This window comes from Rheinheimera pleomorphica (genome assembly GCF_011634895.1).
Classification (GTDB): domain Bacteria; phylum Pseudomonadota; class Gammaproteobacteria; order Enterobacterales; family Alteromonadaceae; genus Alishewanella; species Alishewanella pleomorphica.
In genome coordinates this window covers 115,344-346,029 of sequence record NZ_SIRR01000003.1, presented here as the reverse complement: position 1 = coordinate 346,029, position 230,686 = coordinate 115,344, and the positions used below count along the sequence as shown (strand labels likewise).

Genomic DNA, 230,686 nt, shown 5'->3' with positions numbered 1-230,686 from the left:
GGTAACACCGGTTGGCATATCTACGCCTTCTAACCGGGCTTCTTCCAGCACTTTTTCCAGCAGGAACTGCGCCCGCTCTACCCCTTCAGTGCGTACTACCGATTCCAGCGCTTCAAGCCACTCTTTGGTTTCCAGAGCGTCGATGTCAACTTTACTGACTTCAGACATATCGAGGTTTCCTTTGGTTATGCACGCCTGCGCTATGGTTGCGCAGCTGCGTTAGTAAAATAGTTAGCCCTGCTGGGTGCGGCGTAATGAACGTTCGATACGCGAACGCTCTTTGCCCACTTCCAACATGGCTTCTTCGATAAAAGCCAGGTGATCATTACTGGCCTGGCGCGCTTTTTCCGGCTCGCCATTGATCACCGCCTGCATCAGCCGTTGCCGGTGCGAATTTAACTGGCCTACTATGCCGTCCTTTTGCTGCAGGGTTTCCAGGTTTACCCGGATATTCTGCTCCACCAATGGCGTTAAGCCGCGCACTAAATGCAGTAACACCACATTGTGCGACGCCTCAGCCACTGCTAAATAAAAACTGCCGACGGCTTTGGCCTCGGCGTCTAAATCGGTCAACTGCTGTGCATCACAGATAGCGTCATAATGCTTTTTAATCTGAGCAAAATCGGCCGCCGTACCACGCAGTGCCGCGTAATAGGCGCAAATGCCTTCCAACGCGTGGCGAAATTCCAGCAAGTCAAACTGCGACTCGGGGTGGCGGGCAATCAGCTCAAATAGCGGATCAGTTAAACCCACCGCCAAATTATCGCAGACGTAGGTGCCACCGCCCTGGCGCCGGCTAACCAGGCCTTTGGCTTCCAGCTTTTGAATTGCCTCGCGCAGCGACGGCCGCGATACCGCAAACATTTCGGCCAAATCGCGTTCGGGTGGCAGCTTCTGCCCCGGCGCAAAACTGCCCTCCAGCAACATGTTTTCCAGTTGCTCAACAATGCGGTCTGAAAGTTTTGCCGGTTTAATGGTGAAATCTGCCATGCAGTATTGTTTTTCCTCTTGGCACGCGCTGTTTTGTTACGCTTTCAAGCTGCGTGTAAATTGGTATTACCAATTTATTTTTAGTGGCGTTAAGGTAGCAGTTTCTGCATAACAAGTAAATAAAGCAGAGAATCTATGCAAAGGCAAAAGCGGAAAATAGTTAGAGTAATAGCTCAATTGCTTAGGGTTGACACCTTAGCCGAAAGAATTGGTCTGACCAGGCTGATTTGACGGAAATTTTAAGCTGATACAGGTGCCGGACGCATCGCTGTGCAGCTGATAGGCAATTTGCCATTTATCACATAAACGCTTTACCAACGACAAACCAAGTCCCATGCCAGTGCTGTTGCTACCTTTAATACCGCAATCAAATATCTGTGGCTGTAACTGCGTATCTATACCCGAGCCGCTATCCTGCACCGTTAACACCTGCCCGCTAAACGCAATGCGAATAACACCGGCAGCTGTATAGTCAAAGGCATTGCCTATCAGGTTATTCAGCAGCATTAGCAGCGACATCGGATCTATTGTCAGCTGTGCTGAGGAAGCAATATCCAGCTCTAAGCTAATAGCTTTACCGGCTAATTTTGCCTGCTGCTGTAATACACTTTGTTCTATCACAGGTAACAGTGTTACCTGCTCTGCCGGTGGTAAGTGTTCGCGCGCCAATAGCATCAGAGTGTCAATGGTCTGGTGTATTTGCCGCTGCGCCTGTTGCAGGCGCTGCACATATTGCAGCTGTTGGGCGGTTAATGGGCTATGCCGCAGTAATGTCAGGGCACCTTGCATTACAGTAAGCGGTGTACGCAGTTCGTGTGATACATCCTGAGTAAATTGCTGTTCGCGACCAATAAACTCAGCCACCCGCTGCCAGGCCGTTTGCAATGCCCGCGCTAAGCGACCAATTTCATCAGCAGCAAAATCGTCGGCAAACCGGGTACTCATTGGCTGGTTTGGTTGCCAAGCCGTGCTGTCTACCTGCTGCGTCAGTTTGTGTAAGGGTTTCAGCACACGCTTGGCCAACACATAGGCAAAACCGGCAGAACACAGCAGCACAACGGCCAGCAGCAACAATAAAAACTCTGCCAGCTGTGGCCGTATTGCTCTGACGATCAGCTGCTCTGTTACATCTGCCAGTAAAAAACCTTGTGACAAAGGTAACAGGTGATAATGCTGGCCATTATCCAGCGCGAATTCACGCCGCTCAGGGGCCTGCTGCAACTTGGTCTGAATAGGCTCAGGCAACGCGGTAATATCGCCAACATAACGCACAAACGGCAGACGCGGCTGTATGTCACGACCCGCAGCTAATTGTTGTTCTGCCTCAGCAGCTTCGGCTTGCAGCAAGCTGGCAAACAGCTGATCTTCGGTATGGTAAGCAAAAATAATAGCGAATAGGCCAAACAGCACACCAACCAGCGTTGAGCTGGCAATAAAGGTAAGCAGAATACGGCGCTGCAGTGGCAATACAATCATGTTGCTGCAACCGTTTTTAGCGCAAAGCCAACGCCGAGCTGGGTTTCTATGCTAACGGAAGCGCCATGCTGCTGCAGAGTTTTACGCAGCTGGTACAAATGCGAGCGTAGCGCATCGGATTCTGTTGGCTCATCACCCCAAATCTTGCTGCACAGTTCCGATCGGCTTACCGGCCGCGGGTGCGTTTCCAGCAATATACTCAACAAGTTAAAGCCGATAGGTTTAAGCTCCATTAGTTTACTATCGCAATGCGCCTGATGCAGATGACGGTTTAGCCGGATATTGCCCAGCGTAAGCACATGGTGTTGCTGCAGGTAGCGCCTGGCCAGCACCTGCACCCGAGCCCATAACTCGGCTAAATCAAACGGCTTTACCAGATAGTCATCGGCCCCAGCGGCAAAACCGTCCAGCTTATGCTGCAGGCTATCGCGTGCCGTAAGCATTAACACAGGGATATGCCGGTTGGCCTGTTGCCGCAGCAAACTGCAGACATCCAGGCCATCTAGCTGTGGCAGGGTTAAATCCAGCACGATGACATCGTAATAGTGTGCCAGTGCCAGCTCTGCCCCCTGGCGGCCGTTAAGCGCAAAGTCCACCACAGCCCCCTGCAGAGCAAAATAATCGGCGATATTCGCCTGTATCGCGCGATTATCCTCCACCACCAATACGCTTAAGCTATTAGCTGTCATTACAGCCATGGCTCAAAGTGTTGCACATAATCGGCGGGCAATAAGTGGCCGCCGGCAAACTTGTGGTGCTGCTTATCGCTATGGGGTAAGGCATTAAACAACTGCATATTTTCCTTCTCGCTGGCGTACTCATCATCATTGGCAGTTAACAGCAACACAGGGTTATCTGTAAGGCCCTGCAGCAGGCTCAACGGCGCGACTATGGCAGTGCGGTTGCTCATATGTGGCGGCACCACGGCAGCAACCCGATTAACTCTATCGTCGACTGCGGCAAGCAATAAGCTGACCTGCGCGCCCATACTGTATCCTGCAATATCAATCCGTGTCGCATCAAACTGCGGCTGACGGCTAAGCCAGTCCAGTAACACCCGGTGATCGCGCACCGTGTCTATCAGCATCTGTTCATAAGGCTCACGTTCTCCCCACCAATGCAGGTTGTTAATAATATCAACGATACTGTGCTGTGGGTCTTTGCGCTCACCGTGGTTACGGGCATCTATAGTGATCACAGCATAGCCTTTTGCCAATGCCATTTTAGTGATTTTGTCGGTGCTCTCCCGGGTAGGCCGATCTTTAAAGCTGTCTTGCCACCATCGCACATGTGCTCGTCCCATCGCATGGGCGCCAATCAACACAGGCACCGGCTCAGTACCTGAAATACTCGCTTCAGGTAAGCGCATATAACCATTTACGATAGCACCATCAAAACTTGTGTAAGTAAAATGGTAACCGTGACTCTCATCCTGCTTTAGTTCAAAGTTTAACGCAGCAGGCTGCACATAGGCATAACGTTCCGTAACATCCGCCATGGTTAGGGTATAAGGTTTTAAACCAAATACCGCATACCAACCTGCTGCCAGTGCGCCAATTACGGCTCCTATAGTTAATAGCATTTTTATCACTCCTGACTTGTTCAATTTCATACGCTGGTTACGTGTGTTGATTAACGTAAGAACAAGCTTGCCAGCATGGCTGTGAATTCAGCGTGAAGTGAAATACTGGCAATAAAAAAGGCGCCCAAGCGGCGCCCTATCAGTGGATTTATACTTTACCCTAACCAGCCGGTCAGGGTTAAAATAGCGGCAAAGGCTAAGAAAAACAGCATATTACGCTTAGCCAGCTGTACCATATAGCTGGTGTCGTCCAACGTATTTAAGCTCTCGGCCGGCAGAGTTTCAGCGGCTGTAGCCACCTCTATGACAACCTGCTCGTTGCTGGCAGTAAAATCCAGAAAATAGCTCAGTAAAGCATTAGAGGCACGGGAGAAATGCCCCACCAGGGCAAAACCTAAGCCAAATAACCGCGCCGGAAACCACAGCGCCCAATGCGCCACACAATCAACCTTGCTGTCGCTGCCGAGCACAGCAGCGTAGTCGGCAGCATCTTGCTCGTCTACCGCTTCCTGTAAATGCCGCACCAGCACATAGCTAATTACACCAAAAGCCCCCAGCAGTAAAAACCAGAACACCACCGCCGCGTAGTAGCGAAAGTTTAGCCACAGCAGTATCTGGCCATAGCTGTATTGTTCACTGGCACTGCCCATTTGGCTGCGAATTTGCTGCATGCTAATAAAGGCCGCTTCTTCGTCGCCGCGCTCCATTGCATTTAAATACTGCTTATACAGCTGACGATAATGCCAGCAGCCAACCGCCACCAGCAGCACCAGGGTGTTGATGAGCATACTCAGTAAATGGCTGTCCAGCAGATGCAGCACCAACGCCACCACTATGCCAGGCAGGGCCAGCCACAGGTATTGCCCCAGACTGTGCGCCGACAGCAGGCTAAGTTTGGAACGGGCGCTAAAGCGCACATAAGCCCGGCAATAGCCTGCAGCCTGCCAGGTGTCGCTGCGCACGGCCAGGCGCTCAATAATTAATGCCAGCAACATACTGATTAATGTCATCTAGAAAACTCCTTTATCGCGCTTGTTATCGCGCTGCGGTAACGCATCCAGTCAAACGCGTGGCCCGGGTCGGTTTTGCGCCCTGGTGCAATATCACTGTGCCCGGTTATACGCTCCGGCGTGATAGCCGGATACTGCTGACACAAAAAAAATGTCAGCTGAATAAGGCTTTGATATTGCTGCTCAGTATACGGTATATCGTCCGTGCCTTCTAATTCAATACCAATAGAAAAATCATTGCAGCGCTCACGGCCGGCAAACTGGCTGACACCGGCGTGCCAGGCCCGTTTAGCAAAAGGCACATACTGAAACACCGAGCCATCGCGCCAGATAACACAATGTGCTGACACCCTTACCCCCTGCAAACCGGCGAGACCGGGGTGTGCAGTGCAGTCCAGCACACCGCGAAACAGCGCGTCAACAAAACTATGCTCAGGCGCAGCGGCAAATTCACCGGCCGGCAGGCTAATATTGTGGATCACCAGCAAGCTGATGCATTCACCAGCAGGGCGCTCATCACAATGCGGGCTGTTACGCTGTGTTATTACCGGAAGGGTGGCCGTCATCAGAAGTTTTGCCTTTGCCGGGCTTGATCAGTAAGCTATGGCAATATTGTCACTGCCGCAGAGCTGTAATGCAAGCACCCGAGCCGACAAACCACTATGGTAAGACCTTCGCCATCATCGCCTGGTTAATTGTCATGGTACTGCTGTATTTGTTTTTTCAGGACACCATCGACAAACAGCTAAACCCCAATTCGCAACTTAACAGCGTGCAGGGCAGCCGCGGCGAAACCCGCACAGTGCTAATTCGCAATAAAAGCGGCCACTATGTTGGCACCGCCCTGCTAAATAACCAACCGGTCGATTTTATGCTGGATACCGGCGCTACTACGGTGGCAATTGCAGCGTCAACGGCTGAAAAGCTCGGCCTGCCAGTTGGCCGCGCCATGCAAGTTAGCACCGCCAACGGCATCACCACCGCTTACAGCAGCCGCATCGACAGGCTGCAACTGGGCGATATAGTGCTAAGTAATATTCCGGCCAGCATAGTGCCCGGCTTAAACAATAGCGGTAGCGGCACCGAGATATTACTGGGCATGAGCGCCCTGAAACAGTTAGAATTTCACCAACAAGGTAATCAGCTAACCCTGATCCAACATTAAAACAGCGACCGAACCCACTTATGACCACTAGCCACAACACCCTACAGCAACAAGAATTAGAGCGCGCCGTCGCGGCTGCACTGGCCGAGGATCTCGGCTTTTTACCACTGGCACAGGGCGATATTACTGCCTCGCTTATTCCGCCACAGCAACAGGCCAGCGCCACTATTATTACCCGTGAGGACTGTGTTGTTTGCGGTACCGCCTTCGCCGATGAGGTATTTCGCCAATTGGGCGGCGAAGTGCAGCTTAACTGGCAGGTAAAAGACGGTGATAAGGTTAGCGCCAACTCCGTGCTGTGCACGCTGAGCGGCCCGGCGCGTATTTTGCTCACCGGCGAGCGCACCGCGCTGAACTTTTTACAGCTGTTAAGCGCCACCGCCAGCGTTACCGCCCACTATGTACAGTTTTTAGCCGGCAGTAAAACCCGCTTGCTCGACACCCGTAAAACCCTGCCGGGCCTGCGCTTTGCACAAAAATACGCCGTTACTGTCGGTGGCGGTAAAAACCACCGTATTGGCCTGTATGATGCGTTTCTGATTAAAGAAAACCATATTGCTGCCGCCGGCTCTATTGCCAATGCCGTGGCCAGCGCAAGGCAAAACTTCCCCGGCAAGCCGGTAGAGGTTGAAACTGAAAACCTGCAGGAGCTACAACAAGCGCTGACTGCCGGTGCCGACATTATTATGCTGGATAATTTTTCACTCGCCGATATTAACCAGGCTGTGGCACTGAATAATGGCCAGGCCAAACTGGAAGTGTCAGGCAATATAACCAGCGAACGCTTAACCGAGCTGGCCGCCACCGGCGTCGATTATATCTCCAGCGGCGCCCTGACCAAGCATGTGCAGGCGATAGATTTATCGATGCGGCTAAGCATCTTGGCGTAAGTTCTGAGGCAGATAAATTGCCATAGACAGGCTATACTGCATAAAAATTGTCGTTAGCGGAGAATGTTATGCGTCCATCTGAAGCGCTATTACATAACAGGGCACTGATACACAGTTTGGTTAGCCGCTACAATGCAACCAATCCACGCATTTTTGGCTCTGTCGCTAATGCAAAGGACAACGAAACCAGTGATCTTGATTTATTAGTAGACGCCTTGCCCAGCACCACCTTGTTTGATCTGGGTGAATTACAATTAAGTCTGGAAGAAGCGCTCGGCGTGCCGGTAGATTTACTCACGCCAGGTGATCTACCGGAAAAAATACGTATCCAGGTGCTGAAACAAGCCATTCCCGTATGACCGAAAGCAGAATTGTCACTTACATCGGGCAAATGCAAGAATCCGTTTTTCTGGCATGCTCCTATATAGATGGCATGGCAAAGGCAGATTTCTTAACAGATAAGAAAACGCAGCAAGCTGTAGTGTTAAATTTATTGGTCTTAGGTGAAACGGCAACCAAAATCATGCAAGTTGAACCCGATTTTGCCGCCTTACACCCCGAAATTCCATGGCGCAGCATGAAAGGCATGCGAAATCGCATAGCGCACGGTTATTTTGATATCAACCTGGATGTTGTGTGGGAAACAACTAACACAGCCCTGCCCGAACTGGCCACGCAACTGACAAAACTCGCAAATAACATTAAGTAACAAAGTTAGCGGCTGATTCGACCACGGCCGATTAAACTTCTGCTACAGTAGGCGGGTCTCACGGAGCGAGGCAAGCCAGCAGGATAACCCGATGCAATTAACCGGTACCGTAGTGTTCTGGCGTGACGATAAAGGCTTTGGCTTTGTATTGTGTCAGCAGAACGCGCAAAAACTGTTTTTCCATATCCGCGACTTTGCCGGCACTGAAGGCCGGCCACAGCAAGGCGACCAGCTGCAATTTAGCTTAAGCACCGATAAACGCGGCCGCGCTATCGCCGCCCCCTGGCGTTTTAGCGCTGAAGGCAAAAAAACACCCGCCCCTGCGCCACAATCAGCACTCAGCAGCGTTACGGATATTAATCAGGCCAGCCAGTTTGCGTTGTTTTTTCGTCTTGCCTTTTTTTTGGCGGTTATCTTGGCGCTGCTGTTTGGCAAACTGCTTTACGTGCTGCCACTGCTGTATATCGAAGCCAGCCTGATGACTTACTGGCTATATAAAATAGACAAAGAGGCCGCCATCGCCCGCCATGGCAACCGCCTGGCAGAAGAAAGCCTGCAGCTGTTTGCCTTAATTGGCGGCTGGCCCGGAGCTTATCTTGCCCAACAACAGCTGGCGCATAAACGCAGCAAATTATCCTTCAGGCGTGAATTTGGCTTTGTTATCCTCGGCAACACCCTGCTGGTTACCTGGCTGCTATCGCCCTGGGGTCAGGCGTTTTTAGCCCGCATGGCGCTGTTGGCGGGTTAATCAGCTGCAAGGTTAGCTGCCTGTGTTTCGTCTGTGTTTATACCAGCTTATTTGCTACACTTTCATCAGTTTAGTCACCTTAAAAAGGTCAGCCCTTATATGCGCTTAAGCCAACAGCAGGCCAATATTATTAACACACTGGCAAAAGAGATATTCGGCCCGGATGCCAACGTTAAGCTGTTTGGTTCCAGAGCAGACGATACCAAGCAAGGCGGCGATATCGACTTATTTATTGAGCTACAACACCCTATTGAGCAGCCTGTAATGGCAAGTGCCCGCTTAGAAGCCAGGCTTATGCTGGCGCTGGGGCTACAAAAAATTGATGTGATTGTTAGCGCACCCAATATGGCAAAAACGCCGATCCACGACATTGCCGCCAAAGGTATCCTGTTATGACAAACGATGTAACATTAAGACTACAGTTTTTAGTTCGCGTTGTCGGCAAAGAGAGCCATTATCTGCTACAAACAAGCCATAGGTTATTCAGCCAACCCATTAATACGCAGTTTTTGGCCGATCTTGATAGCAATATTGCCTTATCAGAGCAATTGGATGCCTTTGCTAGCCGCTTTGGTCGCCTGCAAGACAACATTGGCGACAAATTATTACCTGCCGTGCTGACCGCGCTGGGTGAAAAAACCGGCCCGGTGTTGGACAACCTTAATAAAGCTGAAAAATATGGCTGGTTACAATCAGCAGAAAGCTGGCTGTTAGCCAGACAACTGCGCAATAAAATGGTACATGAATATATTGAAGACCCTGCCATATTGGCTGAAGCACTAAACAGCGCCCACGGTTTTATACCGCTACTAACACAATTTGCAGATCAGCTAACCAAAGCACTAAACGAACGGAAACTCATCTAAGTTACCAGCGCACTGTCGGCTTTTATCGCTGCGGATAAATAAGTCTACCAATGCGCTGTATATGATCATGTAATGCAGGGCTTTGAATGTCTTGCAGTCTTTTGCACATCTACTGCAATTCAGACAACATGGGTAAATACTCTTTGGCGATAGACTGCAAAACAGCTTCAAACTTGGTGCTATCATAGGTATGGCGCATCAGGTTTCTATCGCCAATCATCCGCAATGTATCGCTGCTACTTTTTTAATTTATCGTATGGCGCAGGCTCGGCCTCGGCCACTTTATCCATAGCCTGCAAAAATGCTTGCTCGTTGCCTTGTTGTTGCCTTGTTATTAAATACTCTTCAGTCAATAGTGCAGTCATTTTTTCAGCCACAGCAGATGACACAAACTGATTAATCGACACACCGTCTTTTTTCGCCAGCGCCTTCACTTGTTTATGCAAAGAATCGGGCAAGCGTAAACTTAAAGTACTCATTTTTCACTCCGGTTTAGTGCTAAAAACTGTTGCGGCGTTATTGCTGTAATACCAAACAACGCGCTTTTACTAAAATCACGCACGTTAAACGTAACAATAAATTGGCTTTGCGATTGCACAGCAAGTTCTAACACCATATCGTCCTGCGGATCTTTCAGGCATGGTCGCCATAAATAGTAAATCTGGCATAATGTCGCTTTGCTAAGCAAATAATTCAGAATGTTGTCAATATCTTCAGCCCCAAGGTTAGGGATCAATCCCGGACGTTTTAACACCGCTTCATACTCGAAAAACAACGGCACGGAAACCGCTGGCTTAAAGCAATTATTTGTAAGCTCTGATAAAAGCTTATACGAGGCTCCCTGCTTAGACCGCAGTCCTGCAACGAGAATATTGGTATCTAGTACAATTTTTTTCATTAAGCAGTATTATAGGTGATACCAATAAAACCGCAAATAGGCTAACGCCGCCATTCCCCTCCTTTAACAAGCCACTATACAAGTTGCCGCATTTCCCGCCTTAACGCTTAAAAAACCAGCATTAACATTTAGCGGCAGCGCGCGTTAAATTACCCATTTTCGGCGTTTAATAACCGCGGGTTGCAGTAGGCAGGAAAAATTAGAGTAATTTAACTAGTACTTTATTACTATATGCAACTGCATACAATTTCACCAACCAGATAAAAATAACCATTACAAACAAAGCGTTAAACAGAGCCAATAAATTTAGTTACATTTAGCTTGCGCACTTTGTAAAAATAGCCAAAATAACGGTTAGCCCCAGCGGCTATTAAAACATCAGGAGAAGTAACAAATGATTAATTTAAAACGTGCTAAACAACAAGGTTTTACCTTGATTGAATTAATGATCGTAGTAGCGATCATCGGTATTCTGGCAGCGGTAGCAATTCCGCAGTACCAAGTTTATACCATTCGTGCTGAATCAACTTCTAAAGCATCTAATGCAATCCGCTCACTGCAAATTGCAGTGTCTGAGCACAGCTCACGTTTTGCACAATTACCCACAGACTTCACCCAGCTATGTGCAAACGTTCAATTCTGTAATGAAGATGGTGATGCTCTTGTGGCAGCAGATTTAGCAACTACTGGTATAACGTCTGTAAATTGGGCTCGTACAGATGCAGACAATGGTACTATTACCGTGTTGTTTGGCGGCACAGGTAATGCGAAATTGGATACGTTTACTGTAGATATTGATGCAGAACGTAACCCTGTCGGCACTGTCACTTATACTGTTAACGACGAAACTTCTACAGTTGATCCTCAATATTTACCCCGTATCAAATAATTAGTATTGTTCATGGAAAAGCCAGCAGAAGCTGGCTTTTTATTTTGGAATTAGCCTTATAGCAACCTGTAACAAACTTGAATAACCTACATTAAGTGGCATAATCAGTTAACTTTATCTAAGTCTTATTAGCAAAATCAGGATGTTTTAGCTTAATGGCCGTAACCACTACCTCTACCTTATTTAAACGCCTGGTACAGCTGGGCATTATTAATGCCGACTTGGCGACCAAGGCGGTTACCGATAAAGGCGGCCAGTATAAAAACCTGCCTGAGCTATTGATAAACGAAAAGCTGATTAGCTCTGACAAGCTGGCACAGGCGGCTGCCGGTATTAGCCAGGCCATTAGTATGGACCTGGAACATTATCATCTGGACAGTGTGCCAGAGGATTTACGCAACGAAAAACTGATCCGCAAAAGCGATATGCTGCCGCTGGGTAAGCGCGGCCGCACCATGTTTTTAGCGGTGGTCGACCCGACCAATATTCAAACCATTGAAGACTTTGAGTTTAATACCGGCTTAAATGCCGAAGTGGTGGTGGTTGAATACGACAAACTGCACAAACTGATTGATAAGCTGTTTGACAGCAGCCTGGGCGGAGATTTCAGCGACAGCGACTGGGATCTCGGCTCTATGGGTATAGTGCAGGAAGAAGACGATGAAGGCGGCGGCGTACAGGTAGATAAAGAAGACCAGCCGATTATTGCCTTTATCAATAAAATGCTGCTGGATGCCATTCGCAAAGGCGCGTCTGACTTACACTTTGAGCCGTACGAAAAAACCTACCGCATCCGCTTTCGTATCGACGGCATTTTGCATGAAATGGCCAGCCCACCGGTAGCGCTGTCTACCCGCTTATCAGCACGGTTAAAGGTTATGTCGCGCCTCGACATTGCCGAAAAGCGCGTACCACAGGATGGCCGCATTAAATTAAAGTTATCGGCGAAAAAGTCTATTGATTTTCGTGTCAGTACCCTGCCCACGCTGTGGGGCGAGAAAATTGTAATGCGTATTCTCGACTCTGACAGCGCCATGCTGGGCATAGATGTATTAGGCTATGAAGAAAACCAAAAACAGCTGTACTTAGATGCGTTAGCCCAGCCGCAGGGCATGATTTTAGTAACCGGCCCTACCGGCTCGGGTAAAACGGTGTCGTTATATACCGGTTTGGCCATTTTGAATACCAGTGAGACCAATATTTCTACCGCTGAAGACCCGGTAGAAATTAACTTAGCCGGCATTAACCAGGTGCAGGTAAACCCGCGTGCCGGTTTAACCTTTGCCTCGGCATTAAAAGCCTTTTTACGCCAGGACCCGGATGTGGTGATGGTAGGTGAAATTCGTGATTTAGAGACCGCCGAAATTGCCATTAAAGCGGCGCAAACCGGCCACTTGGTGTTATCTACCCTACATACCAACTCGGCGCCAGAAACCCTAACCCGTTTACTGAATATGGGTGTACCCTCTTATAACGTGGCAAGCTCGGTATCGTTAATTATTGCCCAGCGCCTGGCACGGCGTTTATGCAGCCACTGCAAGCAGCCGGAAATACTGCCTGAGGCGGAGCTGTTAAAGCAAGGCTTTACCGCGCAGCAACTGCCGAACATTAAGATTTTTAAACCGGTCGGCTGCGAGCACTGCACCAACGGCTATAAAGGCCGGGTGGGTATTTATGAAGTAATGCCGGTAAGTGGCAAAATGGCCGATATCATTATGCAGGGCGGTAACTCGCTGGATATTGCTACCCAGGCACAAGCTGAGGGCGTAAATAATTTGCGCCAGTCGGGGCTGATTAAAGCGGCCGCCGGTTTAACCAGCCTGGCCGAGGTTAACCGGGTTACTAAGGGCTAAATAAGTGCTTAGTTTTAACTGCTTAGTGTTAAGTGGTAAGTTTTAGTGGTTAATACTGCATTTAAGTAATGGCGCACTAGCGCAGCAACAGGACAAGACAATATGGCTCAGGCACAACAATTTAAAATAAAAGAGCTGGAAACCTTTAACTATAAAGGCGTTAACCGTCGTGGTAAAAAAATTGACGGTGAAATTAAAGGCACCAGCATTGCTGAGGTAAAAGCCTTATTGCGCCAGCAGGGTATAACCCCGTCTGGCGTTAAGAAAAAGCCGAAACCGCTATTTGGCGATGGCAGCAAAATTACTGCGCTGGATATTGCTGTTGTGACCCGGCAAATTGCGACCATGCTCGGTGCCGGCGTACCGCTGGTGCAATCGATTGACCTCATTGCCAACGGTTCAGACAATAAAAGCCTGCGCACTTTAATGCAGAAAATATCGGTTAAGGTGCAGGCCGGTTTGCCGCTGTCGGAAACCCTGCGCGAACATCCTAAGTACTTTGATGAGCTATACTGCGACCTGGTAAAATCCGGTGAGGCGTCCGGCGCACTCGACTCTATCTTTGACCGGCTGGCAATTTATAAAGAAAAGGCTGAGGCGCTAAAATCCAAGATTAAAAAAGCCATGTTTTACCCGGTGGCGGTAATAATAGTAGCAAGCGTTGTAACATCTATTTTATTAATGTTTGTTGTGCCGCAGTTCGCCGAAATATTTAAAGGCTTTGGTGCAGAGCTTCCTGCCTTCACCCAGTTTGTGTTAGGTATTTCCGAAGCAATGCAAGCCTATTGGTGGATTATTCTCGGCGCTATTGTTGCTACTTTTTTTATCGTCAAAAAGACTTATGCCAGCAACCTTGCATTTCGTACCTGGGCCGATGGTTTAATTATCCGCCTGCCGGTTATTGGTAATATTTTAAATAAAGCCGCGGTAGCGCGTTATGCCCGTACCTTATCGACCACTTTCGCCGCCGGTGTACCGCTGATAGAAGCGCTGGAATCAGCCGCCGGCGCCTCGGGTAATGAAGTGTATAAAAACGCGATTTTATTTATCCGTGAGGAAGTATCGTCCGGTAATCAGATGCACCTGGCAATGAAGCAAACCGATCAGTTCCCGGAAATGGTGATTTCGATGGTGTCTATCGGCGAGGAAACCGGTGCGCTGGACAGTATGCTAAGTAAAGTCGCTAATATTTACGAGCAGGAAGTCGATGATGCGGTAGATGGTTTAACCGCCTTGCTGGAACCGATAATAATGGCGGTGCTGGGCGTTATAATCGGTGGCTTAATTATCGCCATGTATCTGCCAATCTTCGGTATGGGTGACCTGGTCTGATGCAAGCGTTGTTTGATGCCTTTAGCGCCTACCCGGCGCTGTTTATTGCCACTGTGGCGCTGCTTAGCCTGATAGTGGGCAGTTTTTTAAATGTGCTGATTTACCGCCTGCCCATTATGATGGAGCGTGAGTGGCAGCAGGAATATCAGGCGTATTTTGCAGCCGATAGCGCTACTGTAGCGCCAGCAGCGCCTTTTAACCTGGCGGTGCCACGCTCGCGCTGCCCGGCCTGCCAAACGCCGATACGGGCACGGGATAATATTCCGGTTCTTAGCTGGTTATTACTCGGCGGTAAATGCCGCCAGTGCCAAACGGCTATTAGCCCGCGTTATCCGGCGGTAGAGGCGTTAACGGCGCTGTTATCTGGCGTTGTCGCCTGGCAACTGGGTTTTGGTCTGCCAGCATTGCTGTTTATTTTTATCACCTGGCTGCTGATAGCATTAACCTTTATAGATATTGATAAAATGCTGCTGCCGGATCAGCTAACCCTGCCGCTGCTGTGGCTGGCGCTGCTGTTTAGCTTAACTGATTCAGCCTTGGTTAACCCGGCGCAGGCTATTGTCGGTGCCGCTTGCGGTTATTTAAGCCTGTGGAGCGTGTACTGGCTGTTTAAGCTGTTAACCGGCAAGGAAGGCATGGGCTATGGCGACTTTAAACTGCTGGCAGTATTTGGCGCCTTACTGGGCTGGCAACAGCTGCCGCTGATCATTTTATTGTCGTCTGTGGTAGGTGCAGTAATTGGCATTATACTGCTGAGTATTCAGGGTAAAGATAAAGCCACGCCTATTCCGTTTGGTCCCTACATTGCTGCTGCAGGCTGGATAGCCATGCTATGGGGCGAACAAATGACCAACGCCTATTTACGCTATTTGGGGCTATAACAGCTTGTCAGGCTACGTTGTGGGATTAACCGGCGGTATTGGCTGCGGTAAAAGCACGGTAACAGCCTTATTTGCTAAACTGGGTGTGCAGTATGTCGATGCCGATATCGTAGCCCGTGAGGTAGTGCAGCCGGGTACAACATGTTTAGCGGCGATATGCCAGCACTTTGGCAGCAACATACTAAACCAGGCTGGCGAGCTGGACCGCGCAGCCCTGCGCCAGCGTGTGTTTAGTAACGCCGCAGACAAAGCCTGGCTGGAACAACTGTTACACCCGGCCATCAGGCAACAATTGCTGACACAGTTGGCAGCGTTAACGTCGCCTTATGCGTTACTGGTAGCACCGCTGTTGCTGGAAAATAAACTGCAGCACCTGGTGCAACGCGTACTGGTGATAGATCTGGCGGAAGACCTGCAGCGACAACGTGCCATGGCACGCGACAACAGCAGTGAGCAACAAATTAATGCCATAATGGCGGCGCAAATTTCGCGCACCGGGCGGCTACAACTGGCCGACGATATTATTACCAATGACAGCAGTATTGCTGATTTAGCCCCTCAGGTTGCCAGGCTGCACCAACACTATTTGCAGCTGGCCGCACAGTCGTTATAGCAGAGGGTTCAGTATGCTGTCGTAACAGGCATAGCACAGCAAACGAATGACCGAACTTATCTACGAACATCCACTGAACGAAAAACTACGCACCTATTTGCGTTTAGAGCAGTTACTAAGCCAATTGCACAATCTTAAAGCGCTGGATAGCGAGTGGCAACAACAGGCCTTTTTCAGCACCTTATTTGCACTGATAGAGGTACTGGACCGTAATGACATTCGCCCTGATCTGATTAAAGATTGCGAGCGCTGTGAGACGGCATTAGTCGCCTGGGCCAATCACCCTTCGGTGTCGGATGACAAACTAAAGCCGGTATTACAACAAGCTGTCAGGTTGCAAAGCGAGCTGCTACGTAGTAGCAAGTTTGTTGGCAACTTAAAAGAAGACAAGTTTCTCTCGCCGCTACGCCAGCGTTTCGCCATACCCGGCGGCGCCTGCTACTTTGATCTGCCCCAGCTGCAATACTGGTTTAATCTGCCACAGGCCGAGCGCACCCTTATGGCCAATACCTGGTTTAACGAGTTTAATTTGCTGCAGCAGGCAGTAAGCTTTGTATTGGGGTTTTGCCGCGAAAAAGGCCAGTTTGCTACCGTCAACGCCCAAAACGGCTTTTATCAACATAATACCGAGCAACACGAACTGCTGCGTATTTGTTATCCGCTGGAAGCCGGCGTATACCCTACGGTAAGTGGTAATAAATACCGCTACGCCATCCGTTTTATGCAATTGTGTGATGAAAACGGTCGCAGCAGCAGCGAAAAAAATATCAGCTTCCGGCTTGCTTGCTGTTAAGATCATGGAAAATCTTAGTGGAACCAAGCAATGAAAGTAAAATGCCCTACCTGCGATAAAGATGTAGTTTGGTCTGCCGAATCACCTTTCCGGCCATTTTGCTCTGAGCGCTGTAAGTTGATTGACTTAGGCGACTGGGCAGCAGAAAACCACCGCATACCCGATAAAGCGCCTATCGACGCTGCGCTATCTGAAGAATACCTGGCCGAGCTGGAGCAGGAACTTATCACGCAAGATAACGATTTCTTTAAACACTGATTAATGCTTTAACGGCATTTATTAACAGCGTTCTTGTGTTGCAAAATGCTGCAGTAGCCGCTCAACAATCGGCTGGTTGGCGTCGGGAAAATCGATACTGCTAAGCTCATCTATCGCTACCCAGCGCAGGGGCTGGCCTTCACGGCCGTGTGGCTCGCCGTTAAATGCGCTGACCAGATAAATATCCAGCAGCACGGTTTTTTCCGGATAGGCATACTCCAGCTGCATAAAAGCACTGCTGTGCGTTACGTCAATCGCCACTTCCTCTAATAGCTCGCGAGCCAGTGCCTGCGGCACTGTTTCTCCGGGCTCTACCTTACCGCCGGGAAATTCCCATTTTCCGCCCTGATGCTGCTTGCTGCTACGTAGCGCCAGCAATATGTGCTGCTGACGCATAATCACACCTACGGCAACATGAATAACCTTATTCTGCATTTTACCTCCAGAAACAACAAAGCCAGCCTAAGCTGACTTTGTTCTAAAAAACCGGCTGCTATACCAGCTTACCGTGGCACTGCTTGTACTTTTTACCCGAGCCACACGGGCAAGGATCATTACGGCCTATTTTGTCATGCTCGCGAAACACCGGGCCGCTTGGCATACCGGCCGGTACCTCACCGCCAACCTGCTCAGCTTCAGCATGCTGATAATCGTGTGGCACTGCATCGGCTTTACGGCGCTGCTGCTCTACCGCTTCGACATCTTCGGCGGCACGTACCTGCACCCGGCTCAGTACACCTATCACATCAATTTTCAGGTTTTCCAGCATGGCAGAGAACAGCTCGAAGGCTTCACGCTTGTATTCCTGTTTCGGGTTTTTCTGCGCATAGCCACGCAGGTTAATGCCCTGACGCAGGTGGTCCATCGCCGCCAGATGTTCTTTCCAGTGAGTGTCCAGGCTTTGCAGCATAATGGCTTTTTCAAACTGACGCAGTACCTGCGGCCCTACCTGTTGCTCTTTGTGGCTATAAGCTTGCTCAACTTCCTGTTGAATACGTTCGCGCAGCTTTTCTTCAAACAGCTTTTTATCGTCCGCCAGCCACTGTGCTATTGGCAGCTCCAGCATATAGTCAGCTTTTAAACGTTGCTCCAGGCCCGGAATGTCCCACATTTCGTCCAGTGACTGCGGCGGAATATACTGGCTGATTAAACCATCAACCACATCGGCGCGGATAGCCTGGATGGTTTCACTGATATCGGTGGCATCCAGCAGCTCATTACGCTGCTCGTACACCACTTTACGCTGATCGTTGGCTACGTCGTCAAATTCAAGCAGTTGCTTACGAATGTCAAAGTTACGTGCTTCTACTTTGCGCTGGGCATTTTCAATAGCCCGGCTAACCCAAGGGTGCTCGATAGCTTCGCCTTTCTCCATACCCAGACGGCGCATCATGCCCGCCATCCGATCGGAGGCGAAGATACGCATTAAAGCGTCATCCAGCGACAAGTAAAAACGACTTGAACCCGGGTCGCCCTGACGGCCGGAGCGGCCACGTAACTGGTTGTCGATACGGCGCGATTCATGCCGCTCTGTACCAATAATATGTAAGCCACCGGCGGCGATTACCGCGTCATGCCGCTGCTGCCAGTCGGCTTTTACTTTGTCTTTTTGCGTGTCGCTAGCGTCAGTGCCCAAAGCCGCTAACTCGGCCTGTAAGCTGCCACCCAACACGATATCGGTACCGCGACCGGCCATATTGGTTGCAATAGTCACGGTACCAGGTTGGCCCGCCTGAGCAATAATCTGCGCTTCGTTGGCGTGAAATTTGGCGTTTAATACCTGGTGCTTAATTTTGGCTTTATTCAGTAAACTAGATAAGTACTCAGAGCTTTCAATTGACGCTGTACCCACCAGTACCGGCCGGCCGGCGTCGCGGGTAGCAGTAATGTCGGCAATAATCGCCTGGTATTTATCTTCGGCGTTTAAATACACCAGGTCAGCCATATCGTTACGCACCATAGGGCGGTTAGTTGGCACCACTATGGTTTCCAGGCCGTAAATTTGCTGGAACTCAAAAGCTTCGGTATCAGCAGTACCTGTCATACCAGACAGTTTTTCATACAAGCGGAAGTAGTTTTGAAAGGTAATAGAGGCTAAGGTTTGGTTTTCATTCTGAATTTTTACCCCTTCTTTGGCTTCTACCGCCTGGTGTAACCCTTCTGACCAGCGCCGGCCTTCCATGGTACGGCCGGTGTGCTCATCGACAATAACAATTTCGCCGTCTTTTACCACGTAATCGACATCGCGTTTAAACAGCTGATGGGCGCGCAGTGCGGCATACACATGGTGCAATAAGGTGATATTGGCCGCCGAGAACAGGGTGTCGTGCTCGCCAATCATGCCTTGTTCGCGCAGCATCTCTTCTACTTTAATCTGGCCCTGTTCGGTTAAATACACCTGACGGGCTTTTTCATCCACAGTAAAGTGGCCGTCGCCATGAGCGCCCTCTTCGTCTTCTTTATCCTGCTTTACCAGGTTAGGTACCAGTACGTTAATTTGCTTGTACAGCTCTGAGCTGTCCTCGGCCGGGCCGGAGATAATCAGTGGCGTACGGGCTTCATCAATTAGAATGGAGTCAACTTCGTCGATAATGGCAAAGGCCTGATCGCGCTGTACGCGGTCTTGCGGCGAAAATGCCATATTGTCGCGCAGATAATCAAAGCCGAACTCGTTGTTGGTGCCATAAGTAATATCAGCCTGATACGCCTGTTGTTTATCAGGGTGTGCCATTCCTGGCACGTTAACACCAACCGTTAACCCTAAAAAGGCAAATAACGGCGCATTGGTCTGGGCATCACGCCGTGCTAAGTAATCGTTTACCGTAATAACATGCACGCCTTTGCCACTTAACGCATTTAAGTAGGCCGGCAGGGTTGCGGTTAGGGTTTTACCTTCACCGGTACGCATTTCAGAAATTTTGCCCTGATGCAGCACCATACCGCCAATCAGCTGCACATCAAAGTGACGCATGCCGAATACCCTTTTGCTGGCTTCGCGCACTGTGGCAAAAGCTTGCGGTAAAATGTCGTCCAGTGTGCTGCCGTTGGCCAGTAACTGTTTAAATTCTGCCGTTTTTTGCTTCAGCTGGTCATCGGATAAGGCTTCAAACTCGGCCTCGAGTGCATTGATCTGCTGAACTTGTTTTTCTAATTTTTTTAAGAAGCGGTCGTTGCGGCTACCAAATAATTTGGCAAAAAGTTTTCCAAACATTATCCAAATACCATATTAAGTTAAAACTGCAGTGCAGCCCCGGCGGCCATTGGCCTTGCCAGTATAAAAGTGCTAGCGCTTAAGCATATTACGCCAGATATGGTGCCCTATGCTAACGCTTTCAAGGTATAACATTCTCTGCACTGGCAGAAGCTGCTACACTGTGCCGATGTATTCGCTGCTACAGGTGCTTACGCGATGGCCCGTTATACGCAAAAACCGCTCGATATCAGCAAGGTGTTATCACACAGCCCGCTGGCATCGCAGCAGCAACAGGTTAGCCTGGTGCAACAGCTAAACCGGGTACTGGCTGAAGTATTACAACTGGAGCAACTTAGTTTTTGTCAGGTTAGCTGTATTCGTGATGGCCGGGCTGTTATTTTATGTGCCTCGGCGCCCTGGCTAACCCGTTTAAAAATGCAGCGCGACGCCATTCTAGACAATTTTCGCCGAAAAATCTTGCCTGATTTAGCCGGAATTGAGATTGAAGCCTCGCCTAATGGCCAGATCCATAAACTCCAACTGGCGGTGCCACAAAAAAACAGCCACCAACTGTCTGACAATGCCGCGGCCGCCTTGCGTGCAGTGGCACAAAGCAGCGATGGAGCCTTAAAACAGGCGTTACTGAAACTGGCACAAAATGCCGCGGCGAAGATGGCAGATAGCTGAGTGTCAACTGCCGTTAATTTCAACAGCATTTACGTCAAGTGATCTGACCCCTTGAACGAAAAAACCCGGCATTTACCGGGTTTTTATCATGAGGGGCTGTTTAAGCCAGCTGCGGCGCCAGATAAGAAATCGGCATTTGCGCTTTATCTTCAAAGGTCACAAATTCCCAGTTTTCCTGATTAGCCAGTACCGCACAGAGTAACTGGTTATTCAGCGCATGGCCGGTTTTAAAGGCTTTAAACTCGCCCAAAATGCTGTAACCGGCCATATATAAGTCGCCGATAGCATCGAGAATTTTGTGTTTAATAAATTCATCTTCGTAGCGCAGGCCGTCCTGGTTTAATACCCGGTATTCGTCCAGCACAACAGCATTGTCAAAACTGCCGCCCAGCGCCAGGTTATTGGCACGCAGGTATTCTACTTCGTGTAAAAAGCCAAAGGTACGGGCGCGGCTGATATCTTTAATAAAACCCGCGGCGGAGAAGTCCATCAGCATATGCTGGGTGGTCTCTGCAATAACCGGGTGATTAAACTCAATGGCGAAGTCAATTTTAAAGCCATGATGCGGCTTAAATTCGGCCCATTTGTCACCATCTTCTACCCGCACGTGCTTTTTAATGCGGATAAATTTCTTCGCCTGGCGCTGCTCAGCCACACCGGCTTCCAGTAACAGGTAAACGAACGGGTTGGCACTGCCGTCCATAATAGGAATTTCTGCTGAGTCAACTTCAACCACCAGGTTGTCGATGCCCAGGCCGGCAATGGCCGCCATCAGGTGTTCAGTGGTGGATAACCGCACGCCATTGTCATTGATTAAACAGGTACACATCACGGTATCACCCACTAATTCGGGTGCTACTTTAAAGTCGACCACCGGATCAAGGTCTACACGACGGAACACGATACCCGTGTTGTCCGGCGCAGGTCGGAGAGTAAGCGTAACCTTTTCGCCTTTGTGCAATCCCACCCCAATGGAGCTGACTGTTTTGTCGATGGTACGTTGTTTAATCATAATTTATTCCTGCTCAAATAATAAGCAATCACAAAATGGCGGCGAAGCATAGCATAACGTGGCAATTATGCCAAATTTCACTGAACAGCAGCTTAATCCTGCTGTCGGCCCTGCCTGCGACTAAACCCAGGTTTAGTCGGCTTGTTTACGCAAAAACGCCGGTATATCAAAAATGTCGATATTGGTTTTGCTTTCCGGCTGCGCTTTGGTGCTGACAGCAGGCGCTTCGTCACGCACTGGCTGCTGGGCCGCTTTCTGCATGGTGTTACCTTGCTGCACATACACTGGCATTGGCTCTGGGCGGTTATTCGGCACCAGGCTAATATCCGGCCGGCGATCGGCGCCGATACCGGTCGCGACAACCGTCACGCGCAGCTCGTCCTGCATGTTCGGGTCGATTACCGCACCGACTACCACAGTGGCATTTTCTGACGCAAAAGCTTTAACCGCATTACCGACGGTTTCAAACTCTTCAATGCTGATATCCAGGCCGGCAGTAATGTTAACCAGAATACCCTTAGCGCCGGATAAGTCGATATCTTCCAGCAGCGGGCTGGAAATGGCTTGCTCAGCCGCTTCTTCAGCGCGGTCCGGGCCGGTGGCGCGGCCACTGCCCATCATGGCGGTGCCCATTTCTGACATCACGGTACGTACGTCGGCAAAGTCGACGTTAATTAAACCCGGCCGGGTGATCAGTTCGGCAATACCCTGCACTGCACCTAACAATACATTGTTGGCGGCTTTAAACGCATCCAGCAAGCTGGTGCCTTTACCCAGCACTTTTAACAGCTTGTCGTTCGGGATGGTGATCAGCGAGTCAACATGCTTGCTCAGCTCTAAAATACCCTCGTCGGCAAAGGCTGTACGCTTTTTACCTTCAAACGGGAACGGCTTGGTGACCACGGCCACGGTGAGAATACCCAGCTCACGCGCCACTTCGGCCACGATTGGCGCTGCGCCGGTACCTGTACCACCGCCCATGCCAGCAGCGATAAAAATCATATCGGCGCCCTGCAGAGTTTTCTTAATGGTTTCGCGGTCTTCTTCAGCAGAGCGGCGGCCAATTTCCGGGTTAGCACCGGCGCCTAAGCCTTTGGTCACATTAGAACCTAACTGCAGGGTAATGTTGGCTGACGAATTACGCAGTGCCTGGGCGTCGGTATTCGCCGCGACAAACTCTACACCTTCAATATTGCTGGCGACCATATACTCGACAGCATTACCGCCACCGCCGCCAACACCTATTACTTTAATGACAGCTTCTTCGCTGTGGTTTTCCATTAACTCAAACATAGCTCTCTCTCCGTTTCTACGCTTACTTAAAATTCGCCTTTGAACCAGCTGCTGATCCGTTTGACGAAGCCACTTACTGAATCACGCACATCAGCCGCTTTTTTCTGCTGGGTGCGGGCATCTTTACCGTACAGCAACAGCCCTACCACACTGGCATAGGCCGGGTCCTGTACGTATTCTTTTAAGCCGGAAACATGCATAGGCTGACCTACGCGCACCGGCATCTGAAAAATGTCTTCGGCAAATTCCACCGCCCCTTCCATTTTGGCGGTACCACCGGTCAGTACTACCCCGGCGGCAATTTGCTCCTCTAAGCCACTGCTTCTGATTTCTTCCAGCACCAGCTCAAATAATTCCTGATAACGAGGCTCTACCACCTCAGCCAACGTATGACGCGACATAGACCGTGCCGGCCGACCGCCTACGCTGGGTACTTCAATGCTTTCTTCTTTGCCAACCATGCTGCGCAGCGCGCAGGCATATTGCACTTTAATTTCTTCAGCATGGCTTATCGGTGTGCGGAAAATCTTAGCGATATCGCTGGTTACCTGGTTACCGGCCACCGGGATAACCGCGGTGTGTCTGAGGGCACCATTGGTATAAATAGAGATATCGATAGTACCGCCGCCCATATCCACTACACAGACACCCAGCTCTTTTTCGTCGTCTGTCAGCACGGCAAAGCTTGATGCCAGCGAGGTAAAAATAAGCTGATCGACCTGCAGACCACAGCGCTCAACGCACTTTTCAATATTTTTCGCCATATCGTTAGCGCAGGTAATAATGTGTGCCCGTGCTTCCATCCGCACACCAGACATACCTACGGGGCTCTTAATACCCTCTTGCATATCTACCGAAAATTCCTGCGGCAGCACATGCAACATACGCCGCTCGGCAGAAATAGGCACCGACTTGGCCGCGTGGATCACATTGGCGACATCTTCTGCAGTCACTTCAGTGTCATTAATCGGCACCATACCGCTTTCGTTCTGACAGCGGATATGCTTGCCGGTAATGCCCAAATACACCGACGATACCCGGCAATCGGCCATCAGCTCGGCTTCGTCAATAGCGCGCTGCACCGCTTGCACCACCAGGTTTAAGTCGTTAACGCCGCCTTTGTCCATGCCACGCGACACATGGGTACCCACGCCGACGATGCTTAAACGGTCGTCCGCGGTAATTTCGCCTACCACCGCTTTTATCTGCGCGGTGCCGATATCCAGGCCAACTATCAGATCTCTATCTAACGACTTTGTCATGCTTTTCTCTTTTGTTCTGCGCTATAGCGCACCGCCATGCCGGTGTCGTAGCGCAAATCGACTTCGCTTACTGCTTCGGCTTTGTGTTTAGTAATTACCGGGTACAGCTCGATAAAGCGCTGTAGCCGTTTTAACGTATCTTCACGCCCCAGTTTCAGCGCTATGCCATTACTCAGGCTTAGCTGCCAGGAAAAACGCTCGGTTACCACCAGCGCCACTGCATGAAATTTATGCAGGGCCAACAAGCCCTGCATATGGCGGAACATGGTCAGCGCGTCCTGCTGGCTGCCTTCGGGGCCGGTTAGCTTCGGCAGTTCCGTTTTCAGCTGCTGTAACGGGGCCTGAAACAACTCGCCCTGTGTATTTAATAATTGCTGCTGATTCCAGATAGCTACCGGCTGTTGTTCTGTTACAACCACAACCAGGGCGTCAGGCCATTGTTTGCGCACGGCCACCTGATACACCCAGGGTTGCGTTAACAGGAACTGCTGTACCTGATCCACGTTCACGCTAAAAAAGTTACCCACATACTGCTGCTGCAATGTACTGTGCAGTGCCTTGGCGTCAATATGCGTAAAGTCGCCATATAGCCGCACCTGACGCACCGGCGCACTTTGCTGGCTGTGCAGCCAGTGATTGACCTGCACCACTGCCCATGCCAACGCTGCCAGCGCCGCAACAAAAAACAGCACACCGGCATAAAACGCCGGCCGTTGTTTTAGTTGTGCTACGGGCGAGCGCCAGTTCATGCTTATGCTGCTCCCTGCGCTTGTGTCAGTATTGCCAGCACTAACTGCTGAAAACTGATGCCAGCTGCTTTTGCCGCCATAGGTACCAGCGATTTTTCCGTCATTCCCGGTACGGTGTTCACTTCCAGTAAAAAGTGCTGGCCGTTTTGGTCCAGCATAATATCTACCCGGCCCCAGCCAGAGGCGCCTACCGCATTAAAGGCTTTTAATGCCGTGTCCTGCATAGCAGCGGTTTGCTCAGGGCTTAGCGGCGCCGGACACAAATATTCAGTACTGTTGGCCTGATACTTGGCTTCGTAATCATAAAACGCCATTGGCGTGCGCATTTCCACTACCGGCAGCACCTGGCCGTTAAGTATTGCCACGGTAAATTCGCGGCCGTTAATCCAGCGCTCAACTAAAATTTCGCTATCGTATTTCAGCGCTGAGCTAATCGCCTGCTGCAGCTCTGCAGCAGTGCTGGCCGCACTCATGCCAATACTGGAACCTTCGTTGGCCGGTTTTACCATCACCTTGCCACCTAAGCTTGCCAACAAGCCGGCAAAGTCGGTGTCGTGGCTGTGTACCACGGCAAAAGGCGCCGTTGGCAACTGCTGCGCCTGAAACAGGTATTTGCAGCGAATTTTGTCCATTGCCAGCGCCGAGCCCAGCACACCGCTGCCGGTGTAGGGCAAGCCCAATTGTTGCAAGGCGCCTTGCATGCTGCCGTCTTCGCCACCGCGGCCGTGCAGCACAATAAACACCCGTTGGGCACCGCTGGCGGCTAAATCGGCCAGGGTCTGGCTTTGCGGGTCGAAAGCAAAAGCCTCTGCGCCGGCGTCCTGCAATGCTTTAAGCACTGCCGCGCCAGAGCGCAATGACACCTCACGCTCGGCAGATACCCCGCCAAACATCACAGCAATTTTGCCTGCAGCCTTTACATCAACACTCATGCGCTCTCTCCTGCACTGGCTTTTAAACGGGCAATATTCAGTTGCATTGCCGCCAGTTGTTTTACTAAGGCACCAATATTGCCAGCGCCCTGAGTTAATACCACGTCGCCATCTTGCAGCACGTCCGCCAGGCTGGAGGCTAGCTCGGCAGGCTGCGCCACGTATACCGGGTCCAGGCTGCCGCGGGCGCGGATTGAACGGCATAAACTACGACTGTCAGCACCGGCAATCGGCGCTTCACCGGCGCTGTACACTTCGAGCAGTAACAGCTTGTCTACTGCTGACAGCACCTTGGCAAAATCTTCGTACAGGTCGCGGGTGCGGGTAAAGCGGTGTGGCTGATACGCCATCACTAAACGCCGCTGTGGCCAGGCTGCGCGTACAGCAGCAATAGTGGCGGCCACTTCCGTTGGGTGGTGGCCATAATCGTCCAGCAGCAGCACCTTGCCATTGCCGGTATCAAATTCACCATACTGCTGAAACCGGCGGCCGATACCTTCAAACTTACTTAGCGCCGCCAGTATTGCCTGCTCGCTAATGCCCTCATCCTGGGCCAGTGCAAACGCCGCCGTAGCATTTAAGGCGTTATGTTTGCCCGGTAAATTCAGCACCACTTCGCGCTGATTACCGTTGGCGTCTGTGATGGTAAACTGGCTTTGGGTCCCGTTTTGGCTGAACTGGCTGATCACAAAATCAGCATCTTCGCTAAAGCCATAGGTCAGCACGGTGCGGCCAATTTGTGGGATCAGCGCGCGCAGTACCGGATCATCAATACATACCACCGCAACGCCGTAAAATGGCAGGTTGTGGCAAAATTCCAGATAAGTGGCTTTGAGCTTTTCAAAGTCACCCTGATAGGTGTCCATATGATCGGCTTCGATGTTAGTGATCACTGTTGCCAGCGGCTGCAGGTGTAAAAACGACGCATCACTTTCGTCCGCTTCGGCAATTAAATACCGGCCGGCACCCAGGCGGGCATTAGAGCCGGCAGAATTTAGCAAGCCGCCAATGACAAAAGTAGGATCGGTGCCGGCCTCAGCAAAGATAGAAGCCAGCAAACTGGTAGTGGTGGTTTTGCCATGGGTACCGGCTACAGCTATACCATGGCGAAACCGCATCAGCTCGCCGAGCATTTCAGCGCGGCGCACCACCGGGATGCGCAGTTCGCGCGCGGCGGCCACCTCAGCATTAGCGCTGTTAATGGCGCTGGACACCACCACAACACTGGCACCATCAACATTGCCGGCATCATGGCCAAAATACACCTTGGCGCCCAGCGTAATTAAACGCTCGGTGACGGCATTGGGCGCAAGATCAGAGCCCGACACATTGTAGCCTTCGTTCAGCAATACCTCGGCTATGCCGCCCATACCGGCACCACCGATGCCAACAAAGTGAATACGTTCTACCCGGCGCATGGCCAATTTTTTCTGTTGTGGTGTGCTAATCATACTGCTTGTCCTGTTAGCTGCTGGCCGGCTAGCTGCTGACACTGCGCTACTACCCGGGCGGTGGCATTGTCCAGCGCACAGGCACGCGCTTTGGCGGCCATTTGTTGTAACGGTGTTTTATCATTCAGCCACTGCTGCAGCAGCGGCAATAAGTGCTGTTCGGTTAAATCGTGCTGCGCCAGCATTAGCGCCGCACCTTGGCTAGTCAGCCAGCGCGCATTGGCGCTCTGGTGATCGTCAATAGCGCCCGGCAGCGGCACAAACAGCGCCGCGACACCGGCACAGGCCAGCTCGCTGACGGTAGAGGCGCCGGCGCGGCAAATGACCACATCGGCCCAGGCATAGGCCGCGGCCATATCGTCAATAAAAGCGCTGGCGCTGGCGGTCAAATTTGGCTGCTGTAACTGCCGGTATCTGTCGGCAGTGTGTTGCTGCATGACCTTACCGGTTTGATGTTGCACGGCCAGAGCACCATACTCGGCGGCCTTGGCAAAAATAGCCGGCAGGGCGTCATTCAGCGCCTTGGCGCCTAAACTACCGCCGATGACCAGCACTTTTAAGCTGCCAGTAAAATCGTGCGCCTTGCCCGCGTCAATCACGGCGGCGCGCACAGGGTTACCAACCAGCAATTGCTTGGCGTGGCCGGCAAAAGCCGCCGGAAAGGCAACCAACACCTTATGGGCAACCCGCGCCAGCAAGCGGTTAGTGCTGCCGGCCACCGCATTTTGTTCGTGTACCAGCAGAGGCACACCGGCCAACCAGGCGGCAACACCGCCCGGGCCACTGGCAAAACCGCCAAAGCCCAGCACCAAATCCGGTTGCACGGCTTGTACTACCCGCCGGGCTTGCCGGATTGACTTAAACAGCATCCACGGCGCTTTTAACAGCGATAACAGGCCTTTGCCACGTAAACCGGCAACATCCATGCTATGAAACGGCCAGCCAAACTGCGGCACCAGTTGTGCTTCCATTTTGCTGCTACTGCCCAGCCAGTGTATTTGCCAACCAGCCGTGTTAAGTGCTGTGGCCACTGCCTGTGCCGGGAAAATATGGCCGCCGGTGCCACCTGCCATGATCAGAATGCGCGGTTTAGTCATGCCGGCCTCCGCTAATGGCATGCTTACCTTTAAGCCGCACTTCAAAATCTATCCGCAGCAGCAGCGCCGCAGCAGCCAGCATAATGATCAAACTACTGCCGCCCGAGCTGACATACGGCAGGGTTAAGCCTTTAGTGGGTAAGGCACCGGTAGCAACACCAATATTGACCGCCGACTGAAAACCAATCCAGATCGCCAGCGCATAGGCCAGAAAGCCATGAAAACTGAGGTTTTTTGCCAGCGCGCGCTGGCCTATCCATAAGGCGCGGTATACCAGCGTAAACATCAGCAATACCAGCAGGCTGACGCCGACAAAGCCGGTTTCTTCGGCAATCACCGCCAGAATAAAATCGGTATGTGCCTCGGGCAGGTATTCCAGCTTTTGGATACTGTTCCCCAGCCCCTGACCAAACCAGCCGCCACGGCCAAACGCCATCAATGACTGAGTAAGCTGATAACCGCTGCCAAAAGGGTCGGCCCAGGGGTCTAAAAAGGCGGTAACCCGTTTCCAGCGGTACTCACTGTAGACAATCAGCACGCCAATGGCCGCCAGACCGGTAAAGATCAGACAAAAAAACTGCCACAGCTTAGCGCCGGCTAAAAACAGCAAGGCCACCGCCGTGGCAAACATCACTATTACGGTGCCTAAGTCGGGCTGCATCAGCAGTAACACAGCAAAAGCAAACAGCACCAGCAGCGGTTTTAAAAAGCCTTTTAAGTTTTCGCGCACTTCTTCATGCCGGCGCACCAGATAACTGGCCAGATAGACAAAAAAGAACAATTTAGCCGGTTCTGCCGCCTGCAGACCAATAAAGCCCAGCGACAACCAGCGCGTACTGCCGTTAACGTTGCGGCCAAATAACAGAACCGCCACCAATAATGCCAGCGCCGCAAACAGCAGCGCCATATTGCTGTTATGCCACCACTGCACCGGAATATTAATAACCACCAGCGCGACGGAAAAGCCCAGCGCCAGATACACCAGATGGCGGATGGTAAAATACAGCTCATTGCCATGTAACCGTTCGGCCACCGGTACTGAGGCACTGGTCACCATCACCACGCCAACGGCCAGAATTAACAGCAGCAAGGTTAAAAACAACTTGTCATAGGCCGCGCCGTCGTCGGCCTGCCACCAGTCAGACAACGCCTGCAGCGGGTTATGCCACGGCTGTTTTAACAGGTTCAGTGCCAGCTGCTTCATAGCACCTCCGCCTTAACTGCTGCGGCAAACTGCTCACCACGGTCGCCATAACTGTTGAACATATCCAGGCTGGCGCAAGCCGGTGACAGCAACACCATATCGCCGCTCGTGGCCAGTTTTGCCGCGACTTTAACCGCTTCTGCCAGGGTTTTAACCTGAATGCTGCCGGGTTTTAATGCGGCTATCGCCGCGCCGTCTTGTCCCAGCGTAATCAACTGCTGCACATCGTGCTGTAACACAGGCGCCAGTTCACGCACATCGGCACCTTTGGCATCGCCACCGGCGATCAAAATAAGTTTACCCTTAACACCTGGCCGCAAGCCGGCAATAGCGGCTTGCGTCGCACCAATATTGGTGGCTTTAGAATCGTTAATCCAGCGCACGCCGTGCTTTTGTGCCACCAAAATACAGCGATGCGGCAGCGAGACAAACTGGGTTAACGCCGTAATAAGGCCATCGCGGCTGGCACCGGCGGCCAGTGCCAGCGCACAGGCAACCAGCGCATTAAACTGATTATGCGCACCAAATAATGTCATCTGCGCAACCGGCAGTAACGGCTCGCCAGCCACCTGCAGCCAGGCTGTGTCGGCTAATTGCACTATGCCATAGGCTGAATCAGCCAGTGAAATGCCCAGCGTATGCACGGCCTGCTCTGGTGTGGTGGCGCTATCAGCTAAATTAAATACTGCCAGTTGCGTGTGCTGATACACCCGCTGCTTAGACGCGGCATAGGCGGTCAGATCGCGATAACGGTCCAGATGATCGGCACTGACATTTAAAATACAGCTGGCGATACTGTGCAGGCTGCGGGTGGTGTCCAGCTGGAAACTGGACAGCTCCAGCACAAAGACATCAACCCCGGGCCGGGCAATGGCGTCGAGCACCGGCAAGCCGATATTGCCCGCCGCCAGCGCGTTAATACCACTGGCGTTTAGCATCGCTTCAACCAGCTTGGTCACCGTAGACTTGCCGTTAGAGCCGGTAATGGCAATAACCGGTTTGTTATTGACGCGGGCAAACAGCTCAACATCACCAACTAATTCAACGCCCTGTGCCAGTGCAAAGCGAATAGCCGGATGCGTTGGCGACAGCCCCGGGCTCAGCACTATCATATCCATCTTGGCCAGCCGGTTGGCGTCAAGCTCGCCCAGATAAATGCCATCCACTTTTTCCGGCGCAATCTGCTCTATGCCGGCGGGTTTGCTGCGGCTATCCATCAACACCGGCCTGATACCTGCATTCAGCAGAAAACGCACTGTGGCCAGACCCGACAGGCCCAGCCCCACTACCGCTATGCGTTTTTTCGCTAAACTTTGCATCATTCCACTCTGTGTCATCGCTATCTCAGCTTCAGGGTGGCCAGGCCAACCAGTACGAACATGATGGATAAAATCCAGAACCGCACGATAACGCGCGGCTCCGGCCAGCCTTTTAATTCATAATGATGGTGTATCGGTGCCATGCGGAAAATACGCTGGCCACGCAGCTTGTAAGACCCTACCTGCAGGATCACCGACAGGGTTTCCATAACAAAGACGCCGCCCATAATAAACAGCACTATTTCCTGCCGCACCAAAATGGCTATGACGCCCAGCACGGCGCCCAGCGCCAGTGAGCCGACATCGCCCATAAACACCTGCGCCGGGTAAGTGTTAAACCACAAGAAGCCAAGGCCGGCACCAATCAGTGTCGCGCACACCACCACCAGCTCACTGGCATATGGCAGGTAAGGAATATTCAGGTAACCGGAAAAGTTCACGTTGCCGCTGGCATAGGCAATAATGGCAAAGGCGGCCGCCACCATAATGGTCGGCACTATCGCCAGCCCGTCCAGGCCGTCGGTCAGGTTAACCGCATTGCTGGTACCGACGATAACAAAGTAGCTCAGCGCTAAAAATAACAAGCCGAGCTGTGGCATCACATCTTTTAAAAAGGGTACCAGCAGCGCCGTTTCGGCCGGGCGTTCGGCAGTAAAATAGATAAAGGCCGCCGTTAAAATAGCAAACAACGACTGCCAGAAATACTTCCAGCGCGCGATAAGACCCTTAGGGTCTTTGCGGATCACTTTGCGGTAATCATCCACAAAACCTATCCAGCCAAAGCTGACCAATACAAACAGCACCACCCAGACATATTTGTTTTCCAGGTTGGCCCACAGCAGCGTGCTTAACAGCACGGCGCCTAAAATCAGTAAGCCGCCCATGGTGGGCGTGCCTTTTTTCGAGAAATGACTCTCCGGGCCATCACCGCGCACCACCTGACCAATCTGCATCTTTTGCAGACGGGCAATAAGCTTTGGCCCTAAATACAGGCTTAACAGCAACGACGTTAAAATACCTAAGATCGAGCGAAACGTCAGGTAACTGAATACATTAAAAAAGCTGAAGTATTGCGTTAAATACTCGGCTAACCAAACTAGCATGGGCTGCTCTCCTGCTGACATCTTTCTAGCAAGTCCTGCACGACTAATTCCATTTTCGCACTACGCGAGCCTTTCACTAGCAGGGTGACTGCCTGTTGTTCTGATACAATTGGCATCAAACGCTGTAACAGCGCCTGACGCGAGCTGAAATGCGCGCCTTGTCCGTTAAACAAGTCACTGGCGCTCTGTGATAACACGCCAAGGGTGAACAACAGATTAATCCCGGCTTTTTTTGCGTATAAACCTATTTCCTCGTGGTATAAACGGGCGTCGGCGCCCAGTTCGGCCATATCGCCAAGCACCATGACACGAAAACCGCTATAGGACGCTAACAGATCGATGGCAGCCTTTACCGACTCGACATTAGCATTATAGGTATCGTCAATCAGCCGCAGTTGCGGGCTAACCATATTAATATTGGTACGGCCTTTTACCGCCTGCATTTGCCCCAGCCCCTGAGCAACATCCGCTAAGCTGGCACCCACAGCAATACATGCCGCCGCTGCTGCCAGGGCATTGGCTACATTGTGCTTGCCCGGGATCGTCAGTTGTACAGCCTGGCGGCCGGCCGGGCAAACCAGCTCAAAACCGGCACAGCCCTGATGATCCAGTACAATGTTTTCAGCATAATAATCGGCCGGGTTAGCCGCTGAGAACTGCACTACCTGTTTGTTGTCGAGCCGGCGTAGCCAATAACCGCGGTATTCACTGTCAGCCGGTACTATGGCCACACCTTGCGCCGGTAAACCGTTAAAAATTTCGCCTTTGGCCCGGGCTACGCCGTATACATCACCAAAGCCTTCTAAATGTGACGGTGCCACATTGGTAATAATGGCGACATCGGGTTTAGCCAGTGAGGTGGTGTAGGCAATTTCGCCCTGATGATTAGCGCCCAGCTCCAACACCGCATATTGATGTTGTGCGGTTAAGCGCAGCATGGTCAGAGGTACGCCAATTTCATTGTTAAAATTGCCCTGCGTTGACAGCACGGCGCCAAGCCGGCCTAAAATGGCGGCCATCATTTCTTTTACTGTGGTTTTACCGGCGCTGCCGGTTACCGCTATGGTTTTTACTGCCAGCCGCGCTTTAACCGCCGCCGCCAGTTGCCCCAGCGCCAGCCGGGTATCCGGCACGATAAGCTGGGTGATATCTTCCGCTACCGGCTGCTCCAGTACCACGGCGACAGCGCCTTTCGCCTTAACGTCGCTGACAAAGGCCGCACCATCAAAATTTGGCCCCTTTAGCGCAATAAATAACTCACCTGCCGTGATACTGCGGCTGTCGGTACTGACTGACGTAATTTGCTGATCGGCACCGAGCAGCTTGGCACCGAGCATGCGGCTGATTTCAACACAGGATAAGGTGATCATGATGACATCTCCGTAACCAGTTGACGAAGATAAGCCCGCTCATCGTATTGCCGATGCTCTGAGCCGATTATTTGTACCGTTTCGTGGCCTTTACCCGCCACCAACACCATGTCGCCGGTCTGGGCACTGGCCAACGCCAGCTTAATGGCCGCCTGACGGTCGGGTTCAATCTGATAGCTGGCGTCCGGACTCATGCCGGCAGCAATTTGCTCACAAATAGCCAACGCATTTTCGGTGCGTGGATTATCGGAGGTAATAATAATGTGATCAGCAAACAACTCGGCCAGTTGCCCCATTAACGGCCGCTTGCCTCGGTCCCGGTCACCACCGCAACCAAACACACACCACAAGCGGCCACGGCAATGTAGCCGCAACGACTGCAGCGCCTGTTGCAGTGCATCCGGTGTGTGGGCATAGTCCACCACGGCGGTAAATTGACGGGCAAAGCTAAATTGCTCCATTCGCCCAGGCACCGCCTGCAGTGCTGCACAAGCCTGCACTAAGCTGTCCAGAGCATACCCCAGCGCCAGTAAACCGGTCAGTGCCGCCAGCACATTCTGAATATTAAACTCGCCAAGCAGTGGCAAATACAGGCTATGATTGCCCAGGTGACTGCTCAGCTGCAGCTGATAACCATCAGCGCCTGCCACGACAGCGGAATACGCCAGATAGCGGTTAAAGCCCTGACAATCCTCAGCCTTACCATAAGCCCATACCGGCAGTTGACACTGCGCCGCCAATTTACGGCCAAACTCATCCGATACATTAATAACGGCAGCGCGGCTAAGCTGCGGCGTAAACAACAAGGCTTTAGCAGCACCGTATTCCGCCATGGAGCCGTGATAATCGAGGTGATCGCGGGTCAGGTTGGTAAAAATAGCGACATCAAACAAGATACCTGCCACCCGCTGCTGCACTAAGGCATGCGACGACACTTCCATCGCCACCAACTGCGTTTGCTCTGCCACAGACTGCGCCAGAATGCGCTGAATATCGACATAATGCGGTGTCGTATTTGGCAAGGGGGTTAGCTGGCGGCACGGGCCATAACCCAAAGTGCCGATCACTGCCGCTTTTTGCTGCAACTGCTCAACCAGCTGATTAACAAAAAACGCCGTACTGGATTTACCATTAGTACCAGTAATACCAACCAGCTGCAGTTTACGCGCTGGCTGTTGGTAAAAGTTGGCCACCAGTGCAGGCAACAGCTGCATTAACTCTGGCAGCACCAGTACCCGCACATCGCTGTACTGTCCTTCATCCGTCAGCACCAAAGCCGCGCCCTGTGTCAGCGCTTGCTGGATAAACTGCTTACCATGTTGCTGCACACCGGGAATAGCTAAAAACACATCGCCCGGCGCGACTTTACGGCTATCCAGCTGCAATTGTTGCAACGGGCAATCCGGTAGATTGCTGGCATACAGCGATAACCAGTCTTTAGCGTTAACCAGCATTACGACCTCCTGCTACCGCGGACAGCATAGGCTGGCTTGACGCGTCTGGCGTCAGGTTTAGCAGCTGCATGGTTGCGCCCATGATATTGGCAAACACCGGGGCCGCGATTTCGCCGCCATGGTAAAAATCACCGGCCGGTTCGTTAATGACCACCACGCAGGCCAGACGCGGCTCAGACACCGGGCCGACGCCGGCAAAAGAGGCAACATAGTCTTCACCGTAGCCACCCGCTACCGCCTTACGCGCAGTACCGGTTTTACCCCCCACGCGATAGCCCTTCACCTGCGCCCGGGTTGCCGTGCCGCCGGGCATAATGTTCGCTTCCATCATTTCCAGCATCGCAGCGGCATGACGGCGGTCCAGCACTTGTTCACCAACCCCGGTTTCGCCATGCTTTAAAATGGTCAGCGGCCGGCTGATACCGCCATTGGCCATAGTGGCGTACACCCGCGCCAGTTGCGCTGCAGTCACCGACAGGCCATAACCAAAAGATAAGGTGGCACGTTCAAAGTCTGACCAGCGCCGGCGATGGCTTAACATGCCGCTACTTTCACCCTGCAGGCCAATACCGGTGTCGATACCCAGCCCCATATTGCCATACAGGCTAAGCACATGTTCGTGTGGCATCGATAACACCAGCTTACTGACACCTATGTTGCTCGATTTCTGAATAATGCCGGTCAGGCCAAGCTCTTTGTAGTTATTGGCATCACGTACCCAGCTGCCGCCGATACGCATATAGCCCGGCGCCGTATCGACCGTCGAATTTAACGATGCGGCACCAAATTCCAGCGCACTGAGTACCGCCAGCGGCTTCATGGTAGACCCCGGTTCAAAGGTGTCGGTGATGGCGCGGTTGCGAAACAAATAAGCCGGTGCATTACCCCGGTTATTCGGGTTAAACGATGGGCTGTTGACCATTGCCAGTACTTCGCCGCTATGCACATCCACCACGATGGCCGAACCGGAGGTGGCACCGTGCGACAATACGGCTTTTTTCAGCTCACGATAAGTAATAGACTGAATGCGCTGATCAATACTTAACTGCAAATTGTCCGGTGCCCGCGCCTGCGCCCGCTCCAGCACTTCAATTTCACGGCCCTTGGCATCTTTACGAAACACTTTACGCCCGGCGGTGCCGGTTAACAGCTCATCAAAACGTTTTTCAATGCCTTCAACGCCGACATCATCAACATTGGTAAAGCCCAGCAGCTGCGCGGTGACTTCACCGGCCGGATAATAGCGCCGCGATTCCTGCCGGAAGTAAATGCCGGGGATTTTCAGCTTTTTCACATAATCGACTACCGCCGGATTCACCTGGCGCTGCAAATAGACAAAACGCCGCTGTGGGTTAGTGCCAATACGGTTTTGCAGTTGTGCCGGTGTCAGGCGTAAGATCTCAGCTAGTGCATGCCAGCGGCGCTCGTCGGCAGCGGCATGACGCTCGATCACCACTTTAGGATCAGCCCAGATAGCTTCAACCGGCACGCTAACGGCCAGCTCCTCACCGTTGCGGTCCAGTATCATGCCGCGCAGCACAGTATCGGCCTCAACCCGCAGGCTACGCATATCGCCCTGACTTACCAGCATATCGGGCTCGACGACCTGCAACCAGGCAGCGCGTGCTACCAGGGCGCTAAATACTGCCGCCAGACTCAGCAGTACAAAAGCAAAACGCCAGCCCAGTACCGACGGAACCGTTCTGGCTTTAGCCTGGGGTGCTTTACGTTTACTGCTCATGGCACTGTCACCGCGATATCTTGTTCAGCCGCCGGGCGCACCATCTGCAATTTGTTGCGGGCGATCTCTTCTACCCGGCTGTGCTCTGCCAGGGCGCGTTGTTCTAAAATCAGGTTGCGCCACTCAATGTCCAGCTGATCACGCTGCTGATATAAGCCATCCTGGGCTATGGTCAGCTGCCGGTTTAAATGGGCAAAATGCACCACCACTAACGCCGAAATAATGCAGGCCAGCAACATCAGTCCCAGCCATATTTGCTCGCGCCAGTCGCGAAAAATTAACCGATGCAGGCTGATATTATTCATGGCGCTGCTTCTGTGCGATGCGCAGCACGGCACTGCGTGCGCGCGGGTTAGCGGCCAGCTCTTGCTCAGACGGCATTATGGCTTTGCCCACCAGTGTCAGTTCGGTACGTTGCTGCATTTGCGCTGCCGTCAGCGGTATGCCACGTGGCAGCGGTTCGCCTTTGGAGTAACGCCGCATAAACTGCTTTACCAGCCGGTCTTCCAGTGAATGAAAGCTGATCACCACCAAACGGCCACCGGGCTTTAATACCTGCATAGCCGCATGCAGCGCCTGGTTAACCTGCTCCAGCTCACTGTTGATATAAATGCGGATCGCCTGAAAACTGCGCGTCGCCGGATGTTTTTTCTCTTTCGTGCTTTTCGGCACACTGTCGCTTATCAGCTTAGCCAGCTGCGCTGTGCGGCTGAGCGGTTGCTCAGCGCGCGCAGCCACGATAGCCTGGGCAATACGCCAGGCAAATTTTTCCTCACCGTATTCGCGCAGCACAAAGCTGATATCCTCAACATCGGCACTGGCCAGCCAGTCGGCGGCGCTGATACCTGAGCTGGGATCCATCCGCATATCCAGCGGACCATCGCGCATAAAACTAAAGCCGCGGTCGGCATCGTCCAGTTGGGGCGAAGAAACGCCAAGATCAAGCAAAATGCCGTCCAGAGCGCCAACAATGTGCTGCTGTTCAGCGATAGATGCCAGGGCGGCAAAGGGGCTGTGAGTGATATGAAAACGCGGATCGCCAGCCAGTGGGGCGGCTGCGGCAATCGCGGCGGGGTCACGGTCTATAGCAAACAGGCGGCCATTAGGGCCCAGCTGCGCTAAAATTGCCCGGCTATGGCCACCACGGCCAAAGGTACCGTCAAGGTAACAGCCATCGGGTTTTAGTGCCAGGCCGTCCAGCGCTTCTTGCAGCAGGACAGAAATATGCGCCACAGTATTCATTTACAGTGCAAAGTCCTGTAATCGGTCTGATAATTCAACATCGCCGGCCTGAGCCTGTTCCAGCGCAATATCTGCAGCCAAACGCTCATGCCAGGCGGTTTCATCCCAGATCTCAAATTTATTTAACTGACCCACCAGCCGGATCCCTTTACTCAGGCCCGCATGCTGGCGCAGGGGTGCCGGCAGCAAAATGCGGCCGCTTTTGTCCATGTCACAGTCAGTGGCGTTACCCAACAGCACGCGCTGCAAGCGGCGCTCCTGCGGGTTTAAGCTGGATAAGCGCTTGAGTTTTTCTTCTATTTCTTCCCACTCAGCCAGCGGATACAACAATAAGCACGGATCGTGCAAATCAATGGTGCAGATCAAGTGGCCCTGACAATCAGACAGCAGAAATTCACGGTAGCGTGCAGGTAATGCTAACCGTCCTTTCTCGTCCAGTGTCAATGTAAATGAGCCACGAAACATAAGCTTCCTGCACAATTAATGTATTAGTTTTGGTTTGTGGTTAATCCAAAATAATCCACTTTTACCCACAAATCCCCACAACGATACAGTTTAGGGTGCAGGTTTGACCATTGTCAAGGTAAAAACAGAGTGATTGATCGATTGCGATCACAGTAAAAACAAGCGCTACAGCGAAGACAATGATTTTGGTGGGAAAAAGTGGTGGCAGATCAAAAACGAGATAAAATAGCCCTGTTTTTATGTACAGCATCCAACATTATGCTGCTTTTTTCTGCAGCAACTTGCCAAGCTGGAATAAATTATTCAATACTGAGCCATAATGCTAATAACAAATTCCCCAATAGGCGAGCGCAATAAAGGATGAAAGCCCTATGGTATGTTTACTAAAGATCCGCGGCATGCTGGAACACATGTCGGTGATCGAGCGCAAGCTGGCGGATTTTATCCTCGATAACGCGCATTTGCTACGGGATTATTCGTCACAGCAGCTGGCCGATGCCGTCGGTACCAGCCAGTCGAGCGTGGTAAAGTTTTGTCAGAAACTGGGTTACAAAGGCTATCCGGATCTGAAATTGGCCGTAAGTGAGGCGGTGATCACCGCCTCGACGCTGCAGCGAGATACGACAGAGCCAAGCCACAGCGCTAATAATCTGCACACCCTGGTTGAACAACTGCAGTTTAGCTTACACAGCCATTTACGCGGTATTATGGCGGTAAACGACGAACAAACCCTGCTGGATGCCGCCGACTGTCTGCAAGGCGCTGACCGGGTATTAATTGCCGGTTTTGGTAAATCCGCTATCGTAGCGCACGATATGCAGTTTAGGTTATTACAGCTGGGTAAGCTGGCGCTGTTGCACAGCGATCCGGCCATTACCTTACAGCTAGCCAGTACGCTGAGCCACGACAGTGTATTGTTACTGATTTCAGAATCGGGCCAGAATACCGACTTACTGAAACTGGCGCGCTTTGCCAAACAGCAACATATCCGCATTATCAGCCTGACCAGCTACAAAACGAATGCACTGAGCCTGGCTGCCGATCTGGCCTTGCTGGCCCTAAGCGGCGATGAAAATGTCAGGGTCAATCCGCTGCTGGTACAAATGGCGCAGCAACACCTGTGTCATATTCTGTATTTATTGTTATGCCAGCAGCAGAACAATGACCATCAATTGGAAGAAAACAGCAAGCTGTTACATGTGCTGGAGCAGCCCTGAGCCTGCCGGGCTCAGGCTAACATTTGCAAACCTTCGATGGCGCTAATGCCCAGGCCCGGCGCATCTTCAATGGTAATATCCGCATCATTAAACTTAACACTGCTTTTTACCGGGTCAAACAGGCACAGCGAAGGGCCGTCCAGGTCAATTTTGGTGATCACATCAGATTTTGCTACGGCCACATGCACCGCCGCCGCCACACTGACACTGCCCTCGAGCATACAGCCTATCATGCACTGCATGTCATAAAACGAGCAGATATCCGCTATTTTAATCGCGTTCGCAATGCCGCCGGTTTTCATCAGTTTAATATTAATAATATCGGCTGCCCGCATCTTGATAAGATCAATCACCTCGCGCGGGCCAAAGCTGCTTTCATCAGCCATCACCGGCGTATGTACACGCTCGGTAATATATTTCAGGCCTTCCAGATCATAGGCTTTTACCGGTTGTTCCACCAACTCCAGCCGCACCCCGGCATCTTCCAGCTTGCGCAGCGCATATACAGCTTCTTTTGCCGTCCAGCCCTGATTGGCATCCAGCCGGATCAGCGCCTTGCCCTCTACCGCAGCATAAATGGCTTTTACCCTCTCAATATCGACGCCGATATCTTTACCGACCTTAACTTTCAGTGTTTCAAAACCGCGTTCAACTGCACTTAACGAGTCGGCGACCATTTTATCGATATAGTCGACACTAATGGTGATATCAGTGGTTATTTTGGGCACGCCGCCGCCAAGGATTTTATACAGCGGTGCTTTATACAGCTGGGCAAATAAATCGTATACCGCCATTTCTACTGCGGCTTTGGCGCTGTAGTTCTTCATAATACAGCCCTGAATAAGGCGGATAATATGATTTAAATCGCTAATGTCCTGACCAATCAGCTTGGGTTTAATCACGGTACGGATAGCTTCGATAATAGAGCCGTGGATATCGCCGGTGATTACGGCTGTGGCCGGGGCCTCGCCGTACCCGGTATGGCCGCTGTCGGTTTGCACCATCACAATAATATCTTCAATATTATTTACCGTACGCAGCGCCGTTTTAAACGGGGTTTTCAGAGGCACCCGCAGCATACCCAGTCTGATATCAGTTATTTTCATAGTTGCCTCTGTTAACGCATTGATTTAATGGCATAAAGCGCATCAAGATAAGATTGTTCGGTGTTTGCCTGCAGCGGCATAAGCGGTGTAACCACGACGCCATTTAAGCGGCCCTGATACACACCATTGTCGGTGGGGTAAATCAGCGTATTTACGGAATGGATCATAAAGGGTTGCTGCTGCACCATACCAATAAACATGGACACATGGCCGGGGAAATACAATAAATCGCCCACTTTAGCCTGACGCACTGCCTCAAGTTTCTGCTGTTGGCTACTTTGTGCATTAAAGCGCTGATTATGGCCGTAACTGCCTTGCCCCTGCTGGCCGGAGTTACGTGGCATCAGCAAGCCAAAGCTGCGGAAAATTTCTGAGATAAAGCCGGTACAATCACGGCCGTTGTAATCATGGCCCCAGCCATAGCGTTCGCCTAAAAACTTAAAGGCCTGGCGCAGCAGATTATGCTCGGTAAACGGCAGATAGCCCTGGCTGACATCTGTGCTCAGCGGCAGCAGCGCAGGCATCAACTGCAAGCTGCCATCCGCCTGGCGAAACGGCAGCTGAACAATGTAACTGGCCGCCGGGTTCTGGCCATGCACATTAAAGCCAGTGTCGGCAGCACTGAGCAGCGGTAAGCGCACGCCCATATCCAGCTGTAGCTCCGACAATGCCGGCTGTTCGGGGGTAAAGGCCGTATGCGCTTTAGCCGCGGTTATCACGACAAAGGGCGCTTGTTCTGTGTAGCTGAGCACTTGCTGCCGACTGCCAATAGCCACATCTGCCGCCTGCACCCAACCGGTATAATTAAAACTTTGTACCAGCAGCCAGTTGTTATCACGGCTGCGATGCAGCACAGCCACCGGCTCGGCGACAAACAATGCCGTTTCGGCAAAGCGATCCAGATCGGCATTGCCTTGCTCATTTACCACCCTGTCTAAAGTCGGAAAGGCACGCAAGGCGGTGCGCTTTACCACCAAACCAAATTGCAGCGGGTTATCGGCTTTAATGGTATCCATTGCCAGCATGGCCTGATAAGCCTGCCATTGCGGCGCGGTTAACGCCGTACCATCGGTATAAAACCGTTTCGCTGTTGGGATCTGGCTTACCTGTTGCACTATTTGCTTTAACGCCGCTGCAGCGTATGACGCCGGCAGACGATTTAGCTGCTGCATCTCGGTCTGCTGGGCAAACGTCTGCTGATTACGCTCAGCTATCTGCGCCTGGCTCAGCAGCACGTTATCGCCCTGGCTGAGTTGCTGCTGCCAAAACTGAGGGTTCAGCTGTTGCGGCTGCAACAAGGGTACGTCTGTTTTAAACGGCGCCGCCACGGCGGTGGCCTGAACCAGCAGACCGCCGCATAGCAGCAGCCAACCAAGCTGCCCCTTGATGATTTCAACACAAGCCTTTAAATTTAAAGCTTTTTTCACTACCACCTTGGCTCTACCTCAGTGCTTAGGAATGAAATATTCCAATAATTTACAAAATTCAGCATAAATTATTTTCCAAAGGAAAGAAATATTGCTATGTTAATTTTGTGCAGAAAACAAACATTTTGCATCAGCAATAAACGGGCACTCAGACCCGGCTTACGGATAGCACTATAAAAACAGCATAACGCAACTCCAGGAGAGATAGTGATGAAGTTGAACAAGCTCATTCAGGCCCTTGCCCTCGCCGGCCTCAGTAGCCAGGCCTTAGCGCAGGACGTGCCCGCACAGAACGACAGCACCGACACTGATGCCAAAGTAGAGCGCATCCGCGTTACCGGCTCCAGCATTAAACGCACCGCCCTCGAAGGCGCCTTACCTATTACCGTATTTAGCCGTGCCGACATCGACGCTGCAGGTATCACTTCGGCCGAGCAACTGTTGCTGCAAATGAATATCGCCGGTAACTCGTCCGATAATCTGGCCAGTAATGGCGGTATTGTCTCTGAAGAGCAGCGTGGTAACAACGGCGTATCGGGCGCTAACCTGCGCGGACAGGGCGCAGATGCAACCTTAGTGCTACTTAATGGCCGCCGTGTGGCTACGCACGGCTTAAAAGGCCGCGCGGTCGACTTAAACTCTATCCCCTTTGCGGCGCTGGAACGCGTTGAAGTGCTGCGCGATGGCGCTTCCGCGGTATACGGTACCGATGCAATTGGCGGCGTAATCAACTTTATTACCAAGCGCGATTACACCGGGGCCGAAGCCTCGGCCTTTGTTGATCATACTGAAGCCGGTGGCGGCAATATTTACCGCACTAACCTGTTATTTGGTACCGGTGATATCAATAAAGATGGTTGGAACCTGTTTGGTACCCTGTCGTTTAAGAAAAATGAAGTGTTAAAAGGCTCAGACCGTGATTTCTCCAATACCTTTCAGCCCGAGCGTGGTTTATCGCCCGATACCCGCGGCACCCCGTTCGCGACGGTGTTTAACCGCAGTGCAGATGCAAACCTGATTGGCAGCGGCCTGGTTGACCCATTAGATGACCAGTCGGTAACCGCGATCAATATTCTCGACTTACCGGGCGCTGCGGGCTGTGAAAGCGGCGGCGAGATGATGGGGCCTTACGATCACCGGCTGTGGAGCTCAGAATCATCACGCTATGCCTGTGCCTGGGATTACCCTGCTGCGGCGCGTATTCAGCAGCCACAGGAAAGCATCGACTTTATTGGCCGCGCCAGCTTTAAACTGGCCGAAGAGCATATGGCGGCTATCGAGTTTGTTGCTTCAGAGGTTGATGTCAGTAAAGCGTTTGAACCTTACCAGATCTCTCCCGGTTCAACCTTTGGCCCTGACACCTGGTACCCCAGCACCGGCGCCTCTTATGATCTGGTGTACAACGCGCTGGCCGATTACTTCGGCGCCGATCAGCTCAATTACGGCGAACGTATTGCTTATCGCTGGCGCTGCATGGAATGTGGCGGCCGTGAAATAGACACCACTACTAAGGCCTACCGTTTGCTGGTGTCATTTGAAGGTGTCATTGCCAACTGGGATTACAACATCGGCCTTTCTCGTGCCTCCAGTGAATCCGATTCACAGCTGGGTAACGGCTACTACTATACCGATGCGTTACAGCAAGCATTAGGCAGCGGCGACCTTAACCCCTTCCTGCTGCCCGGCCAAAGTCAGTCCGCAGCCGGCGTTAACGCATTGCAAGCCGCATCTGCCCGGGGAGTCACCTTGTACGGTGGCGAGTCAATCATGACACAACTGGATGCCACGGTATCAGGCGAGCTGGGTTTTGAGCTGCCTGGCGGTGAAATCATGATGGCGCTGGGTACCGATTTGCGCCGCGAAGAGTTTAAGTTTAACGGCGATGAGCGCGCCGATATGCGGCCGGTATTTTTGGCGCCCTTTGATAATGCCAATGTGCTGGATAAAGTCAGCCGTGATATTAAGGCGGTGTTTGCTGAGTTCTATCTGCCGGTAACCGACCAGTTGGAGGTGACACTGGCCGGGCGTTACGACAAGTATGATGGTTTTGGCAGCAGCACCAACCCTAAAGTTTCATTCAGCTACAAGCCACTAGAGCAGTTACTGATCCGTGGTGCTTACAGTACCGGTTTTAAAGTGCCTTCCTTTAACCAGTTGTTTAATGGCATTACCGAATCACAATATACCGGCCTGGATTTAGCCGATCCGGCCAGTTGTCCGGGCGGTGTTGCCGATGAAACCGTGCCCGGCTGTGAGCGCATTCAGCCGGTTGAACTGTTCGGAGGCAAACCGGATCTGGACCCGGAAGAGTCAGAGCAGAAGAGCCTCGGCTTTGTTGTGGTGCCCTATGATAACTTTAATTTCAGCCTGGATTGGTGGGAAATTGAACGTACCGATACCATCCGCTCAGCACCACGCGATGTGCTGATCGAGAACTATGATTTATTTGCCGCCAACTGGCTGCGCAACGCTCAGGGCGAAGTGGTCGCCATTGACCGGCGCTATATCAACTCGGGCGGCACCTTAACTCAGGGCATAGAACTGGACATGAACCTGACCGGCGAACTAGCCGGAGGAGCATGGAAAGTTAACCTGAACGGCAGTTACATCGATACCTTTAAAACCAAGGGTATCGACAGCCTGCCCTACAGCGACAACCTGGTGGGCGAATATGTACGCTACTACAACTTGCCGATTAAGTGGAAGCATACGCTTAACTTTAGCTATGTGCATGGCGACTGGAGCCATAGCCTGACCCAGCTGTATCGTGATGGCTATAAAGACGAGCTGCCGGTCAGCGTGCGTAACGAAACCTATGTCCCCGCGCAGTGGGATCCGAACGTCGATGAGTATATTACCTATAACTACAGCGTGAGTTATGCAGGTATTGATAATATGAAACTGACTTTCGGCATTAAAAACCTGTTTGATGAAGACCCGCCGTTTACCGCGCACCAGAACGACTTTGCTGCCGGTGCGGCCTGGGAACCACGCATTGCCGACCCACGTGGCCGAGCTTACACCCTGTTACTGGAGTATAAGTTTATGTAGGTTCCAGCTATTGCTGAAAAGCCCGCTTAATGCGGGCTTTTCAGCTGCCGGCATTATGCCAATAAGTTATCGGTGCTTTTCCTGTCCGAATGTACTATCGTGAAACAACATTACGCAACCGTAAGTATGGTTATGCTGAACGCCTTTTTTTTTATATTGCTCGCCTTTGCCGTGCAGCCGTTGGCTGCTGAGTTAAGTATCAAAATCACCGATACTGAACAAAACCCCTTGCCTTACACCGTAATAGAACTGGTAAATAGTCAATACCCGGCCACGGCCGACGCTGAGTTAGCGCAGGTGGTTCAGCAAGGCCTTACATTTCAGCCTTTTGTCAGTGTAATAAGGCAGGGTACTGCGGTGGAGTTTCCTAATCTGGACAAAACCCGCCACCATGTTTATTCGTTTTCGAAGGCGAAAACCTTTGAATTGCATTTGTATGCCGGTAAACCAAAAGCGCCGGTGGTATTTGATCAGGCTGGCATAGTGACGCTGGGCTGCAATATACATGACACTATGCTGGCTTATCTTTATGTCAGTGCCAGTCGCTACAGTGCGGTAACCGATGCAAACGGCGAGGCAAAATTTACCGACTTGCCAGCGACAGATTTTCAGCTAAGCCTGTGGCACCCATGGCAGCAACAACCGGCGCCAACACAACAGCTTAAGCTAACTAACGACAGCATAAAAACCTTGGATATTAAGCTGGATATTAAGCAGCAGCCGCTGCCAAAGGCACCTAAAAGGGGCTTTGGCGACAATTAGCCGCCAGAGGGGAAAAAGGTGTGAGTCGGCCATTAAGCCGGGTTCTGTGCTCTGTTGCCAGAGTGACAATCATTCCTCTAGGGCTTAAGTCGCCTTAAGCCTCAAGCAATCTACCCGCCCCCAACGCGGGCCGCGCCAAAGGGGGCCTATTTGATCTTGCTCCGGGTGGAGTTTACCGTGCCACGAACTGTTACCAGCCGCGCGGTGCGCTCTTACCGCACCCTTTCACCCTTACCTGATCCCACTTACGCGGGCCATCGGCGGTTTGCTCTCTGTTGCACTGGTCGTAGGCTCACGCCCCCCAGGCGTTACCTGGCACCCTGCCCTGTGGAGCCCGGACTTTCCTCCCCCTGCTTGCGCAGGCAGCGATTGTCTTGGCCAACTCACGGCAGCAATTATACTGGTTTTATTCGGTTTCACCAGACAATTGCAATGCCACTTTATATAACGCGTTTTTCTTGCCACCGTGAATTTGTGCGGTGAATGCCGCCGCTTTCTTTAGCGGCAGCTCGGTTAGCAGCAGCTTTAACGTATTGATCTCAGCCTCGCTAACGTCAGTATCTGCCTTCGGTGTCGGCGCTATCATCAGCACCATTTCGCCCTGGCAGCGCTGTGGGTCGTCCTCAAGCCAGGCAGTGATCTGCGCGGCGGTGCCGTACTCCAGATGTTCAAAAGTTTTAGTCAGCTCTTTGGCCAGCACCAGCTCGCGATCGCGACCAAATACCTGCGCCACATCCTGCAAGCTGTCTTTAATCCGTCGGGCCGTGTCATAACAAATAATAGTACCGACACCGGCCGGTACCTCAGCCAGCTGGTTTTGCCGCTGCTGGCTTTTGGCCAATAAAAAGCCGATAAAGTGAAATTTGTCCGTTGGCAAACCAGCGGCGCACAAGGCGGTGATCAGCGCACAAGGGCCAGGAATGGGAATAACCCGCACCCCGGCGTCGCGGCACTGGCGCACTAAGCTGTAGCCCGGATCGCTGATCAGCGGCGTGCCGGCATCAGACACCAGCGCCACATTTTCGCCCGCCAAACACTTTTGAATAATGCTGGCCGCCCGCTGTTTTTCATTATGATCGTGCAACGCAATAGTTCTGGCACTGATGCCTAAATGCGACAGCAAGCGCCCGGTATGGCGGGTATCTTCGGCGGCTATCCAATCAACCTGTTGCAGGATAGCCGTTGCCCGCTGGCTGATATCGTCCAAATTGCCAATTGGCGTCGCCACTACATATAAAAAACCGTTATCTTTTGCCATTTGATGATTAATGTACGCTATTTAATTGAGCTTGACCGGCAGTCTCAGTAAGATAAGACCATGTTTCGCTATGGTACTGTGCATTGTGACTTCCAGCAAATTAAAGCCCGTGTTATTTCTCTGCCTCAGCACTGTTGTTGCCAGCTGTGCTCAGGGCCCGGTAAAACCGCCACTGACTCCGGCTGAAACCGCAGATGACAGCACAACGCAACCGCCAGCATTACAAAATGCACGGCAGCTTTATCAGCTGGCGGCGAACTATCAACAGGAAGCCCAGCACTATCATCTGCTAAAAGCGGCCAGACAAGCGTTGGACGAGCAGGATTACTTATTAGCGCTGGCGATTAGCGAAAATTTAAAACGCAGCCCCTACCCGATGATAGTGCGGCAAAACACCCTGGTATTGCTAAAAGCGTATTTAGCCACTGAGCAACACCAAAGCCTGAGCCTGTTGCTGGACAATACCGATGTCAGCACGCTGGATAATGCCGACCAGGCAGAATTTCTCTGGCTCAGTGCGCAATATCAGTTGGCGCAGCAACGCTTGCTGCCCGCCAGCCGCAGCCTGTTACAGCTTGAAGCGCAGCCCGACGTACTGCAACATTACCCGCAGTATGCTGAGCTGTTATGGCAAAGCCTGTCAGCCCTGAGCGACAGCCAGTTGGAAAGTCTGCGTACTGCCGCCAGCCAAAACACATTGGGCTGGCTTAACCTGGCAAAACTAAGCCGGCGTTTTATCGGCCAGCCCGAGGCGCTACAACAGGCGTTTGCCGATTGGCAACGCCGCTACCCGACATTACCGGCACAGCAACAACTGCCGGCCGCGGTACAGCAGCTACTGAGCCTGACGCCGTATCAGCCAAAACGTATTGCCGTGCTACTGCCGCTAAGTGGTCAATTTCGCCAGCATGCGCAGGCGATACAATACGGTATTCTAGCCGCGGCCAGCGCCGGGCAAACCGCACTGGTATTTATCGACAGCCAGCAGGACAATGCTGCCCTAAGCCAACAGGTGGCGCAGGCACAAGCCGATTTTGTTATAGGGCCTTTGTTAAAACAGCAGGTTGACCGTGTCAGCCAGCAGGCCGATTGGCAGTGGCCAACGTTATTTCTTAACAGCAAAGACAACCAGGCTGCAGCCAAAGCTGAACAATTTTATTTTGCCCTGAGTATGGAAGATGAAGCCGCGCAAATGGCGCAGCTGTTTGCGCAAAAAAACTATCAGCGGCCAGCCATTATCAGCGCCAGTAATAATATCAGCCTGCGGATGCAGCAGCGTTTTGCCGCCCACTGGCAACAGCTGGGCAATCCGCCCCCTGAGTTACATCAGTTTACTAGCAAAGCCGAGTTGGAGCAGTTGATCAGCACCCTGCTGGAAACCGATCACAGCCGTGAACGCGTCAAGCAAATTAATGCGTTAACGGCAGAAAAACTGGAAGCCGATCCCCATAGCCGGTTGGACATTGACGCCATTTATCTGCTGGCAGACCCGGTACAAACCCGGTTGTTTAAGCCGTTTATCGACGTGTCAATCAGCCAGACTGCACCGCGCCTGCCGCTGTATGCCAGCTCCCGCAGCCACAGTACCAGTTTAGATGTAACCGATTTACGGGATTTAAACGGCCTGACCTTTACCGAAATGCCGTGGATGCTGGGTGAACAAAACAGTGTTGAGCTGCGTCAGCAGTACAAGCAATTGTTCGCCGAGCAGGATGAAACCCTGCAGCGTTTATTTGCTATGGGCTTTGACGCCTACCAGCTGATCGGCAGCCTGCGCCAGCAACAACAACTGCCCTCGGCCATATTCGCCGGCCTGACCGGCCAGCTGCAGTTGCAACCAGATGGCAGCTTGTTGCGCCAGCTTAGCTGGGCCAGTTATCGCAATAATCGTTTGTTGCCGCTACAGGAGCCCTGAGCACGGATGAATAACCTTGGCCAGCAATATGAACAGCTCGGCGCCGACTATTTGCAGCGTCAGGGTTTGCAGCTGCTGCAATGCAATTATCAGTGTAAAGCCGGTGAAATAGATCTGATAATGCGTGACGGCAGCACCCTGGTATTTGTTGAAGTAAAATACCGCGCCAGCACGGCCTTTGGTGGTGCCGCTGCCGCAGTAACCTTTAGTAAGCAGCAAAAGCTGCTGCGTGCCAGCCGCTGGTATCTGCAACAGCAGCGCCAATCTGATCAGCCCTGCCGGCTGGATGTGCTGGCCATAGAGGGACAGCCGCCCTATCAGTTTCAGTGGATTAAAAATGCCATCACACAGTAACGCTGAAGACCTAACCAGACCATGCAGGACAGCCTGATGCAAGAACATATACGTCAGCTATTTAGTGAAAATATTCAAACCATGATTGCTGCCGGCGAAAGCCTGTCCGGCCCTCTGGAAAACGCCGCTTTTGTCATCGTCAACAACCTGGTCAGTGGCGGTAAAGTAATTTGTGTCGGCGAAGGTGCCACCAGTGCCCTGGCCAGTCATTTCAGCCAGCTGCTGCTGGACCAGTTTGAAACCGAACGCCCCTGTTTGCCTGCGCTGGCACTGCAGAATCACAACAACAGCCTGCAGCACAGTCATCAGCAAGATTATCTGGCCCGGCAAATAAAGGCTCTGGGCCAAAGCCAGGATGTTTTACTGGTGGTATCGAGCAGTGGCAATGAACCCAGCCTGATCAAAGCGGTCGAAGCAGCGTTAACCAATGATATGAAGATCATCGCCCTGACGGTAGATGGCAGCGGTGAGCTGTCCGGTTTGCTAAACCAGCAGGATGTTGAATTAAAAGTACCGGCCCACCGCCGGGCGCGGATCTTTGAATGTTACACCTTTTTACTGCACACCCTGTGCGAACTGATTGATATGACGTTGTTTCCACAACAAGGAGATTTATGAATACGCCAAAGCTGATCCTCACCTGCACGTTGCTGGCGCTGTTGCAAGGCTGTGCTGCAGCTGTGGTTGCCGGTGGCGCCACTGCTGTGACCTCGGCCAATGACCGCCGCACCCTCGGCGCCCAAATTGACGATAAAAATGCCGTGTTAAAAGCCCAGCGCGCCCTGGCAGATGATGCGTTAACGGCTGAAGGCAGCAATATCAACGTCACCAGTTATAACGGGGTGCTGCTGCTTACCGGACAAACCCGCAGCGAGCAAATCCGCCAGCAGGCACAGGCACTGGTCAGCAAAATTGACGGCGTGCGCGATGTACAAAACCAAATCCGGCTTGGCAACAACACCGCCATGACCACCCGCACCCGCGATGGCTGGATTTCTACCAAAGTAAAAACCCAGTTACTGGCCGACGAGCAGGTAAGCGGGTTAAATATTAAAGTGGTCACCGAAAACGCCGAGGTGTTTTTAATGGGTATCGTTAACGCGCAGGAAGCCGCCAAAGCGGTGGACATCGCCCGCCATGTCGATGGCGTCGCCCGCGTAGTGCAGGCGTTTGAACTGCGTCAAAACTAACCCCTGCGTTCCCTGATTTTCAAGGGGTCAGAACACTTGACATGTTCAGGCTTCGCCCTTGCAGGGTATTAGCACTCCTGCAGCGCTTTTAGCACCTTAGAGTGAAATTCGCGCTGCTTCATTACCAGCATAACGACCACCGCCGCCACCATAAATAATATCGGATCGATAAACCAGGCCAATGCCGACAGCGAAAAGTAAATCGAGCGCAGGCCGTAGTTAAACGAATGCCCGGCCTGATCAATCACCTTGGCCGCGCGGTTGGCGTACAACTGCTGCTCATCACTGCTCAAACCGCGGCCATCCGGTGCGGCGCCTATCAGCACGCCGCAAAAGCCGTACTGACGTAACGACCAGGTAAACTGAAAAAAAGCAAACACAAAGATAAAGGTGAGCAACAACAGTTTAAGCTGCACTGCGCCCTCGGTATAGCTGGCCCAGGGCACCAGGTTGGAGAGCATCAGGCTGAGTTTTTCTGCCGATGTCATGGCGGTCAGCAAGCCGGCCAAAATGAGCAAGGTACTGGAGGCAAAGAAGGTCACATTGCGCTCTAACGTGGAAATGAGCCCAACGTCGGCCATCTTGTTATCGCGCAGCAGCATTTTTTGCATCCAGTCATTGCGCTTGCGCCTGAGTTCATACGATAAGCAGCTGACCACTTTAGCCCGCCGCTTCGCGAATAAGGTATAACCAATCCACAGGCCGAAAAACCAAAGCACTGCAATCAGGTCAATACTGCTTGCCATTTTTACTCTCCTTTATGCTCTTCGGCTTGCGCTTAGCGGTCATTTTAGCCGCAGCGCCTGCCGGCGTTGCCGGTTGTGCCGCCAGGCGTCAAAACTGTACAGCAGCAACGCCAGCCAGATCAGGCCAAAAGTGACAAAACGTTCAGCGGCAAAAGGTTCATGATATAACCAGACGCCAAACACAAACATACAGCTGGGGCCGATATATTGAAAAAAGCCCATCGTCGACAGCTGCAACCGGCGCGCCCCGGCGATAAAACACAGCAAAGGTACCGTAGTCACCAGACCGGCAGCGATTAAATAGCTGTTTAACTGCCAGCTGTTGTGCCACAGGTTTACCGCACTGCTGTCGGCATAAAAGCCCCAGTACCACAGCGCCAAAGGCAACAACAGCAAGGACTCATAGAATAAGCCGCTGATGGCATCGACCGCCAGCTTCTTGCGCATTAAGCCATAAATGGCGAACGAGCCGGCCAGCGTTAGCGCTATCCAGGGCAAAGAGCCGAAGGTTATTAGCTGGATCAACACGCCACTGCTGGCCAGCGCCACCGCGCCCCATTGCAGCTTGCGCAGCCGCTCGCCCAAAAACAGCATCCCCAGCAGCACATTAAGCAGTGGGTTAATGTAGTAGCCTAAACTGGCATCGAGCATATGCTGGTTGTTGACCGCCCAGATAAACAAGCCCCAGTTACCGCCGAGCAATACAGCGGACAACAGCAACCAGCCCAGCATTTTCGGTTGACGCAGTATCGCCAACACTTTATTGCCTTGCTTTAACGCCAGCAAAACCAGCAAGAGCAACAAAAACGACCAGACAATGCGATGGATCAGAATTTCGCTGGCGGGAATAAAATCGATTTGTTTAAAGTACAGCGGGGCAAGGCCCCATAAACTATAGGCACTGGCGGCAAAAATACCGCCGAGTTTTTGTTCTCGGCTTAACGACATGACTGGCTCCGGCAACTGAGCGGGCATTATACGCCGCTTTGGCGCAGCGCGCATGACACTGAACGGTAAAAATCGGCCAACCGGCTGACAACTTTGGCGACAGCGTGAATTTAAGGTTTCTGAGCGCGCGCTTTCGCTTTAGAATGACCACTGTTTTTAGCTGACTAATGGTCATACGTGATACAAGATTTGCTCCCCCTGTTAAAACAAGCCTTTGGTTACAGTGAATTCCGCGATGGCCAACTGGCAGTAATTGACGCTGCCCTGCAAGGCCATGACAGCTTTGTGCTGATGCCAACCGGCGGCGGTAAATCTTTATGTTATCAATTGCCAGCGTTGTTGCTGCCGCAAGTCACCATTGTAGTATCGCCGTTGATGTCGCTGATGAAAGATCAGGTCGATGCGCTACAAGCCAATGGTATCGCTGCCGAATATGTCAACAGCAGTTTAAGCCGGGAACAGGTACTGCAGGTGTTTTCCCGCTTACGCCGCGGTGAACTCAAGCTACTGTATGTTGCCCCGGAGCGTTTGTTACAGCCGCAGTTTCTCGAACGGCTGCAAGAGGTTGGGGTTAGCCTGTTTGCTATCGACGAAGCCCATTGTATCTCGCAGTGGGGCCATGATTTTCGGCCAGACTATATGGCACTGGCATTATTAAAGCAGCGCTTTGCCAACGTGCCGGTGATGGCGCTGACCGCCACCGCCGACGGCGCCACCCGGCAGGATATCCTGCAACAGCTTAAGCTGCAGCAGCCGTATATCCATTTAGGCAGTTTCGACCGGCCTAATATCCGCTACACCGTGCAGGAAAAATTCCGCCCGCTAGAGCAGCTGATCAGCTATGTGCAGCAGCAGGACGGTGCCAGTGGCATAGTGTACTGCGGCTCCAGACGCAAAGTGGATGAACTGACCGAGCAGTTAAAACAACGCGGTTTTAACGCTGCCGCCTATCATGCCGGCCTTAGCAGTGATGAACGTAACCTGGTGCAGGACGCCTTTAAACGGGACGATTATCAGTTGATTGTTGCCACAGTGGCCTTTGGTATGGGGGTAAACAAATCGAATATCCGTTATGTGGTGCATTTTGAATTACCACGCACCATCGAAGCTTACTATCAGGAAACCGGCCGCGCCGGTCGCGATGGTGTTGCCGCCGAGGCCTTGCTGCTGTTTGACCCGGCCGACATAGGCCGGATGAAACGCTGGCTGGACGCCGAGGAAAACCAACAACGGGCCGAAGTCACCTGGCAACGTTTTCTGGCGATGGCCGCCTTTGCTGAAGCGCAAATTTGCCGCCGTCAGGTATTATTGAATTATTTTGGTGAGGCCCGGCAAACCCGCTGCGGCAACTGCGATATCTGCCTGCAGCCACCGCAACAATTCAACGCCACTGAGCTGGCACAAAAAGCCCTGTCTTGCGTGTACCGGGTAGGCCAGAGTTTTGGTATGCACCATGTGATTGATGTTTTGCGCGGTGGCCACAGCCAAAAAATCAGCGAACTTGGCCATGACAAGCTGTCCACCTGGGGCATAGGTAAAGAACTCAGCCATGATTACTGGCTCAGTATTTTGCGCCAGTTAATTCATTTTGGCATGCTACAACAAGACATTACCGCGCATTCCGTGCTGAAGCTGCAACCGGCAGCGCGCGCGGTACTGCGTGGCGAGACCGAGTTAACCCTGGCCGTACCGCGGCTGCAAAGCGTTAAACGCGAACCACAGCGGCTGGCAAAGCAGCAGTACGACCGGGCCTTGTTTGCCCGGCTGAAAACCCTGCGTAAAGCCATAGCCGAGCGTGACGATGTGCCGCCTTTTGTGGTATTTAGCGATGCCAGTTTAATTGAAATGTGCCAGCAGCTGCCTACAGACAACCGCAGTCTGTTAGCCATTTCCGGTGTTGGCCAAACCAAACTGGCCCGTTATGGCGCTGACTTTATTGACGAGATAAGCGATTACCTGGCAGAGGATAACCCGCCACCGCCCGGTAAGCTCGCGCTCTAGCCGCCGGCAGGTAAGCTGGCAAAATAGGCGGCAATATTCGCGACATCATCATCGCTTAGCCCGGCCGCCATCGGTGACATGATAGCGTTTTTACGCTCGCCATCACGGTAAGCCTTGATTGAGCTTTCCAGATATTTTACTTTCTGGCCCGCCAGATTAGGGTAATCCGGAATAATCGAGATACCATTAGCGCCATGGCACGCCGCACAAACGGCCGCTTTGGCCTTACCGGCACTAATATCGGCAGCTTGTGTCGCTGGCAGGACCAGCAGTAGCAGAACAGTGAACAGTTGTTTCATAATGGACTTACCCTGTTTTATTAATCATTTTTTGTCTACGTTACACTATGGCAGCGCCGGAAAAAAGACCTGGCACTAAGCTGGCACGGTGTTGTGCCCGATTGCGCTGAACGTTGCGCTGCAACAGGTTTTTCTGCTGACACCTTATCTTAGTCTATGTTACTGTTTAGCCATAAAATCATTAACATACTATCTGATTGCAAGGAGCACCGGCCGTGAAAGTTGCCGTTTATACAGGCCTGCTGCTGTTGTGGCTGTGCAGTACCAGCGCTGCGGCTTTTCACGCCCAGAGTAACCACCTTAATTTACAGACACCGCGCCAACAACTGCAACAACTGTACTATCTGGCGACGCCGGCCAGCATGACACTGGACGAACTGCTGTCTGATCCGGCCTATCACCACAGTTTCAGGTTGCTGACGCCCGAGCAACGGGTACTGTTTGCAGAGCACCAGGCCATCTGGTTATTTGCCCGTATCGCAAACGACAGCAACAAAGCTGCCCAGCCTGTACTGGAGTATGATTTCCCGCTGGCCGATAAAGTAGAAATTTATCAGGTAGACCGGCAAAGCCAGGATAGCCGCCTGCTCAACCGCTCTGGTAATGCGTACCCTTATAGCGAACGGGCGTTGCCATACCGCAGTTTTGCCGTAGCGCTGCCGTTGGCGGCCAATGCTGACAGCGATGTATTTATTAAAGTACAGGATGCCGCCATTATTCCCAGCGAAGTCTTGCTATGGCAACCGCTTGATTTTGCCGCAGCCAAGCAACGCCAGGCGCTGCTGGACGGTTTGCTGCAGGGCATTTTGCTATTGCTGATGCTGTACAACCTGCTGCTATTTGCCCGCCACCATAGCCGGCATTATCTGTACTACAGTGGCTTTTTTGCCAGTTTTGCCCTGGTGGTCGCGATTCTGAACGGTATGGCCTTCGCCCTGTTATGGCCGGACTACCCTGAAATTAATCAGTCCATTTTGTATATTGCCGTCGGGGCCAGCTTGTTGTGCCTAAACTTATTTATGCGCTTTGCGCTGCAAAACCTGTCCGGCAGATGGTGGTACTGGTGCAGCCAGATCAGCAGCGCTAGCGCCTTGCTGCTGCTGTTTAGCCCCTTGTACGCCAACGGCCCGCTCAGGCTGTTTTTGTTATTTTTGGCGCTTGGCTGGGTGCTGGGCAGTAACCTGCTGTTGGCGTTAAAACTCAGTTTGCAAGGCCAACGGCTGGCACGCAGCTTTATCTGGGCCTGTGTGTTTACGCTAATCGGCGCCTTGCTGCTCACGCTAAACCAAGCGGGGTATTTGCACGGCGATTTTAACTGGGCTTATCTGTTGTTTTCATTAATACTGCTAAGCCTGGCTCTGACCAGTTTTAATATACATAAATCGCAGTTGCCGCAAGAACAGCAGCCCCTGACGACAAAAGAGCAACAGCATTATCATGATATCTTTCATAATGCCGTAGAAGGCATGTTTACCACGACACTGGATGGCCGCTTGCAAAATGCCAACCAGGCGCTACTGAACATCTTAGGTTACACCACGCTGGACGAGCTAAAGCAGGCGATTGCCGGTACCGGCATGGCGCGTTTTTATGCTGATCCGGCCGAGCGGCAATATATGCTAAAACAGCTGGAGCAAGGCAGTAGCAAAAGCTTCGAGATCCGCGGCTTGCGTGGCGACAACAGCCCGTTCTGGGCCTTGATGTCAGTGCAGCTGGCACCATCAGATAGCAACCGCACCGCCTTTATTCATGGCTCAGTTATCGATATTACTGAGCAGAAACTGGCGCATGAACAACTGGCTTACCTGGCTAATCATGATGCGCTAACCGCACTGTACAACCGTTACTATTTTGACAAACAGCTACAGGCGTTATGCGAACAGACAGGCGCAGATAAAGGCTGTGTGCTTTACCTGGATATTGACCAGTTTAAGCTGATTAACAACAGTTGCAGCCACAGCGCTGGCGATGCGCTGCTAAAGCAGCTGGCAGAAGTGTTAAAACGCACCGCCCACCACAACGGCCCGCTCGCGCGGCTGGACAGCGATGAATTTGGTATTTTGCTGGCCGGCAAACATGCCAACGAAGCCTTCTCACTTGCCTACCGGCTGCTGGATGCCATTCGCGAATTCCGTTTTATCTGGCAAGACAGTATCCACAGTATCAGTATCAGCATTGGCATTGCCGAAATCACCCCGGATGACAACAGTGCCGACAGCGTGCTGAAAAAAGCCGATGCGGCTTGCAGTATTGCCAAAGAAAAAGGCCGTAACCGTATTCAGTTGTTTGATGTAAACGACCTGGACACGCAACGCCATCAGGCGGAAGTATCGTGGGTAACTCAGCTGCGTCAGGCGGTGCAGGAAGATAAGTTTGTGCTGTACCAGCAAACCATTAAACCGTTGCAGCGAACCGGCAACGGCCAGCAATATGAGCTGCTGCTGCGCCTACAGAGCGATGGTGACAACCTTATTACACCGGCCAGCTTTTTAAGCTCTGCTGAGCGGTATGGCCTGATGCCACAGATTGACCGCTGGGTGATCCGGCATTATTTTCGTTGGTTACAGCAGCATCCGCAGCACTTGCAGCAGTTATCGCTGTGCAGCATCAACCTGTCAGGCAGCTCGTTGCTGGATCCGGCCTTTAAAGATGATGTACAACAGTTATTTACAACCTATCAGGTGCCCTATGCCCGTATCTGTTTCGAAATAACCGAAAGCGTGGCCATTGTTAACCTACAAAATACCCTGGCGTTTATTCAGCATTTTCGTGATCAGGGCTGTAAAATTGCGTTGGATGATTTTGGCAGTGGCTTTTCCTCTTACAGCTATCTGAAACACTTCCCGGCCGATTTTGTCAAAATTGACGGCCATTTTGTGCGCGACTTACTCGATGACCCTTATGATAAAGCCATCGTCAAATCCATTCACGACGTTGCCAGAGCGATGAATATGCTAACGGTGGCCGAGTTTGCCGAGACCGATGCTATTTGTGCCGCCTTGCAACTTATGGGGATAGATTATGTACAAGGCTATGCCATAGCCCGGCCGCAACCACTGAATAATTTGCTGCTATAAAAATATATTTGCTGTGCCCTATTGCTGACAGATTAAGCAACTCAGTACAATGCCGGGGCGACATTTCGTCGCTCCTTAACAGGCAACCCTAACTATACAGTTATTTCGTTCGGAGTCTTTATGCAACGGCTGCGTGAATTATCGCGTCGTGTTGAGGCTGTGTATGGCGAAATGGCGGACACATTTTCAGCCTATCAACAACAGCGTGGTTTAACCTGCCGCAGCGGTTGTGGTGAGTGCTGTTTGCAGCCGACGATTGAAGCGACGGTGCTGGAAATGTTGCCGCTGGCGTTACACTTGTTCGATCAAGGTAAGGCAGAACAAACACTGACACAACTCGAAGAGTTAACAGAGCCTGCGGGCTGTTTTTTTTATCAAAAGCTGTCGTTTGACGGCAAACAGGGGCAATGCAGTGTGTATCAGCAGCGCCCGAGTATTTGCCGCGTGTTTGGCGCAGCCGGCTACCGCGACAAAACCGGTAGCACGGCATTGTCGGTATGCAAGGTGATTAAAAGTGATAAGGTTGTAGCCTATCAGGACACTCTTATTGCCATGCAGTCCGATCCTCCACCTTTGATGGTGATGGCCAAAGAGCAGGTGAATGAACTGGATTACGAACTGGGCAAAAAGCATTTACCGATTAATGACGCCTTACAGCAGGCATTAGAAAAAGTCCTGTTTAAAGCCTGGTACACTGGCTTTAACGATGACCAGCAGATTGCCTGATCAGCAAAAACAGAGGTAGCACAGCTGCCTCTGTCATTCACTACCCAAAAATATTCAGCCTAAGTTCATATTCAATAAAAATTAATTTTAATTATTTTAAATCAATTAGATAGCAAAAAATCATATCCTAACATCGCATAAAAACCCTTGATTTAGCGCAAAAACCTGCCGTCTTTACGTTTCCTATATCAGATAACTATGTTAATAATGTCGCCATCGTAAACATTCACATACGCAGGTAGTAAGGATTGAATGTGATTGGTATAAACGGAAACTCGTTTTTTAAAAAGTCCCAATCTGTGGTTTTTACCATAGCAGCCGTTATGATATCGCTCGGTCAATGGGCCGATACCAAAGATATTGTTACCAGTGCTTATGAAGGCTTTATCACCCATTTCACTGACGAAGTTGAGCTGGACAAGCTAAGCGAAGTCAGAGTAGGTGCTAATCTGACTTATCTGGAAACCGTATTTGGCGATGCCCGCTTAATCAAAGTCAAACAGCCAGAAACCGATTTACAGTATCGTTACTACCACGACGCCAAATTTTTGTTAGCGCTGGCGGTGCGGCAACAACGGGTAGTGGGTTATCTGGTTGTCAGCTTGCAGCCGGGCTTTATGCCGCCTGTTGCCTTTTCAGATACCACGCTTGGCCAGCAACCACTGGCAGCTTATCAGCCTTTTGCCGGCAGTTTCAGCACAGATACCACAAATTTACGCTATTATTTGGAACCACAAACCCTGGGCCGTGAAGGCTTGTTTTTTGAGCGCCAGCTTGGCTTTGTTGAGTACGGAGCAACCGCTGAGCAGGATAAAACCACGTTACAACAACTTAATGATTTGCTGCTACAAGACTATGACGATGACGCCTTGCTGCAGCTTAGCACGGCCCTGCGCGCGACCTTAATACCCAATGTTTACGCGCTGGGTGAAATAACGCTGGAACAGGCTGCAGATATGCTGTTAACGCGTTACGAATACAAAGCGTATTTTCAGCCAGGAGAATAGCCACTATGCATGCATTGAAACTGGGGCTGCTTGCGCCGTTGCTGCTACTGCAGATTGCCTGCGCCAATGCCACAGACTGGTGGCAAACACCCCCCGCCGATACTGACAGCGCTATTTATGGCCTGGGCGAAGGACAAACACTGGCCCTGGCGCAGCAACAAGCGCTGGCGGATATTTCCGGAAAACTCAGCACCCGGATATCGGCGTCGCTGCAAAGAATTACCCAGGACACCGGCGTTGCTTATGACGATACGGTTCGCCGCCAGATCAACAGCGCCAGCAATAACACTGAACTAAGCCATTTTCAGCTGCTAAAAAGCACACAGCAAGCTAACCGGGTGTTTGCTTTGGTTGAGCTTGACCGTAACAAGCTGTCTGATATGTGGCGTATGCAATTAAGCAGCCAGCGTAACAAACTGCAACCTTTGGTAGAGCGCAACAACATTGCCAATTTTAGCCAGTGGCTGGAAGTAAGCCGGGCGCTGAACGAAGCCGCCACCAGCCGTAACCTGAGCTTACAGCTGTATGCACTGGACGGTACCCCACCAGCCACCGATTTGCACCATCAGCTGATGCAGCTGCTGCAGACAAAACCGCTGACTATCGTGGTACAAGGCAGCCAGCCCAAGCTGACCCAAGCGCTGCAGCAACAGCTGAATTCGCCCGGCCTGACACTGTGCCGGGCTAATTGCCAGTTAACACTGCATTACGATTACCAGACAGAACACGACACTATGTTTGGCGAATTTGTCAGCGATACCACTGTGCTTATTAAGCTGGAGCAACACAATATGCTGCTGGCCAGCCAGGAGCTCAGCGCCCAGGTGACTTCTGTTGCCAGCTATAAATCTGCCGACGCCGGCAGCCTGAACAGTATTGTTAATCAGATTCAGCAAATGGGTTTATGGCAGCTATTACAACTGCCGCTATAAATTTTTACCGACAATAAGGACATCACTAATGACGATAAAACTAAAATTGGCTGTAACCACGCTTGCTTTGGCACTTCTTGCAGGCTGTAAAACGACACCAGATGTAGCCACATCCCAAGTGGTTAACATCCCAATGGCACCGATGGCCCCCACAGCAGAGGAATTAAAACAAGAACAAAAAGTAGTGCTGCTGCCATTTGAAATGAGCGAGCAGTTGCACGCTATTGTCGCCGGCAACGGTTATGCCAGCCTGGAGCAAGCCTTACTTAAAGCCGGTAATACCGTGATTGAGCGCGATATTGCCGCCAAGATGCGCAGTGAACTGCTGGTAGCAGAGAAAACCGGTAAATACCGTACTTCTGGCTTACAGGCGGCCGATATTGCCATTATGGTAAAAGTGGTTAGTGCTGATCTTGGCAGCTCATTTAGCGAGCGTGATTACTGGACCGACAAAAAAGGTAAAAGCCATACCACGCCGGCCAAATGCAGTTTCAGTGGCAAGACTAAAATGCACGTACGGGCATACCGCTTACCGGATATGATCCCCATTGGCACTTACGACTTTGAAGGCTCAGCCAGCAGCAGCACCGAAACCAGCAACAGCAAGTGCCCTATCTCAACGGCGAACGCTGAAGGCCTGATTGCCAGCGCAACCAATACCGCCATAGTGGAAAATCAATTTAAATTGTTAAACGAGTTGGTACCGCCTTACTACGTGATTGAACGTCGCCAGGTACCGGGTGAGCAGAACGAAGCCTTGTTCCGCACCACGCTAAGCAGCATTAAAGGCGCCAAAGAAGGCATGAAGGTCAATTTCTACCGTCGTGAAATGCGCACTAACCCACTGACCAACGAGCAATCGGTAGAAGAAGTACTGCTAACCAGCGGTGAAATCACCAACACCATTGATAGCAATGGCTCTTATGTTTTAGTCGAGAAAGCGGCAGAAATTAACAAACTGATGTTGGGCGATGTGGTAAAAGTTGAGCACGACCGCTGCCCTGAAGGTTATTACTCCCTGTTGGGCAGCTGTCATAAAAGCCTGAGCTTATTTTAAGGAGCCGCAGCATGAAAAACTATAGCGTACTAGTGTGCTCAGCGCTGTTACTGACAGCCTGTGCTTCCACCGACAAAAAACTCAGTTATGACAGCTGTACCTATCCGGATGCGCCGACGACAAATGCGCCGAGCTGGATCTGCGATCAGCCGGCAGAAGGCGTCTTTATGCAGGCGGTGGGCTATTCTGCCAAGCTGGCTTCTGGCCCGGGCATGATGAAAGATGTTGCCGAAGCCGAAGCCAAAAGTCGCCTGGCAGCTTCTTTTAGTACTGAAGTGGCCAGCCGTTTATCACGGCTAACCACAGAGCAGTTAAGCAATGAGCAGGCGCTGTCGAAAGATACCATACAGCGGATACAAAAAAACGTCACCGCGATGGAGCTGGTGTTTAGCCGTACCTACCGCACCCAGGTTAGCCCAAACGGCGGTTTATACGTGCTGGTCGGTATTAATGATGCGGCTTACCAAGAAAACATCGACAAGTTACTGGGCCAGACGGTGGATCAGGAAAACCCGGAGTTATACCGTAAATTCCTGCTGCAAGAGGCTGACGCAGCGCTGGACAAAACAGCGGAGAACCTACAGTGAAGCCCAGGCACTGGCCAATATGGTTGTTGCTGTTTGGCTGCAGCCTTCCCCACGCGCAACAAACAGACTACGAACAGTGGAAAGCGCAGCATCTGCAACGCTATGAGTCGTTCAGCGCTGCCTATTTGCAGCGTTATCAGGCCTTTAAGCAGCAGGTAGAGCAACAGTGGGGCAGCGGCAGCGAACTATCAGACCAGGACAGCTATGTGGCCTATTCTGCTGATTTGAGCCAAAAAACGGTGGTCGATTTTGCGCTGCAGGAAATCCGGGTCGAGGTGTTAGCTGACGAAAACAGCAGTAGCACCGAGCAGCTGCAGCAGCAAGCGCTGCAGCTGGTCAACCAGAGTATCAGCACTATTGCCGCTGCCGATCCCTTGCTACAGGATGTTAGCAACCAGGACGCCCGCACTCTGGCGCAAACCTTGGTACCAGAGCTCCAAGCTGGCCAGCCCCTGCCAGTGGCCGAAACCCGGGTAGAGGACGTCAGTGTTCAGCCTGCCACGGCGCAACACGCTAAACCGGCTAACGACAGCGTTGCCAGCAATGACGCCAGCAGTAAAAGGGTAAAGCGCGTGACTATTCGCCTGGATGGTAAAAATATCTACCAGCGCCGGGCGCAAGCGTATCGGCCAACGGTGCAGCAGCAAGCCAAACAGTATAATTTGGATAGCGCTTTATTGCTGGCCATTATGCAGGTCGAGTCCAGCTTTAACCCGTTGGCACAATCACCGGTACCAGCCTTTGGTTTAATGCAAATTGTGCCGGAAAGCGCCGGCAAAGACGTAAACACCCGGGTATTTAAACGCAAACAGCCGCCCAGTGCTGAGCAGCTGTTTAAACCCGATGACAACATCGTCTTTGGTAGCGCCTACATTAACCTGCTGCAGCAAAACTATCTGGCTGGCATTACCAATCCAACCAGCCGCTTGTATTGCGCTATTGCCGCTTACAATACTGGTGCCGGTAATGTCGCATCGGTGTTTCACCCGGAGCAAAAAAAGCGTATCGCCGCCGCCGTCGCCGTGATTAATACATTATCACCCGAAGAGGTATATCAGCGTCTGGTCGCCGGGCTGCCTTACGAGGAAACCCGGAAATATCTGCAAAAAGTTACTGCGGCTATCCCGCAATACCAACTCTAAAAATTGGCACCCAAAAAAATGGGGGCAGAGTTCTCTGCCCCCATTTTTTATTGCAACAGCTTACCAACCTGCCAGCACCACTTTACCTATAGCAGTACCACTTTCCAGCAACTGATGTGCCTGACGTAAATTAGCGGCGTTAATGCTGCCCAACGTTTGCTTTAAGGTGGTTTTCACCTGGCCTTGTTGAATTAAGCGGCTAAGGTCGGTTAACAGCTGATGCTGCGCGATCATATCCGGGGTGTCAAACATGGCACGGGTAAACATAAACTCCCAATGCAGCGAAATACTTTTTTGTTTCAACGGCATTATATCTAAACCGCCCGCCGGATCATCAATCAGCGCCAGTTTGCCCTGCGGTGCCAGTAACTGTACCAGCTCAGGATAATGCTGCTCGGTATGGGTTAAACTGGCAACATGGCTGACACAGCTTAAATCCAGCGCTTTAAGCTGTGGCAACAGCGGCTGGCTATGATCAAGCACATAGTGCGCGCCAAGCTCGGTAACCCATTGCTTGCTTTCTGGCCGTGAGGCGGTAGCGATAATAGTGGCGGTAGTAAGCTGACGCGCCAGCTGCACCAGTACTGAGCCAACACCACCTGCGGCGCCGGTAACCAGCAGCACCGGCCGCGGGTGTTTTAAACTGGCTTGCTGAATTTCCAGCCGGTCAAACAACAGCTCCCAGGCGGTAATAGCGGTAAGCGGCAAGGCTGCCGCCTCAGCATAGCTCAAATTATCCGGCATAATCGCCACCAGGCGCTCATCTACCAGCTGATACTCGCTGTTACTGCCACTGCGTGTCAGTGAGCCGGCGTAATACACTTTGTCGCCGGGTTTAAATAAGCTTACCTCAGCACCGACGTCAACCACCTCGCCGGCCGCATCCCAACCCAACACTTTATACTGCCCGGCTTCCGGCTCAGCGCGCCGGCGTACTTTAGTGTCGACCGGATTAACCGATACCGCCTCAACACGTACCAGTATGTCCCGGCCACTGGCAACGGGTTTTGGCAGGCTAATATCCTGCAGTGCCAAAGGATCGCTGGCCGCTAATGACTGTTGATAACCTACCGCTTTCATGTACTTCTCCCTATATTTGCCACTACCTTAGACGCTTAGCCGGTAGCGGTCAATTTTCTTTAGCAGGCCCTGGCGCGACAACCCCAGCAGCCGTGCGGCCTGGCTTTTATTGCCGTTGGCCTGCTGCATCGCCTGCTTAATCAGGCGGATTTCTAACTGTTGTACTGCTGGCTCAAGCTGCAGGTTATCCGCATGCAACAACGGTCCGCTATCGCCATTATTCACCGCCTCCGGGTGCAGCAGGCTGATATCCGCCATGCTAATCACCCCACCCTGCGCTACCGCAGCGACGCTTTCCAGCGTATTTTTCAGCTCACGGATATTTCCCGGCCAGTCACGCTGCAAAAACCAGCTTAGTGCTGTACTGTCCAGCCGTAGCCTGATGCCATGCTGGCTGATATGCTGCTCAAGAAAATGCTGCAATAATAATGGAATATCTTGTGGCCGCTCACTCAAGGCCGTCGTTTCCAGCGTAATACCTTTGATACGGTAGTATAAATCTTCGCGAAACGAGCCTTTTTTTACCAAATCAGGCAGATTGGCATTAGTCGCTGAAATCAGCCGTACATCAATTTTTTGCTGCTCGCGGCCGCCGACCGCAAAAAAGGTACCTTCCTGCAGCACCCGTAGCAGCTTAACCTGCATCGGCAGCGGCATTTCACCAATCTCGTCGAGAAACAAGGTGCCACCGTCTGCCAGCTTCAGCAGGCCTGGCCGGTCTTTATCGGCACCGGTAAAGGCACCTTTTACATAACCAAACAGTTCACTTTCCAGTAAATCTGCCGGAATAGCGCCACAGTGTACCGAAACAAATGGCTTAGCCGCACGCCGGCTTAGTTCATGTAACGCTTTGGAGACCACTTCTTTACCGGTACCGGACGGGCCTGTTACCAGTACCCGCACATCGGTCGGTGCTATGCGCTGAATCAGGGTACGCGTAGCTTCCATCGCCGCTGACACGCCAATTAACCGCGCCACCCCACTGCTGCTATGTTGCTTTAGCTGCTTTAATTCCGTATCCAGCTGATGTTTATTCAGCGCCCGGCGGATCACCACGGCTAATAAGTCCGGGTCGACCGGTTTGGCGATAAAATCCCAGGCGCCCAGCGCTATGGCATCCAGCGCCAGTTGCCGCTGGGCATGGCCGGTAAGAATGATCACCGGCCGGCTGTTAAACTCCGCCAGTGCCGTTAACGTATGCTGTGGGTCAAACTGCGGTGGCAGGGATAAATCCAGCAAAATTAGGTCAGCATTGAAGTTTGATAGCCGCTGGCGGGCACTGGCTAAATCAGCGGCGGTTTGTACCTGATAGCCACTTTGCTGCAACCAGCTTTGCGCCAGCTGACAAAATGCCGGTTCATCATCTACCAGTAAAATCCGGCCGTTATTCATTGTTTGCTGTCCTGTGGTTGGTTAAATTGCAGTTCAAAGCTTACCGGCCAGCCCAAATCGGTTCGGTGTCTGACCGCGCCACCATGGGCCTGCATAATACGCCGCACTATGGCCAGCCCCAGACCACTGCCACCGGCACGTTTGCTGACAAAAGGCTGAAATAAGGTCGCCTGATGCGCAGCCGGTATTGCCGGGCCATTATTGTGTATATACAGCAGCAAACCATTACCCTGTTGCTGACTGGCAATACAAATTTTCGCCCCCGCTTGATGGCGGCAAAACGCCAGCGCGTTATCCAACAGGTTAATCAACACCTGCTGCAACCGGTAACTGTCAGCGTGCAGCATCAGCTGCTCTGGTACTTGCAGCTGACACTGTACGCCCTGCCAGTCTTGCTGACTGATAATACTTTGCAGCAGCGGCTTTAGCGGCACCTGGCTGCACTGCAGTTGCAACTGGCCGGCATAACTGAGCAAATCGGCAATCAGCCGGTCTGCCCGCTTTAATTGCTGCTGGATATGCTGGCGCGTGGCACTGTCACTGCTGGCGGCCGCCATGGCAATAATATTTAACGGGTTACGCAACTCGTGCGCCATCGCCGCAGATAATGCCCCTAACTCGACCAGATGTTGCTGATCCAGTCGTTTGCGTTCAGCTTCTGCCAGCTTTAATGACTGCTCCAGGCTGGTGCAACTGCCAAGCAATAAGGCCGCAAAGACTTCACCCAGCAAGCGATAACCGGGCGTTACATCATCCCAGCCATGCAGCTGATAACGCCAGCCAGTTGCATCACGCAGACAGCGAATTTGCAGCGCGGCCTCTGGTGTCTGCGCCTGTGGTAACACTATGCTTACGCTCTGACGTAACTGTCCGCCAAGCAAACGGCTGGCCAGACTGGCCAACGCTTGCCAACTGCTACATTGTTGCAGTTGCGAACGCCAGTGTGCCAGCAACACGTCATTTAACTGTAAGCCCGGATAAATAAGGCGCTGCGCCAACGCTGCCAGTGGCCGGTAGCAAGCCGCTGACAGCAGCAGTAATAGCGCAGAATACAACCATAACTGGCTGGCCGGCACGGCTGACAGCGCCTGCATGCCCAACTGGCCCAGTAAGGCACTGACCAATGCCATCAGCGCCAGCACCAGCAATAACATCGCCAGCCACAACAGGGCTTTATTGGCAAAGGCATTGATCGCCAGTACCTGATAACGCACCACGCCATACACCAATAGCAACAGATAACTTGGCAGCAACAGCATCGGATACGGATACCAATCCAGCCCTAGCGACGGAAACACAAAGCTGGTTGCCAACAGCAAGCCCCAGCCGCCGGCTAAAAACATCGCCACTATTGAGCGGCGCTTATTGCCGCTATGCCGGCGCCAGCCCTGCCACAACACTGCATGCGCCGCTATACCTAATAGCACGGTGTATAGCAGGTTTAGCCAACCGATACCCGAGAACACAAAAAAAGCGTCAAAGCCGGCGGTTTGTTGCACCGCTCCGCCTTCGCCCAGCCAGCTTAGCCCAATTAACAGCAGCGTTAGGCTGTACAATAGCGGCAGCAGCCAACGCCGTGGCCTGGTTGCGGCAAACTGCAGAGAAAAGTGCAAAAAGAACATTGGCATCAGCGGGTTGGCTAAGACCAGCGCTATTCCCAGTGCCGGTTGTTGGTGCACTATGGCAATGTGACCACTGCACCACAGCGCCATCATGGCAGCAAAACCGGCTAGCGCTGGCATCGCTTGTTGCCGCTGGCCTTGCCACAGTAACCAACCCGCCAGTAACACCGCGCAGGCGCTGGTTAGCCACATGCTGATTTCAAACGCAAACGACACTGCCAATGTAAACCTCGTTTACAACTCTATGGACTCAGGATCGTAAACTCTGTTTACATTCGGCGCAAGTTAAAAAATAAAAAATGATATAAATCAATAAATAAAGCAAATACTCACAAAGTGGTAAACATCTTGCTTTACCACTATAGGTTAGGCAGTAACAGGCAAGAATATGAATACGAGTATTATAGTGGGTGAAATCCTGACATTAAGTCTGATAATAGCGGTTGCCCTGGCACCCGCCATCTGGCGTTACCTGCAACAGCGGCGGGGTTAATATGGAACTGGACGCTGCGCTGCTCTCACGCCTGCAGTTCGCCTTTACGGTGAGCTTTCATATTATTTTCCCGTCTATCACTATTGGCCTGGCAACGCTGATTGCGATCTGGGAAGGCCTGTGGTTAAAAACGCAAAACCCACTGTATCTGCAACTGGCGAAATTTTGGATCAAGCCCTTTGCTATTACATTTGGTATGGGGGTGGTATCCGGCATCGTATTGTCGTACGAGTTTGGCACTAACTTTTCCGAGTTCTCCCGCCTGACCGGCGCGGTGATCGGCCCGTTAATGGCGTACGAAGTATTGACAGCGTTTTTTCTCGAAGCCGGCTTTTTAGGCATTATGTTGTTCGGTTGGCAGCGTGTTGGGCCTAAGCTGCATTTTTTCGCCACTGTGGTGGTGGCCATTGGCACCTGGATCTCGGCATTTTGGATCATCGCGGCCAATTCCTGGATGCACACTCCGGCCGGCCATATTGTTGTTGATGGCGTGTTTCAGGTAGAAAGCTGGTGGCAGGTTATTTTTAACCCGTCAATGCCCTATCGGTTTAGCCATATGTTGCTGGCCGCCTTTATTACCGCCACCTTTGTGGTGCTGGCCACCAGTGCCTGGCAACTGCGTCACAGCGAGCACAAAGCCATGGCTCGCAAAGGGCTGTCGATGACGCTGTGGCTGGCGTTAGTGCTGACACCGCTGCAAGCCTTTGTCGGCGACTTGCATGGCCTGAATGTTAAACAACATCAGCCGGTAAAGCTGGCTGCAATGGAAGGGATCTGGCCCGAACGTGAAAGCGGCGCACCGCTGCTGCTGTTCGCCATTCCTGACCGACAGGCAGAAAAAAACCATTTTGAGATTGGTATTCCCAAGCTGGCCAGCCTGATCTTAACCCATGATGCCGACGGCGAGCTGATGGGGTTAAAAGCGGTACCAGCTGATGAACGGCCTAACGTTGCCGTGGTGTTTTTCTCGTTCCGGCTGATGGTTGGCATCGGCCTGCTGATGATCCTGGTTGCCGTTGCCGGGGCGTATCTGCGCTGGCGTGGCACTTTGTATCACAGCCGCGGTTTTTTAACACTGTGCAGCTATCTGGCGCCCAGCGGCATACTGGCTGTACTGGCCGGTTGGTATGTGGTTGAAGTGGGCCGGCAGCCTTGGCTGGTGCAAGGGCTGGTACGCACTATTGATGTGGTATCACCGCTGCCGCCGGAGCGGGTGCTGTTGTCGCTGACCTTATTTGTTATTACCTACAGCCTGCTGTTCGCTGTGTACCTGTACTTTATGCACAAGTTAATTAAAAAAGGGCCTCCGTCGCTTGAGCAACTGCAGCAACAGCGTATCGGTGTAAAAGCCGCAGGCTATGCGGTAGCGCTGGCAAAACAACTTAAACCGGCACAGGAGTAATATCATGGAACTGCAACTTGGCTTACCGTTGTTTTATTTTTTGCTGCTGGGCTTTGCTATTTTAATGTATGTGCTGCTGGATGGCTTTGACCTGGGGATTGGCATTTTATATCCCTGGTTTAACAGCGAGGCGGAACACGATCACTTAATGCGCTCGGTGTCACATGTCTGGGATGGCAATGAAACCTGGCTGGTTTTTGGCGGCGTAATTTTATTTGGCGCCTTCCCGGCCGCTTATGCCAGTATTGCCTCGTTACTGTACCTGCCAATAATGCTGATGCTAATTGGCCTGATCTTTCGCGGCGTTGCCTTTGAATACCGCTTTAAATCACAGCGCTCGAAAATCTGGTGGAACCGCGCTTTTGCTATAGGCTCCAGTAGCGCGGCATTTTGTCAGGGCCTGATGTTGGGGGTGCTGGTTCAGGGCGTTGACAGCAACAGCCTGCAAACATCAAGCCTGCAATGGCTGACCCCCTTTAGCCTGTTTACCGGTCTGGCGGTTATGGCGGGCTATGCGTTACTCGGCTGCACTTATCTGACAATGAAAAGCCGCGGTGCCCTGCAGCAAAAAGCGGCCCGCTATGGCCAGCGCTTACTGTTGTTTGTCATGCTGGCGATGTTGCTGGTCAGCTTGTGGACCCTGTACAGCCAGGCACCAATCCGCAGCCGCTGGTTTGGCGGTAGCTACAGTGTGTTACTAATGTTACTGCCTTTGACTGCTGTTATTGCCGCACGGCTGCTGTTTCGCGATTTAGGCCGGGTGCAACGCCAGTTTGCCGCTGCAACTGACATTAACAGCCGCCATGAAAGCCGGCCCTTCTGGCTGGCTGCCACACTATTCCTGCTGGCCTTTGCCGGCTTAGTCGTGGGCTTATATCCGTATTTATTACCGCGTCAGCTCAGCTTTTATGCTGCCGCCGCGCCAGACAGCAGCCTGGCATTTATGCTGCCGGGGATAGTGATTTTTCTGCCACTGATCCTGGCCTATACGCTGTGGGGCTATCATATCTTCCGCGGCAAAGTAGAAGATTACGAAGAGGGTTACTAATGACTAAAACCAGCACAACCGCCAACACCGGACTGCCAAAACCAGTCTGGTTTTTACTGCTGTATCTGGCCGGGCTGGCTGGCCTGAGCCTGCTGGCGCTGCTGCTAAAGGCCGCGCTGACACTGCTGTAAGCAAACGTATCGTAAAAAAGCAGCGTTTAATCGCAATTAATGCGGTTTTTTGTCACAGCAACTTGCAGATAACTTTGCCGACGCCCATTATCACTGCAGCGCTAACCTGGTTGGCGCTGTAGCAATAACCCCGAGGACGTATGCGCTGGCTAAGTAGTGTTGCCTTACTGCTGTTTTTGAACCTGTGGTGTACGCCGCAAGCGTTTGCCGTGCATGACAGCCGCTTATCGCCGCTGGCCGATACCCAGTTCTACGCCGTTGCAGCACAGCAATTTTGTGCTGAGCTGAACATGGCACCTGATAGCAGCGACGAACCTCAGCCCCCTGTTAGCGCCTGCCCCGCCATTATTTCGCATGCGTTAGCTGGCACAGCATTAAGTGCCAATATACCAAGGCCGCTAAAGGCCTTACCACGTTATAGCCAACCGCGGGCGCCGCCGGTAACACCTTAACCTGACAACTGTTTTGACAGCCTGGCTGTTGAGTTTAGTGATAATAAGCCGGTATGGCCTCTGCTTACCGGTGGTTAAGGATTTAATATGAAAACATTAGCATTATATAACGTTGAAGCCATTGATCATTTAGTACAACCTGCCGATTTTGACGGTACCCGTTTAACTTCCCCGGCGCTGCAGGTCGTAACAGACTTTAAGCACAGTGAACCTAATACCATCAGCGCTACGACCAAAGCCAGTGCCGCACTGGAGATGATGCAGCAAGAACACAGCCGGCTGAAACTGGTGGTAGATCAGCACGCTGAGCTGATAGGCATACTGCCGGTTGAGCAGTTATCCGAGCAGGCGTTAATGCGCCAGATTGCCTTTGGCAGCCGCCGCGATGAAATTCGCGTCGCCGACGTAATGCGTCCGCGCGAGCGTATTAAGGCGCTGGCCTACCAGCAGTTAAAACACTGCACCATTGCTGATGTCGTGAATACGCTGCAATCCAGTGGCGAGCAGCACTGTGTGGTGATTGACCGCGATAACCACCAGATCCGTGGCGTCATTAGCGCCACTGAGATTGCCCGGCGCTTAAAACTGCCGCTGACGATCAATCAGGCACCCACCTTTTTGCACATTTTCGACAGTATCAGCGCTTAACACCGTTAAGCGGTGGCATAACGCTCAGATCCGGCGCTTCGCCGCTGCCGGGTTTGAGCTTGTCCGCAGTTAGGGGTAGTTTAGTGCATATTGCCAACACTACCCTGAGGTTGATATGTGCTTGTTCCGCCACACTGCGCTCGCTGCAACTTTACTGCTGAGTTTCAGCAGCACTCCGCTCCTTGCTACAGATAAACCTGCCAGCAGCCGCTATTTTGAAGCCGAAGATATTTTTGCGCTGGAATATGCCAGTGAGGTGCAGATATCGCCCGATGGCAGCAAAATTGTTTATGTTCGTGCCAGCAATGACATTATGACTGACAGCACCCGCAGCAGTTTGTGGTTGCTGGATGTAAAAAGTGGCACCCAAACGGCCCTGTTTGCCGATCAATTTAACTACAGCTCACCGCGCTGGTCACCCGATGGCAACCAGTTGGCGTTTATTTCAGACAGCAGCGGCTCGCGGCAAATTCATCTGCACTGGTTAACAGCAAACCGCACTGCCAAATTATCCAACCTGCAGCAAAGCCCGGCTAATCTGGTCTGGTCACCCGATGGCAACCAGCTGGCTTTTACCATGAATATGCCCGCCGCCGCCGCCGAGATGCAGCAAAAAGTGAAGCGGGTGGCAAAGCCTGCGGGGGCTAAGTGGTCAGACAGTGCCACTGTGTATGACAGAGTGCGTTATCAGGCCGACGGCCAGGGCTTTTTAAAGCCACAGTTCCGGCAAATTTTTGTCTTGCCGGCCAGCGGAGGTACTGCGCGCCAGCTCACCCAGGGCGACTTTAACTATGGTAGCGACCTAAGCTTTACGCCAGACAGCAAAGCGCTGGTGTTTGCCGCTAATTTACACCCAGAGTGGGAATATCAACCGCGCGATGCCAACCTGTATCAGCTCACGTTAGCCAGTGCTGAGCTGACAGAACTGACCAGCCTGCCGGGCGACGAGTCTTCACCGGTATTCTCACCCGATGGCAAACAGCTGGCTTTTTTATGGCAAAGCAATGCCCTGGTGCCGTATAGCAATAGCAAGCTAAAAATACTCAACCTGGCTGGCAAAGCCATCAGCGATGTTGCTACCGATTTCGACCGCAGCATAGCGCAAGCTAATTGGCTGACAAACAGCAGCTTAGTGGTGCAGTTTGACGACAGAGGCCAGCGTAAACTGGCCAGCTTAACCACTAAAGGTAAGCTAACCGAACTGACCGCCAGCTTAGGTGGCGTTAGCCAGCCGCAACCCTATTTAAGCGGCAGCTATTCGGTATCAGACAACGGTGTTATTGCCTACACCCACGGCACCAGTGAACGCCCCAGCGATGTCGCCGTGCTGCAAAAAGGCAAAAGCCGTGTACTCACTGCGCTAAACGAAGACCTGCTTGGCCATAAGACGCTGGCAAAGGTGCATGAAATCACCTACAAGTCTTCTTTTGACGGTGAAGAAATTCAGGGCTGGTATCTGACGCCGCCGGATTTTGACCCGGCGAAAAAATACCCGCTATTACTGGAAATTCATGGTGGCCCGCATTTGGCCTATGGCCCGCAGTGGAGCGCTGAAATGCAGCGCTACGCCAAAGAAGGCTATGTGGTGTTTTATGATAACCATCGCGGTAGTTCATCGTATGGCGAGCGCTTTGCCATGCTGTTACACAATAAATACAGCTCACCGGAAGACTTTGCCGACCACAATAGCGGCGTAGATGCGATGCTAAAGCTGGGTTTTATCGATGAAAATAACCTGTTTATCGGCGGCGGCTCGGCCGGGGGCATCGCCACGGCCTATGCCATTGGCCTGACTGACCGCTTTAAGGCAGCTGCCGTAGTAAAACCGGTGATTAACTGGTTAAGTAAGGTGTTAACCGGTGATAGCTACACCTACCAAACCTTTCATCAGTTCCCTGGTGTGCCCTGGGAGCATGTAGAGCATTACTGGCAGCGCTCACCACTGAGCCTGGTGGGTAATGTTACCACTCCCACCATACTGATCACCGGTGAAGCCGACCGGCGCACCCCGATGTCTGAATCAGAGCAGTATTATCAGGCATTGAAACTGCGCCGCGTCGACACGGCACTGGTGCGCATTCCGGGCTCACCACACGGCATTTCGAACAAACCCAGCCGCATGATTGAAAAAGTGGAATATATGCTGGCCTGGTACGAGAAATACCGCACTAAGGCCAACTAAGCCGTAAAAAACCGCGCTAAAATAGCCAGCGTATCGCTTATCGTGGCGATACGCTGGTCAATACCGGCGCTGTGTGGCCGGATGCCAATTTTCACGCCCAGTACCAATAACGGCTCCGTTTTAACGGCTGCCAGGCACTGATGCATCGTTTGCTCGCTCATCCAGCTGCCGGGTTCACCGTATGGCACAGTAGCACTTTGCTGCGGCGGCTGATGGCTGTCACGCCAGGCACCAAAATCACTGTCTTTGTCTGACACGCCAGAGAACATCAAACCGCTAAGCAGCCCGGCGGCTTTCGCCTGGTGGATATGCTCAAGTGCACCCTCAGCCCGGCGTGTTTCAAACACCGAACGGCCCCAGTTAATCACCACACCCAACTGTTGCTGCGCCGGCACGCTGCGGTTAATTTCTGTTAATACCGCCAGCTCATCGCTTAGCGCTAAAAAACCTTTTGATGGCATATGCTCTGGCACATAAGCATCACAATGCTCAATCAGGATCCGGGCGCCATGCCAGTCCCAGCTCAGCATCGTCTCAAGCGATGCCAGTAGTGCCGCTTTAGAAGACGGCGCTTTATGCCGCGCCGGTGCGGTTTGAATTTGTATCGCAGTCACCGCCTGACGGCCTAAATGCGCGTTAAGTTTGCCAATAGCGGCACAGGCTTGCTGCATAAAAGCCAGCGCTGCCTGGCGGCCCTCTGCATCCTCTGACGCCAGACCAAACTGCGGGTTGTGCGACAGCGCGTTCATAATGCCGGGAATACAGGTAAACACATAGTCCCACTGTGGGTCGATATTGGCTAAAAACCAGTCATCATCATGCGGGTGTAAACGGCCTAAAAACGGGTGTTCCAACCCCTTCAGGTTAGGCAGCGTTTTCAGCGCGGCATAAAACGCGGTTTCCAGCGCCGCATCCCAGCTACTTTGGTTTGGTGAGGCGGCATAAGCGCCAACGGTGTATTTCATCATGGTTTAAGCAACCTATCGTTATCAGCGCTAATCATCAGGGCTATTTAGGGTAAACACCAAATGTTTACGCATATCTTTTAACACCACACCCTTTTTTAGCAATAAGCCACTTAAGCGTTTTTGCCATTGCAGCAGCTGCGGCTGGGCATCATCCAGCATAACTTGCTCAGCAAACTGCAGCCGCACTAGTAGCGAGCCGGGAAAGGCTTCATATTCCAGACTAAACCAGGCCTGCAGCACACCCGGTAATTCCGCCAGCGCCAGCTGCTCCAGTGCCGTTACCGCATCCAATACCGCGGCCTGCTGTTTAAGTTGTACTTTGGAGAGTTTTTTCACTATCTGTCCTTAAGATGTTAGCGTACTAACAATACTGCCCTGCTACCCAACCACTGGCCCAGGCCCATTGGAAGTTATAGCCGCCAAGCCAACCGGTAACGTCGACCACTTCGCCGATAAAATATAAGCCCGGCTGCTGTTTGGCTTCCATTGTTTTTGACGATAAATAATCGGTATCGACACCGCCGATGGTGACTTCTGCGGTGCGGTAGCCTTCGGTGCCGTTGGGTTTAAATATATAGCCATGCAGGCTGTCGGCGATGTGCTGAATGCTTTTTGGGTTTAGTGCTTTTAGCGGCTGATTAGTAAAAACATTCAGCGCCAGCAGCTTTTCTACCAGCCGTTTGGGCAGCAATTTACCCAGCGCCGTTTTTACTTCCTGCTCCGGGTGGGCTTGCTGCTGTGCCGTTAGAAATTCAACTAAGTCGGTTTGCGGTGCCATATTTACCACCACCTCATCACCGGGTTGCCAGTAGCTGGAAATTTGCAGTATTGCCGGCCCGCTTAAGCCGCGGTGGGTAAACAGCATATCTTCCGGGAAGACGGTGCCGTTGGCTTCAGCCGTTACCGGCAAGGACACACCGCTTATTTCCTCAAACACTGCTTTATCACTTGGTTGCCAGGTAAGGGGAACTAACGCAGCGCGCAGCGGTAACACTTTTAAGCCAAACTGCTCGGCTAATTGGAAACCAAAAGCAGTGGCACCTAAATTCGGCAGGCTTAAACCACCGGTGGCGATCACTAAGCTGTGGCACTGCCGGCTTAGCTCTGGTGTGCTAATGCTATACAGGCCCTCAGCGAAACTGACCGCGGTAATGTTTTGCTGCAACGCAATCTGCACATTGGCCGCTTTGGCCTCGCTCAGCAGCATATCGACGATATCTTTGGCAGTATCGTCACAAAACAGCTGGCCAAGTGTCTTCTCGTGGTAAGCAATGCCGTGTTTTTGCACTAAAGCGATAAAGTCCCATTGGGTGTAGCGGCTCAGCGCTGATTTACAAAAGTGTTTGTTTTGCGATAAGAAATTTTCCGGCCCCGCATACATATTGGTAAAGTTGCAGCGGCCACCGCCAGACATTAATATTTTGCGGCCAACCCGTTTGCCATTATCCAGCACCAGTACCTTACGACCGCGCTTACCGGCTTCTATGGCACACATTAACCCGGCTGCCCCGGCGCCGATAACAATCACATCCCACTGCTGCATTTTCTACGTCTGCCTGTTGCTGTAAAGCCGCTATTGTCCTGTACTGTGCCCTGGCATGCAATGCTGGCAATAACAGCACTTAGCTGCCGCCGGATAAAATTAATTTATTCGCTTTGGTTATACCTTATAACCAATAACAATAAATTACATTTGTATCTAAATGTTACACATGTCAGCAACTATCACACTCAGATGACAGTTTGATGATAAAGGCTTTGGACAAATAATCCTTTTTAAGAAACAGCTGTTTACATTAGTTCCGGCTAAAGAAAATCAGCGTTTTTTCACCGGGTTTACTTTACCCTGCCAAACGATTAAAAATCGTGCAGCAGCCGTCCAGACAGGTTGCATACAACTATAAATAATCATAAATCCAGGTAAACAATCATTATGAAACAGACTTCCTTTCGACTGACGGCATTGGCAGCGCTATGCCTGCCCGCTGCTGTTTTTACCACCCAGGTACTGGCCAATGACGATACTGAGCAAGCTGACGGCCCGGCCACCCGTTTTATTATTAAATACAAAGAATCTGCGGCAGATATCAGCGCTGCGCTGCCACAAAGCGTTGGCCAACAGATGAAAGCACAACGGATGGCCGAAAAAGCCCAGCGCTTCAGCAGCCGTGCCGGTGAAAATATGCGCTTTGTGCGCGGCATGGGCTTAAACAAGCACGCCGTATTCCGTGCTGAGCGCAAACTGTCAAAACGGGAAACCCAGCGTATGCTGGAGCTGTTAGCACAGGATGATGAAATAGAACGGGTAGAAGAAGACGTGATGCTGCACGCCACCGCCACGCCAAATGATACCCAGTACAGCAACCAGTGGCACTATTATGAAGCGACCGGTGGTTTACGTGCCCCCGCCGCCTGGGATAATGCGACCGGCCAGGGCGTTGTTGTTGCCGTGCTGGATACCGGTTACCGGCCACACGCCGATTTAAATGCCAATATCCTGCCTGGTTACGACATGATCTCAGATAGCTTTGTCGGCAACGACGGGAATGGCCGCGACAGCGATGCCCGCGATCCGGGCGACTGGACCGATGCCGGTGAATGTGGCAACGGTCAGCCTACCTCGTTCCGTGGCTCCAGCTGGCACGGTACTCATGTTGCCGGCACTATAGCGGCGGTAACCAATAATAACTCCGGTGTGGCGGGTGTCGCATATCAGGCGAAAGTAGTACCAGTGCGGGTGTTGGGTAAATGCGGTGGTTATACCTCTGATATCGCTGACGGCATTATCTGGGCCGCCGGTGGCACCGTATCTGGCGTACCGGCTAATGCGAACCCGGCTGACGTGATTAACATGAGCCTCGGCGGCGCTGGCGCTTGTTCCTCTACCACACAAAATGCCATTAATGTCGCCCGTAACAATGGTACTGTGGTGGTGATTGCTGCCGGTAATGATAACGACAACGCCAATAACTATAACCCGGGCAACTGTGCCGGTGTGGTTAACGTTGCCTCGACTGGCCGTAACGGTGGCCGGGCTTACTATTCAAACTACGGCACCTCTATTGACGTGGCCGCACCGGGTGGTGCGATGAACTCGGCCAATGACCCTAACGGCATCTTGTCTACTTACAATACCGGTAGCACCACACCGGGCAGCGACAGCTACGGCTACAGTCAGGGTACGTCAATGGCGGCACCACACGTTGCCGGCGTTGCCGCGCTGATCAAACAGGCCAAGCCATCAGCCAGTCCAGACGAAGTAGAGCAGATCTTAAAATCTACTAGCCGCAGCTTCCCGGCAAGCTGTAGCGGTTGTGGCACCGGTATCGTTGATGCCAATGCCGCCGTGTTAAATGCGATGGGTTCAGGTGGCGGTACGCCAGGCACTAACGAGCTGGAAAAAGGCGTTGCTAAAACCAACCTGTCTGGCAGCACCGGTAGCAACACTTACTACACTATTACTGTGCCTGCCGGCGCGACTAACCTGACCTTTAACATGGCCGGTGGCAGTGGTGATGCCGACATGTATGTCAAATTTGGCAGCGCCCCGACCAGCTCCAGCTACGACTGTCGCCCGTACAAAGGCGGTAACAGCGAAAGCTGCAGTTTTGCGGCGCCACAGGCGGGGACTTACCATGTGATGTTAAACGGCTATAGCAGCTATTCTGGTGTATCCCTGACGGCAGATTACACCGCAGCATCAGGCGGTGGCAGCACCGGCGGTGGCGGTACTCTGACTAACTTAACGGCAACAACCGGTAACTGGCTGCACTACACCTTAACAGTGCCGGCAGGCATGAGTACGCTTGACGTAACGATGTCGGGCGGCTCAGGTGATGGCGACTTATATGTCCGTCGCGGCGCCCAGCCAACGACCAGCAGTTACGACTGCCGGCCGTATAAAAATGGCAACAATGAAAGTTGTGCCTTTAGTAACCCGCAGGCGGCCACCTGGTATATCAGTATCCGCGCTTACAGCACCTTTAGCGGTGTTACCCTGGCTACAGAATACCAGCCGTAACCGGCACCAGATAGCACAAGGCCAGCAATATGCTGGCCTTTTTTATGTAACGGGCTTCAAGCTATATCAGGGGTTTAGCAACCGGCTTAACTGTGCCTGTGCCAATGGCTCTTGCTGCTCAGCGGCTTGCTGATATAGATCGCGCGCTTTGGCCAGATCTTTGCTCACACCACGGCCATACTCGTACATCCAACCTAAATTATACTGAGCGTTGGCGTAGCCTTGCTCCGCCGCCAACGCAAACAGCTCTACCGCTTTTTTGTCATCAGCTTTAACCTGGCGGCCGTTTTTGTAAAATAACCCCAGCGCGGTCAGTGCCCGGGGCACCTTGGCCGACAACGCCTGCTGATACAACTCCAGCGCCCGGCGCTCGTCCATGCCGACACCATAGCCTTTTTCATACATATAGCCCAAATTGGCAATGGCACGCAGGTGGTTCTGGCTGGCCGCTTTCTGATACCAACGCACAGCCTGCTCGTCGTTCTGCCGCACGCCACGGCCGGTTTCATAACGTAACCCCAGATTAAACTGGGCGTCAGCATCGCCCTGCTCTGCCACTTTGACATACCAGTACAGCGCTTTTTCATCATCCTGCGCTACGCCACGGCCGGCCCCATACATAAACCCCAGATTGTACTGGGCATATAATACGCCTTGTTCTGCTGCCCGTTGATACCACTTTACCGCCTCGACATCATTTTGCGTTGTACCGGTACCATTGGCCAGGCGTAGCCCAGTCAGGTACTGGGCTTCTGCATGTCCCTGCTGCGCGGCTTTAATAAACCAGCTAAACGCCGCAGCTTCGTCAACAGCAACGCCCAGGCCCTGGCTGTACATTACCGCCAGCCGGAACTGGGCCTCAGGGCTGCCGCCATCTGCGGCTTGTTGCAGCAACTTCGCGGCCTGCGCGGCATCGGCTTTTATGCCCCGGCCATCGGTTAAATGCAGCGCTAAATAATAACAAGCAGTCTGATCCTGTTGCTCACAAGCGCGCTGCAGCATATCGACCGCTTTAGTGTCATTGACACGCACACCACGGCCCAACGAATAGCTGATCCCAACCTCACGCTGCGCTTCCGTCACCCCTTGGGCTGCGGCACGTTCAAATAAATCAAAAGCCCGGCTCTCATTTTTACTGACGCCAAGCCCCTGCAGATAAAATTGCGCCAGCTGAAAGCCCGCCCGGCTGTGGCCCTGCTCCAACGCCTGCTGATACCAGCCAATCGCTTTATTCACATTGACCTTGGCACCACGGCCGCTCTGATAGCGTCCGGCAACAATGTACTGCGCATCAACGTCACCCTGTTCTGCCGCCCGTTCATACCACAGCAGTGCACTGGCCTCATCCTGGGTAACACCACGGCCATTGCCATACATAAAACCGAGATTATATTGCGCCAGCACGTGCTGCTGCGCAGCGGCTTTTTGATACCAATATACGGCCAGCGCATCATCCTGCGCCACGCCTTTGCCATTAGCATGCGCCAGTGCCAATTGGTACTGTGCCTGCGCCATACCCTGCTCAGCAGCGGCATTAAACCACCAGGCCGCGGTGGCGCCATCGACTGCAACACCGTGGCCATTAGCATACATGGCGGCGAGGTTAAACTGGGCATCCGCTTGCCCGGCTTCTGCCAGTGGGTACCAGTGGCCAAAGGCCTCGGCATAATTTTGCCGGCCAAAAGCGCGGATGCCGGCTTCAAAGCTGGCTTGGTTCAGCGGCAACACGGCCAGCTGTGGCGCCTTAGGCCCTGACTTTGCCGGAGTGGCAACAGATACCGTTGCTACCGAAGGCAGGCTAAGTGTGGGTGTTGACGCGGGCTTGGCTTTAGCTTGCACAGCTGCCGGCTCAGCGGCAGTCTCAGCGGCGGCTTCAGCGGCCGTCTCAACTGCACTGGCTTTCAGTTGCGTTACCGCCTGCACAATATCCTGCTTTGCCCTGGCAGACTCGGCAAAATCCGTACTGTTTGATGCCGCCTGCTCCAGCCAGTACGCTGCCTGCAGTGCATCTTGCTCAACACCATGGCCCAGCGAATACAATTTCGCCAGTTCAAACTGGGCTGCGGTATTACCGTCCAGCGCCAGCGCCTGCCACAACGCGGCGGCTTTAGCGTGATCCCCCTGCTGATACGCTGCTTTGGCCTCAGCCATTTGCTGCTGTGGCTCAGCCGCCAGCATAAAGCTGGCGACCATCAAGCCTGTTATTATTTTATTTAGCCGCATAGATGCCCCTCCGTCGTCTGATGTTATATCAAAGAACGGCGATGACACCAAGGGTGAAACCAAGATAAAAAGTGAACGCAGCGTGAATAAAAGCCAAAAAACTGCGGCAAACTGTCGATTTTAGCCGTTAAGCTGCCGGTTATAGCCCTGTAACAACCACTGCCACTGCTGTGGCTGCCAGCTAAACTGGCGTTGCAAAGTACGTTCTTTTAGCAAGGATCGCTGCAGCCGTGCCAAATTAGCTTGCTGCCAACTGCCCGGGCTACGTAAACCACATTTGTCAAAGTCGATAAGCCAGAAATCACCCTGGCTATCAAGCAGGATATTGTGGCAATTCAAATCAGAATGATAAACGCCATATTGGTGGAAACGGCCAATCAAAGCGCCTAACTGCTGCCATTGCCCGCAGGAAAGACTTTCGCCACTGCCCAGCAGCCCGGCCAAATCACGGCTATCGGCAATCAGCTCAATGATCAGGTCGCTGCGATAATGCCAGGCTGTGCGCTGATAATGTGCCGCCAGAGGCCGCGGTACCGGTAACTGATAGCGTCTTAACTGACGCAGCAAGGCAAACTCCTGCATTGCCCGGCTGTGCATAACAGAGCGGTAACTAAACTTATCTTTTATCAGCTTGCCAATAAGGCCGCCTCGGTAATAATGCCGCAGCACAAAGCGGTGCTGATTATGCCGGATAAACCAGGCCGTGTTGCGCCCTTGCGACTGCCCAATCACCGCCTGTTGTTGCTGCCAGTAAGCCGGCGCAAAGCTGAGCTGCCCACAGTGGCCAAATACCTCGCGCTGATACCAGCTAACAGCCGCTGCCGTGGCTGATACCGCAAAATCATTGATGCCCTCGGCCAGATAGGTGCTAATGGCCTGACAAATGCGGCTGCTGGCACCACCATGGCGCTGATACAATGCCTGCGCTTTCGCACCTTGTTGCTGCGCCAGCGCAGTGTTATGCAGAAGCTGAGCGGTGCTTTGCACTAACGACGGCACATCCTCTACCCAGCTCAGTGCCTGCTCAGCAGCCAGCCACTGGTAGGCGGTGGCAAAGTTAAACACATGGCGACCGCTTTGTATCGGCTTGGCAAAATGCATCGCCTCCAGCGGATTATGACCACCGCGCTCAATTAAGCTGCCGCCGATAAACACCACATCGGCCAGCTGGTACCAGGCTAACAACTCGCCCATAGTGTCGGCTAACATCACATCCGTCGTAGCATCGACGGCTTTGACCGCACTGCGGCGCACACAGTTAAGCTCAGCCTGCGCGATCAGCTGCGCGACAGTGTTAAAGCGCTCCGGGTGACGCGGTACTAATACCAGCAGCAGATTTGGCAGCTGAGCTTTGAGCTGTTTGTAGGCCGTTAACAGCAGCTCATCCTCACCGGCATGGGTACTGCCGGCCACCCACAGCTGTCGTCCGGCAAATTGCGGCTGAAACTGCGCCACCAGCGCAGAGTGCTGTGGCGGTAGTGCCATATCGTATTTTAAATTGCCGCACACCTTAAGCTGTGCCGGGCAACCGAGTGCGGCAAAGCGGCGGGCTGTCGCCTTATCCTGTGCCAGCAGCAGGCTGATATTCTGCAGCGCCAACTGGCTAACGCCATACCAACGGCGGTAGCCTTTAGCCGATCGCGCCGATAAACGGGCATTAACCACAACGGTCGGGATCAGCGCCTTACGGCATTGCTGCAATAAATTTGGCCACAGCTCTGTTTCCAACAGGATCACCGCCTGTGGCTGCAACTTGCCCAGAAAGCGCTTTACCGCGCCTGGGGTGTCTAAAGGCAAATAACAATGATAAACGCCAGCGCCAAAGGTATTAACAATACGCGCAGAGCCGGTTGGTGTCGTACAGGTAACGGTAAGCGTAAGGTCAGGATATTGCCGCTGCAAGGCTTTAATCAGCGGTGTCGCCGCAACCACTTCACCTACCGAGACAGCATGCACTACTATGCCGCCCATCGCCTGCTGTGGCACCTGCTGCCAGGCCAAACGCTCAGCCAGCCGCTGGCGGTAGGCCGGGTCCTTGCGCGAGCGCAATAACAGATATAACCACACCGGCAGCACAGCCAGATACAGCAGCAGGTTGTAGCAATAGCGGGCAAACAACTGTGACATGACGGGTTTCCTGCAGTTAGGCGCGGCACAATGGCAGAGTAACTATGCGGTTAAACAGGCGCTATAATGCCAAAAACCGGCTGTGGTTACCAAAAGATTCTGTTTCAAAACGGCAATAAATGCTACGCTTAGCGCCGTCTTAGTTGTTAGTCACTGCTTATTTTGCAGCTGCAGTTACCCTGTTTGGAGCTTACTTATGGCGTTACCGGCACACCAGCAACCGGCTATGTTTGATGGCGTAAAAGAATTTTTACTGCGCTTTGCCGCATCGGGTTATTTTCCGGCGACAGCGTTTATTAAAAATCAGCCAGATAAAGCCAGCCTGAGGGTGTTTAACGACAATCTTAACCTGGAAATTGTCAGCCACTGCTGGAACTACGCGCGCTTTTTCGTTTATCAGTTAAGCTCGCTGGTGAAATACCCGCCAACAAATATGCAAGTACGCTTTACCGTGTTTTATTCTGAAGACGATGTTGAAACAACTAAGTTACTACAGCATTTTCAAACTATTGTGGTGCCTAACGTACAGTGGAACTTCCAGAAGCTACCAACGCCGTTATTACTGCGCCGCGCCATTGGCCGCAACCACGCGTCTAAGCAGACAAAAGCCGACTGGATCTGGTTTGCCGATTGCGACATGGTGTTTCATGAAGGCTGTTTAGATACGTTGGAGCAACTGTTAAAAGGCCGGCAGGATATTTTGGTTTTCCCGGACACCTTGCTGGTAACGCCGCTGCTGACCGAAGCCGATCCGATGATTTCGGCCGGTAAAGATAAGACCGAATTGCTTGAAGTGGATAAAAGTAAATTTAAGCCGCGCAAGTTTGACCGCGCCACCGGCGCTATTCAGATTATTCATGGCGACGTGGCCCGCGCCTGCGGCTACTGTGATGACTTAGCCGTGTACCAAAAGCCGAAATATCACTGGACTAAAACCTATGAAGACCGTGCCGTACGCTGGTTATTAGGCACTCAGGGCACGCCGATAGCCCTGCCTAACCTGCTGCTTATCCGCCACGCCGAAAAAGGCCGCTACAAAGAAGACAGCAAAATTTCGGTGATCCGCAAAGCCATCCGCCGGGTGAAGTCGGCTTTGATTAATAAGTAAAACACGCCATGTCGCCAAAAGTACTTATTTTTACCAAAAGGGTGTTGCCCAGATCCAACACCTTTGTCGCTGCACAAGGCAATAATTTGCCAAGCTACCAGCCAGTGTATATCGGCTTACGTACCGACAGCAGCGGCAGCGACTTAATTGCCGGCAAGGCCACCTGTGTACAGTCGACAGTAGAGCCCTTACCTTGGCTATCACGATTATTACTCGATGGTTGTCAGCGCCTCACCCCCAAGTGGCAACAAGCACTGGCCGAACAACAGGCAAATCTTATCCATGCGCACTTTGGCAAAGGTGGCTATTACTGTGCGCCAATTGCCAAAAAGCTGGATATTCCGCTGCTAACCACCTTTCACGGTTCGGATATCACACAAAAAGACAAGTTTTCTTATAACAGTAAGCATCGAGACATCGTGTTCTCGCAGTCGGCAAAAATCCTCGCGGTATCGCAATTTATAAAAAACAGGCTTATTCAACGTGGTTGCCCGCAAGACAAAATTATTCAGCACTATGTCGGTATAGATAATCAGTTTTTTGCCCCGGCAACAGAGAAATCTGCACATCCAACCATACTGTTTGTTGGTCGGTTAATTGAACAAAAGGGCTGTCAGTATTTGCTGCAGGCTATGCGTGAAATTAATAAGAAATTACCCGATGCCGAGTTAATTATTGCCGGCTATGGCACTTATCAGGAAAAATTGCAGGCTCAAGCGGCAGAACTTAACAATGTTACCTTTGTTGGTGCACAAAACAGAGAACAGGTGAAGCAGCTGATGGCAAACGCCTGGGTGACCTGCTTGCCCAGCATAGTGATGGCCAGAGGCAACGAAGAAGGGATGCCGACGGTTTGCGTTGAATCTCAGGCGGTGGGTACCCCTGTGGTGGCTTTCGCTACCGGCGGTGTCAGCGAGGGTGTAGTCAATGAAAAAACCGGCCTGTTGTCAGAGCAGAAAAATGTCGCCCAGCTCACCGACAACTTACTGGCCGTGTTGCAATCGTCTGCCCTGCGGCATCAATTGTCACAAGCGGGTATCGCCCATGTTGACGAGCATTTTAATATTCGCCGACAGTGCCAAAAGTTAGAACAGATTTATCGCACCCTGTAGCGTATAACAGCCATTAAGGTACGCCTTAATGGCTGTTCATGCTGACAACGCTTGCTATCGCCCGCTTTATAGCGCCGCTAAAATCACTTCGGCTTTGCTGACTTCAAAGGTTTTTGGCGCTTCAACATTCAGCAAGGTCACCACACCGTTTTCAACAACCATCGCATAGCGCTGCGAACGGGTGCCGCCAAAATCAGCGGTTTCCATGGTTAAACCAATTGCCTTGTGAAAAGCCGCGCCGCCATCGGCTAAAAAAGTGATCTCGTCAGCATTCTGGCTTTTTGCCCAGGCATTCATCACAAAGGCATCGTTTACCGCGGTACAGATAATGGCATCAATACCTTTAGCTTTAATCTGATCGGCCAGCGCAATATAGCCCGGCAAATGGGCGGCCGAACAGGTGGGTGTAAAAGCGCCCGGCACGGCAAACAGCACCACTTTTTTATTGGCAAAAATCTGGCTGGTGGTTGGGTTCATTACGCCTTCTTTGGTCAGCTGTGAAAAGCTTACCTCGGGCAACTTATCGCCGACTTTAATCATGTTACTCTCCCCATTAAGTTTAGTGTTGTTTCAAATTTGCTTAAATCGCTGCATTAACGTACACGTCAAAGCGGTTGTTTTTTCCTGTTACCGACATAGTCGGTGCCTGCTGCGCCAGATAATCGGCATAGGCCGGTCGTTTTACTACCACACGTTTTTCTGCCAGCTCAAGCGCCGGAGCCAATAACGCATCGGCATCCAGATCGCTGCCGACCACGTCATGAAACGCGCGCATTTCTTTTTTCACCAGCGCGGTTTTGTCCCGTGGCGGAAACATCGGATCTAAATACACCACCTCTATCGCGGCACATTGCGTTAATGCCTGCAGTGCGCTGCAGTGGCATAACTGCATACGCTGGCTTAACCAACTAAGTTCAGCCGTTGCAGCCCCGCGGCGCAGGCCGTCGGACAACAACGCCGCCACAACCGGATTGCGCTCTACCAAAGTGACGCTGGCACCCAGGCTGGCCAGCACAAAGGCATCCCGCCCCAGCCCGGCGGTGGCATCCAGTATGCGCAGATCGCGTTTTTTAGTTAAGCCACAGGCTTTAGCAATGGCTTCATTCTTACCGCCACCATGCAAGCGGCGGTAACTGGCGGCACCACTGGCAAAATCGACCAGTATATCGCCTTGTTTTGCCAATTCAGTATGGCGCAGCACCAGCGCATCATCCTGCCAGGCTAAATGCCAGCCAACGGCGTGTTCGCTCAGTTGCAGACCAAACTGCTGACATAAGCTGGCGGCATAATCTGCCGGCAAAGCGGCACTACTCAGTAACGGCGCTAGCATTAGCGTTGCATGCCTACGACATTCTCGCCAACGCTTAACGCTATAATCTGGCTGATTTGCGTTAAACTTCTGCCAGACTGCTGCTGCCAAAGATTAAACTGCTGCTGAATTTGATTAAGGCTACGCTTACTGCTGATACCTCCATCAAACACCTTGGTTGCCCTAAGATACGCTTCAACATCTTCGCTTAAAATAAAAGTATCTTTGCCGATGGCGCGCAGCGCATAAGGGCCGGTATTGCCGCCTAAACGGGCGCCATGTTGTTTTAAATAGGCCCACAGGCCAATAATATCGGTGCTGGGCCAGTCAGCCAGAAAACGGGCAAAGCTGCCGTGCTTGCGGGCGATATCATCAATCATCATGGCGTTATGCCGAATGGTAAATACTTTAGCCGCGTTACGAATAATGCGCTCGTCGCGTGCTTTGGCTTCGAGCATTTCGTCGCTCATCAGCAGCATTTTTTCAATATCAAAATCAAAAAACACGTCGCAAAAGCCGGACCATTTTTGCCGCACCACGCGCCAGACAAAACCAGATTGAAACACTTTTTTGGTTAGCTCGCCCAGCAGCAGGTTGTCTGGTATGACACTGATTTCAGCCGCGCTGGCACTGTGCCCTAACAAGGCTTCCAATGCCGCTTTACCGCCTTTACGTTCGCAGGCGCGCTGATAAATACGTTCAAAGGGTTCTGCTGTTGTCACACCACTTACCTTTTACCACTAAAAATAAGGCAACAGTGTACTGTTGCCTTCGCTGTCAAACCAGTAGCAATCTTAGTAGATTGCAGTATCCGCACCGGCTTTTAAGGTGCAGACACCATTTTCCAGCACTACCGCAGGTTTAGGCACCACTGCACAGTCAGACATCAGTCCGCGGCGCTCATTATCGGCTTTAACGGCGGCATTGTATTTGTGAATTAATGCCATGATGTGTTCTTCATCCAGCGCTTTTACCGACACAGCAATATAACTGGACGGCCCGCCACAAGGTTTACTGCCAAAAGCTACCACCCGGCACTGGGCAATATTGTCGGCTTTGGCATCGCCAATCAGCGTCATAATCTCGCTGCGCATGGCATTTAAGTTTACATCAGCTGTCATTTGTTGCTTCCTCGCTTTCACCGCCGCTACTGGATTAACCTGCGGATCGATCGGCTCTACTAAGGGTTCGGGCGCCACACGCTGCCCGGCACCTTCGCTATTCGCCTGCCCTTGCTGACACGCCACCAGTAACATAGTGGCCGCCAACATTAACGCTGTTGTCATTCGCATAATACCTCCTGTTTTCTGCTGTCAGCTTGGCAGAGCGGCGCTGAATTGGCAATGAATTGTTAACCGGCAATCCCCATATGCCGCAGTAAGGCTTCGTTGCTCGGCTCACGGCCACGAAAGCCTTTAAACAACTCCATAGGCTCGGCGCTGCCACCGCGCTCTAAGATCCAGCGTAAAAAGTCACGCCCGGTGTCGGCATTAAAAATGCCTTCTTCTTCAAAGCGGCCAAAGGCATCGGCCGACAGCACCTCTGCCCACAGGTAGCTGTAATAACCGGCCGCATAACCGCCGGCGAAAATATGGCTAAAGCCGTGCTGAAAGCGGTTAAAACGCGGCGGAATAATGACCGATACTTCTGAGCGCACTTCGTCCAGCATTTGCTGTACCCGGCCGCCCAGCGTTGGGTCATACTCGGCATGCAGACGAAAATCAAACAAAGCAAACTCCAGCTGACGCACCAAAAACATCGCGGACTGGAAGTTTTTCGCCGCCAGCATTTTATCCAGCAAGTCTTGTGGTAACGGCTCGCCGGTTTCGTAGTGGCCGGAGATAATCGCCAGCGCCTCAGCCTGCCAGCACCAGTTTTCTAAAAACTGGCTGGGTAGTTCTACCGCATCCCAGGCCACACCATTAATACCGGCTACGGCCGCTGCGTCCACTTTGGTTAGCATATGATGAATGCCATGACCAAATTCGTGGAACAAGGTCACCACTTCATCATGGGTAAACAGCGCTGGCTTGCCGCCCACCGGTTTATTAAAGTTGCAGGTTAAATAGGCCACCGGTGTTTGCACACTGCCATCAGCCAGAATACACCGTCCCTGGCAAGCATCCATCCAAGCGCCGCCGCGCTTTTTCGCCCGGGCGTATAAATCGAGATAAAAACTGCCGCGCAGCTCACCCTGAGCGTCAAAAATATCGTAAAACTTAACGTCGCTGTGCCAGACATCAACGCCTTCGCGCTGAGTCACTGTCACGCCAAACAGTTTGTTAAGTACGCTGAATAAGCCGGCGACGACTTTATGCTCAGGAAAATACGGCCGCAGCTGCTCGTCTGAAATGGCATACTTGGCCTGCTTTAGTTTTTCCGCGTAGTAAGCGACATCCCAGGCGGCCAGATCAATAGCCCCGTATTCGCGCTTGGCAAAAGCGGTTAACTCAGCTAAGTCTTGTTCTGCCTGCGGTTTCGCACGGCGGGCTAAATCATGCAGAAAATCCAGCACCTGTGACGGCGACTCAGCCATTTTGGTGGCCAGTGATTCTTCTGCGGCATTGTTAAAATCTAACAGCTGCGCCAGCTCATGCTTTAGCGCCAGGGTTTCTTCAATAATGGCGCTATTATCAAACTGGCCAGCGGTCGGGCCCTGATCTGACGCCCGGGTACAATAAGCGCTGTACAGCTCTTCGCGCAGGTCACGCTTATCAGCATAGGTCATTACAGCGATGTAACTTGGAAACTCCAGCGTAAACACCCAGCCATCCAGCTCACGGTTTTTCGCCTCTTCTGCCGCCGCCAGTTTGGCATCTTCCGGCAAACCGGCTAAATCAGCCTCATTAGTGATCTGCTTAAACCAGGCCTGGGTAGCGTCCAGCGTATTATTGGCAAATTGCGAGCCTAAATCCGACAACCGGCTTTGAATGTCGCCATAGCGCTGCTTTTTCTCTGCCGGCAAACCTATGCCTGACAATTTAAAATCGCGTAGCGCATTTTGAATCACCTTTTGCTGCGCCGCTGTCAAGCTGGCATATTCAGCACTCTGCGCCAGCTGCTGATACTTTTGGTACAACCCTTCATGTTGCCCCAGCCAGGTGCTAAATTCTGACAATAGGGGTAAACAGCTTTCGTAAGCCTGACGCAGCTCGGGCGTATTGACGACCGAGTTCATATGCGACACCGGCGACCACAGCTTGCTTAAGCGCTCGCTGTCTTGCTCCAGCTGTTCTATCAGGCTGGCCCAACTCACCTGTGACGCGGCTACCACACGCTCTACTGCTGCGCGAGCCTGCGCAATTGCCTGCTCTACCGCCGGTTTTACTTGCTCTGGCGTAATGGCTGAAAATGGCGGCAAGCCGGTAAAACTGAGTAATACATTGTCGCTGGCTGACATATCGATCCCTTTATGCAAAATCATTCATTACAAACACGATAGCGTTAATGTTGGGGCAACACCTGTGCTTGTCAACGCCTGACAGTGCTTATTGGCAGTCAGGCTCACTGTTCGCTATACTGAGCGCTATTTGTTAATCAAAGGAATGAAGCTAAATGAAAATGTTACAAAAATCCATCCTTATCGGTTTAGTCTGGGTCGGCCTGCCACTTGGTGCCAGCGCTACTGACATTGATGACGCCATTAAAGCCGCGACCGAACACTACAAAGCCGGTGAGCTATCAAAAGCCATTGCTCAGCTGGATTACGCCAGCACCCTGCTGCGCCAGGAAAAAGGCGAGCAGGTAAAGCAGGTGTTTCCGGCGGCGCCGTCCGGCTGGCAGGCAGAGGACGCCGAAAGTGACGTTGCCGGTGCGGCCATGTTTGGTGGTGGTATTAGCGCATCGCGGCAGTATTACAACGACGAACAACGCTTTGAAATACAATTGATGATGGATTCTCCGATGCTGCAGGCGTTTTCTATGATGCTAAGCAACCCGTCGATGATTGCGATGTCGGGCGGAAAGCTGATTAAAATTCAGGGTATTCAGGCGGTGCAAAAACTGGACGGTGACCAACTAGAGATCCAGTTTTTAGCCCCCAGTGGCGCCATGATCAGCTTAAACGGCGACAGTTCAGCACAAAGCACTATGTTGGCGCTGGCCAATGCTATCGATCTGAAAAAACTGTAACCCCATGCAGCCCGGCGTGGTAACGACATTTACGCCGTCGTACCGCGCCCGGGCTTGTAAAACCAGTCAACACACCTTATAACCAGAACATCTTTAGTTTTGGAATCTCCTTATGACCCGTCATTTTAATTACTTAGCCATCGGCGCCGGCAGCGGCGGTATTGCCAGTGCTAACCGCGCCGCCCAGCGTGGTGCCAGCGCGGCGGTGATAGAAGCCAAAGCCGTCGGTGGCACCTGTGTTAATGTCGGCTGCGTGCCAAAAAAAGTCATGTGGTACGGCGCCCATATTGCCGAAGCGCTAAAATACAGTCCGGCTTATGGTTTTGATATCAGCCAGAATGGCTTTAACTGGGCTACGCTGGTGCAAAACCGTGAAGCTTACATTCAGCGTATTCATGCCAGCTATCAGCGCGGTTTTGCCAGCAATGGTGTTACCCTGATTGAAGGTTTTGCCCGTTTTGTTGATGCCAACACCGTTGAAGTCAACGGCGAGCGCATTACTGGCGACCATATCACTATCGCCGTTGGCGGCCGCCCAACCCGGCCCGATATTCCCGGCAGTGAACACGGTATAGACTCCGACGGCTTTTTTGCCTTAACCACTCAGCCGAAAAAGGCCCTGGTGATAGGCGCCGGTTATATCGCCGTAGAAATTGCCGGCGTATTACATGCCCTTGGCACAGATACCCATCTTTTAATACGTAAAGATCGGCCGCTGCGAAATTTTGACAGCGACATTACCGATATGCTGCTCGAACGGATGGCGCAGGATAAGTTTCAGCTGCATAAGTACACTGAAGTTAGCCGGGTGGAAAAAACCGCTGCAGGCACTCTGACCGTACACTGCAGTAACGGCACCGTATTTGACGATATCGATTGCCTGATTTGGGCCATCGGCCGCGAGCCGGCTACCGACAAGCTAAATTTGGCCGCCGCCGGCGTCACCACCGATAACGACGGCTATATCCGTACCGATAAATACCAGAATACTAATGTTACAGGCATTTATGCTGTGGGCGACATTACCGGTGAAGCCCAGCTGACGCCGGTTGCGATAAAAGCCGGCCGGATGCTGGCCGAGCGCTTATTTAACCCAGGCATGCCCGATGCGCATATGGATTACTCGCTTATTCCAACCGTGGTATTCAGCCACCCGCCAATTGGTACTATCGGCTTAACTGAAGATGAAGCCGCGGCAGCATATGGTGCCGGCAACGTTAAGGTGTACCGCAGTAACTTTGCCGCTATGTATAACGCTATTACTGAACATCGGGCGCTAAGCCGCTTTAAGCTGGTGTGCGCAGGCCCCAACGAAAAAGTGGTGGGTCTGCACGGCATCGGCGAAGGCATGGACGAAGTGCTGCAGGGTTTTGCTGTAGCGATAAAAATGGGCGCGACCAAGGCCGACTTTGACAGTACAGTAGCGCTGCACCCCACCAGTGCTGAAGAGTTTGTTACTATGAGGGGTTAATGCAAATCCACGCAGAGGCCAGAGCATCGTTCTCTGGCCTTTGTGCTCACTTATCGACCCTATCCGGGTTGATTGATGGCTTTTCTATTGCATTCAATCGAGGTGCTTAAACAGATTGAACGACAAAAATTGGACAATGGCTCACTAGAAAATGCCAGCTAAATCTTCGTCAAACTCGAGACCCGAAAAGTGGTGTTTATCGTATATCACTTTAAAGCTATCTGTTACAAACAGGCCATGAGTGCCATACATTTCTGACTTAAATACTGACTTGTCTGCCAATGACGACTGTTCAAATACCAATGTTTCCACGCCACATTCAAACCCGTCTTCGTAGTGGCGAATTGTGCGAGCGATATCTTCTTTTGCAAACTGTAGCGGTACAAAAATGTACATTTGCATATAGCCGACCTGAAGCGCTAAAAATTCGCCAGCACCAGCCAGTAGGCTTTTAAAAGCGTTATAAGCCTCTTCCGACAACAGTAAGTATGAGCCCCAGAAGGATACATCCGGTACCGGCAATCCTTGCTTATATTCCGAAGCCAGATCACATCTGGACGGGGTCCATTTATCCAGTAAACTTTCGTTGGTTCTGGGTTGACGCCGCACCAATGATAAATCTTCATCGCCAAGGATGTCAGCGAACGCAAATAAATCCAGGTCTGGGACTTCATAAGAATTAGCGACAGGCTTTAGTCGATATACTGTTGTTGTATTTTCCATTAATTCATTTTCCATCAGCCAGTCTTCCTCTGAAGAATATTAGCTGGATGCTTCCCTGTGCGAAGTTCACGCTTTACTGTTTGTAACCGTGACACGAATACACGTTCCGGCAGATTATCATTTGAAAACTTCGATGCAATCCAGGTTTCATAGTTATAGGTATGAATGGGTCTGTGTGCCGGCGACTCAGGTGTAGCCCAGTCATCAGCAGTGTTCTTCGCAAAGTTGCGCAGCCAGATACCATTGAGCGGGTCATTGATACCGATACCAAAGGCGTGCAGATTCAGGCGACTTCTGATAATCAATTCTTTGCGATGTTTACCTGAGCCCGGGATGATATGGTGAGCCTCATGGATTGGCGTTGGTTTCGGCTCACCCACCGCAAGTAGGTTTCTGGCTAACATCTTTGTCGGATGATGATTCTCGGTTGCCAGTTCACGAACAGACTTTGATTCACTGGATTTACGATAAGCAGTCAAATTTTCCTGGTACATAATGTGAGCAGCAATTTTGCGACGCTCCAAACGCAAGTGTTGCCAGTCTTTATCCCGTTTAGCTATACGAGCAGCCTTTTGCTTTGCTGTCTCGTTGTCGGGAGCCCGACAGTTTCTGTGGTTATGAAACTCGCAAGCTTTAAGCTCGTACTGATAAATAATCATCTCAAGTGGCGATGGGTTTTCAGGTCTTACAGGTCGTGGGAAACTCACATATTGAATTGGTTGGTTCGGCTTCATGCTGAAATATTCTCCTGCGAGTCACGCTGAATTTGCGCCGATTTTATATTCACACCGCCTTCGCATCAACCATATAAACACCTAATTTTCACCAAAAGTTAACCTTTAAAGCAGGATATGGAATCTTCGTCACTATCAGAGCAGCAAGCGGTCGCCTTTATGAATTAATGAGGGGATATAAGGCGCAAATTACCAACCTTGGCAAAGCTAAAAGGCAACAACGTCTGTTCATCAGACGTGAATAAAATTACTGTGCTCCAAATAGCTTATTCCTTACAAATTCTGGATGCAAAAGAAGCCAATAGACCAACGAACCCAATTTGCTCAAGGGCTTGATTCGTCCAAGCAAGCGTAGTAAAAGTTGGACTTCTAAGTCGTATGAAGCTCACCACTCTTGGAAAAAACTACAGCTCAATCGAATTATGCAGAGTCGAAGACAAGCCTGTATCTGGTGCTGGCAGGGCCTATGCTGCGCGCCATTACGCCGCGCAGTCTGACGTTCTGGCTGGCCACCTCTGCATCGGTCAATATCAAGCTAAAGCTGATGCCAGAGGGCAACACCGCTATTGAGCTTGATGACGCGACACTTGCACAGCATACGCAAAGTCTGCGCTGTGCTGATAAGCTGTATATGCAACTGCTGCATATTCCGCTTGAAACCGCGCTGCCGCAAGGGTGCTGGATTGGCTATGACATACAGCTGGCGCCTGCAAGCCCTGATAGCGCAGCTAACAGCGACACTGACTGGCAGGGCTGGCAGCAATGGGCACCCGAGCTGGTGTACCCCGGCCGCGACAGCCCGGGCTTTGTACTGCAACCAAAACTCAGCAAACTGCTGCATGGCTCCTGCCGTAAACCGCATTTTAATGCTGATGATGGCCTGTTAGCCGCCGATACGTACCTGAAGCAGCACGCACCTGAGCAATGGCCGGCTTTGCTGCTGCTGAGCGGCGACCAGATCTATGCTGACGATGTAGCGGCACCGATGCTAAGGGCTATTCATCAGCTTATCAGTCAGCTGGGATTTAATGACGAAACGCTGCCCTGCTCTGCAGTGACAAGCTCAACGGAATTACACAGCACTAAGCCGTATTACTACAAACGCGATACCTTACTGCCAAAAACCGAAGCCAGCCAGGCGGTGCTGACGCAGGTGTTTAAAGGCGTTAAAAAGCCGGTATTTACCTCAGACAATGCTCGTAACCATTTGATCAGTCTGGCTGAGATGCTGAGCATGTATGTGCTGGTGTGGTCACCCGCCGCCTGGTTGCCCGACGCTACCGAGTTAACGCAGCAACAGGCCGCCGACTTAACCCCAGAGCAGCGCCAAACCTACAATACACAGCAGCAGATCATTAAACAGTTTGCTGCCGGTTTAGCTAAAGTGCAACGGCTGCTGGCACACCTGCCCAGTGCAATGATTTTTGATGATCATGATGTTACCGACGACTGGAACCTAACAGCAGAATGGGAGCAAACCGCCTATAACCATGATTTTTCCCGCCGTATTATCGGTAATGCCCTGATTGGTTATTTACTGTGTCAGGGCTGGGGCAATACGCCAGAGCACTTTACGCCGGAAATGCTGAAACAGGCAGAGCACGCCTTTGCCGACAGTGGCAGTGATCAGCATCAGCAACTCATTACCGAACTGCTGCGCTTTAATCAGTGGCATTATCAATGGCCTACCGAGCCGCCACTACTGGTACTGGACACCCGCACCCGGCGTTGGCGATCTGAGGTAGATATTGGCAAGCCCTCCGGCCTGCTGGACTGGGAAGCCATCACTGAACTGCAGCAGGACTTGCTTGGCCATGATGCGGTGGTGCTGGTGGCGCCGGCGCCGGTATTTGGCGTAAAGCTGATTGAAGGTATTCAGAAGTTTTTTAGCTTTATTGGCCGGCCGCTGCTGGTGGATGCCGAAAACTGGATGGCGCACCGCGGCACGGCCTATGCGCTGATGAACCTGTTTCGTCACCCGAAAACGCCGAAACATTTCGTGATTTTATCCGGTGATGTGCATTACTCTTTTGTTTATGAAGTCAATTTACGCGGCCAGCAAGGCGGGCCGGATATCTGGCAAATTACCAGCAGCGGCCTGAAAAATCAGTTTCCTGCTAAATTGCTCGATGTGTTAGACCGGCTCAACCGCTGGCTGTATTCGCCGCGCTCACCACTAAACTGGTTTACCAAGCGGCGTAGTATGAAAATTGTGCCGCATAAACCCGATACAGCCAAAGCCGGCGAGCGTTTGCTGAATCAGGCCGGTATTGGTCTGGTAGAGCTCAATGCTGACGGCTCACCTAAACAGGTGCTGCAGCTAACGGTTAAAGGCGAACAAATCGCCTTTAACATCAGCGAAGATGATGCGCGCTGGGAATAGCCCGGTTAAGGCTGCAGCGCTATGCGCAGCAGATAATTTGTCGCTGTTATATACAGCCAGCGGTTATCTGCACTTAACGCCACATTGGCGGCGGAGACACCGGTTTGGATAGTGCCCAGATGTTCGCCTTCTGGCGATAGCGCCCAGACGCCACCGGGGCCGGTAGCTAAAATGATGCCGGATGGCAGTACTTTTAAGCCATCCGGTAAGCCGTTTTGTTGCTGCGCCTGTGTGGTGGCATCAAACAACAGCTCGGCCTCGCCGAGACTGCCATCGGCTTTTACTGCATAGCGCCACCACTTGGCGGCGCTTTTATCCGAGTTGGCGACATACAACCATTTTTGATCCGGCGAAAACGCCAGACCATTGGGCCGGGTTAAGTTATCGACCAACAAAGTGAGTTTGCCATTACTATCCAGCCGGTATACACCATTTACACTAAGCTGCTTTTCGGCTGAGCTGTCGCCGCCGGCCAGACCATATGGCGGATCGGTAAAATAATAAGCACCGCTACTGTGCTGCACCACATCATTCGGGCTATTGAGTAATTTGTCGTTAAACGCAGTGACTAAGGTTTGATACTGCGGTACGCCATCTTTGACACCGGCGAACAATGCCAGCCGGCGGTCACCATGCTGCGCCAACACCAACTGGTTGTTATTATTAAAAATCAGCCCATTAGCCCCTTGCTGGCGGTTGTTTTGCGGATACAGGCCGGTATAGCCAGATGGTTGCAGATACACCGTTAAACCCTGTGCCTCATTCCAGCGATAGACGGTATTCTCAGGTACATCTGAAAACAGAATATCACCGGTTGCAGGCTCTGCTACCGGGCCCTCAGACCAGCTAAAACCTTCAGCCAGTACTTCCAGCCTGGCATCGCTGTGAACCACTTGCTGCATTTGCGCTTTAAGCTTTAATACCGGCTGGGTTGGTAATTCTCGCGCTTGAAGTACTGAAACAAAAACACAGAGAACACTAAACAGTATGCTATTACGCATGGTTTCAATCCTTTTTTGTGGCTTCAGGCTTACTCTGCCCAACGCTGCTTTATTTCCAGAATTTGTGGCAGATTTTGCTCTAGCAAGTCGATTAATTTCGGCTCAAAATGCAGGCCTTTTTGCGCTTGCATATGTGCCATGGTGTCTTCAATGCTCCAGGCTTGTTTGTACGGCCGGGCACTGGTGAGCGCATCAAATACGTCTGACACTGCCACTATGCGCGCTTCAACCGGTATGGCCTCGCCGGCCAGGCCATGCGGATAACCGCTGCCGTCCCATTTTTCGTGATGATACAAGGCCACCGCCTTGGCCATTTTTAATAATGCAGAATCGCATTCGCCGAGTATTTCGGCACCGATCAGCGGATGCTTTTGCATCTCACGGTACTCATCGGCAGTCAGCTTGCCGGGTTTAAGTAAGATACTGTCAGCAATACCTATTTTGCCAATATCGTGCATAGGGGCGGCATGCAGTAAGTCTTCTGAATGTTGCTCTGACAAGCCATAAGCCCGCGCCAGTATTTGGGCATAGTGGCTCATACGCATCACATGTAAACCGGTTTCGTTGTCTTTATATTCAGCTGCCCGGCCCAGCCGCTGTATCACCTGCAACCGGGTGTGTTTTAGCTCGTCGGCATGTACCAGCGACAGGTGAGTTTTTACCCGGGCCCGCACTATGGCCGGTGACACTGGCTTGGCAATATAGTCTACCGCGCCCACGGCAAAACCTTTGGTCTCGTCTACCTCGTCTTTTAAAGCCGTCACAAAAATAACCGGTATTGCTGCCGTTGCCGGATTGGCTTTTAGCCGGGCACAGACTTCGTAGCCCGTCATGGCCGGCATCATGACATCTAACAGGATCAGTGCCGGGTGTTGCTGTGCCACCAACTGCAGCGCTTCTTCACCGCTTTTAGCAAACAGCAGCCGGTAATCATCGTGCAACACGGTACGCAACACTCTGAGATTGGTGGGTTCATCATCTACCAGCAGTAAGGTTGGCTTATCGCTCATCAGTGTTGTCCTGTCGTGATTTGCTGCTGTAACTGCTTTGTTATGGCTAAAGCGCGGGAAAAATCAAAATCATTTACGGCATCTAATACCGCCAGGATCATGGCTTCGTGCGCCCCACTGTATCTTTCCAGCTGTTCAAGCACGTTGTCGTCCAGCTCATGCTGTTGCAGTGCCTGCTGTAAGCTTGTTAATACTGCAGTCAGAGTCGCATCGTCAAGTCTTTGCAAGCGTTCAGCCGCTACATCCGTCGCCTGCAGCGCCAATTGCTGGCATGCCCGCTGATGATCCGGCCAGATTGCCACCATCTGCGCCAGCAGCTGTGCGGCGCGTTCGGTTTGCTGCTGCCGCGCCGCCTGCTCTAACTCAGCACTTAACTTGCTTAACTGCTCCAGTGCCAAATTAGCCGCCACGCCTTTAATAGCATGGGCTAATTGCTGTACAGCATTAACGTGCCCGGCTTGTAGCTCAGTGGCGGCTTGCAAAAGCCTGGGCTGTTGTTGCTGTAAAAATTGCTCCAGCTGCGGCAGGTAGTGTGTTAACGATCCCCACAGCTGCACGGCCTTACTGGTATTGAGCAGTTGCAAACTTGCCGGCTCGGTTGGTGTGATAACTGGCGTATCGGCTATATCAAGCTGCAGTACCCGGGCAATTTCTGCACTCAGCTGCGCATAATCTATGGGTTTACTGGCAAAGCCCTGCATACCGGCTTCTTTGGCGGCAACTTTATCTTCATCCAGCACGCTGGCGGTTAAGGCAATTACCGGCAACGGCTCGCGCTGCTGCTGTGCTTCCCATTGCCGGATTAACCTGCACGCCTGCAAGCCATCCATTACCGGCATCTGGATATCCATCAGCACCAGATCAAAATGCTGTTGCTGCACCGCCGCAACAGCTTGTTGTCCGTCAGAAACCGCCACAACACTATGGCCACCGCGCTGCAACAGCAACTGTAGCAACTCCAGATTTTGCGCAATATCATCAGTGATCAGCACCGACAAAGGCGGCAGCGCTATTGCCTGCCCTACGCCGGTTGGTGCTATCGCCGCACCGGGCTTAAGCGGCAGCGTGAAGCTAAAGCAGCTGCCCTCGCCATCAACGCTGTGCACACTGATGCTACCGCCCATCAGTTCAACCAATTGTTTACTAATAGTGGTACCCAGGCCGGTGCCACCAAAACGCCGGCTCATCGAGGCATCTGCCTGGGTAAAGGCATCAAAAATATACGGCAAACGCTCGGCCGCTATACCAATGCCGGTATCAATAATGCTGAATGTCAGCTCTGTCGGCGCAGTAAGTTGTACCTTTAGCGTTACGCTGCCCTGCTCAGTAAATTTGATGGCATTACCGAGCAAATTGGTCAGTACCTGTTGTAACCGCTCAGGCACGCCGTAATAAAATTCCGCAGCGGCCGGGTCCAGCTCCAGCGTCATTTGCAGCTGCTTTTTGCGGGCCTGTAACCATAACGTAGACACCACTGTATCCAGCAGCGCCGGCAAGGAAAAATCGCGGTACTCCAGCTCCAGCTTGCCTTTTTCCAGCTTGGCGCTGTCGAGAATATCATTGAGCAAATGCAGCAGTGAACGTGCAGCGCTATGAATAGTTTGCAGGTGCTTATGCTGTGGTTCCGGCAATTCAGCAGATAACAGCAAATCGCTGAAGCCGATAATGGCGTTCATCGGTGTACGGATTTCATGGCTCATATTGGCCAGAAACGCCGCCCGGGCTTCAGCCGCCTGCTCGGCGGTATTCTTGGCCTGCAGCAGCTCCTGCTCCATTTGTTTGCGGGCGCTGATATCCATTAAAAAGCCGTCCAGCCAGATAATTTCCCCTTTGTCGGTTTTTATCGCTTCGCCGTGCTCTAAAATCCAGCGCCAGCTGCCATCTTTATGCCGGATGCGGTACTCCAGACTAAAACTGCCCTGATATAAATCCAGCTGCGTTGTGGCCGCTTTATCCTCCGGATGCACTAAGTCAGACCAGCTGCGCTGCGCGTCGGGCAACATAAAATCACTGGCCGGGTAGCCGGATAACCACTGCACCGCCTCGCTGATAAACAGCATGTCCCAATTTTCATTGTGCAAACAACGGTAAGCGGCACCGGGGATATTGCCAATCAACGAGCGAAATTTTGCTTCGTTTTCTCTAGCCAACGCTTCTTTGGCATTGACCTGCAGGTTGAGCTCGCGATACTTCAGCAATAAATTTACCGCCACCACCAAACCAGTGATCACCAGGGTGGTAAACGCGACTGCCAGTGCTAATAACCAGGAAATATCACTGTTTTCAGTATTGGCGATAAAATCCGCAGGTGGTACAAAGCGGGCCGCCGCCATGCCGGTATAATGCATGCCGCTAATAGCGGCGCCCATCACAATACTGCTTAGCAGGGTCAGCCAGTGCGCAGCCAGATTAAAGCGGCGCAGGCCAAAACGCACCCATAACGCTATAACAGCCAGCACTACCGCAACCAATATCGACAATAAAAACATCGGTAAGTCGTAACGTAGCGCCACAGACATCTGCATCGCAGCCATGCCCATATAATGCATGGTGCCAATGCCGGCCCCTACCAGCACGCCACCTACCAACAGTTGGGTTCTAGCTAATTGTTTTTTGCTGATCAGATCCAGCGCCACCCAGGACGCCGCTATACTGGGCAGCATAGATAAAAAGGTTAACCCCGGTTGGTAACTGACGCTGGTACATAGCGTAAACGCCAGCATACCGATGAAATGCATCGACCAGACGCCGCCGCCCAGCGCAATACTGCCACTGGTCAGCATCAGCAAACGTAAGTTTTTTTTCTTCACGCTGATGGCCGATGCCGTGATCTGAATGGCAATGGCCGATGAAAAAACTGCGATCAAAAACGACAGCAGCACTAAGTTCAGGTCATAACTGCCGGCCAGTAGTAAAGGATCAGCCGGGTAGTCAAACCACTGCCGTAACCACTCCATCCAAGCTACCCCACACTGCGTATCTGTAGTACAGAGGTTAACAGAGCACCGCCAGACAATGCCATGCCAGATGCGGCAATATTGCTATTTTACTGGTCAGGCTCCGCCTTATAACGCCTGCAAGGCCGCCAGCGCACGCTCAATCTCCTGCTCGTTATTAATCAGGCTGGGCGCAAAACGGGCATAAGATTGCCGGTAAGGTGTTGCACTCATGATAATGCCTTTTTTGTGCATGGCTTTTACCACGTCGTCCGGTGGCATTTGTTTGTAGTCAAAACAGACCAGGCCGGATGACAATTCCGCTGCCATCGGCGTGTACAGTTTGACGCCTGCCATGTTAGCCAGGCCTTGCTTGGTTTGGCTGTTAAGCTGATGAATGCGCGCCTGTACCTGTGCTTTACCCAGCTGCAGGTGCAATTTAAAGGCTTCCGGCAAGGCCCAGCGGTGTTCAAAGGAGTGAAAGCCGCCCGGCGTCATATGCTCGCCAATCGGCACCTGATCCTGCGTACTGCCGCCCAGCCAGACATCGTAGGAGCGGCTAAAGCTGGGGATAACCGCATGGCAGTTGTCCCAACCTCGCTGGCTGCCCCAGATCACACCGGTGCCGCGCGGGCCGAAAATCCATTTATGGGTACCGGCGATAAAAAAATCACAGCCCAGCGTGGACACATCGACATTTTCAATGCCAAAACCATGCACACCGTCAACACAGAAAATAATCTGATCTGGCTCACTCCGACGCTGATTCAGCTCGCCCAGCATATCGGCAATGGCGCGCAGCGGCAGTTTTACTCCGGTGGAGGAATGCACCCAGGTTACCACCACAACTTTGGTTTTGGCCGTGATAGCGGCTTTCAGTTTAGTGACTACTTCATCTACCGACACCAACGCCGGATTGTCATACAAAGATACCTGGCGCACTTTGGCGCCGGTGCGATCGGCGCGCAGTTGCAAGGATAAATCGGTTGAGTAGTGATCATGCACCGTTTGCAATATTTCATCAGCGGGGCGCAGTTTTAAGCCGCTATACACCAGCGCCGAGCCCATAGTCGTGCTGTCGGTCAGCGCAATTTGCCAGGCTTCGCCGCCCATATAATCAGCAGCGGCTTGCGCAATTTGCTGATCTATCGTCATAAAATGCTCGTGCCAGTAATCGGCCGGGTTGGCGTCAAAAGCACGGCGATGGCGCGCTATCGCATCGGCTACCGGTTTCGGGTGCGATGCCAGTAAAAACGTCGCCAGATGAATATAGTCATGGGTTAACGCAAATTGCTGTCGCAATGCGGGCCAGTCAGCAGTTTTGATTGTTGGCGCAGCGGACAGCTCAGAGCTGGCTTGCAATAAAGTAGACACCGGCAGCAAGCTGCTGCCGAGTAATAGTGAGGTTTGGGTAAGAAAATCGCGGCGTTTCATTTTCAACCATCCTGATTAAATTTCAATCAGTTTAGTTGATAATCCACACCGCAGGGTCGTTAATCCGAAAGTCCGGTTAAATTGACAGCACGGTTAAAACGACAACCCGGCTAAAACGTCATCATCTACCCGGTTCGCCAACGTCACTTTTAACTTCGGTGTTCTGGCCATTTCGCGTTTAATGGCAAAATCTGCCTCGGCGTTACGTGCCCAGCTGCGACGGGCGATACCATTATTAACATCAAATAACAGCATCGATTTTAATCGTCTGTCTGCCTCGATGCTGCCATCCAGCAACATACCAAAGCCACCGTTAATGACCTCGCCCCAGCCGACGCCGCCGCCGTTATGGATAGACACCCAGGTCGCGCCGCGGAAGCTGTCGCCAATCACGTTATGAATCGCCATATCGGCGGTAAAACGGCTGCCATCGTAAATGTTGGAGGTTTCACGAAACGGTGAGTCGGTGCCACTGACATCGTGATGATCGCGCCCCAGTACCACAGGGCCAATCTCGCCGCGGGCAATGGCGTCGTTAAAAGCACTGGCGATTTTCATCCGGCCTTCGGCGTCGGCATATAAAATACGTGCCTGCGAGCCCACCACCAGCTTGTTCTGCTTGGCGTCTTTAATCCAGGTAATGTTATCCTGCATTTGCTGCTGAATTTCTGCCGGCGCCTGCGCCATAATTTCTGTCAGCACCTTTGCAGCAATGGCATCGGTTTTATCCAGGTCTTCCGGCTTACCTGAAGTACACACCCAGCGGAATGGGCCAAAGCCGTAGTCAAAACACATCGGGCCGAGAATATCCTGCACGTAGGATGGATATTTAAAATCGATGCCGTTGTCTGCCATGACATCGCCGCCGGCGCGTGAAGCTTCAAGTAAAAACGCATTACCGTAATCAAAGAAGTAAGTGCCTCTGGCGGTATGTTTATTTACCGCGTCGGCATGGCGTTTTAATGTCGCCTGCACCTTGGCTTTAAACAGCTCTGGCTCGTCGCGAATTAAGCGGTTGGCTTCGTCGTAGCTGATACCGACCGGGTAGTAACCGCCCGACCAGGGGTTATGCAACGAAGTTTGATCTGAGCCTAAATGCACAAAAATATCGCTATGGTAGAACTGCTCCCAGACATCAACTACGTTACCAATGTAGGCAATAGAGACGATTTCTTCGTTCGCCTGCGCCTGTTTTACCCGGGCGATCAGCGCGTCCATATTGTCGATTAGCTCATCGACCCAGCCTTGTTGGTGGCGCTTGGTAGCCGCTTTCGGGTTAACTTCGGCACAGACGGTAATACAGTTAGCGATATTACCGGCTTTGGGCTGGGCACCGCTCATGCCGCCTAAACCGGCGGTGAGGAAAATTTTACCTTTCGGGCTATCGCCTGGTTGCAACACCTTACGAAACGCATTCATTACGGTAATAGTAGTGCCATGCACTATGCCCTGCGGGCCAATATACATGTAGGAGCCGGCCGTCATCTGACCATATTGGGTCACGCCTAAGGCATTAAAACGCTCCCAGTCATCCGGCTTGGAGTAATTCGGGATCATCATGCCGTTAGTAACAATCACCCGCGGTGCTTCTTCGGATGACGGGAATAAGCCCATCGGATGGCCGGAATACATATGCAGCGTTTGATCGCTTTCCATCTCGCTTAAATACTGCATTGTTAAACGGTACTGCGCCCAGTTCTGGAATACACCGCCGTTACCCCCATAGGTAATCAGCTCTTCCGGGTGCTGCGCCACCGCCGGATCAAGGTTGTTATCAATCATCAGCATAATGGCCGCCGCCTGCTGGCATTTGGCCGGGTACTCGCTGATAGGCCGCGCTTTAATGGCGTAATCCGGTTTAAAGCGGTACATATAAATGCGGCCGAAATCATTCAGCTCTTTGGCAAACTCGGCAGCCAGCTCGCTGTGCCACTGTTTTGGGAAATAGCGCAGTGCATTGCGCACGGCCAGCTGCTTTTCTGCCGTGGTTAAAATGTCTTTACGCTTAGGCGCACGGTTGGCATCCAGCGGATACGCTTTAACTGCTGGTAACTGAGCGGGAATACCCTGCTTAATCTGGTCCTGAAAAGTCATGTAGATCCCCTCTTAGTTCAGTGCAAAGCTAACGCTAAAGGCCTGGCTGGTTACCAGTTTTATCATGGCGTCGATATCCGGCTTTAACAGCCTATCTTCTTCTAATTTCGCCACTTTGCTGCGAATAAGCGCAAAGTTGTGTTCAACCAGATCAGAACACTTGTTTGGCCGGCGAAACTCAATAGCCTGCGCCGCATACATCAGTTCTATCGCCAGAATTTTTTCCAGGTTGCCTAAAATCTGGTTTAGCTTACGGCCTGAGATACTGCCCATCGACACATGATCTTCCTGCCCCATAGAGGTGGGTACGCTATCGGCCGACGGCGGGAAACACAAAGATTTATTTTCTGTCACCAAGGCTGCCGTCACATACTGCGGGATCATCATGCCGGAATTTAAACCACCGGCTTTGGTCAGCAAACGTGGCAAACCGTGTAAACCTTCCAGCAGCAGGTAGCAGCGCCGGTCAGAAATATTACCCAGTTCGGCTGCGGCAATAGAGGTGTAATCCAGCACCATGGCCAGCGGCTGGCCATGGAAACCACCACCGGATATCGCTTCTTCGCTGCTTATTACGATAGGGTTATCGGTTACCGAGTTCATTTCAATCTCGGCCAGCTCTTTTAAATGGTTATAGGCATTGCGCGAGGCGCCATGTACCTGCGGAATACAGCGCAGCGAGTAAGGGTCCTGCACCCGGGCACAACCGGTGTGCGAGGCCATATTCTCTGAGTCTTTAAACAAGCGGCGCATCCGCGCGGCCACTTCGATATTGCCGGCAAAAGCGCGGATTTGATGCAGCTCTGGCCGAAACGGCGAGCCACTGCCCTGCATGCCTTCAATACTCATGGCGCCGGCGACATCGGCTAAATCTAACAAATAGCGCATCTTGGTCAGCGCCGTAATGGCATGCGATAAAATAAATTGGGTGCCGTTAATCAGGCCCAGGCCTTCTTTGGCCTGCAACTCTAGCGGTGCTAAGCCATGTTGTGCCAGCGCTTCTTTGGCGCTGATACTGCCGTTACCGTGCCAGAACTCACCTTCACCTAAAAGCGGTAAAAATAGGTGCGATAACGGCGCTAAATCGCCGGATGCGCCTACCGAGCCTTGCTCCGGCACCACCGGAATTAAATCCAGCTCAATAAATTTCAGCATCCGCTCAACCACTTCGAGGCGCACGCCGGAATAGCCCTGGCTAAGCGCATGCACCTTGGTGATCAGCATCAGTTTAGAAATAGCTTTGGCAATTGGCTCACCAACGCCAACCGCATGGGTAATAAGCAGGTTTTTCTGCAGCAGTGCGGTTTCGGCCGGGGAAATTTGTGTATCGCACAAGGGGCCAAAACCGGTGTTAATACCGTAAATGGCTTTATCAGATGACGCCATCACCTCAACATTGCTGCGGCTTTGGTTAATTCTGGCGATGGCTTCTGCACACAGCCCGGCCTTAATGCTGCCATCGGCGATACCATTAACGATATCTAAATCCATCCGGTCTAAACCATAGCGAAATGTCATGTTGTGCTCCTCGATGTTTAACTGTTTTAAGTCTGTTCAGTACGACCAAAGGTTTGAGCGGAATCGGTTTGTACTAAGCTAACCGTTGAAGCCCCGGATGGGCTGAGACGAGCCCCCAGGGAAGGGTTCACGGCGTGTTAGCGTGTGCAAACCGATTCAAGCCAACACTTCAGTCAGGAAGATTGGCACTGAACCAGCTTTACTGTGCCACCATGCTAGCTTGCGCCAGTAGTTTTATAAATACATAATATTCGTAATTCATTCCGGATTTATCGAACTAAAAGGGCGCAGCATGCAGGTACAAGACGTTGATTTACGTTTACTGAGAATTTTCGTCACCATCGTCGAGTGCGGCGGCCTGTCAGCGGCAGAATCACGGCTGAATATTGGCCGCTCTACCATCAGCGCACATTTGTCGGATCTGGAAATCCGCCTGGGTGTAACCCTGTGCAAACGCGGCCGCAGCGGCTTTGAACTCACCGAGACTGGCCGCATTACCTATCAGGCGTCGCTGGAATTACTGCAGCAGTGTGAAGCCTTCGCCAGCACCGTTGCCGGCTCAAAACATAAACTCTCTGGCCGGGTTAGTCTGGCAGTTATTGATACGCTGGTTAGCGATCCACGCTGCGGCGTCGCTCAGGCCATAGCGGCACTGAAGCAAAAAAGTGACAGCATTCAGTTCGATTTATATGTCTGTGAAGCGCGCGAGGTAGAAACTGCCGTGGCTAATGACCGCTCTTTGCTTGGTATCGGCGTTAGCCGCCACCCAATCCGCGGTCTCGATTACACGCCGCTATTTAACGAAACCAACTACCTGTACTGCGGCAGTGACCATCCGTTATTTGCTTGCGACGCTCACGCCGTCAGCAAGCTGCTACCACAGGCCGAGGTGATCTCCAGTAACTATATGCGTGATAAAGAGCGGCGTAACGACGGCTTAAACTATCAAAACAGCGCTATTGCCTATCACGACGAAGGCATAGCGCATTTAATTTTATCCGGTAAATTTATCGGCTACCTGCCCGAGCATTACGCCAGCTATTGGGTAGAAAAAGGCCTGTTTAAGGCAATAATGCCGCAAAAATACTGTTACCAGATCCCGGTAATGCTGATCACGTCAAACAATCATGCCAGCTCACCACTGGCACAAGCGATGATTGACGCGATTAAACGCAGCCATAGTGTCAGGCAATAAGCTCTGCCACAGTTTCAGCGGTTCCAGTAGCAGTGGTTAGTTGCCTGACCAGTAATTCATTGCGCACAATTTGTGCCCCCTGTTTCGTCTTAGTTCACAGGTTAAAGTCTATCGTAGCGGCCATACGCCTGGCATAGTAGGCAAAGCTTGCTTTCGAACGCTTGTCCTGCAGGATCCAGTCGTGCGCTTCTTTAGCCAGTGCGGGTTCAATTTGTTTAATCTCGCCTGCCGCCTGCGCCAGCAACTGTAATTTCGCCGCCCGCTCGCATTGAATGGCCAGCACACAAGCTTCTTCGATAGAATGGCCCGCCACGACCAATCCGTGATGGCATAGCAGTGCCGCGCGCTTGTTGCCCAGCACCGCTGAGATGATTTCTCCCTCTTCATTACCCACAGGCACCCCGGGCCATTTTGGCAAAAAAGCAACCTCGTCATACAACATACAGCTATCCATATGCGAAATGTTAAGCGGGATCTCCAGCATGGATAACGCCGAAATATGCAGCGGGTGGGTATGAATAATACAGCGCACATCCGGCCTGGCCCGGTAGATCCAGGAATGAAACCGGTTTGCCGGATTGGCCATCCCCTCGCCGTGCAACACTTGCAGATCAGCATTCACTGTCAGCAGGTTATCCGGCGTAATCTCGTCAAATCCAAAGCCAAAAGCCTGGGTATAGTAGGTTCCGTCCTGCTCGCTGCGGGCGGTAATTTGCCCCGCTAACCCCGAATCATGGCCCTGGGCAAACAAGATGCGGCAGGCCAGCGCGACTTTCTGCTTATCGCTCCACTGGCCTTCAGGCAGGCGTTGAGCCATTTGTGCCTGGCTTTGTTGTATCAGCGACTGCTTATCTAAACTAAAGGTGTTATTCATCTTTACTTCCGCCGGCTTAGGAAAACGCGACATTAAGGTTTGTTTGCGCCACAGCCGTGTCGGCCTGACGTTCAATGGCCGAGAAGAAATTCAGCCGGGCCTGGATCAGCTCTTCGCCGGCTTTGAGCATATTTTCCAGCTGAAACTCATTGGCACCGGCAATTTCCAGCATAATGTCATGCAGGGTTTCAGCATGACCGTCATCACATTCAATATGCAGAATAAAAAACTGTATGGTTTCATCGGCGATGCCGTGATGTCTGAAGCCAGCCACCAAACTACTGTACAGCGCCGGCACTATCGCTTCGGCACCAATACAGAGCGCGCCTAAGCCTAAAGCCGGGTTCAGTTCGCGGCAATGTTTAAACATACAATCGATAAGCGCCTGAGTTTCCTGATTTATTTTTCCAGAATCCAGCTTTATAGCAAAAGCATCCAGCATCTCTTTGTAAATCAGATGATGCGGTGTCGGGCTATCAGGCGCCAGGCCGAGTTCTTCAAACAGGTTCTCGGCCAATGCCAGCACCTGCGAATTCGCCGGCAAATTGGCCATCATGGCGCACAGATAGCGGGTAAAATAACTGCTGTACAGGCCATGCTGCAATAAAAAGGCTTTTAACTCCGGCAACGAAATAGCGCCCTGCCGGCAACGCACTAAAAAAGAATGGTTATATAATTTATCTGACAACATCTGAATGGCCAGCTCGAGCTTGATGGCATTATCCGTCATGACGACATCCTCTATATTTTAATTAGGTATTTGTTTTATAAACAATTTATTTATAAATCCAGTGTATTTACTGCCCCACTGCGCGGGGCCCTGTGCCAAGCTGCTCGCAGGCTCAGGCTGATTCAACCTGCTCTACAACGGCACTGCTTAGCTGCCTGAGCTTTTCCCGCTGTAACTTGCCGGTGACCGTTCGTGGCAGTGCATCGACAAATTGGAACAAATGCGGGTACTTCCAGCGTTCAAGGTGTTGCCGGGCATAGTGTTTCAGCTCCTGGGTAAACTGCGCCTGATCCTGCCGGGGCGTGACCACAAAGGCTTTGGTGCGGGTGGTCGTTTCGTCATCGCCAACCGCTATCACAGCTATTTCCACCACATCAGGATGGCCGACTAACACATCTTCGATGTCTTGCGGCGCAACCCACTGCCCTGACACCTTAACCACGTCATCCGAGCGGCCGAAGAAACTGAAATAGCCGTGCTGATCGCGGACAAACATATCGTTGGTGCAATACCAGCCGTCACGAAACCGAGATGCGGTGGCGCTGGCATGGTTTTCGTACCGGCTGGGCAGCGTCGGGCCTTTCAGCCACAAGGTACCAACCTCGTCGGGGCCGCAGATAACACCACGTTCATTGACAATCTTGCCATCAAAGCCAGGCACCAGTTTGCCGGTACAGCCAAAAGCATGGCTGGAACCGGGAATATTGCTAAGGTAGGTACTAAAGGCTTCCGTCGATCCCAGGCTGTCTAAAATGCAGGCGTCGAACCTGGCCTGCCACTTTCGGTTTAGCTCTAGCGGCAGACGATCGCCGGCAGAAACAAAGCAGCGTACGGTTTTAAAGTCGTCAGGCGTTATGGCGTCATGTTGCAGCAGGAATTGATAAACCGTTGGCACGGCGTACAAAATGGTCGGCTGATACAATTTTATCGCCGCCACTATGTCGTCAATAGCCAGGTTTTTCGGGGAGATAATCGCGGTTGCGCGATTAAACAGCGCGTTAAAACAATTATGTAAACCAAAGGCGAAACTCATTTTTGACACCGAGAACGCCCTGTCGCTGCTATTAATGTTCAGTATCTGCGCAGCATAGCGCTCGGCAGCAACCACAAAGTCCTGTTGCCGGTGCATAATCAGTTTAGGCACACCAGTGGTACCGGAAGTAAACATGCCTATTGCTTCGTCAAACGGACGGGTTCTGGCGGGCAGCCACTTAAGCGCAACAGGGGCACTGTCAGCATGCAGCGGTGCTATCACGTCGATATCGGCTAAGGCGCTAACAACGCCCTCCGGCACCTCCTGGCTCTGCTGCCACTGCGCGATAAAGTCGTTATCAGCAAGCACTGTGCTCACCTGCGCCGAGCACAGTGCCTGCGCAATCGTCGACAACTTGAGTAAAGGATTAACGATAATGGCGACACAACCTGAGTACAGCAGCGACAACACCGTAATGGTAAAAGCCGGGCTGTCATTGGCGACGATGGCAACACGGCTGCCTGGCGTGATACCGCGCTTTGCCAGGTTCGACACGCAATGCATTACCGTGTTTTCAATTGCACCATAGTTCAGCGTGCCGGCAGCATGACATATTGCCGCTTTAGCAGGGTTGATCCGGTTTGCTATATCGATAATTTTACTGGCGAAATTAAAGTACTGGCTAAAGCCCTTTTCTTTGGCAAACAATAACGCATCCGCCGTGATATCCGTGCGCCAGCGCACAGCTCTAAGCACCGACTGCTCCAGCGTGGCTAAAAACGCGCGCTGCGCTTGCACCTCCGCCATGCCGGCTATTCTGGCCTGACACCCGTGGCTGGTTACCAGGCCAGCGTTATCGAGAAGGGTGGCAAAGTGTTTTTCCTGCCCGTTTAACTCTTCGCCGGCATTATCGATAAAGGCCACATCTATACCTAATGCGGTTGCCACAGTGTAGATAAAGTCTTTTAGCGGGATCGTATATTGATGTGGCTGTTGTTTGATGTCCGCCCTAACACGGGCATCATTCAAAATTGGCTCACAGTAATGCTGATAGGACGAAAAATTCAGATACAGTGTTTCGCTGACATAAGCACGCACCTTACCAACATTATTGCTCACTGAAAAATCAATCATACTGAATATATAATTGTTTAGCGGCGTATCAATAATATCCTGACTGTAACCCACCGGGCCGAAGATATTCGCAAAACTTACTGCGGCGCTGTGCTGCTGTGCCACAGTGGTGTTTTCGGCGCTATCGTGATGCACATACTTATATAATGTGGCATAGCTGGCGCTGCTATACCGGCTGTCAGACAGATTAACCGCCGTGCCAGTGGTATCAAGCAGCCAACTGACAATACTGTTGTGATAAATGCCCAGCTGCTGCAGCCGAGTTTCTATCGCAATCAGCGGCTCATTAATTTCCAGCGCCGTGTCGCTTTCATATACCGACACCTTACCCAACTGCGCAGCAGTTAACAGAATATTGTTTTTTGTCGCAACCTCTAAAATAGCATCATCAATATTATCAGTACAAAAATCGCCGGCAGACTTCTTTATTACCAGCGATACCCGCTCAGACGCGTCATCAACTAACAGTGTCAGCGCAAATCTGAGCAGAATATAATTTAACTCGCCAAATACAATATGATGTTTTAACACGCTTCTACGCCTTCTTTGAGTTTATGCTTTTGCTTGTTCAGATAAGCAGGATCTGAAGACAACTCTGGCTGCACGGCCAAACGCTGCGCTGGCTGGGCGCCGACCACGCGATAAAGGCTGTCATCTCCCGTTGCGTACTTAGCAATGGCGCGCATTAGTGCCCGCGCCTTGATCAGGATCTCTTCAAATTCCTCTTCCGCATCGGATAACCAGGTAATAGCGCCACCTACACCAATTTCCAGCTGATCGCCCTGCACTACCAGGGTTCTGATCGCCACATTAAGCTCAGCGGCACCATTTAACGACAGATAGCCGATAGCGCCGGAATAAATACCGCGGGCGGACGATTCCAGCTCATCCAATATCTCCAGCGTTCTGGTTTTCGGTGCGCCTGTCATTGACCCCGGCGGGAACGTAGCCGCAAATAAACCGGCGACTGAGGCTTCGTCATTTAAACGCCCACGTACCGTCGACACCAGCTGATGCACTGAGGCATAGCTTTCAATTTGCATCAGCTTGGGCACCCAAACTGAACCCGCCTCGCACACCCGGTTTAAATCATTGCGCAGCAAATCAACGATCATCAGGTTTTCTGCCTGATCTTTTTCACTGTTGGCCAGATCAGCAATTAAGGCCGCATCTTGCTGCGCGGTAGCGCCGCGTTTACGCGTGCCTTTAATCGGTTTGGCTTCCACCACGGCATTTCTGCCTACGCTAAAGAATTTTTCCGGTGACGAGCTCAGCACAGAAAAGTCCGGACAATGCAGGTAAACCGAGCGTGGCGCCGGGTTTATCTGTCGCAGCACCGTGTACAGCGCTAATGGCTCAACGCTCAGCGTGGTACGGATACGGTTGGTTAAGCAAATTTCGTAACTTTCGCCGCACCTGATGTAATCCATGCAGCGGGCGATCTTGTTGATATAGCTCTGGTGATCATCTTCCAGCGTAAACTGCACCGGCTGGCAGGGTACATCTGCAGGCGTCGCTAAGGCAGCCTCGTCAGGCCCTGACGCGGCACCTTGTTGTGCTAATTCAGTCAGCTGTTGGTATACCGTTTCCAGCCACGCTGTCGCCGCGTCGCCGCTGCTGTCTGTCGCCGTGGTATTGTGCAGCGCCACAACGTAAATCAGCCCCGTTTTATGGTCAAAGGCAATAAAGCTGTCGACAAAAAGTCCGGCTGCATCAGGTTGGCCTGAACGGTGCTTATTGTTCACCGGTTCTGTTTCTGCTTTTAACTCATAGCCCTGCAACCCGACCAGGCCGCCACAAAAATCAAAGGGTAACTCTTCGCTGCCCTCGACCCCGGCCTGCAGTGACTCAGCAACAAACTGCTGATACGTCATATGGCGTTTACTTTGCCGCCCTTTAGCGTCAATCGACACGGCTTTTTCCTGCACATCGTAGCTAAACCAGTATGCCGCCGGGCCGGATGCGTCACCGATAAACGAAAATCGGCCCTCTGTGTTAGGCGCTGTACTGGTGTCCAGCCAAAAGCTGTACTTCGCCTGGCCAAACAATTTTTTGAATACCCGCGCCGGATCAAGCGGTAAATCCAACACCTTAAACTGACAATGCCAAACCGCTTTTTCTGGCAGCGCCAGCCTGCCTGGCTCCGATGGCAAGCGCGGTGCATTGCGCCGGACTTTGCCAGTGTGGCTGCTGTGCTGCTCTACCAAGGCTCTGAAGTTCTCAATAATCTGCCGGCCGGCATCGGTAGACACTGACTCCGGATGAAACTGTACTCCCCACATCGGCCGGTGCCGGTGCTCTACGCCCATTATCAGGCCATCTTCGGTAAAAGCGGTGGCAATTAATGCTGTAGGCAATGGCTGGTAAGCAACGAGCGAATGATAACGCACTACCGTTAACGGGTTTGGCAGATTCGCAAACACGCCGCTGCCACCATGCAACACTTTACTGGTTCTGCCATGATAAGGCACACCGGACAGGTCAACTTCGCCGCCCATGCAGGCCACAATAGACTGATGCCCGAGGCAGATCCCCAGCAATGGCTTGCTGGTGTGTTTTATGATGGTTTCACAGATACCAATATCATTTTGCTTATTGGGCGTGCCGGGACCGAGTGAAATAATGATGGCATCATAGGCTTCATAATCAACATCAGTATCATTGTTTTTCACCACCACCGGCAACACAGCAAAGACTTCACTGACATACTGATACAGGTTAAAGGTAAAACTATCGTAATTGTCTACAATAAGAATTTTCACAGCACCTCCTTCTACGTTAAGTGCAAACCGGGTTAGCTAAACAGGGCATCTACCGACTTAACTCAGTTCAACTAACGGCTCTTCGTTTGCTGTCGACTCGCAACTGGTGGCTTTGTTCACCACAGGTGCAGGTGCCGGATACCCCAGTGGCCGGAAGCCTTGTTTGCGTGCAATGTCGGTGATGTACCGGGCCTGGGCATAGTCGATAGACTTGCCAACACTAAAACGGCCCTCACAGCCTTCAATCGCCAGCGCTATGGTCTCAGACAGGCAGGCCAAATTGACGCCGGCCGGCAGGCCAACCATATTACAGTCGCCGTAGCGTAACGGTTCGGGCTGTATCACCAGGCCGCCTTCCAGGACCTGCACCCGTTGCCCGGGCTGCACAATAAAGTCAAAGGGCCGCGCGGTATCGATAGCGATAGCGCCTGGTTTTAAAAACCCGGTATTTAAAAAGGGTTTGCCTTCACTGGTAGCAGACACCACATAGTCGGATTGCTCTAACGCGGTTTTATAGCAATCACAGGTGCTCAGCCCCAGGCTGCTGACAACATCGTCGGCTACCAGACGCTCGGCTACGGCTGCAACGTCCGCCGTGGATAGCGCTGGTGCCACGCCGATACGGTCGGCAAACGCGGGCATAGCCTGGCGCACATAACGCTGGATATTATCGATCACTGAACCCGGTAGCGCTTGCTGTTCGCCGCTGAAAGCCAGCTGACAAAGTGACGGCAGCAGCTCCTGTAACAGATGTTTTTCGGTGCCCGGCCGCCCCATCAGGATGATGTTGTCGCCCCAATGCGCCAGCTCGCTGACCATCAACTTGCCGACAGCCCCCCGGGCGCCAATCACACTGATCACATCGCCGATAAGATTGCGGCCGGATGCCTCCAGCACCGTCTCGGTGGTGGCTATCGCCGTCAGGCTGTTGCCGGTGGTAAACGACAAGTCGTCAATGTCATCCAGCATTTTTTCGCCACCGCGTGTGATCACTGAGGTGTAGGCACCTAAGCCAAAAAATTCAGCGCCTTCACGCCGTGCCACGGCAATATAATCTTTGATCAGGTTTTCTTTCTCTGCCGCAGACAAATCCATCATATCGCGCGGTGCTATCGGGCTCATGATCATCATGCCATCAGCAAACGCCTGTTCGTTGCTAACAGAAAACTTCAAGGCCACCCCCGGGCTGGTGTCCACCGCCCCCACTTCCATAATTAAACTGCTTAAATAGCGGTTTTCCTGCTCGGTAAAGTTATGCTGAAAACACTGGGGTAACATCCGCACACAATCATCTACCACGGTAAAATGCATTAAAAAGGCAAAGGTTTTACCGCGTTTTTTGCCGGTACCGGCATGCTGTGTTGGTGCAGTTTGCTGCGCCACCACAACCGGAAAGGCCTGCTCCAGGCCCGGCAGTTCGCTATATGGCTTGTCAATCAGAGCAGCCATCAGAATATCGTAACGACCATTTTTAATCAGCGTGCATACCTGCTCTATCGCGGCAAAAAAATCGGCAATATCCTCGGCGCAGCTGTTTAACGGCGGCTCAAACCGGATAGAGCATTTGTCCGACAATAACGGCATTACCAGCATCTGATGCCGGTTCAGCAAATAGCTGCAAATTAGCCAGGCTAATGAGCCGCTGTTTTGCAGGTAAGTTACGATGTAATTGGCATCGGCCTGGACATCGTTAAACTGGAACGCCCGCATCAGGCCGGCGCCGCGCCAGGAAAAAATCTGCGCAAACTGTTGCGTCAAGCGGGCACAGCATTGATCTACCTGCGCCGAAATCGCTTTAACATGATCAAGTGCTGCGCCGTTATCTTTGCTGAGCTGCTTAATCACTGCTCTGCCAACACAACTGGCCAGGCCATTGTTGGCAAAGGTTGAGCTGTGTTTGCGGTCAAACTCCGGTGTTGACACTGCGCTGGTGTACACTGCTGCACCAGTTGGAATTAAGCCGCCACTGAGTGACTTTGCCAATAACAAGATATCCGGTGTGATGCCAATATCCTGCGCCACGCAAATACCACCGGAACGACCTAAACCGGTTTGTATTTCGTCAAAAATGAGCACGGTGCGGTATTTACTGCACAGTTCGCGGGCATGTGCCAGCCAGGCCACATCCGCAACATGCATACCGCCTTCGCCCTGAATGGGCTCGACAATAAAAGCGGCGTACTGCTGAGACTCCAGCGCGCGTTCCAGCGCGGCAAAATCGTTCAGCCCGACCTTATCGAAATTTTTATCGTCGTTACGTAAATGCTCAATATTATGCCGCCGCGAATTGGTCGCCAGCAGCGCAGAATAGGTCTTACCATGGAAGGAGCGGTCGACAGACAGTATTTTCTTGCGGCCGGTTTTAATCCGCGCCAGCTTAAAGCCTACCTCTACCGTCTCGGCACCACTGTTAGTGAAAGTCACATGGCCGGCCCAGCCGCCCAGCACGTCGATTAACTCCTGGGCAAAGATTTCGGTGTCACGCTGAAAGATGGGTTGAGTAAACACCGGCGCTTTGCGTTGCAAATGTTCTATCACCGCCTGGCTGCAAAAATCCGGGTTATGGCCAAATGGCAGGGCGCCATATTGCGACAGGTAATCGCGTACCACCCTGCCGTCCCGGGTATATATTTTGTTGTTTTCACACTTGACGATATCAAGCTCCAAATCAAGCTTGCCCATTAGAAATTTTCGATAGTGATTAATCAGCGACACGGCTGCTTCTCCTCAACCCTGATAATGTGTTTTTTTCCGGCTGCCATTTGGGCACCCGGTGCGAAAGGCCAGACCGAGGCATTGCGCTTAGTCTGGCCAGCTCTACTTAGTCACTTACCTGGCACAGCACCTGCTGAACCAAATCTACCGACTCATTGCGTGACAACGGGTGAAAGTTCAGGCATTGCGACACCTGTAACAAATACCTGATGTCCTCTTTAGCCAAATACTTCATACCGCCTAGGCTAATCAGCGCCAGACGGTTAGCCCGGTCGATAGCTTGCGCCACCATAGTGCGCACGCTGACACTAAGGGCGACCAGCTCCTCGCTTGGTGCTTGTGCATCAATCAGCGCCGCCGTTCCCTCCAGCGCCAGTGCCGCTGACTCCAGCTCATTGGCTATCTGACTCAGGTCTGTCGCATTGGCCGGCGTACCGGCAAAACACAGCGCTGCCAGCCGCGATGCAACCCCCAGATAGGATGCTGCGATCAGCAGCTGAAAACAGCTAAGCCCACACAGCTCAGTGTTTTCTATTGCCTGTCTGGCTTGTTCCGGGTTTTCCCCCGCCTCCATCAGCACAACATGCTCAGCACTGGCGTGATAGTCGTTAAATACCAGTTCGTTACTACTGGTCGCTGTTAAGATAGTCGCTGGCCAAAATGGCCGTTTGGCGATATTGTCTGCGTGCATATTGTCGACCAACAGTAATCCGCGCGCCGTTGACTCACTGCCATTTGGATTGGCAATACCCACCAGGGCAACGTCAGCTAAGTCGACCATAGTGCATGGCTTTTTGCTGCCGTTAATGACAAAGCCGCCGTTACTCGGCGCGCAGGTGACAGAAGAGCTGAGAATATTGGCACCTGGCCTGGCTTCAGCAAAACCAGAGCAAAATACCAGCCTGTCTCGGGCAACATTGCTAAGCAGCCGATCTTTGCCGGCCAGCGAGCTGTCCATGGCTTTCGACAGGCAGTAGGTGGTGTGATTGTGCATTGTCATCATCACCGCCAGTGATGGGCACAAGCTGCCAACATAACGATGAATGCGCACCGCTGACACCAGATCAGCCGCCGAACCACCTAATTCAGCACTCACTAACAGTCCTGGGTTAGCATGCTGTCGTAAGTAACTGACCAGCTGCCGGCCATCGTCAGCTTCAAGCTCTGTCAGCGTTTTCGCCTTAAGCACCGCTGAGAGTCCTGGTAGGAGCTGCTCAACTGTAGATTTTTCCCGGGCCAGAAACATAACAACTCCTTTAGTGGGTCACAGTTTTAGAGAAGATATTGATCACAAACACACCCAGAATGATCATCGACAAACCCAACACGGCCGGCAGATCGGGCACTTCTTTAAAGGCCACTGCACCAATCAGCGTAATCAGTACAATGCCCAGCCCGGCCCAAATGGCATAGGCGACGCCAACCTGAATTGACGACAGCGCCAGCGACAAGAAGTAAAATGCCGATGCATAGCCCAGTACAACAAAAATAGATGGCGTAAGTTTGGTAAATTCATCCGACATCTTTAACGCCGTGGTACCGATAACCTCAGAACATATCGCTAACGCCAGATATAAAAAGTGCATGTTTTTCTCCTTAATGATTAAATTGATGTTGCTAAAAATTTGTTACCCGCCGGCTTAGGCTATCTTTTCCAGGCCTGTGTCATCAGCGCGATCGGCCGCCGTGTCAGCGGCTGGCTGGCAGATTTGCTGCAGCACCTGGATAAAGGGCGTCATTACCGCCTGTTTAACCGGCTGCGCGAAACAACGTGCGTCATACACCAGCGTAAGTTTCAGCCGGCCTCTGAAAGTGCAGAAGAAAAAGCCCAGCCGAAGCGGGCCCCCTACATTGGGGAAACTGAAAAAGTCGGTCACTTCGGCATCACCAAAGGTGTAGCTGTCAAAGTTAAACACGCCAAGATTAGAAATCAGCATATTGCTTCTTAACTTGTCATCCAGCACTTTGGCGACATATTTGGTTTTTAGCCATTCTGGCAGCAGTAAAAAGGCGCCCACCCACAGCTTTTGCTGGTACCAGTCTTCAAAGATCTTGCCGTGTTTTAAGCCTGAAATATAAGCTGTAATGTCGGCTATTACTTCGTTGTCAGGCTTATCGGTATAAAAGTCTTTGAAGTGGTTAATGCTATAAGCATCGTACGACATGGACACATTCTCAGCGGCAAACTGACGCAATGTCAGTACGTCCAGCAGTTGAAAACCCAGCTTGTCGTCAGCGCCATTAAACTGCTGTTTAAACTTGATCATGGCAAGCACAAACAGTACGTGAACCGAGGTATTGTAGTGCTTAGCTGCGGCTTTAAGCTGCGGTAACAGTTGCGCCGGCAAGGCATCTGTATATATCGAGCGCATGGCGTCGGTTTGCGGCTCAGGCAACGCCAAACCTGAAACTGCGAAGTCCGGCTTGGTCAGAAAAGCCTTAATACCGCGGCAAAAAATGCGCACCCTTGTGCTAAATGGCAACTTGTTCAGATAAACACGACCGACATCGCGGTTTTCAATCTTATGCTCAGTGTCATCCACTGCGCCGCCATGTGTTAAGGCGGTATAGATTTTGGCGATGTCTTTAAACAGTATAAAGCCGGATTGCGCATCTGCCGCGGCGTGATGCGACACACTTTGCAGATAATGCAGGTTATTGCCGGCATCAATCAGGTAAAACCTTACCAGACGCTCTGCCTGATAATCGGCTTGTCGGCACCAGGTATGGCTGGCTATCTTCGCTTTTAGCTCATCATCAGACAAACCGCGGTAATCGCATCGCTCGATCACAATAGGCGTATCGGCCGGCAACGGCTGCCAGTAGTAGCGCAGCAGCTTGCGTTTAATGCAACATCTTAACACCGGCTGTTTGTTAACAGCGATTGTAATGGCCTGCTGAAGCCGGGGAAAATTAATGTCACCGGTCAGCTGGATAATTTCTGCCGAGTGAGAATTCATTAACTTGCCCCACAGAATATAATTCATATTCAGGTGCGTTAGTTTCATTTTTATTGTCCTGTTTACTCGCCTGCCGTTGCGGCTTAGGCCATATCGTGCAAGATTTCATCGCTACGCTGCTGTAGCAGTACCGACACCTCGGTTTTTAATTTTCTTTTCAGTATTTTGCCGGTTAAACCACGGGGGAAATCATTTAAGGTAAACACAAAATGTTTAATGTCTTTGGCCAGCTCACATTGCTTTATTGCAGAGACAATCGCCTGGTAGCTATCCTTACTAACGTCAGAGCGGATCACACAAGCCACAGTAGCGCTGTCGGTGTCGCGTTGCTTAACCCCAAGCACACAGGCATTCAACACGCCCGATACCTTAATGACCTGCTCCTCCAGCACCAGCGAAGAAATGGGCCCGGCGCTGGTTTCAATCAGGTTTACCCCCCTGTCCAGATGATAAAAGCGGCCGCGTTTATCTTTATAAACAATATCACCGGTCCACCACCAGTTATCGTGAAATACACCGAGCATTTTCTCGCTGTTGTTCCAGTAGCCTTTAAACACCGTAGGCCCACTGACCACCAGACGGCCAGGTTGATTTACCGCCACCTCAGTACCGAAGTCGTCAACCACTTTCACCTTCAGGCTATTATTTATCGGCTTGCCCAGGTAACGGCCAAAGCGGTTACTAAAAGACGACACACTGCGCATCAGCGCCGGTACACCGGTTTCCGATGAGCCAAGCAAATCAATAAACAATGACTTAACCACAACCCGGCCGAACAGCCGCAGCAATGCGCCCTTTTGCACAAAAGCGCGCTGATGCACTTCGTAACTGACATCCGCCACCGACACCCACATTTTTATCGTGTCCAGCCGGTAGTTATCCAGGCCCTGGTTATACATTCTGGCGTAGTTGCCGGCAAAGCTGATTAAACAGGTGATGTTGTAGTGATCAATGCTGTCCAGCATGTACTTTGCACTGTATTGCTGTATCAGCCACCAGGTGGTGTCACTGGAAACCAGGGTGACGATAAAGGCACAATGGGATATCCAATGGTTACAGGGCATCGCCAGCAGCATTTTCTCATCATTTGAGGTGAAAATGGCTTTTGAATTGGACAGCAGTACCGCCACCAGGGTGGAATCGGTGTGCACCACGGGTTTAGGGATCCCGGTAGTGCCGGAGGTATGCACTATCAATACCACATCATCTGGGCTTAGGGTAACGGCCGTGAAGTCGTCGCTCTGGTCTTTTGCCGCCTCGGCGATAAAGCAGCCACGCTGATCCAGGTTATGGTTGTCCAGACTCAGGTAGTGTGTGATTTGCGGTGGCGGGAAGCCGTGCGGCCAAATACAGGATTCGGTAATCAGCAGGCTGACGCCGGTTTGCGTTAAATATTCATTCAGTTCGCTTTTGTCAAAACCGCCATTCATCGGTACCGCTATGCCACCCGCCCTGACAATCGCCATAAACCATAAATGGTATTCCATGCTGTTACTGAGCAAAATACCCACCCGCTGATACCGGCTAAGCTGATACTTATGCTTCAGAATATTGCTGTACAGGTTAACCTGCCTGGTTAGCGATTGCGCAGAAAACACAGCTTGCTTAGCCGGTTCGTGTTCAGACAACTGGAAAAAGATATTTTTGTCGCCGTGCAATTCGCTGGCGACATCTAACAGACCAGAGACACTTAGGCGTTGTTTGCGCTTTAACAGCAGTTGTTTTATCGTTGCTAAATTGTCGTGATAGGACATTTTGCCTCCGGAATATCAGCAATTATGTTGAATTTATCGGTATATCTACAGCACAGTAAGTCGTTACTACTGATGTTAATTAGCTTAAGCATCGGCATCCTGCAGCCGTTTCGCCACCAGCCCGGTTAGCAGAGGGCTAACAGGAAACACGGTATTATCAATCTGTGACAACGGCATGACGCCCAATAGTGCGTTGCAAATTGCCACTGAATCCGCCGCCAGTAACTCTGCCGCGGTAATATCTTTAACGCAGACCGGCAGGTGCTCAGCGTGCAGGGTCTCAATGACTTTTCGCCGCATTACGCCGCAGACACCCGCTCTGCTAAGTTGCGGGGTATACAGTACGCCCTGTTTTTCAATCAGAATATTTGACATAGTTCCTTCAATCACAAAGCCAGCGTCATCAAGCATAATGCCTTCACGGATCAGCGGATCGCGCCATTCCGCACGGGCCAGCACTTGCTCCAGCCGGTTTAAATGTTTAATGCCAGCCAGCTTTGCATTGTGCGACAAGCGGGTTTGGCAAATAATCGCCCGCACACCCTGCTGATAATCGCGGGCATCAACCCGGTACTCTGGCGCTGACATCACAATCACCGTTGGCGTTTCGGTCCCGCTATAAGCATAACCACGCTGGCCGCGGCCCCGGGTAACCAGTAGCTTTAGCACCAGGTTTGCACCGCTGTTGTTAATCACCGTATCGACATCGCGGCGCAGTGCCGCCAGATCCGGTAGCGGTATCTGTAATCTGTTACAACCGTTGCATAATCGCTCGATATGCATCTGCCACAACTTAGGCCGGCCGTTCTGTACCTTTAGCGTTTCGAACAAGCCATCGCCGTAGCTAAGACCACGGTCTGTCACGTCGATCTGACTGTGCTGCTGTCCATTTACAATGATCATCAAGCGTCTCTGAAGCCAGGGTTATTTACTTAGGCGCCCACTGTTAGCCATATTTGGCAGCAAGAGCCCGCACCACAGTGGAAGCTATCGTTAAGTTGGCTGTGTGCGGGTGATATTTTTAGCCGCGTGTTACTGCTGAACAGCCACCGGTCAGCGATACTAAGCCGATAAAATAACCAAGTCAACATGTTATTTTAGCGTTAAAATAATCACTACAAAACTGCCGAAACAGTGACTATGTCTGCCGACATCTCACGCGTGAGATGTCTATTATGACAACATTTATTGCGGAAAGCCCCGTTATTACTGGCATTGGCAATAACTTATCAGCGTATGAAAGCGGTTACCATGGCTTCAGCCAGGCACACAAGGTATTTACAATAACTTAACGGCTAAGGTAGTATAAATCGCCACTTCGCCAACCTAAGGTCACTGATACTATGGATATCAACAACAAGTATGAGACCGTCCACACCCATAATCTGGTCAGATTTGAGCACACTGCTTTGCTGCTGGTTATGGCCTGGGTCGCTGCTATTAATTATCAACATATCAACTGGTATTTATTCAACGCGCTGTTTTGGGGGATTGATCTTATCGGATTTTATCCTGGCATTCTTTACTATAAATACGTCAGCAAGAATGTGCCTAAAATATTTTATTTAATCTACAACATCTCGCATAGCTACTTAACCTGGATCGTTTTTTCTTTAATTTGGGTTTACTTCTACGGCCCGGATTACGTTCTGCTGGCGCCCTGGATACACCTGATGGCAGACCGCGGCATCTTTGGCAATACCCTTAAGGCGTATCATGTTGCATTCAATATTGAAAAGAACAAACATTTCGCCGATTTTGAAAGAATAATATACAAATAGCAGCACAACCGGTTAGGTGCCACAGATTATTTAAGGTTTAAATCATATGACAACATTGAAATTGGAGACGATTAAAGATGCGCGATTTTATACTTAGGAGCGGGGTCTACCGACCTGTCACCACGTTGCTACTCTGTTTAGCCGTGATTATCGCCGCCAGCTGGGGCGCCGGATTGCTGGTGTTCAAAGGCGACAGCAGAGTGTTTTTTGCTCCCGACAACCCACAGTTACAAGCCTTTGATCAGATGGAGGCGGTGTATGCTAAAAGCGACAATGTCGCTTTTTTATTAGTGCCTGAAAACGGTGATATCTTCACGAAAGAGAATCTCGCGCTGATCCATGAACTTACTGAGCGCGCCTGGCAAATCCCCTACGCCAGCCGGGTCGACTCGCTGAGCAATTATCAGCATAGCTTTGCCAACGGCGACGAACTGGTGGTCGGCGATCTGGTGCCCGATCCCAGCGTTTTAGACCAGCCTGCGCTGGAGCAGTTGCGGACGCTAAGCTTGAATGAGCCGTTGCTGGTAAAACGGTTAATTTCGACGCAAGGCCATGTCAGCCTGATCAATGTGACATTGCAAAAGCAAGGCGTTGACCCTGAACAGGAACTGACAGACATTAGCCAGTACGCGCGTAGCCTGCAACAAGAGCTGCAGCAGCGCTATCCTGACGTTGGCATTCATCTGACCGGTTTATTGATGATGGATGTGGCCTTTGTTGAGGCAGCACTTGAAGATAACGAAGTGTTAGTGCCGCTGATGTTTGTGGTGGTGTTTCTGGCAATAGGCCTGCTGCTTAAAACTGTGACCGGCTCTGTCGCAGCACTCGTTATTGCTGTCGCCGCTATTACGGTCACGTTAGGTGTCGCCGGCTGGCTCGGCATTTACCTTACGCCACCATCTGCCGCCGCGCCCATTATGATCCTGACCATCGTTGTGGCTGACTGCGTGCATATACTCAGCGGTATGTTTCATGAAATGCGCCAGGGGGTAACACGGCATCAGGCACTGTATAACAGTATCAAACATAATTTTAAGCCGATCTTCCTTACCAGTGCCACTACCGCATTGGGCTTTTTAAGCATGAACTTTTCCGATGTACCGCCGTTTCAGGATCTCGGTAACATGGTGGCCTTTGGTGTGATGGCGGCCTTTGTGCTGTCTGTTACGCTGTTTCCGGCACTGCTGGCGTTGTTGCCGGTTAAGGTTTCCACTCAGACCGATTATCAGGGGTCGCCGTTAATGGCAGGAATTAGCCGTTTTGTGCTGACGCATCATCGCCGCTTACTTCCCGGTTCAGTCATCGTAATGGCAGCTATGCTGTTATTCATTACCCAGAATGAGTTGAATGATAAGTATGTCGAGTTTTTTGACCAGTCGGTGCCGTTCAGGGCTGCCACAGAATTGATGGAACAAGAGCTCAGTGGCGTCGATTCACTGGAGTTTTCTATTGAAACCGGCATAGCCGGCGGTATCCACAACCCAAAAACGATTGCGGCGATTGCGGATTTTAGCGACTGGTTACGCACCCAGCCGGAAGTCGACCACGTTAATACCATTACGGACATCTTTAAGCGCTTGAACAAGAACATGCACGGCGATGACCCGGCCTGGTACAAACTACCCGACAGCGAAGAGCTAGCCGCACAGTATTTGCTGCTATACGAAATGTCACTGCCGATGGGGCTGGATTTAAACAACCAGGTTAATGTCGATAAGTCTGCCAGCCGCATTATTGTTACGCTGAAAAACCTGCCGACCTATCAATTGCTGGAGTTTGAACAACGCGCCTCTGACTGGTTTGCCAACCAGTACCCCAACCTACAGCTAAATGCCGCCAGTATCTCGCTGATGTTTGCCCATGTCAGCAAGAAGAACATCGACAGCATGCTGTTTGGCTCGGTTATCGCATTGATATTGATCTCGCCCATTTTAGGCCTGGCACTGCGCTCGGCTAAGTACGGGGTGCTGAGTTTATTGCCGAACCTATTACCGGCCGGTATTGCGTTTGGCGTCTGGGGCTTGTTATCCGGCGAAGTTGGCCTGGGGTTATCCGTCGTTATCGGCACCACCCTGGGTATAGTGGTCGACGACACCGTGCACTTTATCAACAAGTATCTGTATGCGCGGCGGCAGCGCCAGATGTCGCCACAAGGTGCTATCCAGTATACCTTTCAAAGCGTTGGGCCGGCATTGTGGCTGACCTCTTTTATCCTGATCGCCGGTTTTTTAATCATGGCGTTATCAACATATCGGGTAAATGCCGAAATGGGCCTTATGACAGCAATGACCATTGCTATTGCCCTGATCGTGGACTTTTTATTCCTGCCGTCATTGCTGCTTGCCACCGATAAAGCCGCAGTAGCATCGCAGCCGGATGCAGAGATCCAAAACCCTGAGACAGCTATTAAGGAGAAGTTAACATGTTAACATCGAGAATCTATGCCATTTTTGCGGCGCTGCTGCTCGTTAGCAGCAGCGGCTATAGTACCGAAAACAGTGGCTTATCCGCCGAAGAAATTGGTCTTAACATTGCGGTGAAGGCCAAACAGCAAGACAGGGGCTGGGGCGACAGCCAGGCCGATATGACGATGATACTACGCAATAAGAATGGCCAGGAAAGTCAGCGCCTTATCCGCACCAGCAATTTGGAAGTGCAGAATGACGGCGACAAAAGCCTGGTGATCTTTGACGAGCCCAGAGATGTTCAGGGCACGGCCTTTCTTAACCATGCTCATCCGCTGGGGCCGGATGATCAATGGCTATACCTACCAGCACTGAAACGTGTAAAACGTATTTCATCACAAAACACCTCGGGGCCTTTTATGGGCAGCGAGTTTGCCTATGAGGATATGTCATCCTTTGAGGTAGAAAAATACAGCTATAAGTACTTGCGGGATGAAACGCTAAATGGGCACGACTGCACGGTCTCTGAATATTATCCGGTGGACAAATTTTCAGGCTATACGCGTCAGGTTGTCTGGCTGGATAAAACCATGTATCAGCCGGTAAAAATAGAGTTTTATGATCGCCGCAACAGCCTGCTCAAAACCCTGATCGCCAAAGACTACCAGCAGCATCAGGGCAAGTACTGGCGCCCGGCTTATATGAAAATGACCAATAACACCAATGGCAAGAGTACGGTGCTCTTAGTCAAGAATTATCGCTTTGGCACCGGTCTGACGGAACAGGACTTTAACCAGACGGCGCTAAGACGCGTGCGCTAACGCGTCAGGTTTGCATGTCTGCGCCCTGCAACGGCAGGGCGCAGATACGCCCTAGAAATAGTAATCCAGGCTAATGGCAACGTAATCGTCCTGACGCAAGCTATACAGCAACTCATTAGGCTCACGGCCGGCAAAGGTTCTGACGTCCAGCGTTAGTGTCCAGGCCTCACCCAAACGGCGGCTACCTTCAATAAAACCCATCGCCGATGCCTGATGAGCTAAGTCCTGCACATAGCCAAACAATATCTCTGTACCCTGCATATCATTAAAAGCCAGCCGCATACCAAAAAACAGATCGTTCTGCAGTAGTGTCGTCGCCTCGTCATTGCGAGAATCACGGCTGTATTCTAACAGCAGCCCCATGTCAGCAACGCTATTAAACACCCCGGTGACGGTATATTCGAACCCTGTGGTAACCGCGGCAAAATCGGTCACCGAGTCCTGGCGTGAGATAGTTTCCAGTTTTAACAGCCAGTCTCCGAGCGTCGCCTGCACATCCAGACCGAATTGCTGCATTTGGTCATAATAAGGCCGGCCTGTATCTGTTGTACCCTCTACTGGCAAGATCTGTGGCTCTCTGTTGGTGCCGTTAAACCAGCTGACGCCAACATCGAATGCGTTAATGGTGTGGCTGTAGCGCAGTGCATAATCCACATGGTTCTGCTGTGCTGCAGACTCAAATAGTGCACTGTGTTTATCAATCAGCACCGGCCCCTGCAGACGGCCATTTTTTCCGGCAAAAATACGCTCACGAAAGCCGGGTAAGACAAAGGCATCCAACACTCCCCAATCCCGCACCAGCGTGCCATGCAACATGGCCTGGCCTAACTTGTGCTCACCATCTATTGATTCAGCTAAATTGGTTTGGTTGATGATATCCACCAGATGATTAGACTCTGTCACGCCCCAAAACACCTTGCCAATACCAGCTCTGAACTCCCAGTCTGCTGCCACGTGCAGCCACAGTGCCTCCTGAACATCGACATAAGAACGTTGATTGTCCAAGTTGTCATAGCGGCCCGCTAGCGTTAGCGCAAAACTATTTGTCTGCGTGCTATCTTCCCAGTACAGTTCAGTCTCGGCGGCGATCGAGTTTTGCCATTGGCCATCCTGGGTAAACAGCCGGCTTTGTGCGCCAACCTGAGCGGAAATATCAACGGCCTGAGCAAAACATGGTGGTAGTAACAATATGGCAAGCAACAGTACTCTGTCGGTGTAGTTCATAGTAGTTTAAGACCCTAATAGTGATTCAGCGCGATGTCGTTGCAACATCCCTTAGCGTAATGCATTGGTAAAGTGACTAAACGCAGCAAACTGGCATTATCAGCTGCTTAGCCGCAGCACAGCAGGAGCCCCACTGGGTTGCGCCCGACGCCGCCAAATGTTCACATTTTTATTTCTTTTGGTCAACCTTTTAAAAACACCAACCGACACCGCGGCTTGCGTTGTCGTGGTGCAACCGGCCGTGTTTTGCGCTGTGCGCTGCAAAAGCTGACGCGGCAGCAGCGCGGGGGGACTTACTGCAGGGTACTACGGCTGTAGTTCATAGCGGGCTTTTAAGAAACTGACAACACGTTCAAAAGCATCATTGACTGCCTTGGGCTGCGTCCAGTCAACCTGCTGCCAGTCGACACCGGTGTCCATTGCCAACAAATTTTCTGTCAGTATTATTTTCACCAGTTCAGCGGATTCAACTGTGCCCAGCCGGTAGCGCTTTTTTTTCGGCGCCTCGTCGTCAACAGTGACGTTATTGAGGATATTTTTTAATTGCTTATTAATCGTCCTTTTTTGCTCAACGCTTAATATGCTCTGGCCGCTGTTTTTGCGAACTTTCTGCTCTTCATTAACAACCATTTTCTTCATCGCGATAAACGACGTGCTGTTACCGCTTTGGTAGGCTTCCAGCACGGCCGGATAACGCGTTAACACGTTATAGTTGTCAAAAGCGCCCATGGAGATGCCTAACAAACTGGCAATCTCGCGCACAGTCAGGCTTTTACCTTCGGTTCTTTGCCGCATACTGCTTAGGGTGTCCAGCTCCAGCATCGCTTCCTGGAACGCCTGTAGCTTACCATACTTGGGCAAGTCTTCCCGACTGGCGTTCTCCTGGAACTGTTTGGTGCGCGGTAAAGACGGCTTACTGTGGTATACCTTAAAATGTGCGGCGCCATCTATACCATGGGTATACACCATAGCGAAAAAGCGCCGGTGCCCGGTAAGGATCTGAAAACTGCCATCGTCCAGCGGGTAAATGGTGGGTACCTGGATCAGCTCAGACACTGACACGTTGGCTGCTAATTCAATAATGGACGCTATGGTTTCATTGGCTTTTTTCCATTCTACCGTATCGCGGCTGAAGCAATTTACAATACAGGCTTTACCAATAACCACTCTGTCGATGCAGTCCAGCCGTTCTATCAGTTGCGATTTGCTTAAACGTTTAGTCGCGATTTGATAGGCCAGTTGGTCTGGCACGACTACGGCAGGGAAAAACCGGGCATTTTTCTTATCTGCGTGAATACGATTCAGAAAAATAGATTTGTATTCGTAAGGTTGTTCAGTCAGGATCCTGGAGAAATCCCCCCGGTTTAACTCGGCACTTAGTTGCTGCTCCAACGATGGCTGGCTCAATACATTTCTCCAAATACTGCAACACTGCATGCTGTTATTTTAGAGTTAATATTCTTCAGCAGCAAGCCAACAACGCTAAGCAAAACCGTTAATGTACATTGACTGAATTTTTTTCAGTACTGGGTGTTTTTAGCACCCCCAGCTCAAACAGCTTAAGATAAACATTCTCGTCGTTGAGATAATCATTTAGTACCAGTTGCGGTTCAATGTGGATACCTTCCAAGCCATCTTGCCGCCCCTGCACATACCCATCTTTGTATATCTCATGGAGTAATTTTAATAGCCTGTCCATTTCATTCATCATGATTACGCCACCTTAGATAAAACTGTACAAAATAACCGACATAGCCAAACATGGCCGGCGCGCTCTGAACAAACCACGGCGTGAGAGCCAGCAGAAGCTGGCCGCCCGGCAAGCCCAGACCGTGAATTTATCACATCAGATAACGAAAACAGCATGACAAACTGATGATATATTTATGTTAAAGATATCAATTCAACGTTATAGGAACAGCAAAAAAAATGAATTAAAGGCCTGAAGTGCAGCGCCAGGCCAACCCCCCTTTTCGCCCGTTTGCGCTGCGATAACCGCTACTGCCCGGCCATTTGCTGTAAAAACTGCAGCCGTTGCCGCTCCTGTTCGTCTGGCTGCCAGGGTTCGTCGCTCAGCTGGCTCAGCGAGAAGCGCTCCAACGCATACTCGGCTTTTTCACTGTCGCCATAGCGGCTTAGCTCACCCGGTACCGCCGGACGTTTTTCCAGCACAAAACTGCCTAAAATATAAGGGCCACTGTTATTACGCAGTACCGCTTTAAAAGCACGCAAAGTGATCTCTTGCTGGCCGCTGTCCAGCTTAGCGGTTGCGCTAAGCAATGCCAGTGGCTGGCGCTGCTCGGTATATAAATTAGCGCGCAGTCGGTAAAAGCCGGCCTGCTTCACTTCTAACTGCACGGGTATTTGCATGTCGGTACCGCCCCCTATACTGTCAGACACACCGGTGATCGTCGCTACCGGGTTGTAGTATTCAATACCCGTTTTTAACACCTGTGTCTGGCCATTAGCGCTAAAGCTAACCCGCACTTCAACGCTACCATTCCAATTCACGTCCGGCGGCACTGTGGCACTGTAACGTTGCGGCGTGCCTTGCATTTCCACCTGCTCGCTATTTTGCATGTCATGCTCTGCGACCAGCTGCACATTGACATCAAATACCGGTAAGCCGGTGATCTCCAGTGTTACAGGTACGGCTTCTGGATAGCTAAAACGATACTTTGGCAGCACAATTGCGGCACTGGCACCACCTGCTAGAGGTACGCTTTGCACAATGTAGCGGTTTGGATTAAGTAAATGCGCGTCATCAGCGCTAAGCGGCCGTGAATAAGGCGGCAGTTCAAGTTCGGCAGCATAGGCGCTGGCCAGCAACTTAAAACTGTCACTCACCGGCTCGGGAATTTTCTCTGTGACGCTTAACTGCTGTGGTGTTGTGTCGGGCGTGGCTGCAGCAGGTTTAGCTGCTGAAACAGCCGGCAGCTTAGGCGGCTCAGATGATGTTACGGACTGCTTTGCCGGCGCTGGCCAAAGCAGCCATAAGCCGGCCAGCAAGGCTGGCAGGCTTAGTATTAGCAGCGTTTTCTTCATTACGCTTAGTTCGCTGCCTGGTACACCAGTGCTGACATACTGGTGTTATTCGAGTTACGCACCACACGATAGCGTGAGCTGAAAATCCACCAACCGCGCGTCTCATCATAGGTACTGAACTGCAACCTGTCACCGTTAAGGTAATTTGCCCCACTGTTAGCAGCGGTCACTTCGTCAGCAGCGCTGTTGGCAATCACATCGCTGTGGCTATAGCCTTCACTCATTAACATAGGGTAATGATACGGCATAAAGCCGGACGGGCCACTTACCGAGGTCAGCTTGCCATCAAAGGCAACACTGCGTGAACAGCTGTTAAAGCTGGCGGCACTGGCGGCACCACAGCTGGAGTGACTGGCGACAACACCATCGTCTTCACCGGGTAAAAAGGCGCCGGTGGCCCCCAGGAAATCGGACCCGGCACCGACAAAGCGTAAACGCGGCACCCGCTCGTCCGGAAATGCGGCTAACTGACGGGCAGTATTCACGCGTAAATCATTCAGCACGCCTACGGTAGTGGGTGTCGGAATTTCTCCCAGCCATAACGACAGTGCCAAACGCAAGGTTGCGTCAATCAGGCCTGAACCGCCGGCCACGTTAACGGCCAGATCAGCCAACTCTACACCACCGCCGGCACCGGCAAAGTCAAAGCTGGCGACGATATTCAGCGGTTGCAGGCCAGCGTTTTGCAGCCACAGCGCTTGGTTGTCAATAATGTAGCGGGTAACTAAATCACCGGTGGAATGCGAGACAAAGATACAGCCATTAGCGCAGGTGCCACTGCGTGACATTTGTTGCAGCTTAGGCCAGACATAATCAGTGGCAATTTTACCGGCAACACGTTCCTGTGACGGCCAGTCGATGCGCACGTCAGCGCGATCGCGCCAGTATTCGGCCCAGTAGGCAGCGCCATTTGCCGTTACCTGGCTGCCGGTAGGCCGGCTGGCCAGGTTGTCTGGTTGAAAGCCATGTACCAGTACCACAGGGTAGCCACCAACGCCAGCCTGCGAGCCAAAGCTCAACAGGCCTGCCAAGAGTAGCAGGGTAGATTTCTTCATTGGGTTGTCCTCGTCTTTTTCTCTGCTGAATCAAAATTCTTGCTGAGATTTTTAATTATTATTTTGTCGTCTCTTCCGTGTGACTGGTTACAACTCCACCAACAAGATAGACCAGTTCATTTCGATTGCAATACGTCAAATCTACGCTGGTCTGGCATGGCATGGTGAAAGAACACGCAGCGCGTTTTAATTTCCTAATAACGTGAAAAATGTGAATGCTGCGGTGAGTTAACAGCAGGTACTTGTCGACGTTTTAAACACTGTCGGCGGGAATTACCAACGTTTAAAGTGATTACTCCAACTATTTTGCACTTTTTTCCTGCCAATAAAAAACGCAGCCGAAGCTGCGTTTTTAAATTTATACTGAGGTTATTGTCGTTTCATCTGCTGATGAAAAGCGGCGACATCATCCACTTTAATCTGACCGGGTAAATCGGCAAACGGCTGCGCTTTAAATTTAGTGCCACGCATTTGCACCGAAATGCGGGCGGCGTTGTCGTTTAGCATGGTTTCACGATAAAACGCCTTTACATCGGCCAACGTAACCTGCTCCACCGCGGCAATCAGTTGCTGTTTGCTATCGAAGCTAAAGCGTTCACGATACCAGTCAGTGATCAGCGGTCCGACTTCCTCGCGTAAGTTTTTTGCCGGCTCTTTCAGACTAATTAAGGTGCTGGCTTTTAGCTTGGCAAACTCGTCTTCAGATAACTTATCCAACTCAGCGGCATATTGCTGCTTAAAGCTGTCAAAACGTGCCTGCATATCCGCCACACTTTTAACCGGCGTTTGAATATAGATGGCAAAGCCGACGTAATCCTCCAGTTGCATAGAGGTACCGCCAACAGCATAAGCCAACTGCTCTTCAGTACGCAGTTTATCAAAGGCAATATTGCTAAAATGGCTGCGCAGCACTGTCGCACGGGCCAGCTGCGTGTAGCTGGCTTCAGCGTGAATATGCGCATCTATCAGCGCCACGTCGGCAACATCGATATCCTTTTGCACCACCAGGGTTTTACCCGGAGACGGTTGCCAGAATGCCGTGCGGCTGTAAGGCGTTGAACTGCGCTTAGCCGGCAAAGCAACCGCCACTTTGCTGACAACCTGCTCAAGCGCAGGCTTATCGTAGTTGCCAAAGGCAAAAATGCGCAATTGGTTATTCGCCAGCAAGGTGTCAACTATCGTATGCAGCTCAGCCAGCGTCAGGCTCTGCGCTGCGTTAACCAACGCATCCGTGTCATAGCTGCCGCTGCGAACCAGGTTGTTATAGGCCATAAAAGCCTGCTGGAACGGGAACTGCTTCCCCTGATTTTGTACGTTGCGAATAAAGCGGTCTTTCGCCTGAGCAAAGCCCTGCTCGTCACTGCTGATGCGCAAGCCCGCCAGCGCCTGCTGCAGCAATTCTGGCTGCTTGTCAGTAAAACCGGCCACGCTGAGTACCAGGCCATTACTATCACGCAAGCTTAGCTGCATACCGGCAATATCGGCTTCTGTCGCCAGCGCGCTGTGCTGCAGGTTGTACAAATCACGCCACAGCGCTAACGCTACCTTAGCTTTAACCTGTTGCTGTGGCGCATCGCTGTTAATTAAAATTTCCAGCACACCGCGTGGCTGGCTGGCAAACTGCTGACTGGGGTACAACCAGGCACTGATACCATCGCGCTGCACTACCAGCTCGGGTTTTTGCTGTGCCTGGGGGGCTTTCAGGGCGAAGTTTTCTGGCAGCATACGGTTTACCGCCGGTAAACTCAGCGCCAGTTGCGGGCTTTGTTGCCAGCTTTGTTGCTCTTCCAGGCTAATGTCGGCAATTTTGTATTTACCATCATAAAAATGCAGACTGCTGTCATGCGGCTCTTGTTTGCTGATATACCAAACCCGCAGCCGCTCGGGTGTTAACTGCGCCAGCACATCGTTAATCGCCGCGGCGTCAAAACGCTGGTAATAGAAGGGCGCATTAATGGCATGGCGGGCTGGCACTTTTTGCATGGCATCCGCCAGGTTAGACACATAGCCAAACTCATCGCCCTTTTCAAGAAAACGGAACTGATTGTTCAGACTGGTTTGTATTTCACTAAAGTACTTGCTATCAACCCCCTGCTGCTTTACCAGCTCAAGGTACTGCATTAAGGTGGCCACTATACCTTCGCGTGCCTGCATACCGGCGTCGGTCAGCTCAATATCAATGCTAAGCGAACCATAGTTGCCGTATAAGTCGGGCGTTGCGCTGGCATTTAACGTTGAGATTAACCCCATCGCTTTTAGCTGATATGCCGGCGTGCCCGGCATTTCTGAGCCCAACAGATAGGTGATAAACTCATTTGGTTTAACGGCAAACTGTGCGCTGTTATTGCTAATGGTGAAATCCAGTTTCAGCTGTTTCACATCCTGATTTGGCACATAATGAATGCGTTTAGCACCTAACCGGCTAAAGTCCGGTGTGTCAGTAACAGCAGGTTTGGCGATATTTTTATTTTCAATGCTGGCAAAGTGTTTTACTGCCAGTTGTTCCATCTCGGCCAGTGGCAAGTTGCTTAGCAACACGGCTTTCATAATGTTGGCCGAATAGTATTGGTTATAAAAGGCAACGGTTTCAGCGTGCAGTTTACTGTCTGCTTTATCGCCTAAAGTTTCCAGGTTACCAATCAAAAACCGGTTAGCCGGATGGCTGCCCAGCATATTACGCGCTAGTTTGTACTGGCCAAAAAAGTCCATTTCGCGGCGCATAGACCACTCCGCATTAACAGCATTTTTCTCTTTCTCGGTGTATTCCGGATACAGCTTTGGGGCTTTGAAAAAGTCAGAGAAACGATCCAGCGCTTCGTCATAGGCATTATTGTTCACTTTGAACATATAGTTGGTAATGTCGAGCCAGGTATAAGCATTCTGTGCGCCGCCATTGGCGGTCATAAAGGCGCTGTAATCGTTAGTATCCGGGTAACGCTCGGTGCCTAAAAACAGCATATGCTCTAAATAATGCGCCATGCCTTGCTGGCTCATAGGATCTTGCAGTAAGCCCACGCCAACACTGAGCGCCGCTGCCGATTTTTCCGCTAATGGGTCAGACACCAGCATCACTTCCAGCTTGTTGGGCAACAGCAGCGTTTTATAAGCACGCTTATCATTTGGGCTGGCGACAACCTGGCCTTGCAATTGTTGCAGCGCGGCCTGAGCATCCACACTGGCACTGCGCTCGATAGCACAACCGGTCAGCACCGCTAACGCTACTGCACTTATTACAAAGAGTTTTTTCATTTTTGACTACCTGCAGAGACAAAATTGCTATGTTTTCATTACGGCTAATGTAATGAAAGGGCTGGGCTGAGACCAGTAAGACAGGTAAAAGGATTGTAATAAAATGTGTCGGCGCCAGTCACAGCAAGACTATAGCTTGCTGTGACTGAGAGACGGCATCGCTTAGATTGTCACATCTGCGATTGCAGGTAATTGGGCAGGCCCAGCAGTTTAATCAGATTCAGCTGTTGCTCCAGCCAGTGGGCGTGATCTTGTTCAGTGTCGTCCAGTAACTGCTGTAACATAGCGCGGGTCACGTAATCCTGTTCACGCTCACACAAGGCCATGGTTTGCTTCAGCAGCTTTTGTACCGCGTATTCCACATTGAGGTCATTTTGCAGCATGCTGGGTACATCATGGCCAACGTGAATGGCGTCACGCTTACTCATATCCGGCACACCTTCTAAAAAGATAATGCGTTCAATCAAGGCAGAAGCGTGGCCTTTTTCATCGTCAAACTCATGGTCGATACGTTCAAACAGCTTATGCAGGCCCCAGTCGTGGTACATGCGCGAGTGAATAAAATACTGATCCATTGCCGCCAACTCATTGGCCAGCAGCACATTCAGCGCATCGATAATGGTGTTATTGCCTTTCATTTACTCGCTCCCCAGCTGTGCCTGCAGGTAATTTGCCAGCCCCATAGTGCTGATCTGATGCTGCTGGGTTTCCAGCCAGTCCAGATGTTCTTCTTCGTATTCCAGGATCTCGGTCAGTATGTCGCGGCTAACGTAATCCTGCTCAGCTTCACACAAGGCTATAGTGGCGCGCAGCAAAGGTAATTGCTCAAGCTGAAAATCCATATCGCACTGCAGCATTTCCGGTGTATCTTCACCAATGCGTAATTTGCCCAGCGCCTGCAAATTGGGCAGCCCTTCCAGCATTAAAATACGCTCAATCAGCTCATCAGCCTGCTTCATATCTTTAATCGATTTTTTGTAGCACACATCATTCAATGCCTTTAAGCCCCAGTTTTTATAAATGCGGGCATGTAAAAAATACTGATTGATCGAGGTTAATTCCGCTGTCAGCACTTCGTTTAGTTTTGACAGTACCTGTGGATGACCTTTCATTGCGCTAACCTTGCTCTAGTCGCCAAAATTGTGCCGACAAGTGTAGACCATAACCGCATGATTGGCAAAATTATGTTTAAATTCAACAATATACCACTGATAACAATTCGCATTATTAACCTGTTTCGCGTCAGCTTTTCACTAGAGTAAGAACCGCAGCGTTTTTCCGGCCGCTGGCCGCAAGCCTTTTGTGTTTTTTCGTTTTTTGCGTTACACAGGAAGGCGACAATAACAATGCACCTTAACCGGGGGAACCATGAAACTTACTACAGCTTTTGCCCTGCTGTTGCTCGTTGGCAGCACGCTGCTACAGGCCTCAGAGCGGCAGATTGAAATTGACAGCAAGGTTGTCACCGAGCATAAAACCGAAGTAAATGGCAAACGCTTTAGTTACAGCGCCACTACCGGTACCCAACCAGTGTGGGATGATGAGGGCAACCCGACGGCCACCTTGTTTTATACCTACTATCAGCGCAGTGATATTAAAGATCGCAGCAAACGGCCGCTACTGATCTCGTTTAATGGTGGCCCGGGCTCAGCATCGGTATGGATGCATGTGGCTTACACCGGCCCCAAAGTGCTGAATGTCGATGACGAAGGTTATCCGCTGCAGCCTTATGGCGTAAAAACCAACCCCTACTCAGTGCTGGACGTGGCCGACATTGTGTTTGTAAACCCGGTGAATACCGGTTACTCACGCGTGCTGCCAGGTAAAGATGGCAAGATGCCCTCTAAAGATCAGCAGCAGAAGATGTTCTTTGGCGTGAATGCTGATGTGAAATACCTGGCCGAGTGGATCAATACCTTTGTTACGCGTAACGAACGTTGGCAATCACCTAAATTTTTAATCGGTGAAAGCTATGGCACCACCCGCGTCTCCGGCCTGGCGCTGGCGCTACAAAACCAGCAGTGGATGTACTTAAACGGCGTAGTTTTGGTTTCCCCTACTGATTTAGGCATCTCACGCGATGGCCCGGTAAAAGCCGCTAACCGTCTGCCGTATTTTGCTGCTACCGCCTGGTATCACAACAAGCTGGCAAGCGCGCTACAGCAAAAAGACTTATACGATATTCTGCCCGAAGTAGAACAGTTTACGTTAAACCAGTACCTGCCGGCACTGGCTAAAGGCAATGCCATCAGTGACGAAGAAAAACAGCGCATTGCGCAGCAAGTCGCCAGCTACTCCGGTTTATCACTTCAGGCGGTACTGCAAAATAACCTGGAAATTCCTACCAGCTACTACTGGAAAGAACTGCTGCGTGACCGTGGCCAGACGGTCGGCCGGTTAGACTCGCGCTATTTAGGTATAGACAAGCGCGACGCCGGTGACAAACCTGACTACAATGCCGAGCTGACCTCCTGGCTGCACTCGTTTACGCCGGCGATTAACCACTATATCCGCTCAGAGTTAAACTACAACACCGACATCAAATACAATATGTTTGGCCCGGTGCACCCGTGGGACAGATCTGATGACAACACCGGCGAAAACCTGCGCCAGGCCATGGCACAAAACCCTTATTTAAAAGTGTTAACTCAGTCAGGCTACTATGATGGCGCCACCAACTATTTTGATGGCAAATACAATATGTGGCAGTTAGACCCCAGCGGCAAAATGAAACACCGCTTAAGTTTTAAAGGCTACCGCAGCGGCCATATGATGTACCTGCGCGCTGAAGACCTGCAAAAATCTAACGAAGACTTACGTCAGTTTATCTTAAACGCCCTGCCAGCAGAGGGTGTAGCCGCAAAGTACTGATTAGCTAAAATCATACCAATGGTAAGAGGTTTTTTGTTATAACAAACAACCTCTTATTGATAACAGCTGTGGTAATTTTCAAGTATTGTTTATCCCAAACTACTTAATTATCGTAATGCATAGTGACAAACGAAAGCCGTATTCAACCGTTACGGTTTTATCGCCTGAAAGCACAACCCCAGATAATTCACTGCCCAGCCTCACTAGAACTTAAACTGTTATATTTAACAGTACATTAGCCAATAAATTTCCAGTTATATTACCACCGTCAGACAATTGCTGAATCTGACAAAGTAATCTGATGGAGATAAAAAATGAAAGAAATTAATAAAAATGAACTAGAAATTATTTCTGGTGGAGCCTGGACTGCAGAGCATGGCATTTCCGGAGGCCTGGCCGGTGGTTTGGGTGGTGCTGGAGTAGCAGCCGGTTACATCGCCCTGGCAAGCAATCCTGTCGGCTGGGTTGCTATGGGCATAATTGGCGGTGGGGCTGCGATCGGCGCCTTGTATAAAATGGCATTATATTAATGTTGAGAGGAGTCGAACTTATGAAAGAACTAACTTCAATTGAGATATCTGATGTTGCTGGCGGGAATACTTATGCCCGAGATCTAGTTGCCGCCGGAGCAGCTGGTGCAATTTCAGGTGGTGGCTTTGGTATAACCGCAGGCGGTTTTGGCGCTGGTCCTGTAGGGGCCATTGCCGGAGGTATCATCGGCGGAGGCATAGGTTTTCTTGCTGGCATGGTATCTTACGCATTACATTAGATATGTGACGGGCAGCATTGAGCTGCCCTTTTAAACGTGTGAGGATGCATAGAAATGAGACTTCGCTCTAATACAAACATCATAATGAATATGGCAATTTTTCTGCCTCTGCCGACTCTAATAACTTATGTTATTAATCCAGACTTTGTTTATTTAGTACTTTGTTTAGCCGTTATTATTGCAATAGCAGCTAAATTTTTACCCTACTTTAGCTTTAAAAATCACAAATACTACTACCGGTACAGCCCATTTCTTCCAGCGGTAGCAATTGACAATGTGGATATTACTGAAAAAACCATAACGATATTCGGTAAAAATAAAATGATTTTTCAGTATGAAGATTGCTCGACTAAAGCTTATCTTGCCGAAAAAATCAGCCTGTTAACGAATAACCCTGAAATAGGCGTTCAAGCGTTATAGTACAGCACTACTTTAAAGTCGTCCGGTCAGGATTAGATTACCAACTTCTACTATACCGCTACCGGTAAGGGTGATCCGCTCGATGCTCAAGGTGTCTCTAGCACTGTCAGCCTGCACCGCCAACAAAACTGCCAAATACGTCATGTTGTGTATGCCAGGCATGGTGCGTTCCATTAGGTGGGGATTAAAAGTTGTCGCCTTACAGACGCACACTACACAAATGAAAATAATTGTCATTTGTGCAGTCAAAGGAGAGGAACCCGTTAAAGGCCGTTCTACATTGAATTAGTACATAACAAGAAATGTGGTATATCAGGTTAGGTTTGGCGCCTTACCACTACCACCAGCGCGATACCGCCCAAAATCGCCAGTGCTGCCAGCAGCAAACGTAACGTAACCGGCTCTTGCAATAGCACTACCCCACCTAGCGCCGCCAAGAGTGGCACGCTTAACTGCACCGTCGCAGCAGTAGTTGCTTTTAATAGTGGTAAAGCGCTGTACCAAATGGCGTAACCGACACCTGAAGTTAAAGCGCCGGACAGCAGCGCATAGTAAATGCCGGCGCTATCTAGTGACGCCCGGTTAAGTAAAAGCAAACTTAGCAGCAACGCCATCGGCACCGTGCGGCTGAAATTACCGGCCGTAACCTGCAGCGGGTCGCCGGCGCCCTTGCCGCGTAACGAATATACGCCCCAGGCGATACCAGCAGTAATCATCAGCATAGCGCCGGTAAGAGGTGGTGCCGACAGCCCGGGTAATAACAACCCAATAAGCCCCGAGCAGGCCAGTAGCAAACCCAGCCACTGTGCTGTTGTAAAACGCTCACCACGCCACAAGCCAAAGGCTATCATGCTGGTTTGCACCGCGCCAAACAGGATCAACGCACCAATACCGGTATTTAGTTGTATATATGCCAAGGAAAAGCCAGCAGCATAAACGAACAACGCCAGTGCCGATAGCCAATTACCCTGCCCTCTCACTTTCATACTGTCATGGCGGTTTCTGTTACGCAGCATCACTAATACCCATAACACCACAGCACCGGATAGCAGCCGGATAGTGGTAAAACTGGCAGCGTCAATATTGGTATGGGCCAAAGCGATACGGCACAGTATAGAATTACCGGCAAAGGCAATAAGTGCCAGTAGGGTTAGCAGCGCAGCACGGCTGTAGAACATTAAAAGGCCCTAAGAAACAGAATCATCTGCTGCAGGCTAGCATTAAAACAAGACGGTTTATATTAGTTGTTATGCAGTCTGCCATTACGGCTCGGGAAATTGTCAGCTTGGCTATACTGTATTTAGTTGCCGCCACCGGATAGCTGTGTGAGACCATCTGCATTTGCTTTGTTGTTATTCATCTGTAGCTACACACTGGCACAACCGGTGCGTATTGGTATGCCGCTGGGTAACTCAGAGCTCAGGCAAAAGTTACAGCTGAAACTGGCATCAGCTTACACTGCACTTGGTTTTAGCCCGGAGTTTATCGAATTGCCGTCTAAGCGGCGCTTACGGCTGCTAATAGATGGCGAAATTGATGCCGATTTATTTCGTATCTGCCAATTGGATGAAGACCATGCCGAGTTACTGGTAGTACCGGCCGTGCTGGACACTTTGCGGTTAAATGCCTACAGCTTAAGCAGTGATAAACTAATGAACTGGCAACAACGCAACGATTTACTGATAAGCCACATCCGCGGTTTTAAAATGGCCGAACAGCAGGAGTTTGCCGGTGTAAGAGTACTGGTGAACAGTGACGCCCAAGCCTTTGGTTTAATGCTGCAAGGCCGGGTAGACATCGTGCTGGAGGACAGCCGCACCGCTGAGCGTTTTTTAGCCGCGCAGCAGGAAATCCAGCACATCAATAGGCTACATGTTGCTGATTTCACTGTGTGCCATATTATTCATGCCAGTTTGCAACCACTGCTGCCTGCTCTGGTACGACAGCTGCAATAAAAAACCGGGCGTTTAACCCGGTTTAGCATGTAAAACTGGCGTAATTTACTGCTTTATGCCGAGCAAATTCAGAATAAAGGCATATTCTTCAGCTATTTGCGCCTGACGGGCAAAGCGGCCAGATTTACCGCCGTGGCCGGCTTCCATTGTGGTTTTAAACAGTAATGGATTGTTGTCGGTTTTATGAGTGCGCAGTTTAGCCACCCATTTTGCCGGTTCAAAATACTGCACCTGTGAGTCATGCAAACCGGTGGTGACCAGCATGGCCGGGTAGTCCTGTTTGCTTATCTGATCATAAGGCGAGTATGACAGCATATAGTCGTAATAGGCTTTCTGCTTTGGGTTACCCCACTCGTCAAACTCGTTTGTCGTCAGCGGTATACTTTCATCCAGCATGGTGGTGACAACATCAACAAAGGGTACGTGTGCTACCAGACCACGGTATTTCTCAGGAGCCATATTAGCCACCGCGCCCATCAGCAAGCCACCGGCACTGCCGCCCATACCAAAGACTTTATCCTTGGCTGCATAGCCCTGGCCTACCAGATAATCGGTGACGTCAATATAGTCATTGAAGGTATTAATTTTGTGCATCAGCTTGCCATCTTCATACCAGTGCCGGCCCATTTCCTGACCACCGCGGATATGGGCAATAGCAAACACAAAGCCACGGTCTACCAGCGATAACACCGTTGAGCGAAACGATGGATCCATTGAAGCGCCGTAGGAGCCATAAGCATACTGGTACAGCGGCGCTGTGCCATCACGCTTAAAGTCTTTTTTATACAGCAACGACACTGGCACCTTTACACCATCCCGTGCGGTAGCCCATACCCGATCAGTAACGTAGTTGTTTTTATCAAAACCACCCGGTACTTCCGTTTGCTTCAGTAATGTTTTTTCACCGGTTTGCATATTCAGTTCAAACACGCTGGCCGGTGTGGTAAGCGAAGTATAGGTGTAGCGCAGTAAATTGGTGTTTTGCTGTGGATTGACTTCAAAGCCGGCGACATAAGCCGCTTCATCTGAGGCGACGTAAAACGCTTTATCCGGCGCATTCCACGGCATCACTTTAATGCGACGCAGGCCATCGCTACGTTCGTTAATGGCCAGGTAGTCTTTAAATGCTTTAAAACCCTGAATAAACACGCTGTCACTGTGGGCGATAAGCGGTTGCCACTGGCTACGATCGCCAATGTTATCGGCAGCCACCGTCATCATACGGTAATTCGGTGCCTGCCAGTCGGTTTGGATAATCCAACGGCCATCAAGGTGATCAGCGCTGTATTTTATATCGCGCTCGCGCGGTGCCAGGCTGGTAAATTTGCTGCCAGGCTTACTGGCATCCTGCACCTGCATTTCACTGGATACCGTGCTGCTAGAGTAGATGATGACATAGTTGTCGTCGGTGCTGTTGCCCACGCCCATATAAAAGCTGTTGTCTTTTTCTTCATACACCAGAGTGGCTGTCGCCGGGTCCTGCCCCAGTTTATGTTGCAGTACCTGGGTGCTTAGCAGGGTTACAGGATCATTTTTAACCACATATAACGTTTTGCTGTCTTTGGCCCAGGCGATGCTGGACGATAAGCCTGTTAACACATCGGGCAAATCCTGGCCGGTGCGTAAATCACGTACTTTTAGCACATACTGACGCCGGCCGCTGTCATCTTCCATATACGCAATAAAGTTTTGATCCGGGCTTACCTGCCAGTTCGACACCGCGTAATAGCTTTTGCCTTTTGCCAGCTCGTTAACATCCAGCATAACCTGCTCAGTGCCATCTTTTAGCGCTTTACGCAAGTAAATCGGATACTCTTTGCCGGTTTCATAGCGACTGTAATAGCTGTAATCGCCCTTGGTGTAAGGTACTGAGCTGTCGTCCTGCTTAATCCGACCGATAATTTCGCTGGTCAGCTTATCAGTTAACGGCTGATACGCTTTGGCATACTGCTCAACATAAGCATTTTCACGGTGCAGGTAATCCAGCACTGTCGGCGAGGTACGGCTGTCGTCACGCAACCAGTAGTAAGGGTCTTGTCTGTCACCGTGTGGCGACGTTACCGTGTAAGGCTGTTGCACCGCCAGCGGGGCGCTCAGCTCTGCAGCGACTAAGCCGGTACTTAACAGGCTGCCGCACAGCAGCAGCGCAATGGCACTTTTTTGCATTCAGGTTATCTCCGCATTTAACTGGCGCTGAAATTAACATAAAGCTTACACTGCCACTACGTAGTGGCGGGAAAAAAGTGTAACCGGGTGTGTGCAACAACGGTTTTAACCGCTTGTTTAGCAGACACTATTCACAAATGCTGCAAACTGAGCTATTACTATCAGGCTGATTTGAGAAAGGAAAACAAGATGGCGTTAATGACAGTAGATCAAGTGGCAGAGTTTCTTGGGGTACAGGCAATACGGGTAGAACGGCTGGCACGAGAAAACTTATTAGTGCCGGCAGATAAAGACAGCGACGGCAAACCGATGTTTGATGCTGAAGATGTCAAACGTTATAAAACACTGGCCGAGCGGCTGGGCGGCTTATAATTTCTGCGCTGCTTTGGCGCTTGCCACTAACTGCGTTAAACACTGTTGCCAATGCAGCGCCTGTGCTCCAGCGTCGGGCAGTGCCAGATACCACAACCAGCAGAAGCCACTGTATACCTGCCTGGCCAAAGGCAATTTTTGTTTAAGCAAAGCCAGCAGCTCTGGCTCAGCCCGTTGCGAGGCATAGTCAGAGAGCAATTGATGTATTTGTACTGGCGTTAAGGCAAAATGCAAACTGATTGCGGCTAAATCAAGACTGCTATCAGCGCGCTGGCTATATTCAAAATCAAGCAACCACAATCGGTTATTGGCAAACAATAAATTACCAGCATGTAAATCCAGGTGACATAACACTATATCCGCTGCCAGTTGCTGCAGCTGCGTTGCCGCTTCGGCTAATGGCCTCAGTAACGCCGGAGAGGCCTGATGGCCGACGGGCAAGGTGTCGATCAGTTGTTGCAGGTAATTGCAATAATCCAACTCTGCGGTTTGCACCGGTAACAGATGAAAGCCACTTAATGCCGATACCAACGCAGCATGGCCATGCTGCAGATAGTTAAACGGCACGCCAGCGGCGATATACTCGCTTAACATGACTTGATAATGGTTATTTAAACACAGCGGTGCCGGTGCCAGGTTTTTGGCTGCCGCCGCATGTTGGCAGCGCAGTTCTTGCTGGCGGCAGACGGCAGAGTCTGACGGGTAACAGCGCAGTACATATTCGCCCTGACTGGTTTTAACATAGTAACTCTGGTTGCTCTCACCCTGCGATAAGGCCGCAACCTGGAGCGGCGGCTGAGCAACGAAAAACTCCAACCGCTGACACAGCCGTGTTACGTGCTCAAGCTCACTGCCGGTTGCTGCTGATAATGACTGCGCCAAATAAAGTACCCAACTAGTGCAATAACGGTATACAGCATAAACAAGCCGGTTAAGAAATACAGGTGTTTTTCTGCATAAACATAAATAGATACCGCATCTATTACTACCCAGTACAGCCAGTTTGACACCAGCTTGCGCGCTACCAGCCAGGTTGCCATCACGCTAAATACGGTGGTTTGCGCATCTATCCAGGCAAAATCGGCCGACGTGTAATTGGTCATAAAAGCGCCCAGCAACAGGCCGGCCACTGCCGTTACTGCAATCAGCAACAGATGACGCTGCCAGCGCCATTCATACACCGGGCCACGCTCGGCCACGCTGCACTGCTGTAACTGACGCCAGCGCCACCAACCATACAACGCCATAGCCGCATAATACAGCTGCAGCAACGCATCGGACAACAGCGCCGACTGCCACATCACATGGGTAAATAAAATAGTGCTTAACAGCGCTGCCGGCCAGCACCACAGGCTTTGTTTAAGCGCCAGAATGACGTAAGCCAGCGCCAGCACAGTGGCAATAAGCTCAATGCTGTGCATCAGCTGCCACTGTTGTATGGCCTGGCTTAGCAGGTCATTCATGGCCGCAAATCACCGTGAATAAACTTCGCCACAAACACGACCTTACCGTAGCGCTCGAACGACCACTTTATGCAGGCCTGCAGCGCCTGCATTACCGTGTCATATTCGCCAAACAGCTGGGTACTCATGGTGTTAGTGGTTACCTGAATATCCGGGTATTGGTTCAACTGCTCAATAAAGCCTTTAATCGGCGTAATGTAGTCGTCCGCCAGCGGGTACTTACTAATTTCAACCGAAAGTTGCATTACCTTCTCCTTAAAACTGATAGCTGGCGCTTACACCAAAGCGGCGCGGCTCAGCAAACTGCTCGTAGACATGGCTCTGGTAGCCATCACGCGGGTCGTTACCAAAGTAGAAGCCGCGCACACCAATGTCCTGATCCAGCGCATTACGGCTCCACAATGCCAGCTCCCAGCCAGCTAACTGGTAACTTAAACGCGCCCCTAACAGCTCGTAACGTGTTGAGCGGGCATTATGGCCATCAGAGTAAAAGAAGCTGTCTTTACCCTGCAGGCTCAGGTTAAACGTCAGGCTGTCAGTGATATACCAATCGCCAGCCAGGCTGTACTGAAACCGCGGCGCCTGCGCCTGCTCACGACCGCTGAAATTATCGCCATCCAGTGTTATGTAGTTACCAAGTTTGGTTTTCAGCCAGCTGGCTGATAAAAACAGCGCCAGTTGCGGATGCAGCTGCAAGCGGTTTTCCATCTCAATACCGTAATTACGGCCACTGCCGGCGTTATCAATAAAACCAGCAAACTGTGGGCCGCTATTCGGGTTTAGCCAGCCTTTTACCTGCATATCATCGCGCCACATATAAAACGCGGCCACCCGTGCCGTAATGCTTTGATCCAGCGCGCTGCCTTTAACACCAAATTCAGCGTTATATAAGGTTTCCGGCAAAAAGCTGGCTTTGCTGTTCAGCTCGGCTAAATTGCCATCAGCGGCTTTTGCCAGCGCATCACCATTCACCCCACCGGCTTTGTAACCACGTGACGCCAATAAATAAATAAGCGCCTGCTTATTCACCTGGTAATTCAGGCTGATATTGGCCCCCCACATAGTGTCATGGTTTTTAATGGCATTGGCGCTGCTGTCACTGTAGTCATCGTCGTAGCGCTCCAAACGCAGGCCAGACACCAGGCTCCAGCCACCATTCAGCGGTGTAGTTAGCTCGGCGTAAACTGCAGCATTAGTGCGGCTTAAACTGCTGGCAAAGCTGTCGGCCTGCCACAGATCCCAATTCCAGAACTGGCGGGTTAAATCAAAGGTTTTACTGGCCGCATATAGCCCCAACACCCAGTCGCTGTTGCCCAGCTTACCTTGTGGAGTCGAGACAAAACGATAATCCAGCGTTAACTGGTCGCGTGCACGCAAATAGCGGTCGGTGGTAGAGTATTCGTCCGGGTGAATACCGACATAGCTCCAGTCTTCATCAAAGCCGTAATCACTGTCTGCCGTTAACCAACTTAACTGGCCCTGGAAATTAGCCAACGCCAGAGCGCTGTAATCCATCTTAATCGCCAGTGCTTTGCTGCGGATCTGATCCTGGCCCGGCTGGTCTGATAAGGTGGTGCGGTTGCGATCCAGCGAAAAAGCATCATAGCCATTATCCTGATCGGTCAAATGCGCAATAAACTGCAGTGTCAGGTTGTCCGCCGCCTGATAACCCAGCTTAAAACGGCCGCTAAATTCATCGATATTGTTGGTATTGTCGCGGTTTAAAAAAGCATTGTCGATAAAACCGTCTGAGGTTTGCTGCTCCAGCGCCAGGCTGTAACCCAGTTTACTGTTGATGCTGTAACTAAACTGGCCGGCAAATTGGCGGCTGTCATAATTGGCCAGCGTCGCACTGACTTTGCCTTCAGCTGTCGCCGTGGGGCCCTTGCTGGTTAAATTCAGCATGCCTGCTAAGGCATTAGCGCCAAAACGGCTAGCCTCCGGGCCGCGAAATACTTCAAGCTGGGCAATATCGCTAATGCCGGTAATGCCAAGACCAGAGTAGTCAATGCCGTCGATTAAAATACCCACCGACGGATTTATCGTATCGACAAACTCGCTGCGCTCACCAATACCACGAATTTGAATATAACGGCCACGCGAGGCACCGGCGGCAAAGTTCACATTGGCAAACTGGCTGAGTAAGTCATCCAGGTGCTGCGCCGAGGTACGCTTAACGTCCTGCTCAGTCACCACCGCAATGCTACCAGAGAGCTGCTGCACCGACTGCTGGCGTAGATCACCCTGCACGGTAATACGCTCAATGGCCGTTTCGGCATCACTGGCTAAAACAACGAAACTGCTGCACACAGCTAAAGATAAAATTGAGGGTAAAACACGCATTGTTGTATGAATCTCCAAACTTCAGAGATCACACCAGCTTGAGGAGTTAGCACCATCCCTCCGCCGGTATAATCCGGATCAGGTTCTAAGGGTTCGCCTTACGGCATCTCAGCAAATGCACCCCTTGGTTGCGCGGCAAGTGTAAAGTGTTTTATTTATACATGCAATGGACAAACACCGCGTTGCTGCGGTGTTTTCCGGATAGATGATAAGTTGACGTTCGACTAAAGATTAGCGGGTAGCAAACACCTGCCAGTCAGCGTTAAGCTGGCAGGCCAACTGAGTTAACTGCTCGCTGGCACCGGTGGCTGCCGCTGCACTGCCACTTAGCTGGCCAATGTTATCGTTTAATTGATGAATACTGCTGGCAATCTCATTCGCCACCAGCTGCTGTTGGCCGGTGGCGCTACAAATACTCAGGTTGGCACTGGCAATCTGCTCAACGGCACCGGCCAGCTGTGCAAAGCGTTGGCCGGTATCCTGCGCCAGCTGCACACTGCTGTCGGCTTGCTGATGTGCCTGCTGCATCACCGCTACCGCGCTGGCCGCCTGCTGTTGTAGCACAGTTACCATGGTATTAATTGACTCCGTCGCCTGCTGGGTATTGGCCGACAAGGTACGCACTTCATCGGCCACCACTGAAAAGCCCCGGCCTGCTTCACCGGCCCGGGCCGCCTCAATCGCCGCATTAAGCGCCAGTAGATTGGTCTGCTCTGATATTTTGCGGATCACATCCACCACTGCAGAGATTTGGCCAGACTCTTGCTGCAGTTTTTGCACCACCGCTGCGCTTTGTGTCAGTTGCTGCGCCAAAGCAGTAATGCCATCGGCACTATCTGCAGCAACACCACGACCGGACAAACATAACTGCTCGGCTTGCTGTGCCGCCTGCGCCGCGCCGCGGGCATTATCGGCTACATCCTGTACACTGGCACTCATTTGTTCGACCGCGGTGGCAAGTTGTGCCGCCTGCCCGGCCTGATTCGCCGCACTGCGGCTAACCGCATCGCTGCTTTGAAATACCGTCGCTGCCTGCCCGTTTAACGCCGTGGCACTATTACCCAGTTTCTGTACCAGCTGTTCAAAATGACCAATCATCTGGTTTAACGCCCTGGCAGCAACAGCAATTTCATCTTTGCCTTGCGTGTTAGCACGCAGGCTTAAATCCGAGTGCTGCTGCACCGCTTGCAGCAAATCACGCAGCGCCCATAATGGCCGGCATACTGAGCGCTGCACCCGCCAAATCAGCAGGCTGATCACCAGCAACAGCACTATGCCTGCCAGCAGAAACCCCTGCACCAACTGCGCCGTAAAGTGCTTGGCGTCGTCACGCACTGTGGCACCGGCGGCTAACTGTTGCTGAATAAAGGCCTCGCCTAACTTAGTAAAGCCGGTAATACGCAGTTCAATTTCATTATTGACCGTCGACTCGTTCAGAATACGCACCAGCAGTGCATCACTGCCGGCATAGCTTATCCATTCTTCATAATGCTTCACGGCTTTGCTAAACGCTTGATCAAGCTCAGTATAATGCTCAGCATTGTCTACTGTTGGCCGCTTGGTGACAAAGGCCTGCCAGTGCTGTTGTGCTGTAGCCAACTGCTGTTTTATCGCCTGTTCGGTCGCCTCTGCCGAGGCCCAGCCGGTGCGATATTTGCGGATATCCTGCAGGGCACTTTGCTGCAAAATTTGTTGCACGGCCATCACGTCTGACAAAATGGCCAGATGATCGTCATACAGCTGATTAAACAATTTGTCTTTTTGCTGGATGCTGAGAAAAGCTGCCCCCAGCACCAACGCTAACAGCAGAAGCGGAATAATACCCAGCAGTAATACACGGTGAGAGATAGACAACCTGGACAGCATAACAAGCCCATTTAGCAAGGAATTTAGCTGCGCAGTCTAGTCAGGCCAAATGACATTTGTATGACAATGGTGTTGACTGTCATTAAAGCGTCATATTTACTCTGCATTATTACATATGAAAAAACAGATATAGTCTAAGTATTATGGACCCAATAGTGTTTTACAAAGCCATTGCCGATGCAACCCGTCTCAGGGCGATGCTGCTACTTTGGCACAATAACGAACTCTGTGTATGCGATTTAATGCAGGCGCTGGACGAAAGTCAGCCCAAAGTGTCGCGCCATCTGGCCATATTAAAACAGGCCGGTCTGGTACAGCATCGTAAACAAGGACTCTGGGTTTACTATTCTCTGCCGCCAACACTGGCAAGCTGGGCACTGACAGTGCTGCAACAAACGGCTGAGCATAATGCCGGCTTTATTCACCCTAATCTGGCCCGGTTGGCACTAAACCCGGCGAACACTTGCTGCTAAGGAGCGAACTTATGACAATTAAGATCGGCATTAATGGTTTTGGCCGTATTGGCCGGCTGGCACTACGTGCAGCCTTTGACTGGCCGGAATTTGACTTTGTGCAGATTAATGACCCAGCCGCCGATGCCGCCACCTTCGCGCATTTGTTAAACTTTGACTCGGTACACGGTATCTGGCACCACAATGCCACCGCCGACGGCGATAGCCTGCTGATTAACGGCAAACGTATTGCGGTCAGCCAACATAAAGCCATAACCGATACCGACTGGTCAGGCTGTGATGTGGTGATTGAAGCCTCCGGCAAAATGAAAAGCCAGGCGGTGTTAGCGGCGTATTTAGCCCAGGGCGTAAAACGGGTGGTGGTCAGTGCTCCGGTGAAAGAGCCCGGCGTACTAAACGTGGTAATGGGTGTTAACCAGCAGCTGTATAACAAAGATTTGCACCCTATTGTTACCGCTGCCAGCTGTACCACGAATTGTCTGGCGCCAGTGGTAAAGGTGATCCACGAAACACTGGGCATTAAGCATGGCAGCATTACCACGATTCACGATTTAACCAACACCCAGAGCATACTGGATACCCCGCACAAAGACTTACGCCGCGCCCGCGCCTGTGGCAGTAGCTTAATTCCTACCACCACCGGCTCGGCTACCGCCATTACCGAAATTTTCCCGGAGTTAAAAGGCCGCTTAAATGGCCATGCCGTGCGGGTGCCACTGGCCAATGCTTCATTAACGGATTGCGTGTTTGAGGTAGAACGCGCCACCACTGCCGATGAAGTTAACGCCCTGCTCAAAGCCGCCGCTGAGGGCGAGCTAACAGGTATTCTTGGTTATGAAGAACGCCCTCTGGTATCGGTAGATTATAAAACTGACCCGCGCTCCAGCATTATCGATGCGCTCTCAACCCTGGTCGTTAACGGCACTCAGGTAAAAATTTATGCCTGGTACGACAACGAATGGGGCTACGCCAACCGCACTGTGGAACTGGCCAAACTGGTTGGCCTACAGGACAAAACCTGAACATGTTCACTCATTTAAGCGCGCAGGTAAGGCAGTATCTGCTGGTAACCGCCAACTACTGGGCCTTTACCCTGACTGATGGCGCCCTGCGCATGCTGGTGGTGCTGCATTTTTACAGCTTAGGCTATAGCGGCCTGGCCATTGCCATGCTGTTTTTGTTTTATGAAATATTTGGTGTTATTACCAATTTAGTCGGCGGCTGGCTGGGCGCCCGTATTGGCCTGAACAACACCATGAATATCGGCTTACTGCTGCAAATTCTGGCGCTGGCTATGCTGCTGTTACCCGCTGAGTACTTAATTGTCCCCTGGGTCATGGCAGCACAGGCGCTGTCGGGCATTGCCAAAGACTTGAACAAAATGAGCGCTAAAAGCAGCATTAAACTGCTGGTAGCCGACCATGCCCAAAGCACGCTATTTAAGTGGGTCGCCCTGCTTACCGGCTCGAAAAATGCGTTAAAAGGCATCGGCTTTTTTGTTGGCGGCCTGCTGCTAAGTTTGTACGGCTTTCAACTGGCGATACTGCTGATGTTGCTAATGCTGCTGACTGTCTGGTTAATCAGCTTATGGCGGTTAAAAGCCGATTTGGGCAAAGCCAACTACAAAGCCAAATTTAGGGATTTGCTGTCGAAAAGCCGCGCCATCAATGTACTGTCTGCGGCGCGCATGTTGCTGTTTGGCGCGCGCGATGTCTGGTTTGTTATAGCGCTGCCGCTCACCCTGGCCAGCCAGTTTGGCTGGAGCCATTGGGCCGTAGGCAGTTTTCTCGCGCTGTGGGTCATTGGCTATGGCGCCGTGCAAAGTGTCGCGCCACTGATCACCGGGGTGCGCTCCGGCGCTAACCGCCTGCCCGATGGCAACACACTTACGCTGTGGGCCTTGCTGCTGTGCGCTATTCCGGCCGCTATTGCCATAGCACTGCAGCTGAACTGGCACAGCGACATGGTGCTGTTAGGCGGTTTATTGCTATTTGGCGCGGTATTTGCCGTTAACTCATCCTTACACAGCTATATGATTGTGCGCTACGCCAACAGCGACGGCGTGTCACTGGATGTCGGCTTTTACTACATGGCCAATGCCATGGGCCGCCTTATTGGCACGGTATTGTCAGGCTGGATGTATCAGCAGGCGGGTTTAGCGGCCTGCTTATGGCTGTCCAGCGCTATGCTGGTGGCCACTGTGCTGGTATCGGCTTTACTACCAAAACAGGCGGCATGACAATCGCTTAGCACTGCTCTACACTGCAGTAGCGTTGCGGCTTATTCGGATCAGAGAGTGCTTAACCTGCACCCACGTCAGCACCTAAGGCGAGATGTCATTATATGAATAGTGAGAAAGAGAAAAAGCTCATCAATGAACACCGCCCAGAAGCAATAAGAGAAAGGTTAAAGAGACCTGCAAAGGAAAACATAATCTCTGACGCCGTCCTGGGTGGTATTGACGGATGCGTAACCACCTTTGCCGTTGTGTCAGGTGTGGTTGGCGCAGGGCTCCCTCCTTCTGTAGCTTTAGTGTTGGGCTTTGCCAATCTTATAGCAGACGGTTTTAGCATGGCTGTCAGCAACTATGAATCAATAAAAACAGACAGAGAGTTTATTCAAAAGATTCGAGACACAGAAAAAGAACACATCGACAATATACCCTCAGGTGAACGTGAAGAGCTTCGTCAAATATTCAATAATAAAGGGTTCTCTGGGCCAGTGCTGGAAAAGATCGTTGACACTATAAGTGCCGACAAACACTTATGGATAGAAACCATGTTGACAGAAGAGCATGGGGTTCAAAAAACCAGCCGAAATCCGGTCAGGGCAGCGAGCGCGACATTTGCATCATTTGTCATAATTGGCTCCATGCCTTTAATACCCTTTCTTGTTACAGGGCTAGAAAAGAACACCCAGTTTTTTATCAGTGCATCGCTCGCGGCGTTGATGTTTTTTGCTATTGGCGCAATGAAAAGTGTGATGCTATCTAAATCAGCAGTTCGTTCTGGCATGGGTACCCTGTTAACCGGTGGCACAGCCGCAGGGTTGGCCTTTTTCGCAGGTTACGCCCTGAGAGAAATATTTGGCATCGCTGCACTATAAAAAATTGCAGAACAGGCTTTGCTTAAATTCACACCCGGGCAGCCAATTACCGACATTGAAGGGGTGCCGGTTGAAATCAGCTTTGATTGGTTGTGACTACAAGCCCAAATACCAGGTGGCGATAGAAAAATACAGCACCACGCCGGCGACGTCGGCGATAGAGGTAATCAGCGGGCCGCTGGCGGTGGCGGGGTCGAGCTTAAAGCGGCTGAGCAAAAAGGGTAGCGACAAGCCGATTAGACTGCCGGCCAGTACAACCAGCATCATGGTTAAGGCCACGACGACAGCTATGTCATAGCCACCGCGCCACCAACCTAAGCCGACGACGGCTGCGGCCATGGTCAGGCCGAGCAAGCCGGCGACCAGGCATTCTTTACCCAGTAAATAGCCCCAGTCGCGCAGTTTAATTTCACCGGTAGCCAACGCACGCACCATTAGGGTGCCGGACTGGGCACCGGCATTGCCGCTACTGCCAATTAGCAGCGGCAGGAAAAACAGCAGCGCGACATGAGCGGCAATGGTACCTTCAAAATAGGCAATGCCCGCACCAGAGAAAATGTTACCAAACACTAAAATAACCAGCCACAACACGCGTTTGCGGTACAACAAACCAATACCGGCGTCCTTTACACTGGTTTCCAGCTTGCCGATGGTGGCGGTTTTGTGAAAGTCTTCGGTGGCTTCGGCAGCGACAACGTCCATCGCATCGTCGTAGGTGACAATGCCCACCATCTGGTGCTCACTGTTAACAATGGGCAGCGCCAGTAAGTCGTACTTAGCAATCAGCGCAGCGACATCTTCCTGCGGCATCTCTACACTGGCGTAAATCGGGTCGTGGTTAATCAGCTCTTCTATCGGCATTTGCAGCGGCGCCAGAATAAGGTCGCGCAAGGTCACTACGCCAATCAGCTTGCGGGTCGCGTCCACCACATAGGCGGTATAAATGGTTTCTTTATCCGGTGCTTCACGCCGTAAAGACTCCAGCGCCTGCGCTACCGTCAGCTGCTGCGCTAAAATAGCATAATCCGATGTCATAATAGCGCCGGCTGTGCCTTCTTCGTGCGAGCTTAGCCGCAGCAAATCTTCACGCTCGGCCTGGGCCAGGGCCGGTAGCAAGGTTTCGCGCTGCTCTTCACTTAAGCGGTTAAATAAGTCGGCGCGCTCATCAGACGACATCTGGCGGATAATCGGCGCCAGCTTGCGCCGGCTAATGCTGATGGACAATGTGACCTGTTCTTCAGCCGGTAAATAGCCGAATACTTCGGCTTGCTCAGCACGGGGAAATACCGTCAGCAGCGTCCATAAGTCCTGCGGTGCAAACTCGACCAGAGCAGCAGCCAAATCAGCCGGGTGCACGTCATCCAGTTGCTCGCGCAATTGAGGCACGGTGTTCGATTCTAAAGCACTGCGTAGGGTGGCAATCAGCGTGGGTAGTTCCATAGCGTTTATCCCTTAGCAGTAATGAATTAACATATTGCTGAATAAGCAAAAAATGATTGCTATTTTATAAAGCATAGCGGTTAATCTCAACTGAATATCACAACAGGGTAAGATACTCAGCACAGGTTAAGGCAACTTTCAGCAAGCTGATCTACACTCGAAATACCACCGCAAATGGAGCCGTTAATGAAGATGAGGTTTAGTATAAGCCTGCTTTTGCTGTTTACTGTACAGGTTTATGCTGACTGTCAGCCGGTGGCAGAAAACCAGTTTCTGACCAACGATGCCGGCGTTACCATTCGTGATATCAGCTATACACCGAATAACATCTTTGATTTAACCGATCCAAAATCATTCTGGTTGCATGAGTTTGCCAACTATACCCACACTGTTACCCAACCCACTGTACTGGCCGAGGATGTACTGTTTCGCCCGGGTGACGCCCTGCAACTGCAAGAGCTGGACGAAACCGAACGCTTGCTGCGCAGCCGGCGTTACCTGCGCGAGGCTGAGGTAAAAATCAGCCATTTTTGCGCCAGCGACAATAGCGTTATTGTCAATGTCAGTACCTGGGATAACTGGTCTTTACTACCCACCCTGGACTTTTCCAGCGAGGGCGGCCGCAGTAAGAGTGCCTTTGGCTTTGAAGAGGATAACCTGCTCGGCACGGGTAACCGGCTAAACCTGCTATACAAACGCGACAGCGAGCGCAGCGGTGTCGGCTTTGTGCTGTTTTCGCCCAATATGTTTGGCAAGTTCTGGAATGGCACCGCCGCTTACAGCAACAACAGCGACGGAGATAATTATCAGCTTAGCGTTAACCGGCCATTCTACCGGCTGTCATCGCCCTGGGCGCTGGGGTTTGAGGTGGATAGCACTACGGAAGATGTTTATGAATATGATGCCGGTGAAGAGTACAACAGTTTTAGCCGCAAACGCGAGCATGCCAAAGCTGAGTTTGGTTACCGCCTGCATCCACTAAGCCATAATATTCACCGCTTGCGCTTTGCTATAGAGCTGGAAGATGTGCAATTTAGCGCCAATGAACGCACGCTGTTTGGCTTGCCAGAGCAGCGCAATCTATCGGCCTGGTGGCTGGAGTATGAGCTGGTAAGGGCCGATTATAAAAAGCTGTTTAATATTGACTCGTTTAACCGCACAGAAGATTTTAACTTTGGTTGGCAACTTAATGCCCGCCTCGGCCAATACAGTGAGCAACTGGGTGCCGACAACGATGCGCTGTTCTGGCAGCTCAGTGCGGCAAAAAACTGGCAACTGGCCGCAGATCTGTTTTTACTGGCTGACGCACGCTGGCTGCAGCGCCAGTTCGACCAGCCGCAGTATCTTGTCAGCAATCACTGGCAGCTGATTAAACAACTGGATGACTACCATAGCCTGGCCGGCAAGCTTAGCCTGGACAAAGGCAATAACCTGTTTCGTGATGAGCCTTTGTATATTGGCGGTGACGACCAGTTGCGTGCTTACCCCAGCTATTTCAGAAGTGGTGAGGCCCGTGCTGTGCTCACCGCGGAATACCGCCGCTATACCGATTGGTCGCTATGGCAGCTACTTGATGTCGCTTTTGCCGGCTATATCGACGCCGGTAAAATCTGGCAAACGGCCGAGCAGGACGCAAATACCTCCGCCGGCGGCACGTTGGTGGGGGTGGGTGCCGGTATCCGGCTGCTGTCTAATCACTCCAGCCGGGGTACCTTAATTCATATCGATTTAACCAAAGCGCTAAGCGACAACGACAATTTAAGCGGTGTAGAGCTGCGTATTACCGCCACCCGGGGCTTCTAAGTCAGCGTTAGCGTTGACATTGGGGGCAAAACACCGTGCTGCGCTGGCCAAGCCGAATTTCACTTAACTGCGTGCCACAGGTTACACAAGGCTGGCCGCCGCGGCCATATACCAGCAGTTGCTGGGCAAAATAGCCCGGCTTACCATCGGCCTGGCTAAAATCTTTTAACGTAGTGCCGCCCTGTTTAATCGCTGCGGCCAGGGTGTCTTTTATCACCGGCAATAGCTTTGCCAGCTGCTGAGGCGTGACCGCTTTGGCCGGTTTGGACGGTAAAATGCCGGCTTTAAACAACGCTTCATTAGCGTAAATATTACCCACGCCGACCACAACCTGGTTATCCATCAGCACCAGCTTGGCCGCGCTGCTGCGTTTGGCAAAAGCAGCGCTTAAATGGGCCAGATTAAAATTATCACTGAGCGGCTCTGGCCCCAGACTGGCCAGCAACGGATGCACCTGGCCTTTTTGCTGCCACAGCACAGCGCCAAAGCGGCGGGTATCGTTTAACCTCAGCAGCATGCCACTATCCAACACAAAATCGATATGATCATGTTTCGTCGCTGGCGTATCGGCGCTCAGCACCTTTAAATGGCCCGACATGCCCAGATGCAAAATAATGTCACCCGCTGGCAGCTGAATAAGCAAATACTTAGCCCGGCGCGTGACCGACAGGATCGGCTGATTTAACTGCGATAACACTTCATCCGGCACCCACCAACGCAGCTGACGCTGGCGTGCGACGACTTTAATTAATTGCTGGTTGTGCAGATAAGGGCTAATGCCCTGACGCGACACTTCTACTTCTGGTAATTCCGGCACTGTTACTCCGCCAAATCAACTAAAAATAATTGCGCTGCCTGGGCGGCGCTTAACTGATAAAACTGTGGCTGACCGGCTTGCTGCAGCAGATATTGGCCGTCGGCGCTGCCCTCAGCAGGGTACAACAACCAGATCAGGGGAGCGCTGTGCCCCACCAGCTGCACACTGGCCTGAGCCAACGGAACCCGGCTACTATCGGCCGTAACCTCAGCCGGTGTCAGTAAGCTGTGCTGCCAGGCCAGTGCCAGCTGAGCCGCATCTACCGGTATTGCCTGGGCAGGTTGCAGTTGCCACTGTGGACCGGCTTTAATTAGCCGTGCATTGGCAAAGGCGACCATTAACAGTTCAGTGTCAGCAGGAATTAAACGCGGTGCCGGCGCTGAAAGCTGGCTTAAACGCTGCGGTATGCCATACAGCACAAACATTAAAATAAGTACGGCAAAAATCAGTACATTATTCCAGTTACGACGGGATAGTTTAACCATGATGACACCGGTCAGCTAAGATGACGCGGCATAGTAACGCAGGCGGGGCGTAAAAAGCAAAAACCCGGCGTAGGCCGGGTTTAGCTGTTCGATTACTTGATTTTCGCTTCTTTGAAAATCACGTGCTTGCGCACTTTAGGGTCGAACTTTTTGATTTCCATCTTTTCTGGCATGGTGCGCTTGTTCTTCGTCGTTGTATAGAAGAAACCAGTGCCTGCAGAAGAGACTAAACGGATTTTATCGCGCATTTTTTATTTCCTTACACCTTGTGACCGTTAGCACGCACTTCGGCTAATACCGCATCGATACCTTTCTTATCGATGATGCGCATACCACGGGTAGAAGTACGTAATGTAACAAAACGGTTTTCACTTTCAACCCAGAAACGGTGTGTTTGCAGGTTAGGCAGGAAACGGCGCTTAGTAGCATTGTTGGCGTGTGAACGACGGTTACCTACCATCGGACCCTTGCCAGTTACTTGGCACACTCTAGACATGTCAATAGTTCTCCAAAATTACATCAGCTCGAGCTGTCATCACCCTTCCGGCCAAGAAGGTTGCCCCAAAACAAGAGGGCGCAATTTATACACGAATAAGCCGCCTTATTCAAGCGAAATCTTTCGGCCACGCGCAAAGATCCGCCATGGATCTATGCAGATCGTCACAGCCAACCACGCTCAGCAAAGGAGATCACATCAGCATCGCCCACAATAAAGTGATCCAACACCTTGATATCTACCAACATCAGCGCCTGAACTAAGCGTTCAGTAATCGCTTTGTCCGCCCGGCTCGGTTCAGCCACGCCGGAGGGATGATTGTGCGCCAGAATAACAGCGGCGGCATTATGCGCTAAAGCCTGCTGAACTACAATACGTGGATACACCGGACTGGCATCTATCGTGCCGGCAAACAACGGTTCAGCCTTAATCAGCCGGTGCTGGCTGTCTAAATACAACAATAAAAACACTTCGCGCTGCTCACCACTGATCGCATGTTGCAAATAACGCTTCACGGCCTCAGGCTCAGTAAAGACGGTATCGCGCTGCATTTGTTGTTGTAGGTAGCGCTTACTCAGCTCCAGCACCGCCTGCAGCTGCACAAATTTGGCTTCGCCCAAGCCCCGTGCCGAGCAAAAATCAGCCTGGCTGGCACCGAGTAAGCGCCTAAGCGAACCAAACTGGTTTAGCAATTGACGCGCCAGTGTTACCGCATCGGTACCGGCAATACCGGTGCGTAAAAAAATCGCCAACAGCTCGGCGTCCGACAGTGCCATAGCGCCCCTGTCGAGCAGTTTTTCCCGTGGCCGCTCGGTAGCCGGCCAGTGTCGAATACTCATGCAATCACTCCCTGAATTGATGCTGAATTTGCGTTTCCATGCTATCTTAGCGCCAGTTTTTTCCAGTTCCGGTGGCTCTGTTATGCAGCAAACGCTTGCCAACAAACGTATTTTACTGGGTATCAGCGGTGGCATTGCCGCCTATAAAAGTGCAGACCTGGTGCGCCGCTTAAAAGAGCGTGGCGCACAGGTACGGGTTATTTTAACCGACGCCGCTCAGCACTTTATTACGCCGCTCACCTTACAAGCGTTATCCGGCAACCCGGTCAGCACCAGCCTGCTTGACCCGGCCGCCGAAGCGGCCATGGGGCATATTGAACTGGCGAAATGGGCCGATATCATGTTAATTGCCCCCGCCAGTGCCGATGTTATCGCCCGCATGGCGCATGGCCTGGCTAACGACTTGCTGACTACCTGCGTTTTAGCCACGGTAGCACCGGTTGCTATCGCGCCAGCCATGAACCAACAGATGTATAAAAACATAGCCACTCAGCAAAATTTAGCCAGGTTAAGTTCATATAATTTTTACATTTATGGCCCTGGCATAGGCGAACAAGCCTGTGGCGACACAGGCGCAGGCCGTATGCTGGAACCGTTACAGCTGGTTAGCGCGCTAGAAGAACATTTTTTGGCTGAACAGCAACTTAATAACATTAAAATCACAATTACTGCAGGCCCGACCCGCGAAGCCATCGATCCGGTACGTTATATCTCTAATCACAGCTCGGGTAAAATGGGCTTTGCCTTAGCCGCCGCTGCCGCAGCCATGGGCGCTGACGTTACGTTGATTAGCGGCCCGGTACAGTTAGCCACCCCGGCGGGCGTAAAGCGGCTTGATGTCACCAGCGCCCAGCAAATGTATGACGCCGCCCTGGCACAGGCAGTGCAGAGCGATATCTTTATTGGTTGTGCTGCGGTAGCCGATTACCGCGTGGCAAACGTCGCTGATGAGAAGATGAAAAAGCAAGGCGACAGCGCACTTGAGCTTAAACTGGTGCAAAACCCGGATATTATTGCCAGCGTAGCGGCACTTAGCCAAAACCGGCCTTTTACTGTCGGTTTCGCTGCAGAAACACAGAATGTATTGCAGTACGCCAAAGATAAACTGGCGCGCAAAAAACTGGATTTAATATGTGCTAATGACGTAGCCAAGGCTGAGCACGGCTTTAACAGCGACAACAATGCTGTCACGCTGATTTGGCAAGATGGTGAGCTGGCCTTGCCGGCGCAAGCTAAAACCAGCCTGGCCAAAGCGATACTGCAGCATATCCACCGCCAGTATTCAGCCCACTAATTACCGTTAATAAAAGAGTTAAGCCGTAAATGAAAAAAGCCATTGATTTAAAAATTCTCGACCCGCGTATTGGCACTGACTTCCCGCTGCCGGCTTATGCCACACCGGGCTCTGCCGGTTTAGACCTGCGCGCCTGCTTAGATAGCACGCTAAACCTGGCACCGGGCGAGACGGTGTTAATTCCAACCGGTTTATCCATTTTTATCGGCGATGCCAATTTATGCGCAACTATCCTGCCCCGCTCTGGCCTGGGCCATAAGCACGGCATAGTGTTGGGCAATCTGGTTGGCTTAATTGACTCGGATTACCAGGGCCCGCTAATGGTATCGATGTGGAACCGCGGCAATGACAGCTTTACCATCGAACCGGGTGATCGCATTGCACAACTGGTGTTTATGCCGGTGGTGCAGGCTGAATTTACTATCGTTGACAGCTTTGAGCAAACAGCGCGCGGCGAAGGCGGCTTTGGCCATTCCGGCAAAGCTTGATTGGTATAAAGTACAGTTTTACCTGGCGCCGAAGGCCGGTGTACTTATGCAGCAGCGGCATGGATGCCGCGGAGCCTGAGAGGGCACAGGGATGTGATCCTTGAAGGCGGCGAAATAAGTATTTCCGGCTGCAGGCACCTGCACCAGACTCTAAGTTATATTTTTTACAGGACACGCAATGCCGGCACCACGTCGCACCAATCGTAAAGAAGATATCCTGCAAGCCTTAGCTGCCATGCTGCAAAGCAATAACGGCCAGCGCATTACCACGGCCGCACTGGCAGAAAAAGTCGGCGTATCCGAAGCCGCACTTTACCGCCACTTCCCCAGCAAGGCGCGCATGTTTGAAGGCTTAATTGAGTTTATTGAAGATACGCTGTTATCGCGCATTAACGTTATTCTGGACGAACATAAAGACACCGCCAGCCGCACTGAGCTTATTTTACAGCTGATACTGGTGTTTGCTGAGCGCAACCCGGGTATTTGCCGCATTCTTACCGGTGATGCATTGCAAGGCGAGCAGGAACGGCTGCAAGAACGGGTTGCCCAGTTATTTGAAAAGCTGGAAACCCAGTTAAAGCAATGCCTGCGTGAGCGCAAGCTGCGTGAGGGTAAAGGTTTTAGTATCGACGAAGGCGAGCTGGCTAATCTGCTGCTGGCCACGGTAGAGGGTAAACTCAGCCAGTTTGTTCGCTCCGGTTTTAGCCGGCTGCCAACCCAGCACTGGGCCAATCAGTGGGTACAATTGCAATCTGCTTTGTTTAGCTAACGCCTAACGCTCATGCAGTGTGACTGGTGTGCTTTCGTAGCAGCGGCATGGATGCCGCGCAGGCTGAGAGGGCACAGGGATGTGATCCTTGAAGCCGGCGAAGAAAGCATTTCCAGTCACACGGCATTACGGCAAGTCAGCAAAGCACACCTAATCCCTTCCTTAATTAACATTGCAAGGATTGGTTGGTCAGTAAAAAGCTAAACGAAGCGCTCATAAAGTGCAGCACCCCACACCAGCGCTACTATCACTAAGCTAACAAACACCGCTGCCGAGCCCATATCTTTGGCACGGCCCGACAATTCATGTCGCTCCAGGCCAACCCGGTCAGTCAATGATTCAATCGCCGAATTTAACAGCTCGACCACCAGCACTAAGCACCATACGCCAACCAACAGCGCAAACTGGCTAACCGAAGTCGCCAGCCAGGCCGCGAGCGGCACCGAGATAACGGCTAAAGTCGTTTCCTGGCGAAAGGCCGATTCATGCTTCCAACTGGCAGCAAAGCCCTGCATTGAGCACTTTGCTGCTTTGATAATTCGGCCTAAACCGACACCGTTTGGCTTTAGCATCTTTGCTTTCCTAAGTGGCTGTTTTTATCAGGCTAACGCCGAAGCATCAGGTACAGGGTCAGGTGTGCTTTCGGAACAGCGGCATGGATGCCGCGCAGGCTGAGAGGGCACAGGGATGTGATCCTTGAAGCCGGTGCAGAAAGCATTTCCTGACACTGTACCCTACTCTAAAGCCCGATTTTCTTTAAGCATTAACCCCATACTGCGCCCGGTATGCTTTCACGGCTTCCAGATGCTGCGCCATCTGCGGCTTATCGGCTAAATAGCTGATTAAATCCGGCAGGCTGATAATAGAGATAACTTTAGTATTAAAATCACGCTCCACTTCCTGAATAGCCGACAGCTCGCCCTGGCCACGCTCTTGCCTATCCAGCGCAATTAACACACCGGTAAGCTCTGCGCCCTGCGCCTGAATTAACTGCATCGATTCGCGAATAGCCGTACCGGCGGTAATCACATCGTCCACCAGCATAATACGGCCCTTAAGCGGCGAGCCGACTAAATTACCACCCTCGCCATGGGTCTTCGCTTCTTTACGGTTAAAACAGTACGGCACGTCACGGTTATAATGATCCGCCAAGGCTACCGCTGTTGTAGTAGCAATAGGAATACCCTTATACGCCGGGCCAAACAGCACATCAAACTCAAGGCCACTGTCTTGCAACGCTGCAGCATAAAAACGGCCTAACTTGGCTAAATCGCCGCCGGTGTTAAACAAACCGGCATTAAAAAAGTATGGGCTGGTACGGCCGGATTTCAGCGTAAAACTGCCAAACTTCAGTACCTGACGCGACAGCGCAAACTCAATAAAATCAATTTGAAATTGTTTCATAGCCTGATCTTTACCTTTTAACCTTAAAGCAGCCTTAAGCTAATACGCGCTTTTGCTCGTCGATAATTTCGCGGATGGCATGCTTGCCTAAATCCATCATCTGCTGCATTTCTTCAAAGCTAAATGGCGCTTCTTCGGCCGTGCCCTGAATTTCAATCACTTTGCCGGTTTCGGTCATCACGATATTCATATCGGTTTCAGCGTTTGAGTCTTCGGCGTAATCCAAATCGGCCACGGCTGTGCCTTTATAGATCCCCACCGATACCGCCGCCACCATAAAATTCAGCGGGTTGGTTTTAATCATGCCTTTAGCGCGCATATGGTTAAGCGCATCCACTAAAGCGACACAAGCACCGGTAATAGAGGCCGTGCGGGTGCCGCCATCGGCCTGTATTACGTCACAGTCGATGGTAATGGTATTTTCACCCAGCAGTTTTAAATCTACTGCGGTGCGCAGTGCGCGGCCAATCAGGCGCTGAATTTCCATAGTGCGGCCACCTTGCTTACCGCGTGCCGCTTCGCGGTCATTACGGGTATGGGTAGCGCGTGGCAACATGCCGTACTCGGCGGTAACCCAGCCTTTGCCCTGGCCTTTCATAAAGCGCGGCACACCTTCAATTACGCTGGCGGTACAAATTACTTTGGTGTTACCAAATTCCACCAGCACTGAGCCTTCAGCATGGGCAGTAAATTGACGGGTAAAAGTAAGGGGACGGATCTGGCTGGCGGTTCTGCCACTTGGACGCATAGCTGCACTCCTGAAATTAACAATGTCCGACATTATACGCTATGAATTTCTAAATGCACGTAGGCGGCCAGACTGCGAGCAATTCGCCAAATTCGCCAATCCTGCGGTATACTCGGTGTTTATTTGTCGCCAGAGAGCCATATATGATCCACAGCATGACCGCCTTCGCCCGTCACGAAACCAAAGCCAGCTGGGGCACCGCCCAGTGGGAGATCCGCTCGGTAAACCAGCGTTACCTGGAGTCCTACTTTCGCCTGCCCGAGCAGTTTCGTGGTTTAGAAAGCCTGCTGCGCGACAAACTCCGTAACAGCCTGCAGCGCGGTAAGATTGAAGTAAACCTGCGTTATCAGGCTAATCAAGCGGCTGGTGAACTGACATTAAACGAAGTATTCGCTGAGCAATTGCTGCAAAAAGCCCAGCAGTTACTGCAAAAAGCGCCGCAAGCCCAGTTAAACATTGCCGACATTTTGCGCTGGCCCGGCGTAATGGAAACACCAAGCGAAGATGTAGATGCGCTGCAAGCTGAACTGCTGGCCGGTTTTGATGCGGCGTTGCAAGACTTTTTAGCCGGCCGAGGTCGGGAAGGTGAAGCCATCGAGCAGATGATCCAGCAGCGCTTAACCGCCATCGGTGAGCAAGTCGCTTTTGTGCGCAGTCATCTGCCACAAGCCATGCAGTGGCAACGCGACCGTATCGTCAACCGCTTAAATGAAATTAAAACCGATTTAGACCAAAGCCGGTTAGAGCAGGAAATGGCGTTTTTAGCGTCAAAATCCGACGTAGCGGAAGAGCTCGACCGCCTTGACGCCCACATTAAAGAAACCCGCCACACGCTGAAAAAAGGTGGCGCCTGCGGCCGCCGTCTTGATTTTATGATGCAGGAATTTAACCGCGAAGCGAATACGCTGTCATCCAAAGCCATCAGCACAGAGATCACCAATGCCGCGGTAGAGCTTAAGGTGTTAATCGAGCAGATGCGAGAGCAAATTCAGAACGTGGAATAACTGATAAATAACAGTCTATTGCTTACTTGAATACCTGCATGTATGTTGACAGTCACTTGAGTTTTCAACTCAGCAAAGTAGATAAGTTGTTAAGCGCAGGCAGAGCGATTGATGATTCAAGGTATCGAACAAGGACGTCACTAGGCTATGAGTAAAACCGAAGCACAAACCCGGTCAGAACTTATTAACCAGCAACTCACCTTGGCAGGTTGGAACCTCAAAGATCCAACCCAAGTTGTTGAAGAGTTCGATATCATTACGGCATTACCAGACGGCGTGACTGAAGCAAGAACACTCTACGAAGGCCACCAATTTAGTGACTATGTTTTATTAGGCAAAGACGGCAAGCCGCTAGCCGTAGTAGAAGCCAAACGAACCAGCAAAGATGCCGCCCTTGGTCGGGAGCAAGCCAAGCAATATTGTTACAACATTCAAAAGCAGATTGGCGGTGAATTGCCGTTTTGCTTCTACACCAATGGCCACCAGCTTTATTTCTGGGATCTTGAAAATGCACCGCCGCGTAAGGTCGTTGGTTTTCCTACGCGAGATGATTTAGAGCGTTTTGCTTACATCCGCCGTAATCGTAAACCTCTCACGCAGGAGCTTATCAACACCGAAATTGCCGGGCGTGATTACCAAATCCGCGCTATTCGTTCAGTACTAGACGGCATTGAGCAAAAGAAACGCGAATTCTTATTGGTTATGGCCACCGGTACCGGCAAAACCCGCACCTGTATCGCCCTTACCGATGCGCTAATGCGCGCTGGCCATGCAGAAAAAGTGTTGTTTCTGGTAGATCGTATAGCACTGCGCGAACAAGCTTTGGCGGCATTTAAAGAGCACCTGCCGAATGAGCCTCGTTGGCCAAATGTGGGTGAGAAGCTGATTGCTAAAGACAGGCGGATCTATGTCGCTACCTACCCAACCATGCTAAATATTATTCGTGACGATACTCAGCACCTTTCACCGCATTTTTTTGATTTTATCGTGATCGATGAAAGCCACCGTTCCATCTACAACACCTTTGGTGAAGTGCTCGCTTATTTCAAAACCATCACTTTGGGTTTAACAGCAACACCCACGGATATCATCGATCATAACACCTTCGAGCTGTTTCACTGTGAAGATGGTATTCCAACCTTCGCTTACACCTACGAAGAAGCGGTAAACAACAAACCGCCTTACCTCTGTAATTTTCAGGTAATGAAAATTCAGACCAAGTTCCAGATGGAGGGCATCAGCAAGCGCACTATTTCGCTGGAAGACCAGAAAAATCTGATATTGCAAGGCAAGGAAGTTGAAGATATCAACTTCGAGGGTACTCAGCTGGAAAAGCAAGTGGTCAATAAGGGCACCAATACCCTGATCGTGCGCGAATTTATGGAAGAAGCCATAAAGGATGGCAACGGTGTGCTGCCCGGCAAAACTATTTTCTTTTGTGCTACCAAAGCCCATGCGCGCCGTATTGAAGAGATTTTTGACAAGCTCTACCCGCAGTACCACGGTGAACTGGCAAAAGTACTGGTGTCTGACGATCCGCGCGTTTACGGCAAAGGCGGTCTGCTCGACCAGTTCACTAATAACGACATGCCCCGCATTGCCATCAGTGTTGATATGCTCGATACCGGCATCGACGTGCGCGAAATCGTAAACCTCGTGTTCGCCAAACCGGTTTATTCCTACACCAAATTCTGGCAGATGGTGGGACGCGGTACACGATTACTTGAAACCAATAAACCCAAACCCTGGTGTTTAGAAAAAGACGTATTTTTGATTCTCGACTGCTGGGATAACTTTGAATACTTCAAACTTAACCCCAAAGGCAAAGAGCTCAAACCTCAACTGCCCTTGCCGGTTAAATTAGTCGGCTTGCGGCTGGATAAAATCGAAACCGCTAACGATACCGGCCATGTCGATATCGCTGCAAATGAAGTGGCCAAGCTGCGCGCCCAAATTGCCGCCTTGCCAGAAAATTCGGTAGTCATCAAAGAAGCTGCAGCCGCACTTGCCCGCCTTGCAGATGACAACTTCTGGCTCACCCTTAACCATGACAAGCTGGAGTTTCTACGCGCTGAAATTAAACCGTTGTTCCGCACTGTGTCTGAAGCTGACTTTAAAGCCATGCGGTTTGAACGCGATGTGCTGGAATACTCACTAGCAGCTTTGCGGGAAGAAAATGCGCAAGCCGACATCCTGAAAGAAGGCATCGTTGAACAAATCAGTGAGCTGCCATTGTCCGTGCCCTTTGTAAAACTCGAACAAGAATTAATACGCGCCGCACAAACTCCGAGATATTGGAGCAACGCCGACGAAGCCAGTTTTGATGAGCTAAGCAATAAGCTCGGCCCATTAATGAAATTCCGGGAACAAAACACCGGGCAAGAGCAAACCCATCTTGATTTAGTGGACGAGCTGCATAAAAAGGAATGGGTAGAGTTTGGCCCGCAAAATGAAGCAGTAAGTGTTACACGTTACCGTGAGATGGTTGAGAACCTGATTGCCGAGCTGACAGAACACAACCCAGTACTTAAAAAGATAAAAAATGGTGAAATGGTCACTGCAGAAGAGGCGAATGCGTTAGCCGAATTGCTGCACGAAGAACACCCACATATTACTGAGGACCTGCTGCGTCAGGTGTATAAAAACCGTAAAGCACGCTTTATTCAGTTTATGCGGTACATTCTTGGTATTGAGGTGTTAAAAAGCTTCCCCGATGAAGTCAGTGCAGCTTTTGAGCAATTCATCCGAGCCCATACCACGCTAAATAGCCGGCAGATGGAGTTTTTAAACCTGCTGAAAAACTTCATTATCGAGCGTGAAAAGCTGGAAAAGAAAGATTTAATCAGCGCACCTTTTACTGTGCTTCATCCACAGGGCATTCGTGGCGTATTTAACCCGACAGAAATAAACGAAATTTTACAGCTGGCGCAAGCGCTGGCTGCCTAACCTAGGTAAAACCATGTTACAGAACAACCCTGAATTAAAAAGTAAGATTGACCAGCTGTGGAATAAATTTTGGAGCGGTGGTATTAGCAACCCGCTTACGGCTATTGAGCAGATCACTTATCTGTTATTTATGAAGCGGCTGGACGAGCTGGATTTAAAACGTCAGGCTGATGCCGAATGGACAGAAGAAAAATATACATCAAAATTTGAGGGTAATTGGATCCCACCAGAAGAGCGAAACCGGCCGGGAAGCGAACAACGTCCAATACCAAAATCAGAGCTGCGTTGGAGTTTTTTCAAGCGAATGAATGCAACAGATCGATTGCCTCATGTTGCAAATAAGGTTTTTCCGTTTCTAAAAGATTTAAATGGGGCAGAATCCAACTTTACGCATCATATGCGTAACGCAGTGTTCATCATTCCCAAAGAGTCTTTGCTAGTAGAAGCAATGGGGACGATTGACGAAATCTTTGAGGTGATGGAGAAAGACTCGCAAGAAAAAGGCCAGGCTTTTCAGGATATTCAGGGCGATGTCTATGAATACTTACTTTCAGAAATCGCCACCGCCGGTAAAAACGGCCAGTTCCGCACCCCGCGCCATATCATCAAATTGGTAGCAGATTTAGTGCAACCGCAGTTGGGCCATAAAATTGCCGACCCAGCCTGTGGCTCGGGCGGCTTTTTGCTTGGTGCCTATCAATATATTGTGACTGAATTAGCCAAAAAGGCTGGAACCACTGACATTAAACCGGATGAAGACGGTTTTATCCGCACCTCAGTTTCCGCAACGCTTACCGACAAAGCACAGGCTATTTTAAGTGCCTCACTATGGGGTTACGACATCGACAGCACCATGGTGCGCTTAGGTTTAATGAACCTGATGATGCACGGTATCGATGAGCCCAATATTGATTACAAAGATACGCTAAGCAAAAGCTACAACCAGGAAGCCGAATACAACATCATTATGGCTAACCCGCCCTTTACCGGCAGCATCGATAAAGGCGACATTAACGAAAACCTGCAACTGGCCACCACCAAAACAGAATTACTGTTTGTTGAAAACATTTATCGCCTATTGAAAAAAGGCGGCACCGCCGCTGTGATTGTGCCGCAGGGCGTGCTGTTTGGTTCAGGCAAAGCGTTTAAGGATTTACGCAAAATCCTGGTAGAACGTTGCGACCTAAAAGCAGTGATCACCCTGCCGAGCGGCGTCTTTAAACCCTATGCAGGGGTTAGTACTGCCATATTGCTATTTACTAAAGTTTGGGGGCCGAAAGACAAGGTCGATAAACCAGCCACCGAGCATGTGTGGTTTTATGAAATGGCCGCCGATGGCTATTCGTTGGATGATAAACGCACCAAGCAGAAGACACCTGATGGAAAAGATGATTGGGGCGATCTACAGGATATCATCGCCAAATATCACACTCGTAGTACTGAGAAAGACACCGACCGCACTGCCAAATGTTTTATGGTGCCATACAGCGAAATAGTAGATGAAAAGAATGACTATGATTTGTCGTTAAGTCGCTACAAAGAAGATGTATTTGAAGAGGTGCATTATGATGCGCCCAGCGTAATTTTAGATCGCTTGATTCAAGCTGAAGTCGGCGATGTGGAATATACGGAGCTGGAAAAAATACAAAGTGGCATCGTGCGGGAGCTTTTGGAATTGAAGAGGATGGTGGGATGAGACAGGAAAAACTGTCTAGCCTCTTAGACATTTCCATAGGACGAACCCCATCAAGAAACAAAGCGGAATATTGGGGCGATGGGTATCCATGGGTTTCAATTCGAGATCTCAATTCAAAAACTGTCACTGAAACAAAAGAGCAGATAACTGATATTGGTGTTAAAGATGCCCGATGCAAACTTGTAAAAAAAGGGACATTACTTTTCAGTTTCAAACTAACTATAGGTAAAATGGCTTTTGCTGGTTGCGATCTCTTTACGAATGAAGCTATTGCCGCTTTTTCTATTAAAGATGGTAAGAAACTGACTGCTGAATATCTCTATTACGCGTTAAAGTCTGTAACATATGGCGGCTCTAACCAGGCTGTAATGGGGAAAACTCTCAATTTAAAATCTTTGGCAGAGATAAAAATTCCCTTACCATCCTTCGACGACCAAATCCGCATTGCCCATCTACTTGGCAGCGTGGAAGGACTTATCACCCAGCGCAAACAACATCTGCAACAACTCGACGACCTGCTGAAAAGCGTGTTTTTCGAAATGTTTGGTGATCCGGTAAGGAATGAGAGGGCATGGGATAAACCTGAGTTAAAAACATTCGGTAGAATTTTAACTGGAAATACTCCACCTAGAAATGAGCCCTCTAATTACGATGGCGATTTCATCGAGTGGATAAAAACAGATAACATCCCCAAAGATGCAATGTATATCACACATGCAGCTGAACATCTTTCTGAAAAAGGATCACATAAAGCCAGAATGCTGGAAAAAGGCGCTCTTCTTATTGCGTGCATTGCTGGTAGCATTGAATCCATTGGTCGCGCAGCATTAACTGATAGAACAGTAGCTTTCAATCAACAAATAAATGCTATACAACCTGGCAAAGATGTTAATCCTCTTTATCTATACGGTCTCTTCAAGTTGAGTCAGGCGTATATTCAAAGTCATGCTGCAAAAGGTATGAAAAAAATCCTGACAAAAGGAGATTTTGAAAAAATCACCTTAGTCAAGCCGCCAATAGAACCTCAAAACCAATTTGCCAGCATCGTAGAAAAGATCGAAACGCTTAAATCCCGCTACCAGCAAAGCCTGGATGATCTGGAATCACTCTACGTTGCACTCAGCCAGCAAGCCTTTAAAGGTGCGCTGGATTTATCGCGAGTGCCATTGCCGGATGTTCAGGTCAATACAACGAAAGCCGATGCTTCGGAACAAGTCACCATACCTGAAACTGAAGATTTACCCATCAACCTGCCCGATACCGATTATCTGTTAGACGCCCAAACCAACAGCTCGCTGCGCGAACGTTTGCTTTATGAATGGTTGGAAAGTTATTGTCTGCAAATCGGTTTTGCTCCATTTTCTGTCAACGATTTTATTGCTGCAGCTCAAGCCCGTATAGTCGAACTGCACCCAGAAACGGATTTTGAGCTGGGAGTGGACGATTACGAGATCATCAAAGACTGGGTGTTTGAAGCATTAAAGTCCGAAAGGCTTGCACAGCTTTTTGACGAGGAAAATAATCAAATTCAGCTTATAGTTAATGAAAGCCAAAGTCGCTACGGCAAAGGTACGGCTAGATGAAGCTATTGCGACTTAAAATCACTGACCCTAAAGGTTTTCGAAGCTTACCATATGGTTTTGAACATTATTTTATTCGCGAATTGGATCTTCAGGAAGAACTTGCCAATCTAGGTGAATTTGCCCCTTTCATTTGTGCTGGGCGAAATGGCAGTGGCAAATCGAACCTCCTTGAACTACTCAGCGCGATTTTTTTTCAGTTGGAATGTCAATATTTAGGGAACAGACCTGATAATTTTGACTATGAATCTCAACTTAACCCTAGAGGATTCCGCGCTAATTATTCTGTACCAGATGGGTTTGAGATTGAATACATTATTCAATCTCCTCCAGAACTAAAGAGCGAAAATAAACGAACCAGATTAAAAATATCAAAGGAAGTGGCACAATATCCTCAATGGTGGATATGGGAGGAAGACCTAAGATGTTGGAAAAGATTAGAGGCGTTGGAGAAAGATAAAGAAACTAGTTTAGGGAGAGCTTTACGACGAAAGTTGTTGCCTGAATATGTCATCAGCTACTCGTCTGGTGAGAATGAAATTATTAGTGTACCGTTTTTTAAAATTCGCTTTATTCAATTTGATGAATACTGGCAAATACTAAAAAACCAAGGTATCTACAATCAAAAGCCTGAAGCAAGAATGATTTGCCTTGATAGTAGTTTCAGCCAGGCAATTTTGCTGTGTAATTATCTATTTCAGAACGAAGATACCTTACAGCCATTCCAAAAAGATATTGGTATAAATTCACTTAGTGAGTTTCGGATTATTTTACGCCGGAGTATTTCACTGACGGCTGCTCAAGTTGAAACTTTTGACAGTGATAGCGATAATCAGCAACGAACTTTAGAAAGCATAATACAAGATCATCCGGCACTTAGCCTTGAAAAAGATGAGCGGGGTAACCCAAGTTATCGCCTGAATCTGCTACACCTGCTTGAAGGCGATAAAAAATCAGATCGCATTATTAGCTCACTTAAACGCTGCGCCACGCTTAGTTATGAAGATGAGGCTAACGATGTTCTTATCCTTGACTACTGGGTAACCCCAGCGACAAAACAAGCATTTAGACAAAACTTTCAAGACTTTGAAAATCCAGAAAACTCTGTGCGCCACTTGTTCCACGCTTTTCAAGTTTTATTAAACTTAAACCTGTACACGGTTGGCGACTCAATCAAAGCTGATTTGTATCGTAGCAAGAGCCATTATGTGAGTGAAACCATTCCGGTATTGCCTTCTGATCAACGCATTATGCGTTTTAAGAATTTTTACTTTACAAAAAAGGGTGCAAAAAAGCCGATGTTGCTAAAAGAACTGTCGGATGGTGAACACCAGTTGCTCCACAGCCTTGGCTTGTGCCTGCTATTTCGCAATACCAACAGTCTGTTTCTACTGGACGAGCCCGAAACCCACTTTAACCCCGACTGGCGCGCCAACTTTATCAGCCGGTTGCGTCAGTGTTTCCCGAAAGATGGCGACGCCAGCCAGGAAATGTTGATAACCACCCATACGCCATTTTTAATCTCCGACAGCAAGCCCGAGAAGGTATTGGTGTTTAAAAAGCAAGACGGTAACGTCACAATCAAAACACCTGAGTACAATACGTTGGGTGCATCAATCAATAAAATAACCATGAGCACCTTTGGCAAGCGCGAGACGATTGGTGCTTATGCTCAGGAAATTCTGGACACGCTACGCCAACGCTTTGAGCAGGGTGATGAAAATAACGAAGAATTGATCAACGAAATTCACAGAAATCTAGGCGACTCAGTAGAAAAGTTATTATTAATCAAAGCCATACTGGCGAGTGAACAAGGCAATAATGAGGAGGCTGAACACTAATGCTGTTCCCTTACACCTATGTACCGCATCAGATGGAGAAGATGCAGGAGTTTATCGATTTTATTTTTTTTGAAGTGTGGTGTAAGGCACCTATTGGAACTGAATTTACTCTGGAATTATTTGATAACAATCCAGATTTAAAAGAGGTGCTTACGTCATTCGGCTTTGCCTCGAACGCACCAACCCGTGGCAAGCAGTTTTATAAAGAAATAAAAGCTATTTATGCTCTTTTTGAACCATTAACGCCACAACAAATAGATCAATTTAAACAATGGTATAAAGCCAACAATGAAATAGAGAAGGTCTGTAACAATGACCCAAGCACACAATTAGCACGATACTCAGACATTGCAGCTATTCACGTAGACCTAACTGAACAACTAGGTAAATTTTTCAAAGACATATATTCTCATTCACTACTTAATCTTGCAGCACTACGCGAAAAGATTGGTGAAATTGACGATCACTATCACGCTTTTGTTAAAACCAATAAAACTGGGAAATGTCCTTTTTGCGGTATCAGTGATTTGTTGAGCGAATATCATAGTAAACGCGAAGCCTACGACCATTATTTACCTAAAGCCATTTATCCTTTTAACTCGATCAACTTTAAAAATTTGGTTCCGGCTTGTCATTACTGCAACAGTAGTTACAAAACCAGCAAGAATCCTACCTATACACCTAAAGATCCGGTTAGAACTGTTCGTAGGCGTGTTGTCTTCTATCCTTACAAAACAACGGCACATTCAATAGATCTAAAAGTTGATTTGCAGCACTCCGATATTACTAAGCTTACTCCAACCGACATTACTCTCCAATTTGGCCCGGTTGCAATTAACGATGAGATCGAAACGTGGAAGGAAGTCTATGGCATTGAAGAGCGCTACAAAGCCAAATTCTGCGGTGATAACGACGGTAAATACTGGCTGACACAAGTACTGGATGAATGGAAAGAAGACGGCCGTGATCCTGCACATTTTCTTCGTACATTAACAAGACAAACACAAAATAAGCCATTCGCTGAGTGCAACTTTCTAAAAAAACCATTTCTTGACGCGTGCCAGAGTATTGGTTTATTTGATGCCCTTCCACAGCAACAGTGATTTGGTCACTTCTTGCGGCTTAGCGTGAATGAACTAACTTAGCATTATCGTGTTGCACTCAGCGACCATTTTTTCAAAACCGAAACTTGCTTAAAACCCCGTTGTCACATAGATTGATAGTTGCAGTGTATAATTTCGTGTATAATTTTATGCCGCTGTTAGCTAAACCAAAAGGATAACGGGTGTGACTGAATACAGAAAGCTTGAAAACCAGCCGCTTAAACTGGTGCTTGTCGAGTTTCGTTTTTCGCAGATCCTGCAAATTGAGCAATATATTCCAAAATTGCAGGAGGCGCTGCGCAGGCAGTACCCTACGTTTCGCAAAAGTACTGAGCAATCTATCCATGTGCAGGCCGATCAGTTTGAAATTGCGTCCAGCCATCGCTGGTCGTTTATCTCCGGCGATAAAAAGCATGCGATAGATATTAGCCAGGATAAACTGGTGTACTTTACCAATGACTATCCGCGTTTTGATGGCTTTGCTGAGGCCTGCAAACATGCGCTGCAAACCGTTATTGAAATAGTAGAGCCGTCTTTGCTGTTACGTATCGGCCTGCGCTACTGTGATTTAGTTACCACAGAAAACAACGAGCAGTTCTCCCAGTTGGTTGATGAAAAATTTATCCCAACTGCAGCAACGCAAAGCCTTGGCAGCACCCGCCATTTAAAAACAGAAAACTATATTCAAACCCAAAGCGGAACCCTGTGTATTCGATCCTGGTTTGGTGTAATGCCGCTGACTTGCCCACCTGACATTGGCAATGTGCCGGTGCATATTGCTCGTGATCAGGCCGCGACCGAACGGCTGCTGTTAGATTTTGATCATATCTGGGAAGCTGGCGAGGAGTCGGTGACATTTGAGCTTGAACAAGCACTGACAAGATTAGATGCCCTGCATGAAGCGTCAAGGGCCGCGTTTTGGCAGGTAACTACAGACTATGCGAGGGAAGCAAAATGGTCGTAACCGCAGAATGGAACGCTGATTGCCCAGACTGGCAGCAATTAAACACCAGCTACCGACGCATGCCGACGTCAATTAATTTGGTTAAGGATGAAGTTGGCTACGCTTTACCCGGTATATTAAAAGGCTCTGGTGGTACGGCTACCGTTAGTTACAGCCAGTCACCCAGTGGTGCAAAGGTGTCTTTTGTGATCAGCAAAGGTAATTCGCTTGCTGTAGCGATTGAAACCATAAGCGCCACCTTCGGTTTAACCAAAGAGCAATTGGCTGAGGTTATTGGCAGCACGCGTAAGAGTATCTACAACTGGATAGATGGCAGCGCGGCCCCTCGCACGGCAACACTTAATCGCATCCATGAGTTACAGCTTACGGCCAATGAGTGGGCTAAGAGTGGCTTACCCAAACCAACTGAATTGCTGAACACGCCGGTATTAGAGGGGAACACCCTGCTTGAACTGCTGCGAAATGGTGCAAACCAAAATACCTTGTTGTTTGCCGGCACCCGACTAAGCCTGCAACACCAGCCTGCACGGTCGCTGGCTGATCCCTTTGCGTAAAGGAGACAACCGGCATGATTGGCAGTGCGCTGGAGCAAAATGGATGGCAGCAAGGCTCACTCTTTAGCGACGCTGACGCAACCCATATTTGTGCAAAAATTGGCGTGACAATCAACCAGCCCTTTGTGTTGATTGTCGCCTCGCAGTCTTGTGATATTGCCAACAACAACCTGGAGCTGGACCCGCATGTTGAAGTTTACGCAGCCAGGTTAATTGCTAAACCTGACGGTAACTACCAGCACAATAAAAACGCTCGCCTTCTTCACAGCAAATTTATTCAGCGTCTGCCCGGCTCCGATATGTCGGCTGAAAAACATATTGAAATAAAAGCCTTTGAAAAGCTATTCGTGCCTAAAACACTTCTGCAAGGCCTAAGTCCTACCACAGATAGACAAATGCAAGAATACGACGTGCGTCACTTTGCTGATTGGCTGGCCGCACGCTATTCCCGCCCTGCACTACCCACAGCGTTTAACAACAGAATTGATGCAGCAGACCCAAGGGGTGCGCTGCGCGACAAGGCGAAAAAGGCCAACAACGTGTTGTCGGGTATGTATGTTGAAATTCTGCCATTTGCAGAGCTTAACGATACCGAGCAGTATCAGGTGAATTTGTTGGGCACTGTACCCGCCGATTTTGACGGCAACTTAGCCCAGGCCGAAGCCGCACTAACAAAACATGCCGACATACTGCGCGCTGCCAATATGGATGTTACGCAACGCTTAGTTAAAGAAGATGAAATATCGCTGGCGTTGATCCGCAGATTTAAAAGGTTTTACTACGATGACCTGTCATACCGAGCTGCAACACCGTTGCCGGTAGAGGTGACAGGTTAAGCCAGTGTATTCATCACTGCACAACAACTGATTAACCTGAATAATCTGCTCACATAATGAGGTGAATATTACTGTTAATCACCTCATTAGTCGGACTCTGTGATGATTTAACCAGACAGTTTTAACCCCGCTACACCACAGATAATCAGGGCAAAACAAAACAGCTGACGGCCGGTAATCAGTTGCTCAAAAAACAGATGGTTAATCAACGTAATAGACACTACACCCACCGCCAGCCACACCAGATAAGCGGTTGCTGCCGGTATCTGTTTTAGCGAGATACCAAATAGCAGTAAGCTTGCACTCATGCAGGCCACGGCGAAGATAACATAGGGGATTTTGCTAAAAGACGCTGATTTTTCAATACCAATCAGCCAGCCTGCTTCTAACACACCGGCGATAATTAACACCAGCCAATACATAGAACACTCCATCTCAGTTGGGGCCGTCCCCGTATGACATAGAGCGGTGAGGTCGTCCTCACTTCATGGAAAAATAACGCTGGCAGATCCTCGCAAAATGGCGGCTAAAGTGCAAGCTATTACAAACCCGGCCTAATCCGCAAGAAACGGGCAAAACGCGGTAACCCTGTGCGGGTTAAGCCGTTATAGCGATAGGTAACCTGGGTACCTATTGCTGGCGGCTGCTGTCGCAAAGTATCGGTTAACCCGCTACCAAGGGCAAAGGTTCTGCCCTCTGGCGTTCTAACAATTAATGCCCCCACCATGCCCTGATACTTACCTTTGCCTGGCCGGTAGCCAATGACTTCGGCTTCGGTATCCTGATAGGATTTCAGCTTTAACAAAGCACTGCTGCGCCCTGTACTGTACAGCGCATCTTGTCGATGCAGCATTAACCCTTCAGCCCCTGCCTGCTCCAGAGCGGCCAGTTTGGCTTTTAATGCAGCAGTGGTTTGCAACCGAAACTGCGGCACCATCTTCAGATAGCGGCTGTTTTGCTGCACAACCAGCTGCTGCATCGCCTCAATACGCGCAGTAAAATTGCCCTGCGCCTGCGGCAGTTCAAAAATATAGTAGCTAAGCTGTTGCCATTCGCTGTCAACTGCCTGCTGTTTACTGACAATACTTAAGGTTTCTGCAAACTGATTCCGCCCCAGCCACAGCTCACCATCCAGCATCCGGGCCGGAAAACCGGCGACAAACCAATCCGGTGCGGCAATAACATTACCGCCGCGTGAGATAAGCTGTTTACCATCCCAATAAGCACGCACACCGTCGAGCTTTTCACTGATCCAATACTGCTGTACATCAATACTGTCGCTGTAGGTTTCCGCCAATAGCAGCTCGGGTTTGGCCGAAACTTGCAATGATGTACAGCACAGCAACAGCAATAACACAAAGCGCTTAAACATGTTTAGCTATCCTTAGGCTAAACAAAAAGTGTAGTTTGCAACCTTAATTTATCAAAATTTATACAAAATTAAGCCACTAATACCGAACGTAGTAACACATCCAGCTTGTCCAGCCCCTGCTGCAGTATGTCGGCTTCTATCGTCAGCGGCGGTAAAAAGCGCAGCACATTGCCGTAAAAGCCGCAGGACAATAAAATCAGGCCGTATTCAGCAGAGCGGGCGATGATCTGCTGGGTTAAGGCCACGTCGGGCTCGCGCCGGTACATAAATTCGACCGCGATCATCGCACCCAGCTGACGCACGTCAGCAATACGATCAGGAAATAGCTGCTGCAAGCTGGTTAAACGCGCGGCAAAGGCTTCACCGATAATATTCGCCTGTGCGCACAGCTTGTCCTGTTCAATCACGTCCAGTACCGCCAGCGCGGCAGCGCAGGCTACCGGCGAACCGCCATAGGTGCCCCCCAAACCACCCGGCAGCGGTGCATCCATAATGTCGCTTTTGCCCACTACTGCCGCCAGCGGTAAGCCACCGGCGATACCTTTGGCCATCGTCATCAGATCCGGCTCAACACCACTGTGTTCCATGGCAAACAGCTTGCCAGTGCGGCCAAAGCCGGTTTGAATTTCATCGGCAATCAGCACTATGCCGTGATGATCACAAACTTGGCGCAGCGCCTTAAGCAGCTCAGGCGGTGCCGGATAAAAGCCGCCTTCACCCTGCACCGGTTCAATAATAATGGCCGCCACATCTTCCGGCGCGATATCGACCTTAAACAGCTTATGCAGAGCTGCCAATGAATGCTCGGTACTGACGCCATGCAGTGCCATCGGAAACGGCAGATGGTAAATATCGGCCGGAAAAGGCCCAAACAGCGTTTTGTAAGGCGCGACCTTGCCGGTTAACGCCATCGTCATATTGGTGCGGCCATGAAAGCCGCCGCTAAAGGCAATCACGCCGCGACGTCGGGTATGGGCGCGGGCAATTTTAATGCAGTTTTCAACCGCTTCGGCGCCGGTGCTGACAAAAATGGCTTTCTTGGCGCTGCTACCTGGCGCCAGCTGAGTCAGCTTTTCTGCCAGCTCAACCGCCTGCCCGTAGGGGTTAATCATCAGGCAGCTGTGGCTAAAGCGCGCCAGCTGCGCCTGCGCTGCCGCCACCACTTTAGGGTGCGCATGGCCGGTATTGCACACAGCAATGCCGGTGCCAAAATCGATATAGCGCTTGCCCTCAACATCCCACAGCTCGGCATTTTTCGCCTGCTGCACATAGACCGGATACACATTACCCTGGCCTCGGGCGATAACCGCCTGCTTACGCTGTTGTAGCTGCTGATTCGTCATAAAACTGCCTTGTTATAAAATTACCTTGTTAAAGCCCACCCAAACACAGGTATTTAATATCGGTATAGTCATCCAGGCCGTATTTAGCGCCTTCACGGCCAAAGCCGGATTGCTTAACACCGCCAAAAGGCGCGGCCGCATTGGAGATAATGCCTTCGTTAATACCCACCATGCCAAACTGTAGTTGCTGTGCCACCCGGAACACCCGGCCAATATCGCGGCTGTAAAAGTAGGCCGCCAGGCCATAGTCGGTGCTGTTAGCCAGCGCAATGGCCTCGGCCTCGCTGTCAAACACCATTAACGGCGCTACCGGGCCAAAAATCTCTTCTTTGCTTATCGCCATATCAGCACTGACCTCAGTAATTAAAGTCGGCTGGAAAAACTGTTTACCGGCGCTGTGGCTACTACCGCCCAACAGCAATTTGGCGCCTTCAGCCACCGCGCCTTGCACCAGAGCAGTGACTTTCTGCAGCGCTTTGTCATCAATTAAGGGCCCAATCTGGCTGTCGCTGTTTACACCATCGCCGACCTTAAGCGACGTGATGGCAATGGCCAGCTTATCGGCAAAAGCCTGATAGACGCCGCGCTGCACTAAAATGCGGTTGGCACAGACACAAGTCTGGCCGGCATTACGAAACTTGGATGCCAGCAGGCCCTGCACGGCAGCGTCCAGGTCGGCATCGTCAAACACAATAAAGGGCGCATTGCCGCCCAGCTCCATCGTTACCCGTTTTACGCCGTCGGCACATTGTTTCAGCAGCTGCTTACCCACGGCAGTAGAGCCGGTAAAGCTGAATTTGGCGACTTTAGGGTGCTGGGTTAATACCGCGCCTATCGTTTTGGCATCGCTACCCACTACCACATTAAATACACCAGCTGGAATACCAGCCTGCTCTGCCAGTTCAGCCAGTGCCAGTGCTGACAACGGCGTTTGCTGCGCCGGTTTCACTACAAAGCTGCAACCGGCGGCCAGCGCGGCGGCGGCTTTGCGCGCAATCATCGCATTAGGGAAATTCCACGGCGTAATGGCCGTTACCACCCCGACCGGCTGGCGCTGCACTATGATACGTTTATCGGCTGACGGTGCCGGTATCGTATCACCGTACAACCGCTTGGCTTCTTCGGCAAACCACTGCATATAGGACGCGCCATAGGCTATCTCGCCCTTTGCTTCACTAAGTGGCTTACCTTGCTCCAACGTCAGTAAACGGGCTAAATCTTGCTGATGTTGCATCACCAGTTGATACCAACGCAGCAGCAGCTCACTACGTTTGGCCGCCGGCAATGCGGCCCAGCTGGCAAAGGCCGCGCTGGCGGCCAGTACGGCTTGCTCGGCCTCGGCAGCACCGGCATCGGCCACCTCAAGCAATAACTGCTGGTTAGCCGGGTTCACTACGGCGAACCTTGCTGGCGTATCGCACCAGCGGCCATTGATATAACTGCTGTTTTTAACTAATTCGCTTGCTGTGATCTGCTTCATTACATACTCCACACCGTTAAGACTATTGCATCATGTTAGCAGACCGGTTTAAATATCAAACATTCAACGCTTACTTTTAAATTATTCAACCTATATGGCCAGATTGCCGAAAAACCTGACCCAACATGACATTAAACTGTTACGGATTTTTCAGACAGTAGTGGATTGCGGTGGCTTTACGGCGGCCGAGACCGAGCTGAATATCGGCCGTTCCACCATCAGCATTCATATTGCTAATCTGGAGCAGCGTTTAAAGCTAACCCTGTGCCAGCGCGGTCGGCAGGGGTTTTCACTAACGCGGGAAGGCCAGGCGGTGTATAACGCCATTGTGCAACTGGAGCAGGCGCATCAGCAATTTAGCCAGCTGGTAGCCGGTTTAACCGATTCATTAAGCGGTGAGCTGGTGATTTTAACTGCCGATCAGCTGGATCAATCGCGGCTGGGCCTGCTAAGTAAACTCTGTGCCATGCTGCAACAGCAGGCTCCACAGCTGCAACTGGCGCTGGATGTGCTGCCACTGCAGCAAATTGAACTGGCGCTGTTAAAGGATCAGGCCCATCTGGCGCTGATGCCGGGCTATCGCCAGATTGATGGTTTGCAATATCAGCATGTATTCAGTACGCCGATTTTTTTATGCTGTGCCAGCGCGCATCCGCTGTTCAACATGGCCGACAGCGCCATCAATGACGAGCTGCTGGCGCAGTACCCGGCCATTCATCCCGGCGTCGACATTAACCCGGAAGGGCGCAAGCAATTGCAAAAGCTTAAGGCCAGCGCCCGGGCTTATCAGTTTGATACCCGGCTGGCGTTATTGTTATCCGGCGGCTATATCGGCTTTTTACCGGCAGAAATTGCCAAGCCCTATGTCGACAGCGGCCAGCTGCGTTATCTCAACGCCAACGAGTATCAGTACCCGTTTAATCAATCTATTGTGACCAAACAAACACCGCGCGACAGCGCCAAGGTGCAACTGGCGCTGTCAATGTTACAAAGACTGCTAAAAACCGGCCACTAAAGCCCGCTGCTGCGCGCCACCCGCCGTGCTATCGCCTGCTGCAACAGCGCCGGGTTAGCGCAGAGCAGGCTAAACTGCTGTTTGGCGCGGGTAATGCCGGTATACAAAAGTTCGCGGCTTAACAGCGGGCTGTTATCCGGCGGCAGCACTAAACAACAGTGGTTAAATTCCGAGCCCTGTGATTTATGCACCGTGATGGCAAAAGCGGTTTCCACCTCGGTTAAACGGCTGGGCAACACCCATTTAATCCGGCCATCGGCCAGCTGAAACACGACCCTAAGCTGGCCAGTGTGTGGCTGCACCAGCGCTATGCCAATATCGCCGTTCATTAAGCCTAAGCTGTAATTATTGCGCTGCATCATCACCGGCCGGCCGGGGTACCATAGCTGGCGGGCGTCCACTAAACCGGCGTCGGTTAACCACTGCCCCACCTTAGTATTAATGCCCTCTACGCCCCAGTCGCCGCTGCGCAGCGCACACAGCAGCTGAAACTGGCTATAGCGCTGCAGTATGCTATGTGCCCAGCTATCGGCATCGGCGTCGTGTTGATCCAGCAGTGCCAGATACTGCCTAAAACCGGCCAGCACCAGCGGTTTTAACGCCGTGACGCTTTGCCCCGGTAATAAGCTGATATCGTCAAACTGCGCAAATAGCGCAGGTGCTGTGGTATCCCCCCGGTTAACGGCGGCAGCCAACACGCCAATACCGGATTGGGCATCAAAGCGGTGGCTATGGCGCAGCATCACCGTGGCCTGATTCAGCGCACTGCCACTGCCGGCATATTCAGTCAGCGCAACGTCGCTATAAGGCGCTAACAGTTGAAGGGTTTCGGCGTGGTAAGCGCCCCGATCCGCGCCACGGCATAAATCGCCCAGCACTGAGCCAGCTTCTACTGACGACAGCTGATCTTTATCACCCAGCAGCACCAGCTGTGCCTGCGCCGGTAAGGCATCTAACAGCGCCGCCATCATTTCTAAATCGATCATCGAGGCTTCATCGACCACCAGCACATCCAGCTGCAGTGGGTTTTGGCCGTTATGCTTAAAACTGCGCCGGTTTGGCAGCGCTCCTAATAAGCGGTGCAAGGTGGTGACTTCGGTCGGAATATCAGCGCTCAGTTCAGCAGGCAAACGGTTTAGCGCACCGCTAATGGACTCCACCAGCCGCACCGCGGCCTTGCCGGTTGGCGCCGCCAGTTTGATATTCAGTAGCCGCTGCTCAAGACCTGCGCCATATTGCAACAGCGCCAACAGCTTCACGACTGTGGTGGTTTTACCGGTACCGGGGCCACCGGTAATAATGCTAAAGCGCCGCTGCAGCGCCATAGCGCAGGCCAGTTTCTGCCAATCGATGTCTGTAGCCGGCGCTGGCGTAAACAGCTCAGCCAGTTTTGCCGCCACGGCGCCAGCTAACGGCAGCTGCGCGGCAACCCGGCTATGTAGCTGCTGTTTAACTAATTGCTCAGCCTGATACAACCGGTGCAAATACAGCCGGTTGTCGCTGAGTACCAAAGGTGCGGCACTGCTGGCGTCGTTCGTCAGCCAGCGGCTGTGTGTCAGCGCCTGCTGATAATGCTGCAGTGTCAGGCCATGCAATATCGCTGAGGGTCTATCACCAAAGCGTTGTAAAAACTGGTTTTGCGGCGGCAGGCTCAGCAAACCGTCGGGGTCGTCGACTAAATCGCTGAGCAAAATACAGCTGTGGCCACGACCGTACTGATGGCACAGCAGCGCGCATAGTAGCCAGATCAGCGGGTTTGGCTCAGCACTTAACTGATGCAGCGTTTGTGGCAGCTGTGCATCTAAAGCCCGCAGCCAGCGCCGCTCTACCCAGCGCTGCAACAGGGCCTGCATTTGCGTTAAGTCCTCAAGTACCCCGGCCTTGGGCTTAGCCTGACTGGCAAATAAATCCAGTTGCTCACGCTGTGACATCGGCTACCTCCTCACCGGCAAACAGTGCATCTAACTGCCACAGCAGTGGCATATCAGCATGAAGTGCTAACTGGCCTTGCTCGGGCGCGCGAATAAACCAGTACAGGGCGCCGCCAATATACTGCTCTGGCGCCTGCGCATAACCGGGTTGGCGCTGCTTTAACAGCCGGTGCAGTGCCAGTAAATACAGCGCGGCCTGCACGTCATAACGTTTATCCAGCAACGCCTGCTGCATGCTATCAAGGCTATAGTGGCTGTTATCCGGCCCCAGCCAGTTGGATTTATAATCCAGCACCCAGTAACGGCCATCAGCGCCTTGCAGCGTTAAGTCGATAAAACCTTTTAGCATGCCGTTTAGCGTGTCGGGCAGCAGCGCCGGGCGCGCCACACCCGGCAATATCGCCTGGGTGATCAGTTTATCCAGCTTAAGTACATTAACCTGCTGGCTTTGCAGCCAAAACTCCAACTCGGCGCGTACCTGGCTAACAGCGGCTAAGCTGCTGCCCACCGCCTTAAGGGGTGTTTGCAGCATCTGGCTTAGCCACTGCGTTAATACTTGCTGCCAGCTTTGCCAGTTTTGCCGTGCCAATTGCGCCGGCAATATAGCGGCAATCGCCGCGTCATCACAACGGGCAAAGCCATGCTGCTGCGCATCTTCCAGCAGCTGGTGTAAAAAGGTGCCTGGCAAGGCGCCGCGCGGAAAATCGTGTATCGACTCCTGCTGCTCACTGTACGCCGGCTGCTCTAACGCTTCTTCCTGCAGCAGCGCCAGCAGTGGCGTATCGGCCGCCGGCGACTCTGCTTGCGCTGTCTGAGCAGGCATTTGCAGCTCAGCGGTTTTTAGCGCCGAATAACTGGCGATCCACCAGTGCTCGCGTTTTAGCGCCCGGTTCAGCTGAAGTGCCGGTGTCAGCTCTGTCTGTGTCTTAGCTGGCGTGTAACGGCAAAACGGCGGCAACGGCTGCGCTTGCCACGGCAAGGCGGCCAGTAAACTGTTTAGCTCGGCCAGCGTCGGCGATTCCGACACGCCGAGCAAATAGCCGAGCGCACTTTGGCTGAATTTACTGTTTTTCGCTGCCCCTTCACTAAACAGCCCCAGGCCGAGATAGCAGGCATACACCGGCCGCGTCAGGGCGACATACAACAAGCGGATATCTTCCAGCAGCCGTTCGCGCTCGGCCTGCTGTAAAGCCGCATCATCCGGTGTTAAGTCCAGCACCATGTCAGAGCCGTTAAAATAGCGCTGCGGCTGGCCTTTTTTCACGCTTTTAAAACCGCAGATAAACGGTAAAAACACCAGGTTATATTGCAACCCCTTACTTTTATGAATGGTGACCACCTGCACCAGCTGCTGATCGCTCTCAAGGCGCAGCTGCTGCTCGTCACTGCTTTTCGGGCTGGTAAGTTGCTCGCCAAACCAGCGCAGCAAGCCACTTTCACCATCGCGCTGCTGGCTTTCATGTTGCAACAGTTCAGCCAGGTGCAGCACGTTAGTCAACCGGCGCTCGCCTTGCTCCTGTGCCAGCCATTTCGCCGGTAAGGTAAAGTAATGCAGCCAGCTGCTAAGCATCGCCAGCACGCCCTTGCTGCGCCAAATATGGCGGAACTGCCGTACCTGCTCGGTCAGCTGCTCCCAGGCCAGCTCGTCGTTATACCACTGGCATAACTGGGCATCGCTGTTGCTGCTAAGCGGCAGCGCCAGTGCCGCGCGCAGCAGGCTTTCATCTTCTACCTGCTGACAGGCACGCAGCCAGAAGAATACCGCCTGCGCCTCGGCACTTTGAAATATCGACTCATTATCCGATAAATACACCGAGCGCACATTGCGTGCACTGAGCTCACGGCGGATCAGCGCCGCTTCGTTTTTATCACGCACCAAAATGGCAATATCGGCCGGTTGCAGCGCCGTTAAGCCATCAGCAGAGCGAAAACCGGCCTCGCCCTGCTGCGCCTGCTGCAGCAGACCAGCAATTTCATCGGCGCAGCCCTGTGCCATCAGAGCCTGATAACCGCCTTTTTTTAATTCGCCAGGCTCATTGGGCGCCAGGTAGTAATTGATGGCGGCGACAGCCTTGCCACTGCGTTGCAGCTGCTCATCCTTGCCTCTGGCCTTAACCGGCAAAAACGGTAAGGCGGTATTGGAAGCGTTGCCAAAGCCAAAGGCGCCGCGCTGCTGTTCAGCACCGTTAAATAATTGATTTACCCCTTCAACCAATGCGCTGGTGGAGCGAAAGTTGGTGGCCAAACTGTAATGGCGGCCACGGGTGAGCTGCCGTGCCTGTAAATAGGTATGCAAGTCGGCGCCGCGAAAGCTGTAGATCGCCTGCTTGGGATCACCGACCATAATCAGGCCGGCATCACGGCTGTTCACTTCGGGGTAAATGGCGCGAAAAATAGCAAACTGCAGCGGATCAGTATCCTGAAATTCATCCACCATCGCCAGCGGATATTGCGCCCTGATCCTTGCTGCCAGCACGCTACCGCCATCGCCGCTAAGGGCCGCGTGCAGCTTTAGCAGCAAGTCATTAAAATCCAGCTCGGCGCGCGCCCTTTTGTGCCATTCAAACTGTTCTACCAGTGTCAGCGCCGCATGGTGTCGCACGGCCAGCGCCAGCTCGGGCTTGCTGCCTAATAGCGCAAGGCTGTGGTTAAACAGCTCAAACAGCGGGTGGCTAAGTAGCGGCTGGCCCTTTTTCTGCCCGGCGGCTAACTTGTCGGCGCTGAATTTTTCCACCATGGCGGCAAAGTCCGGTTCGCTGTTATGCAACAGCCTGGGCTCGGCCAGCATGCGCTGCCACCACTGCCGCTCGCTGCTCCAACTGGCGGCACGGTATTTATTGCCGTTTAACCAGCCGTTGGCGTAAGCATCGTCCAACAGCTGCAGTGCATCCGGGCTCAGGGCGGCTTGCAACTTAGCACAATGCGCGTCCATCTGACTTTGCCACTGCTGCAGGGGCAGGGCCGCTGCAGCCGGGCTCAGCGGCGCAGGCAGCGGCGCACCGCCAGCATTAAAACGGATATTTACCGCGTCGGCCGCCAGCCAGGGCCGCACATCGCTGAGCAGATCTTCAGGTGAGTTTGCCACCGCGCCCAGCGCTTTAAGTACCGTAGGCTCTTCAAGCGGATAGAGAAAACGGCGCCAGTAATCACAAGCTAAGGTGTGCAATAGCTGCTGGCTGTCATCGGCCAGTGCTTCACCAAAGCGCATGCCCGAGTCAAACGCATGCTCGGCCAGCATACGCTGACACCAGCTGTGAATGGTAAAAATGGCGGCTTCATCCATCCATTCGGCGGCAATGCTGAGCCGGCTGGCACAAGCAGCATACTGCTCTGGCGTATAAGACTGCAGCAGGGCCGTTAAATAGTCATCCTCGCTTGCGCCCAAACGAAAGGCATTGGCGGCCTGCACCAGCCGGGCACGAATACGGTCGCGAAGTTCAGCCGTCGCCGCGCGGGTAAAGGTTACCACCAGAATTTGTGGCGGTAGTAATGGCTGATTAAAGCGGCTGTGTGCGCTGCCATGGCCCAGTACCAAGCGCAGGTAAAGTGCCGCCAGGGTATAGGTTTTACCGGTACCGGCGCTGGCCTCAATTAAGCGACTGCCGTGCAGTTCAAACTGTAACGGGTCCAGTAAGGTCACCTCAGTCATGCGTCAGCCTCCTGCTTGCCAAGCTCTGCTACCGGCAATTGCAACATAGGGCCATATAGCTTTTCTGCCCAGTCGGTAAAACCGGCAGCAAGCAGGCTGGCAAAATCCGGATAATAGCGCGCCAGCTCGGGGGCGCCGTCCAGCTCGCCCGTTAAGCTATAACCGCCCTCATACTGCTCGCGGCATTTGGCTAAATCGCCCGTTTGCAGAAAACACAGCGCGGTTTTTGGCATCACCGGTAGCGGCGCAGCCAGCCCCTGCTGCCAAAAACTGACCAGACTGGCTAACTGGGCACTGGCCTGGCTTTGCGCCTGCGGTAATAGCTGCACCGCATCGTCCAGGCCAAACTGATAAGTACTGACCGCTTCACCCTGGGCATTGGCGGCCAGTTGCTGCACATAGCTACTGCGTAGCGTATGCCAGCGCAGCTCGCCTTTATTGCGGATAGCACTGGGCCTAAGCTGCAGCAGTGCCTGCTGCCCGGCCGGGCTTTGAAACACATTACTCAGGCTGTCGTGTAGCGCTATGCCGGCAGGTTGCAGCGTCAATAGCAGCGGTGTACTGCGCTGCTGCCAGGCAATACCGCAGCTTTGGTAGCGGGCAAACACCACTTTGGCCTCACGGCTAATTTCGGCCGCGCTTAGCTGCCCAAACAGCGCCAATGGCAATTTGGCCTGGGCGGCAAGCGCGGCTACCGCCTGGTCGATATCCAGCTCTGGCTCGGCTAACAGTTGTAACAGCAGCTGCTGCTTTAGCTGATACCGCTCAAGCGTATTCAGCACAAAGGGTTCGCTATCTTCACTGGCTAATTCAGCCGGGTAAAAACGGGTTTTAAAGCGCTGTTGCAAATAATGCCGGCACGGGTTGGCCAGAAAGTCATCCAGCAGACGCAGGCTTAACAGTGGGTATTCAAGCTCAACGTCGCTGGCAGCGCTCAGTGCCAGCGCTGGCTGATGGGCAGCCTGCCACTCATGGGCGTAAGTTGGTAGAGCACCATTAAAATACTGCGGCGAAAACGGCTGCAGCGGGTAGCTATGGCATAAGGCTTTTGATACGGCTTTAGTGCACGGATGCTGCCAGCCGCTGTCGAGCAGATCCATTAACTGGCTTAGCAACACACTGGGCGGCAGCTCGCTGTTATTGCGGATATCGCGCCCAACCCAGCTTAAATACAATGCCTCGCGTGCACTTAGCAGCGCCTCTAAAAACAAATAGCGGTCATCATCGCGCCGCGAGCGATCGCCGGGGCGGTAATCGTGCGCCATTAAGTCAAAATCATCACGCATTCTTGAACGCGGATAGTCACCATCATTTAAGCCCAGCAGATAAATACGCTTAAACGGGATGGCACGCATTGGCATTAAGGTAGAAAACGTCAGACTACCGGCTAAAAAGCGTTGGCTTAAACCACTGCTGCCAGCCTGCTCCAGCCAGGCTTCGCGCAGCACCGCCAGGCTAACACTGCCGCTAAAATCGCCGCTTTGCGCTGCGTCAACTAAGGTTGCCATGGCATCGCTAAGCCGGGCGTATATTTGCTGATCCTGCGCTTCGCTAAAATCAAACAGGCTGGGCAGCAGGCCGTTATCACCCAACAGCAACTGCTGCCAGTCCGCCAGGCCACGCTGGCTTTGCTCAGCGCTAAAACTCTGCTGCCAGCGCTTTAACTGCTGCACAAACTGCAGCACAGGCCCAAGCTCTGCTGCAGCTAAGCCGGCTACCTCAGTGTAGGGCGCACAGCCTTGCCAGCTGTCAACCTCGCCGATGGCAAAGCCGAGCAACATACGCTCGATGGCAAACATCCAGCTGTACTGACTGCCCGGCGCCGCTAAGTCTAAGCTGGCGCGCTGCTGTGCATCCAGCCCCCAACGGGCACCAGCTTCAGTTAGCCATAAACGTAACTGCGGCAGCGCCTCGCTGCTGATGCCAAAACGGCGCTGAATGGCCGGCACGTCCAGCAAATCGCATACTTCGCTTAAACTAAAACGCTGCTGCGGTAAATCCAGCAGGTATTCCAGCGCCAGCATCAGCGGCTGGCTGCCGCGCAGGCTCTGATCGGCTAAGGTATAGGGCAAAAAGCGCGCATCATCGGTCGCCAGCCGGCCAAACACGGCATGCACATGGCTTTGGTACAGGCTGATATCCGGCGTCATAATAATCACATCGCGCGGTTTTAACTCAGGGTCGGCGGCAAAGGCGGCGATCAGGTTGTCCTGCAATATCTCTACTTCACGCTGGCGGCTGTGCGCTATATGAAAGCTAATGCTGTTGTCATTTGCACTGAGTAGCCGCGGCGGGTTTGGCGTCGGGTTAAGCTCCAGCATATCTTGTTGCAGCTGCGCCAACAGCGGTAAGGCGCTGATATCGGCTACCGGCTCAGCAAATAAATCAATGCGGCCATTAAACCAGTGCCGGTATTGCTCGCTGCTGTCAAAACCATCCAGCAAGCTGATGTAATCACGCCCCTGCTTGCCTAAACTGGCCAGCAGTACCGGCGCATGTAAATACAAGGCATCGGTATCCAGCACCGGCGGCAGGCCCGGTTTGCGGCCATGGCGTTTTTGCGCGGTGCGCACCTCATCTTTAACATGGCTGATATCGCCCCAAAAATGCCGGCAGGGGTTAAGCACGGTAAGCAGCACCTGGCGCTGCGCGCCCAGCGCCGCTAAAAGCTCTACCGTTTGTTGCGGCAAGGACGAGACGCCAAACACCACGATGCGATCGGGCAGTAAGTCGGGCCGCGCCAGCTGACCTTGCCGCAGCGCGCTAAGGGCTTTATTGTGCACATCAGCGCGGCTGGAAAATGCCAGTTCGCCAAGCATGTTGCTCATCTGGCTTTGCAGCAAACGCCACAATGCCGGCTGCCACAGTTGATCGTCCGGCACCTGCAGTTGCTTACTGCCCGGCAGGGCATTGTCACCATCGCGCCAGCTTTGCAGCCAGTCGGCGCGGTATACCTGATACTGGTCAAATAAGTCCGCTAAGCGCAGCGCCAGCTGATAACTTTTACGGCCATCGTTGTCATCCTGCAAATAACGTTTAAGCGGCTGATACACGCTATCGGTTAACTTGGGCAATAAGCCAAGCAGACGCCAGCTTAAATTCAGTTTGTCATACGGCAGGCTTTTCGGAATACTATCGCCCAGCACAGCGCGGTAAAGCTGCCAGACAAACTGGTTTGGCAGCTCCACTTTTAAACCAGCGGCAATGCCGGGGTGGCCGTTGCCGGTTTCGGCCAGTGCCATCTTCAGCCACTGGGCAATACCATTACTTTGTACCAATATTTGCTCGGTGCCCAGCACCGGCACCGGCTGCTTGCTCAGCCACTGCACCAGTAACTCTCGCAGCGTTTCCAGCTGATTGGCGTGGATGACAACAAAACCGGCTTCAGGCATGCGAATTCTCTGGCAAAACAACATGCTGGCAGGTTAGCACAGCCACTGTCATTTGAGAACGCGCTACCACAGCCACGCCAGCACCAGGGCCACAAATTGGTCAAGCTGGGCTAAACGCGCTAGCATAAGCAAAACCCGATAGCAGGAGCGGCTATGCCACAGCGCAACTGGAAAACCTGGCTGGTATTAACGGTACTGGTCTGCGCTGGCTGCGCAGCACTGGCTGGCCTGGAGCTGGATAAACAATACGGCCGTGCCACGCCGGATAACCGCGCCGCCATCAGCAGCGACGCAGATGAGCACTTTAGCCAACACATTAAGCCACTTATTGATGCCCGCTGCGTGGTGTGCCATGCCTGTTATGACTCGCCGTGCCAGCTGAATATGACCTCAACGGAAGGCATAGCACGCGGCGCCCATAAAGAAAAAGTGTATGATGGCACCCGCTTACTGGCCGCGACACCGAACCGGTTGATGCTGGATGCGTACAGCACAACACAGTGGCGCGAACGCGGCTTTTTTCCGGTGCTAAACGAGCGCAGCCAAAACCCGGCGGCCAACACCCAGGCCTCGGTACTGGCTAAAATGCTCGAGCTTAAACAGCAACAGCCATTGCCCGACAGCAGCATTTTGCCCAAAGCATTTGATTTTAGCCTGAACCGCGAGCAAAGCTGCCCCACCATTGAAGAGTTTGACCACTTTGCCCGCCGCCAACCTTTAGCCGGCATGCCCTATGGCCTGCCAGCCCTAAGCAGTGAAGAGCATCAGTTACTGATAAACTGGCTTAAACAAGGCGCTGCCATGCCAGCCTCTGCACCACTTAGCGCTGAGCAACAAGCCGAAGTGGCCAAACTGGAACAGTGGCTAAATGCCGATGATCTGAATAGGCAGCTCAGTGCGCGCTATATTTTTGAGCACTTATTTACCTCGCAGCTGTATTTCAGCGCCTTGCATACCAAACAAGAAACGCCGCAGTTTTATCAGCTGGTACGCTCAAAAACGCCACCCGGCAAACCCATTGAAGTGATTGCCAGCCGCCGGCCCTTTGATGATCCGGGCGTGACACGACCTTATTACCGGCTGTTGCCGCTAAGTGCCACTATTGTCAATAAAACCCACCAACCTTATGACATTAATGCCGATTTACTGGCCAAATGGCAGCAGTGGTTTGTTAACGCCGACTACCAGGTAACTGAACTGCCGGGCTACGAGCCCGAAGTCGCCGCTAACCCGCTCACCGCCTTTGCCCAGCTGCCGGTCAATGCACGCTACCGTTTTATGCTGGAACGGGCGGAAAATACCATTATGGGCTATATCAAAGGCCCGGTGTGCCGCGGTCAGGTCGCGCTAAATGTAATTAACGACCACTTCTGGGTGTACTTTGTTGCCCCCGAGATGGCCAGCAGCAAAGATGTTGAGGCGTTTTATCTGTCGCAGCGCGATAACCTGCGGCTACCGGCTGAGAAAGACAGCAGCACCCTGGCACTAAGCTGGGTCGCTTTTGCCAAACGCCAGGGCAATTATGTCCGTGCGCGCAGTGCTTTTTTAAACCAGGCACTCAAAGATGGCCGCCACTTAACCGAGCAAGGCCTGTGGCAGGGCGATGGCAGTAACGACAACGCCAGCCTGACGGTGTTCCGCCACTTTGATAACGCTACCGTAGTAAAAGGTCTGGTTGGCCAGCAGCCGAAAACGGCCTGGGTGATTGATTATGCGCTGCTGGAGCGTATTCATTACCTGCTGGTAGCCGGCTTTGATGTCTACGGCAACTATGGCCATCAGCTGATGACGCGGCTGTATATGGACTTTCTGCGTATGGAAGGCGAGTCGAATTTTCTGGCGTTTTTACCACCGGATGAGCGCCGGCGTGAATTTAATAACTGGTATCAAAAAGCCGGCGTCGAGCTGACCGCCTTTATCCGCGATGATATCAACTCTTTTACCCAGCCCAGTGGCTTAAGCTTTAGTACCGATAAGCCCAAAGCCGAGCTGTATCAGCGCTTTGCTGTGCATTTAGCGAAGGTGCAGCCGACACGCTATCAGCTGGCGAATGCTGGTTTAACGGCTAATAGCCGTTCCTTGCTGGCAGAGCTGGGCAAACTGAAGGGCGTTACCGCATCGACTTTGCCAGAGCTGACGATGATCATGGTAGAGCCTGACAACGGCGGCGCCGCGCAGCTATTTACCCTTATCCGCAACAGCGCACATTACAACGTCAATAGCCTGTTTAGCGAAGCCGACAACCGCAACCCGGCCGAGGATAATATGACGCTGGTATACGGCCTGCTGGGCAGCTACCCCAACGCCTTCTGGCGGGTAAAAGAAGCCGACTTAGCCAAACTGGTGGCGCAGGCGCAGCAAATTAGCAGTGAGCAGGATTACGCCGGGCTGCTGGATAACTTTGGCATCAGGCGCAGCCAGCCCGACTTTTGGGCTTTTAGCGATAAACTCAACCAGCAGTTTAGGCAAAACCACCCGGTAGACAGCGGCTGGCTGGACTATAACCGGCTGGAAAACCGCTGACATGCACCGATGCCACGACCGGCACCAATAGCCAGCCATTACCAATAAATGCTAAAGTCGCGCCACTGAACAAAGCTGCCGCTGGCAGCTGATAGTTTTCGATTCATCAGCGGGGTGAGCATGGATAAAATTTATCATATTGGTACTGTCGGCCAGGCCTGGGGCGCGGCACAAATCGCGCAGTGGTTAAGCGAGCAAAGCGTAAAGCGTAGTTTTTTTGCCGAAGTCTTGCCGGCGATAGAAGCGTTAACAACCGATTTTGACGTTGAACAATACGGCGAGCTGGATTACCGCCACGTTAGTGGCAAAACCTACCCGCTGTTTGCCGTTAAAAACCGTAACTGGCAAAGCAACAAGCCGACTGTTTTAGTCACCGGCGGTGTGCACGGTTATGAAACCAGCGGTGTGCATGGTGCGCTGCGTTTTTTACAAAGCCAGGCTAAAGCCTACAGCGATAACCTTAATATACTGGTGTTGCCCTGCATTAGCCCCTGGGGATATGAAACCATTAACCGCTGGACACCCGAAGCGATAGATCCTAACCGCAGCTTTGCCGCCGACGGTAAGGCCGCTGAAGCACAGTTAGTGTGCCAGTATCTGGCCAGCCTGAATACGCCCTTTGCGCTACATATTGATCTGCACGAAACCACCGACTCAGACAACAGCGAGTTTCGCCCGGCCAAGGCCGCGCGAGATGGTACAGTGAATAAAAACTGGAATATCCCGGATGGGTTTTACACCGTGGATGACAGTGAACACCCCTGCCCGGCGCTGCAAAAAGCCATTATCGACAGTGTTGCTAAAGTAACCCATATTGCTGAAGCGGATGAAAACGGCGAGCTGATTGGCGAGAAAATTGCGCAGTTTGGTGTGATTAACTACGCCAAAGCGACGTTGGGTTTATGCGGTAGTGTCACCGATGCGCCGTTGGTCAGTACCACCGAAGTATACCCGGACAGCCCCAGCGCCACGCCAGAGCAGTGTATTCAGGCACAAGTGGCGGCTGTAGTGGGTGCGCTGGATTATTTGTTGGCTAATAAATGATTTAAAACAGCGAAGTAACAGCCTCTGATGTGCTCGCCCTGGCAACTCCCTGCGGCTTACGCCTGCGGTCAGACACTCCAGGGCTGCGCTAACAGAGCCTGTTACTTCATCTGACAGTTCTGCTTATCATCATGTCAGGTTTAAATAACACAAGGAGTTGCTGCGGTGAGCACATCAGGGTTACGACCTTTGATTTGCTTCAGCGGACTCTAGTAATGATAACGGCAGGAAATAACGGTTAACGCAGCATCGTCAACCGCATAGACCAGCCGGTTGGTGTCATCAATGCGGCGTGACCAGAAACCGGATAAATTCTCCTTTAACGGCTCAGGCTTGCCAATGCCGTCAAACGGGCTGCGCTTCGCTTCAGTAATCAGTTTATTAATGCGTTTCAGCGTTTTTTTATCCTGGTTTTGCCAGTACAAATAATCTTGCCAGGCTTCATCGGTCCAACACAGTAAGCGACTAGTCACTCACCAACTCTCGCGCTGTAACTTTGCCAGCGTGGTACTGGGCGATAGAGCGTTGCAAATGCTCGGCGTTAGCCGGTGAACGCAGTAAATGTACGGTTTCCATCAGGCTGTTGTAGTAGTCGAGTGACATAACCACCGCATCTTCGGCGTCACGCCGTGTAATGACGGTGGTGTCAGCGTCATTCACCACAGCGTCCAGCACCGCTTTTAAGCTATTTCTGGCTTCGGTAAAAGAGACAACTTTCATAACACCCCAACATGTACGTTAAACTGCACAAGTATAGGCCGGACTATGGCAGTTGTACAGTGTGTTGCACATGTAACCAAATCAGTGGAAGCATCCTAGCCCGGAGCTTCCACTACATTGTGTTAACCACGCTCTGGAATACGCTCCAGCACGGCTAACAGCAATTCCCAGTACTGGCCAACGGTGGTGATATTCACCATTTCATCCGGGCCGTGTGGGAAGCGGATGGTGGGGCCAATGGAGACCATATCCATCTCAGGATACGGCTTTTTAAACAAGCCACACTCTAAACCGGCGTGGATCACCATAATCACCGGCTCTTTGTTGTAAATGGCCTGATAGGTGTCTTTGACAATCGCCATCACCGGCGAGGCTGGGTCTGGCTTCCAGCCCGGATAAGCGCCGCTGAATTTCACCGGCACGCCAGCCAGTTGCGCTAATGAGCTTAACATGCCCTCAACCTGCTCACGGCCACTGTCGATTAACGAGCGGATTAAACACAGCACCTGCACGCTGCTGTCTGTCGCGGTGATCACGCCCATATTCAGCGAGGTTTCAACCACACCGGCAATGTCGTCGCTCATGCGCATAACGCCATTAGGGCAAACGTTTAATAGGTTAATCAGCCGCGCCTGTACGTCAGCCGTTAACACCTGCGCTGGCAGCGTGCTTTCCGCCAGGCTTAACTTCAGTGCTGGCTCGACTGCCGCTAACTCTTGCTGCAACAGCGCCTGATAATCCGCTACCTGCTGCTGTAACTGGCTCAGCTTGGCTGCTGGCACGGTAAGCATCACGCTGGCTTCACGCGGAATGGCATTACGCAACGAGCCGCCGTTAAAGGCCGCTACACTAAGTTCAAGACGGCTGGCATTATGGGCTAAAAAACGCGCCAGCAGTTTATTAGCATTGCCGCGGCCTAAATGAATATTGACGCCGGAGTGGCCGCCTTTTAAGCCGGTCAGGCTTAGGTTTACAGCTGTAACCCCCGCCGCAGGCGCCTGCCACTGTACCGGCACGGTAAATTCGGCATCAACACCACCGGCGCAGCCCATATAAATTTCGCCTTCCTGCTCAGAGTCAGTATTGATCAGGATCTCTGCTTCCAGCATACCCGGCTCGACACCAAAGGCACCGGTCATGCCGGCCTCTTCGTCAATCGTTAGCAGCACTTCTAACGGGCCGTGCTTAATATCATCACTGCCTAAAATGGCCAGCGCCGACGCCATACCAATGCCGTTGTCGGCGCCTAAGGTAGTGCCATTGGCTTTTACCCAGTCGCCGTCGACATAGGCTTCAATTGGATCTTTAGTGAAATCATGCACTTTGTCAGCATTTTTTTGTGGCACCATATCCAGGTGCGCCTGAATAACCACGGTTTTGCGGTTTTCAAAGCCGGCTGTAGCCGCCTTTTTGATGATTAGGTTGCCTACCTTGTCTTCCAGTACCGTTAGGCCTTTATCACGTGCCCAGGCCTGAATATGCTGGCTTAATGCGTGTTCATGCTTAGACGGGTGTGGAATGGCGCAAATTTGGGCAAACCATTGCCATAACGGCTGCGGATATAACGAGGCTAATGCTGACACTACGGGCTCCTAAGGCGGTTAGATAAGCAAATATAACGCCGCCATTTTACCACAGGCGGCGCGACACAACCTATGGCCGGGAGCTACTTGTCTTGTGTTAGTGGCTTGTCAGCTTTTGTTTCCGCTTTTACGTTGTCTTCGGTCATCGCCTGCTTAATAGCATTGACCGGAAAAAACACATTCAGCGGTTGTTGCCGTGCCTGCTCCCAGATACTTTTCAGCAGCAACGGCAAACGGCTGATGCGGGTACCGCGGGCCCGCAGCGCCACGGTTAGCGCCAGGGTAAAACTAACCCATAAATTCACAAAGCCAATTAGCAGTACAAACAGTAAATGCAGCAAAAAGCTTAGGATGCCAATGTCACCACTGACTGCGCTGTAGCCCAGATTGGCTGATGAAAACGCGACATGGCGGATATCCAGCGGCAGGCCGCTGATGTATCCCAGATAACCGGTCATGCCCAACAAGATACCAAAGAAAAAGTTACCGGCCAGGGCGCCGTAGTTGTCGTGTAAATAGTCGGCAAACTTCTGCCGCGGGCCATCTCGCAACAGCTTTTTTAACAGCGGATGGTGAAACAGCCGCAGCCGCAACTCGAGGCAATTGGCGCGGTTATCAAAAAAACCGGCGATAATACCGGCGCAAAACAGCCAGATACCGGCAATAGCCGCATACCACAGCGCTAAACTGCTAACAGGCGATATCGCTGCCAGCTGATAACTCACCTGGCCAGCGTCGAGTAGCGGCGTGCCACGCAGCAGCACGGTAGCCAGTGCTATGCTGCTGGCTAGCACAATAGCCACACTGACGTTGCCCCACACAGCTGCCCACTGTGAACGATTTACATCGATCAGCAGGCTGGCCAGCTTACGGTTTACTGCACGGCCGTTTTCACCGCGTTCAACTTCCTGCGCGAAACTGGCCGCGGTCATCGCCGGCTGTTTAGTGGCAATGGTAAAGTGCAACATATGAATAAGCACAAAGCCCATGCCATAGTTCAGGCTAACCAACAGCGCCTTGTTAAACGGACTAAAGCCCTGGCTTTCAATGGTAATTTTTAGCAGCGCCATTAACGCAATAATAATGCCGGCACCGGCGGCCGAGCGCATCAGGGCAAAAAACTCGCTGCGGTTTCGGCTAATATAGTGCTCGCCATGGCCGCTTTTATTTACCGTGATGCTTTTCGATAACATCTGGGTGCTGGAGCGCCACAGCGCACTGATGCTGTTTTGTTCCGTGCTGGCGTCAATCAGCAAACTAAACAGGCTAAACAGCTTTTGCCGTTGCACCTGAGCGTCACTGGTAAGTAAATCCAGTAATAAATCTATCCGGTCCAGTGTTTGCTCTAACCGCTCCAGCAAATGCGCCACCGCTACCGAGCTGCCAACACCAGCGCCACGGCGGCGCAGCCGCTCTACCTGCTCACGCGATTGTGCCATCATCACATCTAAATGCGCGGTGTCCATTAGCGGCAGCTCTGGGTTGGCCAGTTGTTGCTTACCACTTTCAACAAACAGGTTCATTTCACGGCTGAGCGCAATAAAGGGTGAGTCAATACTGGCCAGGCGCCGGTCCAGGCGCATTAAGTCTGGCTCTATTTCTTCTGCCGCCACCCAAATGGCCAGCATTTCCAGGGCATACAGGCTTTCTTCACGAAAATGGCCATGCATTTTTTGCAAGGTAGCGTCACTGCACTGCGCGGCTAAGGCATCAAAACAGCCCAGCATGACTTCGCTGCCGCCCTGCTGTAGCCACAAGGCTTCCGCCTTGCCATTAAACATTTGCACCAGCACGTCTTTAAAATCGTTTTGGTCACGCGGTGCCGGGTTAAGCCGTTCGTACAAACGCGAGGCGGTTTCACGAAAAAAGCCGCGCCGGGAAAATAAACCTAAATTGACCAGCGCCGGGTAAATATTCACCTCGCCCAGCCAGCTAAATAATACTTCACTGATAGCAGCAGCATGTTTGGGGTTGGTTTGCAGCGCATCACACAATTTTTGTGGCCGCTGGGCATGATCCACCCCCAAGCCATTGTAACTAAGCCAGTTAATCAGGGTTGTTAATAAGCTAACGGCACAGCGCTGCTCTGACACACTTCTTACCAGGGTTACTGCACCCAGTGTATCCATCTTCTGCCTCCGGCCCTGTTAGTTTGTCGCTGGACTATACCCAAAACAGGCGCTGGGGGCAAAAGCCTTTCGCTTAGTCATCCTGCAGCTGCTGTTGTAGCGCAGCGGCTTTATTGCTATGAAATGGCAGTTGGCGCAGCAGGGTGTTAAGCGCATTGCCTGCCACGGCCTGCTCGGTATGTTGCAGCAACAAATAGCCATCACGGCCATGTTGTTTCACCCAATACAGCGCCTGATCAGCCCATTGCAGTTGTTGCTGCCAATCACTGTCGGCAGTGAAACTTACCGCCCCAACCGAGCAGGTTAACCGGCTAAGTTCCCCGGCATATGGCCAGGGCTGTTCACGCACGGCGTGCAGCAGGCGGTCCAGTACCTGTGCAACATCTGAGCTTTGTTCAAGGATTAACAAAAACTCTTCGCCGCCCCAACGGATAAGATGATCAGAACTGCGGCAATTTTGCCGGGCAATATCGGCTACCTGCTGCAAAATAGCATCGCCGGTTTGATGTCCCAGCTTATCGTTAATGCGTTTAAAGTGGTCCAGATCTAACAATGCCAGCGTTAAAGGCTCGCCACTGCGTTCAGCGCGCGCCAAAATTTGCCGAATATTATTATCGACATAGTGGCGGTTATACAGGCCGGTCAGCGCATCCTGCATACTCAGTTGTTGTAGTTTTTGGTTTGCCTGATGCAGGGCCTGAGTACGTTCAGCTACCTGTAGCTCCAGTTGCACCTGGGCTTTAGCCAGTGCCGACAAACGCCAGCGGTACAGCGCCCATAACAGCAACACAAACAGCAGCGCAAACAGGCTACGTGCCAACCAGGTTTCATACCAGTGCGGCTGCAAGCTAATGGCAAGCTCAGCGGTATCACTCCAGCGGTAATCCCCCGCCATCCGCACTTGCAACAAAAAGCGGTAATGCCCCGGTGGCAGGTTGGTGTAAAACGCTTCGCGCCGGTTGCCAGCATCTATCCAGTCTTGATCATAGCCTTCTAGCTGATAACGTAGGCGCAATGATGACGCCTGCACATAGTAGGGCGCGGTAAAGCTTACCTGCCAATCCCGCGCATCCGGTGCCAGGCTGACGGCGTCGCCGCGATACTGCCGGTTGGCGGCTGTCACTGCGGTAATTACCGGTTCAGGCTGCGGGCCATAATGGATCAGCTGTTGTAGCGGCAAGGATACCACGCCATCTAACGTGGGAAACCACAAGCGGCCCTGATGTACCAGGCCTTTACTGCTACCAGCGCCGTTACAGCAGCGGTGCGAGTCGGTATCGGCCTCGGGCCGGCGATCATCTACCAGCATATAGAGCTTTTCAATACGCCCTTGCAGCAGCGCCGGATAATCCAGCCGGTAAAAACCCTGAAAGTTACTTATCACCAGTTGGTTTTCTACCTTTTCAACGTGCATCAGGCCGTTACCGGGCAGGCCGTTCTGGTGGTTAAACCACTGCCATTGGCCGGGTTGACCAAACAAAAAGCCCTGGTCAAAACTACCAATCAGCAAATTTCCATCAGCGAACTGTTTAATCACACTGATAAAACTACCGGATAACGGCGTATCAGCAACCTGGGAAAAGCCATTATTATCAACGAGATAAAGCCCATTTTCAGTGCCTATCCACAGCCGGTTCTGCTGATCTGACAGCACTATTCTGATTTTGGCATGTTGTAATACCGGCGGTAGCCTATCTTGCCTTAGCTCATCATCCTGCAGGTAATATAAACCGCCGTTGGTGCCCACCCACAGCAGGTCGCCCTGGCGCCCCAGCGTCGTGACCAGCAAGTGGCTAATACTGTCATAGTTACGCTGCCAGGCCAGTGTCTTTCGTTCTAACCGACTTAACCCGGCACGGGTGCCAACCCACAGCGCATCGCCGTCACTGAATAGACTATAAACAAACGGATTAGGCAGATACTGATTCGCCATTAACGGTTGGAACTGGCCATACTGCAACAGCGACAAACCACCACTGGTGCCGACCAGCACATGCTGCTGCCAGGGCTCTACAGCCCAGACATAAGGATCAGGTATGCCCTGTGCGGTGCTAAAACGTTGGGTTGGCGGCCGGCGCAACCGTTTTAAACCGTGCGAACGGCTACCAAACCACAGGTTGTTATGTTTGTCCTGCAGCATGCTTTCTATCCAGACAAAGTCCTGATATTTACCTTTTACATAATCAGCCCGTTCAACCTGGCCTTGCTGAATAACATAAATATGGCTGTAGTTAGCAGCCCAAAGCCGTTGCTGCGGGTCGAGATAAAGTAGCTCTATCCGGCTGTCATTGTCCTGGCCTGGCAACGCCACCGCCTGCCAACGATTTTCGCGCCAGCGGTACAAACCGGCAGTGGTTCCCAGATACAGCTGTCCGTCCTGGATGGCCATTTCAGTGATCTGCAAAGCGGCAAGCTCTGCCGGCTTGGCATGCCAGCGATACTCGCCCTGGGTTAGGGTGGCAAATCCATCCTGCCCGCCGATATACAAGGTATCCTGCTGCTGATACAACTGAAATACCGGCCCCTGATGTGCCGTTACTACTTGTAATTGTTGCTGTTGCCACAGATATAAACGGTTGCCACCGATATAAAAACGGCCATCAGCAAACTCCGCAAAACCCGTAATAGCCCCTTGCAGCGGCTGAGCTTGATCCAACCGCTGAAACTCACCGTCTTGATATCGCATCAGACCATTAACACTGCCAATCCACAACCGGTTCAGGCGATCATAATGTAAACTGGTGATTAGATTAGAAGACATCTGCGGCGTATTGGCTGTGCTAAATACATCAAACTGCAGGCCATCAAAGCGTGACAGTCCATTTTGGCTACCCAACCAGAGAAAGCCGGCATCATCCTGCACTATCGCCGTAACAGAAACTTGCGGCAAGCCGGCCTCCACCGACCACACCCGATACAGGTAGTCGTCCTGAGTCAGCACCAGCGCCCGGGCACTTAGCACTACCACCACGCTAAGCATTAGGGTTTTAAGCAGATAAATAGCTAACCGAAACAAAATGCCGCCTGCCTCAAGAAAGTAAACATAATGTTGACTTTACTATAGCTGGTTTTGCCAGCAATAGCGCTTAGCTGACGAGTGGCATCTTTAGCTGTCTGAGCGGTCAGCTTGCGGCAATGGTCTTACCAGTGTAAGCTCAGGCCCACTTGCCATTTTTGGAGCCAGCTGATGGCCAATTCTTTGCGTAAAGCCAACTGGGGCTTAAAACTGTTTGCCTGGCGTTATATACCGCTGATTGGTTTTTGTTCGCCGAAAATTGTCCGTATGGACAGCAAAACGCTGGAAGTGACGATGCCGCACAGCTGGCGCACGAAAAACCACTTGGGCAGCATTTATTTTGGTGCCCTGGCCATCGGCGCCGATTTAGCCGGTGCCTTTCTCGTGTTTAGCAAAGCCAAAGCCCGTGGCGTAAATGCCAATTTTGCCTTTAAAGACGTGGAAGGCCATTTTTTAAAACGGCCAGAAGCCACAGTGCACTTTAGCAGCCATGATGGCGATATTATTGATGCGATGATTGATGAATCGCTGGCCACAGGCGAGCGGATTAACAAGCCGGTATCGGTGGTGGTAACCTGCCCTAGCCTGCATGGCGATGAGCCGATGGCCACCTTTACGTTAACCTTATCGGTTAAAGCAAAAACGAAAAAGGCCAAAAGTTAAATTGCGAGCTATATGGCGGAAATCGGCTTGCTCTAAGTCAACCGTTGCAGGCCAGGATGCTGACAAATTCGCCGGGAGCGAATTTGAACAGCGAAGCTGGTCCATCGGATAAACTTCAAGGATGAAGTTTATAATCGAGCCTACAGGGACGTATTTACGGCGTGTTGACGTGAGCAAACCGGTTTTCGCCTGAAACTGTTGTCTGAAATCATCATATTTGCAGCAATAACCAACTCGGTCTAAAATCCGCAGTCTTTGCGCCATAAGCCCAAGCGAGCCAGACTTTTATGCAACACTTAGCCGGTAATCTGTTTATTGTCTCTGCGCCCAGCGGCGCCGGTAAATCCAGCCTGATCCAGGCACTGTTACAGCGCCACAGCGATATGCAAGTCAGCGTATCACACACTACCCGCGCGCCACGCCCGGGCGAGCAAGATGGCGTACATTATCACTTTATCAGTGTCGACGAGTTTAAAGCGCTGATTGCCCAAGATGAGTTTTTTGAATGGGCCGAAGTATTTGGTAACTACTATGGCACGTCAAAAAGCACGATTCGCGACAGCTTAAGCCGCGGCATTGATGTGTTTTTAGATATCGACTGGCAGGGCGCGCGGCAAATAAAAGCGCAGGAAGGCTCAGCCAAAGGCATTTTTATTTTGCCACCCAGCTTAACCGAACTAGAGCAGCGGCTGAACAAACGAGGCCAGGACTCAAGCGACGTTATTGCCAAACGGATGGCACAGGCGCACAGCGAAATGAGCCATGCCGATGAATACGAGTATCTGATTATTAATGATAACTTCGACTCGGCGCTGACAGAATTTGAACGCATAGTACTGGCGCAGCGCAACAGCTTTGGCAGCCAGGCCAGCAAACACAGCACACTGCTTAAGCAACTGTTGGCGAAAACAGCAAATTAGCGTAAACTATGCGGTCTTGTGAATACCCGCACATTCGGAGCAATAGATGGCACGCGTAACTGTTCAAGATGCAGTAGATAAAATTGGTAACCGTTTTGATTTAATTCTGGTGGCTGCACGCCGTGCCCGTCAGTTAGCCGTAGAAGGCAAAGAGCCAATGGTAGATATCGAAAATGATAAGCCTACCGTAGTTGCACTGCGTGAAATTGAAAAAGGCCTGATCACCAACTCAGTACTGGATGAGCAGGAACGTCGCGATCAGATCCAGCAAGAAGCGTCAGAAATGGCTGCTGTCGCCGCTATTATCGGTTCAGACCACTAAAAACCCCGCCATCTGCAGGCCAGCGGCGCATTAGCCGTTGGCAACTGTGATAAATAGACGTATATTCATAATAAATCCCGCGCCTGAAGGCGTGTTTTGTTTGCTGTCGCAGTTTGGGAGCACAGGTGTATTTATTTGAAGGTCTGAAAAATCAGATAAGCGCTTACTTGCCGCCAGAGCAGGTTGCCTTGGTGCAACAGGCCTATGTGGTGGCGAGGGACGCGCACGCGCCGCAAACGCGCTCCAGCGGCGAGCCTTATATTACCCATCCGGTGGCGGTCAGCAGCATCCTGGCTGACATGCATATGGACCACGAAACCCTGATGGCGGCCCTACTGCATGATGTCATCGAAGATACCCCGGTCAGCAAAGAGGACTTAGCCAGCCAGTTTGGTGCTACCGTGGCCGAGCTGGTACAAGGTGTCAGTAAACTCGACAAGGTAAAATTCAAAGACTATCAGGAATTTGAAGTTACCAACCTGCAAAAAATGTTTATGGCCATGACGCAGGATATTCGCGTTATTTTAATTAAGCTGGCCGATCGCACCCACAATATGCGCACCTTAGGCGCGCTCAGGCCAGAAAAACGCCGCCGTATTGCCAAAGAAACACTGGAGCTATACGCCCCCATTGCCAACCGCCTCGGTATTCACAATATTAAAAACGAGCTGGAAGACTGGGGGTTTCAAGCGCTATACCCGATGCGTTACCGGGCATTGTCTACCGCGGTAAAGCAAGCCCGTGGCAACCGGCGCGAACTGTTAGAAAAAATCCAGCACGAGATTTTAGGCCGGCTGGAGCAAGCCGGTATTGCCGCCGACGTCAGCGGCCGCGAAAAGCACCTGTACAGCATCTACCGCAAAATGAAAAACAAAGAGCTGATGTTCAATGATGTGATGGACATCTACGCTTTTCGCGTGGTGGTTGATAGCATCGACCACTGCTACCGCACGCTGGGGGTAGTACATAATCTGTACAAGCCAATTGAGATCCGCTTTAAAGACTATATCGCTATCCCAAAGCAAAATGGTTACCAGTCGCTGCATACGTCATTAATTGGCCCGCATGGTATTCCGGTAGAAATACAAATGCGCACCCGCGAAATGGACGAAATGGCCGACAAAGGCATCGCTGCCCATTGGTTGTATAAAGCCAATGGCCAGCATCAGGATACTACGGCGCAAATTCGTGCCCGGCGCTGGATGCAAAGCTTGCTGGAGCTGCAGCAAAATGCCGGCAACAGCGCTGAGTTTGTCGAAAACGTAAAATCAGAACTCTACCCGGACGAGCTCTATGTATTCTCGCCTCAGGGTAAAATTGTCGAGCTGCCGATTGGCGCCACCGCCGTCGACTTTGCCTATGCCGTACATACTGACATCGGTAACCGCTGTGTTGGCGCCAAGGTAGACCGCCGGCCCTACCCATTGAATAAACCGCTGGAAACCGGCCAGACGGTGGAAATTATCACCAGCCCCGGCGGTAAACCTAACGCCAACTGGCTAAACTATGTGGTAACCAGCCGCGCTATTTTAGGTATTCGTAATTACCTGAAAAAACAGCAACAAAACGAATCTATTGGCCTGGGGCGGCGTTTATTAAGCTCGGCTTTAGGTGAAGTCAAACTGGAAGATATCGCGCCAGAACGTATCGAGCAGGTACTGCAAAACACCAAGCAAAAATCGCTGGACGAGCTGTGCAGTGAAATAGGCTTAGGTAACCAGTTAGCCATTGCCGTGGCACGACGCTTATTGGGCGAATTTGACTCAGACGAATCCAGCAGCAAAGACAGCAATGGGCCTATGCCGAAAAGCAAAGCCTTTATTATCGGCTCTGAAGGCATGTTACTTACCTTTGCCAAATGCTGCCGGCCTATTCCGGGTGATGATATTGTCGCCAACGCCACGCCAGGCAAAGGCTTAAATGTACATCGGGCTGACTGTCGTAATATTAAAGGCTGGGACAAAGAGCCCGGTAAGTTTTTCCCGGTGCGCTGGGATAAAACCGGCGATAAACAATTCCTCTGTGATATCCGGGTGTTTATCGTTAACCGCCAAGGCGTGCTGGCCAAACTGACGACCTTAATAGCGTCGCAAGACTCGAATATTCAGGACTTAGCCACCGACGACAGAGACACCGGTGAATACGTGATTAAAATTACCTTGTCGGTACGCGACAGGGTGCATCTGGCCAATGTGATGCGCAAAATTCGCGTGATGCCGGATGTACAAAAAGTTTACAGAAGGAAATAGCATTCATGTCTAAAGTGATTATTCGTACCAGTGATGCCCCGGCCGCTATAGGCACCTACAGCCAGGCGGTAAAAATTGGTACTACAGTGTATCTGTCCGGCCAAATTCCGCTGGTGCCCGCAACAATGCAAATGGTATCGGACAACTTTGCCGAGCAAACCCATCAGGTGTTTAAAAACCTGGCAGCGGTATGCGACGCCGCCGGTGGCAGCTTAAATGATATGGTCAAAGTGAATATTTTCCTCACCGATTTAAGCCAGTTTGCCAGCGTTAACGAGATCATGAGCCAGTATTTTGCTGAACCCTACCCGGCCCGGGCTGCAGTGCAGGTATCAGCCTTACCCCGCGGTGCCCAGATTGAAATTGATGGCGTAATGGAAGTGCCCTCAACGCACTGACGGTTATGACAAAGTCGTGCACGCAGTACCTTACCCTAGCCGCACTGTTGCTCACGGTACTTTGGAGCTGTATCGCCAAGGCCGAAGAGCCTGTGCCACGCAGCAGTGCCGGTGAGCCACAGCTGTTGTGGTGTCTGGATCACTTTGCACGTTTTCATCATTATGAGGATGTGCGCACGCCATATGGCCCCTCCGTTGATCTGATGCAGGAGCTGGCGCGGCGCGCCGGTTTTAAGCTGGTATTCACACCACGTACAGCTGTCGCCCGCTGCTTTCGTCTGATGGCTGAAGGTAAAGTGGACCTGATGTCGAACCTGAAATTCAGTGCCGAACGTGATGCCATTATGCACCTGCTGCCATACAACGAAACCGTGCCGGAAAGCTTGTTTATGCGCCACAGCGACAAACGCAGAGTGGAAACCGAAGCTCAGCTACAGCAACTGACACTGGTCACTATTCGCGGCTACCTGTATTCACCGGCATTAATGGCACTGCTGGCTGAGAATCAGCGCCATGTGGTTGAAGTTGATAGTATAGAGGCCGGCTTAGAGATGGTGTTTCGCGGCAGGTTGGATGGTTTAATAGCGCCAACAATCAGCACCTCCAATGCTATTGATAACACCGCGGGCTATGCGCACCGTTTTCGCCGGGCCAAAATCGACTTCAGCCGCGGCCAACCCAGCTTTATTCATATCGGTTTATCACGTTTAAGCCCCTATGCTCACCTGGAGCCACTGCTGCGCCAGCATCTGGCCGCGATGATAGCCGATGGCACTGTGGCAAGCCTGTATGCCGAGCCCACCCAAACACAGCTGTCACCGGCTATGGCACAGCAACCCTGATGTCATCAGGCACAACCCTGGCCAATCTGCCGGTATCCGCCATTAAAGGTGTCGGCGCTAAAGTGGCCGAAAAGCTGGATAAACTCGGCATTTTTAGCATGCAGGACATACTGTTTCACCTGCCACTGCGCTATGAAGACCGCACCCGCATTTATGCTATCGCCGATTTAATGCCACTAATGCACGGCACTGTGTTGGGTGAGGTGGTCAGCAGCGACATTCAACTGGGCAAAAGGCGCAGCTGGCTGGTGAAAATTAAAGACGGTAGCGGCTATCTGACGCTGCGGTTTTTTCATTTTAGTGCGGCACAAAAAAATGCCATTACACCGGGTGTGCTGCTGCGCTGTTTTGGTGAAGCCAAACGCGGCCCGCGCGGGCTGGAAATGCTGCACCCGGAATACCGGGTACACAATGACGAACTGCTGACCGAAGTCAGCGAAACCCTGACACCGATTTACCCTACTACCGAGGGTCTGCGCCAGGCCACCTGGCGTAACCTGACCAACGCGGCCCTGCAGTATTTACAGCGCAGCCAACCGGATGAATATCTGGCCGGCAGCCTGGCGCAAGGCTGGTCGTTAACGGATGCACTGCAATATATTCACCGGCCACCACCGGATGCCAGCCTGCAATTGCTGGAGTTGGGTAAACACCCGGCACAGCAGCGGCTAATCATCGAAGAGTTAGTCGCGCAGCAGCTAAGCATGTATAAGCTACGCAGCCAAAGCCAGCAGCAACAGGCCGTAGCACTGCAGATAGACAACAGCTTGCAGCAGCGCTTTTTAGCCGCGCTGCCGTTTGCACCGACTGAGGCACAGCAGCGGGTAACCAGCGAGATCCGTCATGACTTAGGCCAAAGCCTGCCAATGCTGCGTCTGGTGCAAGGCGATGTCGGCTCAGGTAAAACCCTGGTCGCGGCGCTGGCGGCACTTACCGCCATTGGCAATGGTTATCAGGTAGCGTTAATGGCACCTACCGAGTTACTGGCCGAGCAACACGCCGCTAATTTTTCCCGTTGGTTTGTGCCACTTGGCATTGCCGTGGCCTGGCTGGGCGGTAAAACCAAAGGCAAAGCACGGCAAGCCACGCTTAGCGCTATTAGCGATGGCAGCGCACAAATGGTGGTGGGCACCCATGCGCTGTTTCAGCAGCAGGTTGAGTTTAGCCGCTTGGCGCTGATTATTATCGACGAGCAGCACCGCTTTGGTGTGCATCAACGGCTGGCGCTGCGGGAAAAAGGCGGCATCGAAGGTAAGTACCCGCATCAACTGGTGATGACGGCCACCCCGATACCGCGCACCCTGGCAATGACCGCTTATGCCGACCTGGATACCTCAATTATCGATGAACTGCCCCCGGGCCGCACGCCGGTGACCACGGTGGCGATACCGGATACGCGGCGTGATGATATTATCGAGCGGGTGCGCAGCGCAGTAAAAACCGAGCAGCGCCAGGCCTATTGGGTCTGTACCTTAATTGAAGAGTCGGAAACGCTGCAAAATCAGGCCGCTGAAGACACCTTATTATTGCTGCAACAGGCACTACCGGATTTACGCATCGGCCTGGTACATGGCCGGCTAAAGGCAGCCGAAAAACAAGCGGTGATGCAGCAGTTTAGTAGCGCCGAGCTGGACTTGCTGGTCGCCACCACTGTCATAGAGGTCGGTGTCGATGTGCCCAACGCCAGTTTAATGATTATTGAAAACCCAGAGCGGCTGGGTTTGGCCCAGTTACATCAGCTACGGGGCCGGGTTGGCCGGGGCAGCACCGCCTCGCACTGCGTATTGCTGTACCACGCGCCGCTATCGAAAACCGCCCAGGCCCGGCTTGGCGTGCTGCGTGATTCTAACGACGGCTTTGTCATTGCCCAGCGCGATTTGGAAATACGTGGTCCCGGTGAGCTGCTTGGTACCCGTCAGACCGGTGTGCTGCAGTTTAAAATTGCCGATCTTAGCCGTGACGCCGAGCTACTGCCACAAGCGCAGCAAATCGCCACTACGTTATGGCAGCAAAATAAAAATGCCAGCGAGCAGTTAATTAAGCGCTGGCTGGCGAATAAAGAAATTTACGGTAATGCCTGAACCTGGCAGTTCTGCCTGAACGCGCCATCGCTTTAACCTATCGCAGCACACTGTTTAATAAGCCGCAGCTGATTTACACTGCCTTTATTTAATCTGCCCGGAGTGGTTTATGTCTGTGTTAACCCCCTATCAGTTACGTTTGCAGTGCCGCAGTGGCGCTTTTAGTGGCAATACCTCCGGTTTAGCGCCGGGCTTTGTGCAGGCCAATATGGCCATTTTGCCCAAGCAATACGCCGCTGATTTTTTGCAGTTTTGTCACTTTAACCCCAAGCCCTGCCCGCTTTTAGGCATGGCGGCTGCGCCGGGTGCTATTGATATGCCGGCGTTGGCGCAAGATTTAGATATTCGCAGCGATTTACCGCGCTACCGTATTTTCCGTCAGGGGCAGTTAGTTGAAGAAGTCACTGATGTACGCGACTACTGGCGCGATGATTTAGTCACCTTTTTAATTGGCTGCTCGTTTTCGTTTGAAGAATCCTTGCTGGCTGATGGCCTGGAAATCCGCAATATCACAGAGAAGGTTAATGTGCCGATGTACCGCACCAATATCGCCTGCAGCCCGGCCGGGGTGTTTCATGGTGGTATGGTCGTCAGTATGCGGCCGATGCTTCCGGCCGATGCAATACGGGCGATTCAAATCTGTTCACGCTTCCCACAGGTGCATGGCGCGCCAGTGCATTTTGGCGACCCGGCGGCAATTGGCATCAGTGATATCACTAAGCCCGACTTTGGTGATGCGGTGACAATAAAGCCGGGTGAAGTGCCGGTTTTCTGGGCTTGTGGCGTCACGCCGCAGGTTGCCATTGCCAACGCCGGGTTGGATTTTTGTATTACCCACAGCCCCGGCCATATGCTGGTTACCGATATTCCAAACAGCAAATTATCGGTGTTGTAACCCAGCTGACTACCTGCGCTGCAGCTCCTGGCGCACGATAGCGGCGCCAGCGGTTAACGCCTGCAGTTTGCCCTGTGCGATGGGGCGCGCTAATGGCGCCATGCCGCAGTTGGTGCAGGGATACAATTTATCGGCATCGACATACTGCAGCGCTTTGCGCAAGGTGTCGGCGACTTGTTCCGCTGTTTCAATGGTATCAGTGGCCACATCGATGGCACCGACCATTACTTTTTTGCCACGGATAAGCGCCAGCAGCTCCAGCGGTACCCGCGAGTTATGACACTCCAAGGATATAATATCGATGTTCGATTGCTGCAGTTTGGGGAAAATCTGCTCGTACTGGCGCCATTCGCTACCGAGCGTTTTTTTCCAGTCGGTATTGGCCTGAATGCCGTAGCCATAGCAAATATGCACCGCAGTTTCGCAGTTTAGGCCCTCGATGGCGCGCTCTAAACAGGCGATGCCCCAGTCGTTAACGTCGTCAAAAAACACATTAAAGGCCGGCTCATCAAACTGAATAATATCCACCCCGGCCGCCTCCAGCTCTTTGGCTTCTTCATTGAGTATTTTGGCAAACTCCCACGCCAGTTTTTCGCGGCTTTTATAATAGTCATCATGCAAGGTGTCGATCATCGTCATCGGCCCAGGCAAGGCCCACTTTATTGGCTGTGTGGTTTGCTGGCGTAAAAACTTTGCGTCGGCAACAAATACCGGTTGTTGCCTGGATACCGGCCCCACGACAGTGGGCACACTGGCATCATAACGGTTACGAATGCGCACCGTTTTGCGGTTAACAAAGTCAACGCCGTTTAAATGCTCGATAAAGCTGGTAACAAAATGCTGCCGCGTTTGCTCGCCATCACTAACAATATCAATGCCTGCCTGTTGTTGCTGCTGCAGTGCCAGGCTAAGTGCGTCCTGTTTACCACTAACAAGCTCATCACCCTGCAATTTCCAAGGCGACCACAGCGTTTGCGGCTGTGCCAGCCAGAGCGGTTTAGGTAAGCTGCCGGCGGTTGAAGTAGGAAGTAATAGCGTCATATTAAGCTCCACTGCTGTAATCTGGCCTGGTGCGGCTTAATAAAATGCTGCTCGGCAAATTTGCCTTGTTCAATGGCTAAACGGCTGCGCTCCTCGCGGTCATACACTATCTGCGTGATTGAGTGATCGGCATTTTTCAGATTGGGCTGATAGCATCTGCCTGCCACCGCATTGGCATTATAGATTTCCGGTCGGTAAATCTTCTGAAAGGTTTCCATGGTGCTGATAGTGCTAATCAGCTCCAGGTTGCTGTAGTCGTTCAGCAAGTCACCAATAAAGTAAAACGCCAGCGGTGCCACACTGTTTGCCGGCATAAAATAGCGCACCTGCAGCCCCATCTTGTTAAAGTATTGCTCTGTTAATGATGACTCATTAGGCTGGTATTCCACCCCAAGTACCGGATGCCGGTTTTCAGTGCGGTAATAGATTTTATTATCTGACACACTCAGGCAAATAACCGGCGGCTTAGTAAAATGCTGTTGGTATGTCTCTGAATTAACGAAACACTGAAACAGCTTGCCGTGCAGTTCGCCAAAATTTGCCGGAATACTGAATTGTGCCTGCTGTTTATTGTGTTCAAGCAGCAGTACGCTAAAGTCGTAGTCGCGCAGGTATGACGAAAAGTTATTGCCGACAATACCAGCAATTCGCTCATTTGTTTTGTGGTCGATAATATGGGTTTGCAATACTTCAATCGATGGAAAGCGCTGGCTGCTGCCGGCAATCTGGATATCAACCGATACGATATCGAGCGCTACAGCGTACCGATCAGCTGTCGGGTTATCCCATTGCGCCAGGGCATTAAACCTGTTGTTAATCATCGTTAGCGCATTGCGTAAATTTTGCCGGCGGCTTTCACCCCGGGCCAGATTAGCGAAATTAGTGGTCAGCCGTGTGCTGTCGGCCGGCTGATAATGCTCATCAAATGCCTGTCGCGTAATGCTGAAAGTAAACTCATTGCTCATCTTTGCCATCCTCATTGCTGCTTTGCCGTCAGCTGAAATACTTTTTGCTAGGGGACACCATATAAAGACATCTGGACGTCCAAACTTGCCAGTAAGCATAGGCGCAATTTTTTATGATTAAAAATGATACTTTTTCATTATTTAATGAAATTATCTCATCAATTACCACTTAACATGATTAAGACTGTTTTCACCCTAAGCGCTATACCAATAAATAAAAACACTGTACCTTTGTCATTTAATGATTTTTATTCATAGGTTAGCCATGATTGAGAAAATACACCTGAGTATTCTGCGTGAAATCAGCCGTAGCGGCTCAGTCACTGCGGCCGCCGGCAAGTTACACCTGACACAATCAGCACTGAGTCATAGCATTAAAAAGCTTGAGCAGCAGACCGGCATCAGCCTGTGGTTAAAAGACGGCCGCAATATCCGCTTAACCGAAGCCGGTAATTATTTGCTGGAGCAGGCTAACCGGCTGTTGCCGCAGTTTGACCGCATCGACGACACCCTACGCCAGTTCGCCGGCAACGAAAAAGGCAGTTTACGCATTGGTATGGAATGCCACCCCTGCTATCAGTGGCTGCTAAGGGTAGTACAACCGTTTTTGGCACAATCGCCGGGGGTGGATATCGATGTAAAACAACGTTTTCAGTTTGGCGGTATGGCGGCGCTGTTTAATTACGATATAGATTTGCTGATCACACCGGATCCCATCAACAGAACACGTATTGCATTTGAGCCGGTGTTTGGCTACGAATTGGTGTTGGTCGTCAGCCAGCAAAACCCGCTGGCTGCGATGGCAGCCATTCAGCCGCCACAGCTTACTGATCAAACCCTGTTAACCTATCCGGTAGAAACTGCACGGCTGGATATTTTTCAGCAGTTTTTACTGCCAGCGCAGTGTATGCCAAGGGCGCATAAAACCCTGGAAGCGACCGACATTATTCTGCAAATGGTCGCCGCCAACCGTGGTGTGGCGGCGATGCCAAAATGGCTGGCACTGGAATACGCCAACTCCCTGCCGATTGCTTTAGTGCGCCTGGGTGAGCACGGTATTCATAAACATATTTATGTTGGTTACCGTAAGCAGGAAAAGCAAAACAGCCATATTCAGCGTTTTATTGCCCTGGCGAAAAGCAGCGGCGCAGCATAAGCTGAACCACTGTGCTGGCCAAATTAGTACTCTGTTAAAACCTGCTCGGGCTGCTGCCATTGGCTATGAAACACCTTGTCAGCCAATACAAAGTAAATATCATCATTTACCAGCACGGTACGGGCGCCCCAGCTGCCGGCATAACCGCTGTATTCTGGCGTTAACTCGCCGGTTTTATGCAGGCTACCGTTAGCGCTGACTTCCAGTGTCAACAAGCTGATTTGTTCGCGGTAATCCGCTGAATAACGGCTCAGCGGCAGCGCCATCCGTGTCACACCGTCCTGCAATCGGGTTGCCAGACTATGGTGCTGATATTCCAGCGGCGAATATTGCGCCGTAAATACCAGTTCATCCTGCACCACGGCATCATTAGCGCTGACATTAAATAATGCGATTTTCGCGCCGGCGCTGTCCCATATCGGGTTGCCATCAGCATCAGTGTCAATCTGCTGGCCCAGCCCCCACAATAAATCAGCATTAATACTGTGCAGATACGCTGAGTAGCCGGGGATCTCCAGTTCACCAATAATGGCTGGCTGCAACGGATTGCTGATATCCAGCGTATACAGTGGGTCGGTGCGCTCAAAGGTCACCACATAAGCACGGTCGCCGACAAAGCGTACACCGTAGATATCTTCACCCGGCTTGCCAATCTGCTGCGCCGGCTGAGTGGCGTCAGGTAACTGAGCGACAGGCGCCAGGCTGCTACCCTGTTGCTGTAATACCCAGAATTTATGTGACAGCTCAGCGTCGCTGCGGTCAGATGTCAGCAGCATCAGGTATTGCTGTTTTTCATGCAACATAAAAGCGTTTTGGCTGCCACCTATATAGCCATCCACGGCACCGGTTGCCTGATACCCCACTGCAGAATCCGTCAGGCTGAACTTGTGTACAACAGTTTGAGAGTGACTTTCGTAATTAACATTGCCATGCAGGTATAGATGCTCGGCCGACATATAAAAATCAGACACGGCAGCCAGAATACAGCTGCTTTCAGTCATGTAAGGCGCCGTTGTCGCAATGCGCGTTAACACTACCATCTGGTCACTGCCTTCATCAGGTTGTGCATCTGCGGGCAGATAACATTGCTGCGAAGCGATAAGCGGTTCGGGCAGACCGCTATTTAACCGCCTGGTTGGCAGTAAGTCAGGCAACTGGGCATTTTCCAGCACCAGTATATTGCTCTCATTGGCGGCAACAGTACCGGCAAAGTGTTGATATCCTGTAACTTCTGGCTGATAACGTGACACCAGCCACAACGCATCCGCAGTACGGCGACTGTTAATCAGATTGCCGTCAAACTGCAGTTGATACACACTGTTACCCTGTTCAAACAACTGCACACTGATACGGCCATTGTCTGCTCCCCATTCCGGCTGTGACAAGGCAATACCAACATTGCCGTAGCGATCATCGCCCAGCACCGTCAACTGCTCGCCGGCGGCATACATTCCCAGCACCTGCCGCACACCCGGCGCCAATGCCAGCGGAGCCAGTGCTGTCAGGCTGCCATCGTCATTGCGCTGCCAACGTTTTACGTAAGGCGCATCGGTGTCAGCATTGATACCACTGACATACAACGTCTGATTGGCGAACTTGACCCGGTCAGCTTCGTCTACGCCCTGGGTTACCAGGTTAGTAGCCGAACTGTCCGGCTCTGCCGGTGCAGGTACAGCGCCATCAAGATGTCGCATGTCGGCCCGGGCATATAAACCGTATTTCAAATAGCGCGCCAGCTGCTCGCCACCCACCTGAGTTAACGGGGCGGTGCTGGTACTGGCAGACGATACCTGCCATAACTGTGCCGAAACGGCTTCGTCATCATCTGAACTGCCGCCACACCCTGCCAGCATTAAACTGGCGGCTACTAAGCTTACTGCTCTCATAATCATCTTCCCTTTAGTATTAAATTTGCACAGCAATGTAACTAAAAAGTGAAGCCAACACTGTCTTAAATTGCGATTAACTGTGTAAAGATGTTAATTCCGCATGCAGAGCTGCATCGGCTCAGGCGATGGTTATTCATTTTCAGCCTTGTCATGCGGTTGCTATGCTAACACCAGCTGCACTACGCCAGCTGATGTTCTCTGGCCTGAACACTCCCGTTCCATGGCCGGTGTTTAACTTACCTCCTGGTATTATATTTACCGCAGGGCGCCTGGCGCCCTGTTTTTTTCGCTACAACTTTCACATAAATGAAACAACTTATCGCATCAACCGATGCTAACCATTTTCCCAAGCTGTTTTATCGTTTTTATAGTCTGACCATGGCCCAGCTGTACCGTGCCATCGCCACTACAAGGAGTAGTGAGATAACAAGACGGACAACAAAAAAATAACAGTTGGAGAGAACAATGAAATATCTATCCGGCCTGTTGCTGTTATCAGCACTGGCTTCATTTGACACCCTGGCCCTGTGCCCCGATGGCGCCAGCTTTGATAACACCTTAAGCTTTTGCGCCAACAGTAGCGATGTATACGGCCCTTTTACCAAAACCATGACCGACCGCTGCGTTAACGCCGGCGGTGGCAGTGCCTGCACTACGCCACGCACCGTTAGCGTTAACGGCACCAATATCAGTGTACTGCGCTGGTCGCGTGGTTTTACCACTAACCTGCGCGGCACTGGCAGCTGCCCGGATGGCGCAGTGCGCTCAGCGCAATATGGCAACCACTGCTTTGAACAGCGCAGCGACGGCACGCCGAATAATGTCTATGGCAATTTCAGCGCCGATGAAGTGGCGAAATGCCAGTATTTACAGGGCGGCACGGCTTGCTTAACCACCCGCTGGTCAGCGCAGTTTTATACCAGTGTAAAAAACACTACCCTGCCCGGCAGCTGGGTAAACAAATTTGGCGCCTGGCTCTGGTATATCGACGAAGCGGGCGTCAATAAAACCCACACCCAGCTGGCCAACGAGCTTGCCGCTATGGGCGTAAAGCGCATCTTTATTAAAATTGCCGACGATGCTGCCGCTTGCTCGCTGTTTGTTGATGCCTGCTCTACTACTACCACTAACATTTACAAAAACAAAGGTATAGAACCCTGGGCTTGGTCGTATAACTATCCGGGAAATAACGCCGCGCAGGCCGATGCCTTATATCAGGCAGCCCGCTATGGGTATGTCGGCTTTGTCTCTGATGTTGAAGTGGAATTTAATAACAAAACCACTGAGCTGCACAGCCTGTTTCAGGCGTTTCGTGCCGCCCGCACCCGAGCCATTAACGATGGTTATGCCGCTAGCGACTTCCCGCTCGGTGCGACTACCTGGAGCAACCCGGCTGATCAGGGCATGCGGGTAGATATTATCGATCAGTACGTCGATTTTCATATGCCGCAAACCTATCTGGAAGTGTGGGGCAGCAGCTATATGGCCGATCCGAAACGCTGGATAGAAGCGGGCAACTGTGAATACCGCGCTTTAGGCGCCAATAAACCGATCTGGCATATTGTGTCTACCGAGTACGATATTATCAGCCCGGCACAGTTAAATACCTTCCTTGATGTCGCAGGCCCTAATGCCAGTATCTGGCGCGTGCCCGGCGGCTCTGTACCACAAGCGGTATGGCAGGACTGGAGTAATGTTAACTGGCAGCGCAGCAGCTTTGATGCTGATGTCGACTGCTCAGCCGGTAATAACAGCTTGAAAAACTATCTGACCGGCAGCCCGACACCACCGCCGCCGGCACCGCAGGCAGTGCCGTACTGGGATCAGAAGCAAAATGCCGTTAACCCGTATGGCACCTGCAGTATTACCTCACTGGCGATGATCACCGACTACTTTGGCTTAACCGACCCGGCGGTACTGGGCCAGCGTACACCGGATTATTTAAACAGCCGCTTTGGTGTCTTGCAGGATGTGCCCTCACTGGCCTGGGGTTTTAATACCATAGCGCAGGAAAAAGGCAGCCCGCTGCGCGATATTGGTGTAACGAACGGTACCATCAGCGAACTGCGGGCGCTGGCCAGTGCCGGCAAACCTACCATAGTGCACGGCTGGTTTACCGTACCTGGCCATATACTGGTAGTAACCGGTTATGACGGCACCCATTACACGGTAAACGACCCCTATGGTGTGTGGAACCTGCAAAAATGGGGCAGCTACGACACCAGCAAATCTGGCAAGGGCGTGCGCTACCCGAAAGCGGCGTTTGAGTATGCCATTAACGATAATGGCAGTGGTAATGACTTATGGCTGCACCGGTTTGAATAAGCCGGCTTAGCCGTGAAGGCAGAAACCGGTTTGCTCACATCAACACGCCGTAAACCCTTCCCTGGGGGCTCGTCTATGAACTTTATCCGTGAAGTTCACCCTGGCGCGGGCCAGCAAAGCTGTTCAAATTCGCTCCCTGCGAATTTGTCAGCCATCCTGGCCTGCAACGGTTGATTTAGAGCAATCCGGTTCCTGCAGGCTAGTTCTGTTGTTAAGCCTTTGGCTGTGCCAACTGCAGGCACAGCGCACTTAATACAATCGCTACTGTCCCCAAAGGTAGCACTGCCGTCAGGCTAAAGGTACTGATAGTCAGCGCCGCTATCGGTGGTCCCAGCATTAAGCCCACTTTAAAGGCGCTTAAGCAAAACACGATTAATCGGCCGGACGGGTCGACATCATTAAAAATGCCCATCATCACCGGCACCACAAAGCTCCAGAAAATCTGATACACAATGGTCGCTGCAGCATAAATCAGCCAGGCCGGGCCGCTGCTTAGCAAACCCAGCGCCAGCAAACAGGGTAACTGCACCGCTACCGTTAGCCACAGTGCTGCGCTGCGACCATATTTGCCAACAAAGGCGCCCGATAATAAGGATCCCACTGCACTAATGGCAAAACCTAACCCCAGCACATAGCCGACTTCGGCCATGGTGAGTCCTGCTGATACCCCTAAGCGCTCGAGGTAGCCCCAAACACCGCCCTGGGCAAAGTAATACAACACCACGCCACAAAAAACCCATAGCGCCGGCGCTAACCGGCCGCTAAGTTCAAACTGCACACTGTGCTGCGGCTTTTGGTTTTGCGCAAAACGGACAAAGCTCAGTAGCAAGGCGGCCAGCAAAAACAGATTAAAACTCTGATAAATAGCAGCGTAGCCAAAACGGCCAATCATCTCAGGCAATACCATAAAACCGACCGTGCCGAACACCACCTGTATAGTCACCATTACGCCAAAGGCTTTATCTACCCGGCTTGAATCACCGAGTGCCGCCAGCGCGATGGCATAGCTGACCCCACAGGCCACTCCTGCAGCAAACCGCAACAGCAACAAGGCGCTGTAGCCCTCGGCCCAACTGGTAAACAGGTTGGCAGCAATAAACAGCAGCAAACTCAGCTGTACTGCAGGGCGCCACGGCACCCGCCGCACCCACCAAAAAGCAGAAGTGGTAGAAAGTAAAATACCGGCCACATCAGCCGCGGCCAGATAACCTACCTGCCGGGTGCTGAAGAGCCCGCTATCTGAAAAAGCACCGACAATCAGCGGCATTAAATTGGTCACCGCTGCGCCCATCATGGCAATCAGCATCAGGCCGGCATATTCGGCCCAGTAAGCGGCGGGCTTTAGCTCGGTGTCCATGGATAATTCCTGCATCTACGGCTCCTTAAAGCAAAAAAGTGAGCGCGGCGAACCGGCTCACTTTTACCTAGCCTACATCACTGTTAGTAGTATTTGTAGGAGAAATTAATACCAATAGTGCGTGGTGTCAGCGCTATAGTGCGCCGGCCCAGGACACCGCCATTTAAGTTGGATACGATGGCATCTTCATCGGTCAGGTTCTGTGCCCAAATCGCCACGTCCCAGTTATCTTTACCAAAGCCAAGGTTGGCACTAAAGGTGGTGTACGACGGGTATTCAAATACCGGTGATGTTGGGTCGTCCTGGCGGTCGTTCTGCACTTTGCTGACATAACGGCCGTTTAACGCGGCATAAGCCGTCATGCCGTTGTCAAAGTCGGTGTCATAACGTACACCAAAGTTGTGGCGCCATTTTGGCGAGCCGCCGAGCAAACCGCCCTTGCTCCAGGTACGGCATTCGTTATCCGCTTCAGCCACATCCTGATACACACATTTGGTTAGGGTTTCATCCCACTTACCCTCAGTAGTAGCAGTGGCATAGCTTAGCGTAATATTGTCGGTTAAATAGTAACGGCTGTTTAGCTCCCAGCCACGGGTTACCGCATCCGGGCCGTTGGTCGTGCCATTAACCGGAAAAATGCCGTCAATGGTTTGCGAGAAATAGGTTTGTACATTATTCCAGTTAATCTGGTAGACGTTAGTTTGCACATACCAGCCATCAGCCAGATACCCTTTTACACCCAGCTCCAGGTTATCGGTAGAATCCGGCTCGTAGTTTTGTACATCATCGGCTACCAGCTGGCCGCCTTCATCACGGAAGCCGTTAGTCCCGCCGCGACGGAAGCCCTGCGAATAGGTGAAATAGGCAAACACTTCATCACTGAATTTGTACGAGGCGTTAAATTTATAAAAGCTCTCGCCGTTTTCCTTATTGCTAAATTCACGGTTTGAATCGGTAGTGCCTAAATAGTCTTTAATCAGTGCCAGGCCGGTATCTTCATAATTAAACACCCGGGCGCCTACCGTGACATTAAACTTATCGGTGATGTCATAGCCAATTTCACCAAACAGCGCCAGCTCTTTGTATTTACTGCCTAAATCTTCCTCATAGCCCTGCCCCGGCACACCGCCAACCGCAGCGCGGTCAAAACCGAGCCAGCCGACCTCTGATGCAATAGCGTCCAGCTGTTCAAACCACTCGGAAAAACGGAAATTACGCTTTTGGTCAGTGTAATACACGCCGCCAATCCAGCTTAAGCGGCTGTCGGTGTCAGAGGTTAAGCGGGTTTCATGCGTCAGGCCTTTGTAAGTGTTATCAAAGGTCATATAGGCCGAGTCGTTGCCATCATCCAGCGCTAAACCCGGGATCCAGCCGTAATAAGCATCGCCCTGCGAGGCGTAATCGGCCTGGCCGACACTACTGTCTTTGTAATACGAAGTGGTGCTGTGCAGTTTCATGCCCGATAGCTGCCAGTCTAAGTCCAGCGTATCCATTGTCAGCTCGCGGTCAGCATATTCTTCAAACCGCGCCACTATAGTGTGGTCGTTATACTGAAACGGCGTCTCAAATGAGCTTAGATCACAGTCGGCGATGCCTTCACAGGCACGGTCAACCGGCAAGCGTGCTGCACCGTTAGTACCATGCGCCAGCTGATCTTGCTGAATGTGGCTAAAGGTCAGTTTTACATCATCACTTAGCTGCCACAACAGTGCCACCTTGCCGCCGGTAACATATTGGTAATCATCATCTTTATACAAGGTCTGATTCGGATTAGGGTCGCCGGGGAAACCTTCACCCTCTGCCAGCCAGCTGGGGTTGACCTGACGGTCGGTATAGCCTTTTTCATTCAGGTTAGCCAGAGAGGCACGCAGCGCCACCCGCTCGCCCAGTGGCACGTTTACCACGATATCGGTATCGTTACTGACACCGCCATTTTTGGTTTGATACAGGCTGGTATTAAAATCGAACTGGAAATCATCCAGCACCGGCTGATTGGTAATGTAACGGATGGTACCGCCCAGGCTACCGGCGCCGTAAAGAGTGCCCTGCGGGCCTAACAGGGTTTCAACCCGGTTAATGTCTTTAATGCGGTAGTTAATATTCGGCAGTGGCGTCGCATCCAGATAGTACGCCATAGTGGTGCGGATAAACTGCTGAATATTATTGGCATTTACGCCCGACACGTTTAAACCGCGCACCGATACAGAATCGGCAAAGCGGGCACTGTTCCCCGGCGCGCTAATCTCGACACTGTCGGCAATTAAATCTTTTAAGTTACCAATGCGCTTTTCCCGCAATTCCGCTTCGGTCATCGCACTGATATTCATCGGAATTTCCGATGCTAATTGCGGCCGGCCAGAAGCAGTGACGGTAATCACTTCTATCTGCTTTTCATCTTTAGCCTGTTCGCTGTCCGGCGCCTGTTGCTGTTGTGCCTGCACGGCGCCACTAAGTAATACTGCTGAAATTACCAGACTTAACCTGTGTTTAGTAAAAGGTAGCATGCAAAGTTTCCTTCCTGTTCCCGTTATTATTTTTAATTTACAAGTCTGGTAATCCTGCTAAATTGTTTGCTCAGAACTTGTACACTAGCATCAATAAAAGCTTTTTTATGCTAAGTACAGTTGCTAACCATCGGTTGAGGCGATACAAGATGCAATTATCCTTTGAACAGCTACAGGCATTTTTAACCACAGTCGAGACGGGCAGCTTCTCGGCGGCGGCACGTAAACTGGGTAAGGCACAATCGTCGATAAGTGGTCTGATCAGCAATCTTGAGATAGATGCCGGCTTTGAAGTGTTCGACCGCAGTAAACGCACGCCACCGCTGACGGCTGAAGGGCTGGCTTTGCTTAACGATATAAAGTCGGTACTGAAAAGCTATAACAATCTGTTAAGCCGCATTCAGAATTTGAACAAAGATGTCGAAACGGAAATCAGCCTGGCATTTGATGATTTAGCCTTGCCGGTGCCCCTTATGCTAAAAGTGGCCAACGAGTTTAAGCAGCACTTTGCCAATACCTCACTCATGCTGCTTAAAGCCAGCCATCAACAGGGGTATCAGCTGTTAAAACAGGGCAAAGTGGATATTGCGATTGCCATTAGCCAGGATGACTACCCGGAAAACGTGGCTTTTCGTGGTATTTCGCATGTGCATTACGGCACTGTGGTGAGTAGCCAGCATCCGTTGGCTCAGCTCAGCCAGGTCACGCCGTACGATTTATCGCAGCACCGGCATTTGCGTATTACCGATGCCGACAGCGGCTTTCGCCGCTTCGACTCAGACTTATCCAGCAATATCTGGTTTACCAACAGCTCTACCTTGCTGATTGATGCAGTAGCGGCGGGTTTAGGCTGGGCCGAACTGCCACTGCACTTAATTAAACCGCAGCTGCAAAGCGGCGAGCTGGTTAAATTGCCCACCAGCCATCAGGCGGTGTCGTTTCCGCATTGCGTCGATATGGTATGGCAAAGCGAAACGCCGGTGGGTCAGGGTATGCAGTGGCTGTTAAATGCGCTAACTGAACAAGGCATTGCTTTTAGCAAGCAAAGCGGCGCGCTAAGCTAGCATTTCAGCGGATCTATCACCCACAAACGGGGGTAAAGCCGCCCCCATCCGCCCGAACGGGGAATGGCTGCGCCAACGTCAACTGCTGTACAACCTGTGTTACTGAAACAGGAGTACTTTATGCACAAGCCTTTTGATACCGCCGAACTGACCCGGCTGGATAAACAACATTTTACTCACCCCTGGACCGTGTTTGATGTGTTTACTGAACAGGGCGCCTTACCAATAAGCTATGGCGAGGGCTGTTACATTGAAGATACTAACGGCCGCCGTTATCTGGATGCCGTAGGCGGCCTTTGGTGCACCAATATTGGCCTGGGCCGCACTGAAATGGCCGATGCTATTGCCGCCCAGTGCCGTCAGCTGGCCTTTGCCAACCCCTTTGTCGATATGACCAATGTACCGGCCACCCTACTGGCTGCCAAGCTGGCAGAGCTGGCACCGGGCGATTTAAACCATGTTATTTTTACCTGTGGCGGCTCTACCGCAGTAGATTCGTCTTACCGGTTGATCCAGTACTACCAGAACTGTCGCGGCAAACCAGAAAAGAAGCACATTATCTCGCGCAAGAACTCTTACCACGGCTCAACCTACCTGTCGATGTCGATTGGCGGCAAAGCCGGTGACCACCCGCCGGAGTTCGATTTTATCAGTGATACCATACACCACATCAGTTGCCCGAATTACTATCGCGCGCCGCAGGGCTTAACCGAAGCGCAGTATCTTCGCTTTTTACTTGATGAGCTGGAGCAAACTATCTTGCGCATAGGCCCGGATAAGGTAGCCGCCTTTTACGCCGAGCCGGTGTTGGGTGCCGGCGGCGTTATCGTGCCGCCGCAGGGTTATCATCAGGCTACGTTTGACATCTGCCGTAAGTACGATGTGCTGTATGTCTCCGATGAAGTGGTTACCGCCTTCGGCCGGCTTGGCCATTGGTTTGCCAGCAAAGAAGTATTTGATATTGAGCCGGACCTGATTATCAGCGCCAAGGGCTTAACCTCGGGCTATCAACCGCTGGGCGCCTGTATTTATTCAGATCGCATCCACAAGGTGATAAGTGAACCCGGCCATGGCCGCTGTTTTGCCCACGGTTTTACCTATTCCGGCCATCCGGTAGCCTGCGCCGCAGCGCTAAAGAACATCGAAATTATCCAGCGTGAACAGCTGCTAGAGCGCGTACAGCAGCTGGGACCCTATTTTCAGCAGCAGATGAAAACACTGGAAGATTTACCCATTGTTGGTCAGGTGCGCGGTATGCAACTGATGGTGTGTGTAGAGAATGTGCGCTGCAAAAAAACCAAGGCACTGTTCCCGGAAGAGCTGGATATTGGCAAACGTATCGCCGATCATGCCGAGACGTTGGGGCTGATTGTGCGGCCGATAGTGCATTTAAACGTGATGTCACCGCCGCTGACCATCAGTCGCTCACAAATTGATGATATCGTTGCGACGTTGCGCAAAGCGATTGAACTGACCATCGACGATCTTTATGCTGAGGGGCATTTAGTCCGCCAGCATGACCCGCTGCCAGCGAACAGCATCTGCGCTTAAGGAGAGCACTATGCGCCAAAGTCACTTATTTTCTGGCCTGTTACTGGGCTACTTATTACAACAAGGCTGCGCGGTAGCTGCTCCTGCCGATAAGATAATGCAGGCGGCCCTGCCCTGGCAAAATCAAACCTTCGAGCAGGGCAAAGCCGAGCAGTGCATGAACTGGACCCGCGAGGTGCTACAGCAAGCCTGCGGCGACAAATTTGCCAGCCTGCAAAGCCAACAACCGTGGGATTTAGCCCAGCTTGGGCCGGGTGATGCGCTAAAACCCGAGCATGCCGATTCACTCGCCGCCGATGAATTTGGCACTAAAATTACCCGTATTGATGCGCTGCAAGCAGGTGATTTAGTGTTTTTACAAAACACCTACGGCAACTGGAACCAGGGCGTCATCACCCATGTAGGTATCGCCACCGGCGATGGTAACTATATCCACCGTATGACTTCCAACCAAGGCTATGTGCGGATAGAGCCGATACCCCAGGCCGATTTTCAGGCCGGCCTGCGCTTAAAACCGGAGTTATGCCAGTAATATCAGCTAACCGGCGGCCCGACAGGTCGCCTGACATCTGCAACACGAAATAACCGCGTTCGCATGAATTTTTAGCAAAACACTACCAGACAAAACCATTTAACCGCTATAGCACGTATTTAAGCTTTATTACCGCTATTTCTGCTCTTGTTTATAGCGGTTTAACTGCGCCGCTCCCCAAAAGAACACCCCGGCGCCGATACCTGCAAAGAAAAAGAACAGTGCCAGACCAACCGGCGAGCCCCATGACAAAACCACTGTTAACTCGTGCATAATTTCCCTCTGTTGTTGCTGTTAATTTTAATTGCTGCTGGTAAGACTTTACCTTACGCAGCTTAATATCCACAGACAAGCGCTGTATAAAAGATCTTAATACACATTCAGTCGAACGCTTTGTTATCAGCACGCTTGAGCCCACTGCAGGCTTTGCCTACAATGGCGCACTTTCTAAAAAAATTAAGGCCCATGCCATGAACGATACCACGAAAGATACAGTAAACAACGAACAAGAGCGCCCGGCGTTACCGGATCGCCTGTCGGTTAACCCGCGCAGCCCGCATTATATGAAAGAGATTTTTCAGTACGATGTCGGTATTAAACTTAACGGTAAAGACCGTTTTGATGTAGAAGAGTACTGTATCAGCGAAGGTTGGGTAAAAGTAGCTGCGGCCAAAGCACTGGATCGCCGTGGCCAACCGCTATTAATGACATTAAAAGGTAAAGTAGAAGCCTTTTACCGCTAACAGCGGCTTTAATTGAACGGACGCCATCGTTACGCCTGGCCGTTCAGCAGCTTGTCTATCAGCCCATCGGCACCAATTAGCGGTAGTATACGCAGCAGCACGGCGTCCAGTACGCCCTGCTCTGCCTGAGCGATAAATTTAGCTTTTCTGTCCCGCCACGATAAGGTTTGGATCAGGCTGGCTGCGACCACTGACGGCTCGGCCAGATTGTTAAGTGCCACTTCGGTTTTAACCCCGCGTATGCTGGTGCTGATGGGGCTGCAGATCAGCAGGCCGGTTTGCTGGTTATACAGCTTACTGCTCAGCACCAAGGCTGGCCGGTACTTGCCAATTTCTTTGCCTTTAGTCGGTTCAAAATCCAGCCAGATAATATCGTTGCGCTGCGGCACATAACTGCCTGGCATTAGTACTCCAGCTCCGCTGAGCTGGGCGTAGCCAATAACTCCGCCTGAGCCGTATCAGCATTTAAACCCTGCAACAGCTCCGCCTCAGAAAACGGTAAACTGCGTTTAACTGGCTGCACTTTACGCACAGTAAAGCCATCGGCAAATACTTCCACTTCAATGTCGGTGTCCGGGGTAAAATGCGGGATATCGCGCATCAAACCGGCCACACGCAGCCCCAGGCCATTGCCCCAGCGCTGAATTTTTGCATTAACTTTATATGCCATGGCACTACCCCGACTGCTTACATTTTACACAGGCGTTAAGTGTACACTATGTATAAACAACGTCAATTCTGCTGATTGTTACTCAGGTCTGCATCGGCCAGCAGCTGTAGCTCTGTCCTTAACAGCTTAGCCGCCGGGCGCGGTATGCGAACACTGGTTTGCTGATTGTTTAACCGCCAGCTATCTACCGGCAAATGCCGCTCAACTTTGCTGCCATCGGCAAAGCTTAGCCTAAGCGTAAACGGCATCACTATGCCGCCGCGATTGTCGATACTAATAGTCAGCATGTCGCCCTGCTCGCTAATACCAGCCAGCGCTAAATCAACATGCTTATTGCTGTAAAACCAGCCGCGCCAGAACCAGTGTAAATCCAGCCCGGTTTTGGCATGAAAAAAGCGGATAATATCGGCAAAATTCGCCCTTTTACCGCGCCAGTGGCGGACAAAGTCGCGTAATGTTGCATCGAACAATTCAGGCCCGATAAGGTGCTGGCGTAAGATCACCCAGGCCACCGCCGGCACATGGTAGTGCGAGTCGAGCTTGGCGTTAAAATGGTCAGCCCGGCGCACCGGTGCGGCATAGCTGGCTTGGTACATTATCGCGCCAACCTCGCTTGGCTCGCCGTAAAAGCTTTGAAAATCCGTGCTCCAGCTTTGCTCCAGTAAATAAGACAAAAAGCTGACCATACCTTCATCAAAAAAGCCTTCCTGCCGCTCATCGGTATTGACCAGCATTGGGAAATAGCTGTGCGCCACTTCATGCATAATGCCGCCGAGCACATCATGTTTTTCGGTGCGGCTGTATGCCGGCGCCGGGCCATTAATTGCGGCATTTGGGCCGCGAAAGCCAACAAAGGTGATACCCGGATATTCCATGCCAATACCGGCAATATTTACCACGTTCATCACAGTAAACGGAAAATCACCGAAATACTGCGCTAATTGCTGCACAGAATGCCTGGTACTGGCCAGCGCATATTTATGCCACAGCCAGCGGCCGTTGTCCGGGTAGGCCACATTTAGCCTGTGCCAGCGCCCGTTCAGCTTAAGCTGCTGAGTCTGCCAAATTAGCTTGTTGCCGGCGGCAAAGGCCACGTCACGCACCTTGTTGGCGCTAAACTGCCAGCTTTTTTTGCCTGAACCCGCGCTGCTATTGCCAGCGTTAACCGCACTCTCAGGCAATATCAGCTGTGCACTGTCGTGTTGCTGCCAGGCCTGATACTGCGTTTTGCTTAACACTTCGGCGGCGTTTTGTAGCTCGCCGCTGGCCAATACGACATAATCATCCGGCACCCGGATATCAAACTGATAATCGCCCAGTTCAGTGGCAAATTCGGCATCTTTAATAAAAGGGCTAAGTGCCCAGCCGCTGTCGGTAAAGGCCACTGCACGCGGGAACCAGAGCGCTACGCCAAATAGCTTGCTGCCATCGCTGAAACGCTCTACACCGGCGCGCGGCCGACGCGGATCGCGGCGCTCAGGCAGCTGTAACTGCCAGCTAACCTTTAACTTAATGCTGTCACCGCCAGCCAGTGGCTTGGGCAGGCTTACACGGTAAAAGGTATCCTGACGTAACAGCGGCAACGGTTTTTTAGCGGCGAAAAATGCCATCTGAATAACGCCGGCACTAGCCATACCTTCACCATGCAGGGCGGTGCTAATACTGCCGGGCAAAAAGCGGTTTAGCGGCAGCTCAAACCAAAGCTCGGTTAAAGACTGTGGTGAGTTATTCTGGTACTGAATGTCGGCGCTGGCATTAAGCGTGGCTGTGTCTGGCATCAGCTCGGCCTGAATGCGGTAATTGACCTGCTGTTGCCAGTATTGTGCTGCAGGCACACCGATGCTACTGCTGCCTGTTGGTAACGGCAGCGGCAAAGGGGCAAACAGATCGGCCAGAGCAGAAAATGCAGTGCCAAGTGCAAGCATAGCACTGAGTAATAGCCGGTTTTTCGGTAAAACGCTCATATATACCTCTGGTGCAGTGCAATGGCCGAAGCCGGTTTGCTCACAGCAACACGCCGTAAATACATCCCTGTAGGCTCGATTCGCCCATCTAGGGCTGCAACGGTTGCTTTAGAGCAAACCGGCTTCTGCCTACCAAATATCGGCATTAGTTTATTTAGCCAGTACGCTTTAACTCTACTGCGGCCGCTACCGGCAGCAGCGGGTCGCGCAGCACTGGTGCTTCTGAGTTGGCCAGCAGTTCAATAAACAACGCCAGCAGCTCAGGGTGCGAGCTGATGCCCAGCTTGGCGTACAGGTTTTTGCGGTGCATTTTCACCGTTTCCAGCCCTAGTTTTAGCTGGCGGGCAATGGCTTTAACGCAATGCCCCTCCAGCATTAAATTCAGCACATCACGCTCACGTGTGGTGCACACTTCACTGCCAAAGCAGCGCTGAAAATCATCCACCAGATAACCGGTAGCGTAAGATCTTGGCTCGTCGGCATGACACAATTGCTGATGCTGCAGCACCAGCTGCTCGACCAGACAAAACAACGCCTGCCACTGCGCAATCACCTCCAGCCGGAACAACTCACTGCCGGCAATTTGTGCAAGTTCAATATGCACAAAGCCCTGATGTAAGCCAAGCGGAATAATAAAGCCAACTTCGTCCTGAATTTTCAGATGGCGAAAATAGCTGTTGTAGTACTGTTCAAACTCAGCGTAGTTTTCCGGCGCGATATCACTTAAGCGCCACACGCCTTTATGGCTGCCGCGTAAGCCAAGACGGTAAAACGGATCCAGCACATAGGCCGATTTTAAATACAGGTTAAAGTTATCACCGGGCAAGGGCGCGCGCTGATATAACAATTGCGGCGGCTGGGCCGGACGAAACAACAACACCACGCACTCATCGGCATGTTGCAACTGGCCCAGCAGCTGGCACAGCGCCGGGTAAAACCGCTCGCTGCCCTGGCTTTGCTGCACCCGCAGCAGCTGTTCGCTCCAGTTCGCCAGTTGCATTATTTAGCCGCCACCGGCTGTGCGATAGCTAACGCCGGGCAGCACACAAAGCATTTCATACACTAAGTTGGCCGCCAGCAGCGCCGTATTGCCCGTAGTGTCATAAGGCGGTGACACTTCAACCAGATCGCCACCGACCAGATTCAGGCCTTTAGTGCCACGGATAATCTGCAGTGCCTGCGGCACCGTTAAACCGGCAATTTCGACAGTACCGGTACCGGGCGCATAGGCCGGATCAATACCGTCGATATCAAACGAAATATAACACGGCGTATCGCCGATAGTCTGGCGCACCTGTGCCATTAACGGCTCAAGCGACTTGCCCCAACATTCTTCTGCAGTAACCACAGTAAAACCCTGCTGACGTGGCCAGTCAAAATCATCAGCTGCATAGCCGGTGCCGCGCAGGCCAATCTGAAACACCTTATCGCCCTGCAGCAAGCCCTCTTCCACTGCCCGGCGAAACGGCGTGCCATGAGCTATCGGCTCGCCAAACATATGCTCGTTAACATCGGCGTGGGCATCGACATGTACCAGCGCCAGCGGGCCATGTTGCGCCGCCAGCGCCCGTAATATCGGCAGCACTATGGTATGATCGCCACCCAGCGTCAGCGGCAACACGCCAGCTTCCGTAAGCTGGCGGTAGTGCTGCTCGATAATATTAATGCTTTTGCTCAGGTTAAAGGTGTTAATGGCCACATCACCCAGATCAGCAACTTGTAATGAATCAAAAGGCGCTGCCCGGGTAGCCATATTGTACGGGCGTAGCATACGTGACTCGTCACGAATTTGCCGCGGAGCGAGGCGGGCACCGGGCCGGTTAGAGGTGCCGATATCAAAGGGCACGCCAATAATGCCAACATCAATACCGCTAAGCTCTGTCGCCGTAGGCAGGCGCATAAAGGTTGCCGGCCCACCGAAGCGCGGCATCTCATTACCGCCAAGCGGTTGGTTTAACACCTTGCCCGAGTTCATGCTGTGCCCTCAGTCACAATGGCTTTTAGCTCCAGGTATTCTTCCACGCCTTTTAAGCCCAGCTCGCGGCCATTGCCGCTTTGTTTATAGCCACCAAAAGGCGCTGCGTTATGCCAGGGAGCGGCATTAATAAAGATAAGCCCGGCGCGGATACCCTCTGCCAGACGCTGTGCGGTAGCCGCATCATCTGCCCACACCCGGCCACTCAGACCAAACGGCGAGTCGTTGGCTATGCGCAGTGCCTCGGTTTCATCCTGATAAGGTAAAATGCACAGCACCGGGCCGAAAATTTCCTCGCGGGCGATTTGCATCTGATTATGTACATTGGCAAACACCGTCGGCCGCAGGTAGTAGCCGGCGCCAAGTTCAGGCACAGGTTCAGCGCCACCGGCCACCAGCTCTGCGCCCTCTGCCAGCCCCAGCTCAATATAACGCTGCACGCTCTGATACTGAGCACTGCTTATCAACGGGCCTAAAAATACCCCGTCCTGATGCGGTTCGCCCAGTGTCAGGCTGTTAGCATGGGCCGCGGCAATGGCAACCGCATCGGCATACTGGCTGTGATGCACCAGCATGCGGCTAAGCGCCGTGCAGGTTTGGCCGGAGTTGGCCATTACATCTTCTACCCCCAACTTTACCGCATCTGCTAAGCGTTGTGTCGGACTGATAATAAAGGCCGATTTACCGCCCAGCTCCAGACAGACCCGTTTAACCGTGCCGGCCGCCAGCTGCTGAATATGGCGGCCAATTTCGGTAGAGCCGGTAAAGGACACGCAATCGATATCGGCATGCGTTGATAAAATATCGCCAATCTGGCTGCCACTGCCCAGCACCAGATTAAACACACCGGCCGGCAAACCGGCGGCATCGGCGGCCATTGCCACACAAAGCGCCGTTTTTGGCGTTAGTTCAGCCGGTTTTAATACCACAGTACAGCCGGCTAATAACGCCGGTGCCAGCTTGGCAATAATCTGATGCAGCGGGTAATTCCACGGCGTAATCAGCGCACATACACCCACCGGCTCTTTACGCAGCTTTAAGCGGGCATCCAGCTGCAGCTGCTCGTTTTCCAAAACCCGGGCATAATGCAGATGTTTGGCAAAGGAGTCTAACGGGTCATCCACATGCACCTCACGGGCAAACCATAGTGGTGCACCCAATTCTGTCACCACGGCTTCGACCAGCTCGTCACGCCGCTGCTGCAATTGCTGAATAAAGGCTGCCAGGTACTCAGCACGCTGTACAAAACTGAGTGCAGCCCAGGCCGGGAAGGCATGGCTGGCCGCCGATACCGCGTCATTTACCAGGCCGGCGTCGGCACGGGCAACACAGGCATAGGCTTCACCACTGGCCGGGTTAACCAGCGTATGCCAGTCGGGCGCGACAATAGTGCGCCACTGGCCATTTACATAATGCGCATTAATGCGTTGTAACATAGCTAAGCTCCTCGCAGCGTTTCAGGCGGTAACCTTGCAGGCAGGCCCACTCGGTCATAGCGTCGGTGAGTGCGTCGAACAGCGGGGCTGCCCACTGCCGGCCGTTGTCAATACTGCCAGCCTGTTCAACAATATCGATAGCGCGGCTGACCTCCATAATACTGACCGTGGCGCCGTAACCGGCGGCGCGCTCAATCAGTGGATGCCAGGCAGCGGAGGAGCCTTCAATGTCAGAGTGGCCACCACGTACCCGGGCGCCCTGATTGCCCAGGCCAACC

200 protein-coding genes, 1 other RNA gene and 1 riboswitch (2 of these 202 only partly in view) are annotated in these 230,686 nt (G+C 51.7%); of the genes, 86 read left to right on the top strand and 115 right to left on the bottom strand.

Features of this window, described 5'->3' with window-relative positions; all coding sequences use genetic code 11:
- The 7 genes from aceE to ampD form a co-directional block, all read right to left on the bottom strand.
- On the bottom strand, positions 1-168 hold the beginning of the coding sequence (aceE, locus tag EYB30_RS02665) for a pyruvate dehydrogenase (acetyl-transferring), homodimeric type (RefSeq protein WP_166836785.1). It extends 2,499 nt beyond the left edge of the window; the window shows 168 of its 2,667 coding nt (coding positions 1-168); the start codon lies at positions 166-168; the stop codon falls past the left edge of the window.
- A gap of 63 nt (positions 169-231) precedes the next feature.
- Positions 232-990: a pyruvate dehydrogenase complex transcriptional repressor PdhR gene (pdhR, locus tag EYB30_RS02660; RefSeq protein ID WP_166836783.1), complete on the bottom strand. Its 759-nt coding sequence runs from the start codon at positions 988-990 to the stop codon at positions 232-234.
- A 195-nt stretch (positions 991-1,185) separates the two neighbouring features.
- Positions 1,186-2,466 (bottom strand): sensor histidine kinase, encoded by a 1,281-nt coding sequence (locus EYB30_RS02655; RefSeq protein WP_166836781.1) that lies wholly within the window; start codon positions 2,464-2,466, stop codon positions 1,186-1,188.
- Entirely contained in the window at positions 2,463-3,155 is a 693-nt protein-coding gene (locus EYB30_RS02650) for a response regulator transcription factor (protein ID WP_166836779.1), read from the bottom strand. Before EYB30_RS02650 ends, EYB30_RS02655 begins: the two co-directional genes overlap by 4 nt.
- A complete protein-coding gene (locus EYB30_RS02645) occupies positions 3,155-4,048 on the bottom strand; it encodes an alpha/beta hydrolase family protein (RefSeq protein WP_241697943.1) in 894 nt (297 codons plus the stop codon). Before EYB30_RS02645 ends, EYB30_RS02650 begins: the two co-directional genes overlap by 1 nt.
- 155 nt (positions 4,049-4,203) lie before the next feature.
- Positions 4,204-5,058: a regulatory signaling modulator protein AmpE gene (gene ampE, locus EYB30_RS02640; protein ID WP_166836775.1), complete on the bottom strand. Its 855-nt coding sequence runs from the start codon at positions 5,056-5,058 to the stop codon at positions 4,204-4,206.
- Positions 5,055-5,624, bottom strand: a complete 570-nt coding sequence (gene ampD, locus EYB30_RS02635) for a 1,6-anhydro-N-acetylmuramyl-L-alanine amidase AmpD (protein WP_166836773.1) — start codon at positions 5,622-5,624, stop codon at positions 5,055-5,057. The genes ampE and ampD overlap by 4 nt, the downstream gene beginning before the upstream one ends.
- A 68-nt stretch (positions 5,625-5,692) precedes the next feature.
- Between ampD and EYB30_RS02630 the strand changes: the two genes are divergently transcribed.
- The 7 genes from EYB30_RS02630 to EYB30_RS02600 all read left to right on the top strand — a co-directional run bounded on the left by EYB30_RS02630 (position 5,693) and on the right by EYB30_RS02600 (position 9,436).
- On the top strand, positions 5,693-6,223 hold the full coding sequence (locus EYB30_RS02630) for a retropepsin-like aspartic protease family protein (protein ID WP_166836771.1): 531 nt from the start codon (positions 5,693-5,695) through the stop codon (positions 6,221-6,223).
- A 20-nt stretch (positions 6,224-6,243) separates the two neighbouring features.
- Entirely contained in the window at positions 6,244-7,113 is an 870-nt protein-coding gene (gene nadC, locus EYB30_RS02625; protein ID WP_166836769.1) for a carboxylating nicotinate-nucleotide diphosphorylase, read from the top strand.
- 68 nt (positions 7,114-7,181) lie between these two features.
- Positions 7,182-7,472, top strand: coding sequence for a nucleotidyltransferase family protein (locus EYB30_RS02620; protein ID WP_166836766.1), 291 nt, complete (start codon positions 7,182-7,184; stop codon positions 7,470-7,472).
- Positions 7,469-7,822 carry a HepT-like ribonuclease domain-containing protein gene (locus tag EYB30_RS02615; RefSeq protein WP_166836764.1) on the top strand — a complete coding sequence of 118 codons (354 nt, stop codon included), beginning with the start codon at positions 7,469-7,471 and terminating at the stop codon, positions 7,820-7,822. Before EYB30_RS02620 ends, EYB30_RS02615 begins: the two co-directional genes overlap by 4 nt.
- A 91-nt stretch (positions 7,823-7,913) precedes the next feature.
- Positions 7,914-8,570 carry a DUF1294 domain-containing protein gene (locus tag EYB30_RS02610; RefSeq protein ID WP_166836762.1) on the top strand — a complete coding sequence of 219 codons (657 nt, stop codon included), beginning with the start codon at positions 7,914-7,916 and terminating at the stop codon, positions 8,568-8,570.
- A 99-nt stretch (positions 8,571-8,669) separates the two neighbouring features.
- Positions 8,670-8,966, top strand: a complete 297-nt coding sequence (locus EYB30_RS02605) for a nucleotidyltransferase domain-containing protein (RefSeq protein WP_166836760.1) — start codon at positions 8,670-8,672, stop codon at positions 8,964-8,966.
- Positions 8,963-9,436, top strand: coding sequence for a hypothetical protein (locus EYB30_RS02600; RefSeq protein ID WP_166836758.1), 474 nt, complete (start codon positions 8,963-8,965; stop codon positions 9,434-9,436). Before EYB30_RS02605 ends, EYB30_RS02600 begins: the two co-directional genes overlap by 4 nt.
- Before the next feature lie 109 nt (positions 9,437-9,545).
- Here the strand turns inward: EYB30_RS02600 and EYB30_RS02595 are convergent, their stop codons facing one another.
- The 3 genes from EYB30_RS02595 to EYB30_RS02585 are packed head-to-tail and all read right to left on the bottom strand — an operon-like array spanning position 9,546 to position 10,334.
- Entirely contained in the window at positions 9,546-9,656 is a 111-nt protein-coding gene (locus EYB30_RS02595; RefSeq protein WP_166836756.1) for a hypothetical protein, read from the bottom strand.
- A 16-nt stretch (positions 9,657-9,672) separates the two neighbouring features.
- A complete protein-coding gene (locus EYB30_RS02590; protein WP_166836754.1) occupies positions 9,673-9,915 on the bottom strand; it encodes a YlcI/YnfO family protein in 243 nt (80 codons plus the stop codon).
- Complete coding sequence (locus EYB30_RS02585; RefSeq protein ID WP_166836752.1) at positions 9,912-10,334, bottom strand: putative toxin-antitoxin system toxin component, PIN family; 423 nt, start codon at positions 10,332-10,334, stop codon at positions 9,912-9,914. Before EYB30_RS02585 ends, EYB30_RS02590 begins: the two co-directional genes overlap by 4 nt.
- Positions 10,335-10,728: 394 nt before the next feature.
- Here EYB30_RS02585 and EYB30_RS18710 point away from each other — a divergent pair, with 394 nt between their 5' ends.
- The 7 genes from EYB30_RS18710 to yacG all read left to right on the top strand — a co-directional run bounded on the left by EYB30_RS18710 (position 10,729) and on the right by yacG (position 16,953).
- On the top strand, positions 10,729-11,223 hold the full coding sequence (locus tag EYB30_RS18710) for a pilin (protein WP_166836750.1): 495 nt from the start codon (positions 10,729-10,731) through the stop codon (positions 11,221-11,223).
- A gap of 155 nt (positions 11,224-11,378) precedes the next feature.
- Positions 11,379-13,076 (top strand): type IV-A pilus assembly ATPase PilB, encoded by a 1,698-nt coding sequence (gene pilB / locus EYB30_RS02575; RefSeq protein WP_166836748.1) that lies wholly within the window; start codon positions 11,379-11,381, stop codon positions 13,074-13,076.
- A gap of 102 nt (positions 13,077-13,178) precedes the next feature.
- Positions 13,179-14,408, top strand: coding sequence for a type II secretion system F family protein (locus EYB30_RS02570; protein ID WP_166836746.1), 1,230 nt, complete (start codon positions 13,179-13,181; stop codon positions 14,406-14,408).
- Positions 14,408-15,289, top strand: coding sequence for a prepilin peptidase (locus EYB30_RS02565; protein WP_166836744.1), 882 nt, complete (start codon positions 14,408-14,410; stop codon positions 15,287-15,289). The genes EYB30_RS02570 and EYB30_RS02565 overlap by 1 nt, the downstream gene beginning before the upstream one ends.
- A 4-nt stretch (positions 15,290-15,293) precedes the next feature.
- Entirely contained in the window at positions 15,294-15,902 is a 609-nt protein-coding gene (gene coaE / locus EYB30_RS02560) for a dephospho-CoA kinase (protein ID WP_241697942.1), read from the top strand.
- 46 nt (positions 15,903-15,948) lie between these two features.
- The gene (gene zapD / locus EYB30_RS02555; RefSeq protein WP_166836742.1) at positions 15,949-16,695 is read left to right on the top strand and encodes a cell division protein ZapD; all 747 of its coding nucleotides are present in this window, start codon (positions 15,949-15,951) and stop codon (positions 16,693-16,695) included.
- Positions 16,696-16,725: 30 nt separating this feature from the next.
- Positions 16,726-16,953 (top strand): DNA gyrase inhibitor YacG, encoded by a 228-nt coding sequence (gene yacG / locus EYB30_RS02550; protein ID WP_166836740.1) that lies wholly within the window; start codon positions 16,726-16,728, stop codon positions 16,951-16,953.
- 21 nt (positions 16,954-16,974) lie between these two features.
- Here the strand turns inward: yacG and mutT are convergent, their stop codons facing one another.
- Positions 16,975-17,388 carry an 8-oxo-dGTP diphosphatase MutT gene (mutT, locus tag EYB30_RS02545; RefSeq protein ID WP_166836738.1) on the bottom strand — a complete coding sequence of 138 codons (414 nt, stop codon included), beginning with the start codon at positions 17,386-17,388 and terminating at the stop codon, positions 16,975-16,977.
- Positions 17,389-17,446: 58 nt separating this feature from the next.
- The gene (gene secA / locus EYB30_RS02540; protein ID WP_166836736.1) at positions 17,447-20,164 is read right to left on the bottom strand and encodes a preprotein translocase subunit SecA; all 2,718 of its coding nucleotides are present in this window, start codon (positions 20,162-20,164) and stop codon (positions 17,447-17,449) included.
- A 198-nt stretch (positions 20,165-20,362) separates the two neighbouring features.
- Between secA and EYB30_RS02535 the strand changes: the two genes are divergently transcribed.
- Complete coding sequence (locus tag EYB30_RS02535) at positions 20,363-20,833, top strand: DciA family protein (protein ID WP_166836734.1); 471 nt, start codon at positions 20,363-20,365, stop codon at positions 20,831-20,833.
- A gap of 100 nt (positions 20,834-20,933) precedes the next feature.
- Here EYB30_RS02535 and lpxC read toward each other — a convergent pair whose 3' ends face one another.
- The 16 genes from lpxC to mraZ all read right to left on the bottom strand — a co-directional run bounded on the left by lpxC (position 20,934) and on the right by mraZ (position 38,527).
- On the bottom strand, positions 20,934-21,845 hold the full coding sequence (gene lpxC / locus EYB30_RS02530) for a UDP-3-O-acyl-N-acetylglucosamine deacetylase (RefSeq protein WP_166836732.1): 912 nt from the start codon (positions 21,843-21,845) through the stop codon (positions 20,934-20,936).
- Between the two features lie 132 nt (positions 21,846-21,977).
- Entirely contained in the window at positions 21,978-23,138 is a 1,161-nt protein-coding gene (gene ftsZ, locus EYB30_RS02525) for a cell division protein FtsZ (RefSeq protein ID WP_166836730.1), read from the bottom strand.
- A gap of 26 nt (positions 23,139-23,164) precedes the next feature.
- The gene (ftsA, locus tag EYB30_RS02520) at positions 23,165-24,400 is read right to left on the bottom strand and encodes a cell division protein FtsA (RefSeq protein ID WP_166836728.1); all 1,236 of its coding nucleotides are present in this window, start codon (positions 24,398-24,400) and stop codon (positions 23,165-23,167) included.
- Complete coding sequence (locus EYB30_RS02515) at positions 24,397-25,149, bottom strand: cell division protein FtsQ/DivIB (RefSeq protein ID WP_166836726.1); 753 nt, start codon at positions 25,147-25,149, stop codon at positions 24,397-24,399. The genes ftsA and EYB30_RS02515 overlap by 4 nt, the downstream gene beginning before the upstream one ends.
- 2 nt (positions 25,150-25,151) lie before the next feature.
- The gene (locus EYB30_RS02510; protein ID WP_166836724.1) at positions 25,152-26,081 is read right to left on the bottom strand and encodes a D-alanine--D-alanine ligase; all 930 of its coding nucleotides are present in this window, start codon (positions 26,079-26,081) and stop codon (positions 25,152-25,154) included.
- Positions 26,078-27,532: a UDP-N-acetylmuramate--L-alanine ligase gene (gene murC, locus EYB30_RS02505; RefSeq protein WP_166836722.1), complete on the bottom strand. Its 1,455-nt coding sequence runs from the start codon at positions 27,530-27,532 to the stop codon at positions 26,078-26,080. Before murC ends, EYB30_RS02510 begins: the two co-directional genes overlap by 4 nt.
- Entirely contained in the window at positions 27,529-28,629 is a 1,101-nt protein-coding gene (gene murG / locus EYB30_RS02500; RefSeq protein WP_166836720.1) for an undecaprenyldiphospho-muramoylpentapeptide beta-N-acetylglucosaminyltransferase, read from the bottom strand. The genes murC and murG overlap by 4 nt, the downstream gene beginning before the upstream one ends.
- Complete coding sequence (ftsW, locus tag EYB30_RS02495) at positions 28,622-29,833, bottom strand: putative lipid II flippase FtsW (protein ID WP_166836718.1); 1,212 nt, start codon at positions 29,831-29,833, stop codon at positions 28,622-28,624. Before ftsW ends, murG begins: the two co-directional genes overlap by 8 nt.
- Positions 29,830-31,170, bottom strand: coding sequence for a UDP-N-acetylmuramoyl-L-alanine--D-glutamate ligase (gene murD / locus EYB30_RS02490; protein WP_174978716.1), 1,341 nt, complete (start codon positions 31,168-31,170; stop codon positions 29,830-29,832). Before murD ends, ftsW begins: the two co-directional genes overlap by 4 nt.
- A 2-nt stretch (positions 31,171-31,172) precedes the next feature.
- Positions 31,173-32,255, bottom strand: a complete 1,083-nt coding sequence (mraY, locus tag EYB30_RS02485) for a phospho-N-acetylmuramoyl-pentapeptide-transferase (protein ID WP_166836716.1) — start codon at positions 32,253-32,255, stop codon at positions 31,173-31,175.
- A complete protein-coding gene (locus EYB30_RS02480) occupies positions 32,249-33,625 on the bottom strand; it encodes a UDP-N-acetylmuramoyl-tripeptide--D-alanyl-D-alanine ligase (RefSeq protein ID WP_166836714.1) in 1,377 nt (458 codons plus the stop codon). Before EYB30_RS02480 ends, mraY begins: the two co-directional genes overlap by 7 nt.
- Positions 33,622-35,079 carry a UDP-N-acetylmuramoyl-L-alanyl-D-glutamate--2,6-diaminopimelate ligase gene (locus tag EYB30_RS02475; RefSeq protein WP_166836712.1) on the bottom strand — a complete coding sequence of 486 codons (1,458 nt, stop codon included), beginning with the start codon at positions 35,077-35,079 and terminating at the stop codon, positions 33,622-33,624. The genes EYB30_RS02480 and EYB30_RS02475 overlap by 4 nt, the downstream gene beginning before the upstream one ends.
- A complete protein-coding gene (locus EYB30_RS02470) occupies positions 35,069-36,820 on the bottom strand; it encodes a penicillin-binding transpeptidase domain-containing protein (protein WP_166836710.1) in 1,752 nt (583 codons plus the stop codon). Before EYB30_RS02470 ends, EYB30_RS02475 begins: the two co-directional genes overlap by 11 nt.
- On the bottom strand, positions 36,817-37,125 hold the full coding sequence (gene ftsL / locus EYB30_RS02465) for a cell division protein FtsL (RefSeq protein ID WP_166836708.1): 309 nt from the start codon (positions 37,123-37,125) through the stop codon (positions 36,817-36,819). The genes EYB30_RS02470 and ftsL overlap by 4 nt, the downstream gene beginning before the upstream one ends.
- Positions 37,118-38,062, bottom strand: a complete 945-nt coding sequence (rsmH, locus tag EYB30_RS02460) for a 16S rRNA (cytosine(1402)-N(4))-methyltransferase RsmH (protein WP_166836706.1) — start codon at positions 38,060-38,062, stop codon at positions 37,118-37,120. Before rsmH ends, ftsL begins: the two co-directional genes overlap by 8 nt.
- Positions 38,063-38,527: a division/cell wall cluster transcriptional repressor MraZ gene (gene mraZ, locus EYB30_RS02455; protein ID WP_166836704.1), complete on the bottom strand. Its 465-nt coding sequence runs from the start codon at positions 38,525-38,527 to the stop codon at positions 38,063-38,065. It lies immediately after the preceding gene.
- Positions 38,528-38,898: 371 nt separating this feature from the next.
- Between mraZ and EYB30_RS02450 the strand changes: the two genes are divergently transcribed.
- Entirely contained in the window at positions 38,899-39,744 is an 846-nt protein-coding gene (locus EYB30_RS02450) for a MurR/RpiR family transcriptional regulator (protein WP_166836702.1), read from the top strand.
- Between the two features lie 11 nt (positions 39,745-39,755).
- On the opposite strand, the gene EYB30_RS02445 is transcribed toward EYB30_RS02450, so the two are convergent.
- Both EYB30_RS02445 and EYB30_RS02440 read right to left on the bottom strand, forming a co-directional pair.
- The gene (locus EYB30_RS02445; protein WP_166836700.1) at positions 39,756-40,850 is read right to left on the bottom strand and encodes a dipeptide epimerase; all 1,095 of its coding nucleotides are present in this window, start codon (positions 40,848-40,850) and stop codon (positions 39,756-39,758) included.
- Between the two features lie 11 nt (positions 40,851-40,861).
- Complete coding sequence (locus EYB30_RS02440) at positions 40,862-42,277, bottom strand: SH3 domain-containing protein (RefSeq protein WP_241697941.1); 1,416 nt, start codon at positions 42,275-42,277, stop codon at positions 40,862-40,864.
- A gap of 210 nt (positions 42,278-42,487) precedes the next feature.
- Here EYB30_RS02440 and EYB30_RS02435 point away from each other — a divergent pair, with 210 nt between their 5' ends.
- Both EYB30_RS02435 and EYB30_RS02430 read left to right on the top strand, forming a co-directional pair.
- On the top strand, positions 42,488-45,328 hold the full coding sequence (locus EYB30_RS02435) for a TonB-dependent receptor (RefSeq protein ID WP_166836696.1): 2,841 nt from the start codon (positions 42,488-42,490) through the stop codon (positions 45,326-45,328).
- Between the two features lie 132 nt (positions 45,329-45,460).
- The gene (locus EYB30_RS02430; RefSeq protein WP_241697940.1) at positions 45,461-46,090 is read left to right on the top strand and encodes a methylamine utilization protein; all 630 of its coding nucleotides are present in this window, start codon (positions 45,461-45,463) and stop codon (positions 46,088-46,090) included.
- A gap of 17 nt (positions 46,091-46,107) precedes the next feature.
- Here the strand turns inward: EYB30_RS02430 and rnpB are convergent.
- Both rnpB and rsmI read right to left on the bottom strand, forming a co-directional pair.
- An RNA gene (gene rnpB / locus EYB30_RS02425) (RNase P RNA component class A) lies at positions 46,108-46,476 on the bottom strand.
- A 20-nt stretch (positions 46,477-46,496) separates the two neighbouring features.
- Entirely contained in the window at positions 46,497-47,348 is an 852-nt protein-coding gene (rsmI, locus tag EYB30_RS02420) for a 16S rRNA (cytidine(1402)-2'-O)-methyltransferase (RefSeq protein WP_166836692.1), read from the bottom strand.
- Between the two features lie 109 nt (positions 47,349-47,457).
- Here rsmI and EYB30_RS02415 point away from each other — a divergent pair, with 109 nt between their 5' ends.
- The 4 genes from EYB30_RS02415 to EYB30_RS02400 are packed head-to-tail and all read left to right on the top strand — an operon-like array spanning position 47,458 to position 50,807.
- Positions 47,458-49,263, top strand: coding sequence for a penicillin-binding protein activator (locus tag EYB30_RS02415; RefSeq protein ID WP_241697939.1), 1,806 nt, complete (start codon positions 47,458-47,460; stop codon positions 49,261-49,263).
- Between the two features lie 6 nt (positions 49,264-49,269).
- Positions 49,270-49,617: a YraN family protein gene (locus tag EYB30_RS02410; RefSeq protein ID WP_166836688.1), complete on the top strand. Its 348-nt coding sequence runs from the start codon at positions 49,270-49,272 to the stop codon at positions 49,615-49,617.
- Positions 49,618-49,653: 36 nt separating this feature from the next.
- Complete coding sequence (locus EYB30_RS02405; RefSeq protein ID WP_166836686.1) at positions 49,654-50,235, top strand: SIS domain-containing protein; 582 nt, start codon at positions 49,654-49,656, stop codon at positions 50,233-50,235.
- Complete coding sequence (locus EYB30_RS02400) at positions 50,232-50,807, top strand: BON domain-containing protein (RefSeq protein WP_166836684.1); 576 nt, start codon at positions 50,232-50,234, stop codon at positions 50,805-50,807. The genes EYB30_RS02405 and EYB30_RS02400 overlap by 4 nt, the downstream gene beginning before the upstream one ends.
- Before the next feature lie 68 nt (positions 50,808-50,875).
- Here EYB30_RS02400 and EYB30_RS02395 read toward each other — a convergent pair whose 3' ends face one another.
- On the bottom strand, positions 50,876-51,553 hold the full coding sequence (locus EYB30_RS02395) for a DUF599 domain-containing protein (RefSeq protein WP_166836682.1): 678 nt from the start codon (positions 51,551-51,553) through the stop codon (positions 50,876-50,878).
- 39 nt (positions 51,554-51,592) lie between these two features.
- Positions 51,593-52,501 carry an EamA family transporter RarD gene (rarD, locus tag EYB30_RS02390; protein WP_166836680.1) on the bottom strand — a complete coding sequence of 303 codons (909 nt, stop codon included), beginning with the start codon at positions 52,499-52,501 and terminating at the stop codon, positions 51,593-51,595.
- Positions 52,502-52,690: 189 nt separating this feature from the next.
- On the opposite strand from rarD, the gene recQ reads away from it, so the two are divergent.
- Complete coding sequence (gene recQ, locus EYB30_RS02385; RefSeq protein WP_241697938.1) at positions 52,691-54,502, top strand: DNA helicase RecQ; 1,812 nt, start codon at positions 52,691-52,693, stop codon at positions 54,500-54,502.
- Here the strand turns inward: recQ and EYB30_RS02380 are convergent.
- Positions 54,499-54,801 (bottom strand): c-type cytochrome, encoded by a 303-nt coding sequence (locus EYB30_RS02380; RefSeq protein WP_166836676.1) that lies wholly within the window; start codon positions 54,799-54,801, stop codon positions 54,499-54,501. The two genes, recQ and EYB30_RS02380, sit on opposite strands and share 4 nt — an antisense overlap.
- Positions 54,802-55,016: 215 nt before the next feature.
- Between EYB30_RS02380 and EYB30_RS02375 the strand changes: the two genes are divergently transcribed.
- From EYB30_RS02375 to EYB30_RS02345, 7 genes are all read left to right on the top strand, one after another.
- Positions 55,017-57,878, top strand: coding sequence for an EAL domain-containing protein (locus EYB30_RS02375; RefSeq protein WP_166836674.1), 2,862 nt, complete (start codon positions 55,017-55,019; stop codon positions 57,876-57,878).
- 120 nt (positions 57,879-57,998) lie between these two features.
- On the top strand, positions 57,999-58,604 hold the full coding sequence (locus tag EYB30_RS02370) for a YkgJ family cysteine cluster protein (protein ID WP_166836672.1): 606 nt from the start codon (positions 57,999-58,001) through the stop codon (positions 58,602-58,604).
- 323 nt (positions 58,605-58,927) lie between these two features.
- Positions 58,928-59,611, top strand: a complete 684-nt coding sequence (locus EYB30_RS02365) for an ETEC_3214 domain-containing protein (protein WP_166836670.1) — start codon at positions 58,928-58,930, stop codon at positions 59,609-59,611.
- A 5-nt stretch (positions 59,612-59,616) separates the two neighbouring features.
- On the top strand, positions 59,617-60,543 hold the full coding sequence (locus EYB30_RS02360; protein ID WP_166836668.1) for an LPP20 family lipoprotein: 927 nt from the start codon (positions 59,617-59,619) through the stop codon (positions 60,541-60,543).
- Between the two features lie 28 nt (positions 60,544-60,571).
- On the top strand, positions 60,572-61,600 hold the full coding sequence (locus EYB30_RS02355) for a hypothetical protein (RefSeq protein WP_166836666.1): 1,029 nt from the start codon (positions 60,572-60,574) through the stop codon (positions 61,598-61,600).
- Between the two features lie 11 nt (positions 61,601-61,611).
- A complete protein-coding gene (locus EYB30_RS02350; protein WP_166836664.1) occupies positions 61,612-62,187 on the top strand; it encodes an LPP20 family lipoprotein in 576 nt (191 codons plus the stop codon).
- Positions 62,184-63,329 (top strand): transglycosylase SLT domain-containing protein, encoded by a 1,146-nt coding sequence (locus EYB30_RS02345; RefSeq protein ID WP_166836660.1) that lies wholly within the window; start codon positions 62,184-62,186, stop codon positions 63,327-63,329. Before EYB30_RS02350 ends, EYB30_RS02345 begins: the two co-directional genes overlap by 4 nt.
- A 60-nt stretch (positions 63,330-63,389) precedes the next feature.
- On the opposite strand, the gene EYB30_RS02340 is transcribed toward EYB30_RS02345, so the two are convergent.
- Genes EYB30_RS02340 through EYB30_RS02330 form a run of 3 tightly spaced genes read right to left on the bottom strand, consistent with a single transcriptional unit; the run spans position 63,390 to position 67,639 of the window.
- Entirely contained in the window at positions 63,390-64,409 is a 1,020-nt protein-coding gene (locus EYB30_RS02340) for a zinc-binding alcohol dehydrogenase family protein (RefSeq protein WP_166836657.1), read from the bottom strand.
- Positions 64,410-64,436: 27 nt separating this feature from the next.
- On the bottom strand, positions 64,437-65,801 hold the full coding sequence (locus EYB30_RS02335; protein ID WP_166836654.1) for a sigma-54-dependent transcriptional regulator: 1,365 nt from the start codon (positions 65,799-65,801) through the stop codon (positions 64,437-64,439).
- The gene (locus EYB30_RS02330) at positions 65,798-67,639 is read right to left on the bottom strand and encodes a sensor histidine kinase (RefSeq protein WP_241697937.1); all 1,842 of its coding nucleotides are present in this window, start codon (positions 67,637-67,639) and stop codon (positions 65,798-65,800) included. Before EYB30_RS02330 ends, EYB30_RS02335 begins: the two co-directional genes overlap by 4 nt.
- A gap of 278 nt (positions 67,640-67,917) precedes the next feature.
- Between EYB30_RS02330 and EYB30_RS02325 the strand changes: the two genes are divergently transcribed.
- The 6 genes from EYB30_RS02325 (at position 67,918) to EYB30_RS02305 (ending at position 73,779) form a co-directional block, all read left to right on the top strand.
- Positions 67,918-69,318, top strand: a complete 1,401-nt coding sequence (locus tag EYB30_RS02325; RefSeq protein ID WP_166836647.1) for a cytochrome ubiquinol oxidase subunit I — start codon at positions 67,918-67,920, stop codon at positions 69,316-69,318.
- 4 nt (positions 69,319-69,322) lie between these two features.
- Positions 69,323-70,366: a cytochrome d ubiquinol oxidase subunit II gene (cydB, locus tag EYB30_RS02320; RefSeq protein WP_166836644.1), complete on the top strand. Its 1,044-nt coding sequence runs from the start codon at positions 69,323-69,325 to the stop codon at positions 70,364-70,366.
- Entirely contained in the window at positions 70,366-70,497 is a 132-nt protein-coding gene (locus EYB30_RS18705; protein ID WP_277816709.1) for a hypothetical protein, read from the top strand. Before cydB ends, EYB30_RS18705 begins: the two co-directional genes overlap by 1 nt.
- A gap of 140 nt (positions 70,498-70,637) precedes the next feature.
- Complete coding sequence (locus tag EYB30_RS02315; protein ID WP_166836641.1) at positions 70,638-70,949, top strand: hypothetical protein; 312 nt, start codon at positions 70,638-70,640, stop codon at positions 70,947-70,949.
- An 87-nt stretch (positions 70,950-71,036) separates the two neighbouring features.
- Complete coding sequence (locus EYB30_RS02310) at positions 71,037-71,597, top strand: CBS domain-containing protein (RefSeq protein ID WP_166836639.1); 561 nt, start codon at positions 71,037-71,039, stop codon at positions 71,595-71,597.
- 115 nt (positions 71,598-71,712) lie between these two features.
- Positions 71,713-73,779 (top strand): S9 family peptidase, encoded by a 2,067-nt coding sequence (locus tag EYB30_RS02305; RefSeq protein ID WP_166836637.1) that lies wholly within the window; start codon positions 71,713-71,715, stop codon positions 73,777-73,779.
- Here EYB30_RS02305 and EYB30_RS02300 read toward each other — a convergent pair.
- From EYB30_RS02300 to EYB30_RS02290, 3 genes are read right to left on the bottom strand one after another with little or no spacing between them, the layout of a single operon-like run.
- Positions 73,776-74,747, bottom strand: a complete 972-nt coding sequence (locus tag EYB30_RS02300; protein ID WP_206674545.1) for a DUF4862 family protein — start codon at positions 74,745-74,747, stop codon at positions 73,776-73,778. The genes EYB30_RS02305 and EYB30_RS02300 overlap by 4 nt on opposite strands.
- A 27-nt stretch (positions 74,748-74,774) precedes the next feature.
- The gene (locus EYB30_RS02295; protein WP_166836632.1) at positions 74,775-75,083 is read right to left on the bottom strand and encodes a hypothetical protein; all 309 of its coding nucleotides are present in this window, start codon (positions 75,081-75,083) and stop codon (positions 74,775-74,777) included.
- 25 nt (positions 75,084-75,108) lie between these two features.
- Complete coding sequence (locus EYB30_RS02290; protein ID WP_166836630.1) at positions 75,109-76,290, bottom strand: BaiN/RdsA family NAD(P)/FAD-dependent oxidoreductase; 1,182 nt, start codon at positions 76,288-76,290, stop codon at positions 75,109-75,111.
- A 390-nt stretch (positions 76,291-76,680) separates the two neighbouring features.
- Here EYB30_RS02290 and EYB30_RS02285 point away from each other — a divergent pair, with 390 nt between their 5' ends.
- Positions 76,681-78,768, top strand: coding sequence for a S8 family peptidase (locus EYB30_RS02285; protein WP_166836628.1), 2,088 nt, complete (start codon positions 76,681-76,683; stop codon positions 78,766-78,768).
- A gap of 66 nt (positions 78,769-78,834) precedes the next feature.
- Here the strand turns inward: EYB30_RS02285 and EYB30_RS02280 are convergent, their stop codons facing one another.
- Positions 78,835-80,991 (bottom strand): SEL1-like repeat protein, encoded by a 2,157-nt coding sequence (locus tag EYB30_RS02280; protein WP_166836626.1) that lies wholly within the window; start codon positions 80,989-80,991, stop codon positions 78,835-78,837.
- A gap of 120 nt (positions 80,992-81,111) precedes the next feature.
- Entirely contained in the window at positions 81,112-83,118 is a 2,007-nt protein-coding gene (gene waaA, locus EYB30_RS02275) for a lipid IV(A) 3-deoxy-D-manno-octulosonic acid transferase (protein WP_166836624.1), read from the bottom strand.
- A gap of 196 nt (positions 83,119-83,314) precedes the next feature.
- Here waaA and EYB30_RS02270 point away from each other — a divergent pair, with 196 nt between their 5' ends.
- Complete coding sequence (locus EYB30_RS02270) at positions 83,315-84,226, top strand: glycosyltransferase family A protein (RefSeq protein WP_166836622.1); 912 nt, start codon at positions 83,315-83,317, stop codon at positions 84,224-84,226.
- A gap of 8 nt (positions 84,227-84,234) precedes the next feature.
- On the top strand, positions 84,235-85,338 hold the full coding sequence (locus EYB30_RS02265; protein WP_166836620.1) for a glycosyltransferase: 1,104 nt from the start codon (positions 84,235-84,237) through the stop codon (positions 85,336-85,338).
- 66 nt (positions 85,339-85,404) lie between these two features.
- Here EYB30_RS02265 and EYB30_RS02260 read toward each other — a convergent pair whose 3' ends face one another.
- The 5 genes from EYB30_RS02260 to prlC form a co-directional block, all read right to left on the bottom strand.
- Positions 85,405-85,878 carry a peroxiredoxin gene (locus EYB30_RS02260; RefSeq protein ID WP_166836618.1) on the bottom strand — a complete coding sequence of 158 codons (474 nt, stop codon included), beginning with the start codon at positions 85,876-85,878 and terminating at the stop codon, positions 85,405-85,407.
- Between the two features lie 40 nt (positions 85,879-85,918).
- Positions 85,919-86,668, bottom strand: coding sequence for a class I SAM-dependent methyltransferase (locus tag EYB30_RS02255; protein ID WP_166836616.1), 750 nt, complete (start codon positions 86,666-86,668; stop codon positions 85,919-85,921).
- Positions 86,668-87,369 carry a DNA-3-methyladenine glycosylase I gene (locus EYB30_RS02250; protein WP_166836614.1) on the bottom strand — a complete coding sequence of 234 codons (702 nt, stop codon included), beginning with the start codon at positions 87,367-87,369 and terminating at the stop codon, positions 86,668-86,670. The genes EYB30_RS02255 and EYB30_RS02250 overlap by 1 nt, the downstream gene beginning before the upstream one ends.
- 72 nt (positions 87,370-87,441) lie before the next feature.
- A complete protein-coding gene (locus EYB30_RS02245; RefSeq protein WP_166836612.1) occupies positions 87,442-87,939 on the bottom strand; it encodes a hypothetical protein in 498 nt (165 codons plus the stop codon).
- A 59-nt stretch (positions 87,940-87,998) separates the two neighbouring features.
- The gene (gene prlC / locus EYB30_RS02240; protein ID WP_166836610.1) at positions 87,999-90,047 is read right to left on the bottom strand and encodes an oligopeptidase A; all 2,049 of its coding nucleotides are present in this window, start codon (positions 90,045-90,047) and stop codon (positions 87,999-88,001) included.
- 155 nt (positions 90,048-90,202) lie between these two features.
- On the opposite strand from prlC, the gene EYB30_RS02235 reads away from it, so the two are divergent.
- Both EYB30_RS02235 and gorA read left to right on the top strand, forming a co-directional pair.
- Positions 90,203-90,778 (top strand): hypothetical protein, encoded by a 576-nt coding sequence (locus EYB30_RS02235; protein WP_166836608.1) that lies wholly within the window; start codon positions 90,203-90,205, stop codon positions 90,776-90,778.
- A 112-nt stretch (positions 90,779-90,890) separates the two neighbouring features.
- Positions 90,891-92,249: a glutathione-disulfide reductase gene (gene gorA, locus EYB30_RS02230; RefSeq protein WP_166836606.1), complete on the top strand. Its 1,359-nt coding sequence runs from the start codon at positions 90,891-90,893 to the stop codon at positions 92,247-92,249.
- 144 nt (positions 92,250-92,393) lie between these two features.
- Here gorA and EYB30_RS02225 read toward each other — a convergent pair whose 3' ends face one another.
- Both EYB30_RS02225 and EYB30_RS02220 read right to left on the bottom strand, forming a co-directional pair.
- The gene (locus tag EYB30_RS02225) at positions 92,394-92,987 is read right to left on the bottom strand and encodes a hypothetical protein (protein WP_166836604.1); all 594 of its coding nucleotides are present in this window, start codon (positions 92,985-92,987) and stop codon (positions 92,394-92,396) included.
- Positions 92,987-93,706 carry an AHH domain-containing protein gene (locus tag EYB30_RS02220; protein WP_166836602.1) on the bottom strand — a complete coding sequence of 240 codons (720 nt, stop codon included), beginning with the start codon at positions 93,704-93,706 and terminating at the stop codon, positions 92,987-92,989. Before EYB30_RS02220 ends, EYB30_RS02225 begins: the two co-directional genes overlap by 1 nt.
- 394 nt (positions 93,707-94,100) lie before the next feature.
- Here EYB30_RS02220 and EYB30_RS02215 point away from each other — a divergent pair, with 394 nt between their 5' ends.
- On the top strand, positions 94,101-96,089 hold the full coding sequence (locus EYB30_RS02215; protein WP_206674544.1) for an alkaline phosphatase D family protein: 1,989 nt from the start codon (positions 94,101-94,103) through the stop codon (positions 96,087-96,089).
- Positions 96,090-96,094: 5 nt separating this feature from the next.
- Here EYB30_RS02215 and EYB30_RS02210 read toward each other — a convergent pair whose 3' ends face one another.
- From EYB30_RS02210 to hutH, 6 genes are all read right to left on the bottom strand, one after another.
- The gene (locus EYB30_RS02210; protein ID WP_166836599.1) at positions 96,095-97,090 is read right to left on the bottom strand and encodes an SMP-30/gluconolactonase/LRE family protein; all 996 of its coding nucleotides are present in this window, start codon (positions 97,088-97,090) and stop codon (positions 96,095-96,097) included.
- A 29-nt stretch (positions 97,091-97,119) separates the two neighbouring features.
- Complete coding sequence (locus EYB30_RS02205) at positions 97,120-98,100, bottom strand: response regulator (protein ID WP_166836597.1); 981 nt, start codon at positions 98,098-98,100, stop codon at positions 97,120-97,122.
- A complete protein-coding gene (locus tag EYB30_RS02200) occupies positions 98,100-101,057 on the bottom strand; it encodes an MHYT domain-containing protein (RefSeq protein ID WP_166836595.1) in 2,958 nt (985 codons plus the stop codon). Before EYB30_RS02200 ends, EYB30_RS02205 begins: the two co-directional genes overlap by 1 nt.
- Positions 101,058-101,165: 108 nt before the next feature.
- Positions 101,166-102,470, bottom strand: coding sequence for an aminotransferase class V-fold PLP-dependent enzyme (locus EYB30_RS02195; protein WP_166836593.1), 1,305 nt, complete (start codon positions 102,468-102,470; stop codon positions 101,166-101,168).
- 93 nt (positions 102,471-102,563) lie between these two features.
- Positions 102,564-104,564: a urocanate hydratase gene (locus tag EYB30_RS02190; protein WP_166836591.1), complete on the bottom strand. Its 2,001-nt coding sequence runs from the start codon at positions 104,562-104,564 to the stop codon at positions 102,564-102,566.
- Between the two features lie 12 nt (positions 104,565-104,576).
- On the bottom strand, positions 104,577-106,082 hold the full coding sequence (gene hutH, locus EYB30_RS02185) for a histidine ammonia-lyase (protein ID WP_166836589.1): 1,506 nt from the start codon (positions 106,080-106,082) through the stop codon (positions 104,577-104,579).
- 292 nt (positions 106,083-106,374) lie between these two features.
- On the opposite strand from hutH, the gene EYB30_RS02180 reads away from it, so the two are divergent.
- On the top strand, positions 106,375-107,277 hold the full coding sequence (locus tag EYB30_RS02180; RefSeq protein ID WP_166836587.1) for a LysR family transcriptional regulator: 903 nt from the start codon (positions 106,375-106,377) through the stop codon (positions 107,275-107,277).
- 94 nt (positions 107,278-107,371) lie between these two features.
- Here EYB30_RS02180 and EYB30_RS02175 read toward each other — a convergent pair whose 3' ends face one another.
- The 10 genes from EYB30_RS02175 to pabC all read right to left on the bottom strand — a co-directional run bounded on the left by EYB30_RS02175 (position 107,372) and on the right by pabC (position 122,082).
- Entirely contained in the window at positions 107,372-108,151 is a 780-nt protein-coding gene (locus EYB30_RS02175) for an aldolase (RefSeq protein ID WP_166836585.1), read from the bottom strand.
- Between the two features lie 16 nt (positions 108,152-108,167).
- A complete protein-coding gene (locus EYB30_RS02170) occupies positions 108,168-108,881 on the bottom strand; it encodes an iron-containing redox enzyme family protein (protein WP_166836583.1) in 714 nt (237 codons plus the stop codon).
- A gap of 112 nt (positions 108,882-108,993) precedes the next feature.
- Positions 108,994-111,519 carry an AMP-binding protein gene (locus EYB30_RS02165; protein WP_166836581.1) on the bottom strand — a complete coding sequence of 842 codons (2,526 nt, stop codon included), beginning with the start codon at positions 111,517-111,519 and terminating at the stop codon, positions 108,994-108,996.
- A complete protein-coding gene (gene pabB / locus EYB30_RS02160) occupies positions 111,513-113,750 on the bottom strand; it encodes an aminodeoxychorismate synthase component I (RefSeq protein ID WP_166836579.1) in 2,238 nt (745 codons plus the stop codon). Before pabB ends, EYB30_RS02165 begins: the two co-directional genes overlap by 7 nt.
- Before the next feature lie 57 nt (positions 113,751-113,807).
- Positions 113,808-116,465: an aminotransferase class III-fold pyridoxal phosphate-dependent enzyme gene (locus EYB30_RS02155; RefSeq protein ID WP_166836577.1), complete on the bottom strand. Its 2,658-nt coding sequence runs from the start codon at positions 116,463-116,465 to the stop codon at positions 113,808-113,810.
- A 106-nt stretch (positions 116,466-116,571) separates the two neighbouring features.
- Positions 116,572-117,654 carry an acyl-CoA dehydrogenase family protein gene (locus EYB30_RS02150; protein WP_166836564.1) on the bottom strand — a complete coding sequence of 361 codons (1,083 nt, stop codon included), beginning with the start codon at positions 117,652-117,654 and terminating at the stop codon, positions 116,572-116,574.
- A gap of 67 nt (positions 117,655-117,721) precedes the next feature.
- Positions 117,722-118,051 (bottom strand): DMT family transporter, encoded by a 330-nt coding sequence (locus EYB30_RS02145; RefSeq protein ID WP_166836562.1) that lies wholly within the window; start codon positions 118,049-118,051, stop codon positions 117,722-117,724.
- Positions 118,052-118,105: 54 nt separating this feature from the next.
- Positions 118,106-119,473 carry a condensation domain-containing protein gene (locus EYB30_RS02140; RefSeq protein WP_166836560.1) on the bottom strand — a complete coding sequence of 456 codons (1,368 nt, stop codon included), beginning with the start codon at positions 119,471-119,473 and terminating at the stop codon, positions 118,106-118,108.
- A gap of 35 nt (positions 119,474-119,508) precedes the next feature.
- Positions 119,509-121,179, bottom strand: coding sequence for a class I adenylate-forming enzyme family protein (locus tag EYB30_RS02135; RefSeq protein ID WP_166836558.1), 1,671 nt, complete (start codon positions 121,177-121,179; stop codon positions 119,509-119,511).
- An 84-nt stretch (positions 121,180-121,263) separates the two neighbouring features.
- Positions 121,264-122,082: an aminodeoxychorismate lyase gene (gene pabC / locus EYB30_RS02130; protein ID WP_166836556.1), complete on the bottom strand. Its 819-nt coding sequence runs from the start codon at positions 122,080-122,082 to the stop codon at positions 121,264-121,266.
- 440 nt (positions 122,083-122,522) lie between these two features.
- Between pabC and EYB30_RS02125 the strand changes: the two genes are divergently transcribed.
- From EYB30_RS02125 to EYB30_RS02115, 3 genes are all read left to right on the top strand, one after another.
- Entirely contained in the window at positions 122,523-122,960 is a 438-nt protein-coding gene (locus EYB30_RS02125) for a hypothetical protein (RefSeq protein WP_166836554.1), read from the top strand.
- Between the two features lie 77 nt (positions 122,961-123,037).
- Complete coding sequence (locus tag EYB30_RS02120) at positions 123,038-125,389, top strand: efflux RND transporter permease subunit (protein ID WP_166836552.1); 2,352 nt, start codon at positions 123,038-123,040, stop codon at positions 125,387-125,389.
- Positions 125,383-126,186, top strand: coding sequence for an outer membrane lipoprotein-sorting protein (locus tag EYB30_RS02115; RefSeq protein WP_166836550.1), 804 nt, complete (start codon positions 125,383-125,385; stop codon positions 126,184-126,186). The genes EYB30_RS02120 and EYB30_RS02115 overlap by 7 nt, the downstream gene beginning before the upstream one ends.
- Positions 126,187-126,237: 51 nt before the next feature.
- Here EYB30_RS02115 and EYB30_RS02110 read toward each other — a convergent pair whose 3' ends face one another.
- From EYB30_RS02110 to bfr (EYB30_RS02075), 8 genes are all read right to left on the bottom strand, one after another.
- Positions 126,238-127,410, bottom strand: a complete 1,173-nt coding sequence (locus tag EYB30_RS02110; protein WP_166836548.1) for a hypothetical protein — start codon at positions 127,408-127,410, stop codon at positions 126,238-126,240.
- Between the two features lie 306 nt (positions 127,411-127,716).
- Entirely contained in the window at positions 127,717-128,817 is a 1,101-nt protein-coding gene (locus tag EYB30_RS02105; RefSeq protein ID WP_241697936.1) for a hypothetical protein, read from the bottom strand.
- Positions 128,818-128,905: 88 nt separating this feature from the next.
- On the bottom strand, positions 128,906-129,121 hold the full coding sequence (locus tag EYB30_RS02100) for a hypothetical protein (protein WP_166836543.1): 216 nt from the start codon (positions 129,119-129,121) through the stop codon (positions 128,906-128,908).
- 287 nt (positions 129,122-129,408) lie between these two features.
- Complete coding sequence (locus EYB30_RS02095) at positions 129,409-130,455, bottom strand: DUF4785 family immunoglobulin-like domain-containing protein (protein WP_166836541.1); 1,047 nt, start codon at positions 130,453-130,455, stop codon at positions 129,409-129,411.
- Between the two features lie 5 nt (positions 130,456-130,460).
- Positions 130,461-131,510: a hypothetical protein gene (locus tag EYB30_RS02090; protein ID WP_166836539.1), complete on the bottom strand. Its 1,050-nt coding sequence runs from the start codon at positions 131,508-131,510 to the stop codon at positions 130,461-130,463.
- Positions 131,511-131,879: 369 nt separating this feature from the next.
- A complete protein-coding gene (locus EYB30_RS02085; RefSeq protein ID WP_166836537.1) occupies positions 131,880-134,759 on the bottom strand; it encodes an insulinase family protein in 2,880 nt (959 codons plus the stop codon).
- Between the two features lie 170 nt (positions 134,760-134,929).
- Positions 134,930-135,397: a bacterioferritin gene (gene bfr, locus EYB30_RS02080; protein ID WP_166836535.1), complete on the bottom strand. Its 468-nt coding sequence runs from the start codon at positions 135,395-135,397 to the stop codon at positions 134,930-134,932.
- Positions 135,398-135,871 (bottom strand): bacterioferritin, encoded by a 474-nt coding sequence (bfr, locus tag EYB30_RS02075; protein WP_166836533.1) that lies wholly within the window; start codon positions 135,869-135,871, stop codon positions 135,398-135,400.
- Between the two features lie 256 nt (positions 135,872-136,127).
- Here bfr (EYB30_RS02075) and EYB30_RS02070 point away from each other — a divergent pair, with 256 nt between their 5' ends.
- The 4 genes from EYB30_RS02070 to EYB30_RS02055 all read left to right on the top strand — a co-directional run bounded on the left by EYB30_RS02070 (position 136,128) and on the right by EYB30_RS02055 (position 138,819).
- Positions 136,128-137,630 (top strand): S10 family peptidase, encoded by a 1,503-nt coding sequence (locus tag EYB30_RS02070; RefSeq protein ID WP_166836531.1) that lies wholly within the window; start codon positions 136,128-136,130, stop codon positions 137,628-137,630.
- A gap of 314 nt (positions 137,631-137,944) precedes the next feature.
- Positions 137,945-138,160: a class IIb bacteriocin, lactobin A/cerein 7B family gene (locus tag EYB30_RS02065; protein WP_166836529.1), complete on the top strand. Its 216-nt coding sequence runs from the start codon at positions 137,945-137,947 to the stop codon at positions 138,158-138,160.
- Positions 138,161-138,180: 20 nt separating this feature from the next.
- A complete protein-coding gene (locus EYB30_RS02060; RefSeq protein WP_166836527.1) occupies positions 138,181-138,399 on the top strand; it encodes a hypothetical protein in 219 nt (72 codons plus the stop codon).
- Between the two features lie 54 nt (positions 138,400-138,453).
- A complete protein-coding gene (locus EYB30_RS02055) occupies positions 138,454-138,819 on the top strand; it encodes a hypothetical protein (protein WP_166836525.1) in 366 nt (121 codons plus the stop codon).
- Positions 138,820-139,136: 317 nt separating this feature from the next.
- Here EYB30_RS02055 and EYB30_RS02050 read toward each other — a convergent pair whose 3' ends face one another.
- Positions 139,137-139,997 (bottom strand): DMT family transporter, encoded by an 861-nt coding sequence (locus tag EYB30_RS02050; protein ID WP_166836523.1) that lies wholly within the window; start codon positions 139,995-139,997, stop codon positions 139,137-139,139.
- Positions 139,998-140,144: 147 nt separating this feature from the next.
- On the opposite strand from EYB30_RS02050, the gene EYB30_RS02045 reads away from it, so the two are divergent.
- Positions 140,145-140,774, top strand: coding sequence for a hypothetical protein (locus EYB30_RS02045; RefSeq protein WP_166836521.1), 630 nt, complete (start codon positions 140,145-140,147; stop codon positions 140,772-140,774).
- A 45-nt stretch (positions 140,775-140,819) separates the two neighbouring features.
- On the opposite strand, the gene EYB30_RS02040 is transcribed toward EYB30_RS02045, so the two are convergent.
- A complete protein-coding gene (locus tag EYB30_RS02040; RefSeq protein WP_166836519.1) occupies positions 140,820-142,940 on the bottom strand; it encodes a S9 family peptidase in 2,121 nt (706 codons plus the stop codon).
- Between the two features lie 189 nt (positions 142,941-143,129).
- Here EYB30_RS02040 and EYB30_RS02035 point away from each other — a divergent pair, with 189 nt between their 5' ends.
- Positions 143,130-143,312, top strand: a complete 183-nt coding sequence (locus EYB30_RS02035) for a helix-turn-helix domain-containing protein (protein WP_166836517.1) — start codon at positions 143,130-143,132, stop codon at positions 143,310-143,312.
- Here EYB30_RS02035 and EYB30_RS02030 read toward each other — a convergent pair.
- The 5 genes from EYB30_RS02030 to EYB30_RS02010 form a co-directional block, all read right to left on the bottom strand.
- Positions 143,307-144,194, bottom strand: coding sequence for a phosphotransferase (locus tag EYB30_RS02030; RefSeq protein WP_206674543.1), 888 nt, complete (start codon positions 144,192-144,194; stop codon positions 143,307-143,309). The two genes, EYB30_RS02035 and EYB30_RS02030, sit on opposite strands and share 6 nt — an antisense overlap.
- Positions 144,146-144,775 carry a nicotinamide riboside transporter PnuC gene (gene pnuC / locus EYB30_RS02025; RefSeq protein WP_166836515.1) on the bottom strand — a complete coding sequence of 210 codons (630 nt, stop codon included), beginning with the start codon at positions 144,773-144,775 and terminating at the stop codon, positions 144,146-144,148. Before pnuC ends, EYB30_RS02030 begins: the two co-directional genes overlap by 49 nt.
- The gene (locus EYB30_RS02020) at positions 144,772-145,020 is read right to left on the bottom strand and encodes a YkoF family thiamine/hydroxymethylpyrimidine-binding protein (RefSeq protein ID WP_166836512.1); all 249 of its coding nucleotides are present in this window, start codon (positions 145,018-145,020) and stop codon (positions 144,772-144,774) included. The genes pnuC and EYB30_RS02020 overlap by 4 nt, the downstream gene beginning before the upstream one ends.
- 10 nt (positions 145,021-145,030) lie before the next feature.
- Positions 145,031-147,118, bottom strand: coding sequence for a TonB-dependent receptor (locus tag EYB30_RS02015; protein WP_166836510.1), 2,088 nt, complete (start codon positions 147,116-147,118; stop codon positions 145,031-145,033).
- 38 nt (positions 147,119-147,156) lie between these two features.
- A riboswitch (TPP riboswitch) is annotated at positions 147,157-147,253 on the bottom strand.
- 96 nt (positions 147,254-147,349) lie between these two features.
- Positions 147,350-148,984, bottom strand: coding sequence for a methyl-accepting chemotaxis protein (locus EYB30_RS02010; RefSeq protein WP_166836508.1), 1,635 nt, complete (start codon positions 148,982-148,984; stop codon positions 147,350-147,352).
- 143 nt (positions 148,985-149,127) lie between these two features.
- Here EYB30_RS02010 and EYB30_RS02005 point away from each other — a divergent pair, with 143 nt between their 5' ends.
- The 4 genes from EYB30_RS02005 (at position 149,128) to EYB30_RS01990 (ending at position 152,562) form a co-directional block, all read left to right on the top strand.
- Positions 149,128-149,457 carry a metalloregulator ArsR/SmtB family transcription factor gene (locus EYB30_RS02005; protein WP_166836506.1) on the top strand — a complete coding sequence of 110 codons (330 nt, stop codon included), beginning with the start codon at positions 149,128-149,130 and terminating at the stop codon, positions 149,455-149,457.
- Between the two features lie 11 nt (positions 149,458-149,468).
- Positions 149,469-150,479, top strand: a complete 1,011-nt coding sequence (locus EYB30_RS02000; RefSeq protein WP_166836504.1) for an ArsJ-associated glyceraldehyde-3-phosphate dehydrogenase — start codon at positions 149,469-149,471, stop codon at positions 150,477-150,479.
- 2 nt (positions 150,480-150,481) lie between these two features.
- Positions 150,482-151,696 carry an organoarsenical effux MFS transporter ArsJ gene (gene arsJ / locus EYB30_RS01995; protein ID WP_166836502.1) on the top strand — a complete coding sequence of 405 codons (1,215 nt, stop codon included), beginning with the start codon at positions 150,482-150,484 and terminating at the stop codon, positions 151,694-151,696.
- Between the two features lie 104 nt (positions 151,697-151,800).
- A complete protein-coding gene (locus EYB30_RS01990; RefSeq protein WP_166836500.1) occupies positions 151,801-152,562 on the top strand; it encodes a VIT1/CCC1 transporter family protein in 762 nt (253 codons plus the stop codon).
- A gap of 96 nt (positions 152,563-152,658) precedes the next feature.
- Here the strand turns inward: EYB30_RS01990 and mgtE are convergent, their stop codons facing one another.
- Positions 152,659-154,002, bottom strand: coding sequence for a magnesium transporter (gene mgtE, locus EYB30_RS01985; RefSeq protein WP_166836498.1), 1,344 nt, complete (start codon positions 154,000-154,002; stop codon positions 152,659-152,661).
- A 186-nt stretch (positions 154,003-154,188) separates the two neighbouring features.
- Between mgtE and EYB30_RS01980 the strand changes: the two genes are divergently transcribed.
- On the top strand, positions 154,189-155,805 hold the full coding sequence (locus EYB30_RS01980) for a BamA/TamA family outer membrane protein (RefSeq protein ID WP_166836496.1): 1,617 nt from the start codon (positions 154,189-154,191) through the stop codon (positions 155,803-155,805).
- Positions 155,806-155,812: 7 nt separating this feature from the next.
- Here the strand turns inward: EYB30_RS01980 and mutM are convergent, their stop codons facing one another.
- The 5 genes from mutM to radC form a co-directional block, all read right to left on the bottom strand.
- Complete coding sequence (gene mutM, locus EYB30_RS01975) at positions 155,813-156,622, bottom strand: bifunctional DNA-formamidopyrimidine glycosylase/DNA-(apurinic or apyrimidinic site) lyase (RefSeq protein ID WP_166836494.1); 810 nt, start codon at positions 156,620-156,622, stop codon at positions 155,813-155,815.
- Between the two features lie 2 nt (positions 156,623-156,624).
- The gene (locus EYB30_RS01970) at positions 156,625-157,107 is read right to left on the bottom strand and encodes a hypothetical protein (protein ID WP_166836492.1); all 483 of its coding nucleotides are present in this window, start codon (positions 157,105-157,107) and stop codon (positions 156,625-156,627) included.
- A 92-nt stretch (positions 157,108-157,199) separates the two neighbouring features.
- Positions 157,200-157,355, bottom strand: coding sequence for a 50S ribosomal protein L33 (gene rpmG / locus EYB30_RS01965; RefSeq protein ID WP_008219722.1), 156 nt, complete (start codon positions 157,353-157,355; stop codon positions 157,200-157,202).
- An 11-nt stretch (positions 157,356-157,366) separates the two neighbouring features.
- A complete protein-coding gene (rpmB, locus tag EYB30_RS01960) occupies positions 157,367-157,603 on the bottom strand; it encodes a 50S ribosomal protein L28 (RefSeq protein WP_040551802.1) in 237 nt (78 codons plus the stop codon).
- 164 nt (positions 157,604-157,767) lie between these two features.
- Positions 157,768-158,442 (bottom strand): RadC family protein, encoded by a 675-nt coding sequence (radC, locus tag EYB30_RS01955; protein WP_166836490.1) that lies wholly within the window; start codon positions 158,440-158,442, stop codon positions 157,768-157,770.
- Between the two features lie 82 nt (positions 158,443-158,524).
- Between radC and coaBC the strand changes: the two genes are divergently transcribed.
- From coaBC to slmA, 3 genes are all read left to right on the top strand, one after another.
- Positions 158,525-159,736, top strand: a complete 1,212-nt coding sequence (gene coaBC / locus EYB30_RS01950; RefSeq protein WP_166836488.1) for a bifunctional phosphopantothenoylcysteine decarboxylase/phosphopantothenate--cysteine ligase CoaBC — start codon at positions 158,525-158,527, stop codon at positions 159,734-159,736.
- Positions 159,737-159,765: 29 nt separating this feature from the next.
- Positions 159,766-160,224 (top strand): dUTP diphosphatase, encoded by a 459-nt coding sequence (gene dut, locus EYB30_RS01945; protein ID WP_166836486.1) that lies wholly within the window; start codon positions 159,766-159,768, stop codon positions 160,222-160,224.
- A 178-nt stretch (positions 160,225-160,402) separates the two neighbouring features.
- Positions 160,403-160,993 (top strand): nucleoid occlusion factor SlmA, encoded by a 591-nt coding sequence (slmA, locus tag EYB30_RS01940; RefSeq protein ID WP_166836484.1) that lies wholly within the window; start codon positions 160,403-160,405, stop codon positions 160,991-160,993.
- A gap of 200 nt (positions 160,994-161,193) precedes the next feature.
- On the opposite strand, the gene EYB30_RS01935 is transcribed toward slmA, so the two are convergent.
- The 3 genes from EYB30_RS01935 to rph all read right to left on the bottom strand — a co-directional run bounded on the left by EYB30_RS01935 (position 161,194) and on the right by rph (position 163,145).
- Positions 161,194-161,565, bottom strand: a complete 372-nt coding sequence (locus tag EYB30_RS01935; protein ID WP_166836482.1) for a diacylglycerol kinase — start codon at positions 161,563-161,565, stop codon at positions 161,194-161,196.
- A gap of 184 nt (positions 161,566-161,749) precedes the next feature.
- Positions 161,750-162,397, bottom strand: a complete 648-nt coding sequence (pyrE, locus tag EYB30_RS01930) for an orotate phosphoribosyltransferase (protein WP_166836480.1) — start codon at positions 162,395-162,397, stop codon at positions 161,750-161,752.
- A gap of 34 nt (positions 162,398-162,431) precedes the next feature.
- A complete protein-coding gene (gene rph, locus EYB30_RS01925) occupies positions 162,432-163,145 on the bottom strand; it encodes a ribonuclease PH (protein ID WP_166836478.1) in 714 nt (237 codons plus the stop codon).
- Positions 163,146-163,288: 143 nt separating this feature from the next.
- On the opposite strand from rph, the gene EYB30_RS01920 reads away from it, so the two are divergent.
- The 9 genes from EYB30_RS01920 (at position 163,289) to EYB30_RS01880 (ending at position 175,669) form a co-directional block, all read left to right on the top strand.
- Entirely contained in the window at positions 163,289-164,149 is an 861-nt protein-coding gene (locus EYB30_RS01920; RefSeq protein WP_166836476.1) for a YicC/YloC family endoribonuclease, read from the top strand.
- A 147-nt stretch (positions 164,150-164,296) separates the two neighbouring features.
- Entirely contained in the window at positions 164,297-167,095 is a 2,799-nt protein-coding gene (locus EYB30_RS01915) for a type I restriction endonuclease subunit R (RefSeq protein ID WP_166836473.1), read from the top strand.
- A 13-nt stretch (positions 167,096-167,108) separates the two neighbouring features.
- A complete protein-coding gene (locus EYB30_RS01910) occupies positions 167,109-168,791 on the top strand; it encodes a type I restriction-modification system subunit M (protein ID WP_166836470.1) in 1,683 nt (560 codons plus the stop codon).
- Positions 168,788-170,374 (top strand): restriction endonuclease subunit S, encoded by a 1,587-nt coding sequence (locus EYB30_RS01905; protein ID WP_166836468.1) that lies wholly within the window; start codon positions 168,788-168,790, stop codon positions 170,372-170,374. Before EYB30_RS01910 ends, EYB30_RS01905 begins: the two co-directional genes overlap by 4 nt.
- The gene (locus tag EYB30_RS01900) at positions 170,371-172,212 is read left to right on the top strand and encodes a restriction system-associated AAA family ATPase (RefSeq protein ID WP_166836466.1); all 1,842 of its coding nucleotides are present in this window, start codon (positions 170,371-170,373) and stop codon (positions 172,210-172,212) included. The genes EYB30_RS01905 and EYB30_RS01900 overlap by 4 nt, the downstream gene beginning before the upstream one ends.
- On the top strand, positions 172,212-173,315 hold the full coding sequence (locus EYB30_RS01895; protein ID WP_166836464.1) for an HNH endonuclease: 1,104 nt from the start codon (positions 172,212-172,214) through the stop codon (positions 173,313-173,315). The genes EYB30_RS01900 and EYB30_RS01895 overlap by 1 nt, the downstream gene beginning before the upstream one ends.
- A gap of 184 nt (positions 173,316-173,499) precedes the next feature.
- A complete protein-coding gene (locus tag EYB30_RS01890) occupies positions 173,500-174,279 on the top strand; it encodes a TIGR04255 family protein (protein WP_166836462.1) in 780 nt (259 codons plus the stop codon).
- Positions 174,270-174,833, top strand: a complete 564-nt coding sequence (locus EYB30_RS01885; protein ID WP_166836460.1) for a helix-turn-helix domain-containing protein — start codon at positions 174,270-174,272, stop codon at positions 174,831-174,833. The genes EYB30_RS01890 and EYB30_RS01885 overlap by 10 nt, the downstream gene beginning before the upstream one ends.
- A gap of 14 nt (positions 174,834-174,847) precedes the next feature.
- Positions 174,848-175,669, top strand: a complete 822-nt coding sequence (locus EYB30_RS01880; RefSeq protein WP_166836458.1) for a hypothetical protein — start codon at positions 174,848-174,850, stop codon at positions 175,667-175,669.
- A gap of 107 nt (positions 175,670-175,776) precedes the next feature.
- On the opposite strand, the gene EYB30_RS01875 is transcribed toward EYB30_RS01880, so the two are convergent.
- The 4 genes from EYB30_RS01875 to EYB30_RS01860 form a co-directional block, all read right to left on the bottom strand.
- The gene (locus tag EYB30_RS01875; RefSeq protein ID WP_166836456.1) at positions 175,777-176,091 is read right to left on the bottom strand and encodes a DMT family transporter; all 315 of its coding nucleotides are present in this window, start codon (positions 176,089-176,091) and stop codon (positions 175,777-175,779) included.
- A 119-nt stretch (positions 176,092-176,210) separates the two neighbouring features.
- On the bottom strand, positions 176,211-177,041 hold the full coding sequence (locus EYB30_RS01870; RefSeq protein ID WP_166836454.1) for a DNA ligase: 831 nt from the start codon (positions 177,039-177,041) through the stop codon (positions 176,211-176,213).
- A 68-nt stretch (positions 177,042-177,109) separates the two neighbouring features.
- On the bottom strand, positions 177,110-178,384 hold the full coding sequence (gabT, locus tag EYB30_RS01865; RefSeq protein WP_166836452.1) for a 4-aminobutyrate--2-oxoglutarate transaminase: 1,275 nt from the start codon (positions 178,382-178,384) through the stop codon (positions 177,110-177,112).
- A 28-nt stretch (positions 178,385-178,412) separates the two neighbouring features.
- Complete coding sequence (locus EYB30_RS01860) at positions 178,413-179,864, bottom strand: NAD-dependent succinate-semialdehyde dehydrogenase (protein ID WP_166836450.1); 1,452 nt, start codon at positions 179,862-179,864, stop codon at positions 178,413-178,415.
- Between the two features lie 94 nt (positions 179,865-179,958).
- Here EYB30_RS01860 and EYB30_RS01855 point away from each other — a divergent pair, with 94 nt between their 5' ends.
- The gene (locus tag EYB30_RS01855; RefSeq protein WP_166836448.1) at positions 179,959-180,879 is read left to right on the top strand and encodes a LysR family transcriptional regulator; all 921 of its coding nucleotides are present in this window, start codon (positions 179,959-179,961) and stop codon (positions 180,877-180,879) included.
- Here the strand turns inward: EYB30_RS01855 and recD are convergent.
- From recD to recC, 3 genes are read right to left on the bottom strand one after another with little or no spacing between them, the layout of a single operon-like run.
- Positions 180,876-182,810, bottom strand: a complete 1,935-nt coding sequence (gene recD, locus EYB30_RS01850; protein WP_166836446.1) for an exodeoxyribonuclease V subunit alpha — start codon at positions 182,808-182,810, stop codon at positions 180,876-180,878. The two genes, EYB30_RS01855 and recD, sit on opposite strands and share 4 nt — an antisense overlap.
- Positions 182,797-186,459, bottom strand: coding sequence for an exodeoxyribonuclease V subunit beta (recB, locus tag EYB30_RS01845; protein ID WP_166836444.1), 3,663 nt, complete (start codon positions 186,457-186,459; stop codon positions 182,797-182,799). Before recB ends, recD begins: the two co-directional genes overlap by 14 nt.
- A complete protein-coding gene (recC, locus tag EYB30_RS01840; RefSeq protein WP_166836442.1) occupies positions 186,456-189,851 on the bottom strand; it encodes an exodeoxyribonuclease V subunit gamma in 3,396 nt (1,131 codons plus the stop codon). The genes recB and recC overlap by 4 nt, the downstream gene beginning before the upstream one ends.
- Positions 189,852-190,004: 153 nt before the next feature.
- On the opposite strand from recC, the gene EYB30_RS01835 reads away from it, so the two are divergent.
- Both EYB30_RS01835 and EYB30_RS01830 read left to right on the top strand, forming a co-directional pair.
- A complete protein-coding gene (locus tag EYB30_RS01835) occupies positions 190,005-192,374 on the top strand; it encodes a fatty acid cis/trans isomerase (RefSeq protein ID WP_166836440.1) in 2,370 nt (789 codons plus the stop codon).
- 120 nt (positions 192,375-192,494) lie between these two features.
- Positions 192,495-193,418, top strand: coding sequence for a M14 family metallopeptidase (locus tag EYB30_RS01830; RefSeq protein ID WP_166836437.1), 924 nt, complete (start codon positions 192,495-192,497; stop codon positions 193,416-193,418).
- A 209-nt stretch (positions 193,419-193,627) separates the two neighbouring features.
- On the opposite strand, the gene EYB30_RS01825 is transcribed toward EYB30_RS01830, so the two are convergent.
- The 5 genes from EYB30_RS01825 to EYB30_RS01805 form a co-directional block, all read right to left on the bottom strand.
- Complete coding sequence (locus EYB30_RS01825) at positions 193,628-193,891, bottom strand: Txe/YoeB family addiction module toxin (protein WP_166836435.1); 264 nt, start codon at positions 193,889-193,891, stop codon at positions 193,628-193,630.
- Positions 193,884-194,138 carry a type II toxin-antitoxin system Phd/YefM family antitoxin gene (locus EYB30_RS01820; protein WP_166836433.1) on the bottom strand — a complete coding sequence of 85 codons (255 nt, stop codon included), beginning with the start codon at positions 194,136-194,138 and terminating at the stop codon, positions 193,884-193,886. The genes EYB30_RS01825 and EYB30_RS01820 overlap by 8 nt, the downstream gene beginning before the upstream one ends.
- 122 nt (positions 194,139-194,260) lie before the next feature.
- Positions 194,261-195,721 carry an aminoacyl-histidine dipeptidase gene (locus tag EYB30_RS01815; RefSeq protein ID WP_166836431.1) on the bottom strand — a complete coding sequence of 487 codons (1,461 nt, stop codon included), beginning with the start codon at positions 195,719-195,721 and terminating at the stop codon, positions 194,261-194,263.
- Positions 195,722-195,804: 83 nt separating this feature from the next.
- Positions 195,805-197,850: a site-specific recombinase gene (locus EYB30_RS01810; RefSeq protein WP_166836429.1), complete on the bottom strand. Its 2,046-nt coding sequence runs from the start codon at positions 197,848-197,850 to the stop codon at positions 195,805-195,807.
- A 73-nt stretch (positions 197,851-197,923) separates the two neighbouring features.
- Positions 197,924-200,866, bottom strand: coding sequence for a ligand-binding sensor domain-containing diguanylate cyclase (locus EYB30_RS01805; protein WP_241697935.1), 2,943 nt, complete (start codon positions 200,864-200,866; stop codon positions 197,924-197,926).
- Positions 200,867-201,037: 171 nt separating this feature from the next.
- Here EYB30_RS01805 and EYB30_RS01800 point away from each other — a divergent pair, with 171 nt between their 5' ends.
- From EYB30_RS01800 to EYB30_RS01765, 8 genes are all read left to right on the top strand, one after another.
- A complete protein-coding gene (locus EYB30_RS01800; RefSeq protein ID WP_166836427.1) occupies positions 201,038-201,529 on the top strand; it encodes a DUF4442 domain-containing protein in 492 nt (163 codons plus the stop codon).
- Positions 201,530-201,816: 287 nt separating this feature from the next.
- Positions 201,817-202,449 carry a guanylate kinase gene (gmk, locus tag EYB30_RS01795; protein WP_166836425.1) on the top strand — a complete coding sequence of 211 codons (633 nt, stop codon included), beginning with the start codon at positions 201,817-201,819 and terminating at the stop codon, positions 202,447-202,449.
- Between the two features lie 46 nt (positions 202,450-202,495).
- Positions 202,496-202,771: a DNA-directed RNA polymerase subunit omega gene (gene rpoZ, locus EYB30_RS01790; RefSeq protein ID WP_134052557.1), complete on the top strand. Its 276-nt coding sequence runs from the start codon at positions 202,496-202,498 to the stop codon at positions 202,769-202,771.
- A 125-nt stretch (positions 202,772-202,896) separates the two neighbouring features.
- Complete coding sequence (spoT, locus tag EYB30_RS01785; protein ID WP_166836423.1) at positions 202,897-205,020, top strand: bifunctional GTP diphosphokinase/guanosine-3',5'-bis pyrophosphate 3'-pyrophosphohydrolase; 2,124 nt, start codon at positions 202,897-202,899, stop codon at positions 205,018-205,020.
- Between the two features lie 5 nt (positions 205,021-205,025).
- Entirely contained in the window at positions 205,026-205,418 is a 393-nt protein-coding gene (locus EYB30_RS01780; RefSeq protein WP_166836421.1) for a RidA family protein, read from the top strand.
- Positions 205,419-205,423: 5 nt separating this feature from the next.
- Positions 205,424-206,260 carry a substrate-binding periplasmic protein gene (locus EYB30_RS01775; protein ID WP_166836419.1) on the top strand — a complete coding sequence of 279 codons (837 nt, stop codon included), beginning with the start codon at positions 205,424-205,426 and terminating at the stop codon, positions 206,258-206,260.
- Entirely contained in the window at positions 206,260-208,341 is a 2,082-nt protein-coding gene (gene recG, locus EYB30_RS01770) for an ATP-dependent DNA helicase RecG (RefSeq protein WP_166836417.1), read from the top strand. The genes EYB30_RS01775 and recG overlap by 1 nt, the downstream gene beginning before the upstream one ends.
- Before the next feature lie 109 nt (positions 208,342-208,450).
- Positions 208,451-209,236 carry a putative hydro-lyase gene (locus EYB30_RS01765; protein ID WP_166836415.1) on the top strand — a complete coding sequence of 262 codons (786 nt, stop codon included), beginning with the start codon at positions 208,451-208,453 and terminating at the stop codon, positions 209,234-209,236.
- 9 nt (positions 209,237-209,245) lie between these two features.
- Here EYB30_RS01765 and EYB30_RS01760 read toward each other — a convergent pair whose 3' ends face one another.
- Entirely contained in the window at positions 209,246-210,277 is a 1,032-nt protein-coding gene (locus EYB30_RS01760; RefSeq protein ID WP_166836413.1) for a methionine synthase, read from the bottom strand.
- Positions 210,274-211,242: a DUF1852 domain-containing protein gene (locus EYB30_RS01755; RefSeq protein WP_166836411.1), complete on the bottom strand. Its 969-nt coding sequence runs from the start codon at positions 211,240-211,242 to the stop codon at positions 210,274-210,276. Before EYB30_RS01755 ends, EYB30_RS01760 begins: the two co-directional genes overlap by 4 nt.
- 265 nt (positions 211,243-211,507) lie before the next feature.
- Between EYB30_RS01755 and EYB30_RS01750 the strand changes: the two genes are divergently transcribed.
- Positions 211,508-212,398 (top strand): LysR family transcriptional regulator, encoded by an 891-nt coding sequence (locus EYB30_RS01750; RefSeq protein ID WP_166836409.1) that lies wholly within the window; start codon positions 211,508-211,510, stop codon positions 212,396-212,398.
- A gap of 23 nt (positions 212,399-212,421) precedes the next feature.
- Here EYB30_RS01750 and EYB30_RS01745 read toward each other — a convergent pair whose 3' ends face one another.
- The gene (locus EYB30_RS01745) at positions 212,422-214,284 is read right to left on the bottom strand and encodes a beta-propeller domain-containing protein (RefSeq protein ID WP_166836407.1); all 1,863 of its coding nucleotides are present in this window, start codon (positions 214,282-214,284) and stop codon (positions 212,422-212,424) included.
- 468 nt (positions 214,285-214,752) lie between these two features.
- On the opposite strand from EYB30_RS01745, the gene EYB30_RS01740 reads away from it, so the two are divergent.
- Positions 214,753-216,612 carry a C39 family peptidase gene (locus EYB30_RS01740; protein WP_166836404.1) on the top strand — a complete coding sequence of 620 codons (1,860 nt, stop codon included), beginning with the start codon at positions 214,753-214,755 and terminating at the stop codon, positions 216,610-216,612.
- Positions 216,613-216,823: 211 nt separating this feature from the next.
- Here EYB30_RS01740 and EYB30_RS01735 read toward each other — a convergent pair whose 3' ends face one another.
- Positions 216,824-217,984, bottom strand: a complete 1,161-nt coding sequence (locus EYB30_RS01735; protein ID WP_166836402.1) for an MFS transporter — start codon at positions 217,982-217,984, stop codon at positions 216,824-216,826.
- Positions 217,985-218,052: 68 nt separating this feature from the next.
- A complete protein-coding gene (locus EYB30_RS01730) occupies positions 218,053-220,473 on the bottom strand; it encodes a TonB-dependent receptor (protein WP_166836400.1) in 2,421 nt (806 codons plus the stop codon).
- A gap of 149 nt (positions 220,474-220,622) precedes the next feature.
- On the opposite strand from EYB30_RS01730, the gene EYB30_RS01725 reads away from it, so the two are divergent.
- The 3 genes from EYB30_RS01725 to EYB30_RS01715 all read left to right on the top strand — a co-directional run bounded on the left by EYB30_RS01725 (position 220,623) and on the right by EYB30_RS01715 (position 223,620).
- Complete coding sequence (locus tag EYB30_RS01725; RefSeq protein WP_166836398.1) at positions 220,623-221,537, top strand: LysR family transcriptional regulator; 915 nt, start codon at positions 220,623-220,625, stop codon at positions 221,535-221,537.
- Positions 221,538-221,657: 120 nt separating this feature from the next.
- On the top strand, positions 221,658-223,088 hold the full coding sequence (locus EYB30_RS01720; protein WP_166836396.1) for an aminotransferase: 1,431 nt from the start codon (positions 221,658-221,660) through the stop codon (positions 223,086-223,088).
- Between the two features lie 10 nt (positions 223,089-223,098).
- Complete coding sequence (locus tag EYB30_RS01715; RefSeq protein WP_166836394.1) at positions 223,099-223,620, top strand: NlpC/P60 family protein; 522 nt, start codon at positions 223,099-223,101, stop codon at positions 223,618-223,620.
- A 135-nt stretch (positions 223,621-223,755) separates the two neighbouring features.
- On the opposite strand, the gene EYB30_RS01710 is transcribed toward EYB30_RS01715, so the two are convergent.
- Positions 223,756-223,893 carry a hypothetical protein gene (locus tag EYB30_RS01710; protein WP_166836392.1) on the bottom strand — a complete coding sequence of 46 codons (138 nt, stop codon included), beginning with the start codon at positions 223,891-223,893 and terminating at the stop codon, positions 223,756-223,758.
- Between the two features lie 197 nt (positions 223,894-224,090).
- On the opposite strand from EYB30_RS01710, the gene EYB30_RS01705 reads away from it, so the two are divergent.
- A complete protein-coding gene (locus EYB30_RS01705) occupies positions 224,091-224,363 on the top strand; it encodes a DUF3297 family protein (protein ID WP_166836390.1) in 273 nt (90 codons plus the stop codon).
- Between the two features lie 29 nt (positions 224,364-224,392).
- Here the strand turns inward: EYB30_RS01705 and EYB30_RS01700 are convergent, their stop codons facing one another.
- The 7 genes from EYB30_RS01700 to EYB30_RS01670 all read right to left on the bottom strand — a co-directional run.
- A complete protein-coding gene (locus EYB30_RS01700; RefSeq protein ID WP_166836388.1) occupies positions 224,393-224,767 on the bottom strand; it encodes a type II toxin-antitoxin system PemK/MazF family toxin in 375 nt (124 codons plus the stop codon).
- Complete coding sequence (locus EYB30_RS01695; protein WP_166836385.1) at positions 224,767-225,033, bottom strand: AbrB/MazE/SpoVT family DNA-binding domain-containing protein; 267 nt, start codon at positions 225,031-225,033, stop codon at positions 224,767-224,769. The genes EYB30_RS01700 and EYB30_RS01695 overlap by 1 nt, the downstream gene beginning before the upstream one ends.
- 62 nt (positions 225,034-225,095) lie before the next feature.
- Positions 225,096-226,997: a M1 family metallopeptidase gene (locus EYB30_RS01690; RefSeq protein ID WP_166836382.1), complete on the bottom strand. Its 1,902-nt coding sequence runs from the start codon at positions 226,995-226,997 to the stop codon at positions 225,096-225,098.
- A 154-nt stretch (positions 226,998-227,151) separates the two neighbouring features.
- On the bottom strand, positions 227,152-227,997 hold the full coding sequence (locus EYB30_RS01685; RefSeq protein WP_166836379.1) for a helix-turn-helix transcriptional regulator: 846 nt from the start codon (positions 227,995-227,997) through the stop codon (positions 227,152-227,154).
- A 3-nt stretch (positions 227,998-228,000) separates the two neighbouring features.
- The gene (gene speB, locus EYB30_RS01680) at positions 228,001-228,972 is read right to left on the bottom strand and encodes an agmatinase (RefSeq protein WP_166836376.1); all 972 of its coding nucleotides are present in this window, start codon (positions 228,970-228,972) and stop codon (positions 228,001-228,003) included.
- Positions 228,969-230,408: an aldehyde dehydrogenase family protein gene (locus EYB30_RS01675; RefSeq protein ID WP_166836373.1), complete on the bottom strand. Its 1,440-nt coding sequence runs from the start codon at positions 230,406-230,408 to the stop codon at positions 228,969-228,971. The genes speB and EYB30_RS01675 overlap by 4 nt, the downstream gene beginning before the upstream one ends.
- Positions 230,392-230,686, bottom strand: the 3' portion of a protein-coding gene (locus EYB30_RS01670; RefSeq protein ID WP_166836370.1) for a hypothetical protein. 623 nt of this gene lie beyond the right edge of the window; only the last 295 of its 918 coding nucleotides appear in the window; the start codon falls outside the window, past its right edge; the stop codon is at positions 230,392-230,394. Before EYB30_RS01670 ends, EYB30_RS01675 begins: the two co-directional genes overlap by 17 nt.

What these genes read in the sequence shown, in the direction of transcription:
- pdhR (WP_166836783.1), bottom strand. Translation starts at nt 990, where the DNA reads ATGGCAGATTTCACCATTAAACCGGCAAAACTTTCAGACCGCATTGTT.
- EYB30_RS02655 (WP_166836781.1), bottom strand. Translation starts at nt 2,466, where the DNA reads ATGATTGTATTGCCACTGCAGCGCCGTATTCTGCTTACCTTTATTGCC.
- EYB30_RS02650 (WP_166836779.1), bottom strand. Translation starts at nt 3,155, where the DNA reads ATGACAGCTAATAGCTTAAGCGTATTGGTGGTGGAGGATAATCGCGCG.
- EYB30_RS02645 (WP_241697943.1), bottom strand. Translation starts at nt 4,048, where the DNA reads ATGCTATTAACTATAGGAGCCGTAATTGGCGCACTGGCAGCAGGTTGG.
- ampE (WP_166836775.1), bottom strand. Translation starts at nt 5,058, where the DNA reads ATGACATTAATCAGTATGTTGCTGGCATTAATTATTGAGCGCCTGGCC.
- ampD (WP_166836773.1), bottom strand. Translation starts at nt 5,624, where the DNA reads ATGACGGCCACCCTTCCGGTAATAACACAGCGTAACAGCCCGCATTGT.
- EYB30_RS02630 (WP_166836771.1), top strand. Translation starts at nt 5,693, where the DNA reads ATGCAAGCACCCGAGCCGACAAACCACTATGGTAAGACCTTCGCCATC.
- nadC (WP_166836769.1), top strand. Translation starts at nt 6,244, where the DNA reads ATGACCACTAGCCACAACACCCTACAGCAACAAGAATTAGAGCGCGCC.
- EYB30_RS02620 (WP_166836766.1), top strand. Translation starts at nt 7,182, where the DNA reads ATGCGTCCATCTGAAGCGCTATTACATAACAGGGCACTGATACACAGT.
- EYB30_RS02615 (WP_166836764.1), top strand. Translation starts at nt 7,469, where the DNA reads ATGACCGAAAGCAGAATTGTCACTTACATCGGGCAAATGCAAGAATCC.
- EYB30_RS02610 (WP_166836762.1), top strand. Translation starts at nt 7,914, where the DNA reads ATGCAATTAACCGGTACCGTAGTGTTCTGGCGTGACGATAAAGGCTTT.
- EYB30_RS02605 (WP_166836760.1), top strand. Translation starts at nt 8,670, where the DNA reads ATGCGCTTAAGCCAACAGCAGGCCAATATTATTAACACACTGGCAAAA.
- EYB30_RS02600 (WP_166836758.1), top strand. Translation starts at nt 8,963, where the DNA reads ATGACAAACGATGTAACATTAAGACTACAGTTTTTAGTTCGCGTTGTC.
- EYB30_RS02595 (WP_166836756.1), bottom strand. Translation starts at nt 9,656, where the DNA reads ATGATTGGCGATAGAAACCTGATGCGCCATACCTATGATAGCACCAAG.
- EYB30_RS02590 (WP_166836754.1), bottom strand. Translation starts at nt 9,915, where the DNA reads ATGAGTACTTTAAGTTTACGCTTGCCCGATTCTTTGCATAAACAAGTG.
- EYB30_RS02585 (WP_166836752.1), bottom strand. Translation starts at nt 10,334, where the DNA reads ATGAAAAAAATTGTACTAGATACCAATATTCTCGTTGCAGGACTGCGG.
- EYB30_RS18710 (WP_166836750.1), top strand. Translation starts at nt 10,729, where the DNA reads ATGATTAATTTAAAACGTGCTAAACAACAAGGTTTTACCTTGATTGAA.
- pilB (WP_166836748.1), top strand. Translation starts at nt 11,379, where the DNA reads ATGGCCGTAACCACTACCTCTACCTTATTTAAACGCCTGGTACAGCTG.
- EYB30_RS02570 (WP_166836746.1), top strand. Translation starts at nt 13,179, where the DNA reads ATGGCTCAGGCACAACAATTTAAAATAAAAGAGCTGGAAACCTTTAAC.
- EYB30_RS02565 (WP_166836744.1), top strand. Translation starts at nt 14,408, where the DNA reads ATGCAAGCGTTGTTTGATGCCTTTAGCGCCTACCCGGCGCTGTTTATT.
- zapD (WP_166836742.1), top strand. Translation starts at nt 15,949, where the DNA reads ATGACCGAACTTATCTACGAACATCCACTGAACGAAAAACTACGCACC.
- yacG (WP_166836740.1), top strand. Translation starts at nt 16,726, where the DNA reads ATGAAAGTAAAATGCCCTACCTGCGATAAAGATGTAGTTTGGTCTGCC.
- mutT (WP_166836738.1), bottom strand. Translation starts at nt 17,388, where the DNA reads ATGCAGAATAAGGTTATTCATGTTGCCGTAGGTGTGATTATGCGTCAG.
- secA (WP_166836736.1), bottom strand. Translation starts at nt 20,164, where the DNA reads ATGTTTGGAAAACTTTTTGCCAAATTATTTGGTAGCCGCAACGACCGC.
- EYB30_RS02535 (WP_166836734.1), top strand. Translation starts at nt 20,363, where the DNA reads ATGGCCCGTTATACGCAAAAACCGCTCGATATCAGCAAGGTGTTATCA.
- lpxC (WP_166836732.1), bottom strand. Translation starts at nt 21,845, where the DNA reads ATGATTAAACAACGTACCATCGACAAAACAGTCAGCTCCATTGGGGTG.
- ftsZ (WP_166836730.1), bottom strand. Translation starts at nt 23,138, where the DNA reads ATGTTTGAGTTAATGGAAAACCACAGCGAAGAAGCTGTCATTAAAGTA.
- ftsA (WP_166836728.1), bottom strand. Translation starts at nt 24,400, where the DNA reads ATGACAAAGTCGTTAGATAGAGATCTGATAGTTGGCCTGGATATCGGC.
- EYB30_RS02515 (WP_166836726.1), bottom strand. Translation starts at nt 25,149, where the DNA reads ATGAACTGGCGCTCGCCCGTAGCACAACTAAAACAACGGCCGGCGTTT.
- EYB30_RS02510 (WP_166836724.1), bottom strand. Translation starts at nt 26,081, where the DNA reads ATGAGTGTTGATGTAAAGGCTGCAGGCAAAATTGCTGTGATGTTTGGC.
- murC (WP_166836722.1), bottom strand. Translation starts at nt 27,532, where the DNA reads ATGATTAGCACACCACAACAGAAAAAATTGGCCATGCGCCGGGTAGAA.
- murG (WP_166836720.1), bottom strand. Translation starts at nt 28,629, where the DNA reads ATGACTAAACCGCGCATTCTGATCATGGCAGGTGGCACCGGCGGCCAT.
- ftsW (WP_166836718.1), bottom strand. Translation starts at nt 29,833, where the DNA reads ATGAAGCAGCTGGCACTGAACCTGTTAAAACAGCCGTGGCATAACCCG.
- murD (WP_174978716.1), bottom strand. Translation starts at nt 31,170, where the DNA reads ATGACACAGAGTGGAATGATGCAAAGTTTAGCGAAAAAACGCATAGCG.
- mraY (WP_166836716.1), bottom strand. Translation starts at nt 32,255, where the DNA reads ATGCTAGTTTGGTTAGCCGAGTATTTAACGCAATACTTCAGCTTTTTT.
- EYB30_RS02480 (WP_166836714.1), bottom strand. Translation starts at nt 33,625, where the DNA reads ATGATCACCTTATCCTGTGTTGAAATCAGCCGCATGCTCGGTGCCAAG.
- EYB30_RS02475 (WP_166836712.1), bottom strand. Translation starts at nt 35,079, where the DNA reads ATGCTGGTTAACGCTAAAGACTGGTTATCGCTGTATGCCAGCAATCTA.
- EYB30_RS02470 (WP_166836710.1), bottom strand. Translation starts at nt 36,820, where the DNA reads ATGAGCAGTAAACGTAAAGCACCCCAGGCTAAAGCCAGAACGGTTCCG.
- ftsL (WP_166836708.1), bottom strand. Translation starts at nt 37,125, where the DNA reads ATGAATAATATCAGCCTGCATCGGTTAATTTTTCGCGACTGGCGCGAG.
- rsmH (WP_166836706.1), bottom strand. Translation starts at nt 38,062, where the DNA reads ATGAATACTGTGGCGCATATTTCTGTCCTGCTGCAAGAAGCGCTGGAC.
- mraZ (WP_166836704.1), bottom strand. Translation starts at nt 38,527, where the DNA reads ATGTTTCGTGGCTCATTTACATTGACACTGGACGAGAAAGGACGGTTA.
- EYB30_RS02450 (WP_166836702.1), top strand. Translation starts at nt 38,899, where the DNA reads ATGGTATGTTTACTAAAGATCCGCGGCATGCTGGAACACATGTCGGTG.
- EYB30_RS02445 (WP_166836700.1), bottom strand. Translation starts at nt 40,850, where the DNA reads ATGAAAATAACTGATATCAGACTGGGTATGCTGCGGGTGCCTCTGAAA.
- EYB30_RS02435 (WP_166836696.1), top strand. Translation starts at nt 42,488, where the DNA reads ATGAAGTTGAACAAGCTCATTCAGGCCCTTGCCCTCGCCGGCCTCAGT.
- EYB30_RS02430 (WP_241697940.1), top strand. Translation starts at nt 45,461, where the DNA reads ATGCTGAACGCCTTTTTTTTTATATTGCTCGCCTTTGCCGTGCAGCCG.
- rsmI (WP_166836692.1), bottom strand. Translation starts at nt 47,348, where the DNA reads ATGGCAAAAGATAACGGTTTTTTATATGTAGTGGCGACGCCAATTGGC.
- EYB30_RS02410 (WP_166836688.1), top strand. Translation starts at nt 49,270, where the DNA reads ATGAATAACCTTGGCCAGCAATATGAACAGCTCGGCGCCGACTATTTG.
- EYB30_RS02405 (WP_166836686.1), top strand. Translation starts at nt 49,654, where the DNA reads ATGCAAGAACATATACGTCAGCTATTTAGTGAAAATATTCAAACCATG.
- EYB30_RS02400 (WP_166836684.1), top strand. Translation starts at nt 50,232, where the DNA reads ATGAATACGCCAAAGCTGATCCTCACCTGCACGTTGCTGGCGCTGTTG.
- EYB30_RS02395 (WP_166836682.1), bottom strand. Translation starts at nt 51,553, where the DNA reads ATGGCAAGCAGTATTGACCTGATTGCAGTGCTTTGGTTTTTCGGCCTG.
- rarD (WP_166836680.1), bottom strand. Translation starts at nt 52,501, where the DNA reads ATGTCGTTAAGCCGAGAACAAAAACTCGGCGGTATTTTTGCCGCCAGT.
- EYB30_RS02380 (WP_166836676.1), bottom strand. Translation starts at nt 54,801, where the DNA reads ATGAAACAACTGTTCACTGTTCTGCTACTGCTGGTCCTGCCAGCGACA.
- EYB30_RS02370 (WP_166836672.1), top strand. Translation starts at nt 57,999, where the DNA reads ATGCAACGGCTGCGTGAATTATCGCGTCGTGTTGAGGCTGTGTATGGC.
- EYB30_RS02365 (WP_166836670.1), top strand. Translation starts at nt 58,928, where the DNA reads ATGATATCGCTCGGTCAATGGGCCGATACCAAAGATATTGTTACCAGT.
- EYB30_RS02360 (WP_166836668.1), top strand. Translation starts at nt 59,617, where the DNA reads ATGCATGCATTGAAACTGGGGCTGCTTGCGCCGTTGCTGCTACTGCAG.
- EYB30_RS02355 (WP_166836666.1), top strand. Translation starts at nt 60,572, where the DNA reads ATGACGATAAAACTAAAATTGGCTGTAACCACGCTTGCTTTGGCACTT.
- EYB30_RS02350 (WP_166836664.1), top strand. Translation starts at nt 61,612, where the DNA reads ATGAAAAACTATAGCGTACTAGTGTGCTCAGCGCTGTTACTGACAGCC.
- EYB30_RS02340 (WP_166836657.1), bottom strand. Translation starts at nt 64,409, where the DNA reads ATGAAAGCGGTAGGTTATCAACAGTCATTAGCGGCCAGCGATCCTTTG.
- EYB30_RS02335 (WP_166836654.1), bottom strand. Translation starts at nt 65,801, where the DNA reads ATGAATAACGGCCGGATTTTACTGGTAGATGATGAACCGGCATTTTGT.
- EYB30_RS02325 (WP_166836647.1), top strand. Translation starts at nt 67,918, where the DNA reads ATGGAACTGGACGCTGCGCTGCTCTCACGCCTGCAGTTCGCCTTTACG.
- cydB (WP_166836644.1), top strand. Translation starts at nt 69,323, where the DNA reads ATGGAACTGCAACTTGGCTTACCGTTGTTTTATTTTTTGCTGCTGGGC.
- EYB30_RS18705 (WP_277816709.1), top strand. Translation starts at nt 70,366, where the DNA reads ATGACTAAAACCAGCACAACCGCCAACACCGGACTGCCAAAACCAGTC.
- EYB30_RS02315 (WP_166836641.1), top strand. Translation starts at nt 70,638, where the DNA reads ATGCGCTGGCTAAGTAGTGTTGCCTTACTGCTGTTTTTGAACCTGTGG.
- EYB30_RS02310 (WP_166836639.1), top strand. Translation starts at nt 71,037, where the DNA reads ATGAAAACATTAGCATTATATAACGTTGAAGCCATTGATCATTTAGTA.
- EYB30_RS02305 (WP_166836637.1), top strand. Translation starts at nt 71,713, where the DNA reads ATGTGCTTGTTCCGCCACACTGCGCTCGCTGCAACTTTACTGCTGAGT.
- EYB30_RS02300 (WP_206674545.1), bottom strand. Translation starts at nt 74,747, where the DNA reads ATGATGAAATACACCGTTGGCGCTTATGCCGCCTCACCAAACCAAAGT.
- EYB30_RS02290 (WP_166836630.1), bottom strand. Translation starts at nt 76,290, where the DNA reads ATGCAGCAGTGGGATGTGATTGTTATCGGCGCCGGGGCAGCCGGGTTA.
- EYB30_RS02285 (WP_166836628.1), top strand. Translation starts at nt 76,681, where the DNA reads ATGAAACAGACTTCCTTTCGACTGACGGCATTGGCAGCGCTATGCCTG.
- EYB30_RS02280 (WP_166836626.1), bottom strand. Translation starts at nt 80,991, where the DNA reads ATGCGGCTAAATAAAATAATAACAGGCTTGATGGTCGCCAGCTTTATG.
- waaA (WP_166836624.1), bottom strand. Translation starts at nt 83,118, where the DNA reads ATGTCACAGTTGTTTGCCCGCTATTGCTACAACCTGCTGCTGTATCTG.
- EYB30_RS02270 (WP_166836622.1), top strand. Translation starts at nt 83,315, where the DNA reads ATGGCGTTACCGGCACACCAGCAACCGGCTATGTTTGATGGCGTAAAA.
- EYB30_RS02265 (WP_166836620.1), top strand. Translation starts at nt 84,235, where the DNA reads ATGTCGCCAAAAGTACTTATTTTTACCAAAAGGGTGTTGCCCAGATCC.
- EYB30_RS02260 (WP_166836618.1), bottom strand. Translation starts at nt 85,878, where the DNA reads ATGATTAAAGTCGGCGATAAGTTGCCCGAGGTAAGCTTTTCACAGCTG.
- EYB30_RS02255 (WP_166836616.1), bottom strand. Translation starts at nt 86,668, where the DNA reads ATGCTAGCGCCGTTACTGAGTAGTGCCGCTTTGCCGGCAGATTATGCC.
- EYB30_RS02245 (WP_166836612.1), bottom strand. Translation starts at nt 87,939, where the DNA reads ATGCGAATGACAACAGCGTTAATGTTGGCGGCCACTATGTTACTGGTG.
- prlC (WP_166836610.1), bottom strand. Translation starts at nt 90,047, where the DNA reads ATGTCAGCCAGCGACAATGTATTACTCAGTTTTACCGGCTTGCCGCCA.
- EYB30_RS02235 (WP_166836608.1), top strand. Translation starts at nt 90,203, where the DNA reads ATGAAAATGTTACAAAAATCCATCCTTATCGGTTTAGTCTGGGTCGGC.
- gorA (WP_166836606.1), top strand. Translation starts at nt 90,891, where the DNA reads ATGACCCGTCATTTTAATTACTTAGCCATCGGCGCCGGCAGCGGCGGT.
- EYB30_RS02225 (WP_166836604.1), bottom strand. Translation starts at nt 92,987, where the DNA reads ATGGAAAATGAATTAATGGAAAATACAACAACAGTATATCGACTAAAG.
- EYB30_RS02220 (WP_166836602.1), bottom strand. Translation starts at nt 93,706, where the DNA reads ATGAAGCCGAACCAACCAATTCAATATGTGAGTTTCCCACGACCTGTA.
- EYB30_RS02210 (WP_166836599.1), bottom strand. Translation starts at nt 97,090, where the DNA reads ATGCGTAATAGCATACTGTTTAGTGTTCTCTGTGTTTTTGTTTCAGTA.
- EYB30_RS02205 (WP_166836597.1), bottom strand. Translation starts at nt 98,100, where the DNA reads ATGAGCGATAAGCCAACCTTACTGCTGGTAGATGATGAACCCACCAAT.
- EYB30_RS02200 (WP_166836595.1), bottom strand. Translation starts at nt 101,057, where the DNA reads ATGGAGTGGTTACGGCAGTGGTTTGACTACCCGGCTGATCCTTTACTA.
- EYB30_RS02195 (WP_166836593.1), bottom strand. Translation starts at nt 102,470, where the DNA reads ATGAAACGCCGCGATTTTCTTACCCAAACCTCACTATTACTCGGCAGC.
- EYB30_RS02190 (WP_166836591.1), bottom strand. Translation starts at nt 104,564, where the DNA reads ATGACTTTTCAGGACCAGATTAAGCAGGGTATTCCCGCTCAGTTACCA.
- hutH (WP_166836589.1), bottom strand. Translation starts at nt 106,082, where the DNA reads ATGACATTTCGCTATGGTTTAGACCGGATGGATTTAGATATCGTTAAT.
- EYB30_RS02180 (WP_166836587.1), top strand. Translation starts at nt 106,375, where the DNA reads ATGCAGGTACAAGACGTTGATTTACGTTTACTGAGAATTTTCGTCACC.
- EYB30_RS02175 (WP_166836585.1), bottom strand. Translation starts at nt 108,151, where the DNA reads ATGAATAACACCTTTAGTTTAGATAAGCAGTCGCTGATACAACAAAGC.
- EYB30_RS02170 (WP_166836583.1), bottom strand. Translation starts at nt 108,881, where the DNA reads ATGACGGATAATGCCATCAAGCTCGAGCTGGCCATTCAGATGTTGTCA.
- EYB30_RS02145 (WP_166836562.1), bottom strand. Translation starts at nt 118,051, where the DNA reads ATGCACTTTTTATATCTGGCGTTAGCGATATGTTCTGAGGTTATCGGT.
- EYB30_RS02140 (WP_166836560.1), bottom strand. Translation starts at nt 119,473, where the DNA reads ATGAAACTAACGCACCTGAATATGAATTATATTCTGTGGGGCAAGTTA.
- EYB30_RS02135 (WP_166836558.1), bottom strand. Translation starts at nt 121,179, where the DNA reads ATGTCCTATCACGACAATTTAGCAACGATAAAACAACTGCTGTTAAAG.
- pabC (WP_166836556.1), bottom strand. Translation starts at nt 122,082, where the DNA reads ATGATCATTGTAAATGGACAGCAGCACAGTCAGATCGACGTGACAGAC.
- EYB30_RS02125 (WP_166836554.1), top strand. Translation starts at nt 122,523, where the DNA reads ATGGATATCAACAACAAGTATGAGACCGTCCACACCCATAATCTGGTC.
- EYB30_RS02120 (WP_166836552.1), top strand. Translation starts at nt 123,038, where the DNA reads ATGCGCGATTTTATACTTAGGAGCGGGGTCTACCGACCTGTCACCACG.
- EYB30_RS02115 (WP_166836550.1), top strand. Translation starts at nt 125,383, where the DNA reads ATGTTAACATCGAGAATCTATGCCATTTTTGCGGCGCTGCTGCTCGTT.
- EYB30_RS02110 (WP_166836548.1), bottom strand. Translation starts at nt 127,410, where the DNA reads ATGAACTACACCGACAGAGTACTGTTGCTTGCCATATTGTTACTACCA.
- EYB30_RS02100 (WP_166836543.1), bottom strand. Translation starts at nt 129,121, where the DNA reads ATGATGAATGAAATGGACAGGCTATTAAAATTACTCCATGAGATATAC.
- EYB30_RS02095 (WP_166836541.1), bottom strand. Translation starts at nt 130,455, where the DNA reads ATGAAGAAAACGCTGCTAATACTAAGCCTGCCAGCCTTGCTGGCCGGC.
- EYB30_RS02090 (WP_166836539.1), bottom strand. Translation starts at nt 131,510, where the DNA reads ATGAAGAAATCTACCCTGCTACTCTTGGCAGGCCTGTTGAGCTTTGGC.
- EYB30_RS02085 (WP_166836537.1), bottom strand. Translation starts at nt 134,759, where the DNA reads ATGAAAAAACTCTTTGTAATAAGTGCAGTAGCGTTAGCGGTGCTGACC.
- bfr (WP_166836535.1), bottom strand. Translation starts at nt 135,397, where the DNA reads ATGAAAGGCAATAACACCATTATCGATGCGCTGAATGTGCTGCTGGCC.
- bfr (WP_166836533.1), bottom strand. Translation starts at nt 135,871, where the DNA reads ATGAAAGGTCATCCACAGGTACTGTCAAAACTAAACGAAGTGCTGACA.
- EYB30_RS02070 (WP_166836531.1), top strand. Translation starts at nt 136,128, where the DNA reads ATGAAACTTACTACAGCTTTTGCCCTGCTGTTGCTCGTTGGCAGCACG.
- EYB30_RS02065 (WP_166836529.1), top strand. Translation starts at nt 137,945, where the DNA reads ATGAAAGAAATTAATAAAAATGAACTAGAAATTATTTCTGGTGGAGCC.
- EYB30_RS02060 (WP_166836527.1), top strand. Translation starts at nt 138,181, where the DNA reads ATGAAAGAACTAACTTCAATTGAGATATCTGATGTTGCTGGCGGGAAT.
- EYB30_RS02055 (WP_166836525.1), top strand. Translation starts at nt 138,454, where the DNA reads ATGAGACTTCGCTCTAATACAAACATCATAATGAATATGGCAATTTTT.
- EYB30_RS02050 (WP_166836523.1), bottom strand. Translation starts at nt 139,997, where the DNA reads ATGTTCTACAGCCGTGCTGCGCTGCTAACCCTACTGGCACTTATTGCC.
- EYB30_RS02040 (WP_166836519.1), bottom strand. Translation starts at nt 142,940, where the DNA reads ATGCAAAAAAGTGCCATTGCGCTGCTGCTGTGCGGCAGCCTGTTAAGT.
- EYB30_RS02035 (WP_166836517.1), top strand. Translation starts at nt 143,130, where the DNA reads ATGGCGTTAATGACAGTAGATCAAGTGGCAGAGTTTCTTGGGGTACAG.
- pnuC (WP_166836515.1), bottom strand. Translation starts at nt 144,775, where the DNA reads ATGAATGACCTGCTAAGCCAGGCCATACAACAGTGGCAGCTGATGCAC.
- EYB30_RS02020 (WP_166836512.1), bottom strand. Translation starts at nt 145,020, where the DNA reads ATGCAACTTTCGGTTGAAATTAGTAAGTACCCGCTGGCGGACGACTAC.
- EYB30_RS02015 (WP_166836510.1), bottom strand. Translation starts at nt 147,118, where the DNA reads ATGCGTGTTTTACCCTCAATTTTATCTTTAGCTGTGTGCAGCAGTTTC.
- EYB30_RS02010 (WP_166836508.1), bottom strand. Translation starts at nt 148,984, where the DNA reads ATGCTGTCCAGGTTGTCTATCTCTCACCGTGTATTACTGCTGGGTATT.
- EYB30_RS02005 (WP_166836506.1), top strand. Translation starts at nt 149,128, where the DNA reads ATGGACCCAATAGTGTTTTACAAAGCCATTGCCGATGCAACCCGTCTC.
- EYB30_RS02000 (WP_166836504.1), top strand. Translation starts at nt 149,469, where the DNA reads ATGACAATTAAGATCGGCATTAATGGTTTTGGCCGTATTGGCCGGCTG.
- arsJ (WP_166836502.1), top strand. Translation starts at nt 150,482, where the DNA reads ATGTTCACTCATTTAAGCGCGCAGGTAAGGCAGTATCTGCTGGTAACC.
- EYB30_RS01990 (WP_166836500.1), top strand. Translation starts at nt 151,801, where the DNA reads ATGAATAGTGAGAAAGAGAAAAAGCTCATCAATGAACACCGCCCAGAA.
- mgtE (WP_166836498.1), bottom strand. Translation starts at nt 154,002, where the DNA reads ATGGAACTACCCACGCTGATTGCCACCCTACGCAGTGCTTTAGAATCG.
- EYB30_RS01980 (WP_166836496.1), top strand. Translation starts at nt 154,189, where the DNA reads ATGAAGATGAGGTTTAGTATAAGCCTGCTTTTGCTGTTTACTGTACAG.
- EYB30_RS01970 (WP_166836492.1), bottom strand. Translation starts at nt 157,107, where the DNA reads ATGGTTAAACTATCCCGTCGTAACTGGAATAATGTACTGATTTTTGCC.
- rpmG (WP_008219722.1), bottom strand. Translation starts at nt 157,355, where the DNA reads ATGCGCGATAAAATCCGTTTAGTCTCTTCTGCAGGCACTGGTTTCTTC.
- rpmB (WP_040551802.1), bottom strand. Translation starts at nt 157,603, where the DNA reads ATGTCTAGAGTGTGCCAAGTAACTGGCAAGGGTCCGATGGTAGGTAAC.
- radC (WP_166836490.1), bottom strand. Translation starts at nt 158,442, where the DNA reads ATGAGTATTCGACACTGGCCGGCTACCGAGCGGCCACGGGAAAAACTG.
- coaBC (WP_166836488.1), top strand. Translation starts at nt 158,525, where the DNA reads ATGCAGCAAACGCTTGCCAACAAACGTATTTTACTGGGTATCAGCGGT.
- dut (WP_166836486.1), top strand. Translation starts at nt 159,766, where the DNA reads ATGAAAAAAGCCATTGATTTAAAAATTCTCGACCCGCGTATTGGCACT.
- slmA (WP_166836484.1), top strand. Translation starts at nt 160,403, where the DNA reads ATGCCGGCACCACGTCGCACCAATCGTAAAGAAGATATCCTGCAAGCC.
- EYB30_RS01935 (WP_166836482.1), bottom strand. Translation starts at nt 161,565, where the DNA reads ATGCTAAAGCCAAACGGTGTCGGTTTAGGCCGAATTATCAAAGCAGCA.
- pyrE (WP_166836480.1), bottom strand. Translation starts at nt 162,397, where the DNA reads ATGAAACAATTTCAAATTGATTTTATTGAGTTTGCGCTGTCGCGTCAG.
- rph (WP_166836478.1), bottom strand. Translation starts at nt 163,145, where the DNA reads ATGCGTCCAAGTGGCAGAACCGCCAGCCAGATCCGTCCCCTTACTTTT.
- EYB30_RS01920 (WP_166836476.1), top strand. Translation starts at nt 163,289, where the DNA reads ATGATCCACAGCATGACCGCCTTCGCCCGTCACGAAACCAAAGCCAGC.
- EYB30_RS01915 (WP_166836473.1), top strand. Translation starts at nt 164,297, where the DNA reads ATGAGTAAAACCGAAGCACAAACCCGGTCAGAACTTATTAACCAGCAA.
- EYB30_RS01910 (WP_166836470.1), top strand. Translation starts at nt 167,109, where the DNA reads ATGTTACAGAACAACCCTGAATTAAAAAGTAAGATTGACCAGCTGTGG.
- EYB30_RS01905 (WP_166836468.1), top strand. Translation starts at nt 168,788, where the DNA reads ATGAGACAGGAAAAACTGTCTAGCCTCTTAGACATTTCCATAGGACGA.
- EYB30_RS01900 (WP_166836466.1), top strand. Translation starts at nt 170,371, where the DNA reads ATGAAGCTATTGCGACTTAAAATCACTGACCCTAAAGGTTTTCGAAGC.
- EYB30_RS01895 (WP_166836464.1), top strand. Translation starts at nt 172,212, where the DNA reads ATGCTGTTCCCTTACACCTATGTACCGCATCAGATGGAGAAGATGCAG.
- EYB30_RS01885 (WP_166836460.1), top strand. Translation starts at nt 174,270, where the DNA reads ATGGTCGTAACCGCAGAATGGAACGCTGATTGCCCAGACTGGCAGCAA.
- EYB30_RS01880 (WP_166836458.1), top strand. Translation starts at nt 174,848, where the DNA reads ATGATTGGCAGTGCGCTGGAGCAAAATGGATGGCAGCAAGGCTCACTC.
- EYB30_RS01875 (WP_166836456.1), bottom strand. Translation starts at nt 176,091, where the DNA reads ATGTATTGGCTGGTGTTAATTATCGCCGGTGTGTTAGAAGCAGGCTGG.
- EYB30_RS01870 (WP_166836454.1), bottom strand. Translation starts at nt 177,041, where the DNA reads ATGTTTAAGCGCTTTGTGTTATTGCTGTTGCTGTGCTGTACATCATTG.
- gabT (WP_166836452.1), bottom strand. Translation starts at nt 178,384, where the DNA reads ATGACGAATCAGCAGCTACAACAGCGTAAGCAGGCGGTTATCGCCCGA.
- EYB30_RS01860 (WP_166836450.1), bottom strand. Translation starts at nt 179,864, where the DNA reads ATGAAGCAGATCACAGCAAGCGAATTAGTTAAAAACAGCAGTTATATC.
- EYB30_RS01855 (WP_166836448.1), top strand. Translation starts at nt 179,959, where the DNA reads ATGGCCAGATTGCCGAAAAACCTGACCCAACATGACATTAAACTGTTA.
- recD (WP_166836446.1), bottom strand. Translation starts at nt 182,810, where the DNA reads ATGTCACAGCGTGAGCAACTGGATTTATTTGCCAGTCAGGCTAAGCCC.
- recB (WP_166836444.1), bottom strand. Translation starts at nt 186,459, where the DNA reads ATGACTGAGGTGACCTTACTGGACCCGTTACAGTTTGAACTGCACGGC.
- recC (WP_166836442.1), bottom strand. Translation starts at nt 189,851, where the DNA reads ATGCCTGAAGCCGGTTTTGTTGTCATCCACGCCAATCAGCTGGAAACG.
- EYB30_RS01835 (WP_166836440.1), top strand. Translation starts at nt 190,005, where the DNA reads ATGCCACAGCGCAACTGGAAAACCTGGCTGGTATTAACGGTACTGGTC.
- EYB30_RS01830 (WP_166836437.1), top strand. Translation starts at nt 192,495, where the DNA reads ATGGATAAAATTTATCATATTGGTACTGTCGGCCAGGCCTGGGGCGCG.
- EYB30_RS01820 (WP_166836433.1), bottom strand. Translation starts at nt 194,138, where the DNA reads ATGAAAGTTGTCTCTTTTACCGAAGCCAGAAATAGCTTAAAAGCGGTG.
- EYB30_RS01810 (WP_166836429.1), bottom strand. Translation starts at nt 197,850, where the DNA reads ATGGATACACTGGGTGCAGTAACCCTGGTAAGAAGTGTGTCAGAGCAG.
- EYB30_RS01800 (WP_166836427.1), top strand. Translation starts at nt 201,038, where the DNA reads ATGGCCAATTCTTTGCGTAAAGCCAACTGGGGCTTAAAACTGTTTGCC.
- gmk (WP_166836425.1), top strand. Translation starts at nt 201,817, where the DNA reads ATGCAACACTTAGCCGGTAATCTGTTTATTGTCTCTGCGCCCAGCGGC.
- rpoZ (WP_134052557.1), top strand. Translation starts at nt 202,496, where the DNA reads ATGGCACGCGTAACTGTTCAAGATGCAGTAGATAAAATTGGTAACCGT.
- EYB30_RS01780 (WP_166836421.1), top strand. Translation starts at nt 205,026, where the DNA reads ATGTCTAAAGTGATTATTCGTACCAGTGATGCCCCGGCCGCTATAGGC.
- EYB30_RS01775 (WP_166836419.1), top strand. Translation starts at nt 205,424, where the DNA reads ATGACAAAGTCGTGCACGCAGTACCTTACCCTAGCCGCACTGTTGCTC.
- recG (WP_166836417.1), top strand. Translation starts at nt 206,260, where the DNA reads ATGTCATCAGGCACAACCCTGGCCAATCTGCCGGTATCCGCCATTAAA.
- EYB30_RS01765 (WP_166836415.1), top strand. Translation starts at nt 208,451, where the DNA reads ATGTCTGTGTTAACCCCCTATCAGTTACGTTTGCAGTGCCGCAGTGGC.
- EYB30_RS01760 (WP_166836413.1), bottom strand. Translation starts at nt 210,277, where the DNA reads ATGACGCTATTACTTCCTACTTCAACCGCCGGCAGCTTACCTAAACCG.
- EYB30_RS01755 (WP_166836411.1), bottom strand. Translation starts at nt 211,242, where the DNA reads ATGAGCAATGAGTTTACTTTCAGCATTACGCGACAGGCATTTGATGAG.
- EYB30_RS01750 (WP_166836409.1), top strand. Translation starts at nt 211,508, where the DNA reads ATGATTGAGAAAATACACCTGAGTATTCTGCGTGAAATCAGCCGTAGC.
- EYB30_RS01745 (WP_166836407.1), bottom strand. Translation starts at nt 214,284, where the DNA reads ATGAGAGCAGTAAGCTTAGTAGCCGCCAGTTTAATGCTGGCAGGGTGT.
- EYB30_RS01740 (WP_166836404.1), top strand. Translation starts at nt 214,753, where the DNA reads ATGAAATATCTATCCGGCCTGTTGCTGTTATCAGCACTGGCTTCATTT.
- EYB30_RS01735 (WP_166836402.1), bottom strand. Translation starts at nt 217,984, where the DNA reads ATGCAGGAATTATCCATGGACACCGAGCTAAAGCCCGCCGCTTACTGG.
- EYB30_RS01730 (WP_166836400.1), bottom strand. Translation starts at nt 220,473, where the DNA reads ATGCTACCTTTTACTAAACACAGGTTAAGTCTGGTAATTTCAGCAGTA.
- EYB30_RS01725 (WP_166836398.1), top strand. Translation starts at nt 220,623, where the DNA reads ATGCAATTATCCTTTGAACAGCTACAGGCATTTTTAACCACAGTCGAG.
- EYB30_RS01720 (WP_166836396.1), top strand. Translation starts at nt 221,658, where the DNA reads ATGCACAAGCCTTTTGATACCGCCGAACTGACCCGGCTGGATAAACAA.
- EYB30_RS01715 (WP_166836394.1), top strand. Translation starts at nt 223,099, where the DNA reads ATGCGCCAAAGTCACTTATTTTCTGGCCTGTTACTGGGCTACTTATTA.
- EYB30_RS01710 (WP_166836392.1), bottom strand. Translation starts at nt 223,893, where the DNA reads ATGCACGAGTTAACAGTGGTTTTGTCATGGGGCTCGCCGGTTGGTCTG.
- EYB30_RS01705 (WP_166836390.1), top strand. Translation starts at nt 224,091, where the DNA reads ATGAACGATACCACGAAAGATACAGTAAACAACGAACAAGAGCGCCCG.
- EYB30_RS01700 (WP_166836388.1), bottom strand. Translation starts at nt 224,767, where the DNA reads ATGCCAGGCAGTTATGTGCCGCAGCGCAACGATATTATCTGGCTGGAT.
- EYB30_RS01695 (WP_166836385.1), bottom strand. Translation starts at nt 225,033, where the DNA reads ATGGCATATAAAGTTAATGCAAAAATTCAGCGCTGGGGCAATGGCCTG.
- EYB30_RS01690 (WP_166836382.1), bottom strand. Translation starts at nt 226,997, where the DNA reads ATGAGCGTTTTACCGAAAAACCGGCTATTACTCAGTGCTATGCTTGCA.
- EYB30_RS01685 (WP_166836379.1), bottom strand. Translation starts at nt 227,997, where the DNA reads ATGCAACTGGCGAACTGGAGCGAACAGCTGCTGCGGGTGCAGCAAAGC.
- speB (WP_166836376.1), bottom strand. Translation starts at nt 228,972, where the DNA reads ATGAACTCGGGCAAGGTGTTAAACCAACCGCTTGGCGGTAATGAGATG.
- EYB30_RS01675 (WP_166836373.1), bottom strand. Translation starts at nt 230,408, where the DNA reads ATGTTACAACGCATTAATGCGCATTATGTAAATGGCCAGTGGCGCACT.